The 230,686-nt window shown below is 47.5% G+C and carries 199 protein-coding genes, 1 tRNA gene and 2 pseudogenes (1 of these 202 only partly in view); 84 read left to right on the plus strand and 118 right to left on the minus strand.

Features of this window, described 5'->3' with window-relative positions:
* The first annotated feature begins 583 nt into the window (after positions 1-583).
* Positions 584-1,525 carry an IS110 family RNA-guided transposase gene (locus ACJJIR_RS12620; RefSeq protein ID WP_444905614.1) on the plus strand — a complete coding sequence of 314 codons (942 nt, stop codon included), beginning with the start codon at positions 584-586 and terminating at the stop codon, positions 1,523-1,525.
* Positions 1,526-1,553: 28 nt separating this feature from the next.
* Here the strand turns inward: ACJJIR_RS12620 and ACJJIR_RS12625 are convergent, their stop codons facing one another.
* From ACJJIR_RS12625 to ACJJIR_RS12650, 6 genes are all read right to left on the minus strand, one after another.
* Positions 1,554-1,868 carry a hypothetical protein gene (locus ACJJIR_RS12625; RefSeq protein ID WP_444905615.1) on the minus strand — a complete coding sequence of 105 codons (315 nt, stop codon included), beginning with the start codon at positions 1,866-1,868 and terminating at the stop codon, positions 1,554-1,556.
* An 85-nt stretch (positions 1,869-1,953) separates the two neighbouring features.
* Complete coding sequence (locus ACJJIR_RS12630; RefSeq protein ID WP_444905616.1) at positions 1,954-2,367, minus strand: hypothetical protein; 414 nt, start codon at positions 2,365-2,367, stop codon at positions 1,954-1,956.
* A gap of 77 nt (positions 2,368-2,444) precedes the next feature.
* Entirely contained in the window at positions 2,445-2,840 is a 396-nt protein-coding gene (locus ACJJIR_RS12635) for a hypothetical protein (RefSeq protein ID WP_444893098.1), read from the minus strand.
* 72 nt (positions 2,841-2,912) lie between these two features.
* Complete coding sequence (locus ACJJIR_RS12640; RefSeq protein WP_444905617.1) at positions 2,913-3,380, minus strand: hypothetical protein; 468 nt, start codon at positions 3,378-3,380, stop codon at positions 2,913-2,915.
* 535 nt (positions 3,381-3,915) lie between these two features.
* Entirely contained in the window at positions 3,916-4,266 is a 351-nt protein-coding gene (locus ACJJIR_RS12645; protein ID WP_444905618.1) for a hypothetical protein, read from the minus strand.
* Positions 4,267-5,536: 1,270 nt separating this feature from the next.
* Positions 5,537-6,118 (minus strand): HAD family hydrolase, encoded by a 582-nt coding sequence (locus tag ACJJIR_RS12650; RefSeq protein WP_444905619.1) that lies wholly within the window; start codon positions 6,116-6,118, stop codon positions 5,537-5,539.
* Between the two features lie 180 nt (positions 6,119-6,298).
* Here ACJJIR_RS12650 and ACJJIR_RS12655 point away from each other — a divergent pair, with 180 nt between their 5' ends.
* The gene (locus ACJJIR_RS12655; RefSeq protein ID WP_444905620.1) at positions 6,299-7,681 is read left to right on the plus strand and encodes an amidase family protein; all 1,383 of its coding nucleotides are present in this window, start codon (positions 6,299-6,301) and stop codon (positions 7,679-7,681) included.
* Between the two features lie 161 nt (positions 7,682-7,842).
* Here ACJJIR_RS12655 and ACJJIR_RS12660 read toward each other — a convergent pair.
* From ACJJIR_RS12660 to ACJJIR_RS12675, 4 genes and pseudogenes are all read right to left on the minus strand, one after another.
* Positions 7,843-8,673, minus strand: a pseudogene (locus ACJJIR_RS12660) (SMP-30/gluconolactonase/LRE family protein); the annotation flags it as partial.
* A gap of 47 nt (positions 8,674-8,720) precedes the next feature.
* Entirely contained in the window at positions 8,721-9,545 is an 825-nt protein-coding gene (locus ACJJIR_RS12665; RefSeq protein ID WP_444905621.1) for a transporter substrate-binding domain-containing protein, read from the minus strand.
* A 303-nt stretch (positions 9,546-9,848) separates the two neighbouring features.
* On the minus strand, positions 9,849-10,979 hold the full coding sequence (locus ACJJIR_RS12670) for a methyltransferase (protein ID WP_444905622.1): 1,131 nt from the start codon (positions 10,977-10,979) through the stop codon (positions 9,849-9,851).
* A 74-nt stretch (positions 10,980-11,053) separates the two neighbouring features.
* Positions 11,054-11,647, minus strand: coding sequence for a TetR/AcrR family transcriptional regulator (locus ACJJIR_RS12675; RefSeq protein WP_282933244.1), 594 nt, complete (start codon positions 11,645-11,647; stop codon positions 11,054-11,056).
* A gap of 548 nt (positions 11,648-12,195) precedes the next feature.
* On the opposite strand from ACJJIR_RS12675, the gene ACJJIR_RS12680 reads away from it, so the two are divergent.
* The 5 genes from ACJJIR_RS12680 (at position 12,196) to ACJJIR_RS12700 (ending at position 18,912) form a co-directional block, all read left to right on the plus strand.
* A complete protein-coding gene (locus ACJJIR_RS12680; RefSeq protein WP_444905623.1) occupies positions 12,196-14,427 on the plus strand; it encodes a pre-peptidase C-terminal domain-containing protein in 2,232 nt (743 codons plus the stop codon).
* 146 nt (positions 14,428-14,573) lie between these two features.
* The gene (locus ACJJIR_RS12685) at positions 14,574-15,170 is read left to right on the plus strand and encodes a DUF4291 domain-containing protein (protein ID WP_444905624.1); all 597 of its coding nucleotides are present in this window, start codon (positions 14,574-14,576) and stop codon (positions 15,168-15,170) included.
* 678 nt (positions 15,171-15,848) lie between these two features.
* Complete coding sequence (gene csrA, locus ACJJIR_RS12690; RefSeq protein ID WP_444896853.1) at positions 15,849-16,037, plus strand: carbon storage regulator CsrA; 189 nt, start codon at positions 15,849-15,851, stop codon at positions 16,035-16,037.
* 263 nt (positions 16,038-16,300) lie between these two features.
* Positions 16,301-18,409 carry a TonB-dependent receptor plug domain-containing protein gene (locus ACJJIR_RS12695; protein WP_444905625.1) on the plus strand — a complete coding sequence of 703 codons (2,109 nt, stop codon included), beginning with the start codon at positions 16,301-16,303 and terminating at the stop codon, positions 18,407-18,409.
* Positions 18,409-18,912, plus strand: a complete 504-nt coding sequence (locus tag ACJJIR_RS12700; RefSeq protein WP_444905626.1) for a TlpA family protein disulfide reductase — start codon at positions 18,409-18,411, stop codon at positions 18,910-18,912. Before ACJJIR_RS12695 ends, ACJJIR_RS12700 begins: the two co-directional genes overlap by 1 nt.
* Positions 18,913-19,810: 898 nt before the next feature.
* On the opposite strand, the gene ACJJIR_RS12705 is transcribed toward ACJJIR_RS12700, so the two are convergent.
* On the minus strand, positions 19,811-20,758 hold the full coding sequence (locus ACJJIR_RS12705) for an alpha/beta hydrolase family protein (RefSeq protein ID WP_444905627.1): 948 nt from the start codon (positions 20,756-20,758) through the stop codon (positions 19,811-19,813).
* Positions 20,759-20,851: 93 nt separating this feature from the next.
* Complete coding sequence (locus ACJJIR_RS12710) at positions 20,852-21,601, minus strand: SDR family NAD(P)-dependent oxidoreductase (protein WP_282933252.1); 750 nt, start codon at positions 21,599-21,601, stop codon at positions 20,852-20,854.
* 119 nt (positions 21,602-21,720) lie between these two features.
* Between ACJJIR_RS12710 and ACJJIR_RS12715 the strand changes: the two genes are divergently transcribed.
* The 3 genes from ACJJIR_RS12715 (at position 21,721) to ACJJIR_RS12725 (ending at position 25,348) form a co-directional block, all read left to right on the plus strand.
* The gene (locus ACJJIR_RS12715; protein WP_444905628.1) at positions 21,721-22,302 is read left to right on the plus strand and encodes a TetR/AcrR family transcriptional regulator; all 582 of its coding nucleotides are present in this window, start codon (positions 21,721-21,723) and stop codon (positions 22,300-22,302) included.
* 226 nt (positions 22,303-22,528) lie between these two features.
* The gene (locus ACJJIR_RS12720; protein WP_444905629.1) at positions 22,529-22,924 is read left to right on the plus strand and encodes a hypothetical protein; all 396 of its coding nucleotides are present in this window, start codon (positions 22,529-22,531) and stop codon (positions 22,922-22,924) included.
* Positions 22,925-23,764: 840 nt separating this feature from the next.
* Positions 23,765-25,348 carry a lytic polysaccharide monooxygenase gene (locus tag ACJJIR_RS12725; protein WP_444905630.1) on the plus strand — a complete coding sequence of 528 codons (1,584 nt, stop codon included), beginning with the start codon at positions 23,765-23,767 and terminating at the stop codon, positions 25,346-25,348.
* Between the two features lie 131 nt (positions 25,349-25,479).
* On the opposite strand, the gene ACJJIR_RS12730 is transcribed toward ACJJIR_RS12725, so the two are convergent.
* Positions 25,480-26,505, minus strand: a complete 1,026-nt coding sequence (locus tag ACJJIR_RS12730) for an alpha/beta fold hydrolase (protein ID WP_444905631.1) — start codon at positions 26,503-26,505, stop codon at positions 25,480-25,482.
* A gap of 219 nt (positions 26,506-26,724) precedes the next feature.
* Between ACJJIR_RS12730 and ACJJIR_RS12735 the strand changes: the two genes are divergently transcribed.
* Both ACJJIR_RS12735 and ACJJIR_RS12740 read left to right on the plus strand, forming a co-directional pair.
* Positions 26,725-26,976, plus strand: a complete 252-nt coding sequence (locus ACJJIR_RS12735) for a hypothetical protein (RefSeq protein WP_444905632.1) — start codon at positions 26,725-26,727, stop codon at positions 26,974-26,976.
* A gap of 515 nt (positions 26,977-27,491) precedes the next feature.
* Complete coding sequence (locus ACJJIR_RS12740) at positions 27,492-27,980, plus strand: DUF4334 domain-containing protein (RefSeq protein WP_444905633.1); 489 nt, start codon at positions 27,492-27,494, stop codon at positions 27,978-27,980.
* A gap of 121 nt (positions 27,981-28,101) precedes the next feature.
* On the opposite strand, the gene ahr is transcribed toward ACJJIR_RS12740, so the two are convergent.
* The 9 genes from ahr to ACJJIR_RS12785 all read right to left on the minus strand — a co-directional run bounded on the left by ahr (position 28,102) and on the right by ACJJIR_RS12785 (position 35,898).
* The gene (ahr, locus tag ACJJIR_RS12745; RefSeq protein WP_444905634.1) at positions 28,102-29,121 is read right to left on the minus strand and encodes an NADPH-dependent aldehyde reductase Ahr; all 1,020 of its coding nucleotides are present in this window, start codon (positions 29,119-29,121) and stop codon (positions 28,102-28,104) included.
* A gap of 286 nt (positions 29,122-29,407) precedes the next feature.
* Positions 29,408-29,803, minus strand: coding sequence for a YMGG-like glycine zipper-containing protein (locus ACJJIR_RS12750; protein WP_444896834.1), 396 nt, complete (start codon positions 29,801-29,803; stop codon positions 29,408-29,410).
* Positions 29,804-29,980: 177 nt separating this feature from the next.
* On the minus strand, positions 29,981-30,715 hold the full coding sequence (locus ACJJIR_RS12755; protein ID WP_444896833.1) for a hypothetical protein: 735 nt from the start codon (positions 30,713-30,715) through the stop codon (positions 29,981-29,983).
* On the minus strand, positions 30,708-31,223 hold the full coding sequence (locus ACJJIR_RS12760; RefSeq protein WP_444896832.1) for a DUF2878 domain-containing protein: 516 nt from the start codon (positions 31,221-31,223) through the stop codon (positions 30,708-30,710). Before ACJJIR_RS12760 ends, ACJJIR_RS12755 begins: the two co-directional genes overlap by 8 nt.
* A 137-nt stretch (positions 31,224-31,360) precedes the next feature.
* Entirely contained in the window at positions 31,361-32,629 is a 1,269-nt protein-coding gene (locus ACJJIR_RS12765) for a class I SAM-dependent methyltransferase (protein WP_444905635.1), read from the minus strand.
* Positions 32,626-33,423 carry a DUF1365 domain-containing protein gene (locus ACJJIR_RS12770; RefSeq protein WP_444905636.1) on the minus strand — a complete coding sequence of 266 codons (798 nt, stop codon included), beginning with the start codon at positions 33,421-33,423 and terminating at the stop codon, positions 32,626-32,628. The genes ACJJIR_RS12765 and ACJJIR_RS12770 overlap by 4 nt, the downstream gene beginning before the upstream one ends.
* Before the next feature lie 13 nt (positions 33,424-33,436).
* Positions 33,437-34,687 carry an NAD(P)/FAD-dependent oxidoreductase gene (locus ACJJIR_RS12775; protein WP_444905637.1) on the minus strand — a complete coding sequence of 417 codons (1,251 nt, stop codon included), beginning with the start codon at positions 34,685-34,687 and terminating at the stop codon, positions 33,437-33,439.
* Positions 34,687-35,466, minus strand: a complete 780-nt coding sequence (locus ACJJIR_RS12780) for an SDR family NAD(P)-dependent oxidoreductase (RefSeq protein WP_444905638.1) — start codon at positions 35,464-35,466, stop codon at positions 34,687-34,689. The genes ACJJIR_RS12775 and ACJJIR_RS12780 overlap by 1 nt, the downstream gene beginning before the upstream one ends.
* Entirely contained in the window at positions 35,467-35,898 is a 432-nt protein-coding gene (locus ACJJIR_RS12785; RefSeq protein ID WP_282933263.1) for a nuclear transport factor 2 family protein, read from the minus strand.
* Between the two features lie 170 nt (positions 35,899-36,068).
* On the opposite strand from ACJJIR_RS12785, the gene ACJJIR_RS12790 reads away from it, so the two are divergent.
* Positions 36,069-36,764: a sigma-70 family RNA polymerase sigma factor gene (locus tag ACJJIR_RS12790; protein WP_444905639.1), complete on the plus strand. Its 696-nt coding sequence runs from the start codon at positions 36,069-36,071 to the stop codon at positions 36,762-36,764.
* Between the two features lie 7 nt (positions 36,765-36,771).
* Entirely contained in the window at positions 36,772-37,443 is a 672-nt protein-coding gene (locus ACJJIR_RS12795) for a ChrR family anti-sigma-E factor (RefSeq protein WP_444905640.1), read from the plus strand.
* Positions 37,444-37,467: 24 nt separating this feature from the next.
* Here the strand turns inward: ACJJIR_RS12795 and ACJJIR_RS12800 are convergent, their stop codons facing one another.
* Entirely contained in the window at positions 37,468-40,980 is a 3,513-nt protein-coding gene (locus ACJJIR_RS12800; RefSeq protein WP_444905641.1) for an indolepyruvate ferredoxin oxidoreductase family protein, read from the minus strand.
* Between the two features lie 645 nt (positions 40,981-41,625).
* Here ACJJIR_RS12800 and ACJJIR_RS12805 point away from each other — a divergent pair.
* Positions 41,626-42,114, plus strand: coding sequence for an Lrp/AsnC family transcriptional regulator (locus ACJJIR_RS12805; protein ID WP_108732808.1), 489 nt, complete (start codon positions 41,626-41,628; stop codon positions 42,112-42,114).
* Between the two features lie 139 nt (positions 42,115-42,253).
* Here the strand turns inward: ACJJIR_RS12805 and ACJJIR_RS12810 are convergent, their stop codons facing one another.
* Positions 42,254-43,045, minus strand: a complete 792-nt coding sequence (locus ACJJIR_RS12810) for a nucleotidyltransferase domain-containing protein (protein ID WP_444905642.1) — start codon at positions 43,043-43,045, stop codon at positions 42,254-42,256.
* A gap of 205 nt (positions 43,046-43,250) precedes the next feature.
* Here ACJJIR_RS12810 and ACJJIR_RS12815 point away from each other — a divergent pair, with 205 nt between their 5' ends.
* On the plus strand, positions 43,251-44,099 hold the full coding sequence (locus ACJJIR_RS12815) for an alpha/beta fold hydrolase (RefSeq protein ID WP_444905643.1): 849 nt from the start codon (positions 43,251-43,253) through the stop codon (positions 44,097-44,099).
* 156 nt (positions 44,100-44,255) lie between these two features.
* On the opposite strand, the gene ACJJIR_RS12820 is transcribed toward ACJJIR_RS12815, so the two are convergent.
* Both ACJJIR_RS12820 and ACJJIR_RS12825 read right to left on the minus strand, forming a co-directional pair.
* Positions 44,256-45,839 carry a D-arabinono-1,4-lactone oxidase gene (locus ACJJIR_RS12820; protein ID WP_444905644.1) on the minus strand — a complete coding sequence of 528 codons (1,584 nt, stop codon included), beginning with the start codon at positions 45,837-45,839 and terminating at the stop codon, positions 44,256-44,258.
* 118 nt (positions 45,840-45,957) lie between these two features.
* On the minus strand, positions 45,958-47,826 hold the full coding sequence (locus tag ACJJIR_RS12825) for a carotenoid oxygenase family protein (protein WP_444905645.1): 1,869 nt from the start codon (positions 47,824-47,826) through the stop codon (positions 45,958-45,960).
* 570 nt (positions 47,827-48,396) lie between these two features.
* On the opposite strand from ACJJIR_RS12825, the gene ACJJIR_RS12830 reads away from it, so the two are divergent.
* Positions 48,397-48,777, plus strand: a complete 381-nt coding sequence (locus ACJJIR_RS12830; protein ID WP_413665310.1) for a VOC family protein — start codon at positions 48,397-48,399, stop codon at positions 48,775-48,777.
* Positions 48,778-48,842: 65 nt separating this feature from the next.
* On the opposite strand, the gene ACJJIR_RS12835 is transcribed toward ACJJIR_RS12830, so the two are convergent.
* Both ACJJIR_RS12835 and ACJJIR_RS12840 read right to left on the minus strand, forming a co-directional pair.
* Positions 48,843-49,613, minus strand: a complete 771-nt coding sequence (locus ACJJIR_RS12835) for a hypothetical protein (protein WP_444905646.1) — start codon at positions 49,611-49,613, stop codon at positions 48,843-48,845.
* A 135-nt stretch (positions 49,614-49,748) separates the two neighbouring features.
* Positions 49,749-51,149: an aminotransferase-like domain-containing protein gene (locus ACJJIR_RS12840; RefSeq protein ID WP_444905647.1), complete on the minus strand. Its 1,401-nt coding sequence runs from the start codon at positions 51,147-51,149 to the stop codon at positions 49,749-49,751.
* Positions 51,150-51,268: 119 nt separating this feature from the next.
* Here ACJJIR_RS12840 and ACJJIR_RS12845 point away from each other — a divergent pair, with 119 nt between their 5' ends.
* The gene (locus ACJJIR_RS12845) at positions 51,269-52,180 is read left to right on the plus strand and encodes an EamA family transporter (protein WP_444905648.1); all 912 of its coding nucleotides are present in this window, start codon (positions 51,269-51,271) and stop codon (positions 52,178-52,180) included.
* Here ACJJIR_RS12845 and ACJJIR_RS12850 read toward each other — a convergent pair.
* Positions 52,111-52,971: a LysR family transcriptional regulator gene (locus ACJJIR_RS12850; protein WP_444905649.1), complete on the minus strand. Its 861-nt coding sequence runs from the start codon at positions 52,969-52,971 to the stop codon at positions 52,111-52,113. The two genes, ACJJIR_RS12845 and ACJJIR_RS12850, sit on opposite strands and share 70 nt — an antisense overlap.
* A 135-nt stretch (positions 52,972-53,106) precedes the next feature.
* Here ACJJIR_RS12850 and ACJJIR_RS12855 point away from each other — a divergent pair, with 135 nt between their 5' ends.
* Entirely contained in the window at positions 53,107-54,192 is a 1,086-nt protein-coding gene (locus tag ACJJIR_RS12855) for an NAD(P)/FAD-dependent oxidoreductase (RefSeq protein ID WP_444905650.1), read from the plus strand.
* A 125-nt stretch (positions 54,193-54,317) separates the two neighbouring features.
* On the opposite strand, the gene ACJJIR_RS12860 is transcribed toward ACJJIR_RS12855, so the two are convergent.
* Together ACJJIR_RS12860 and ACJJIR_RS12865 are read right to left on the minus strand one after the other, a co-directional pair.
* The gene (locus tag ACJJIR_RS12860; RefSeq protein ID WP_413665304.1) at positions 54,318-54,767 is read right to left on the minus strand and encodes a phosphate-starvation-inducible PsiE family protein; all 450 of its coding nucleotides are present in this window, start codon (positions 54,765-54,767) and stop codon (positions 54,318-54,320) included.
* A 146-nt stretch (positions 54,768-54,913) separates the two neighbouring features.
* The gene (locus tag ACJJIR_RS12865; protein WP_444905651.1) at positions 54,914-57,082 is read right to left on the minus strand and encodes a jacalin-like lectin; all 2,169 of its coding nucleotides are present in this window, start codon (positions 57,080-57,082) and stop codon (positions 54,914-54,916) included.
* Positions 57,083-57,840: 758 nt separating this feature from the next.
* Between ACJJIR_RS12865 and ACJJIR_RS12870 the strand changes: the two genes are divergently transcribed.
* The 7 genes from ACJJIR_RS12870 to ACJJIR_RS12900 all read left to right on the plus strand — a co-directional run bounded on the left by ACJJIR_RS12870 (position 57,841) and on the right by ACJJIR_RS12900 (position 63,830).
* The gene (locus ACJJIR_RS12870) at positions 57,841-58,524 is read left to right on the plus strand and encodes a hypothetical protein (RefSeq protein WP_444896816.1); all 684 of its coding nucleotides are present in this window, start codon (positions 57,841-57,843) and stop codon (positions 58,522-58,524) included.
* Positions 58,525-58,835: 311 nt separating this feature from the next.
* Positions 58,836-59,396, plus strand: coding sequence for a hypothetical protein (locus ACJJIR_RS12875; protein ID WP_444905652.1), 561 nt, complete (start codon positions 58,836-58,838; stop codon positions 59,394-59,396).
* 273 nt (positions 59,397-59,669) lie between these two features.
* On the plus strand, positions 59,670-60,170 hold the full coding sequence (locus tag ACJJIR_RS12880) for a P-loop nucleotide/nucleoside kinase family protein (protein ID WP_444905653.1): 501 nt from the start codon (positions 59,670-59,672) through the stop codon (positions 60,168-60,170).
* A gap of 254 nt (positions 60,171-60,424) precedes the next feature.
* Positions 60,425-61,147, plus strand: a complete 723-nt coding sequence (gene arsH / locus ACJJIR_RS12885) for an arsenical resistance protein ArsH (protein WP_413665299.1) — start codon at positions 60,425-60,427, stop codon at positions 61,145-61,147.
* A 98-nt stretch (positions 61,148-61,245) separates the two neighbouring features.
* Positions 61,246-62,196, plus strand: a complete 951-nt coding sequence (locus tag ACJJIR_RS12890; protein WP_444905654.1) for an alpha/beta hydrolase — start codon at positions 61,246-61,248, stop codon at positions 62,194-62,196.
* 21 nt (positions 62,197-62,217) lie between these two features.
* On the plus strand, positions 62,218-62,979 hold the full coding sequence (locus ACJJIR_RS12895) for an amidohydrolase family protein (RefSeq protein ID WP_444905655.1): 762 nt from the start codon (positions 62,218-62,220) through the stop codon (positions 62,977-62,979).
* A 194-nt stretch (positions 62,980-63,173) separates the two neighbouring features.
* Entirely contained in the window at positions 63,174-63,830 is a 657-nt protein-coding gene (locus ACJJIR_RS12900) for a hypothetical protein (protein WP_444905656.1), read from the plus strand.
* A gap of 1 nt (position 63,831) precedes the next feature.
* Here ACJJIR_RS12900 and ACJJIR_RS12905 read toward each other — a convergent pair whose 3' ends face one another.
* The 3 genes from ACJJIR_RS12905 to ACJJIR_RS12915 all read right to left on the minus strand — a co-directional run bounded on the left by ACJJIR_RS12905 (position 63,832) and on the right by ACJJIR_RS12915 (position 67,750).
* The gene (locus ACJJIR_RS12905; RefSeq protein WP_444905657.1) at positions 63,832-65,229 is read right to left on the minus strand and encodes an MFS transporter; all 1,398 of its coding nucleotides are present in this window, start codon (positions 65,227-65,229) and stop codon (positions 63,832-63,834) included.
* A 110-nt stretch (positions 65,230-65,339) separates the two neighbouring features.
* The gene (locus ACJJIR_RS12910) at positions 65,340-66,419 is read right to left on the minus strand and encodes a LacI family DNA-binding transcriptional regulator (protein WP_444905658.1); all 1,080 of its coding nucleotides are present in this window, start codon (positions 66,417-66,419) and stop codon (positions 65,340-65,342) included.
* Between the two features lie 71 nt (positions 66,420-66,490).
* Complete coding sequence (locus ACJJIR_RS12915) at positions 66,491-67,750, minus strand: MFS transporter (protein WP_444896808.1); 1,260 nt, start codon at positions 67,748-67,750, stop codon at positions 66,491-66,493.
* Between the two features lie 101 nt (positions 67,751-67,851).
* Between ACJJIR_RS12915 and ACJJIR_RS12920 the strand changes: the two genes are divergently transcribed.
* The 3 genes from ACJJIR_RS12920 (at position 67,852) to pgmB (ending at position 71,242) form a co-directional block, all read left to right on the plus strand.
* A complete protein-coding gene (locus tag ACJJIR_RS12920; protein ID WP_444905659.1) occupies positions 67,852-68,004 on the plus strand; it encodes a hypothetical protein in 153 nt (50 codons plus the stop codon).
* Positions 68,005-68,111: 107 nt separating this feature from the next.
* Complete coding sequence (locus ACJJIR_RS12925; protein ID WP_444905660.1) at positions 68,112-70,529, plus strand: glycoside hydrolase family 65 protein; 2,418 nt, start codon at positions 68,112-68,114, stop codon at positions 70,527-70,529.
* A complete protein-coding gene (gene pgmB / locus ACJJIR_RS12930) occupies positions 70,529-71,242 on the plus strand; it encodes a beta-phosphoglucomutase (RefSeq protein ID WP_444905661.1) in 714 nt (237 codons plus the stop codon). Before ACJJIR_RS12925 ends, pgmB begins: the two co-directional genes overlap by 1 nt.
* Before the next feature lie 207 nt (positions 71,243-71,449).
* Here the strand turns inward: pgmB and ACJJIR_RS12935 are convergent, their stop codons facing one another.
* The 5 genes from ACJJIR_RS12935 to ACJJIR_RS12955 all read right to left on the minus strand — a co-directional run bounded on the left by ACJJIR_RS12935 (position 71,450) and on the right by ACJJIR_RS12955 (position 75,980).
* Complete coding sequence (locus ACJJIR_RS12935) at positions 71,450-72,325, minus strand: right-handed parallel beta-helix repeat-containing protein (protein WP_444905662.1); 876 nt, start codon at positions 72,323-72,325, stop codon at positions 71,450-71,452.
* Between the two features lie 513 nt (positions 72,326-72,838).
* Positions 72,839-73,294 carry a cupin domain-containing protein gene (locus ACJJIR_RS12940; RefSeq protein ID WP_444905663.1) on the minus strand — a complete coding sequence of 152 codons (456 nt, stop codon included), beginning with the start codon at positions 73,292-73,294 and terminating at the stop codon, positions 72,839-72,841.
* Positions 73,295-73,462: 168 nt separating this feature from the next.
* A complete protein-coding gene (locus ACJJIR_RS12945) occupies positions 73,463-74,269 on the minus strand; it encodes a right-handed parallel beta-helix repeat-containing protein (RefSeq protein WP_444905664.1) in 807 nt (268 codons plus the stop codon).
* Positions 74,270-74,584: 315 nt separating this feature from the next.
* Complete coding sequence (locus tag ACJJIR_RS12950; RefSeq protein WP_444905665.1) at positions 74,585-75,358, minus strand: class I SAM-dependent methyltransferase; 774 nt, start codon at positions 75,356-75,358, stop codon at positions 74,585-74,587.
* Between the two features lie 271 nt (positions 75,359-75,629).
* Entirely contained in the window at positions 75,630-75,980 is a 351-nt protein-coding gene (locus ACJJIR_RS12955) for a winged helix-turn-helix transcriptional regulator (protein WP_444905666.1), read from the minus strand.
* A gap of 182 nt (positions 75,981-76,162) precedes the next feature.
* On the opposite strand from ACJJIR_RS12955, the gene ACJJIR_RS12960 reads away from it, so the two are divergent.
* Positions 76,163-77,086: an alpha/beta fold hydrolase gene (locus ACJJIR_RS12960; protein ID WP_444905667.1), complete on the plus strand. Its 924-nt coding sequence runs from the start codon at positions 76,163-76,165 to the stop codon at positions 77,084-77,086.
* A gap of 130 nt (positions 77,087-77,216) precedes the next feature.
* Here the strand turns inward: ACJJIR_RS12960 and ACJJIR_RS12965 are convergent, their stop codons facing one another.
* The 4 genes from ACJJIR_RS12965 to ACJJIR_RS12980 form a co-directional block, all read right to left on the minus strand.
* Complete coding sequence (locus ACJJIR_RS12965; protein WP_444905668.1) at positions 77,217-78,140, minus strand: DMT family transporter; 924 nt, start codon at positions 78,138-78,140, stop codon at positions 77,217-77,219.
* Between the two features lie 144 nt (positions 78,141-78,284).
* On the minus strand, positions 78,285-79,208 hold the full coding sequence (locus ACJJIR_RS12970; RefSeq protein ID WP_444905669.1) for a haloalkane dehalogenase: 924 nt from the start codon (positions 79,206-79,208) through the stop codon (positions 78,285-78,287).
* A 504-nt stretch (positions 79,209-79,712) separates the two neighbouring features.
* On the minus strand, positions 79,713-80,324 hold the full coding sequence (locus tag ACJJIR_RS12975) for a CHAP domain-containing protein (RefSeq protein WP_444905670.1): 612 nt from the start codon (positions 80,322-80,324) through the stop codon (positions 79,713-79,715).
* 468 nt (positions 80,325-80,792) lie between these two features.
* A complete protein-coding gene (locus ACJJIR_RS12980; RefSeq protein WP_444905671.1) occupies positions 80,793-83,075 on the minus strand; it encodes a TonB-dependent receptor in 2,283 nt (760 codons plus the stop codon).
* A gap of 386 nt (positions 83,076-83,461) precedes the next feature.
* On the opposite strand from ACJJIR_RS12980, the gene ACJJIR_RS12985 reads away from it, so the two are divergent.
* From ACJJIR_RS12985 to ACJJIR_RS13015, 7 genes and pseudogenes are all read left to right on the plus strand, one after another.
* Positions 83,462-83,818 carry a hypothetical protein gene (locus ACJJIR_RS12985; protein ID WP_444905672.1) on the plus strand — a complete coding sequence of 119 codons (357 nt, stop codon included), beginning with the start codon at positions 83,462-83,464 and terminating at the stop codon, positions 83,816-83,818.
* Positions 83,819-84,170: 352 nt separating this feature from the next.
* On the plus strand, positions 84,171-85,424 hold the full coding sequence (locus ACJJIR_RS12990) for a phytanoyl-CoA dioxygenase family protein (protein ID WP_444905673.1): 1,254 nt from the start codon (positions 84,171-84,173) through the stop codon (positions 85,422-85,424).
* A gap of 721 nt (positions 85,425-86,145) precedes the next feature.
* Entirely contained in the window at positions 86,146-86,544 is a 399-nt protein-coding gene (locus ACJJIR_RS12995; protein WP_444908422.1) for a phytanoyl-CoA dioxygenase family protein, read from the plus strand.
* A gap of 268 nt (positions 86,545-86,812) precedes the next feature.
* Positions 86,813-87,157, plus strand: coding sequence for an ArsR/SmtB family transcription factor (locus tag ACJJIR_RS13000; protein WP_444905674.1), 345 nt, complete (start codon positions 86,813-86,815; stop codon positions 87,155-87,157).
* Between the two features lie 285 nt (positions 87,158-87,442).
* Positions 87,443-88,876: pseudogene (locus ACJJIR_RS13005) on the plus strand (hypothetical protein).
* A gap of 178 nt (positions 88,877-89,054) precedes the next feature.
* Positions 89,055-89,315, plus strand: coding sequence for a hypothetical protein (locus ACJJIR_RS13010; RefSeq protein ID WP_444905675.1), 261 nt, complete (start codon positions 89,055-89,057; stop codon positions 89,313-89,315).
* 270 nt (positions 89,316-89,585) lie between these two features.
* A complete protein-coding gene (locus tag ACJJIR_RS13015; RefSeq protein ID WP_444905676.1) occupies positions 89,586-90,803 on the plus strand; it encodes a phytanoyl-CoA dioxygenase family protein in 1,218 nt (405 codons plus the stop codon).
* Between the two features lie 8 nt (positions 90,804-90,811).
* On the opposite strand, the gene ACJJIR_RS13020 is transcribed toward ACJJIR_RS13015, so the two are convergent.
* Entirely contained in the window at positions 90,812-91,888 is a 1,077-nt protein-coding gene (locus ACJJIR_RS13020; protein ID WP_444905677.1) for an FAD-dependent oxidoreductase, read from the minus strand.
* Positions 91,889-92,014: 126 nt separating this feature from the next.
* On the opposite strand from ACJJIR_RS13020, the gene ACJJIR_RS13025 reads away from it, so the two are divergent.
* From ACJJIR_RS13025 to ACJJIR_RS13035, 3 genes are all read left to right on the plus strand, one after another.
* The gene (locus ACJJIR_RS13025; protein ID WP_444905678.1) at positions 92,015-92,647 is read left to right on the plus strand and encodes a LysE family translocator; all 633 of its coding nucleotides are present in this window, start codon (positions 92,015-92,017) and stop codon (positions 92,645-92,647) included.
* An 87-nt stretch (positions 92,648-92,734) separates the two neighbouring features.
* A complete protein-coding gene (locus tag ACJJIR_RS13030) occupies positions 92,735-93,481 on the plus strand; it encodes a metallophosphoesterase family protein (RefSeq protein WP_444905679.1) in 747 nt (248 codons plus the stop codon).
* 46 nt (positions 93,482-93,527) lie between these two features.
* Positions 93,528-93,884, plus strand: a complete 357-nt coding sequence (locus ACJJIR_RS13035; RefSeq protein ID WP_444905680.1) for a DUF4870 domain-containing protein — start codon at positions 93,528-93,530, stop codon at positions 93,882-93,884.
* Between the two features lie 105 nt (positions 93,885-93,989).
* On the opposite strand, the gene ACJJIR_RS13040 is transcribed toward ACJJIR_RS13035, so the two are convergent.
* The 6 genes from ACJJIR_RS13040 to ACJJIR_RS13065 form a co-directional block, all read right to left on the minus strand.
* Positions 93,990-94,760 carry a zinc-dependent metalloprotease family protein gene (locus ACJJIR_RS13040; protein ID WP_444905681.1) on the minus strand — a complete coding sequence of 257 codons (771 nt, stop codon included), beginning with the start codon at positions 94,758-94,760 and terminating at the stop codon, positions 93,990-93,992.
* A 232-nt stretch (positions 94,761-94,992) separates the two neighbouring features.
* Positions 94,993-95,670 carry a protease inhibitor BamI-like protein gene (locus ACJJIR_RS13045; protein ID WP_444905682.1) on the minus strand — a complete coding sequence of 226 codons (678 nt, stop codon included), beginning with the start codon at positions 95,668-95,670 and terminating at the stop codon, positions 94,993-94,995.
* Between the two features lie 612 nt (positions 95,671-96,282).
* On the minus strand, positions 96,283-97,230 hold the full coding sequence (locus ACJJIR_RS13050) for a hypothetical protein (protein ID WP_444905683.1): 948 nt from the start codon (positions 97,228-97,230) through the stop codon (positions 96,283-96,285).
* A 284-nt stretch (positions 97,231-97,514) separates the two neighbouring features.
* A complete protein-coding gene (gene cobN / locus ACJJIR_RS13055) occupies positions 97,515-101,456 on the minus strand; it encodes a cobaltochelatase subunit CobN (protein WP_444905684.1) in 3,942 nt (1,313 codons plus the stop codon).
* Positions 101,457-101,458: 2 nt separating this feature from the next.
* On the minus strand, positions 101,459-101,812 hold the full coding sequence (locus ACJJIR_RS13060) for a DUF2149 domain-containing protein (protein ID WP_444905685.1): 354 nt from the start codon (positions 101,810-101,812) through the stop codon (positions 101,459-101,461).
* Positions 101,812-102,342 carry a MotA/TolQ/ExbB proton channel family protein gene (locus ACJJIR_RS13065; protein ID WP_413665263.1) on the minus strand — a complete coding sequence of 177 codons (531 nt, stop codon included), beginning with the start codon at positions 102,340-102,342 and terminating at the stop codon, positions 101,812-101,814. Before ACJJIR_RS13065 ends, ACJJIR_RS13060 begins: the two co-directional genes overlap by 1 nt.
* A 229-nt stretch (positions 102,343-102,571) precedes the next feature.
* On the opposite strand from ACJJIR_RS13065, the gene ACJJIR_RS13070 reads away from it, so the two are divergent.
* Positions 102,572-104,743 carry a TonB-dependent hemoglobin/transferrin/lactoferrin family receptor gene (locus ACJJIR_RS13070; RefSeq protein ID WP_444905686.1) on the plus strand — a complete coding sequence of 724 codons (2,172 nt, stop codon included), beginning with the start codon at positions 102,572-102,574 and terminating at the stop codon, positions 104,741-104,743.
* A 96-nt stretch (positions 104,744-104,839) separates the two neighbouring features.
* Here ACJJIR_RS13070 and ACJJIR_RS13075 read toward each other — a convergent pair whose 3' ends face one another.
* Together ACJJIR_RS13075 and ACJJIR_RS13080 are read right to left on the minus strand one after the other, a co-directional pair.
* Positions 104,840-105,388 (minus strand): SRPBCC family protein, encoded by a 549-nt coding sequence (locus tag ACJJIR_RS13075; RefSeq protein WP_444905687.1) that lies wholly within the window; start codon positions 105,386-105,388, stop codon positions 104,840-104,842.
* A 191-nt stretch (positions 105,389-105,579) separates the two neighbouring features.
* Positions 105,580-106,491 carry a LysR family transcriptional regulator gene (locus ACJJIR_RS13080; RefSeq protein WP_413665260.1) on the minus strand — a complete coding sequence of 304 codons (912 nt, stop codon included), beginning with the start codon at positions 106,489-106,491 and terminating at the stop codon, positions 105,580-105,582.
* 123 nt (positions 106,492-106,614) lie between these two features.
* Between ACJJIR_RS13080 and ACJJIR_RS13085 the strand changes: the two genes are divergently transcribed.
* Both ACJJIR_RS13085 and ACJJIR_RS13090 read left to right on the plus strand, forming a co-directional pair.
* Positions 106,615-107,349, plus strand: a complete 735-nt coding sequence (locus ACJJIR_RS13085) for a glycine betaine ABC transporter substrate-binding protein (RefSeq protein WP_444905688.1) — start codon at positions 106,615-106,617, stop codon at positions 107,347-107,349.
* 27 nt (positions 107,350-107,376) lie between these two features.
* Positions 107,377-108,483, plus strand: a complete 1,107-nt coding sequence (locus ACJJIR_RS13090; protein WP_444905689.1) for an L-dopachrome tautomerase-related protein — start codon at positions 107,377-107,379, stop codon at positions 108,481-108,483.
* A 44-nt stretch (positions 108,484-108,527) separates the two neighbouring features.
* Here the strand turns inward: ACJJIR_RS13090 and ACJJIR_RS13095 are convergent, their stop codons facing one another.
* Entirely contained in the window at positions 108,528-108,698 is a 171-nt protein-coding gene (locus ACJJIR_RS13095) for a DUF2905 domain-containing protein (protein ID WP_444905690.1), read from the minus strand.
* 158 nt (positions 108,699-108,856) lie between these two features.
* Between ACJJIR_RS13095 and ACJJIR_RS13100 the strand changes: the two genes are divergently transcribed.
* The 3 genes from ACJJIR_RS13100 to ACJJIR_RS13110 all read left to right on the plus strand — a co-directional run bounded on the left by ACJJIR_RS13100 (position 108,857) and on the right by ACJJIR_RS13110 (position 112,420).
* Positions 108,857-110,023, plus strand: coding sequence for a PQQ-dependent sugar dehydrogenase (locus ACJJIR_RS13100; RefSeq protein WP_444905691.1), 1,167 nt, complete (start codon positions 108,857-108,859; stop codon positions 110,021-110,023).
* A gap of 67 nt (positions 110,024-110,090) precedes the next feature.
* Positions 110,091-111,743: an amidohydrolase gene (locus ACJJIR_RS13105; protein WP_444905692.1), complete on the plus strand. Its 1,653-nt coding sequence runs from the start codon at positions 110,091-110,093 to the stop codon at positions 111,741-111,743.
* Between the two features lie 203 nt (positions 111,744-111,946).
* The gene (locus tag ACJJIR_RS13110) at positions 111,947-112,420 is read left to right on the plus strand and encodes a GNAT family N-acetyltransferase (RefSeq protein WP_444905693.1); all 474 of its coding nucleotides are present in this window, start codon (positions 111,947-111,949) and stop codon (positions 112,418-112,420) included.
* A 510-nt stretch (positions 112,421-112,930) separates the two neighbouring features.
* On the opposite strand, the gene ACJJIR_RS13115 is transcribed toward ACJJIR_RS13110, so the two are convergent.
* The 3 genes from ACJJIR_RS13115 to ACJJIR_RS13125 all read right to left on the minus strand — a co-directional run bounded on the left by ACJJIR_RS13115 (position 112,931) and on the right by ACJJIR_RS13125 (position 120,176).
* The gene (locus ACJJIR_RS13115) at positions 112,931-114,940 is read right to left on the minus strand and encodes a tetratricopeptide repeat-containing sulfotransferase family protein (RefSeq protein ID WP_444908423.1); all 2,010 of its coding nucleotides are present in this window, start codon (positions 114,938-114,940) and stop codon (positions 112,931-112,933) included.
* A 107-nt stretch (positions 114,941-115,047) separates the two neighbouring features.
* Complete coding sequence (locus ACJJIR_RS13120; RefSeq protein WP_444905694.1) at positions 115,048-117,450, minus strand: TonB-dependent receptor; 2,403 nt, start codon at positions 117,448-117,450, stop codon at positions 115,048-115,050.
* A gap of 509 nt (positions 117,451-117,959) precedes the next feature.
* The gene (locus ACJJIR_RS13125) at positions 117,960-120,176 is read right to left on the minus strand and encodes a M3 family metallopeptidase (protein WP_444905695.1); all 2,217 of its coding nucleotides are present in this window, start codon (positions 120,174-120,176) and stop codon (positions 117,960-117,962) included.
* A gap of 892 nt (positions 120,177-121,068) precedes the next feature.
* Between ACJJIR_RS13125 and ACJJIR_RS13130 the strand changes: the two genes are divergently transcribed.
* Positions 121,069-122,019: a right-handed parallel beta-helix repeat-containing protein gene (locus ACJJIR_RS13130; RefSeq protein ID WP_444905696.1), complete on the plus strand. Its 951-nt coding sequence runs from the start codon at positions 121,069-121,071 to the stop codon at positions 122,017-122,019.
* Positions 122,020-122,705: 686 nt separating this feature from the next.
* The gene (locus ACJJIR_RS13135; protein ID WP_444905697.1) at positions 122,706-123,662 is read left to right on the plus strand and encodes a right-handed parallel beta-helix repeat-containing protein; all 957 of its coding nucleotides are present in this window, start codon (positions 122,706-122,708) and stop codon (positions 123,660-123,662) included.
* Positions 123,663-123,771: 109 nt separating this feature from the next.
* On the opposite strand, the gene ACJJIR_RS13140 is transcribed toward ACJJIR_RS13135, so the two are convergent.
* The 3 genes from ACJJIR_RS13140 to ACJJIR_RS13150 all read right to left on the minus strand — a co-directional run bounded on the left by ACJJIR_RS13140 (position 123,772) and on the right by ACJJIR_RS13150 (position 125,658).
* A complete protein-coding gene (locus ACJJIR_RS13140) occupies positions 123,772-124,158 on the minus strand; it encodes a RidA family protein (protein ID WP_444905698.1) in 387 nt (128 codons plus the stop codon).
* A gap of 11 nt (positions 124,159-124,169) precedes the next feature.
* Positions 124,170-124,538: a VOC family protein gene (locus tag ACJJIR_RS13145; protein ID WP_444905699.1), complete on the minus strand. Its 369-nt coding sequence runs from the start codon at positions 124,536-124,538 to the stop codon at positions 124,170-124,172.
* 148 nt (positions 124,539-124,686) lie between these two features.
* A complete protein-coding gene (locus ACJJIR_RS13150; protein ID WP_444905700.1) occupies positions 124,687-125,658 on the minus strand; it encodes a LysR family transcriptional regulator in 972 nt (323 codons plus the stop codon).
* Between the two features lie 95 nt (positions 125,659-125,753).
* Here ACJJIR_RS13150 and ACJJIR_RS13155 point away from each other — a divergent pair, with 95 nt between their 5' ends.
* Positions 125,754-126,824, plus strand: coding sequence for an alkene reductase (locus ACJJIR_RS13155; RefSeq protein WP_444905701.1), 1,071 nt, complete (start codon positions 125,754-125,756; stop codon positions 126,822-126,824).
* Positions 126,825-126,852: 28 nt separating this feature from the next.
* Here ACJJIR_RS13155 and ACJJIR_RS13160 read toward each other — a convergent pair whose 3' ends face one another.
* The 7 genes from ACJJIR_RS13160 to ACJJIR_RS13190 all read right to left on the minus strand — a co-directional run bounded on the left by ACJJIR_RS13160 (position 126,853) and on the right by ACJJIR_RS13190 (position 133,162).
* Positions 126,853-127,668: a DUF817 domain-containing protein gene (locus ACJJIR_RS13160; protein ID WP_444905702.1), complete on the minus strand. Its 816-nt coding sequence runs from the start codon at positions 127,666-127,668 to the stop codon at positions 126,853-126,855.
* Positions 127,669-127,763: 95 nt separating this feature from the next.
* Complete coding sequence (locus tag ACJJIR_RS13165; RefSeq protein ID WP_444905703.1) at positions 127,764-128,471, minus strand: hypothetical protein; 708 nt, start codon at positions 128,469-128,471, stop codon at positions 127,764-127,766.
* A 329-nt stretch (positions 128,472-128,800) separates the two neighbouring features.
* Positions 128,801-129,163: a hypothetical protein gene (locus ACJJIR_RS13170; RefSeq protein WP_413665243.1), complete on the minus strand. Its 363-nt coding sequence runs from the start codon at positions 129,161-129,163 to the stop codon at positions 128,801-128,803.
* A gap of 260 nt (positions 129,164-129,423) precedes the next feature.
* Positions 129,424-129,648, minus strand: a complete 225-nt coding sequence (locus tag ACJJIR_RS13175; protein ID WP_444905704.1) for a hypothetical protein — start codon at positions 129,646-129,648, stop codon at positions 129,424-129,426.
* Positions 129,649-129,983: 335 nt separating this feature from the next.
* The gene (locus tag ACJJIR_RS13180) at positions 129,984-131,375 is read right to left on the minus strand and encodes a class II 3-deoxy-7-phosphoheptulonate synthase (RefSeq protein WP_444896762.1); all 1,392 of its coding nucleotides are present in this window, start codon (positions 131,373-131,375) and stop codon (positions 129,984-129,986) included.
* A 69-nt stretch (positions 131,376-131,444) separates the two neighbouring features.
* Positions 131,445-132,635: an amino acid aminotransferase gene (locus tag ACJJIR_RS13185; RefSeq protein ID WP_444905705.1), complete on the minus strand. Its 1,191-nt coding sequence runs from the start codon at positions 132,633-132,635 to the stop codon at positions 131,445-131,447.
* A 26-nt stretch (positions 132,636-132,661) separates the two neighbouring features.
* Complete coding sequence (locus ACJJIR_RS13190) at positions 132,662-133,162, minus strand: MarR family winged helix-turn-helix transcriptional regulator (RefSeq protein WP_282933355.1); 501 nt, start codon at positions 133,160-133,162, stop codon at positions 132,662-132,664.
* A 273-nt stretch (positions 133,163-133,435) separates the two neighbouring features.
* Here ACJJIR_RS13190 and ACJJIR_RS13195 point away from each other — a divergent pair, with 273 nt between their 5' ends.
* From ACJJIR_RS13195 to ACJJIR_RS13210, 4 genes are all read left to right on the plus strand, one after another.
* Entirely contained in the window at positions 133,436-134,566 is a 1,131-nt protein-coding gene (locus ACJJIR_RS13195) for a homogentisate 1,2-dioxygenase (RefSeq protein WP_444905706.1), read from the plus strand.
* A 76-nt stretch (positions 134,567-134,642) separates the two neighbouring features.
* Positions 134,643-135,272 (plus strand): maleylacetoacetate isomerase, encoded by a 630-nt coding sequence (maiA, locus tag ACJJIR_RS13200; RefSeq protein WP_444905707.1) that lies wholly within the window; start codon positions 134,643-134,645, stop codon positions 135,270-135,272.
* 165 nt (positions 135,273-135,437) lie between these two features.
* Positions 135,438-135,719, plus strand: coding sequence for a 2TM domain-containing protein (locus ACJJIR_RS13205; protein ID WP_282933358.1), 282 nt, complete (start codon positions 135,438-135,440; stop codon positions 135,717-135,719).
* A gap of 294 nt (positions 135,720-136,013) precedes the next feature.
* The gene (locus ACJJIR_RS13210; protein ID WP_444905708.1) at positions 136,014-137,495 is read left to right on the plus strand and encodes a ricin-type beta-trefoil lectin domain protein; all 1,482 of its coding nucleotides are present in this window, start codon (positions 136,014-136,016) and stop codon (positions 137,493-137,495) included.
* Positions 137,496-137,606: 111 nt separating this feature from the next.
* Here the strand turns inward: ACJJIR_RS13210 and ACJJIR_RS13215 are convergent, their stop codons facing one another.
* From ACJJIR_RS13215 to ACJJIR_RS13230, 4 genes are all read right to left on the minus strand, one after another.
* Positions 137,607-140,030, minus strand: a complete 2,424-nt coding sequence (locus ACJJIR_RS13215) for a PKD domain-containing protein (protein ID WP_444905709.1) — start codon at positions 140,028-140,030, stop codon at positions 137,607-137,609.
* A gap of 18 nt (positions 140,031-140,048) precedes the next feature.
* Positions 140,049-142,745 carry a TonB-dependent receptor gene (locus tag ACJJIR_RS13220; RefSeq protein ID WP_444905710.1) on the minus strand — a complete coding sequence of 899 codons (2,697 nt, stop codon included), beginning with the start codon at positions 142,743-142,745 and terminating at the stop codon, positions 140,049-140,051.
* A gap of 216 nt (positions 142,746-142,961) precedes the next feature.
* Positions 142,962-143,948 (minus strand): FecR domain-containing protein, encoded by a 987-nt coding sequence (locus tag ACJJIR_RS13225; RefSeq protein WP_444905711.1) that lies wholly within the window; start codon positions 143,946-143,948, stop codon positions 142,962-142,964.
* Between the two features lie 29 nt (positions 143,949-143,977).
* Positions 143,978-144,493 (minus strand): sigma-70 family RNA polymerase sigma factor, encoded by a 516-nt coding sequence (locus ACJJIR_RS13230; protein WP_282933363.1) that lies wholly within the window; start codon positions 144,491-144,493, stop codon positions 143,978-143,980.
* Between the two features lie 227 nt (positions 144,494-144,720).
* Between ACJJIR_RS13230 and ACJJIR_RS13235 the strand changes: the two genes are divergently transcribed.
* The 20 genes from ACJJIR_RS13235 (at position 144,721) to ACJJIR_RS13330 (ending at position 166,771) form a co-directional block, all read left to right on the plus strand.
* Complete coding sequence (locus ACJJIR_RS13235; protein WP_444905712.1) at positions 144,721-145,353, plus strand: biliverdin-producing heme oxygenase; 633 nt, start codon at positions 144,721-144,723, stop codon at positions 145,351-145,353.
* Between the two features lie 31 nt (positions 145,354-145,384).
* Positions 145,385-146,338: a tonB-system energizer ExbB gene (gene exbB, locus ACJJIR_RS13240; protein ID WP_444905713.1), complete on the plus strand. Its 954-nt coding sequence runs from the start codon at positions 145,385-145,387 to the stop codon at positions 146,336-146,338.
* Complete coding sequence (locus ACJJIR_RS13245; protein ID WP_444905714.1) at positions 146,338-146,772, plus strand: biopolymer transporter ExbD; 435 nt, start codon at positions 146,338-146,340, stop codon at positions 146,770-146,772. The genes exbB and ACJJIR_RS13245 overlap by 1 nt, the downstream gene beginning before the upstream one ends.
* Complete coding sequence (locus ACJJIR_RS13250) at positions 146,769-147,605, plus strand: energy transducer TonB (RefSeq protein WP_413665228.1); 837 nt, start codon at positions 146,769-146,771, stop codon at positions 147,603-147,605. The genes ACJJIR_RS13245 and ACJJIR_RS13250 overlap by 4 nt, the downstream gene beginning before the upstream one ends.
* Positions 147,606-147,844: 239 nt before the next feature.
* Positions 147,845-148,261: a YbaN family protein gene (locus tag ACJJIR_RS13255; RefSeq protein ID WP_108732723.1), complete on the plus strand. Its 417-nt coding sequence runs from the start codon at positions 147,845-147,847 to the stop codon at positions 148,259-148,261.
* Between the two features lie 645 nt (positions 148,262-148,906).
* Positions 148,907-149,524, plus strand: a complete 618-nt coding sequence (locus ACJJIR_RS13260; protein ID WP_444905715.1) for a hypothetical protein — start codon at positions 148,907-148,909, stop codon at positions 149,522-149,524.
* A 186-nt stretch (positions 149,525-149,710) separates the two neighbouring features.
* On the plus strand, positions 149,711-150,496 hold the full coding sequence (locus ACJJIR_RS13265; protein WP_444905716.1) for a PhzF family protein: 786 nt from the start codon (positions 149,711-149,713) through the stop codon (positions 150,494-150,496).
* Between the two features lie 491 nt (positions 150,497-150,987).
* On the plus strand, positions 150,988-151,596 hold the full coding sequence (locus ACJJIR_RS13270) for a helix-turn-helix transcriptional regulator (protein ID WP_444905717.1): 609 nt from the start codon (positions 150,988-150,990) through the stop codon (positions 151,594-151,596).
* A 1,060-nt stretch (positions 151,597-152,656) separates the two neighbouring features.
* On the plus strand, positions 152,657-153,271 hold the full coding sequence (locus tag ACJJIR_RS13275) for a bactofilin family protein (RefSeq protein ID WP_444905718.1): 615 nt from the start codon (positions 152,657-152,659) through the stop codon (positions 153,269-153,271).
* A gap of 70 nt (positions 153,272-153,341) precedes the next feature.
* A complete protein-coding gene (locus ACJJIR_RS13280) occupies positions 153,342-154,574 on the plus strand; it encodes a class I SAM-dependent methyltransferase (protein ID WP_444905719.1) in 1,233 nt (410 codons plus the stop codon).
* Positions 154,574-155,884, plus strand: coding sequence for a MotA/TolQ/ExbB proton channel family protein (locus ACJJIR_RS13285; RefSeq protein WP_444905720.1), 1,311 nt, complete (start codon positions 154,574-154,576; stop codon positions 155,882-155,884). The genes ACJJIR_RS13280 and ACJJIR_RS13285 overlap by 1 nt, the downstream gene beginning before the upstream one ends.
* On the plus strand, positions 155,877-156,578 hold the full coding sequence (locus ACJJIR_RS13290; protein ID WP_444905721.1) for an OmpA/MotB family protein: 702 nt from the start codon (positions 155,877-155,879) through the stop codon (positions 156,576-156,578). The genes ACJJIR_RS13285 and ACJJIR_RS13290 overlap by 8 nt, the downstream gene beginning before the upstream one ends.
* Positions 156,575-157,648 carry a hypothetical protein gene (locus ACJJIR_RS13295; protein WP_444905722.1) on the plus strand — a complete coding sequence of 358 codons (1,074 nt, stop codon included), beginning with the start codon at positions 156,575-156,577 and terminating at the stop codon, positions 157,646-157,648. Before ACJJIR_RS13290 ends, ACJJIR_RS13295 begins: the two co-directional genes overlap by 4 nt.
* 813 nt (positions 157,649-158,461) lie before the next feature.
* Positions 158,462-159,187 (plus strand): hypothetical protein, encoded by a 726-nt coding sequence (locus tag ACJJIR_RS13300; protein ID WP_444905723.1) that lies wholly within the window; start codon positions 158,462-158,464, stop codon positions 159,185-159,187.
* A gap of 675 nt (positions 159,188-159,862) precedes the next feature.
* A complete protein-coding gene (locus tag ACJJIR_RS13305) occupies positions 159,863-160,903 on the plus strand; it encodes a serine hydrolase domain-containing protein (protein ID WP_444908424.1) in 1,041 nt (346 codons plus the stop codon).
* Positions 160,904-161,444: 541 nt separating this feature from the next.
* Complete coding sequence (locus ACJJIR_RS13310) at positions 161,445-161,897, plus strand: hypothetical protein (RefSeq protein ID WP_444905724.1); 453 nt, start codon at positions 161,445-161,447, stop codon at positions 161,895-161,897.
* Positions 161,898-162,079: 182 nt separating this feature from the next.
* Entirely contained in the window at positions 162,080-162,679 is a 600-nt protein-coding gene (locus ACJJIR_RS13315) for a glutathione S-transferase N-terminal domain-containing protein (protein WP_444905725.1), read from the plus strand.
* Positions 162,680-162,859: 180 nt separating this feature from the next.
* Positions 162,860-164,287 (plus strand): alpha-amylase family protein, encoded by a 1,428-nt coding sequence (locus ACJJIR_RS13320; protein WP_444905726.1) that lies wholly within the window; start codon positions 162,860-162,862, stop codon positions 164,285-164,287.
* A gap of 205 nt (positions 164,288-164,492) precedes the next feature.
* Positions 164,493-165,377 (plus strand): alpha/beta fold hydrolase, encoded by an 885-nt coding sequence (locus tag ACJJIR_RS13325; protein WP_444905727.1) that lies wholly within the window; start codon positions 164,493-164,495, stop codon positions 165,375-165,377.
* A gap of 338 nt (positions 165,378-165,715) precedes the next feature.
* A complete protein-coding gene (locus ACJJIR_RS13330) occupies positions 165,716-166,771 on the plus strand; it encodes an alpha/beta hydrolase (RefSeq protein ID WP_444905728.1) in 1,056 nt (351 codons plus the stop codon).
* A gap of 139 nt (positions 166,772-166,910) precedes the next feature.
* Here ACJJIR_RS13330 and ACJJIR_RS13335 read toward each other — a convergent pair whose 3' ends face one another.
* Genes ACJJIR_RS13335 through ACJJIR_RS13350 form a run of 4 tightly spaced genes read right to left on the minus strand, consistent with a single transcriptional unit; the run spans position 166,911 to position 168,988 of the window.
* On the minus strand, positions 166,911-167,285 hold the full coding sequence (locus ACJJIR_RS13335; protein ID WP_282933382.1) for a hypothetical protein: 375 nt from the start codon (positions 167,283-167,285) through the stop codon (positions 166,911-166,913).
* Positions 167,278-167,832: an RNA polymerase sigma factor gene (locus ACJJIR_RS13340; protein ID WP_413665211.1), complete on the minus strand. Its 555-nt coding sequence runs from the start codon at positions 167,830-167,832 to the stop codon at positions 167,278-167,280. The genes ACJJIR_RS13335 and ACJJIR_RS13340 overlap by 8 nt, the downstream gene beginning before the upstream one ends.
* Before the next feature lie 11 nt (positions 167,833-167,843).
* Positions 167,844-168,638 (minus strand): DUF6249 domain-containing protein, encoded by a 795-nt coding sequence (locus tag ACJJIR_RS13345; protein ID WP_444905729.1) that lies wholly within the window; start codon positions 168,636-168,638, stop codon positions 167,844-167,846.
* Positions 168,639-168,697: 59 nt separating this feature from the next.
* Complete coding sequence (locus ACJJIR_RS13350) at positions 168,698-168,988, minus strand: hypothetical protein (RefSeq protein ID WP_413665209.1); 291 nt, start codon at positions 168,986-168,988, stop codon at positions 168,698-168,700.
* 170 nt (positions 168,989-169,158) lie between these two features.
* On the opposite strand from ACJJIR_RS13350, the gene ACJJIR_RS13355 reads away from it, so the two are divergent.
* The 3 genes from ACJJIR_RS13355 to ACJJIR_RS13365 all read left to right on the plus strand — a co-directional run bounded on the left by ACJJIR_RS13355 (position 169,159) and on the right by ACJJIR_RS13365 (position 170,985).
* A complete protein-coding gene (locus ACJJIR_RS13355) occupies positions 169,159-169,767 on the plus strand; it encodes a DUF924 family protein (RefSeq protein WP_444905730.1) in 609 nt (202 codons plus the stop codon).
* Positions 169,767-170,384 (plus strand): LysE family translocator, encoded by a 618-nt coding sequence (locus ACJJIR_RS13360; RefSeq protein WP_444905731.1) that lies wholly within the window; start codon positions 169,767-169,769, stop codon positions 170,382-170,384. The genes ACJJIR_RS13355 and ACJJIR_RS13360 overlap by 1 nt, the downstream gene beginning before the upstream one ends.
* 301 nt (positions 170,385-170,685) lie before the next feature.
* The gene (locus ACJJIR_RS13365) at positions 170,686-170,985 is read left to right on the plus strand and encodes a YebG family protein (protein ID WP_444905732.1); all 300 of its coding nucleotides are present in this window, start codon (positions 170,686-170,688) and stop codon (positions 170,983-170,985) included.
* An 84-nt stretch (positions 170,986-171,069) separates the two neighbouring features.
* Here the strand turns inward: ACJJIR_RS13365 and ACJJIR_RS13370 are convergent, their stop codons facing one another.
* The 3 genes from ACJJIR_RS13370 to ACJJIR_RS13380 all read right to left on the minus strand — a co-directional run bounded on the left by ACJJIR_RS13370 (position 171,070) and on the right by ACJJIR_RS13380 (position 174,321).
* A complete protein-coding gene (locus tag ACJJIR_RS13370; RefSeq protein WP_444905734.1) occupies positions 171,070-171,465 on the minus strand; it encodes an MAPEG family protein in 396 nt (131 codons plus the stop codon).
* Between the two features lie 145 nt (positions 171,466-171,610).
* Positions 171,611-172,912, minus strand: coding sequence for an amidohydrolase family protein (locus tag ACJJIR_RS13375; RefSeq protein WP_444905735.1), 1,302 nt, complete (start codon positions 172,910-172,912; stop codon positions 171,611-171,613).
* Positions 172,909-174,321, minus strand: a complete 1,413-nt coding sequence (locus ACJJIR_RS13380; RefSeq protein ID WP_444905736.1) for an amidohydrolase — start codon at positions 174,319-174,321, stop codon at positions 172,909-172,911. Before ACJJIR_RS13380 ends, ACJJIR_RS13375 begins: the two co-directional genes overlap by 4 nt.
* Positions 174,322-174,633: 312 nt before the next feature.
* On the opposite strand from ACJJIR_RS13380, the gene ACJJIR_RS13385 reads away from it, so the two are divergent.
* The gene (locus ACJJIR_RS13385; RefSeq protein ID WP_444896735.1) at positions 174,634-176,265 is read left to right on the plus strand and encodes a hybrid sensor histidine kinase/response regulator; all 1,632 of its coding nucleotides are present in this window, start codon (positions 174,634-174,636) and stop codon (positions 176,263-176,265) included.
* 284 nt (positions 176,266-176,549) lie between these two features.
* On the opposite strand, the gene ACJJIR_RS13390 is transcribed toward ACJJIR_RS13385, so the two are convergent.
* The 4 genes from ACJJIR_RS13390 to ACJJIR_RS13405 form a co-directional block, all read right to left on the minus strand.
* On the minus strand, positions 176,550-177,128 hold the full coding sequence (locus ACJJIR_RS13390; RefSeq protein ID WP_444905737.1) for a hypothetical protein: 579 nt from the start codon (positions 177,126-177,128) through the stop codon (positions 176,550-176,552).
* An 85-nt stretch (positions 177,129-177,213) separates the two neighbouring features.
* Positions 177,214-178,836: a vanadium-dependent haloperoxidase gene (locus tag ACJJIR_RS13395; RefSeq protein ID WP_444905738.1), complete on the minus strand. Its 1,623-nt coding sequence runs from the start codon at positions 178,834-178,836 to the stop codon at positions 177,214-177,216.
* Between the two features lie 298 nt (positions 178,837-179,134).
* Positions 179,135-179,419, minus strand: a complete 285-nt coding sequence (locus tag ACJJIR_RS13400; RefSeq protein ID WP_444905739.1) for a hypothetical protein — start codon at positions 179,417-179,419, stop codon at positions 179,135-179,137.
* Positions 179,420-180,662: 1,243 nt separating this feature from the next.
* Positions 180,663-182,147, minus strand: coding sequence for a lytic polysaccharide monooxygenase (locus tag ACJJIR_RS13405; RefSeq protein WP_444905740.1), 1,485 nt, complete (start codon positions 182,145-182,147; stop codon positions 180,663-180,665).
* Positions 182,148-182,924: 777 nt separating this feature from the next.
* Here ACJJIR_RS13405 and ACJJIR_RS13410 point away from each other — a divergent pair.
* Positions 182,925-183,557, plus strand: a complete 633-nt coding sequence (locus ACJJIR_RS13410; protein ID WP_444905741.1) for an acyloxyacyl hydrolase — start codon at positions 182,925-182,927, stop codon at positions 183,555-183,557.
* A 57-nt stretch (positions 183,558-183,614) separates the two neighbouring features.
* On the opposite strand, the gene ACJJIR_RS13415 is transcribed toward ACJJIR_RS13410, so the two are convergent.
* The 7 genes from ACJJIR_RS13415 to ACJJIR_RS13445 are packed head-to-tail and all read right to left on the minus strand — an operon-like array spanning position 183,615 to position 188,652.
* Entirely contained in the window at positions 183,615-184,781 is a 1,167-nt protein-coding gene (locus tag ACJJIR_RS13415; protein WP_444905742.1) for a glutathionylspermidine synthase family protein, read from the minus strand.
* A 3-nt stretch (positions 184,782-184,784) separates the two neighbouring features.
* Positions 184,785-185,399, minus strand: a complete 615-nt coding sequence (locus ACJJIR_RS13420; protein ID WP_444905743.1) for a DUF1190 domain-containing protein — start codon at positions 185,397-185,399, stop codon at positions 184,785-184,787.
* A gap of 12 nt (positions 185,400-185,411) precedes the next feature.
* Positions 185,412-185,828, minus strand: a complete 417-nt coding sequence (locus tag ACJJIR_RS13425; RefSeq protein WP_444905744.1) for a DUF350 domain-containing protein — start codon at positions 185,826-185,828, stop codon at positions 185,412-185,414.
* A 14-nt stretch (positions 185,829-185,842) separates the two neighbouring features.
* The gene (locus ACJJIR_RS13430; protein ID WP_413665198.1) at positions 185,843-186,496 is read right to left on the minus strand and encodes a YjfK family protein; all 654 of its coding nucleotides are present in this window, start codon (positions 186,494-186,496) and stop codon (positions 185,843-185,845) included.
* Entirely contained in the window at positions 186,481-187,551 is a 1,071-nt protein-coding gene (locus ACJJIR_RS13435) for a potassium channel family protein (RefSeq protein WP_444905745.1), read from the minus strand. Before ACJJIR_RS13435 ends, ACJJIR_RS13430 begins: the two co-directional genes overlap by 16 nt.
* Positions 187,552-187,555: 4 nt before the next feature.
* Positions 187,556-188,251, minus strand: a complete 696-nt coding sequence (locus tag ACJJIR_RS13440) for a PspA/IM30 family protein (protein WP_282933401.1) — start codon at positions 188,249-188,251, stop codon at positions 187,556-187,558.
* Positions 188,248-188,652 (minus strand): DUF2170 family protein, encoded by a 405-nt coding sequence (locus ACJJIR_RS13445; RefSeq protein WP_444905746.1) that lies wholly within the window; start codon positions 188,650-188,652, stop codon positions 188,248-188,250. The genes ACJJIR_RS13440 and ACJJIR_RS13445 overlap by 4 nt, the downstream gene beginning before the upstream one ends.
* 148 nt (positions 188,653-188,800) lie before the next feature.
* On the opposite strand from ACJJIR_RS13445, the gene ACJJIR_RS13450 reads away from it, so the two are divergent.
* A complete protein-coding gene (locus ACJJIR_RS13450; protein ID WP_108732688.1) occupies positions 188,801-189,115 on the plus strand; it encodes a DUF6471 domain-containing protein in 315 nt (104 codons plus the stop codon).
* 123 nt (positions 189,116-189,238) lie between these two features.
* Here ACJJIR_RS13450 and ACJJIR_RS13455 read toward each other — a convergent pair whose 3' ends face one another.
* From ACJJIR_RS13455 to ACJJIR_RS13490, 8 genes are all read right to left on the minus strand, one after another.
* Positions 189,239-189,541: a hypothetical protein gene (locus ACJJIR_RS13455; protein WP_444905747.1), complete on the minus strand. Its 303-nt coding sequence runs from the start codon at positions 189,539-189,541 to the stop codon at positions 189,239-189,241.
* 85 nt (positions 189,542-189,626) lie between these two features.
* The gene (locus tag ACJJIR_RS13460) at positions 189,627-191,585 is read right to left on the minus strand and encodes a DEAD/DEAH box helicase (protein WP_444905748.1); all 1,959 of its coding nucleotides are present in this window, start codon (positions 191,583-191,585) and stop codon (positions 189,627-189,629) included.
* Positions 191,567-192,352 carry a hypothetical protein gene (locus ACJJIR_RS13465; protein ID WP_444905749.1) on the minus strand — a complete coding sequence of 262 codons (786 nt, stop codon included), beginning with the start codon at positions 192,350-192,352 and terminating at the stop codon, positions 191,567-191,569. Before ACJJIR_RS13465 ends, ACJJIR_RS13460 begins: the two co-directional genes overlap by 19 nt.
* A gap of 77 nt (positions 192,353-192,429) precedes the next feature.
* Entirely contained in the window at positions 192,430-192,981 is a 552-nt protein-coding gene (locus ACJJIR_RS13470) for a GmrSD restriction endonuclease domain-containing protein (RefSeq protein ID WP_413665195.1), read from the minus strand.
* A 239-nt stretch (positions 192,982-193,220) separates the two neighbouring features.
* On the minus strand, positions 193,221-195,422 hold the full coding sequence (locus ACJJIR_RS13475) for a hypothetical protein (RefSeq protein WP_444905750.1): 2,202 nt from the start codon (positions 195,420-195,422) through the stop codon (positions 193,221-193,223).
* Between the two features lie 294 nt (positions 195,423-195,716).
* Positions 195,717-198,824, minus strand: coding sequence for an efflux RND transporter permease subunit (locus tag ACJJIR_RS13480; RefSeq protein WP_444905751.1), 3,108 nt, complete (start codon positions 198,822-198,824; stop codon positions 195,717-195,719).
* A gap of 43 nt (positions 198,825-198,867) precedes the next feature.
* A complete protein-coding gene (locus ACJJIR_RS13485; protein ID WP_413665192.1) occupies positions 198,868-199,932 on the minus strand; it encodes an efflux RND transporter periplasmic adaptor subunit in 1,065 nt (354 codons plus the stop codon).
* Positions 199,933-199,970: 38 nt separating this feature from the next.
* Entirely contained in the window at positions 199,971-200,498 is a 528-nt protein-coding gene (locus ACJJIR_RS13490; RefSeq protein WP_282933409.1) for a TetR/AcrR family transcriptional regulator, read from the minus strand.
* 152 nt (positions 200,499-200,650) lie between these two features.
* Here ACJJIR_RS13490 and ACJJIR_RS13495 point away from each other — a divergent pair, with 152 nt between their 5' ends.
* Positions 200,651-201,040 (plus strand): YchJ family protein, encoded by a 390-nt coding sequence (locus ACJJIR_RS13495; RefSeq protein ID WP_282933410.1) that lies wholly within the window; start codon positions 200,651-200,653, stop codon positions 201,038-201,040.
* A gap of 21 nt (positions 201,041-201,061) precedes the next feature.
* On the opposite strand, the gene ACJJIR_RS13500 is transcribed toward ACJJIR_RS13495, so the two are convergent.
* Together ACJJIR_RS13500 and ACJJIR_RS13505 are read right to left on the minus strand one after the other, a co-directional pair.
* Positions 201,062-201,250 (minus strand): hypothetical protein, encoded by a 189-nt coding sequence (locus tag ACJJIR_RS13500; protein ID WP_413665191.1) that lies wholly within the window; start codon positions 201,248-201,250, stop codon positions 201,062-201,064.
* Between the two features lie 79 nt (positions 201,251-201,329).
* Positions 201,330-202,538, minus strand: a complete 1,209-nt coding sequence (locus ACJJIR_RS13505; RefSeq protein ID WP_444905752.1) for an RtcB family protein — start codon at positions 202,536-202,538, stop codon at positions 201,330-201,332.
* 429 nt (positions 202,539-202,967) lie between these two features.
* Here ACJJIR_RS13505 and ACJJIR_RS13510 point away from each other — a divergent pair, with 429 nt between their 5' ends.
* Positions 202,968-203,699: a pseudouridine synthase gene (locus tag ACJJIR_RS13510; protein WP_444905753.1), complete on the plus strand. Its 732-nt coding sequence runs from the start codon at positions 202,968-202,970 to the stop codon at positions 203,697-203,699.
* Positions 203,700-203,742: 43 nt separating this feature from the next.
* On the opposite strand, the gene ACJJIR_RS13515 is transcribed toward ACJJIR_RS13510, so the two are convergent.
* From ACJJIR_RS13515 to ACJJIR_RS13550, 8 genes are all read right to left on the minus strand, one after another.
* Positions 203,743-205,050, minus strand: coding sequence for a polysaccharide lyase (locus tag ACJJIR_RS13515; protein ID WP_444905754.1), 1,308 nt, complete (start codon positions 205,048-205,050; stop codon positions 203,743-203,745).
* A 245-nt stretch (positions 205,051-205,295) separates the two neighbouring features.
* Positions 205,296-206,558 (minus strand): patatin-like phospholipase family protein, encoded by a 1,263-nt coding sequence (locus ACJJIR_RS13520; RefSeq protein WP_282933415.1) that lies wholly within the window; start codon positions 206,556-206,558, stop codon positions 205,296-205,298.
* Between the two features lie 159 nt (positions 206,559-206,717).
* Positions 206,718-207,731 (minus strand): YhdH/YhfP family quinone oxidoreductase, encoded by a 1,014-nt coding sequence (locus tag ACJJIR_RS13525; protein WP_444905755.1) that lies wholly within the window; start codon positions 207,729-207,731, stop codon positions 206,718-206,720.
* A gap of 40 nt (positions 207,732-207,771) precedes the next feature.
* Complete coding sequence (gene sohB / locus ACJJIR_RS13530) at positions 207,772-208,917, minus strand: protease SohB (RefSeq protein ID WP_444905756.1); 1,146 nt, start codon at positions 208,915-208,917, stop codon at positions 207,772-207,774.
* Positions 208,918-208,968: 51 nt separating this feature from the next.
* Positions 208,969-209,616, minus strand: coding sequence for a cation/multidrug efflux pump (locus tag ACJJIR_RS13535; RefSeq protein ID WP_444905757.1), 648 nt, complete (start codon positions 209,614-209,616; stop codon positions 208,969-208,971).
* Between the two features lie 45 nt (positions 209,617-209,661).
* A complete protein-coding gene (locus tag ACJJIR_RS13540) occupies positions 209,662-209,925 on the minus strand; it encodes an NUDIX domain-containing protein (RefSeq protein ID WP_444905758.1) in 264 nt (87 codons plus the stop codon).
* 63 nt (positions 209,926-209,988) lie between these two features.
* Entirely contained in the window at positions 209,989-210,477 is a 489-nt protein-coding gene (locus ACJJIR_RS13545; protein ID WP_444905759.1) for an NADH pyrophosphatase zinc ribbon domain-containing protein, read from the minus strand.
* 14 nt (positions 210,478-210,491) lie between these two features.
* Complete coding sequence (locus ACJJIR_RS13550) at positions 210,492-212,198, minus strand: FimL-related protein (RefSeq protein WP_444905760.1); 1,707 nt, start codon at positions 212,196-212,198, stop codon at positions 210,492-210,494.
* Positions 212,199-212,579: 381 nt separating this feature from the next.
* Between ACJJIR_RS13550 and nhaB the strand changes: the two genes are divergently transcribed.
* The gene (gene nhaB, locus ACJJIR_RS13555; RefSeq protein WP_444908425.1) at positions 212,580-214,115 is read left to right on the plus strand and encodes a sodium/proton antiporter NhaB; all 1,536 of its coding nucleotides are present in this window, start codon (positions 212,580-212,582) and stop codon (positions 214,113-214,115) included.
* Between the two features lie 116 nt (positions 214,116-214,231).
* Here the strand turns inward: nhaB and dnaQ are convergent, their stop codons facing one another.
* From dnaQ to ACJJIR_RS13570, 3 genes are read right to left on the minus strand one after another with little or no spacing between them, the layout of a single operon-like run.
* A complete protein-coding gene (gene dnaQ / locus ACJJIR_RS13560) occupies positions 214,232-214,957 on the minus strand; it encodes a DNA polymerase III subunit epsilon (RefSeq protein WP_444905761.1) in 726 nt (241 codons plus the stop codon).
* A 14-nt stretch (positions 214,958-214,971) separates the two neighbouring features.
* Complete coding sequence (gene rnhA / locus ACJJIR_RS13565) at positions 214,972-215,409, minus strand: ribonuclease HI (RefSeq protein ID WP_444905762.1); 438 nt, start codon at positions 215,407-215,409, stop codon at positions 214,972-214,974.
* 42 nt (positions 215,410-215,451) lie between these two features.
* Positions 215,452-216,243, minus strand: coding sequence for a class I SAM-dependent methyltransferase (locus ACJJIR_RS13570; protein ID WP_444905763.1), 792 nt, complete (start codon positions 216,241-216,243; stop codon positions 215,452-215,454).
* 153 nt (positions 216,244-216,396) lie between these two features.
* Between ACJJIR_RS13570 and gloB the strand changes: the two genes are divergently transcribed.
* Positions 216,397-217,176 (plus strand): hydroxyacylglutathione hydrolase, encoded by a 780-nt coding sequence (gene gloB, locus ACJJIR_RS13575; protein ID WP_444905764.1) that lies wholly within the window; start codon positions 216,397-216,399, stop codon positions 217,174-217,176.
* A gap of 196 nt (positions 217,177-217,372) precedes the next feature.
* On the plus strand, positions 217,373-218,935 hold the full coding sequence (locus tag ACJJIR_RS13580) for a LysM peptidoglycan-binding domain-containing protein (protein WP_444905765.1): 1,563 nt from the start codon (positions 217,373-217,375) through the stop codon (positions 218,933-218,935).
* Positions 218,936-219,014: 79 nt separating this feature from the next.
* Here the strand turns inward: ACJJIR_RS13580 and ACJJIR_RS13585 are convergent, their stop codons facing one another.
* From ACJJIR_RS13585 to fadB, 9 genes are all read right to left on the minus strand, one after another.
* Positions 219,015-220,898, minus strand: coding sequence for a SurA N-terminal domain-containing protein (locus ACJJIR_RS13585; RefSeq protein ID WP_444905766.1), 1,884 nt, complete (start codon positions 220,896-220,898; stop codon positions 219,015-219,017).
* 119 nt (positions 220,899-221,017) lie between these two features.
* The gene (hbs, locus tag ACJJIR_RS13590) at positions 221,018-221,290 is read right to left on the minus strand and encodes a non-specific DNA-binding protein Hbs (RefSeq protein WP_010132873.1); all 273 of its coding nucleotides are present in this window, start codon (positions 221,288-221,290) and stop codon (positions 221,018-221,020) included.
* Between the two features lie 256 nt (positions 221,291-221,546).
* Complete coding sequence (gene lon, locus ACJJIR_RS13595; protein WP_413665176.1) at positions 221,547-223,952, minus strand: endopeptidase La; 2,406 nt, start codon at positions 223,950-223,952, stop codon at positions 221,547-221,549.
* 267 nt (positions 223,953-224,219) lie between these two features.
* Positions 224,220-225,506: an ATP-dependent Clp protease ATP-binding subunit ClpX gene (gene clpX / locus ACJJIR_RS13600; protein WP_282933429.1), complete on the minus strand. Its 1,287-nt coding sequence runs from the start codon at positions 225,504-225,506 to the stop codon at positions 224,220-224,222.
* Between the two features lie 162 nt (positions 225,507-225,668).
* A complete protein-coding gene (gene clpP, locus ACJJIR_RS13605; RefSeq protein ID WP_282933430.1) occupies positions 225,669-226,310 on the minus strand; it encodes an ATP-dependent Clp endopeptidase proteolytic subunit ClpP in 642 nt (213 codons plus the stop codon).
* A 188-nt stretch (positions 226,311-226,498) separates the two neighbouring features.
* On the minus strand, positions 226,499-227,812 hold the full coding sequence (tig, locus tag ACJJIR_RS13610) for a trigger factor (protein ID WP_444905767.1): 1,314 nt from the start codon (positions 227,810-227,812) through the stop codon (positions 226,499-226,501).
* 185 nt (positions 227,813-227,997) lie between these two features.
* Positions 227,998-228,082, minus strand: a tRNA-Leu gene (locus ACJJIR_RS13615).
* Between the two features lie 182 nt (positions 228,083-228,264).
* Positions 228,265-229,440 (minus strand): acetyl-CoA C-acyltransferase FadA, encoded by a 1,176-nt coding sequence (gene fadA / locus ACJJIR_RS13620; RefSeq protein ID WP_413665174.1) that lies wholly within the window; start codon positions 229,438-229,440, stop codon positions 228,265-228,267.
* Positions 229,441-229,451: 11 nt separating this feature from the next.
* A protein-coding gene (gene fadB, locus ACJJIR_RS13625; RefSeq protein WP_444905768.1) for a fatty acid oxidation complex subunit alpha FadB crosses the window boundary here: on the minus strand, positions 229,452-230,686 show its 3' portion. The gene runs 922 nt beyond the window's last position; 1,235 of the gene's 2,157 nt are visible here — the last part of the coding sequence; its start codon lies beyond the right edge, outside the window; it ends in the stop codon at positions 229,452-229,454.

Here is a 230,686-nt window from a genome sequence, read left to right on the forward strand (position 1 = left end):
TAGCATTCAGCAAGTCATCTGATTAAATATTTACCAACTGAAAGCCAAACCTTATTTGCCTATCCATGTTTAGGATTTGGGCAGTATCGATAACTTAAGTTATTTGTCGCCTCGTAAATATCACCACTGGGTACGCTCTCATTAATTTGGCAATAGTAACCATGTCGATTTGAAGATCTTCTATTGGAGCTACAATTCCAACTTTGAGCTCTACTGCGTATCCAATAACACGTTTTTCACTTACTATTTTAGGCGCACTCTTCTACCCTATTCAAAAGGCAAGCATCTACTCGAAAAGGAGAGGTTTCAAACTCCTTTAGCAGAGGCGCAGCCTTGTTTCACCCTTTGGTTTGACTTGTATGATTGTTCTTGTCTGATTCTGATGTTGAAAATCCTTTTCGTTAACGGGTAAATTGAGACCCACCTTCGGCGGCCACCGAAGGCCTTGTTTATCACAGTTCGCTGCCTGGCCGGTTCGTAAAAGACCGATAACAAGTATGAACGTGATAAGCACTCACTAGGCATAACTCGGATAGTCATGTGGGCCTCGAGCCCGAATAGCAAGGCGGAGATAGCTTATCTTATGGAACCTCAAGAGATCAATGTCGGTATCGATACCAGCAGTAAACAACTCGATATTTATGTGAGACCTACTGGCCAGTTTTTTAGTGTTGCCAATGATAAAAGTGGCATTAAGGATGCCATTAAACAACTTCAACCCCTTAAACCTCTAAGAGTATTAATAGAGTCTACGGGAAGACTCGAGTTAGAGTTTGTTTGCGCCGCCGACAAAGCAGGATTACCTATTGTTGTTTGCAATCCTTCTCAGATAAGAAGCTTCGCTAAATCCGCAGGGCGCCTCGCCAAAACCGACAAGCTAGATGCAATGGATATAGCACATTTTGGTGAGGCCATGAAGCCAAGGCTGTCGGTACTAAAGCCAGAAAAGCTTAGGGAGATCAGTGACTTACTGGCGGTAAGAAGTCAGTGTTTAGAGATGAGCACAATGCAAAAGAATCGGCTTCAGAGAATGCCGAAATCAGTACACAAACCTATACAGACCATTCTAAACACCATCAAAAAAGAGCTACAAGGTATCGACAAGCAACTGGATAAACTGGTTAACAGTGTGTCTGAGTGGCGGCAAAGGCGCGGCCTATTGTTGAGTGCTAAAGGGGTCGGAAATGTATTGGCTTATACGTTGATGAGTGAACTTCCCGAGCTAGGAAAATTGAACCGTAAAGAAATCGCTGCACTTGTCGGTATCGCCCCGATGAACCGTGATAGCGGCAGCTTCCAGGGAAAGAGATATATTCGGGGTGGAAGGCATCGTGTACGTACGGTTCTGTTTGTTTCCATTATGTCGGCCATGCAACATCATCCCAAATTAAAGCCGATGTATAAGCGATTAGTCGACGCTGGCAAACCTAAAAAGGTCGCTCTGATTGCCTGCATGAGAAAGCAGATTACGATTCTGAATACGATGGTGAAAAACAACACCTACTGGGATGAAAGTATGGCTTAAAAACTTGACGAGTAACCATAGTCACTTGTTAACCCCACTTTTCCGCTGCCTCATCAAAGCGTTCGGATAACTCCAAGTAAAGATCAGACCACCCATTTTCCATTGATGTTTCTTGGATTGGGCCTGTTGGGGCAAATAAATACTTAAGCTTAAACATTGAGGGAGATTTCCCGGCCTCAATTTTTTCTACTGCCTTGCTCAACATACCGGAAATCTCCTCTACGTCCATATCGGACCAGATAGAATCTTCAGAGATTTTAGCCAGTCTCAAAGTTTCTTTTAGGACGTAGAGCATCTCGTCGAGAAGCGCATGATCTTTTTTCTTTGCGAATAGTTTGATCATGCTTTCCTAGGGTTAACGCCGCTAGCACCGGCCGAAGCACGCAGTGCTGAGGTCCAGCCCGAAAGGGCGATGGTGGCTAGCTTTGTTAAATTTCATTGGTGTTTATTTTCACTATGCTTGGTTGGTTAAAGCTGTAAAGCTTACCAGAATTTACGATTTTACCATTGTAGAGAAAATCGCAAGTTACTTCCCCTGATTTCGAATGACCCCATTCCCATCGGCCAAGTTGTTTGTAGGAACCATGAACGCCATAGCTATCGTGCTTCAAAAGCATTAAACCATTTTTATCTGATGAGACAGAGAGATTATTTATTTCTTTAGCCATTTCTTCACTTGGCCAAATGCTGTTTCCGATACAACTGGCTACAACACCTTGCACAGGGTAGCCATCAGTATCGTGAAATGTAATCTCGTATTCTCTTCCTGGTAAGCCTCCATCCCAGGTTACAGTTGCACAACCTGATAAGAAAAAAATTATAAAAAGAAAAATGATCTTCATGGTTACATACAATTTAACGCCCGCAGCTGCGGACAACTTGGAGCGCAGCGGAAAGGCGTTCCGACAGCCTGCGCTTGTTAAGCCAGCCAGAGTTCATAAAGGCACCATGCTCCATAAATAGTTAATGGCAAAACGAACAAACCATAAAGCACAGCTGCTGAGGGAGATGTAAACAAAATAGCTAAAACAGTACCTGCGCCCAACAAAATCACCGGCACGCCTAGCAACGTTGAAACCGCCTTTTCAAGTGAACCAATTTCGGACAATGGAGTTTCCTTATAAAGGAGCCTCCAAAGCTGCAATAGAGCTAAGCACGGTACAAAAAGTAAAAATACTGTTTGATATGGATTTGGCCCGAGATCAAATCTTCCTTCACTAAACACAGCCAATCCGAGAGCGATTGTTAAATAGAGTACCCAGATCGTACCGGGAACTATAGAGAGCAATCCAATTATTCTACTTTTCTTGGTCATATTGGCTTAACGCCTCAATAACCGGCGCAGTTTACTGCGTCCGGCGCCGAAGGCGCGAAGTTGATTGACTTGTTAGAAGCCTTCATGCTCGGGCTGTAATTTGAAAACATTCCAACGGCCTTCGGCTTCTTTGCCTTGCTCTTTATGAGTGTGAGGTAGCCGATAACCTTTTCCTAAGGCCGAAAACACACCAATCTCCACCACTTCTGTAGAGTTACTTTCCACCTCAGAGCTGTTATATAAAATATCGAACAATGCAATTTCTCCAGGTTTCAAGACAACAGGAAGTCCAACCACTTCAGCATTTACAACACTTCCATTAGTTGAGAACTCTGCTTCTTTTACTACGATCTGCACATCTCCTACATTACTAACGGAGTACTCCATTTTTCTATCCCTTTTTCCATCATTAATTCCTATAGAAATCATGGAGCCAACTAAACGCTCTTTCCTTCTGAGTTGCTGTACATAAAAATTGTATAAAGATACAGCCAAAGCAATAAGAGATATTGTGAGTGTGATGTAATCCTTGAGTTGCAACTGATTCCTCCTAGGCTTCTAATGCCCGCAATAACCGGCCGGAGGTCCGGCGGAAGCCACGAAGTGGCTGGAGCGAAGTTAATTGCCTTGTTATGTTTCTGGGCCTCGCCACTTAAGACGATACCTTTGATTTTGCGGCACAGCATCAAATAGCTCTTTTATTAGCCCAACTATAATCCTACATTCTGGCTTTCCAGTCGCGTACTTGCAGTATGACCGTGCGTGTACGTTTAGAAAATAAAAATCATGATCAAGAAAGTCAGTTTCTAAAATAGAAATTACAAGATCATGGGTTAACTGACACAATTCATATGCGTTTGCTTTGCTTCGACCAACGGGTAGCTTCCGAGAAAGCTCATTTCTTGCTCTTGGGATGGCGTGCCGTAAAAGCGCCACATATATTTCTTGTTTAACACTCATGCTCTATGGGTACTTCGAAACATAACGCCTGCAATAACCGGCTGGCGACGCGCAGCGGCGACAGTCCGGCGTATGCCACAACGTGGCCGGAGCGAAGTTGATTGCCTTGTTATGTTTAGGATATTTGAACACATTTCAAGCCTGTTTTTGACTCTATAATTGTCGCCAAATAGGTAGATAGATCAACTTCTGCTGAATTTTCGGTATAAGGAGTATGATCTCTGCTTGTGAGTTGATAAATATCTTCCGGCTCCTCCCTTAAATCAAACTCAGGTTCTGGTGGTGCTAGCAATGCCAGCTCAATGCCCATAATAATCGACATGTACGCTGGGTATTCTTCCCAGCGACCACTGTCATCTTTTTCAAAAACCAGATTTAGAGCTTCTCCAACAATCTTTGCTGTCTCTTTATGAGAGTACTTTTTTTCGATATTGAACAAAACCTGAAGAGTTAGATTGTTTGCCACTGACTCTCACTCCGAGTAAATATAACGAAAATAGATATGCGGAACCGTTAAGAAAGTTGGCAGTGCCTTTGTGCAAGCAAAGGGAATGACAACTTTTAGGTTTCCGCATAATCGGGTTGTTATTTGTTGCTCGTGGCACTGTGTACAAATCCACTACAAATATCTTTCTTTTATTGTCTACCACGATTCGGAGAGAGAAACTAGCAGCACTAGGTTCGCGGCCTTGCTTCGAAGCGGCTGCGCCGTCCGCATTAACTTCGTTATGCGAGCGTCGCTGAAGCTTCGAAGCTTACATGAAGGTCGAACCGTTGGCTATGGGCTTTCCCGCCAATACTGTTTTTTTATACAGCAACCTAATAATTACCTGCTATTCTTTATTGAACCCCCGCAAAACTGGAGCGAGCGACCAATAACGAAAATAGATATGCGGAACCGTTAAGAAAGTTGGCAGTGCCTTTGTGCAAGCAAAGGGAATGACAACTTTTAGGTTTCCGCATAATCGGGTTGTTATTTGTTGCTCGTGGCACTGTGTACAAATCCACTACAAATATCTTTCTTTTATTGTCTACCACGATTCGGAGAGAGAAACTAGCAGCACTAGGTTCGCGGCCTTGCTTCGAAGCGGCTGCGCCGTCCGCATTAACTTCGTTATGCGAGCGTCGCTGAAGCTTCGAAGCTTACATGAAGGTCGAACCGTTGGCTATGGGCTTTCCCGCCAATACTGTTTTTTTATACAGCAACCTAATAATTACCTGCTATTCTTTATTGAACCCCCGCAAAACTGGAGCGAGCGACCAATAACATTTATATAGTAATCATTCTGACCACTATTATATTGACTACTATCTCATAATCAATCTACCGCCACCATTACAGTTTCTCTTTAGAAATCAGCTAGTTACACTAAAATGGCACGATTAAACAAACTACAAAAGCGATCACTATGACTACTATCTCAATTTCACCCTACTCGCGTAACCCCATAATTTACAAGTGTTTTTTACAATTTCTCAACTGAACCCAGAAATAACACTCATCATGATCTTATTTCATTAAGCTGGCACTTACTAACTGGCGAAAATTATAGTCTAACCAACATTCGAATGAACTTAGCCGTGAACTGTGAGTAAGCTCCTGAAAATTAACATTTAGAAAGAGGGGGCAACTTGAGGGTAGGCATGTCTGGATGGCTTAAGTAGATTTTAAAGGCTAAGAAACTACCTCTACACAGTAGTCTGCTAGACCTCCAACCTATCTTACTGCCAAAGCCCTATTTTTGAATATTAATACGCTCTATCACTTCCAATACCGAATCAAAACCCTTTGTATGAAACGCATTCATACCCACCTTATTCGCCACCTCTACGTTTCTAGGGATATCATCCATATAGACAACACTACTGGCTTCAACTTCTAGCTGCTCAAGCGCGTGCTTGAAAAATGCTTCATCGGGCTTTGCCATACCTATAAGGTGGGAAGCAAATATTCGGCCCAAGTAGTTATGTGCATTAAATTCATGAGTGATGCGTGGCCAGTGAAGTTCATTGGTATTTGTCAATGCGGCCACTCTGTAGTTTGCCTCTAGAGAGCTGAGTAATTCAATTGCTCCTGGATAGAATCCTGCGGGCCAGTTTGTGAAATGATCGATAATAGCCTCTATCGATTCCTCTATTTCCAATTGAGACTTTAAAGCGTTTGCAAATTCTTCTGTGGTGATTTCTCCTCTCTCAAACTGCCTTACCGGACCGGAGATAATGACATCTGTCACAGGCGCTTTACCGGTTGGTAATGGACGGCCTTTTAGCTCTATTAGTACGCCGCCGAGATCAAACAGTAATACATCAATTTTCAAAACCCATAACCCTCATATTTTCAATGGCCAGAAACGCGCTGCTCACTCTTCACCATCAGATACACCTCGGAGAGACCAAGGCTAGTGCTATCAAATTAGCCAATATCATTCTTATCGTCCTACTTTCTTCCTCTCTATGATCTAAGATCCCAAGTACAATCAGAAGCTAGTAAGCAAACTATGACGACTTCCCTTCATGAGCTTGTGGAGATAGTGCTCGCAAGAAAGATTAGCGCAGTATCACTGATTGAAGAAGCTTGTGACAATGCAGTTGCTCATTCCGAACTCAATGCTTTTATCTGTCTCGATCGGCATGGCGCCCTTCAAAAAGCCAAATGCATTGACAGGGAATTGGCCTCCGGTAGCCACCGTAGACCCCTTGCCGGTATCCCCATCGCTGTTAAAGACAACATCAATGTAAAGGGTATGCATACCACTGCTGGGACCCTTGGCATGAACTTTCTGCCGAAGTCCTCTGCCCCAGTGGTTGAGCGGCTAGAGGGATGTGGGGCCATAGTGGTTGGGAAGACCAATCTACATGAACTCGCCTTTGGCGTAACCTCCAATAACGCTGCATTTGGTGCCGTGAGGAATCCGTGGGACATCGCTTGCTTCCCCGGCGGTTCATCGGGGGGCACCGCTGTTGCCGTAGCCGCGGGGATTGTGCCCGCTGGCCTCGGCACCGATACCGCCGGCTCCGTCAGATTACCGGCGGCGTTAACTGGTGTTGTTGGCTTTCGCCCTTCAACCGGCAACCTTAGCAGCCACGGAGTCGTACCCTCTGTGCCTGCATTTGACACAGTCGGCCCTATGGCTGTTAGTGTTGAAGATACCATCTATCTGTTTGAAGTGATGACAGGGGTCTCCGTACCCCAATGCAAACCAATCAATCAGTTGCGCTTGGGGCTTGCCCACCCTCTATTTGATAACCTCTCACCTGGAGTAAGCCAGTCTTTCAGGGCTCTAATCAGTACCCTTATTGATGCCGGAGTAGACCTGGTAGAAGTAGACCTTTCGCCAATAGTCAGCGCCGCTCTCGAAATCGGATTTCCCATCGGGTTTCATCAGATGCGGACAGCCATGGGGCATTTTCTGGCAAATTATCAACCACAAACTCAACTAGAGGGTTTGGTAGCAATGATCAAGAGTGAGGATGTGAAAGCGGTCTATCAGGAATCAGTGCTCGGCCCTAAGTCACCACCAGACACAGCCTATCAAGCGGCCTTAAAGAAGTTACCTGCCGTGCGCGACAGCTATTCGAAGATCATCCAACAGCATCAACTGGACGCGATCGTATTTCCAACTGCGCCTATCGAAGCGCAACCCCTGGAAACATCCTCATACCAACTGGAGCTAAATGGACAGACACTCCCCACCCTGGACACACTGATATACAACAATGTCTCCGCATCAGTTACCGGTGCCCCAAGCATCAGCATCCCCATCGGGCCTGGTACCAATGGATTACCGGTGGGGCTGGAGATAGATGGGTTACCCGGAGCGGATTTGGCACTACTTGCCGTAGCTAGACAGATCGAACAGGTAATAGCACTCCAAAAGTAAGAGGAACTATCCCCCCTCTTCCCCTCGGGAATTGTCTTCCATATAGCGGTATTACTTGATGAGTAAATTGCTTTACCGTCAGTTGCTACGCTATATACACCGCCGGGAACAGGGTAAAGATTAACCAGGGAGCCGTTCTCTCGATAGTGTCGCAGCCCGTCACCTGCCGCCACCCACAGATCATTTTTGGGGCCAGTAACAATAAAACCATCAGGAATCCCTACTGGTACCGACAAAACCCATTGCTTCTCTTCCAATTTTTCCGGGGATGGCAAAGCGCTTACATAAATGTCTTTTGTTTTTTTGGGGTTGTAAGGATTCTTTCCATCGATAGCTGCAGTATCACCAATATAAATTTGGTTGCCTATTGGAGAGATTGCCAGCCCATGAGGCATCATGTACTCCGCTGACAAGCGAATTAACTTTTTTGTTGAAGGATCAAAAGCGTAGACAGCTGGCGTTAACATTGGCTCAGGCTTGAAGCCTTGGTTGTAGCCATAATCTGGATCGGTGAAGTAGATCCAGCCAGAGGGTGACTGTACAACTTTATTGGGTGAATTAAATGGCTTACCTTTATAGGCATCTACAAGCACTTCTCGTTGACCGTCTGAAAGGCTTATGCGGCTGATAGCGCCCGGGGTTGCTCCTTTCCCCTGCTCTGCAACCAGTAAATGTTCACCGTCATTGCTAAGCCACATGCTGTTTGCCATATTGCTTCGGTGCTTCCAGGTTACAACTTCGCCAGTAATAAAGTCGTAGTAACGGATCGATATTTGTGGATTCTCAATCTCTAAATCTGGAACACTGGTGAAGTAGAGACGTTTCTGGGAGGGTACATAAACAAGCCCCTCATGTGCATCCGTTTCCACCAAGATCGAATGGGTAGCCTGCATCGGGGAATTCCCCAGTAGATAATTGCTGTAAGTAATAGCCAAGAAAAGGACAGAGCTGAAAAGCAAAGAAAAGAAGACACTGGGGGATTTAGTAGTCATATCGCCCCTAATTAGACTTAATCTGTACGGATAGTTCTGCGACTACTCTACTGTGAGCCGCTGAAGGTATCATCAGGGTCATTCTCTGAACCCACACTGGAAACGGCCTTATCCAGCATTCTATTGATCTCCCCACTCTCCTTTAGGCTTTCTAGAGCAGCATTTAATCGTTCGAGCAGTTCCTTATTCCCTTTCTTAACACCGATACCAAAGGGCTTTGGCGGGAAGTCTCCACTAATATTCACCAGACGATATAAAGTCGGATAGGCTGATGCCTTACGCAAAAGTACCAGGTTAATAATGTCATTGGAGGCAGCATCAGCATTTCCGCTTTGAACAGCCTCTAAGGTCGCTGAGCTTGTAGGCGCTACAACCAATCTGGCCCCCTCCAATGACGGCAGGACAGCACGCATTCTTTTCAGGGAAAGTGAGCCCTTAGTGACAGCAATTATCTTACCTTCCAGATCGATAAAGCTCTCAATATCGCTATCTTTATGGACTAGTAAACCCTCCCCCGTAACGTAATAAGGAATCGAAAAGTCCACTTTTTCTTCGCGCTCTGGAGTGATGGTAAACTGGGATACCACCATATCTACTCTTCCGTCTTCAAGTGCCTTCATACGATCCTCATCCAGCACACGGGTTAGCCTTATATAACCAGGGCCGCCAAATAACTTCTCCCCAATTGCCCTGACCAGGTCAGGCTCAAAGCCTTCTATAGCGCCAGAAGAGGGTTCTCTATACGCCAACCCTGGAATATCATAAGTAACCCCAGCAACTAGCTCTCGACCCTCAAGATCAGCCCAAACATACCCCACATAAATAACCAATAAAACTAGCAAGCTGCCTATTAGACGGGACACTAGATACATAGCTAAGATCCAGTAATTTCAAATATATTGGCTCAGAGCCCCCTAAGTAATTCTGTAATATCCACTGAGACACCAAAGGCCGAAACCTTAGTCGACTAGCAGAAAGAGGCTATAGGTAAATATAGGCGTATATAAAACCAATACAGGTGATACTGCACTTTAAGCTACTACGGATATTGGTTTGCTGGCGTATCTATAATTGATAAGCAGACTATTCGTGCCACCAATACAATAAGCGCAATGTTTTTTCATTTTCACAATTGATAACATTGCGCTTGTTGACACCCACTTACTGCTTAGCACCTAACCCTTTCTCTTTTTCAACACCATCAGTTTTGCAAAGGTACGTACGGAGACCGTCTCCACCAAGTAGAAAGGACTATCACCAAACAGTTGGTTCCATTCGCTCAAAGTTCGCTCCCGCCCACGAGTTCCCATCAACATCTGCATGTCCATGGCAGCCAAATTAAGGTCTGCGCCCTTCTCAGGTAATACTGCGTCAACAATGGCGAGCGTAGCTTTTTGCCCTTGCATGGCAGAATAAATATTATTGAGGAGTCGCTTTGCCTTGCTGTCATTCAGTAAATGAAAAACGGCCGTACACAAGTAGATATCCTTATCACTATTAGCTACCGGCAGCCTATCGTTAATAATATCTGCAGGGAAGAAGTCCAATCGCTCTTCAACTGAATCACTCAATGAGTTTTTCCAGTACTCTCTTGCCGTCCCCTCAACATTATTCCTGTCGACCACCATCGCCGTTATGTGTTTATATGAAGAGAGGACACTCGCACTTTTGCTGCCTTTTGCCCCACCCAAGTCAATAATCCTATCAAACCTGCTCCAATCAAAATCTTGTAAATACTGTAGCCCGGTAAGATTATCAACGGTATCCATAGCGTCCGAAAACAGCGTGCTGACAGATTGATGATCATTCATATAATCAAACATTTCCTGATCATAAACACCTTCAAAAGGCACACTCCCATCTTTAATATGGTCTTCAAAACCATTAAACCAGGGCTTGCTGAATTCTGGGGAGTTATGCATGAGCACCATGCTTCTTACGCTGTTACTGGCATCACTGCGCAACACCTCAGAGTTTCGATTGTGCGAAAAGTGCCTTGCTTTTACCTCCTTAAAAATCCCCATTGCACACAACATCCTCATCAATCGATATAGATGCTCTTTATCTGCATTACAATCATTTGCCAGTTTTTCTACTGGAACGACTTCGCCGTTAATATGATCAGCTATATTTAATCGGACAGCCGTATACAGACATCTAGACTGCCAAAATAGCGATCCAATTTGAATTACTCGAAATGGCGGCGGCATCAGAGCATTAGGAATATTACAAATACCATTAATCATATTAGAAGCGCGCTGAAAGACCCAATTTACGGCTCTATTTCTTTGCATTGACTGGGGCATAAGAACTCCTCAGAAATAACATCTGATTAAAAATAGACATAAGAGACCGGCCTCAACTTGCTGAGGCCTTATCGCTATAAGCTTTGCAAACCTGACTTCAGAAGTCGGCCATTAAACTCTGCAAGCTGTTTTAAGAAATCGGGGTCCATAACGTGCCCCATTTGCTCTTCCAGGACGGGTTTGGCCAACATCGGCAACATAGCCAAACTGACAAATGAAATCCTGAGCAAATCATACTTGGGGTCTTCAGGTTCGGCTTCTTCACCCTTAATTTCTGCTAACCGGCGAGATCCCCTTTGACGCCCCCGCTCCAGGAGCTGACGGATCACATTTTTCCCCGGCCCTTGATTAAGGGCCATGACTTTCAGGATCAGAGCCGGAAACTTGGGATTCTCTTGCATGGTGGAGTAGTAAAGGGCAAAGAAATCTCCAAAATCCCAATCGCCATCAAGGCTGAGTTGCTCTACGGCCTCGATCAATGGCAGAAGGGTTTGGCGGATCATATCTTCATAGAGGCCATCCTTGCTACCGAAGTAATATCGAATCATCGATACCGCCACTCCAGCCTTAGCAGCGATCTGGCGAGTTGTGACCCGTTGGTACTCATCGTTCAAAAAGCACTCTCGCGCCGCATCGATTAGCCGATTGGCAACATCCGACTCCTGCATAGGCCCGCTCCTTCCTATCTAGCTTGCAAGAGAGGCTAACAGGGTACCCTACTGCCTTCCAGGCTATTTGTTGTTCAATTTGAGGGGTTTGTACGACTGGTTGAGGTGGCCGTATATCCTCAAACTGGATACGACCCCACTCATTCATATGAAATTGTCTCGAAGATATTCGTAGTTTAGAGCAAGTGGATTTGGATCTGGCACTAATTACCCAGCTAACAAAGCACCTGGGTGATCTCTAATATTCAGAACACAAGTATTGCTAATAACACCAAGATATACATTCGAAAATTGATAGTCATCCTCTACATTTTATCTCGTTCGTAAGCCCGTCCTTCGAGAAATGCCACGAATCAAATCTCGCATTCTGAATCAACTTAAAACCACCTATCGACCTCAAATCCAAACATCGGTATTCTCCCGCGCGGCGGCATATTCATCCTGATTTAACTTGTTGCCAGAGTTAATCAGACATGCCTCCTACTCGACTATTTATGGATAAAAGTTTGGCAAAACATTAAAAACATTTTCAAAGCAGGAACATGAAAATGAAACTATTTACCAGTACAGCACTGGGAATTTCAGCGACCTTGACTCTAACCTTGCAGTCGGCAGTGGCATACAGCCAGACAGCTAATAAAGCGATACCGAGTTATACCAGCAATGAGTTTGCTCAACTGGAGGAGCAACCCAAATCGAGCCAAGTCATTATTGATGGCAAACTATACCAGCTGACCGGAGATATGCTGGAGCCAGTTCAAGAGGATTCCGGTCAAGTTAGCATTATGTCCGCTGTTGAAATATCAGCGAATAAGTGGCCTGATGGAATCATATATTACGACTTTTACGATAGTGTCACTGAAGAAAATCAACAGCGTTTTATCGACGCCACCAAAGTCTGGGAAGAAATTGCGGACTTACAATTTTTAAGGCGCACCGATCAATCAGACTACGTTCACGTAAGAAACGGAACTGAAAACCGCTCCATGGTTGGAAAAACTGGCGGCGGGCAATTCTTCAGCATGAACAACTGGGATACCAAGTACATTATTGTCCATGAATTGGGCCATGTTATTGGTATGAGGCATGAACATCAGCGATCTGATCGTGATGAATATGTCGAAATCATTGAGGATAATATTAAACCCGAATATGTCCACAATTTTGATATACGACAAACCCACAACTACAGTAACTATGACTTCCTGTCTGTCATGCACTACCCATCACGTGCATTTTCGGTTAATGGCCAAGAGACTATTATCCCTAAATCGGGTTATGAGCACTTCAGCCGTATAATGGCCCAGCGTATCGACTTGGGCGGCGGTGACCAGGTTGCAGCAGCATCCCACTATGGCGCGGTCAATATTAATATTCCTGACCCTGCATTCAAGTCATATTTGACTTCCTATTTCGACACAAACAACGATGGTGAGATTGACAGCCTGGAAGCAGCAAACATTGAAGAAATTCGTACTCCTGGCAACGGGGAAATCCAGTCACTGCAAGGTATTCACGTATTCCGATACTTAAAACACTTAACCGCTGTTAATGAAAACATCACAGAGTTACCCGAATTACCTAAACGTCTAGAAACGTTAAATATTGCCGGCAACTACTTGGATACTGCGCAATTCGAGTGGGTAATGGATCGACATCTCTTAACTGATATTGATGTTACGGACAATCTCCTCGATGTCTACTCCTGCGAAGCACTTGAATTAATTGATTCTTATCTTAATGAAGGGAGCATTAGCTTCAGCCCCGCTAAAGGCGGTAATTCATTAGTTTGTGATGAGGAGGCAGAGCTAACTCTTATCCCATCAAAAACGCGAGAGAATTTAAGTAGCAAAGGCGAAAAAGTATTCCATATTGACGTGCCCGAAAATGCTCAAACCCTGACGGTTATTACTGACAATTCAGGCGATGAACTGGGCGGTGAAATGAATATGTACGTGGCCTATAATCGCCAACCTACCCCAGCCGATTTTGACTTCAGTTCTGAAAATAGCGGTAATATTGAAGATATTGAGATCACTTCGCCGGAAACCGGCCGCTGGTACATATTACTGTCTCCTATCGAACGCTCCTTCGAGGGTGTAGATTTAACGGCAACGGTAACCCTGGCTGATCAGTCCGACAATATTCTGGTTAATCAGAAACCTGTCAGCGGTCTTAATGCCAGTGCAGGAGAGTCGTTGTTCTACACCATCACAGTACCGGAAAATGCCAGCGACCTTTCATTTGAGATAACCGGTGGTAGTGGCGATGCGGATCTCTATATTCGTTTTGCTAGCAGACCAACTGAATCAGTCTATGATTATCGGCCCTATTTAGGTGGCAATGAGGAGTCCGTTGCTATAGCAAACCCAACTCCCGGAATCTGGCATGTCATGCTCCACGGCTATACAGACTTCGATCAAGTATCCCTGGTCGGCTCTTTTACTGAATCATCTACTGATGAATTTTTAATCCCCGGCGAGGTTATCTCTGACCTGAATGGCCATGCAGGAGATCAATTAGAGTTTAAGATTGAAGTTCCTGAAGGAGCGACCCAGCTTTCTGTAGCTACGGGCGCAGCTCTATTCAACTCCGTTGGTGATGCAGATCTCTACATCAAGCACGGTGAACCCGCCACTGAATCAAATGCCGACTACGCTTCTGAAAACTGGGGCAACTATGAATCCATAGATTTGAACGCTCCTCAATCGGGCACTTGGTATATTACCATCTATGGTTATACCGACTTTGAAAATGTTTGGATTAGTGCTGATTATTGAAGCATGAATAATTAACTAATAATTTGGTAGTAGAGCTTCGTTATATCATCGGACTCTACTACTCCTCTTGAGGAGTAAATTTGCATAGAATTTTACTAAAAACTTAACCACTTGTAACATTACAGTATGTATTTAGAGGTTAAGAAATGACTATCCCAACGCGCCAGATCCGCGCTAGCTTTAATAATCACACCATTCGCGTCTACCAAGCATACAACACAGCCATTGCAAATTCCGCCCTAGAAAACGGAACTTTTGTATGCCCACCATTCAAAATGGAACGTATGACTTGGATTAAACCCTCTTTCCTATGGATGATGTATCGTTCGGGTTGGGGAGAAAAAGACAGCGGACAAAACCGCATTCTGGCGATAGATATCACTAGAGAAGGATTTGAATGGGCCTTACAGAATAGCCTGCTTAGCCACCAAACCGATCAATACCCAACGAAAGAAGCATGGTTGGAAGCTAAAAGAGCTACACCTGTCCGTATTCAATGGGACCCTGAACGAAATCTAGATCTGGAACCCCTTCCTCACAGAGCTATTCAGATTGGGCTATCGAATAAAGCTGTAATGCTTTACGTTAACGAATGGATTCAGAAAATTACTGATGTAACTGAAAGCGCCCACAGAATTCACCAACTAGTCAAAGCTAGAGAATTTGAGCAAGCGGAAAATCTTCTTCCCTCAGAGGTTGAATACTCCTTAAGTACTTCATTAATAGAAAGATTGGAAATGTAAATCTGCACGGCCAATACCAACATTAAGCCCCTATGACACATCCAAAAATCGAAAAGTGCGATGAAAATTTTGGTCAGCAAATGGGGCTCAATTGAACTGATGCTATTACTTTTAAAAATCAATATAGAGAATGACTAGCAGTGTTATCCTTCTCCCCAGAAATACAACAGCCAGCTGTAGACTTTTCAAACAAACACAAAAAATATAGGCACTAAAATGATCTTATTGGATTTTATTAAGTTTGTTTTAGTGTCAAAGCTGCGTAAAATTGATGAATATTTATCGGAATTAGAGTCTTACCCAGCAGTTCTTTAAGGGTCGTTGATTCAAACAAATCCAAGACTCATTTCTCAAAGGAGAACGGTAGCGTGACATAAAAGTAAGTAAAAGGCGCTGACCCAAGGTGCTACCAACACCAGGGGCCAGCTAACCAACTTGATAATCACAGTATCAAAGTGGCTATATGCATAGTACGCTAGAAACCCGCTCGTCTTCAATAAAGTCGAGAAGATCCAGTAGTTTGGAGCGATTTCCCAAGCTCTGGGAGCGTAGTGCCCGCCTTTTCTTCTTTCATGCTTACCGTTCTCGCGCTCCTCCCTGCCCTTCCTGCAATCACGTCTTTCTAAGCCTTCCGGTTTCGGAGCCAAAAAAATAGCTTGAAATTCAGTAGGACAAAATATGTTGATCTTGAAGCGTCGGACTGGTGAAAACCTAAGAATTGGAACAGACATCTCACTCAAAGTACTGGAGGTTAAGGGCAACCAAGTAAAGATCGGGATCCATGCCCCCAAATCCCTAGCAGTTCACCGCGAAGAAATTTATATTCGTATTCAAAGGGAGCAGAAACTCAGCAACAAAAAACGCTGAGAATCAACTTCCCCTTAAATGAGGGCCCACAGCGGGCCTCAACCTCGCTCTATCGGCCAAGGCTTTCCAACTCTTCCACAAAGAGCAACTCACTAAGCCAGCCCAAAAGAAATCCATAGACTCCTTGAGTATCCCATCTAAGTTAGCGCCCTTACATCCTGGCCCGCTAAATCCAAAGCCACTAAAACTACCACCTTTGCCCACTTGATCCGCAAATGCGAATCATTATCATACTCAGCAGTTTACTTGCTGGAAGTCCTCTCATGTTTCGCAAAACCCTGCTAGCTACCGCTCTCGCAGCCGCAGTACCCGCCTCCCTTGCCAATGAAACTCCTTCAGATCAGCCCACTGTAATGGAGGAAACCGTAGTAATCGGTGTGCGCCAGCGCCTCTATGAGCGCGGAGCCTTGCTGGATGCAATCCAGAAAACTGAGGTTGTTGATGAAAGCCTGATCAAATCCCTACAGGCAGTTAACCTCACTGACGCTATTGAAAAGTCCCCCGGTGTTCGGGTTTCCAATGAGTGCTCCATGTGCGGGGTTAAACGAATAATGCTGAACGGTATGCGCGGTGAGCATTCCACCATCCTCACCGACGGCGTTCCTCTTCACACCATGATGGCTGGCTATTACGCAGTGGATGCACTGGCCACAACGGGTGTCTCTCGTATCGAAGTGGCCCGAGGTGCGGGAGCATCGCTGCTCGCACCCGAAGCGATCGGAGGAACCATCAATGTCATCTCCAAGGAAGTCGAGGAAACCGGCCTCAACATCAATGCCTCTATGGAGGACAACGACAGCTATTTCCTAGGCATGATGGGCGGCTATGTAAGCGATGATGAACGCACCCGTACATCGCTGGTCATTCAGGATGATAAGCACCACCAGATGGACAATGATGACAACGGTGTTAGCGAAGCACCGCTGCAAGAGAACACCAGTTATGTAGTTCGCCTCTCCCATGACCTGGGTGAGCGGGACAACGTGGTACTGCGCACAGCCTATACCGACTCCAGTATTTTTGGCGGCCCCCAGGGATACAGCATTGGTTCCGTCCTGCAAGGCTACGATGGTGTGGAATCTGACCACTTGTTTGTCGACGACGATGTACGGCAGCAATACATTGGCAAACCCTGGGAAACCACCGAATGGATCTCCACCACTCGCAGTGAAATTTCCTCAAGTTGGCTCCACGAATTCAGCGAAACCTATAACACGCTGTTTACTGTCGCCTGGTCTGAGCACAAGCAGGACTCCTTCTACGAAGGCTTCGATTACACCGCTACAGACACACTCAACTACTTCGACCTGCGCAACAATTTGATCCTTAACGATCAGCACATGCTCACATTTGGTGTCGATCTTCGCGATGAATCCATGCGTTCCGACTCTGTCGCAGGGGAAGAAAGCGATAATTACATCGAAGACAGTTTCGACTACCAAACTACCGGCCTCTACATACAGGACACCTGGACCGTTTCACCGGATCTTGAAGTGGCACTGGCCATACGAGTGGACAACGCCAAAGCCGACTTTGTCGCCGAGCAAAAACCCGGTACCGAGATCGATGAAACGGTGGTGGCCCCGCGTATAGACCTTCGCTATCTGCACGACGATCAGTGGACCTCCCGGGTAGCGCTGGGACGAGGATACCGAGCCCCCCTATCCTTTTTCGAAACAGATCACGGCATTCTTGATGCCGGTGACGGCTTTGCCATCGAGATCGAAAACCTTGAAAAATCTCTATCCGCAACTTATGCATTGAGCTTCGAGGGAGAACGCCTCAACAGCACCCTGTCTCTGGCATTTACCGAAGTAGATAACCTCGCAGCACTGAGCGAAACCGAAGATGGAGTACCACTGCTTACCCAGATGCAGAAAAGCGCCTCCGTAAGTGCTGCCGATATCACTCTCGGCTATGCGCTCACCGAAAATTTGTCTATCGGTGGCACACTGGAGACCTATGATTACGACGATGTTTTCCGGGAATCTTTTGCCATTGCTCCAGTGGAACAACGTGCACTATTCAATCTGGATTACAAAGCCGACTACTGGATGCTATATGCCAGCGCTACTTGGGTAGGCTCCCGGGACCTGGATGAATTTGGCTACGAAGGTTTCAACCAGTTGGGCGACTCCACGTTAAAAAGCACAAGCGCAGACGCCTATTGGACAGTAGATCTTAAATTAACCTTTGACGTCACTGAAAACCTGAGCCTGTATCTGGGCGGAAACAACCTGACAGATTACACCCAGGTTGAGGAAGGTGAGAGCCCTCTATTCTGGGATGCCAGTGGTGCCTACGACGTAGCCTATATCTACGGCCCGCTACGAGGGCGTGAGTATTACCTGGGCTTCGACTGGAACCTGTAATGCGAACCTGGCTCGCACTAATCACACTTCTGTTCGCGCCTGCTGGCGCGACAGAAGCTGCCATTTCCCTTTACGATTTTGAACTGCGCAGCCTCGCCGGACCCGAACGTATCAACCTGCAGCAATTCAAAGGGAAACCCAGCTTGATAGTACTGGTTGAACCGGAATGCCCCTGGTGCTTTCGCCAGGTTCGAGCACTCAACCGGCTTACTAGCGAGTGCTCCCAACAGTTTCAGCCCATCGCTCTGGGTATCAATGGGTCCCGAAAAGCCCTACTGGCTGAATATCGAAAGCTACGCCCGGAATTCCCCATGCTTCAAGCAAGCACACAGCTTCAACAAGTACTGGGCGAAACTCCCGGCACTCCATTTAGCTTCCTTATAGCCTCCAACGGAGAACCGCTCAGCTGGCTAAGGGGTTATATTCCGGATAAGAAACTACAACCGATTTTGGAGAGGAGCTTTGACTTCAAATGTGAAAGTGCTCTCGGGACAACCCCATAAATTAGAGAGCTGAATACTGCGATTTTTGTTGAAATAGGAATCCTGCTTATCCTTAGGTACTTATAGATTAAAGACATAGCCAGCCAAGACTTTGAATATCAGCTCACTTAGCCATTTACCCTAATTTAGAGCTGTTGCAAGAAGATCTAAGGATAATTTTAGGCTCACTAAGTCAGCGAAAGTTTACAAATTGATATCATTATCAAGCCCACGCCTACTCCCTTTTGGCGGTCCCCACCTAACACAAGTACCATCTTTTTCCAAAGTGCCCTTCAGTACATCACATCTAATTTTAGGCGTCTTTATTTGCTGCCTGCAGTCGGCTAATGATTTATCTGGGTGAGAATCTTCACAGTACTCAGCAAGTAACTCGCTCGCTTTCTCCGGCCTACTTAGATAAGCAACACTAACTAGCAATAACACAACCAGCATCGCAACTCTCATAGATTAAGTCCTGGGTAATATAGAGCTACAATAAATAGCATTGTTCACAACACAACCCTTTCCTTAAAATTCCAAGCCGTATTAGCAATGTAGGGCAACCAACAAAGCCACAACGATACATGTCAGAAATATTGACACAGAATAGAATAAGGAATCAAACTCCATGAAACTGTATAAATTACACACAGTCAATATTCCTGCCATTTATAGTCCTGGCTTTCTAAATAATACGCCTTACAATCGTTATATCTTTTCCTGGGGGTGAATCAGATATTCTATCGATATAGAGACTCGATATAGTATTCACTATAACGCAATACATAAAGCCTGGATAAGTATACTCATCCTACCAGATCATTCACTAAAAGTAGAAGTGATTAAAGGCGAAGTGGTGCTTCGCTTTCAGCCCAGAAAAATTGATTAATTGAATGAAACGAATTAACAGATTTCCAGACTATAAAGCCATAAAAGTGTTGACTGACTTTTCTTCAACAAAACCAATAGATGGATCTTGGCTTTTTAGCGTGCTTAGTAACGCCTCCCAATCGGAGTTTTTCTCATAGAACTGCTTACTTAAGTACGCGGAAATTGCGGCCTGTACAATTGATACATGGGCAGGATTATTTTCTTCTTCATTTATAACGCCATACCCATTAATTCCACCCAGTAAATGCTTTGCCCCCACAAGGGTCAGCAAGCACTCAGCACCAGTTCCCAAAGTAAAAGCATCTGTAAACCAATCAGGTCCACGGGTACTTAATGGAGAATCATCCTGATCCGCTGCAACAACTAAGCATGGTGCAGTCATTTCCGTAAAACTTGGATTCATAAATGGGAAGAATTTGGCCGCAAAAGGGGATAGGTTCTCTCCGCCCGTTCCAGTTGCACAAAGTAAAACACCCGCTCTCACCCGCTTATCTGATAAATCGGGGCCTGGGATATTGTCTTCATTTAATACCCGAGCCCCCAGTAACATACCTACAGTTTGTGCTCCATAGGAATGCCCAATAGCAACTACCTTTTCTTTATCTAGACGGCCGCGCAACATGGAAACAGCTTTCTCGATACTGTCCAACTCATCCAGAACTCTCTTCATGTCAGATACTCGATACTGCCAGATTTCAGGCACTCTAGGGTCATCATCTGGCACCTCAGAATCCAGGAAAACCGGTTGCAGAACTACAAAACCCAAAGAGGCGAGAAATTCAGTTATTGGAGCGTATCCATAAGGTGGTGATTTGTATCCATGGGCGAAAATAACGATTGGTAAGTTTTCACCATTCACAGGTGCGATTACACGAACCTTTAGCTCTTGCCCCCTGACCGAGTCAGGCAGTAATACAGCATGATGTATAACAAAAGGGCCTTGCTTTTTTACTGATGTGTGATCTGATATTGTCATAAATTGTTCTCCTTCAACTTTAATTTCCCACTTGATCGATGGGGTTAATAGAACTCAGTAAAGTGGCCACTGGTATTTGCAATCAGTACCGAATTACCAGGGCATAGAACCATTAAAGCTAGTAAAAGTACCAGAATCCCCTTCTCGGCCCAGAAGGGCGACACGCACAATTTCCCTCGCACCCTCTGCTACAGTTTGCTCACCCTCGTAATTATTTAAGCCAGTGCAAGTAAACCCAGGGCATACGGCATTTACCTTTATGTTTGATTTTTCAAGATCAATTGAGAAAGCCATAGTCACAGCATTTAGCGCAGTTTTTGACATGGAGTAGGCACCAAACATTTTTCGTGCCGGATTCTTAGGATTTGAATGGCTCATCAACGAGCCAGCACCGCTAGAAACATTAACCACTTTGGCAGAAGGAGAGAGTTTTAGAAGAGGTAGCATTGCCTGAGTAACCGCTACAACCCCGAAAACATTAGTTTCAAATATCTCACGTAATTCAGCCAAAGTTACAGCGCTAACCTGAGTCTTTTTGCCGATTTCCGCCAGAGTTACTCCAGCTTCCCCTGCATGGCTAATCGCCGCGTTATTAACCAATATATCGAGACGGCCAAAGTCTTTTCTAATAGTATTGGCTGCAGCTCGGATACTGCTCTCATCAGTAACATCTAGCTGAATAGGCCAAACGCTTTCGCCTATGGAATCAGCGGCTTTTTGCCCCAGCTTCAAATCACGAGCCCCAACTAAGACAGAAACGCCTCTAGCACTCAGGTCCCTCGCGACTTGTAATCCTATTCCCCTATTAGCACCAGTTATCAATGCAATTGGTCTACCGTGCATCGTCAGTCTCCACATAGATAAGCTCATGAGCCATTGGCTCCAGCACATGGCTATGGCAAAATCGGAACAACGTTCCGATTAAATATACGGAACAATGTTCCGTTTAGCAAGGGGTAGATATGCCAAAACCTGATGACACTAATTCGAGCCAACGTAAGCGAGCAGACGGCAAGCGCAACCATGACGCCCTGCTCCAGGCAGCCAAGGAAGTATTCGCCACCTCCGGCGTAGATGCCCCAGTGCGGGAGATTGCGGGTAAGGCCGGTGTCGGTGTAGGCACTCTTTATCGGCACTACCCGAAGCGGGCAGACCTGATCGCGGCAGTTTTCCGCAGGGAGATCGATAGCTGCTCTGAGGAAGTGATAGAACAAGCTAAACACCTCCCCCCCTTTGAAGCCCTGGCCAGCTGTATGCAAATATTTGCGACCTTTTTTGCCACTAAGCGAGGACTATCCGAAGTATTGCACTCAGGCGATCCAGCCTTTGAAACCCTTCCAAGCTATTTTAACCAGCACTTAAGGCCTGCCCTCGCTATGGTGTTAGGTGCAGCAATAGAATCGGGAGATGTTCGTTCAGATATAACTGCAGATGAACTACTTGGAGGAATTGCGAGATTGGGGATGTCCTCATCTGAAGACTCATCTGGGCAAGTAGGACGTATGGTTGCACTTTTAGCCGATGGACTGCGATTTAAAGAGTGAAAAACTCTTTTATCAAAACGGCTTTAAGGATTAATGGCAGTCAGAAAATGACTGAAGTATCCAAACCAAAATGGTGAGAGCATTTATTCGATGATGCAGATGAATAGTTTTTATTTAGGTGCTTTTTAGACCTGGCAATTAAAGAAAGATACAAAAATGTGCCTACAGTGAATATTTCACTTTCTGCCGCTCTCTCCATAGGGCTTGAAACCGCTAGGATTGTTAAATGAGATTGATTCTAATTCTAATAGTAGCAGTTGGCCTGGATAGTCTAGTCCATACGTTCGGTCCTGAATTGGGAGGGAGTCTACCTTTACTTTTATTCTTAATACTTGGAGGACTTCCGTATGTGGTACTTCCGCCAAAATCCAGATATTTTAGGAGAGAGATAAGATCTTGGGCAAGAAGCAAAAATATAGAAATTGTAGAACTCAAAAACTACTATCTCCTAAAAGGAAAGCTGTTCTGGAGGACATCGGATGTCCAAGATATTTTTATTCTAAAAGAACATGATGCTGAATATTGGATTGCCTGTGGCTCATGGTTTCTCGGGGCATTTAATAACAACTTAAAGGTATACAAGCTAATTGATAATCGCTTAAAGCTGATAAGCTCCACCTGAGACCTAATATCTATAAAAATAAGTACAAGGATATACAAATCAGCTCCAGCACCTGAATCTATTGATGCCTACAGCATTAACTTATTGACCGATTTATCTGATACAACAAGCAAATAGATTGAAAAAATAATTACAGTTCAATTTTTGCCCGCTACATATTTGAAGGCCGAAGCTTCTCAATTATTGGTTTGTCATTGTCACTCCCCCTATTCTCGTCTAACCCCTATCAGCTCCACCCAAATAAATTAACATTCACTTAAAGAATAGATAGAGACTAGACCATCGAAAGTGCAATAAATTTACTTTGCAATAGTCTATGCTGCTATGAGACAAACCTCCTCAAACAATGCGGTTTTTCAGCCCCCCAGAAAACCTTCCTGCTCCAATACAATTTAGGCAATCTAATGAGGCTAGTGTGTATTTTTCCTTTTCATTAATCCGTAGAGCCCTCTATATTTAGCACATAAATTTCAAGCTTTTATACCGCCCTTCATGCTTTATTTTCTTTGACAGCCATCACATTGTCACAAAACACCAAAAATAACTTCATTTTTTGACCCACTACTCAAGCAACTATTGATTAATGGAAACGTAAATTTTATTAAAACATGTTAATTCATGTATGGCATGGAACCCATGTCCACATGAAAGGTCTGTCTTATTAGCAATTTTTAACGGGTAATTATTTACTAACTGAATTTTTTGATCCTGGTGACAAGGAAAGAATGGCCGGCACTCTCAAACACCAACTTATTTCACAGTATTCACCAGGAAATTGAACTTAATATTCCAGTCGTTCTAAATAAATCGACGAGAATAATGTAAACCAGGAGTAACCTTATGCTTTTAAGAAAAAAAAGCGCGCTTGCGACAATGTTGCTGATACCTTTCAGCTTACAAGTACACGCTCACGGCTGGTCTGAATTTCCAAAAGCCAGGCAAAAAATTTGCTATGATCAAGGCAATATCTGGTCTGGAACACCATCCAATCCAGGCTGTGCCCTGGCAAAATCCATTTCTGGATCTTATCCTTTCCAACAACACAACGAATTCTCTATTAACATCCCTGACTACAATAATTCTGCCGCTGTAAAAAGTGCCATTCCTGATGGAACTCTTTGCTATGCAAATGATTCGCAGAAAAAAGGGATGGGCGCAGCAACTGATGCCTGGACCCGTGTAGAAGTTAATGCTGGAACATTCGAGTACGTATTCCAGGCAACAGCGCCACACAATCCATCTTTTTGGGAGTTTTACCTTACGAAAGCGGATGCAGACCTGTCACAACCACTGGCATGGGATGACCTTGAGCTTATCCAGGAAGAAGGGGACGTACCTGTCGTCAATGGTCAATATCGAATGAATGTCACCATTCCAGAAGACAGGGTAGGTAATGCAATTTTATTTGTACGTTGGCAGCGAGTAGACCCAGTTGGTGAAGGCTTCTACAACTGTAGTGATATCACTATTGTAAATAGTGATGTTGAACCGCCTAGCGAACCTGATCCCGGCACCACACAGCCGCACCTGATTCAAGGCAACACCTTTATTCCAGAAGACATTAGTATAGATTCGGTTAATGTGGGGGACACCGTCAATTATACGGTATTCAATAAAAATGGTGAGGAACACTCATCATTTTCGCTGGCAATTACCGAGGATAATAAGAATGACTGGGACAGGCTTTTAGCTTCTCAAGTCACCGGCTGGTACCAATCAAACCACAATGGAAATGTTTTTATTGGTCGCTGGCATGAAGAAATGAATCATTACATGTACTTCCAGGGTGATTTACATGGTAACTACTTCAACTCCAAAGACTCACGTGCCTCCGGTCAATTCACTATTACAAGCAACGGTAGTGAATTAATAGCTGCTATCACACCTAAGGTTTTAAAACCGCTTGATATAGCTAGAGTAGAACACGGGGATTTAGTGGTACTTTCATCGGGAGAAAGCGCCGGAAATATCAATAATACGGAATGGTCACAGGTAAGTGGAAGCCCTGTTGAAACCGCAACCGGGCCCAGTGGTGCACTGGTAATCGACACGTCAAGCTTAACAAATGAACAGCATGAATTAAGTTTCAAGTTAACCGTAAGCGGTGACTCTGCTGTTGATGACGAGATCTACTCATTTACTGTTGAACCATCAACTACCACAGATCCCACAGATCCCACAGATCCCACAGATCCCACAGATCCCACAGATCCCACAGATCCCACAGATCCCACAGATCCCACAGATCCCACAGATCCCACAGATCCCACAGATCCCACAGATCCCAGTATTCAAGCTTGGGATAGCAACGAAATCTACACCGCAGGTGATATCGTTAGCCACAATGGTGAAACATGGACTGCCGGATGGTGGACAAGGGGCGAGGAGCCGGGTACAACCGGCCAATGGGGTGTTTGGCGTTAAGTTAAGGACCGCCAGCCAAAAATATTAACTGTTAGAAACTTCGACTACCAGCATATAACAAAAAGGCCTCAGTAATCCTGAGGCCTTTTCTTTTTGTAAGCCCATTTAGTGTAAATAGTGATATCCCGGCATTAGTTATTAGCTTCCAAAAATTGTACTCCATGCTCCATCCATTGTTTCACATATACAGGTGCCATGGCATGGCCCATACCTTCTACCCACAACGTTTTAGCACCAGGAATGCGAGCTGCATACTTTTTGGCTTGAGCAATACTTAACAGGGGATCTCTATCACCGTGGATAACCATAGTGGGGACCTCTAAGCCCTCCAATCGCTCTAATCGCGAGCCAGAAAGAGAGATTGCTGTAAATTGCTGAATTGGCAGATTATGATCAAATCCTTGCCTATGACGTAGTTCGTAGAGAGTGGTGTGTGCAATATGTTCAACATCAAAGCCTCCCTGCCCCTGAAGACTGTGATAAGTACTTACCATCAACTTAGCCATACCCTCATCGGAGCCACTGAGTCCATAGCGAAGAAATAGCCGAAGCATATTGTATCTGAAGGTTTTTCCCTGGGGTAACTCGGGGTCGTCGAGAAAACCTGAGGACATGATTGAAGTAAGGCTTTTCAAGCGATTGGGGAATTGCAGGGCCATTTCTTGCGCAATCATCCCTCCCATTGAGGCGCCCATAACATGAACTTGCTTAATCCCCAGGGAGTCCATAACCGCAAGGTTATCGCGCATCATGTCGGAAAGGTCGTAAGCGGTCTCCTTAGCCCAGTTGGTAACCCAACTCGAGGCACCGCAGCCACGATGATCGGTGAGTAGTACTTGATAGCCAGCAGCTAAGAGTGGCTCATAGACTTCAGATGGCCAGTACAAAGAAGAAGAGCCCATACCGTTTATCAGTAACACTGTGCCACGAACAGGTATCCCCTCTGGGCTTTTAAGTTGATACCAAATTTTAAGGCTCCCTGAGCGAACATATCCGCTCTGACCGGAGATCAGTTCAGGTAGTGGTTTCTCAAGACTCAAATTTAGCTGTTTCTGGATATCTTTGGGAAGCGGGGGTGTTGTAAGGACCCAAACAGTACAGACTAACACCAGAAGGAATACTATCGTGCCAATGATTAAAGAAACTTTCTTGATCAATGTAAGCCTCCATAAACACCGTAACACCGGTGCAGAAATAATATTTATATGTAATATCAGGCAATAGCGGAAATTGGGTAAGTCATTTCTGTTATCAAATATATATGACATTTGTCATCTTTTGTTGATGATTAAACTGCCCAGCTACAACGACTGGATGATAAATGTACACATTAAAATTAATCCTCCGCAAGGGGGACTAAGGGTGCAACCCTATGTATGGACCTGCCTGCAGCTCATAGCTTCAATGATCATGCAACAGAAAATATAAGGTATAGAAACCAACAATGGACTCAGCTGCTTTATGAGCCTGGTGCTCCTATAGTTCTATATAATGCCCAGGTGGATACTATTGGTGCAAGAAAATTTCTCCCACCCGCTCAAGATAAAAAATGCCCAACCTCTGTAAAAATTTGGAAGATACCAGAGTCTCTAGCAGAAATTTCACGAGCACTGGCTGATTCCAGTTGAGCAGTACAAAAATACAAATGGTCAACTTGTATTACATTCAGCAGTATTGGGCACCTGATCCACCCCTCCCAGACAGGCTATAAGACCAGATACCCTCACTGCTTCCTGAAAGGTGTAAGAATTTGACTTCCCTAGCACCTGAATAGTTCTTTGATATTTTCTATTCTTGGCTTCTGAAATATACATGAGCCCCCTAATTATCACCCTGCAAGGTCACAATGAACTCTACATAGACACGGCCATTTACCTGCTTCACAGTGGTAAAGATCATGGCTCGTAATTAGGTGCAGTTCCAGGAAGGTATTAGTTTTACCCAATTCCTCAAAGAATATTGTACCGAAGACCAGTGTTTCTAGGCTCTCTGCCGGAGGGGGTAACCATCATTGAAATCAGCGGCCAAGCACAGCAAGAATAATTGATTATTAATATTCCTACTTCTATACTCAGTATTAGTTATGTTGGAAAGCTATTTCCCAATTACATGCTCCAGAAACATACCCTACTAAATCAAGCTCATGCACTTCTTAACCACATTAGGAAAACTTAAAAAACTGGATCAGGTGGATCCACAAGAACTGCTTGAGTTTTACGATAATCTCTCACCTATATCAATAAACTCTCTTATCGGCCGATGGGAAGCGCAAGGATTTAACACACAACATCCTTTACAGCATGAAATGGATGCAGGAAAACGCTGGTACGGCAAAGAGTTTATTGATTCTGAAACGGTCTATCCTTTACTATGCTGGGATTCAGACTTCAAATCTATCAACGCTTACGATGCCCCTTTGTTCTTCCGTACCCAACAACTACATATAACCACAAAAGCCCAAGCCCGCCTGCGCATCTTGGAACACAGAGGGAAATCAAGTGCCACTATGATTTATGACACGATACCTATGCATGATATGATGCGAAAAGTCGATGAGGATCATATTCTAGGACTTATGGAGAGAAAAGGAATGGATGGCCGTATGTTCTTCACTATGAAAAAAACTAACTGACCTTATCGATTTCTAATGAATTGCTTCTGCCTAAATCCCAACCCCATACTTTTTAATTTAAGCTCCTTTGTAGTGTGACTTTGCGCTCTCCTCACCCAGAAGCTGATCCAGTTAAATATCCCTACCCTTCCTGCGACAAAACAATCCGGTACTTAGCCTTACCAGATTTCAAATGCTCAAATGCCGCTTCTATCTGGCTCATTGGGAAAATCTCTATCTCAGGTTTGATCTTATGATGCGCCACAAACTCAAGCATAGTTTCGATGGTACCAGGGCTGCCGACTGGAGATGCTGAAATTGAGCGCTGCCCAAATAACAAGGGAAATAGAGTAAATTGGATTGGGTTAGTTACAGCTCCAACAAAGTGTAAGCGCCCTTTAGGTTTCAGAGCCTGGATATACAGATCCCAATCAAGACTGACATTCACAGTCGACAGAATAAAATCAAAGCTCATTGCCGCAGCTTGAATCTCTGCGGGATCACGGGAGTTCAGTGTTTTATGAGCACCGAGAGCTAAGGCTTCTTTGCGTTTTTCCTCGCTGGATGTAAACGCGGTAACTTCACAGCCCCAGGCATGGAAAAACTTCAAGGCAAGGTGGCCCAAGCCACCAATACCAATCACAGCCACTTTGTCAGTGGGTTTGATATCAAATTGGACCAATGGATTGAATACGGTAATACCCGCACATAAAAGGGGGCCGGCCGATGCATAATCCACACCATCAGGGATAACAACCAGGCTACTCATATCCGCCCTGGCTTTATCCGCAAAGCCTCCATTGGTGAGTATGGTGAACTTTGCCTCTCTACATAAGTTGAGGTCACCAATTCGGCAAGTATGGCATGTTTCACAGTAGCCTGAATTCCACCCCAACCCAACCACCGTGCCCTTTTTAAGATGAGCTACTTGCTCCCCCATCGCGGTGACACGGCCGATGACTTCGTGACCGGCAACCATAGGGTACTGTCCAATACCCCATTCATTTTCAATCATGCTCAAGTCACTATGACAGATGCCGCAGTACATGATTTCCAGTTCAACCTCTGTTGCACCCAACTCTCCAGCTGCAATTTGGTAGGTCTTAAATGGACCGCCGGCCTCCAAGACTGCATAGGCATTAATAGTTGATGCAGTAGACATGGCGGGCTCCTTGAAGAAAAGGAAATCACAAATGACCTTAAAAGTTTAGACGCCATTCAGCTGTAGACTTTATTGCACCCTTACAATTTTATTTTCTAGAAACTAGTGGCCCTACTATCTAGCACAGAAATTAAAAGTGTTAACCGGGAGAAAGTAAAAGATTGAAATTAAAGCTGTAAAACAGAAAAAAGGCCGGGGGTACTTCCCCCGGCCAGTGCCAAGTCCTGTGAGGTTGCTGAATAGCAGAGGACTGATGAGAAATTGGACCGCAGTTTTACGCAGAAGATCAATTCAACACTCGATATCCGCGACCAACCAGGCAATTCTTGATAATGTAGGTTGCCTCAGAGCTCGCACTACCCGCCCCTGACAAGCCCCCAACAAGCGCGCCGGCACCGGCTCCGGCTACCGCAGCACGCCCGCTGTCACCGACTATTGCACCAAGCGCACCACCTACTACAGCACCACCTGCAGCACCGGCAGCTGTTCTGCGCCCTTGGTCACTGTACGTGGAGTAAGCGATTCCCTTGCACTCTGCAAGGTCCGCTTGATACTGATTCATGTTAACGCCCCAGGTATCGATAACGATTCCACCGGCACCGGGAACCTGCTCTGGCTGATTCGCACAGCCGTAAAGCAGCGACATCATAATTCCAGCAGTTGCAGAAATAGCAGTCTTCATCAAACACCCCATATCGCTTTCGCCACAGGATAGTGAGCTTGTCACGCTTTTCTTCTTTAGGTTTAGCTGCTGGTAGAACTTGGCGCCAGTCCGGCGCCTAAAAATGAATGACCCGCTGGGCAACAAATTCAACAGGCGTAAATAGTGTTGTAGCTATTAGTGGAGGGCGCCTTTTTTCTATGGATCTGCAGGCTGGGTTCCTATAGGCAGAATTGAATATTGGTAAAACACTTCTAATTCTTGAGATTTCGCTTGTGGATCGAGGATATTTACTATGCCCTTAAAACTCTTTAATCGCCGACTCTCCGTATCGTAAGTGAGATTTAAGTCCTCTACGAAAAGGCGGATAAGAGGCTGGGCAATATCTACTCGTATACAAGTATTTTCGCCTGCTGCTTGATTACAGGATACTGCCTTAGCGCGCAGCTTTATCGATCGACCATGCAGTGGCGAAGCAAAATTGAATTTAAGAGTTTTTCCTGAGGACAATAAGTCCCAGTGGTCACGCACATAAGTATCAAAGCCTGCATCAACTACATCAACACTTCGTGCCTCTCGCAAACTTACTTTCCAGGCTTCGCCCTCGTTGGCTCTATAGCGCATCATCCACTGGCCGTCATCCCAAAGGACTTCACGGACTTCACCGTGCCTCCGATCTATTTGAGTGACACTAGGTAAGGCACTGCGACCAGCTGCGGGGCCATTTCGCTCTCGAAGGGTTTTCTCTGCTATTAAATCACCCTGGGGTGCATAGTAGAAAACAGTTATTTCGCCATTATCTTGCGAAGTATAATATTCACAGTACTGTAACTGTTGATTATCCGGATCATAGGCCAGACCTTTTACCAGGAAAGGCCCTTCATAGTGACAGTTAGTTCCGGCAATAGCCGACATCGCAATAAATTCAAGCATTGCTCACCTCTTTTTGACAAATCTCTCTTGCCAAATAGGCAAACAACGGCAGGATGCAGGCCCAAATTACACTTAATGTTCCCAGGGATTGCCACAGGGGCCTGTGCAATTCCACAGTGCCATTTAGGAATGCACCGGTAAAGTAACTAAATGGTCCGAAAAAACCACCCAGGATTACCGCCAACCATAGATTTTTCTGTAAGAAAACCAAACTGTATCGCAAGGTCATGGCAAAGTTCAACCACAGGCAGATCAGCCATAAGGGAGGCCAGGAGGAGCCACTATCATTTCGCATCACCCCCAAATGAAACAAGATAGAGTCTATAGACACACCAAAGATAAACACCCCCGCTAACCAAAGCGGTTCCCTGGGCAAATTGGCGATATAGCGCAGATGTATAAAAAGGTTCAACAGAGTAAAGGGAACCACCAACCACACCTTGGCCACTATGACGCACAGTGGCCAGGCGATATCGAAAAGTAAGGCATTAGCGACAAAACGCCACATGCAGGAGAGCCTCTGGTTGATTCCGTAATATCCTTGGGTTGCAAACTCTTAAAAAGTTTAAACAGTCTCCTGAAATCACGCCTTGATCCTGAGCCATTCTGAAAGGCAAACACTTCACAAGATTAACTTGAGAGAGTTTAGAAACTGCCCAAAAACCGAGGTTTGGCGAACACAAATTGGGCGGTACCAATCACTCGTTGCAAAAATCCCCCTTCGCAATAGCATAAATAGAATTCCCACATACGGATAAAGCGCTCATCAAAACCTAACTCGCGCACTTTGGAAATTCGCTCAAGAAATGCTTTGCGCCAGTCACTTAATGTGCGGGCGTAATGGGCGGTGATGTCTTCAAGTCCAACAATCTGCATATCTGTTGAATTGGCAATATGGTCCGCGATAACCTGATTAGATGGCAGGCAGCCACCGGGGAAAATATATCGCTGAATGAAGTCGACCTCTTTACGATACTCGTGGTAGCGCTGGTCGCGAATGGTGATTGCCTGCATCACCATCAGGCCATCTTCTTTGAGTAATTCGCTACAACCGGCGAAGAAGGTCTTGTGAAATTCGTGACCTACCGCCTCCACCATTTCAATCGATACAATTTTATCGTACTTACCTTTCAGGTCCCGATAGTCTTGTAATAGCAGGGTCACCTGCTCCTCTAACCCTTCGTGCTTCACCCATTGGCGGGCATAGTCATATTGCTCTTGGGAGATAGTAGTGGTTGTTACTTTACAGCCATAGTACTTGGCAGCATGAATGGCCATACCACCCCACCCAGTACCAATCTCAAGGAGGTGATCGGAGGGTTTTAACTTTAGCTTTCGGCAGATCAGTTCCAGTTTGTGATTAGAGGCTTCAAACAGAGTTGCATTTTCAGACGGGTAGACCGCAGATGAATACAGCATGGTCCTGTCTAAAAATAACCGGAAAAATTCATTGCCCAGGTCATAGTGTGCAGAAATATTCTTGCGTGAGCCATTGCGATTATTCGCATTTAATTGATGTAACCAGCGCAGGCCTAATCGAGGTAAATAGCTCCAACGACTATCGATGCCTTCCACCAATTCCATGTTGTCCACCATCAGGCGAATCAGGTCCACGGTATTGGTTGAGGTCCAGGCGCCCTGCATAAAGGCTTCTCCAGAACCAATGGTTCCGTTTAATAGCACCTGTATATAACTGGATGGATCATGTACGCAAATATGTGCCGAGATCTCTGCTTCTTCTGGCCTCTGGCCAAAGTGGTAACACTGCTCCCCCTCTTCAATTAGCAAGTGGCCACGATCAATACCCTTGAGTTTTTCCAACACCAGCTTGCGGGCCAGGCGAACGAGCCAGGACTGTGCCGATACTTCTGATTTTGACGACGAAGCCTGATCAACTTCCTGAACTGCTCTCATAGTTGTTTATCTCCTGCCTGAACCTCAGCGTCGTCGCGAGGATGCGAAAATACCGGGATACGCTTGACCCATAATTTCAGTGCCTGCCAATAAATGGCGGCTATAACTTTTACGGTCATCAAGGGGTACTGGATCAATATTGAATTAAGCGATCGGCCGCTAATTTCGCAGCGCTGTAAACTCAGGGTTGCTTCAAACATTGGGCGAGTGCCATCTTCTGTATCATCGGCACTCGCATCAAAATTTTGCAGGTAGGCTGTCAGCTTTTCTCCAGGTTTTGTCCCCCTCCATCGATACCCTTGGGCCATGGGCATAAAAGGCGAGACATGAAATGTTTTTGCGAAGGTCGCTTTTTGCAACTTGGTATTATTACGGCAATCCAAAACATAGCTGTGACGCTCTTTCCAGGGTGTGTTGTGTACATCCAGGAGCAGCCAATCCACATTCTGGCCCTCAGCATCGAAACAATAGTAAACACTGAGTGGATTCATGTTGTAGCCAAAGTAACGCCAATTGGCCAGCAAACGAATAGGTCCCGCAGGCTGCTCTCCCGCTTCCTCCTCCACCCGCTGTCGAACTGCCTCATCAAGACTGAGGGATTCATCGCCAAAAAAATCACTGCGACAAAATCTCGCAGGTGCTCGCCGCTGGGAGGACCAAAGAGGTGAGAGCTGACAAATGGCTTCCACCTCTGCCAGATCGACGTACATCATAAAAACCTGGTAGCGAAACTGATGAGCTCTGGGCGCGAAGCGCCGGTGTTCCACCCAACCGGTATAAATCGCACTTTCCATGATACCGGCCTCCTTACCAGTCAACACCCAACCCCCGAGCCACTCGCAGCGCACTCGTTACGCCATCTTCATGAAATCCATTTGCCCAATAAGCGCCACAGAACCAGGTGCGGTTAACGCCATTAATACTATCCCACTGCTGTTGCGCTCGTGTTCCGGCCACAGAGAACTGGGGATGGGAGTATTCAAAACGACCGAGCACAGACTTGGGATCGATACGCTCTTCGGCATTCAGAGTGACACAATACGTTTTCTCTGTATTCAATCCCTGAAGTATATTCATGTTGTATGTCAAAACAGGCAGTGCATCCTGTTCACTGCGCAATTGGTAATTCCAACTCGACCAACTGCGACGGTGACGGGGTAGTAAGGTGCTGTCTGTATGCAGGACCACGGCATTTTTTGCATAGGGTATAGCCCCCAGGATTTTTTGCTCACTGCCGCTGGGGTCGGTCAAACATTGAAGGGCCTGATCGGAGTGGCAAGCGAAAACAACGGCATCAAACTCCAAATTTTCCCCTGCTGCGGTGCGAACATTCACACCTTCCCTGCAGCGCTGCACCGCCTCAATGGGCGTAGATAAGCGAATTTTATCTGCGAAAGATTGTATTAACGGATCAATATATTCACGCGACCCGCCCTTGATCACTCGCCACTGCGGGCGACGCACCAAGTTGAGCAAGCCGTGATTGACAAAGAAGCGGACAAAGAAACTGACAGAAAACTCCAGCATTTGCGCCACACTGGCAGACCAGATAGCCGAGCCCATAGGTACCAAATAGCGATTGGCGAATTCCGCGGAGTAACCGTTCGCAGGTAGATACTCACCCAGGGTCAATGTCTCGCTCAGCCTCCCCTCCTGCCAGTCGCGGAGGGCATTGCGGTTAAAGCGCACTATGTCCCAAAGCATACGCCAGTGCCCAGCGCTGACGATGTTCGAGCGCTGTGCAAACAGGCTGTTGAGATTGTTACCCGCATATTCAAACCCCTCCTGATCGCAGCGCACACTAAAGCCCATGGAGGTGGGTTGGGATTGAACTCCCAGCTCTTTAAGCAAGCGAATAAAATTCGGATAGGTCCAGTCGTTGTATACAATAAAGCCAGTATCCACTGCTAACCGGCGTTCCCCCTCGTCAATATCAACCGTAGCGGTATGCCCTCCCAGGCGCGCCTGTGCTTCAAACAGGGTGACATCGTACTTTCGATTCAATAGATAAGCGGCAGTAAGACCGGCAATGCCGCTGCCAACAATAGCGATTCGCATCAATTCTTCCTTAGTGTGCGGATTCTTGTCATTTTGGGTACGCAAAAACGGAACCAGATTGAGCTGAAAAAACCCAGAAACCGCAGAGGCCAACTGAGCCGTTTGGGAAAATCGACTGTATGCCCAACACCACAGAGCCCCTGTTCAATGCGCTCGGCGGCCTGCTCTGGAGTCATTAAAAAAGGCATGTCAAAGTCATTGCGCTGGGTAAGGCGGGTGTCGACAAACCCCGGGCGAATATGGACCACTCGAAGTGGAGTAAGGCTGGTATCGGCGCGCACCGACTCCAGAAAATAGGCCACCGCCGCTTTGGAACTGCCATACGCTTCGGCTCGGGGAAAAGGTACCACTGACGAGAGACTGCCGAGCGCAGCAAATACCGGAGATCGACTTGCAGCTAACAGTAATTGCGCACATTTCAAGGTATTCACCAAGGCAAAGAAATTGCCATCAAAAACCCGCCGGTACATGGTGACATCCAATTGAAGGTCGTCGTCATATTCACAGGTACCAGCGCAGGCAATCACCATATCCAGGTGATCTGTGAAGTCCGCTAATCGCCGAGTAACACCCGGCATCACCGCATCATCACTAAGGTCACAGTCCAAAACCCTGAGTCGACTGGGGGCTATGTTCTGTAACTCCGTCAGCGCATCGAGCCTGCGACTGCTGGCAATCACAAAATTATTCTGTTCCACCAGGCGCAATGTAAGCGCGCGCCCAATACCCGAGCTAGCACCTGTGATCCAGATAGTTTTATCGCGAATCCCCTGGGACACTTAGTTGCGCTCCATTCGCGACTTGATAAAACCAATGCAGGAGCCCAATACCGGCACCTGCTCGTAGACCATGGCACCCATATCGTAAAAGTCCTCGTGGTAGTGAATCTTATCGGTGTAACGCAACAGGCTACAGCCACGAAGTTGTAATGGGCGCCCACCTTTGAGTGATTGGTGTCGGTAGTGCATGGTCCACGAAAGGCAGGCGCTGCCCTCGCCCACCACCGGCAGATCATCAAATTGGAAGCGGCACTGGGTAAGCCCCCTGCTCATTCCCGCAAAGTAACTCTTTAAAGCAGGCAATCCCTCTATCCGATGCAACGGGTCACAAAAAATGACATCGTCGCTATATAGTGATCCAAGGCTGCCAGTTTCCTGCATCAGGAAGTCTTTGTAGTACTCCTCTAGCTCCTCAATCAACGCGCTCATCATCGGATTCCTTACTGTTCTAGCTGCAGATAAATACGCCACACCCCATCGGGTGGATCACCGCTCAATAAAAGGTAGGCCAGAGTGATCCAGTTATGCCCTCTCTGCGTAAGTAGTTATCAGACAACTTGGAAGTCTCCCCCTGAGAGTCTGTTGCAGAATGTGGTACACGGATGTACCACAACAGCTCCCAACTCTATTTTCCAGACATGCTTGATTGCGTGAGTATCGACAACGACAGAAAGACCGTTAACATGGCGCATAGCCCCCAAGCAAAAAGTGAAATACGCCCGGTGAAACTGCCACAAAGAGAGGACCAGGACTGGAGTGCCCTGCTGACGCGAGTCGGTGCGGAGCGTGATCGCCAGTCCTTTGAGCAGCTCTTTCACCACTTTGCCCCACTAATTAAGGGTTTCCATCACAGCCGCACCACCCAGGCAATTAGCGCTGAAGCCGCCGATGAGCTAGTTCAGGAAACCCTGTTTAAAGTCTGGCGCAAGGCCCCCAGCTTCGATGCCAGTAAGGCTTCTGCCAGCACCTGGATATTCACCATTATGCGCAACACTCGTATCGACATGTTGCGCCGCAACGGGCGTCATCAAAACGCCGAGATTATTGAAGCCATGGATGTTTGGGATGAAACCCCCGAACACCAACCGTTGATATTTCTACAGAGAAGACGCAACGAAAAGGAAGTTGCGGAGGGCCTACACAGCCTGCCAGCAGAACAGAGCCACGTCTTGGAAAAGGCGTATATGGAGGGAAAATCCCACAGTGAGATATCCAAGGAGCTGGAATTACCATTGGGCACGGTAAAGTCCCGCGTACGACTGGCCCTAAAGAAGTTACAAGCGAGGTTGGCCAAGTAGGTTTAGTATGATTCGCCACCACCCCGATAAAAATTTACTCCTTGAATACGCTTCCGGCAGCCTGCCCAAAGGCGCCAGCCTGGTCGTTTCCGCCCATATACAAATGTGTACCGAGTGTCGCGCTCAGTATCAAACCATGAACACCCTGGGTGGCTCCATTCTGGAGTCCTGTGCACCACAGGCCGTAAACGATGAGGCTTTCCAACGCCTGATGGGACGTATTGATCAAGCAGCTGAACCGGAGCAACAAGTGGTTCCCGAGAGATCCAAATCCACGGAGCCCATGCTGGCGGATGCGCCGCCAGTCGTGCACAAGCTGCTGGAGAAAAATCCCCGGATCAAGTGGAAAACTATCGCGCCCGCCCTAAAAATGTGTCGACTAAAAACCGGGCAGGATCAATATGAAGTGAGCTTTCATCGCCTGAGTTGTGGCGGCAAAGTTGCTGAGCACGATCACCGGGGCTACGAACTCACCCTGGTTCTGTACGGCAGCTTCTCTGATAGCGATGGTGTTTATAGTCCAGGGGACTTTCTGTTGCGGGAACCCGGCGACGTGCACCGCCCGACGGTCACAGAAGATCAAGAGTGCCTGTGCTTCTCTGCAGTACAGGCACCGGTGGCGATTACCGGTGTCAGCGGCTGGTTGCTAAACCGCCTTATCCCGTTTCGTCCGGGCTGACACCGATTAAAAGAGCTGCGGCGTCTAGGACGCCGCCAGAGAAGTCGGCTCTTGCTCCCCATCCACAAATACTGCAGAAAGCTCATCCCAACGATCGCTTACCGCCGCGAATTTTTCCTCGCGCACATGGCCATAGCCTCGCACTTGAAGGGGGATTTCGAGCAGCTCTTGTGCCTCTGACAGGTTTTCGCCGGACAGATGCGCGGCCACGCTATCAACTGCTTTGGCCACCTGTTGGGCCCAGCGGCGTTCAGCACGGCGCTCCTGGGTGTAACCGAAGACATCCAGTGCAGTACCGCGAAGAACTTTACCCTTAGCCAACAGCGGCATCAGCTTGCCCATCCAGGGGCCAAACTGCATTTTGCGCACGCGACCACTGCTATCGGGGCGCGCAAGAAGCGGCGGCGCCATATGGAATTTCAGGGTGTAGTCGCCGCTGAATGTCTCACGTAGCTGTCGCTTGAAATCTTCACCGGTGTAGAGGCGCGCCACTTCGTACTCATCTTTATAAGCCATCGCTTTATAAAGGCTGCGTGCGCCCATACGGGTAAGATCGCCGCGAGCAGCTGGCAGTGAGGATTCTGCTTTGCGCAGCGCCTCTATATGGCGAAGGAATTCTGCCGCATAGGCCGGGCTTTGATAGTCGCGAAGCTCCGCTGCCAATCGCTCTAGCAACTGCTCCACTGACTCCTCAGGCTCCACCAATTTCACCGGCTTGGCCGGGACTGCCAATTGCTCGATCGCCTTAGGGTTTTCCGCCAGCAAACGGCCAGCGCGGAAAGCTCGCAGGTTGTTCTCTACCGCCACACCATTGAGCTCAATGGCCCGCTCCAAGGCCGCTTCACCGATTGGCAGCAGTCCTTTCTGGCAGGCAAAACCCATAATCATCAAGTTACTGGCTACGGTATCGCCAAACAGTGCCTGGGCATATTTATTCGCATCAAAGGCAAAATATTCCGCACACAGGGACTCAATACTCTGTTGGGTTGCATCGGCGGGGAATGCCAGCTCGTTGTCGCGAACAAAGGCCGCTACCGGTACTTCAGCCGTATTGACCAGGGCACGCATTTCGCCGGTGGCAAATTTGGTCCGCTGGCCAGCGGCGGTGACCATATCGCAGCCCAATAACAACTGCGCTGCGCCATCGCGAATACGGGCAGTGGTAATCGCCTCGGGGTTTTCTCCCACTTTCACATGAGCCACCACGGCACCATTTTTTTGTGAGAGACCGGTGAAGTACAAGGTTGTACTGCCCTTCTCTTCCAAGTGCGCCGCCATGCCCAGCAGTGCCGCCACAGTAAGTACACCACTGCCACCTATGCCGGCCACCAAAATACTGAGGGGCTGGGCCAGAGTCGCGACCGGCGCAGAAGGTAATCCGGCAATAGCCACGTCTAAGGCATCCGCCAGGGACTGCACCGGGGGCTTTTTCAGTTCTCCCCCTTCCACAGTGACAAAGCTCGGGCAGAAACCATCGGCACAGCGCATATCCTTGTTGCAGCTGGACTGATTGATCTGACGCTTGCGCCCCAACGGGGTTTCCAGCGGCTCCACGGCAATACAGCTGGACTGCACACTGCAATCGCCACAGCCTTCGCAGACCCGGTGGTTAATCAGCAATCGCTGGGATGGATCGACCATCTGTTTTTTCTTGCGGCGGCGGCGTTTCTCGGCCGCACAGACCTGCTCATAAATAATCGCCGTCACACCGGCAGTTTCCCGCAGGCGACGCTGCACGGCGTCCAGCTCAGAGCGGGGAAGAACTTCTACGGCAGTGGGCAGTTGGCCGCGGTGTTCACGCCAGTGGTCGGGGTTCTCAGTCAAAAGAACGACTGTGCCAACTCCCTCGGCCAGCAACTGTGCAGCCAGGGAGGGAGCATTAACTTCGCCATCGGCGGGTTGGCCACCGGTCATGGCCACCGCATCGTTCAGAAGAATTTTGTAGGTGATATTCACCTGGCTCGCCACGGCCTGGCGAATGGCCAATAGCCCAGAGTGGTTGTAGGTTCCATCGCCCATATTCTGGAAAATATGCTCGGCGCTGGAGAAACGGTGCAGGCCCACCCATTGGGCACCCTCGCCTCCCATATGGGAATAGGTATCGGTGCGCAGGCCTTTACCCAAAGCCATAATATGACAGCCAATACCGGCACTCCCCAAACTGCCTTCTGGCAATTTGGTGGAAGTGTTATGAGGACAACCCGCACAGAAAATGGGTTCACGAGCCAGCAAGCCCTGAGCCTTTGCAGCGACATTGCCCCCCAGTTTTTCTGCCAGGGGAATCAGCTGTGCCGCCAGTTCAGTATCCACCAGCCAGCGGGCAATGGCCTTGGCCACCTGATCCGGGCCAAAGCCCCACACTGCCGGCAACAGATCCTTGCCATCCAGGTCTTTCTTACCGACTACCTTCGGACGATAACTATCTTCCCAACCGTAGAGCAGGTTTTTCAGCTGATCTTCCACCAGAGGACGCTTCTCCTCGACTACTAGCAAGCGCTCCATGCCCTTGGCGAACTCACTGATGCCCCTAGGCTCCAGCGGCCAGGACATCGCCACTTTATAGATGGAGATGCCTGCTGAGTTCAGATCTGCCTCTGATAAGTTGAGCAGTTTCAAAGCCTCAAGCAAATCACCGTGGGCCTTACCCACCGTTACAATGCCGAAGCGTTTTCGCTCCGCACTGTGGGTGGTTTTATCCAGGCGGTTGGCATAGGCGAATGCCTTGGCTGCAGGCAAACGCTCCTCCAGTATACGGCGCTCATATTCGAGGCGCTCCGCAGGCCAATTCAGGTGGGGATCGTAGTTCAGGCCGTGTGGCGGGATTGGGAAGTCAGCTGGAATTGTAAACTGGGGCAACTCCGGCACAATCAAGGAAGCACCGGCCTCTACAGTTTCAGTAATTGCCTTAAAACCCACCCACAAGCCCGAAAAACGGGATAAAGCAATGCCCGCGAGGCCCAGGGTCAGGTACTCATCAATGGAGGACGGAAATATCAGCGGCATCATTACCGACTCAAAAATCTGGTCGGTATTGTGGGAAAACATGGAGGATTCTGCTGTGTGGTCATCCCCACACAACGCCAAAACACCACCTAGTTTTGAGGTGCCCTGAATATTGGCTTGGCGGAAAACATCTGCGGTGCGATCTACACCGTGGCCCTTGCCATACCAAATAGAAAAGACGCCGTCTTTCGTTGCCTGCTGACGATAGTGATCCAGCAACTGGGTGCCCCAAATATTGGTCGCCCCCAGGTCTTCATTAATGCCCGGCTCAAAATGGATTTCCCGCTCGGCCAATAGCTTCTTGTGCCGCCACAGGGCCTGGTCGTAACCGCCCAATGGGGAACCGCGATAACCGGAAATAAAGCCAGCTGTATTGAGGCCCGCCAGCTCATCCATGCGCTTTTGCATTAAGGGCAAACGAACCAGGGCGTCAATTCCGGTCAGGAATACACGGCCGGATTCACGGGTAAAAGCCGCTTTCAGCGAATACTCGCTATCAAAGCCCAATTCCTGATCGCCTTCGACCATTGCCATGGGTACCACCTATTTTATCTTTATTGCTTTATTGCTTTCATCACTCCAGTTCTCGACGCCAGTAACATGTCGCGAAAATATTCGCGGCATCTCCCGAGTTACAGCAGAACAGACCAGAGCTGTTTAATAGCGCTAAAATTAACACTGCCCGGCAGAGCAGGTCATACCAAAATTGGCCCAACTCAGGCATAATGCCGCCATAACTCGCTAAAGATGACCAGCTACTGGCAACAAATCACTCAAAATGAAGTATTTTGGGGGATACAACGGAAAGGAGATGCCCTCTTATGGTGCTCGCCTCTGGCCTTCACACTCTGTGTGACTAAATAAGCGCCAAAGGTTCAGCTTTTTGAGAGGCATAGCCTGGAACTGATCAGGGGATATCAGTTTCCGCCCGTTTACAGCTAACCAGTATCAACCGGTTGGGCAACGTACCCATTAGCGGGAAATTAATAAAAAACGAGAAGGTCTCACAAAAGATGCGCAGTATAGGAAGCTACTGCCATAACAAACCAAAAAAAACCATGTACGCAATGCACACAATTTACCGGAGAACGCTGGGAAGCAAAGGTTCACTGGCAGGTTGATGATTAGCAGCCGGCGATACCGGCGTACGTTCAGAGAGATGAGATACGGAATATAACCATGGCCTATTTACTGGATGCCATCGACAAAAAAATTCTGGAAATCCTTCAACAGGATGCCACCATTCCAAATATTGAGCTTGCAGAAAAAGTCTGCCTCTCACCCTCCCCCTGTTCACGGCGGGTTAAAAATCTAAACGAGCAAGGGTTTATAAAGCGCGCAGTTACTCTGCTTGAACCGGAAAAGGTTGGGCTACCGGTAAGTGTATTTATCCAGGTTACCCTTAACCACCAAGTGAAAAAAGAGTTGCAGGACTTCGAATCGGTTATTGGCCAATGGCCGGAAGTGATGGAGTGCTACCTGATGACCGGTGATTTCGACTACCTGCTGCGCGTTGTTGTACCCAATTTGCAGGCTTACCAGGAATTCCTGGATAAAAAACTCACTGAGCTCCCTGGCATCGATCATATTAAAAGCAGCTTCTCTTTGAAGCAGGTGCGTTACCGCACTGAGTTGCCGCTGGACCAGCTGCTGGAAAGCCAAGGCTGAGCCTCTTTTGACGCCTGCATTCTTGCGGGCGTCGATTCAGCTTTGAGTTTATTCACTGGGCAGTATTACAAGTTACTCAGCACTTTTTGAGCTGTATACTCGCGTGTTAAGTGACGCCCTATCCGCCTGATTTAAAAGACTATACACCAACCACTTTACGAAAAAGCCTGTCAAACTCTGGAAGATCCAATTTTGGCCTTTCCTCTATAGAGTTGGCACCAGATCTATCCAGATTTGCTTGTATCCAGCCATCCAGTTTGCCATCAACGGCTATCAAATCGCCCTCTTCAAGCTCCTTCTTTTTCACAATCAAACTGGAAAGAATATCCAGAAGCCACTCACTTCCTGAGGAAGGCAACAACTCGTTATACATATGACTAAAGTCCACAGGAGGAATTTTTGTAAACTCTTTTATATACAGGGCATTAAGCAGTGAACGCAGTACATAAAGTAACTTCTTGACCTTAATCTCATTAAAGCCTCGGTCATCCTCGCGAATAAACCTGGAATAATTATTAAACCCCATACTGATATAGTGATGAGCTAATGCTCGCGGCTGCCAACATTTTAAAGCCAAATCCTGCAATGACTCCAAAATATCTTCATTTCTAAAATAGACCTTTGGCGAAAATAGCCACTCGATTAAAGTGGGGTTACTTGCCCTCATTAAAGTTAAAGTCTTCTTGATATCCCAGCCGACCAAGTCCAGTTCATCGCCAAGTTTCTTATCAAATGGAACCTCAACAACATCTCTGGGAGTACCTATAGTGAGATATTGCTGAATATTACGTTTGTAGATAAACCTTACATCCCAGTCACTATCAGGGGATTCAAATCCCCATGCGCGGCTTCCTGACTCACAGGCATAGATAATTTCAATATTTCGCTCTACTTCCAGTAATTTCAAGCGGTCCTTTATCAGCGATTCCATATACATCTACCTGCTGCGTCAAAAAAAATCAACTATACCCGAAAAGCTCGTTGATTACCCTTAGGAGACCTATCGGTTTACTCTCATAAGAGAGCCATTAGGGCAGCTGTCTCTCTCTCCTAACAACTGAACTAGAAAATGTTAAGCATAAAGCTCCTATAGACTATGATAAGCGCTATAAAGTGGCTCCCAGGAAGCTAGCCCCATGGACGGAAATCCAAAAGACTCTATCACTGTAAACAACCACTCTATCTCTTATTCCCAGGAGGGACAGGGAGAACCCATTGTTTTTGTACATGGTGCACTGGCCGATGCTCGTATGTGGCAAGAACACTGCAAAATTCTATCAAGTGAATTTAGAGCGATTTCATTCACCCAAAGGCATTTCGGTAACCCGGGTAACCCTTCAGAAGGCCCCTTTGGAATTGATACCCATGCAGCAGACCTAGTAGGGCTGATTGAGGCACTAGATATAGGTCCTGTCCACCTAGTAGGATGGTCCTATGGTGCCGATGTGAGCTTAAATGCTGCCATAAAGGCACCTAAATTAATCAAAAGTCTGTACCTTTATGAGCCTGGATATCCGGGATACATTGAAAACAATGACATGGAAGAGTATCGCCGAGATGCTGAATCTATGTTTGCAGAAATTTTTAAAACAACAGCTGAGGGTGAACTGGATACTGCCGTTAAACTACTAATCGACGGCTCTGGGAATCAAGCAGGCTACTTCTCTCAGCAGCCCCTTAAATATCGTGTACAGCAGCTGGATAATGCCTACACCCTACCTCTGCAGCTAAATCAAACTGAACAACCCGCACTGAACCCAACTAGTCTTTCAGGCATATCTATTCCAGTTTCCGTGGCCTACGGCAGCAATACTCGCCAGCTATTTAGAACTGTATCGCTTGCGGCAGGTACATTGATTCCAGATACTCATCCACAAAAGGTAAGCTCAGCAAATCATATGCTGCCTCTGGAAGATCCTGCACACTTTTGCCAACTTGTGAGAGAAAGCATTGCTAATTGCTGTGACCAGCAACCTGTAACTTAATAATAAAGAGCAGGGAAAGAATACCTATAAGGCATGAAAACCGATTGTAGGCTTAGTCTCTCGAGTATTCTTTCCCGCTCAGCAGTTAAAAGCCTCTTATTGCTATTCACTACCAATTAAACGCAGGGGGTGGAATTATCCCCCCCCCAAAGTGCTCTAGTCAGCTTTACAAATCCTTGCGTCTGAATACCAAACTCCCGCTTGGCAGCTAGCACCCTCCTCACAGTGTTCATCTGTTTGACAATAGCACTGACCATCGGGATTGCAGCCAGGAGTTAAATAGTTTTCCAAAGGATCATCTCCACTTATCCGATTCCAAAAGGGGTTGGAAAATATATTGTTTGGGTCCAACTCTTCTTTAACATCCATAAACTGGGACCACTTGGGGAAACGCTCAGCCATGTCCTCAAAAATAGCGACTGAATTCTTACCCCAATGTGGTCTGGCTCCATACTTCCGGAGAGACATCTGCTCAATTTCCAAATTGACAAAGTAGTTCTTTGGCACAGCTTCACCTCGTTGACGAAGGGTATATTCAATCCCTACAAACGCTGTGTCACGGCCTGCTGTCATCCCTAAATAGCTATCGGAAGCCTTGCCAAAACGGAAATAAATACCATTCAGCGGAAAACAGGTTTTTTCACTATTTGCAATAATCTGGCGGACATCCGCAATCCAGTTGGGTAATTCTTCAAATGGAATCGCAACTTCCTGAAGTGCAATTGGAAGGTTATCCCAGACACATTTGTCTGGCTCTTTACATACGAAATGTTGCATCAGGTCCGCATGTCCAGTGGGCTTAATAAACTTTTTCAAGCCTGAATCAACATCCCTGAAATAGGAGCTGGAACGAGCAGTATGGCGAAGAGAAGCTGCAAAACACTGCAATGCGGCACTATCGGCTTCATGAAGGCTATCAAATATCAGTCCGAATAAATATTCGGAAAAGTCTGATACATCTGCCTGGGCATTGTAGGCATTACCCTTAGTCGACAAAGGTACCTTGTTGTAAGTTGTTACGGTATAGCGCCCTAATCCCGGGAACCAGGCAACATTAGCTGAATGATTATCTCGAGCCAAATCAAGAACAACATCCTCCAGCTCATCATCGCTGTGATACCCCTTTACTTTTGCTTGTACTTTATAGCCAGGCTCAACCTCTATGGTCACTTCAACAACTACGCCTAAAACACCTAGGTTTACCCTGGCGGCATTGAGCATCTCACCATTGATTACTCGTAAGTCCCCATTGCCATCAACCAACTTCAATTCGGTGACATAATCAGAGATCATGCTGCTTTTTTGTGTAAAAGTTGAACCGTGTGTACCGCTTCCCAGCATACCGCCTATCGTGAATATGGCCAGCTCTGTCACCATCGGCACACTTAGTTCATGCTCTCGAAGATAGGCGGTCAAATCCCGGAATCTCATACCGGCCTGGACAGTAACCAACAGGTTATCTTTGTCCAGGCTAACGACCTGATCCATATTTTCCAGAGTGATTTGCACCTCTCCATTACCTGCACAGGCCGCATCAATCTGACTATTGAATCGGCGACTCCCTGTCATCACTTTACGGCCTTGATCCGCTGCATCACGTACTATCTGCTGAACTTCATCAATACTGGTCGGATCATGGATAACACCAGGAAAACAATCCTGAGTATCCTGGTAGTTTTTTAATACCTCAGGCACTTCAATTGGCGGCGGTAGCTGTTCTGCAACACTTGTAGCAGCCATGAAAACGCCTGCTATACAAAGAGCTTTTCTACACCACCTCAATAAATGTTTGGAATTGGTTATTATTTCTGCACACATACCTAAACTCCCTTTATTGCATTAACGTAGACTGGATAAATCAACCAAAACGGGGAAGCAGCTCCCCATCGATAATGTCCCGAACATTACTGCTGTGATCAGGCGCTTTACTGCGAAGAAAATCAGCATAATTTGACCGGTAGGCTGATAAAGGGCGACGACCAATGGATGGCACCCACAATGCATGATTCGTGGTTGCAAATTCCAGTGATCGGTTAGCTAGGATACAAATTGGCCCACCACTGAGACGTGCCGCATCAAAAACCCAAAACTCTTTACCATTGGAATCGGATGTCGTTGGATATTTGCGTACAACTGCTGCAATCACATAACCGTCGTTCTGGGCCGTGGAACCCGGGCGGGCCATAAATTGCGGTGTACGCATTACGCAATCTTCTGGGAACTGAAAGGCATCCGCAATTTTCATATTGACGCAGTCCATATGAATCAAAGCAGAGGGACGACTTTCTTCAGGCATATTCCAATAGCTGTAGTGGCGCTCAGGATAATCGCGATATGCCCAGGAAACCCGCATAGATATATGGTCAGGCCTGTAACCCACAGCAGCCCAATAAAGGTGCTCAAAGGTTTCAGGGAACTGGAAGTGCCCACGGTAAGCAGGATCATTCATATCCCAGGAAAGCGCATCATCCCGAATAACCCGGTAGTCTTCTTTTATCTCAAAAGCTGAATTTGAGTTAACTCGAATCCGGGCACGTACCAAACCTCCAACATCCAGCGGTGCCGCAGGGTATCCGGACAACCACTTGGGTACCAAACCTCCCTTCTGCAGGATTTCAAAGCGGAATAACTGTTCAGATTTATCCATTGCCCCCATATATTGGCCATACAGGGTAATCTCATCCGCATTGTCATCGTAGTTGCAGACAATGTCCGACGTATCAAAGCCAAGCTCCAGGTAATCTGCGATAATAGTTTCAGTACCCGGCACCATGTCGGCCTTCCGAATAACCCAACACCGAGTCCTGTGTTCTTGAGGCAGAACAATTCGTGTTCCAATAATTCGGGTAGACTCAACCCTCGCTGCAGTTTCAAAGACAATGATATGGTTTCGCGTTACCCCAAGGGAGTGTGAGCTTGCAGCAATATAGGCGTTGTTACCCTGACGATCCCGAATATTCCAGCTTTCAAATGCACCCTCTCGATCCCAACGGATTAAGCGAATAAATCCTGAGCTACCAGAATCACCGATATTTCCTCCATAGTTGATGGTGATACAGTTACCTGTTTCCAGATCAAAGAAAGGGTGACCGGTAGTCCGGACCTGTGGAAATAGCCACTTTTCCGGGGTTAGATTTTCAAGTAGCGGGGGTAAGCTCGATTTCCATTCATCCATTTCTCCAATAGGGGTTACCATCTCCAGAGTTGTAGCATCAAACTCATAGGGCATACCCCCTTCATAACTCATTGCAAAACGGTTATCTCCCATGTAGTTGGGGGCTGTATTGCAGTAATTCATGAATCCCAGATTCGGGCTTGAGTATATTGTTCCACCCAACAAATTAAATTTATCGAAACCTGCTAAATCCTGCTCCTGCATTATCGCAGACGCGGTGCGTATCATTTTTCGGGTATAGGGAACTTCACTTTTATTGCTCCGCCCAGTAAAGTCGAGCCGGGTCAAAGCCCCCTTTCCATTAGGTGTAAGATGGTTGGACGCCAGTGGAATACCCTCAGCCATAAGAAGATGGCCGATAACATCATCAGGTAAGATTCCCTGTATTACACTGAGTACTCCGGAGGAATCTGATAGATTACCAACCATTATTGACTCTGGGAAACTAGAGTCATCCAAAGCATTACTTGTTCCAGCCTTAGCTGATGCCACTCCCATAAGCGGTGATGCAGACATTACACCTGCAGCCTTCAATAGATCTCGACGCTTCATTTTTTATCCCTAAAAAATACGGCCGACAGCTTAACCTGACCATAAAATTAAATTTTTCAATGAAATAATTGGCGCAATTTACACCCAAAGTAAACCTTTAAGCGAAAACCATTTATTATTTTTTATCAAATCAAACCTCCAGAATTTTACCCCCTTAAAATTCACACTATCAACCTATATACCACAATAAAAATAAACCAAACCAGGAAATAAAACCTATCAAACAGAACAAAAAACAAACACCAGTCAGTCAAGCAAAAAAATATCGATAAGAAATCCGATATCACCCGAATTAGTCACCACATTATTATCAACAACAGAATTTAAAATAAGCATTAATGATCATTGAATCGCACAATATTTAATATATCTGTGAGGCATCTCATATATAAACCCCAACAGATAGAAAGCTGCACCAGTCCACACACCCTGAGAGGTACAGCCTGGAAGTAACGGATATACGAACAATTCTATTAGGCATTGAGTGAATGATTATTCATTGATGTTTAATAGTATTGGTATACAATCTTTCACGCACAACTACCCTAAAATTAATTTAAGGTGACATCAATGTTTAGTCATATTATGGTCGGGGCCAATGATATCGAGGAATCAAAGGTATTTTACGATTCCACTTTTGGAATATTGGGTTACAAACCCGGCACTATTGATGATCGTGGCCGCTGCTTCTATTTTAATGACAACGGTATTTTTGCCATCACCAAACCCATCAATGGGGAGCCCGCAAGCCATGGCAACGGCAGCACTATTGGCTTTACAGTAAACAGTTCTGAAGAGGTTGATGCCTGGCATGCTGCAGGTATTGCCAACGGTGGTACCAGCTGCGAAGAACCCCCAGGCGTACGGGATAGCGCCGTAGGCCCAATCTACCTCGCCTACTTACGAGACCCTGCTGGCAATAAGCTTTGCGCACTGTATAGAGCAAGCTAATTAGGGTTCGCTATCAGGTGCCTCCCTTTACAGGGAGGCGCTTTAGAAGTGGACTAATAGTGTAATCAGTCCCAGCGGTTGAAAATAACGTGCATACCGTGATGATCGTCACTCACGAATACGAAATAGCCGGCTCCAGTATGTGCAGTTGCGCACACCTTCGTCCCCTGGGAAGTCTCAGAACACTGCATTTTGTAGGCTTCAATTCCCGAAGTATCGTATTCACACTGACTGTATTGTCTGTCAAGAGTTTGCACTAAATCGCGGCTGCTCCTTGCCAATACATAGCGGTAATCACCAAAGTAGCGATAGTTATAGGCATCCAGGTAATATGCTTGGGAATCAATACCCCCTTCCAGAAGCTCGCTATAGCAGAGTTCAGGCCTGGCCATCCACAGCGTTTCCTGATCATTCGAGGAGTGTATTCCTGGCCAATTCTGTTGATCATGTTGAGAGAGTACTACGTTGGTTGAATCAACATAGTCTTTCACAATGACGTAATCACCTTCATCACTTTCTATTCTGCAAACTGGTGCACCGCCAATAAAATTATCACACTGAACCATATCCAGGCTGACTTGACTTGTCTCCCCAGCACAGCCTTCTGCAAAGCTTTCAGCCCAGTTTTGTACAGCCTTAACTGCATACTCTCGAGAGTCTTCTATTTCATAATAGAAGTCTGAAAAGATGCGATAAACCTCGCGATCATTAGTATTACTTGCAGAAGCCGCTACAGAACACTGACTGAACTTAGGCAGTTCAAAAGTCTGTTCTGCTTGAGCGGGAACCGCACCGGCAATAGCAATCGCTGCTGTAAAAGTGGCAAGAGTTTTCATTAGATGTCCTCCGTGAACAATCATCCTAAAAGGGACGCGGATTCTAGCAGAGGAAAAAAAACTATCAAAAGCAGTGTAACGATATGAAAGTTCAGGTACCTTCTTCCAAGGTTGTGAATATCTGAATAATATTAATTATCGGCATAAGTGAGTTAACTCGATAAAACGTTCCAACTGAAATCCGGCCTCAGCCTTCCCTCTATCTTTACCTTCAAGCGGCCAACCACAATTCACCCGCACACAATCACCGTAGAGATCAAGCGTGCTAAAATCTGCACCGCCCAACAAGGCTATATTTTCTTCGGAAGCCATACGGCAAAGACTCCGGCTATCCAACCCTGGGATCTGCAACCAAATCACCATTCCTCCATGGGGATCACTGATGCGCGATTCATCGGGCAAGTTTGAACTTAAGTAGTTGCGATAGGATGCGACCTGGAAGGCAAGCTTTTGCTTGAGCCCCTGCACATGACGGGAGTATTGAGTAGTACCGATGAAATCGGCTACCGCTAATTGGACGGGCAAGTTCACACCGAAACTTTCGGTAAATCGATAGCGTTCATATTGTTTTCGATACCTTCCTGGTAAGCACCACCCCAGGCGATAGCCTGCGCTCAATGTCTTGGAGATAGAGCCACACCAAAGCACATACCCGCTCCGGTCCCAGTAGCGCACGGGCATGGGCAGACTTCTTTGAAATCCGAGTTCCAAATACACATCATCCTCGACAATTGGAACCCGATATTTACCAGCCAGTGCGGCCAGGTTCTCTTTCTGCTCCGAGCTCAGGGACACGCCCGTAGGATTCATATGACTGCTACTAAAAAGACCCGCTTGGACCAATCCCTGCTGCATATAGCGCTCTAGCTGTGCAAGGTCTAAGCCGTTTTCAACAGTCGGTATCTCAACAACTTTTCGCCCCATCAAAGCCAACAGATTAAGAAGACCGTTGTAACAAGGAGAACTGATCGCAACCGCTTCACCGGGCTTAGTCGTAATGGCAATCGCCGTGCGGACGGCATCCATACAACCATTCGTCACTACTAATTCATTGGCAGAGAAATGCAAATCATAGCTGGCAAAGTGTGCGCTAAGCGCACTGCGCAAAAGCGGCTCCCCAGAGGAAACCGGATAGCCATGCATCCTGGCGCCAGCCTCTCGGGTTGCCCGCCGCATACTGCGCTCCAGGGAATCTAACGGCAATAGCTCTGGAGATAAAGACGCAACACCCAATGGCCCTGTTCCCAACCCACGGAAATAGCAATCGTGATTTACTGGATCTGTTGTTCGGCAGGTGAATGCGGGCATTATGGGAGGCGGGTTACTGCTGGGAGGAACTGAGGCAAAGAATCCAGATTGCGGTCGAACCTTCGCCCAGCCGAGCTCCTCCAGCAAGTAGTAGGTGCTTTGGGCTGTTGTCAGGCTCACTTCGTTTTGTGCAGCGAACCGCCTGAGGGACGGTAGTTTATGACCGCTTGGTATTCTCCCTGACTGAATATCCTCTATACAGCGTTCGGCAAGCTCTTTATACCGCACCTTTCCCCTCCCCGATTCCGTCTCCACCCAAACTGTATACCTATTTTATACAAAAATTGCATCTGTATACCTTTTTTCATTTCCTGGATAGTTAGCCCCGAGACAAATTGGAGGGGCTGATGCGGTATTCGGATTTATCACTTGGTGTGTTACTAATGGCAATGTGGGGCTTCAACTTCATCGTTATCCAGATGGGAACGGAACATCTGGACCCACTCCTTCTGGTGGCTTTGCGCTTTTCTTTGGCAGCCTTTCCGGCAGTGCTTTTCGTTTCCAGACCGACAGTCAGCTGGAAGTACATTCTGGCCTACAGCCTGGCTTTTGGATGTGGGGTTTGGGGGATGGCCACCTGGGCAATCTCTAGCGGACTCTCTGCGGGTATGGCCTCACTTCTTTTGCAAGTGAATGTTGCGATTAGCTTACTATTCGGCTGGGTATTCCTGAAAGAAAAGATCATCCCGCAGAAAGCTCTTGGGGCTCTACTTGCCTTGGGAGGGCTGATGCTAAGTTTGATGGTTGAAGATGGCACTGTGCCCCTGATCAGTATTGCACTTATCTTAATAGCGGCTACCAGCTGGAGCATCAGTGGGCTCATTGTAAAGGCCAGTGGCACACAGCAAGTATTTAGCTTTATTGTCTGGGGGCTATTATTTGCACCGTTACCACTGTTCGCTGCTACCTATATTCAAGATGGTGCGGATGTATTTTATGAAATTCAAAACAACCTTAGTGGAAAGTTGATTTTCTCCATATTATTTCAGGCCTACCCAACCACTCTGCTGGGATACTGGTTCTGGAACCGGTTAATCGTTAAGTACCCGCTGTCTACTGTTGCGCCTTTAGGTTTACTCTGCCCCGTTTTTGGACTCTTTTTCAGTTGGTTATTAACTGGCGAATCGATTGGTTCAGAAAAGTTAATGGCCGCTATTATGATTTTCTCTGGGCTGGCACTTGGTATTGTTCATTTTCGCCAGAGCTTTAAGATACTAAGAAACTCACGGATTTTTGGCATGTTAAACATATCGCGATGAACAAGTATCCAAGTTGAGACTTGCCAGCTTTCAGGCGTAGGAATCTCAATAATGTCTTCAAATTTTTCAGCCAGGATTCTCGGCATGGCGCCAATGCCACAGCCAGAAAGCACTGCCTGGTTAAGAATTTGCTGACTGGAGGCGGTCAGCACAATCTTTTGATCGTGAATATGATTATAAATCCATTCATTCCAGCCAAAGTGTAACGGACGATCACCTAGAGCCAGAAACCTGTGCTCTTGAAGATTACTTTTATCGGGAAGCCCATACTCTTCAATATAGGATTTGTGAGCATAGAAAACGAATTCTGTAGTGAAAAATGGCAGCACGATATTATCAGGTGTCGTTGGTTTCTCACCGACACGAATCGCAATATCAGCTTCACCGTACTCCAGGTTAAAATTGCGCAGGTCCCCGATTAAATTTACAAGCATCCCTGGGTGCTGGGTCTGGTACTGCCTAATGAGCGGCATCAACAGGTCTACCATTTCGCCAACAGAGGTGATGGTGAGATTGCCTTGCAAATTCTGCTCTTTGCTTTGTAACCGCGAGGACAACTGAGAAAAATGGCTGTCCGTGACCGCTCCCAGTCGCATAACCTCCAGCCCCGCCTCCGTTGGAATATAGCCTTTGTCATTGCGCTGAAATAGTACAACCCCAAGGCTCTCCTCCAGTACATTAATATGGCGCATCACGGTGGACCTATGAATACCAATCTCCTGGGCCGTTGCACTCAGAGTGCCCAGCTTGGCCAGCTTATAAGCGGTCCTTAACTCAGTCCATTTATCCATTATTTACCTCAAGCCCCCCATGCTCAGCATGTGCAAATATGCACATCAGAGTCTCATAATCACACATTCACAGCATATTCGCTACACCATAAAATGGATTCAAATGACCTGTACACCCTCTAATGGTTAAAAAATATGGTAATTAAAGCGGAAGTATTGATAGTAGGCGGTGGTTTCGCCGGTGCGTCTGTCGCACAAGCACTGGAAAGAAATGGCGTCCATACCATTCTGGTAGACAAAAAAGATTATTTCGAAGTCACTTTTGCCACCTTGCGCAATGTAACCGATCCATCCAGCACCGGGAATCAAGCGCGCAAGTACTATAGAGACTTTTTCTATGGCCGCTTCATTCAGGGAGATGTAATGGAAATGTCTGCGAAATCGGCGCGTTTGGCAGATGGAACAGAGTTACATTTCAACAGTGCCATACTCGCCTCCGGCACCCGATATCCGAGTATGCCAATGGCCAAATCCCTTTGCGCAATGGATATTCAATCCAGAAACCAAGAACTGTTGAACGAGCATCAGCGACTGAAACAAGCAAGGAAAGTCATGGTGATAGGTGGAGGGGTCGTTGGTGTCGAATTGGCAGGAGAGATCGCGCACGCTATGCCGAGCACTCACGTAATTCTGACACACAATAAAGAGGTCTTATTGGACAACTTCAAGCCTAAAGCACAGATCAAAGCCCAGAGACAATTAGAGAATTTAGGTGTAGAAATTCAGTTTAACAGCCGCTACCAAAATCAGAATGGCCGCTATATCGATCTCAACAGCGGCCAAGCCAGCGATGCAGACCTGGTTTTTGAAGCGACTGGTGTGCTACCCAACAATGATTACCTTAAACCGCACTTAGCGCATATCCTTAATGAGCGGGGATTTGTGAAAGTCGATAACAGACTTCAAGTTATTAACGAACCAAGCTTGTATGCACTCGGAGACATTGCCGATATTGGTGAGGCCAAACTGGGCTACCTCGCCTCTCAGCAAGGTGAATACCTGGCAAAGGCCATCGCTAGAAATAGAAAAGGAAAAAGTATCAAAGGCTATAAACGAAACCCACTAATGGCACTAGTTCCCATTGGCCAGAAGCAAGGATTAGTGCAGCTACCTTTCGTAGTAACAACCTGCAACCACCTCGTGCGATTGAAGCAGAAAGACTTATTCATTAATAAGGTTTATCGTGGGTTTGGCACTCAGCCAAATGCCCGGCTCTCTTAGTTCGGGCTAACTATTGTAAGTAGCTATTAATGCAGTTAACGATATGATTCTATTTTAGCCAACTGTATAAATACAAAAAATAAAATCAAAAAGTGAGAATTATCAAGGACAAAAAATCACAAGTACTAACCAGGTTTATTACTTTTCTCCCTCACCAGCCAGTAGGAAACTCCCAGGGCGATAGTCACCAGGGCAATACCGACTATTTGCTCCGCATTAACAAATTTTAAGTCGAGCACAATAACCTTCCGAGCTACAGCCATTAAGGCTGTAGCCAATACCAATTGCACCGGTATCACATTAGTACCCAGGTAGAGTCGGATATTAGTGAAAATTTCAATGGCAATAAGAACGGCAAGAAAGGCCCCAAAAGTCTCGAGGATATCTTCCATATCCAGCAATAGGAATGGCGTCTCCATTAGCCTTTCATAAAGTACATAGACAACATCCGCAATGGTCCAGAATATGACCAACACCATAAGAATGGCGAGAAATTTAACGGCATATTTTATTGCTCGATGTAATTGGTTGATCAGGGGATCAGCATGATCCTCATGTATCTCGTCATATTTCATGGGCTTCGCTCTGCCGATTGATACCGCACATTGCTTGAGTTCGACTATAGGCGAAATCCCCGTATTCAGCCGAGAGAGCTTCCTTTAGTGAGTGAGTAGTAAGAGGAATCCCGGCAGCATATTCACCGCCGGGATATTGTGAGTCGTTAAGGTAGGCAGGCTGCGTTAGTGAAGAAATACTTTACTTCGTAGTCACTACAATCCTCTGTTGCACAGAAGAAGCGGTAATTAGTGCCGATATCGCCTATATGCATGCTTTCGCCGGTTAAGGAATAATCCAACTTCGTATCAACAACCCTTGCCTCAATACCAGCAACATCACTGACAGCACAGCTATTGCTGATATTTCCTGCTGACTTGTGTTCGTTAAAGCTCTCATAATCAATGCCACCTGAGGAGGGATCATCCAGGTCCAGCCACTCGGTTGCGTAGTACCCTGGATTTACCAAGCTGTTGGATAACTTGTGCACGCCCAAAGCATCGATTTCATCACCGTGGCGCCCGTGGAAAGCAAAAATTTGCTGGGATGAAGTGGAAGAATAAGTTGTACAAGTCCCCTGCTGAGTCCCCCCGGAAATAGATGAGCCATTGCTCGACGTCAATTTAAGGTAGTAAACACTACCCGTTTCATGCTTTTCATCGTCGACACAAATTTTAACGTCATCCAAATACTCGCTGCTGGCGGAGTTGAAACTCAGTACACTCCCCATCGAGCCCCCATCTCCATCACCATATTCAATACAGTATTCATGATCACTGGCTGCGGCATGGCTTAGGGATTGCTTAAATTCATAGCAAGCTTTAAAACCATCAATTCGTCCACTAGAACGAATCTGGACAGATTTCAGATTCATAGTGCCGCTACCGAGCAGTTTGCGTTTTACCAAGTCGATTGAATCAAACGCATCACCTCCGGTACCACCCACGGCATCTTTTTTGATGTAGCCAAAATCCGAGTAACTATCTTGGTTGGCGATCCAGAACCCATCAAATGGTTCGTAGTAATTCACCCAAACCGAGGTAGTTACACCTTCTGAATTCCTCTTGGCATAGAGCGCGGCATTTTCCAAAGCGTTATAAGGCATTCCATAGCGGTAGCCATCAGCTTCACAGGCGGAGTAACCTTCACTCCAGGTTCCCAATGCACTGCTGATGTGCCAGTTTCGCTCATCGTCCACACAGGCAAACACTCGCTCCGTGCTACAGCTATAGTCACGAATTTCACCGTCATTACTTAACCAGGCGCAACTATTGTTACCACTGGGAGAGTCATTCCGCCAAGACCACGTAAAATCTTCAATCTGGGGTGCTTTAGAGGCACCTATAGTGGTCGCATTGGCCTCCACCAGCGCCAACTCAAGCATGTTATACCCAGATACTGCTTTCTCCAGGATCTCACTGCCGGAATACTTGATGTCATCCTTGCTATATTCCGTTGTTGCATCCAGGGCGACACTTAAATTCCCATTGTTGTAGTGGCTGGTTGCGCTGGCATTACCATCGATATCTGCTGTTAGCTGGCTGGAATTTTGTGCAAGTGGCTCATTGGAAGTGAGGTTTCCAGATGCATCCATCTCATCCACACCGATCCAGACATTGCGTCTGAATTTCGATGTGTTTGACTCGTCATGGTAATCACACAGATTGTTATCACCAGTGTGCGGATACTCTCTAGGCACCTGAATAAATAGGATAACGTTGCGTCCCGCATCCAACACATCCTGTTTAGTCAGTGTTTGCGCCGGCAGGGAGGCGCAATCATCTTCTGTATAGCCCCAGTCGGTAGGCTTAAATACCAGATCCCCCAACCTGCTTTCAATTTTCTCACCAATCTTATTGCGGAAGTTCTGGTGGTAATCAGAATCGTAAGCCTCAAACTTTAGGAATATGACTTCATCGTTATTATCTTCAAGAAAATCCTTAATCTCATCCAGCCCATCCCCCAGCGTTGCAGCTGTACCAAACATATAAATACACATAGTGGCCTCTTCCAGGCCCATATGACACAGGTGCGGTGTTGAGCTGAAATTGGAAGTGGGGTAAGTATCATATTCGACCAGACGTATTCCCCGACTGAATAATTTCTCCGGCGCGTACCACTGGTTTACATCGGTATATACACCCTGATCCCACTGATAGGATGCATAGGCATTATGCGCTCCCGCCCACAAGGTCTTTGATAAGGGAGCCTTTGTATCAATCTGCCCCTGTAAATCCAGGCGCTTCACTTTATCATCGCTAGCATCAATTTCGCCGACAACAGACATCGAAAAACTCAAAAGCAAACTTGATACCAAACCAATTGTTTTATGCATTATTCTTTTCCTGATAAGTATCTTGATAGTTACCGCTAAAATAAAAATCCCAGTAAGTATTTCCCCTCAGTTGAATTGACCAATTGGAACAAGCGTACACGCCTGTCGCGAACCGCTAAATTACAACAGTACTGACTGGTCAATTTTAGTCATTTACCCTACTTTACATTTTCATAATTTGCGCACTTTTCAGTACTGACAAACATCCATCTCCGAATTAAACATTCATAAAACTATCCGCTAGCAGGGGGGGCGCAAAATAGTAGCTACAGAGCATGACCAATCAGTTACGAGCTTAAGGTAGTTATGTAAACATCTGCCCATTTGTAACAGGGCCAACATAAATGACAGACCAAATGTCCCTCCAGTATTTAGGGTTCAATCACAACCTTGGAAGTAATATCACGCACGTTAAATCTTCTGGTTTAGGAGCAGAGTTTGGGCATCTAATTCATCTTTTTAGATTATTGATAGTTTCAAAATATAATTGGGACAAACCTTAAAAGAGTCGGCATCACACTCTTCAACTAACATCGATAAAAAAATAGACGACAAGAAATCTTCTCCTTAAGGCTTAGAGTTGATTTAAAGCTAAGCCGGATTCAGGGTATAAGAAGAGTACAACTTAGATATTTATACTTACCAAACAATGAATTGAGCACCCAAGGAGTGGTAGGCTTATTGAAATATTACATTCATAGAACAAATAGAAACTTATAATTTCCGCCCCAGGAAAGCAGCCTTATCAAGGAGAGAGAATGAAAAGCAAGGCACTTATCATACTGAGTAGTATTCTTATCGCCTCATGTGGATCTATGCGACCGCAAAATGCAAGCAATTATCAGCAAGACCTGATCACCCCAGAAGAAACAGATAACTTTGTACTCACCGAAAGCAGCACCTTCGATGAACCCATGCTGGGAATTGCCCTAAAGTACGATAATAAGCAGTATCCTACCGATATTATCAATGTCTATGTATACCCTATCGATAGCATCACATGGGAAAATACAGATGAAATCATCTCCATTGAAATGGGCGATATTATAGATGAAGTTGACTTTGCTATAGAGCAAGGGCATTACAAGTCAAGATCACCAGAGACTATTGAAAACTTCAGTTTTAAAATCGGTGAAAAGCTATATTCTGGAAAAAAGTCATCTTTCACACTTACCAACAGAAACGATGCTGAATACTTCTCAAATAGCTATGTATTTGTCGATAAGGATAAATATATAAAGTTCAGAACCAGCTTCGACAGCAGAGCGACCGTAGAATGGAATGGCGACTCAGCAGTGAAAGAAATACTGCCTGAAATAGTTGTTCCCGACGAGTCTGCGTACATGAAGAACCTGAGAGCTGAACACCAAAAAGAAATCACCAAGAATCTGATAAAATCACTATTCCAAGCTTCTCAAGAATCACAACCTAACACAGAGTAATTTCTCAACTAACTTAATAGCAATTGCGACAAATCCGACTCTGTAAGAGCTGATGACTACTAGGTGCCGCTTAGCACCAGAGAATTGCAAGCGGCACGCTTTAACTGAAGTCTCCTGTACTTCAACGGCATGAAAGCACACTTCTTCCCCCATTGGCAGGAGATTAGCCCTAGACATCTCCAATTCAGATTTTTAAACAAATCTCACTAAAACCCACTCCAACTGGCGAATAAATTTCTCAGGTGGTTGAGATAATACTGGCACTTCGGCGTCTATGATTAAGGAGGCACTAAGGAAAGGAAATTCGAATCATGAGCAAAATCCTGCCTCCAATTCTTGCTCTTCTGCTCGCCGCATTTGTTTTAGGCGCGCAAGCCAACAACTATGTCAGTAAGGATAGTCAAGCCACTTCGCCTCTCGGATGTATCAGTGCCACATCAGTACTATCTACCCATACACCGACAGATATTACTGCTGCCGCCAAAACATGTACCGAACAATCCAAATTTGATGAGGCAGCTGAGTTGTTAATGGTTGCCAGTGCCTTTGCTTATTTCGACACACAGAGGGTTAGCGACAAAACCGGGCACAATGTATTAAGAGTGATTTTCAATAAAAAATTTAATTCGATGCCAGAGGGAGATCGAAAAAAACTATTCGCCAGCATTAACTCTCTTGATCAGGGCGGCGCAAGGAAGCTGGAAGTTTGTAACTATTTGACAGCCGCAAAGCCGCCATCCTATATACCAAGCTATATGATTTCTCATGGGTTAAGAAAATTTACAGGCGTTACTGAAGCCCCCCTGATAAAAGATTTTGATGCCGATCAAAGCTGGTTAAACTCAATGGTGTTTGTCAAATGCCGCAGTTAATCGGTATCTTGTTGCATAGAGACGAAATACCTATATCAGTCTCACCTTTGGGCTGAATATAAGTATCTAAGGCAGTAAAGATTCCCACATCTTAAATACTAGCCATCTAGATGCCCTCAAGCATATTCGGCCACCGCAAGTCTGGTATTTCCCTGATGCTTAGCTAAATCGCCACTTCATGAGCTCCCTTTGCCACTATTTACCAAGCATAAAGTTTCAGGCATTATTTTCCCATAGTCGAAATTTTCTCTAATCAGATTAATGGGAAGAACTGTGAAAGAAAACGGAATGCTCTTTTTATTTTGTGGAAAGATGGGCGCAGGAAAAAGTACAAAAGCTGCGGAGATAGCACAAACTACAGGAGCTATTCTTATTTCCGAAGATGAGTGGCTGTCTAATTTATATCCCCATGAGATCTCCTCACTCTCCACTTACATAGAGTATTCTGCAAGATTAAAACCAATGATCAAGTCACATACTCAGGATATCTTAAGGAGTGGCATCTCGGTAGTACTGGATTTTCCCGGCAATACAAGAAAACAAAGATCTTGGTTCAAAGAGATATTTCTGGATAACCTCTTTCCCCATCAATTAATCTATCTTAAAGCCGATGATAAATTATGTTTACAACAAATTGCCCAAAGGCAAAAATCACATCCGGAACGAGCCGCCTTTGATACCCCTGAGACCTTCAAACAAGTTAATAAGTACTTTGAAGAACCTTGCCAATCAGAGGGATTCAATATTGAAGTAGTCCATCTGGGAGGCATTTAAACGTACCCACTCCCTCTAATAATTGGGAGTAACCTCTACTGGACTCTCTTTCCGTTTGCCCTATCTCCTCCAGTGTTGGAGAAACTAAAGGAAGCCTAAGTCTCGATGCTGGCTCAGTATTTTGACTCCCTGTGAACCCGTTATTCGACTAGCCGGTTCCAAGCAGATTCAGAAAGGCCCGACTGAGACTGATGCACCTTTGCTTTGCCTCATATTTCGATTATTATAGAAATATAGAAATTTGGAGGTAACTCATGATGCTACCAAACCACACCCCCATCAATATTCTTAATCGCCTGGTGGACTCCCCTCCCAATGGCGACCCTACCAGGATTCTGGTGTTGTACGGATCCCTGAGACCCAACTCCTTTTCGCGTCTATTGGCCAACCAGGTTGTTGAAATATTGCAGCATTTTGGTGCCGAGGTTCGCTTGTTTGACCCTGTCGACCTCCCTCTTTACGACGGCACCAGCCAGGATCACCCCAAGGTGCAGCAATTGCGCGAGTGGTCTGCCTGGAGCCAGGGTCAAGTGTGGATTAGCCCGGAAATACATGGAAATGTCTCGGCCGTTTTCAAGAATCAGATCGACTGGCTACCACTGGACCAATCTGCAAGCCGGGCAACCCAGGGAAAAACCCTGGCGGTCATGCAGATTTCCGGTGGCTCGCAGTCATTCAATACTGTCAACAATTTGAGGGTTCTCGGCCGCTGGATGCGCATGTTTACGATTCCCAACCAATCCTCTATTGCCAAGGCCTGGCAGGAATTCGATGAACAAGGGCACCTCAAGGATTCCCCATTCCGGGACCGGGTGATTGACGTTCTGGAAGAGCTGGTAAAAACCACCATTTTGTTGCGTGGCCAGGGTAACTATCTGACCGAGCGGTACAGCGAGAACAAATCAGAGGTGCAGTCAGCTTCGACAACATCTATTCAGACCTTGGTGGCTGAAAGCGGTGTCGCAGAACCCAGCTAAAAGTACTGGCATTTCGCTGCCGAAGGTCCACATTTAGCAAAGGTCCATATCTAGCTATGGACCACTAGATGATAGGAACTCCGATAAGGATCTCGTCAATGAGCTTTTCCCTGGACCCGGACTTTTCAAGCGCCCTTGGCAAGTTTGGCGACTTGCTGGATACCTTGGCAGAAGCGCCTATTGGGGATGTGGATACTCGCCGTAAGAATGGAGCCGTGGTCACTCAAGCACTATTTCAGGGTCGCAGTTTTCCATCAGATGTTTCTTTTCGGGACTTTACCCTAAAGAGTTCAGACCAAGAGGAGATCCAGTTACGCTGGTACCAAAAGGAGAATAGCAAGCCAGGCTCCGCTATTCTCTACATTCATGGCGGTGGGCTCATCTGCCACGATATCTCACGGTACGACTTGGTCATCGCCAAATATGTAGCTGCCAGCGGCGTGCCATTTTTATCAGTAAATTACCGAAAGGCTCCGGAGTTCCCCTACCCTATACCGATTGATGATTGCTATCGGGCATTCATTTGGCTGGTACAGCACTCACAGGAACTCTCCATTGACCCCACGCGAATTGGCATCATGGGAGATAGTGCCGGAGGGGGTCTGGCTGCAGCCCTGACAATTGTCGCTCGCGACAAAAAAGGCCCGTCCCTGGCAAGGCAGATATTGTTATACCCAATGCTGGACGACAGGACGGTTACTCCCGATCCCGAGTTATTGCCATTTATTATCTGGACCTATGAAGATAATCTCACCGGCTGGACCGCTTACCTGGGTAATCAAGTGGGCAGCCCTGCGGTCAGTCCTCATGCTGCCCCTGCCCGCCTGCAAGATGCCAAGGGTCTACCGCCAGCATTTATCGATGTTGGCGAACTAGATATTTTTCGCGATGAGGATATGCAATACGCCCAATTACTCACCGATGCCGGTGTTAGCACGGAGCTCCACGTTCGACCTGGCGTAATTCACTCCTGGGAGCTATTCGCCCCGGATATTCCCGTCTCACAGCGCGCTCTTGCAGATCGAGTGAGAGTCATCCAGGAAATCTAAGCGAGCACGGTGCACCTGACTATGGAACAGCAAAAACAGAGACTTTTTGATAGTCACTTCCACATCATAAATCCCAAGTTCCCCCTATTCCCAAATCACGGCTATTTGCCTCCAACATTTACCGTGGACGACTATCAACTCAAGTTACAAAACTACCAGCTAGTGGGAGGCGCTGTAGTTTCCGGCTCATTCCAGAAGCTGGATCAAACCTACCTTATTGATGCCCTGGAAAAGCTGGGCAAAAGCTATGTTGGGGTTACACAGCTATCCGCCAATACTCCCGACACCACCATTTTGTCACTCCACAAGCATGGAGTCAGAGCCCTGCGCTTTAATTTGGTACGGGGCGGCTCGGAGCAGATCGATTTTATCGATACTCTTGCCCGGCGAGTTTTTGACTTGGCAGGCTGGCATGTCGAACTATACGTTGAAGCCTCTGCATTAACCCCTCTCTATAATAAATTGATCGCGTTACCAGCCGCATCTATCGATCACATGGGAATCACTAAGCAGGGTTTTCCCATCTTGCTCAAACTGGCAGAAAAAGGGGTAAAGGTAAAAGCGAGCGGCTTTGGCCGCCTGGATTTCGACCCCGCAGCGGCAATTGTCGACCTCTATCAGGCCAACCCACATTGCCTGATGTTTGGCTCCGATCTTCCCTCTACCAGGGCACCTCGCCCCTTCAAACCTGAAGATATTTTGTTAATTCGCGACACTCTCGATGAAGCACAAGCAGAAAATGTCCTGGTAAAAAATGCCTATCAATTTTATTTAAAAAAATAATGGAATGATGGGGCAGTATCAGGAACTGAGCTCTTATTCTGCTGTCATTCACTACGCTGTATTTTCTAAAATCGCACGACATGCCTAAATTCGTGCACTTCTCTATACCCACTCAATTCATGCTACAGCAGTGTAATCTCGGGTCATCGATCATCTTTATAAATCACTGGCAATTAAAACATGCGAATTGTAGGATGCGCCGAATATTTCAGGCCACAGGGAACCTGGAAGATACAGTGCAGGAGGTTGTAGTGAAAGGACTGGTAACGGTTATTTTTTCCCTATTTGTGCTATCCGGATGTACCGGCATTGGCACAAAACCCCTGGGAGAAAAAGAGATAGCGTTAGGCGTAGATACTGAGCAATCCATTAAAGAGAAGCTCGGTAAGCCTTATGAAAAAGGCATGTTTGTAAAAAACAACCAACAAATTTTAACACTCGCTTATGCTTACCCCACTACTGGCAAAAAGGCGGTTAGCGAAAATATTAGCGGTACCCGTAACCAGGGTTTCTACTTTTATAACGATAAATTGGTTGGGCAGGATTTTGTCAGCTCTCTCGCTGAAGATTCCACCGATTTTGATGAGTCAAAAGTACCACTTATCAGCGAAGGCCAAACCAGTATTCTCGAAGCTCTGGATTTATTGGGCAAACCCTCTGGCGAATATCAGTACCCACTGATCAGCAATAAATCCGAGAAAGCCAAAGTGTATATGTATAGCCAAACCAATAAGGCTATTTTCCAACCGGTCTCTTATCAAAAAGTATTGATTCTCAGTTACAATACTGATGGCATCATCACGAACGTAAATTTTGCAGAATTAGGCAATAGAAATTTAAGCGAGCAATAAATCATTTCTCAGACAGGGGAGCCCTATCCGCTGGCTTCCCTGAAACAAACAAAAGGCACACTACCAGCCCCACCATCGCCAGATAGGCATTAACCGTAAAAGCGCGATCAATCCCCGTAGAAATATCGGGAGCCATTGCCACAATTGTGGTATTCATACCCAAGCCTATTGCTCCCCCACCAATCTGGAACATATAGAGAATTGCTCCCGCCAAGCTCGCTCGCTCCGGCGCTACAACCGTAATTGCGGCAGTAGTAATAGCAGAATAAAACAGGCCAATACCCGCCCCGAGAACCACCAGTCCCGGTACCATTTGCAAAAAAGTTGTTTCCTTATGTAAATGAGAAAGCATAAACATACCGATACACATGGCAATGGTGCCCGCTGAGACAATCGTTTTTGCACCGAGCGTTTCGTAGAGCCCACCGGCAATAAAAGACACCAAACCAAATGAGACCATCATAGGAAGTAGCCCCATTCCCGAATACATCGCCGAGTGATTATGGACCTTACTCAAGTATTGGGGAACGTATACAAGGGCTGCAAAGAACACCACAGACAGCAACAAGGTAGCTATACCTGCGGCAAAGAAACCGTGATTCGTTGCTACATCTACGGGAATTAACGCATCTCTGCCCACATGGCGCTCAACCAGGATAAACGCCCCCATAAACAGCAAGGTGGCTAGTGCCAAGACAATAATCACCGGGCTCTTAAAGCCGATATCCACGACTAAATCCAGCGCCAGTAGAAGGCAAAACAGCGATGTAGTCAGGGTGATTACACCACCGTAATCAATGCGCTCGGTGACATTTTCCGGTGTGTCATCCGGGATAACCTTCCAGCAGACCCAAAATGCCAATGCAGCCACCGGCAAGTTGATAAAGAAAATCCAGCGCCAGCTCAATAAGTCTGTAAGAATGCCCCCCAATACCGGACCAATTGCATTCGCAGCGGCACACATGCCCATCACCAAGCCCCCGGCAAAGCCCGAGCGGTCCTCCGGTAACATCCCGTAGATCAGCCCCAGGATTGCCGGCCACATAAGGGCACTACCGATCCCCATCAATCCCCGCGCCGCCAACAACATTGGAATATTGGTAGCTATACCGCCGAGGAGGGAGAAAAATGCAAAGGCGGCCATGCCGATGAAAAAGATTTTGCGCCGGCCAAACATATCCGCCAAACGCCCGCCCGAGATCAGCAGTACCCCAAAAGCCAATGTATAGCCGTTGATAATCCATTGGGTGGTGGTGATATTGGAGTTGAAGTCTTTTTCGATGGCTGGAATTGCTACGGAAAACGCAGTGAGGTCATTTCCGATCAGAAAAATTGCCAAGCTTAGGGCAAACAGTCCCAGTACCTGAATTCTGGTCAGTTTAGTTTTCTCATCTGCCATGTTTCGAGTCCAGCCACAGAGTTCGATTTTACAAGTGTGGCTCAAACTCGGGAAACGGCAGGGACACTAAATACGCCCCTGCTGACAAACAAAATGGTGAGGGCCTGCGACTAACGCTCACCTGAAGTGTCTTGAAAGAACTCCTCTACAGGCTGGTAATCCGGATTGGCACCACAAGAACCCCGCACTACCAGCTCGGTAGGTAGTACATCTGGCATCGCCGATTTTCCAGAGAGAAGTTCCATCATTTTCTCCACCATCAATTCACCACCTCGGTGGATGTTCTGGCGAACGGTTGTCAGAGGAGGGGTAAAAAACGGGGCGATTGGGATATCGTCAAAACCCACGATGCCGACATCTTCCGGCACCTTATAGCCGCGGGCCTGTAGCGCTTTTATCGCCCCCATAGCGATACTGTCACTGGCGGCGAAAATGCCATCAAAACTAAGCCCTTCCTGCGCAACCAGGTCGATAATGGATTGATAACCACTTTCACTGGAGAAGCCGGCGGTCAACTGCCTGGTAGTGCCAGACAGATCAGCTTCATTGAGCGCGGCACAGTAACCTTCAAATCGCCCATTGACCTCCGGGTGAGCTGTGTCGCCGAGAAAGAGAATTCGCCGCCGCCCCAAGTTCATTAAGTGCTCTGTGGCCTGACGCCCACCCATTTGATTGTCACTACTGACGATGCAATATTCGGCCCCCTGCCTTGAGGTCCCTCCCCAGACAACAAGAGGGTCCCCCTGCTGCTGCAGATCACGAAGTGGGGTATCGTCCACCCCTTGGCCAATCACAATAACGCCATCAGCCCGCCTGGAACTCATCAGATAAGAATGCCAGTCCGAGCGGCTGGCGATACTGCTGGAAAACAGTAAATCGTATTTATGCACCGCGAGGCGATCGGCAATTGAACCAATCATATCGATCATAAATGGATCAGAAAATGTCTGGCCGCCACTGCGCCCCGTATTAATCACAACCGAAATTGTATGGCTGCGTTGCAGGCGTAAGTTTCGCGCGCTCTCATTGATTTTGTAATTCATGGAACTCGCGATTTTTTGAATACGCTCGCGAGTCTTTTCGTTAATCAATGGATTATCGTTCAGCGCTCGCGAAACAGTAGATTCAGAAACTCCCGCCAACCGAGCAATATCGGACATGGAAACGGGAGAGGAGGACCCCTTGGGCATGGCGTACTTCACCTTGTTCGCGGGAAAAATGCCATCTTAGGCCCGTCGCCCAAGTTTGTAAAACCACCCCGCTACCCAGCCAGGGGGGCTGAGGCCTCAAGCGTCTCATCCCCCCGCTCTACGGCGCGACGGAAAAAGAACAGGGTAATCAGAATTACTGTGATGGGTACCAGGGATAAGTAGAAAGCCACCTGGCCATCAAAGGCCTCGAAAACCGACCCGGTAATCAGTGAGCCAGTTGTACCGCCCAGCGCAGAAAAAATCACCAGTAAACCTGTCATTGCAGAGTGCTGGTGGGTGGGCAATGAACTGAGCATCACAGAATTGATAGCCGGGTACACAGGTGCCATAAACAAGCCAATCAGCGGTAAAACAAAAGCCGCCACTGGGGCACTAAGCCAGTTTACATCGGGATTCGCCACAATATTACTCGCCAGGGGCAAGCTAACGACCACCAGTACTCCCATCGCAACTAAGCACACATTCAGCATCGGGTACCAGTGTACTTTACGCATCATCACACCGGCACCAAGTCGCCCCAACGCCAGCCCTGCGGCAAAGATACTTGCAGCCTGAACACTCATTGCAGCGGGCAGCTTAAGAATTTCATTATTAAAGGTCGGCAACCAACTTCCTATCCCCTGCTCAATCAATACATAGAAAAATACGGAGATCACGTAGATGTATACCAGGGGTTTGGCCATCAACTTTATCATCGCGATAAAGTCCTGTTTCGGGCTAGCCTCTTCGATTCGCGCCCCGGATTCATCCAGCTCTGTGCACCAGAGCAATACAAATGCAATCACACAGACCACCGCCAACACCCAATAGACATTGAGCCAGGCAGTCGACCCTTGGTTCGATGAATCAATAAAAGCGCTAAACAGCCAGTAACCACTGAGAACCCCCACCATAAACACCCCCTCCAGGGTGTTTAGAAGGCTCGCATGTGCGCTGCGGCCCTGCGCTAGTAATCCCACGGTGGAGTATGCGGCAACCTTTACCAATGCGAACGCAACACCCACGGACAAGAACAGTAACTTCGCCGTCCAAAACCCGGGTAACAGGGGCATAGCTGTACAAGCCAGGGTGACGATTGCCAACCCCGCCAGCATCGCCCGCTTAAACCCCAGTCGGGGAAGCTGGGAGGCAATCAGGAAAGACACAATACCGATGGGGATATCCTTGAATCCCTCCAGCACACTCGCAGCAGACTTACTCACCCCATAGGTATTGATTACCTGCAGGATCACAGTACCCACGCTGTTCAACAAAATGGCAAAGACAAAGTAGATAGCGAATAGAGATAGGAGTATGCGCTGATTCTTCATAGTGGATTCTATCTGGCTCTGTGGTTTAGGCAGTCAGCCGTACCAACCTGTTATTGTACATTTTTTACCCAGACTTTGTGGAGAAAGGCGACTCCGCCCCAATGCCTGAAGATACCCAGTATGTATCAGTCAGGCAAAACATTGCAATCGTTTGCATAAAAACCAATGAAAATTTGGGAATGTCTTATGCCGATCAGTCACAAATCAACTGGCAGTTGACCCAGCAAAAGAAAATAACCTCTATTTTTCAGTAACTTACAGACTTTTCGGAAATGAAAATCAGGTCTATATTCTGGTAACAGCCAGGCTTAACCCAGATTTGCAATCGATTGCAAAAAGACATCAACTACGGATAGACTGAATGCCCGTAGCCGGAGGCCCAGCAGACCCGGCCCTAGAACCCAATCTCCAATCCAGTGAAAGTGGTATGAAGCAAAAACAACAAATCAAACACAAGATCCACCCCTGGGACCTGGTGGAGGACACCTTCCAGCCCGAAGATTACAGCCTCAATGCCACCCTATTCTCCCTCGGTAATGGCTATATCGGCTTGCGCGGTACCTTTGAGGAGGGTTTCGATCCAGAACCCTTCACGGATGGTTGTTACCTGAATGGAGTCTACGCCAGCGAACCTATCACCTATGGTGAGTCTGCTTATGGCTACGCGCGCAACAACCAGAGGATGTTGACGGTTCCCGACGGCAAGACCATTTATATCAGCTTGGATGGAGAACGTTTTAGTCTCGCCCAAGGCGAGCTACTCAATTACGAGCGCCGGCTGGACATGGCCGCGGGGTTCAGCGAGAGAAAACTCACTTGGCGCTCCCCAAAAGGAAAAACCATTGAACTCAAAGTGCAGCGCCTGGTTTCCCTCAGTGAGAAAAACCTATTAGCTCTGCAACTGGAACTCACTCCCATCGATTTTGACGGAGAGGTACACCTGCAATCCTGCCTTGATGGTGACCTTGCCCAGGCAGAACGTAGTGAGGACCCACGCCTTGCCTCCCCTATTGACCGGGGAGATATCGAATGGCTGGAAAATACAGCTGAAGATGGTTATTTAGCCCTGCCTCTATCCGTTAAGAGCAGTGGCTTCTCTATACGATGCGCAGCCCTGCACCTTTGTGAGAGTGACAGCGATTACACGTCCAACAACCTCCGCAGTGAAGACTGCGTCTCGGTTGACTATCGCTTTGCTGCCCGCCGCAACACCCCTATTCGCCTAACCAAGTACGTCGCTTACTTTGCACAGCAAAATGCTGAGCCGATATCAGCTGGCGAATTGCATCATTACCTGGAGCGCTGTGCGGCTAAAAGTTTTGCGAGCCATGTCGAAACTCAGCGTATACAAATGGACAACTTCTGGCTTGAGTCCGATATTCAGGTCAGTGGAAATGATGCCCTGCAACAGGGAATACGTTTCAACCAGTACCACTTGTTCCAATCCCTTGGTCGGGATGGCAATACCAATATTGCAGCCAAAGGACTTTCCGGTGACGGCTATGACGGCCACTATTTCTGGGATACAGAAATCTATGTACTACCGTTTTTCCTCTACACCCAACCCGAATTAGCGCGCGGTCTACTGGAATACCGCTACTCAATCCTCGATGCCGCACGAAAAAGGGCGAGTGAAATGTCGATTCAAAAGGGAGCACTGTTTCCCTGGCGCACCATCGGCGGTGAGGAGTGCTCAGCCTATTACCCGGCAGGCACTGCGCAATACCATATCAATGCGGATATTGCCTACGCCGTGCGACATTACTGCCGGGTTACCGGTGATGTCGATTTTCTGCGCAACAAGGGCGCAGAAGTCGTGATAGAGGGCGCGCGTATGTGGTTGGAGATTGGCCACTTCAACGCACTTCGCGACAACCAGTTCTGCATTAATGAGGTTACCGGACCAGACGAGTACACTGCCCTGGTTGACAATAATTTCTACACAAACCTGATGGCCAAGGCCCATCTTGAATATGCTGTTGAAGTATTACAGTGGTTAAAATCATTCGATCCTGCAGCATGCGATGAGTTGACCCAGCGTATTCAACTCGACAAACAGGAAATTGATAACTGGGCCAAGGCCGCAGAAAGCATGTATCTGCCCTACGATGAAAAGCAGGGCATACATTCTCAAGACGATAGTTTTCTAAACAAACCCCGCTGGAATATTGCCGAAACGCCAGCCGATCAATTCCCGCTGTTACTTCACTATCATCCCCTGGTGATCTATCGACACCAAGTTTGTAAGCAGGCGGATGTCGTTCTTGGCCTGTTACTGGAAAGTTCAGAATTTTCAATTGAGCAGAAGCGTCGGGATTTCGACTTCTATGAACCGCTCACCACACACGACTCCACTTTGTCCGCTTGTATTCACAGCATTATTGCCAGTGAAGTTGGGTATCCGGATAAAGCGCTGAACTACTTCCAGCAAGTTGCGCGAATGGATCTGGATAACCACCACAACAATACCCAGCACGGCATACACACTGCCTGCATGGGGGGTACCTGGATGTGTATGGTCCAGGGATTTGCAGGAATGCGCCTGCACGGCAATGAACTCAACTTCAATCCATACCTGCCCAATGGAATGGACGGCTATCGTTTCCGGTTGCAATTCCGTGGCCGCACGATCGCAGTCGATGTCGATTCTTACAGCGCCAGATACACCTTGGTGAAAGGTGAAGCGCTCAGCCTTCATCACGGCAAGCAAATTCTATTCCTGGAGACACCAGGGCAAACAGAAGCCATTCAAATAGCACCGATGGAGGAGGTATCCTGATGATCTATCGTGCAGCAATCTTTGATCTCGACGGCGTTATTGCAGACACCGCTCGTCTCCACCTGATCGCATGGAAACAGCTGGCTGAAGGGCTCAACCTTCCCTGGACAGCGGATACTGAAGAGCGCTTAAAGGGCCTGGAAAGAATGGCTTCTCTTGAGGTGATTCTCGGGGAAAAAAGCAGCAATTACACTGAAGAAGCAAAAATCGCACTGGCTGCTAGAAAAAACAGCCGCTACCAGGAATTAATTCGCAGCCTCTCTCCCGCAGACTTGTTACCGGGCGCCGGTGAACTGCTCGCATGGTTAAATTCTCAGCATATTCCGGTTGGCCTCGCCTCAGCGAGTAAAAACGCGCCGGCGGTACTGGAAGCCCTGGGAATATCCCGTTGCTTTTCTGTTATTGCAGACCCAGAAAAATCTGCACCTAAACCTGCACCAGGTATATTCCTAGCCGCCGCCAAAGGTCTCGGAATTGATCCAGAATTTTGCATTGCTTTTGAAGATGCGCCCGCTGGAGTCAGTGCAATTAAGTCCGCAAATGGCATGACGGCTGTAGGCATAGGTAATCCAGATTCGTTAAAGGACGCAGACTATACGCTGGACAGTCTGGAACAATTTGTGCCATATGATTTCTTTCTATCAGTGCTAGCAGAGTCCGGCATTCGTCAAAATATGAATATCGATAAACGACCCAACGAAAAAATAGATTAGAACCCTATGGCTCTACCATGCAAGCAGCAAGACTCCAATATATAACGAACCTCTAAATGAGCTAATCACGTCTATATCACACCGGATAATCCCGGTGTGATATTTTAGTAATCGGCCAAGGCTTATATTAATATCCGCGCACCCTTTCACCAAACATCAGTCAAAAGAATAAGATTTCGCTGGCCTTCTAGGGAATAATTTTACGGCTCATTGATCAATACAGGCCCCTTCTATATTATCAGCCGTATTGCCAAACCAGGTATTAAGGCAGGGGAAGGGATTAGTATCCTCAAGATCGGTAGAGTTGTTATCAGTTGCTATATTGCCAATAATTACATTTCCGAATTGGCTATCCGGATCAAAAAAAAAGCAGATGGGAATGGCGAACTTAGCCAACGATATACCTACCGCAGTGCCGGGAATAGGATCTGTAAAACCAGTGAGTTCAACCGTATTTTGAGCAATGAAATTACCATTGCTACATATTTCCATACCATAAGTATTAAAACCGGTTATCTTATTAGATATTACGGTCGAATTATCTGCCCCGAGATCAAAAAAGATACCACTTTCCCCGAATCCATCTGAACTAACAATCTCGTTATTTATCACCGTTGAGTTACTGCCTCTAATAAACACACCTTCACCACCAAATGGTACATCAATAATCGAACCAGACAGCGTATTGTTGTCCGAATCTAAGAAAACCCCTTCTCCTGTAACATCACTTAACGTTATACCCGTAATTGTGTGGCCACCGGAACCTGTTGCAATGACTCCTGTACTACATTCATCCAATGTACCTCCTGAGGCGCCGCCAGATAATACAGCTCCTGTACCATCAAGAATGACACCTGTTCCCCCCACACAATCAAACGTAAATCCATTCAAGTTCAGGCTTCCTGTAGGGCCAGTTATTTCTACACCGGCATCACAAGAAAAGTTCCCAGTTAACACCTCTGGAGTTGTAATAGTACCGCCACACACTATATCTGCATTTACACTTCCAGAGATTACTAACGCACTACCGAAAAATAGATAAGAATATAGTTTAGACTGCGTTCCTTCCTGCCAAATATTCATAATAAACTCCTAAAATAGTATTGTACCCCCCTAATAAAACTGTTTAGCTATTGATTACTACTCACCACCACAGCCAATTGCCACTTAAATCCGAGCTACCGGTCAGCCCAGCAACTGTTAACCCAATCAAATTACAATTGAGATCCTTACTTATTATTTCTGTACTCGCAATGGTATCAGCGTACACATCATCGGCATTTACATTATGCGAAAGAGCTGAAGTAAACCCAATAACAATTTTTAGTCATAACCATTATGCCCAGGTAATAAAAATCCTTGAAATCAGAAAAAAGAATATTGGGATACATTTTGAGCCCAAAGAGTGAAATATCCATAGGAAAATATTCTCAATAGCTCTGGCATGTAAAAGGTAATGGCATAGAGAAGCTTGGGCAAGTAAAATAATCAAAACTCGTGCATAGACGTGAAGTGAAAAGCTTAAAATAGACTCCATAAAATTTACGCCAAAATATCCATCAATAGTAAAGCGTAACTACAGCTTAAACTTTAGGCTTAACGAATGAAGCGACTCAAACAACTATCTATCTCACACAGTTGTTTTGCTACAGGATCATCAACCTTGATTAAATTAAAATCCGAAAATTCAAACCCCGGGCCTACCGAACATCCGACCAAAACAGAACTCCCAATTGGCTCAGCAGCCTGCCAGGCACCAGCAGGAACAACATGACAAAATATATTATTCTTTGCGGAAATCTCAGTCCTTTGCAAACAGCTATCCCCCTCAGTCCAAATATAGAGATATAAGCCTTCCCCCCTATATAAATTCCAAACCTCATCAGATTCGACCCGGTGAAATCTAGATACTTCATCTTTCTGTAAGGAAAAGTAAATATGCGTCAATGCGCTTCGCTTCTGCCCATCCTCCCTTGTTACTATTGAGCTCGACTTAAACACCTGAAGAAATTTCCCGCCTTCAGGATGATCAATTAAGTTATCAGGCTTCATGGATTAATCAGCACCTTGTAATCAGAATTAGAAACATGTCTGATACTACATTACCACATAATGTATCAGTGAAATTTAATCCTTATAGACAACAAGCAAATAGTTGAGCGGATACGAATTGAACACAGGCTCACCCAGTTTACTTTAAGGTGAACCTTGCAAAAAGCCTTAATTTAAACAACTGGGATTAGCAGTAGTAAAAGTGTTTCCACGCCAGACATTAATATTACTACATGCATTTGCATTTAGATCCTCCAAGTCAAAATCAGTATTTCCCTTGGATGTGTTGTTGAGAATAAAGTTAAAAAACTGATTAGCTGCTTCCATATAGATACCCACTGAACCATTCATCTCAGAGGTGTTCTGGCTATAATTCCCAAAGTTGGAATCAGCAATATAGATCCCATATCGATTATTATCATATATATAATTTTGGGCTAAACTTGGAGCATCACCATCCAACTGAATCCCATCTAGTAAGTTACTTTCGATAATATTTGAGATCAAGGTATTTCTTAGCCCCGTAACTAATATGCCAGTATTACCATTACCATTAGCACTTGAATTAGTAATTAGATTGAAGTCGCTCGATACCGCCAACCCTACAAAGTCATTATTGTTAGCAGAAATATTGGTTACATTATGAAATCCATCACCAGCCAATCTAACGCCCGTCTGGCAGAATGATATAGTACCTGCGCCCTCCAAATACCCCACAAGACCGACAACATCTATGCCTATTGCAGAATTATTGTCACAAGTAATGGTATGACCATTCATATCCAGGCCACCAGTTGGGCCAACAATGGTTATCGCGATATTATCTGTACATACCAAATCATCATCCAAAACTTCTCGGGTGTTAATGGTATCACCACAATCAACCGCCGATGCAAGCCCGGATATCAGCAAGCAAAAAGCACCTGCAAATATAGATAAAGCACACTTCATACCTTGTAATTGCCATATAGCCATCTTACTACCCTCTATAAAATCAGTTAATAATGACCTTCTCCTGAACAGAGTGTGATCCAGCTTGCTAAAAGGGCTATAAGAAATTTCTCTTAAAGAAATGGCAACTAAGTACGGAATCTAAACATCTGTGAATGGTAAATAGTGGCTATCTACGCCAATTAGACAAAACGCAAGAAAGCAGTGTTGGATATGAAGCCAGTGGGCCTTTACATGGGAAGTTTAAGGGGGCGGTACTCATTACCCTCCTTTTCCCTCCCTTAAAAAAGGCTCTGCACAAATCTACCGCTAGCCTGATTACTGTTATTGCTCTTTATCTCAAGTAACTTTGACACCTTTAATAGTATAAATTAGCGGAATCTCATGTCCTTTAAAAAACAGGTAGTATTTCCCCTTCTCACGCTCCTCCATGCCATCAAAACAGTTGTAAGGGCTATACGGGTATTCTTTTAGTTGAGTGATTTGAATACCATATTTTAATAATGCACTCACAACATCGCTAATCGGATGTGACCAGGTGGCTAGGGTAGACTTGCCACCCCGATCATTCTCTGTATAGGTACCCTGCTCTTCAATATCTGGATCGGCTCGATGAAAGTATGTGTAACCAGAGAAAATATCATAAAATGGATGAAATTCTGCGATGTAGAAAGTCCCCCCCGGCTTTAAGCATTGAGCAACAACTGATGCCCACCGCTCGATATCCGGCAACCAACAGAGTGCACCGTAGGAAGTAAAGACGATATCAAATTCTTTATTATTTGACTCTCCAAAACTGTAGATATCATTGCAGATAAACTCTCCATGTAAACCTGAACGGTCAGAAAGAGCCTGTGCTTCAGTAATGGCTACAGAAGAAATATCAACTCCCGTCACCTTCGCCCCCAATCGAGCCCAAGATAAGGTATCCAAGCCAAAGTGACACTGTAAGTGAAGTAAACTTTTTCCAGACACATTACCTATATCTGAAAGCTCAACTTCATTTAAAGTAGATTTTCCGCTTAGAAATCCATCAATATTATAAAATTCAGACTTCACATGAATACGGGTGCGGCTATCCCAGGAGTGTCGGTTAATTTCAAAAAAATCCATGGCTCACCTTCTAATTACTTATATTTATCGATTCTATTTAATTATCAAGGGTAAGAAATTTAAATTTACTTGTAAGTCCTATTCCGTTATGCCTCAAGTTCAAGAAAACTAAGATTGCCAATCATTCTAACTATATATTTACAGTAATGCTTCAGCTACAAAAGGCTCTATTGAACTCAATTGCAAGTACAGATCATGCTTTACTACAAAGCAGACTGATAATTTTTGAGAGAAGCCCTAAATGGGGACAATAGAAGGTAGAATCCTTAATCTACGATTGATTATCCTCATCATATCTTAGGCGCGCTTTACGAATCTCGGGATGATGTTCATCTGCCCAAGAGACTAACTTCCACACAGCTGCAGATAACCCCCTTCCCAGGTCAGTTAATTCATACTCCACTTTAACTGGAACCTGCGCAAAGACAGAACGGAGTACAAAACCATCGCGCTCTAAGTCACGCAGGGTTTGCGTCAACATTCGCTGTGAAATCCCTTCAATACGCGACTTTAGGGAGTTGAAGCGATCTGGACCATCAACAAGGGCAAACAATATCAGGATGGACCACTTGTCACCAATTTGAGCTACTACATTACGAACGGGACATTCATCATCATTCACAAACACGCGCCTCTCACTATTTTTATTCTGCGTCCCCACCCTTCCACTCCATAGGTTATCAAAAAGTAACTTAACCACTTAATAGTGCCTTATTGGCAACCAACTCTCAAGTGAGTAACCTAGTATAAATAAGTAACTTAACCCGAAATCACCTATAGACCCATATAGATATATACCCTGTTATGACCCAAGCTCTCTTAGACAAGGCCCTAACCCAATACGCCTCCAATAGACCCTCAACCGCTGACGATATATTTACACCGCAGTTTGTCTCTGTAGGGAAATTTAACATTCGCTTTCTACGCAAGGAAAAACCTCAGGCTCCCAGCCTACTACTGCTGAATGGTCTACCCCAAAGTATTCGCATGTGGGAGTCATCCATTGAAGCATTTAGTGAAAAGTTTGATGTGCTAGCCTTTGATATCCCAGGATTTGGCTTATCAAAAGCGGAGGAAGGAGATATGTCTCCGAGCAGCCTGAGCGAAGCCCTTGTTCAAATAATGAACCATTTTGGCATCAAGCAGGCCCACCTGGTAGGGCCGGATGTGGGTGTGCCTATTGCTTTAGCGGCCGTTATTAACCACCCTCAACGATTCTTGAGTCTCAATATCTTTGACGGCCCAGGCACCTTCCCTCCAAAACTCTCTCCTATTCTTATGGCCGTTGTCAGATCCCGAATGGTTCGCTGGATAGCAAAAGGCTTAAACAAGAAGTCAGTAATGAAAACCAACTTCCTGACTGCCGTCAAAGACGGCTATCACAACTACAAACCCAGCAAACGAGCTATCCAAGAGTACTATGACATAGCCTTTGATAATGACAGTCACAAGTGCGCCATCAGTTTCTTTGGAAGCTATTCGAAAGAGCTTCCATGGATTGAGAGAAAACTAAATGGTATTAATGTTCCGACATTGATCACTTGGGGCAAGAGAGATCCATTTGTTTTAGTGGATAATGCGACTGCCTTATCCAAGCATATCCCCAATAGTAAGCTAGTTATATTTGATAACGCATCTCACTTCTCATCGGAAGATGCTGGACAAGAGTATGTTGACTTGATAATCAATTGGGTAGATGGCGGCTTCCTTGAGCATCGTGACGCATGAGTTTTTAAATATTCTAAGAACAGATACCTAATCACTAACTGAATTCAAGGTGGCGTTAAACAATTTCGCCACCGATATATTAATGGGGCTCAACTACCATCATTAGAGCGCCCTTTATCAAATTGGTTTTTCAACTCATTAACTTTGACTCTGATTCAGCATCATCCTTCCCCTTTTTGGCCTTAATCTGTGAATCACCAATCAATGCGCGGCCTAGGTCTGAAGCATAAAATCCCGCAGCCAATATTACGAAGGCGCCAAATAATGTAATTCCATCAGGCAGATCTCCGAAGATTACAAAGCCAATAACAATAGCCCAAAATAGTAAAGCGTAACTAAAGGGCTGCAAAATAGAAGCTGGAGTAAGTGCCAGTGCCTTAATCAGTAAATAGTGGCCCATTGCACCTAAGAGCCCATTTAAAATCAACAATTGCCACCCTGATACTGTCGGCTCTACCCAATAAAATGGTGCTAAGCTTCCAAAAATAATAAGACCCATGGTCGCGGTATAGAAAACGGTTGTATCGGCACTATCAAAGTGTGAAACACGGCGTGAAAGCACTTGATATGCGGCCCATAGGATAGCTCCCAAGATGGGGACCAAGGTTTGCCAACCCATCATTCCCATTCCAGGCCTAATGATAATAAGGGCACCTATAAATCCAGCCGCAACACTTACCCAGCTCCTTGTATCTATCCTCTCCCCTAAAAACCATCCAGCCATTAATATTGCGAATAATGGAGCGGTCGCAGCTATAGCATGCACATCAGCCAAAGACATCATACTAAAAGCAAAAATAAATACTGACACCTCAAGAGCGAGAACAATAGAGCGAGCTAATTGAGTGCCAAATATTTCACTTCGCACTATATCCAAGCTCCCTTTGAGTCTTGCCAAGCTTATAACGATGAAGAAAAATATCGCGAAACGAATCGCCATTATTTGAACAATAGAATAGTTCTGAACGAGAACCTTACCTGTTGCATCCATACCAGCCAAACAGAGCATTGCCAAAATAGTCAGAATAATTCCACGACTGTCTTTAAACTTCACTTTAAACTCTCTAATAAAGACTACAGATTCTATAAACAGAGCCACCGATTATAAATTAGTTATGAAATGTAAGAGCAGTCTGAATGCCTTGGGCTACCTGAGAATAGAAGCCGGAATATAACTTATCCCGGCACTAGTACGCCCTTAATTTTCAGTTACTGTAGAGGAAAGCTTGAAGTGACTGAGCGCCTTTTCAGCAATTTCTTTACCATATTCCTGCACAAAGTGGCCCGCCTCCGCTAGTTTGAGAGGCTCTGGACAGTTTTTGATGGTTCCCCTCAGCAACTCCATCACTTTCTCACCAAGTACAAAGTCCCTCATTCCAATCGCCATAAAGCTCTCACCACCCCAGCTCCTAGACCAGAATTTTCGAGCCCTTACCCCTAGCTCTGCTCCCTCCATATCTGGATCAACCGGTACAATTGACGGGAATTGACGAACGCCAGCCTTATAGCGGTTGTCTGGAAAAGGCGCATCATAGGCTACTATATCGAATAAATTGACCTCAGATTGAGCATCATTGGCAATGAGCCCTCCCACAGGGATTTCAGGCACATTGACAGAGAAGTTCCGCCAGTGGTAGAACCCCTCTGAAGCACCATCCCCTGCTGCGATAGCCGTATTCATTACCAGTAATCGGGTAAATCTATCCGGCATATCCATTGGAAGTGTCAATCCCAGAAGTCCACCCCAATCCTGACAAACCAGCGTAATATTCTTAAGATCCAAATGCTCAATCAAACGCATCAGGCTGTTACGATGGAAGTTAAAAGTGTACACATCTTCATTGACGGGCTTATCTGAGCGACCAAATCCAAACAAATCTGGAGCAATTACCCGGTGTCCTGCCCCAACAAAAACTGGGATCATTTTCCGATATAAGTAACCCCAACTGGGCTCCCCATGGAGGCAAAGAAAGGTGGTATCCGAATCCTGCTCCCCCTCATCGATATATGCCATACGCATAGAATCATAGCCTTCCAGGCTATCAATATAGTTAGGAGTATACGGAAAACCCGGTAGTAAAGAAAAGCGCTCCTCAGGAGTTCTCAATCGTTCAATAGACATCGGCAACCCTCTTTTAGTTGAAAGTTAAGTTAGCGCCTTGCTTCTGAAAAGCTAGATCAGTGGGAATCCAGAGATCATCCATTGTGGCGCTTTTATCGGTGCTTCAAATCTGAAAAAGTAACTGTAGAAAAATACCTATTATCCTACTAGATAATAAGGATAAATATGCTCCTAAAACATGGCATGATCTCTAATTTTTACATTTAGAAACCTTATTAGGCGCCAGATCACTTAAATTACCTCATAATGCCAATTTGGCAAGTCTGAAACCATTGGGCTAAGTACAACCGACCCTGTCAAAGCCGATTAATCAAACTTCTTACCATTAAAACATGTTAGATGTATTGAAATACCCATCTGGATGTAAGCTGTCTACCAGCAATATATCTCAATTATCAGTGAACAGAAATTGAGCCTAGGAGAAATTAGGCTACAAAAATCACTGGGATGCATATATCACTGTAAGAACAATATCCCTCATGACTACGAATCATGGACAACACCTCAATACACTTTACCAAAGCCCGCCAAGATCCAGCCCCTTTTCACTGGAGAATCCATTTCTACTTCCCTGGCGAACAGGGTTTTGGGTGCTGACTCCATGATTTTATACCCCCTATTATCAACATAAGTAACTAAAGCAACATGGGCAATATATCCTTTTTCAGTCTTTCTATAAAAAACCAAATCCCCCAACTGCGGCTTATAAGATGCTGGTTTCAAAGATTGAATTGACTGGAAATAGGAATATAGATTTCTTGCTCGGCGATGGAAAAATGGATTCTCTGGATTATTACCATTTCGAGCATCATAAAAATTTGGATTTTTTACAAAACTATCTCTCAATAAGACCTGAAATGAATATCCAGCCATTCCGTAAGCGATATTAGGTACATCACTACAGACAATAAATCCAAGTTTCCCTCCTATATTATTATACATCCCCATCAGTGGATCATAAGGCGTAAACCAAAGAGAATACGCATTATCGACAACCAGATTAACATTTGGAAGGCCATGATGATTGGTAAAACTTCTTTCCCCCTTATAGGTAGAAAAATAGACGAGCAGTGGTATTGCCAAAACAACAACAAGAAAGCCAATAAATTTTTTCATATTACCAAAAATGTACCAACCCAAAATCACTAATACATATGAAACATTACTAAACTAATAATAGGTGGGGGAAAAGAGTACAGCTAACAAACCCTTACGCCACCTTAATGCCACTTTTTAGTCCGAACGTCAACATACAGCTAGCAATAGGAATTGGGGTAACTGCTCATAACTTAATAGAACTATCTCCCACTGCCAAATTAAATTTGTATATGAACATTAAGGTTTCACACCTGCAATGACCTTAGGGCTCTCAACCTCGACTCTAATTTCGCTTCATGAAAGCAGTTTAACCACATACTTTATTGGGGAGCCTCCGGAAGGGTTTGGGTTAGACCACAAAGATCGAAGCTCCATTATTTGTATGGATTTGAAAATAGATTGTAGTTAAATTTTTCAGGCAATAAAAAAGCCGCACACTGGAGAAGTGTGCGGCAAAGCTTGGAAGCCTATGGGAGAGGCATGAGGTTAAAAATCGTACGCGAAACTGAGCTTGATATTGCGCGGCAAGATGTAGCGGACATTAGACGCTAGCGGATCGCGGGGATCACCTTCGGTGATACCATCTTCATCAGTTAAGTTGTCCACAGCCAACTGGACAGTAATATCATTGATATAGGCCACCGCACCCAGATCAACTTTTGTATAGGCTGGCAAAGTTACTTCATTGTCGCTTCCATTAAAGCGATCACCTACCCGACTGATATCGGTATACACAGCCATATCAATGTTATTCAGTGTGAAATCATAATTCTGGCTCAGGCGCACCTGGTATTCAGGCTGACGCATAACCTGGTTGCCTTCATATTCACCACTCGTAATTTCTGGCTTTTGCAGGGTAGTATTTAACCCAAAGGTGAAATCTCCCCAGTGAACTTTACCGTCCAATTCGAGACCAAGCGCCTCAGTCTCTAAACGAGTACAGGTACTGCTGCCAATGATACAGTCAGGCATGCCCTGGGTTTCGTTGTAGAACAGAGTCGCAAAGAGGGAATAATCTTGCTCCTGCAATTTATAACCCAGTTCGTATTGGTCAATGTCGATTACAAGGTCAGACCCAGCAATGAAGCTATCACCGAACTCGCGATAGTTGTCAAAGTCTGCGAACTTAAAGCCGGAGTTTATGCGGAAGAAAGTGCCCATATTTTCGGCAAAGGCCCAGTCCACTGCGGCAGTATAAGCAGTGCCATCTTCGTCCGCTTTATAAGTGGTAAAATTGCCGTCTCGCTCACCATGATCCACGGAGTAATTGGTTTTGCGGTTTGCGGAACGCACGCCCAGATCGAAGGTAAAGTCCCCTAAGTAGAACTCACCGGCGACATAAAGCGCGTTTTCACGGGCATCACCCACGGCATCCACATCATATTTCCAATCACAAGTGGAAATATCTACAGATGTGTTACAAGCGAGATCACCAGTTAGCTCAGAGCCATCAGCAGTTCCTGTGATCAGCTCCCCACCTTGACCCAGTACGTAGTATTTCTGGTTACCCAGGGACCACCATTCATCAACTTCCCAGCTTGAGGTGTAATAACCGGCTGTTACTTTAAAGTTATCCCACTCTTTTGCCAGGCTAATGTCATTTGTCGTAGCCTCGATATCTTTGCGTACTACCCAGGCACCAAACTGCTGTACCACAGTATCGCCACTAAGTTCGTTTCCAGAGGCGGTTACTACTGCTTGATCAGTAAGAGAATTCAGCGATACAGGCGCACCATTAGGAACAAAACCCAAAGTATCAGCGTTACCTGCTGTAAGTCCAAAGCGTTCGGTGAGACTCCAACCATCCCCCAGGTCTAGCTCCAGATAAGCACCGGCTACATTGCCATTCCAGCCGCGCCCTTCGCCCATATCGAAAGTTTCCCAGGTAGTTTCTGAGCCGCCATTACCGTCAGCCTGAGTAATGGGTACAGAAACCTTGCGATTACTGGGGCCTACCTGGGTGTAATCTGTTTCCAGAAATGCAGCATTGGGCAAATACCAGGTACCAGTATCTTTTGTATCCCGGATGTAAAAACCCGCTTTGCCGTTATCCATCTCTTTGGTGATGTGCAGGGTAAATTGATGCCCTTCTTCCGCATCAAAACCCGCATCACGAATGCCAGGGGAGGAAGATACGTAGCCTCCAACCATGTAGTACACATCATCCGAAACCTTACCGGTCATCACGGCATCGGTCCGCTGCAGATCATAGTCAGATAAAGTGTACTTAAATCGCCCCTCAGTCTCTTCAGTACCTTCTTTTAAGATAAAGTTGGTAGTCAGACCTGGCTGGCCATTGGAGAAAACCGGATTGGGTCCACCGCGCAGAGCTTCCACTCGCTGAATAGTGTCATCGACACGAAATAGAGAAGAGTTTTCTAAAAATGAGAGTGTTGGCGCTGGATACAGAGGCAATCCGTTCATGGATACCGTGACAAAGGGTGCATCACTACCGCCAGGGAAACCGCGAACATCGATATTTGCCCCAGAAACACCGCCAGAGCTCTCAACCCACAGGCCTGGAACGGACTTCAACAGGTCTGCAGTACTTGAAGGAGAGGCTTTGCTAATCTCATCATCACTTAAAGTTGTGATAGAAAAGCTGGCATCCAGCTTACGCATGCCTGCACCGCCAGGGGTGCCTGTTGTGATGACTTCCTCCATCACCATATCGTTTTCAGGGCTAATTTCTTGGGCTGCGGCATAGCCGCAAAGACCAACGGAGAGCGCGGCCATGGATACGGCCTGCGCCAATGGTTTCTTGCTCATCAACTCTTCCCTCTCGTCGTCATTCTTATCTGTTCTGATACTTCGGTGCTATTTTTATAAAGCTTTATGCAATCGATTGCATAAAGAGTTGCTAAACGCTACTTGATGCACCGTGCTTTAACTATAATGTGCAAATGCAATCGATTGCAAATTGAATTAATGGCTAGATTTGAGTGACTAGTCATCCGTTAGACCTTCGCAGATCAAGAATTGAGGGGTAGGGGCAGGTTTTCTGCCATTGGTAGAAGTTCATATTTGGAAACTACACCCGGATGTTCTTAGATTTAGTATGTAGGGCTGTCCAAATGTGGCGCCAAATTATTGATTCTAGAAGCATTCGACGACGAGTGGTTCCATGTAAGTGCCAAGCGGCCAGGAGAGTTATCATGGAAAAAGGCAAGTGCCAACAGGCGGAGCATCATTCACATACCCATAATAGCCACTGTGGCCACACAGCCATTCGCCATGGGGACCATATCTGCTACCTCCATGACGGCCACCTACACCATCCCCACAAAGACCACTACGACGAGCACGTCTTGGAAGTAAGCACCCAAAACCCGGAGGGTTGCCACCCTGTTACAGAGGGCTATGACAGCTCCCATGTCCACGGCAAAAACTGTGGCCATGAGCAGGTTCCCCACGGAGATCATGTTGACTACCTGGTTAACGGGCGGCTTCACCATGTTCATGGTGATCACTGTGATGATCACGGATCTGTCGACTTGGTGAAAGGTAACTAAAACTTTCCACTTTACTTGATTGGCTGTTGCTGATTTGGGAAATGTCGAACTGTATCGGCCTAAGGCACTTAAAAGGGATAGGGGTGCCCATAGAGCTGAGAAATTCGAGAAACATGCCAGGCTCCCCTCAAGGGTACTCTCCAACCGACCCCTGCAGCCAATGGGCGTCAGTTCAATAAAGCTCGATACTCCAGGTTATATTCTGGCCTGGCACCGCTCTACTTCCTTCATTAGCCACCCCGAAAAAATTCCCGTCACATGCCGTGAAGTATTGCCATGGGTACTGTTCAGAACACCTTTGTGCGAGCTGAAGCTAGTCTTAATAAAAGCTAACTTTACCCCGAAGTAACTTATGCATGACATGAAAAATCAAGGTGGCAGTACGCTCTCTAAAATGTTTTCAGGCGCAGACAATGAACGTAGTCTGGCTGACTTCGATATTTCATTTAGCCAAAAGTGTAAAGTTATTGGGACTGTAATCTTAATAACAGCTTATAAGGTGTTTATTCTCCCCTGGCAAAGGAATAGGCGTCATCATTTGTTTTCCGAACTCGACAAGCTTAAAAACCTGACAGCAAAATTACCCAATCCTCCCCAAAGTGCCGCCACAGGAAGTTGTTTTTTAAGTGACAAAGATCGCCACTTCTTTGAAGAAAATGGTTATCTGCCTCCCTATAGAGTTCTATCCGCGGAAGAAGCACAGGGCTTAATGACTCTAGTACAGGAGGAGTATGACAATGACTTTAACGGCGTTTCCTATATGGGAGATAAAATTAAAGAAATTGCTAAGAAAGAGGGCCGCTGGAATATCGAATATGCCAGTCTATATCAAGCGCTAGAGTTAAAGCCTTTCAGGGACTTAATGAGAAAGCCTGAAATTTCGGAAAAGATTGCAAGCATTTTAGGTGATGAGGTTATTTGCTGGCGCAATCAGTTTTTTGAAAAAAAACCAGGCTCCGATGGGACACCCTGGCACCAAAATGCAACTTTCAGGGAAATGGGGAAATATGCAAAGCTCCAGCCCACAAGAGAAACACCACCTGCGCTCATTCAAGTAAATGCGTGGGTTGCCTTAACTGACACCACAAAAGAAACCGGGTGCCTTAGAATTCTACCCGGATCTTATGCTGACGCGAGAGTAAATTACCTTTACGAATTTCTACAAGACAACAGGATGTTTTACTTATCGCTTCTACCAGCTTCCCCACTGTACCTATACCATTTATGCAAATCTTTTATGTATGGAAGGATTTTTCACAAAGGTGCAGTAGTATTTTTTAGTGCCGCAAAATTGCTAGGTGATCATATTTTTGACGGCTTTGACATCAAAGATCTAGAAATGAAAGCCGGAGAGTGCCTAATATTCTCATCCCTGAACATCCACGCCTCCTACCCAAACACATCAAAAGACAAAACTCGATTTTCATTTGTAGGTCGCTGCACAGCCAATCACGTAAAGGTTGCCCCTTACGGAAAGGATAATTACTCAACTTTAGGCGGACTAATAGAATATACACTCCCAAAGGTTATCAGCTTTCAGATTTATGGCAAAGACACCTATGGCTACAATGGAATATTAGACGATGAGGACAAAACAGAAGAGTAATCCACAATCCGTCATGATCAATATACTCTCTGGTGGTGACGAAAAAAAACTTAGGTAACCTCCCTACCCTTAGGAAAGCACCTAAAGGCCGCAGACTTAGTTATGACAATAATTGCATACAAATTCATAATACCCCCATGACAGAAGAGCAAAAAATAAAAATTATTTTCTAATCTAGATCGGCTTGGAAAGCTCAGCATCTATCTGGCGCACAACTACCACCATTATTTGAAAATTAAACGAAGATGATCGGGCCACTCTTTAAAAAAATGAACTCCTTCCTACCTTCCGTGTATCTCTTCTGAACTGGCGAAAAGCTTAAGGGAATAGCACTGGATGATTTTAAAAACAATTTCCAATTGTAGTGAGGCACCTTGGCGACAAGGTGAAGGCGATTGGTAAAAGAGAGGAACGCTGGACAATTGGATACGCTGAATTATACCAGGCATTGCGGATAAAACCCTTTAGGAACCTCCTACGACCCCCAAAAATTTCAGAGCGATTGGCAACTCTACTAGGATATGAAGTTATATGCTGGCGCAGTCAATTTTTTGATAAAAGCCCCGACATTGAGGGGATGTCTTGGTATCAGAATGCAACCTTTCGAGAGGTCGGTAAATATACAAAATTACGACCGACCATATAAACTTCTCCCACCCTAATTCAACACATCGTTTGGGTTGTGCTCACCGAAAGTACGAAAGATACCAGTTGGCTTAGCATGCTTCCAAAGTCACACACCGATACAAGAACTAGCTACCTCTATAATTATATACAAGACAACAAATTAATATACTTATCACTAGTCCCTGCATCACCCCGCTCCTTATACAGACTTGCCAAGCTATTCCTTTTGCTCAGTACAAGGGAAATTATTGAAGAAGATCTCTTTGGCGACCTGGAAGTAAAAGACCTGGAAGTGAAAGCCGGCGAATGCCTTATTTTCTCACCCCTAATTATGCACACATCCTTTGCAAACACATCAAAAGATAAATCTCGATTTTCGTTTGCCATGAGGTATACAGCTAATCACGTAAAAGTTGCTCCTTATGGCAAAGACAACATTTCAACCATTGAGGGCCTGCTGGAATTCACATTGCAATTTTCAGGTGTTTGGTAAAGATTCTTATGGCTACAATGAAATCCGGGATGATGATGCGTCTACTTCAGAATAGATATTACCCCCCTCCTGGTGTGGGCAATTAGCAGTAAAAGCGTTATTTCGGTAAGTTTGGTAATATAGTTTAAAGAAATATAAGTAATGCAGCTTCCTCTCAATACCCTAAACAACTAGTAGCAGCACTAGCTTGAGCAGTCGTCCACACGACACTTTATCTTTAGCACTAAACTGTATATATTTCGACAAATATAGAACTTATGACCAAATCATGATGGAAATCGAAGAAGTAGCCAAATCGCTCAAAGAGCTGGGACACCCAACCCGCTTGTTGATCTACAAAAAAGTAGTCAAAGCCGGACTACCGGGTATTCCTGTAGGCAACATCCAGGAGCAATTAGATATCCCCGGATCAACCCTCTCCCACCATATTTCCAGTCTGATTTCGGCAGGATTAATTTTCCAGCGACGCGAGAGCCGCACCCTCTACTGCGTAGCCGAATATCAGCACTTGACTGAGGTTATTCAGTTTTTACAAGATGAATGCTGCCACGATGATTTCAATACACCGATAAAGTGTCCTGATATCAAGTGTGCGGTACCGGATCAGCACTGAACAATGTCGCTCTTGCTTCGGGCGCCCCCTATCGATGGAGCGTCCGAACTTTCTTCTCTTCACCCCGATGGATACATTTAGGCCCTAAATTCTGCTTCAAGCACCGCTAGAATGACCATTTACAGAAATAGCCAGCTTTAGTTGGCTCCCTTCCCTTGATACCTTTCTTGGATACCTCGGAAATAACTCGAACACACACCTTTACTTAATACTTATATTTCCATTATTCTAGAAACATCATATAATCTGAGTTGTGCCCCCAGCATACAAAGGCCAGTGGAAACCATGAAAAAGAGCCATCCAAACGCCATTCAGGCAGCCAATGAAGCGGTAGAGTGGGGGCTTGCCCATGGCCTGGCTTTCAAATCTAGTCGTGGCTCAGCGAGCCATGTTCCTTTTAGCCTTACCCCAAGTACTATCGCCCTGGAACGGTTTGAGACGTTAAAGAAAGCAGTACCCCTATTGGGAAAGCTGATCCATCAAGTCTCAGAAGATCACCAATTTCTTCACGAAGCTATCAGGCCTGTTGCACATGGAGACCCGTTTTTCGGTGCCTTACTCGCCATGCATGGTCAAATAAAAAATGCGCCCCGCCTCCCCCTCCTGATTATGAGAAGTGACTTTATGGACGATGAGAGCCAGGGACCAAAGCTCATTGAGTTCAATGGAATCGCAGCAGGAATGGGGCCCTTTGGGCAGCGTATTTACGAGTTGCACCAATTCATCCGCTCGCAAAGTCCTGAGACCTATTCCGATTGATCCAATACTTCGAACGGCCAACCTATAGAGAACCCAGCAATTGAGCGACTCTCTCAAGGCCTTGCCGATGCGACAAGAGCCATCAAAAGCGAGTTTGGAGATGGTGGCAGCCCAACATTTCTAATGGTGATACAGGAGCATGAAGACAATGTCTTCGACCAACACCTTCTTGAATATGCCTTAGCTGAAAAAGGCATTCGTACGGTACGAAAGACCTTTCGTGAACTCAAAGCGGGCCTGGTAACAGGCCCCAACAATAGGCTCTTGCTGCAAGGAGTAGGCCCTGTAGATTGCGTGTATTTACGAGCCGGCTACAACTACTGTGATTATGTCGCCAAAGACCTGGATAGCGAGCGCTGCTGTGAAACACTGATGCAATCGCGAATTTTGCTTGAGAGCCATCGGATCGCAATTAATGCAACCGTAAGCCAACAACTGGCTACCAGCAAGCGTGTACAAATGATCCTTTCGTCCATGTCAGTAGAAATGCTAACCGGATTCAATGTATCCCAGGATGAAGCGGTTTTAATCAAGTCATTACTTGGCGACATGCAACCAATTTCATCAGAAACGATAGAATGGTTCGGTCAGCAGAACGCCTCTAAGTGGGTGCTCAAAAATCAGGGAGAAGGCGGCGGGCACTGTGTCTTTGGCCAGGATATCAAGCTGAAACTCAAACAGCTCTCAGTAGACGAATACCCTGCCTGGGCACTAATGCCACGCTTGAGCCCGCCCCCTAGAAGCAACCCCGCCCTGGTAGTCAGAGACTCTGAATTATATTTAGTAGGCGATTTAATCAGTGAAATAGGTATGTTTACGGTTCATTTCAATGGTCAACCAGCTACTTCAGAACAAGGTTTTGCCGGCTACTTAGTTCGAAGTAAATCCTCTCAGGAAATGGAGGGTGGCGTGCATAGTGGCAAGGGCGTTTTAGATTCACTGATATTCAATATCGCATGACAACATCACAAGCATTCCGTAAAAGGATCTCTTGGCACCATAAATCACACTTCAAAGCGGATGAAAATACATTAACAAAACCTATTATGGCTATTCGTTACATGATATAGATCATATTGTAGAGGCGCCTAAGGTCCTTGCTCCAATGATAGAACCAAACCACCACTCATGTAGCTCGATGAAAGCACATGGCGCTGAGGAACTATCCCATCATAATAAGGGATTTTATATTGCTGGTATTAAATCCTATGGTCGGGCACCTACTTTCCTAATGCTGACGGGATATGAGCAGGTTCGCTCTATTGCAGATGAGCTGGCAGGAAATTATCAAGCTGCTCGCAGGCTGGAGTTGAATTTTCTTGGGGATGACACCAGTATCTGCCAGAAAAATGAAAACCGTGTTTGCGCTAAAGAATCAGCAGCATCAAACTGCTGCTAGTAACACAGAATGCCCCAACAGGTCCTAAATTTGGCAATCAATAATCCTAGCAATTGATTACCAAGACCTGGGCCAATAATACCCCCCTTTCTCCCATAGATCATGTCGTCTTCCTCGACCTAGGATACACTCCAAACTATTGCGCCAACAGGCGGTTCAGTAATTGCCTAGTATTAATGAACGAATAATGACACCTAAAACAGGTTCATGACAGATTCAATATTGACCCCAAATTTTGCCTGACAACCTCTTAATCGCAGGAATAAATCGGTGAGCGATACACTAAAAAAAATGTTCAGAGGAATGAGCAACCTGGCGGACACTGCTAATTTTCCAATCTCAAATATTCAGCACCTCAAAATATTAGCTGGAGTCACAACAATACTACTTTATCGAGTATTCATCCTACCCTGGCAGAAAACTAAAAAACAAAAGCTATTAGAAACACTTGATCAGCTAAAAGACTTAAAGATAAACCTACCAAGAAAATGGTCAAATGCAGGGGGAGATGACAACTTTTTTCTCAGCGATGGAGACCTCTCGTTTTTTGAGCAGAATGGATATCTCCCCCCTTTCCAAGCAATTGACAAAAAGGGGGCCGAACAACTGAAGGTACTGGCCCTAGAGGAGTACGACAGTGATTTCCAGGGTACTTGTTATTTGGGGCAGCATATTCCCCAAATAGAGAAGAAACATGGACGCTGGTCAATAGACTATGCGGGATTGTACCAAGCACTGCGACTTAAGCCATTTCGGGAGTTGATCCGAAAGCCCCAAATATCCCAACGTCTCGCCAGCCTTCTCGGACATGAAGTTTTGTGTTGGCGCAGCCAGTTCTTTCATAAATTACCAGGAACCGACGAAACCCCTTGGCACCAAAATGCAACTTTTAGAGAGGCCGGGAAATATGCGAAGTTACAACCTACTCAAGAAACTTCTCCAGCAATAATCCAACTAAATGCTTGGGTTGCTCTCACAGATTCCACCCCCGAAAATGGATGTTTGCGGATACTGGCAGGCTCCTTTACCGACGCCAGGATCGACTATCTTTATAATTTTACGCCCAATAACAAGATATTCTACTTATCCTTACTACCCCTGTCGCCAGTTTATCTATACCACGCAGTAAAGGTCGCTTTTTATGGAAGGACGTTTAACAAAAGTGCTCTTGTCCTATTTACTGCTCTCAAGTTGATTGGAGAAGATTTCTTTGACCAGTTCGAAGTAAAGGATATTAAGATGAAGGCTGGAGAGTGCTTGATTTTCTCATCATTAAACATGCATGCCTCATACCCAAACAGCAGTAAGACTCAAGGGCGATTTTCCTTTGTAGCAAGATGCACTGCTAACCACGTAAAAGTAGCCCCTTATGGCAAGGACATGTATTCAACTGACGAGGGTTTAATTGAATATGATATTCCCGACGTCAGCACTTTCCAGGTCTACGGCAATGATACCTATGGCTACAACAAAATCCTTAAGGAATAACCAACCTCTTAGAGCTTTGTCAGGTTTTGGATATAGGCATGTCGCACTACAGGGAAAGTTACAATAAGCTTTGCCAGAATACGAACCAACTCTATATTCACCCAGGCATTTGAACTAATAATTCGTCTAATAATTTCTGTCTTCCGGATAGTCGCCGCGCCTATTTTATGCCTCTCATCAGAATAACTATCTACTGTGCCGTTTATAATGGCATCAACCGCAGCTATCGCATCGGCAATACCCAGGTTCATACCTTTACCACCTACCGGAGAATGGCAGTGAGCGGCATCTCCCACTAAAAGTACGCGCTGGGAGCGATAACTTTTCGCCTGGCGAATGGAAATTTGAAAACTACCGGAGCGGCGGATATTACTGATGTTTAACGGTTGATGTAAGGCTGCTAATGCATCTGGCTGGGTAGCAACTACTCTTAATCGCTGCTTCCCCATGGGCAAAACAATCGTAAATTGATTGCCGGGCTTCTGAATATCTACACTAATCAAGTCAGGGTCACACTTCTCCTCTGTGTCCACATCAGCAACCCCCCAGGGTTGTGGCAAATCTATACCCGGAAAGGGAATGCCCAGCTTTTCACGAATTGTTGAATGAACTCCGTCAGCAGCAATTAACCAGTCAAAGCATTCGACACTGCCGTCAGACAGGGTGACTTCCACTCTGTGCTCACTAGAGCCCACCTCAGTAGCGGCAATACCGTATTCAACTACAACACCCTGCGTGAGCAGAGCGTCCTTCAAAATCTCCTCAGTGCGATTTTGCGGTAACCCAAAGCCCACATACTCTTTATATGCATCGCCCCGGTTGTCCAAAAATAACAGCGGCCTACCCGCTTGAAGATATTGAACTTTGCAGAGTCGCATCGCCTCAGAGACCAAATTATCTGAAACACCAACCTTAAGAAGGCGCCTGATGGTGCAGGGAAAAATACCGACTGCCCGAGAGAGTTCACTGGGCTTGCTACGGCGTTCAACTATTCGGCATTTGATTCCATAGAAAGACAAAGCACAAGCTGCCGCCAACCCCGTTGGACCCGCACCAACCACTAACACCCGGTCTATATGGCTCACTGGTACCATTGCACCCTGTCGTAGAACTCACTTCTATTGTAGAAGCCAGGGAAAAAGCAAGGCACGGCCATCATAGAAGTAAGCTCACCTGCTGTGATAAAATCGCAATTTCAGGGCACCCCTCATATGATCGACCTCAGTATTTTACCCGCCTTCTTGATCGCAGCGATTGTTCTAGCGGCCTCCCCTGGTCCTGACCTACTGTTAATATCTGCTTACTCTTCGGCTCGCGGATTTACTGCAGGAGCAATGATCTCATTGGGCATTTTTACTGCCGGGATGGTGCAAACGGCGCTAGTTGCTCTCGGACTCGGACATATCATGCAGACGATGCCTCTGGTAGCACTGGTAGTAAAACTGGTAGGCGCCGTATATTTAATTTGGCTTGGATTGTCACTCCTTCGCAACTGGCGCTCAAATAGAGTGACACAAAATAACCAACCAGATACCGTGGTTCTGCCGGCAACACAGCTGATCGCCCGGGGCTTACTCAACAACCTAATGAACCCCAAAGCCCTACTTTTCTTTAGCCTTTTCCTGCCTCAATTTACCGTATCATCCCAAGCAATCACGCCCCAAACCCTTGTATTGGGCGTACTCTTAAGCATTACAGCGCTGGCTTTTAACACCCTGGTATCCCTATCGTTTAGCAAGCTGGGAAAATCTCTTGCTACACAGGCCAATATTCAGCGGCACCTGGATGGTTTTCTTGGAGTTATTTTCCTCGGCTTGGCCTCTCGCCTGGCTTTTGACCGCTGATTTTTTATAGTTTTATGGACGACAGGAAGCTTTCTGTGAAAATATAGCGGCAGTCAAAGTACTTTCAGCAGTCCAGCGGAGAGCTCAATGCGAATAGCGGTCCTGTCTGACATCCATAGCAATGTTTATGCCCTCGATGCCATTGTTGCTGATCTAAAAAAGAGAGGCGCCGATCTAACGGTGAACCTGGGTGATATTTTATATGGCCCTATTGCGCCACGACTCACCTATGAACGCTTAATGGAGCAAGGTTACACGACAATTCGCGGTAATCAGGACCGGCAAATATATGAAGCCACATCTACCGAAATAGAAAGGAACCCAACCCTGCAATTTATTCTGAAAGACCTTGGTGTTAAACCACTATTATGGATGAAGCAGTTACCACCCAGCTTACAAATCACCGATGAAGTCTTTCTTTGCCATGGAACACCCAGTAGTGACCTCATATATCTGCTGGAAGATACCAGCAGCGGCCGCCCCCAGATACGCTCCAACCATGAAATCCTCAACCTCCTTGGAAAGATTTCCTCAAAAGTCATTCTATGTGGGCATACACATCAACCACGCTGTGTCTCTGTCGGTAGTGGCCAGCTGGTCGTAAATCCAGGCAGCGTTGGGCTACCGGCTTACACTGACAGTGAACCGCAACCCCATATAATGGAAACCTTTAGCCCCCATGCGAGTTACGCCCTGATAGAGAGAAGCAAAAATGGAGCCTGGAGCGCAGAATTTTTTAAGGTAAGTTATGATACAGATAAAGCTGTTCAAGCTGCTATTGCGCAAGGGAGAGATGACTGGGGTTTCTATCTATCAACCGGACGAGCCAGCTAGGTAAGTCAGCTTGCATAGGACATTGAATCAAAAGGAAAGTCGCCAAATGGAAGATTATCGCCCTTGGGATATGGAACTAAATACCTTCATAATGCTGCTTCATCTAAGTCAATTGGCTTGGATCGTAATTCCTGGTGCTGGTTTTGTTTTACCCATTATTATGTGGGCAACAACAAGGGACCGCTCTCAAGAAATCGATAAACACGGCAAGATGATATTTAACTGGATGTTAAGCCTGCTTATCTATTCTATAATTTCCGTCATAATGATATTTTTTGTTATCGGTATTTTGGGGCTGATTGCATTAGCAATAATCAATGTTATATTTATTGTGATTGGTGCAATCCGGGCCAATGAAGGCCTATTCTGGCGCTACCCACTCAGTATTCGGTTTTTTGGTTAATTAATTAACCGTTCTTTTCAGATGGAAAATCGGGAGAGCACCTCCCGATTTCCCTTGGCTATAAGCCAGTAATCTCTACAATTACTTTCAGCAAATTAGTGCCGATTAGTAGTAACCAGAGAGATCATCAGTGATAGGACCGAGAGCACGGTAAGCGTTTGAAACGTCTACGCCGTTTGAGCGCTCACCACAGGCCAAGCCACCACACTCGTACCAGTCAGGATCAGAGAACCAATCGTACTGGGTAACGTTTTCGCCGTATCTCCAAGGGTAAGCCATGATGGTAGAGAACTTGTTGTCTACACCGTGACCCATACCGTAAGAGTAAACGCCACCAGAGGTATCACCCTGCTTGGTTGAGTGAACCAGACCCATATTGTGGCCCAGCTCGTGAACGAAGGTGTTATAACCACAGTCAACGCCAGTTACGCTGTAAGCACGCTCTTTTGCGCTGGAGTACATGGTGCCATTGCTACCCTGTCCAACCCAGGCAATACCACAGGTAATGTAAGTATTGCCGTCGATTACGGTTTCTTCAGCTTTACCCAGGAAAACCACCATATCCGCCTTTTCAGAGGATCGCCAGTTATTCACAGTGTTGTGGAAGGTAATCAGGTCCAGGGTCTCTTCGTTTACACGAAAATCTGAACTGGAAGCTTGCCAGGTGTCTACCAGGTTCAACTGGATATCAACACCATTCCTTGAAAAGGAATTGTTGGCATAGCTGATATAGTTATCGATTTTGGCTGAGATATCACCGGTATACTCCGCAGCTGGTGCAGTGTACATAATAGCGATATCGACAGTATCGGCACTCGCAGCGCCAGAAACGGTCAGTGCTGCAATAGCAGCAGCCAGGCTTTTCTTCAGGTTCATTATAAGACTCCTTTTATTATAATAAGTAGTGCACACTCCTCCCCCAGCAATTAAATAAAATTGCTGCCCAAAGGAGTAACAATACGCTTTTAATACCCTGACTCGATCAAAAAGCTATCCCTAGCCTTTTAACCGCCTGAGGAGACGAGCCCCCGGTATCTGCAGGATTTTCTTGGGCCTTCCTTTGCCTGACTATTAACTCAAAGCATAATTACCTTGAATCAATTTCTTCTTATTTGAAGTCGTTTAGCGGAACATCGTCATCCGACCAGGTCTTTTCACGAGGTGCTTCCGAGGACATATCCTTATCGTGTTTCTCTACGTGGTTTTTAATTAATGCACCATTAGGCGCTATCCACGCATAACTACCCTGAGCTTCCATAGTATATGATCCGGAAGGTAAGTTTAGTTGTGCATAAACAGAATTTGCTCCGAGCGTAAAAGTTGCGCCATGCAGGCGAGTCATCCCCGGAAAATTTAATTGTAGGCTTTTGTTGCCGCTGGCATGCTCTTCGATACTGCCAACCTGAGCATCGTAATCACCTTCAATACCTGGCAAGTCAATGTCGACGTAATCACCAACAGTGAGATTCCGGAGCATATCAATATCCAGCTCGAGATAGGTTTCACCATTGAGATCTACGGGTAGGCGACCATTTTCATGAAGAGCTTCCCTGGCCAGCTCTGACTCAACCCAAAGTGCTTTTTCTTCATCACTTTCGAGGAGCTCCTCTTCACCCACCTGAACCTCCTCAGGTTTAAGCGGCTCTGCTTTTTGAGCAGATTTACTGATAGCTGGCTTGGGCTTTTCTAGCTCAGCGACTGGTTTTTGACCTTCAGATTGGCTTTTGGCCCAAACGAAATACCCTGCTGCCACTGCAATGGCGACGAGAGGAATTATTTTTCTCACAAGCTTTTCTCTCAAAATAATGCTACGTGCAACGGCAAAGCACGTCCTATCGACAGCTTAACCAGCCCTACCTCATGTTGGCATCTTTACGATTCTTAACATTCGATATTTAGTTGAGACGATCGATCCTAATTATCACGCAGCTTTTTTTTGGGAAATTTTTCACATAATTTTCATAAAAATTGAACAGAATCTAAATTATTTTTCAAAACTGTGGGGAACGTCGGAATTAAAGCAGACATATTTCACGAAAACCCTTTTTACACCAAATTAGTTCAAGCCAAATACCAGTGGCGAGATTCCCCCAAATACGATCAGGAGTCACCTACAAAAAACCAAAAAATAAGTTTCACAAGAAACAAATTTGGTAGATTTTTAAGCAGAATTAATAATTTCAGTGTACGAAAGGCAATAGAAGAAAAAAGTTGAAGCTCAAATTTCTATTCCATTTTGGAATGGAATTTTCTGTGAGAAAAAGTGAATATAAGGACAAACTGGAAAATCGTAACTAGGCAGGCAATTCAGACAATCTATTTATTCTTGGCTGGGTAGAGATAAAGCTGTGCGCAGTGACTTCAACGCACAGCAATTAATTGGCCAATGACGACACTGTTACTCAACTCGATAGCGCAACAACACCAAATTATCCAGGACTATGTTTTTTGACCAGATAAATTTAGCTCCACTGCCATAAAACTGTTCCCGAAAATTCATATACGCGTTTTTATTGTCCACACCTATCTGCTGCTCCGAGTACTCTGTCGCATAAGGCCAAGAAAGATAGCGATCGTCGACTTTCCAATTTTTCGGAATATCCCAGTGCAGAGAATAGACTTGTGCACCTGGTTTTGGGGGCCTCTCAGCACAGTCCGAGGAGGTTCGCTCTTCTCCCCGCTCTTTCAAGCACCCCAAATCATAAATAGGTGCTGTATAAAAAGTTTGTGCATGCCACTTTGAATTCGTCTTGGTACCATCTGAAAAGCTTGCAATAAAGCCACCGTCACCGGCATGGGTGCGGACACCTCTGTTACTCTCTGTGCCTTCCCCTAAGTTCTCCTCCCAGTCAACCGCTTTTACAGCGATATCGTAGGGTCTCTTCACCCTGAACTTAACCACACTGGAGTTAAACGGCGTAAATGGAACCGGATCAACAGCAACTAACTTGCCATTGATATATAGCTCAAAATAATTGTCGGCAAAGATATAACCGGTAACCACCTCACCTTCTTTGTCGATATCGACCACCGGTACCTTTGTAAGATCAATATCATCCAATGAGGATGGAGTGACCCCAGAGCACTGGTTATAGAGATCCCCAGCAAAGTACCGCTTGCTGTAATTCACTTCAGCCGGAACGGTAAAGGCTTTGCCCTCTACCTGCTTCACCCCCATTGGCGACAACCGGGAGCGACCAGAAGCACAGGAAAACAGGTTCTCCGTTTCTACTTTGGCAGAACCCTCAGCCACCGCCCCATTGCTCGAGTAAGGGTTTTCCAGAGACCAGGCATTTGCCGTAATCGATATAAGGCCCAGGAAGGCCGCCTGATACCGTTTTCCCATCGTTCCAACCTCCTTTCAAGAGACAGCTTTAGTCAGAAGCTCACCAAGCTGTAGCCCTATTAATCTTACAAGCTGCAAGCTTAATGATTTACAAAGTAATCAAAATGCACTTTTCACCTTCTATATAGAAAGCTAACACAGTAAGAGAGTAATAGTTGCCGGGGTCAACAATTCTTAACCCTGTAGCCGAGGCAGCTTTAAGATTATTTACACGAAAGGGGTAAAGCAGAGGGGGGTTAACGGCACCCGGCTTTAAGCAGATCGGGTGCCGTTAAAGAAGGGCATTAAGCGGGCTTGGTTCGCACCCACTTATGATCAAAGAAACCGCTGACAAAGCCAGCCAACACTATAGCCATCAACAGTAGCCATATCAGCTTTTCCGGCTTATCACTGGGAGTCGGCTCTGCAACCTGCTCCAGCTTCTGGCCACTGACCTGTTGCGCAGCATTGGCGCTGTTAACCTGAGGGTTATCCAATACCTGGGCATTGGCCAGGGCCGCAAGGCCGAACCCTAGTGCCTGCTGATTGACGAATTCCTTGAACTTGTCATTGTCGGTAGCCACATCAAACTGATTTGCCAGCTCGGTGTAGGTCTCTACCATTTTCTCCAGGGTTTCAGGCTTCGCATCCCAATATCCCTTGCGCACCGCTTCCAGCATTCGCTCCAACATCTGGGCCAGGGCCTCGGCATTGTGCTCTTCGAAGAATTCGCGCATGTCCATTTCATATTTGTCATCCACGTAGACTTCAAACATTTCCTGCCATTGGTCGTCGCGAATGGTTTCCGGGGTCATTACTTCCCAGCCCCACATATTGTTGACGCGATCCAGGATAGCGGTAGCGCCTGCGTAGCCGGAATCCTGCATCGCCTCAATCCAGCGGGGGTGGAAGTAACGGCTGCGCATTTCCTGGTTGACGAACTCCGCAAGGGTTTGCGCTTTTACGTTATCTTTGCGACGCAAATTGGAAACATACATTTCCGGCGTGGCGCCATCCAGATTGCGAACCGCCAGACCGATACCGCCAAAGTATTGGAAGGGATCGTCATTGGTCATCATGGCGTAGAGGTTGGTGGAGCGGGAAAAAATCACCCCATCAGTGCCAGACAGCACTTTGCCGTACAGCTCAACACTGCGCTGATCCTCGCTCCAGCGGGATTCATCTTTACCATAGGCAAAGCCCATACGGCGCATATAGAGGTCAGCGAGCTTGTCATCCCCCTCCCAACTGTCAGAGGCCAGACTGGCGGCGGCAAGGCCCGTTCCATAGTTGCCGCTTTCATTGGAGAAGATACGCACCGATGACAAATAGCGAGCATCCTCTTCACTGTTGCCGTCTTCCAGCAGCTGCTGTTGCAATGCCTGGCTGTGGCGGTAGACAAAGTTATTGTCTTCTTTCATCTGCGCCACTTTATCGATGGCTTCTGCCAACCACAGCATCACGTTAGGGAAGGCATCCCGATAAAGGCCTGTCGCAGAGATTACGACATCAATACGCGGGCGCTTTAATTCCGAATAGGGAATAACTTCTGTACCGGTAACATTGCCCTGCTGGTTCCACTTGGGTTTTAGGCCCAGGGCGTGCAGGATCTGGGCTTCCAGGGCTCCCTGGTGGCGCATGGTTTCAAGGGACCACAGGGAAAATGCCAACTTGTCCGGGAAGCGGCCATGCTTTGCATGGTAGTCAGCAATGGTCTGGTCCATCAGCTGTACACCAGCTTCATAGGCTTCCTTCGACGGCACCTTAGCCGGGTTAAAGCCAATCAGGTTACGGCCGGTGGGCACCGCCTGTGGGTTGCGAATCGGGTCACCCCCATGGCTTACAGGAATGTAGTTACCATCGAGTGCCGACATCAGGTTTTCCAGCTCGGCAATTTTGGCAAAGTTATCGGAGTATTCCCGGGCCTGGTCCAACTGGGCCTGCAAGGGCTCAGGAACCTGCTCCAGCTCACCGCCCTCTAGGAAGGTATCCAGCAACTGGAACCCCGCCTGCGCTTCCAAAGCCACAACATTGCGCTCGTCCCGGGTTTGCTCTTCCGGCAAACGCAACCCGTGCTCCACCTCATATTCATCCGCTGCGGTGATAAACCCTTCACCCAACATTTGCAGGATGGTGCTGGTGAGGTGTTCGGTTTTGGGCAGCTGACCAAAACGATGGATGCCCAGCGGCTGGCTCATCTCTGCCAATTGACCCAAATGATCCTGCAAGCGGCTCAGTTGGCCATCAAAATCCGCACTTAAGGCTTCAGCACTGATTTCCAGATCCTTGAGCATATTGAGCTCTTCGGCCAGACCGATAATACGCTCTTGGGTATTGGCCCGGGTCTGCCCCTCAGACAATACCAGGTAATTGCCAATTAACTCGGACAACTCAGCCACTTCCGCATATAGGCCCGCTTTCGCAAAGCCTGGGGTTAAGTGGCTGATCATGGTGGCACGGCCACGGCGCTTGGCCTGCATAGCCTCTCCCACATTATCGATAATGTAGGGGTAGAACACCGGGATATTTCCCAGGGCCAAACTAGGTGCATCGTAAACCGACAGGCCCCGCTCTTTACCACTGAGCCACTCCTGGGAGCCATGGGTTCCCAGGTGAATATAGGCATCGGCACCAAAGGTTTCCCGCGCATAGAGGTAAACCGCCAGGTAGGCGTGATTCACCGGGGTTTTCATATCGTGGTATAGGGAAGAGTGATCCTTGGCATTGTCCGCGCGAACGCCTTGCGGCAACACAATCAAATTGCCGAGGGTCATCCGGGGAATAACAAATGCAGGCTCGCCGTTATGTTCGGCCAACATGGCATTGTCTTCTGGCTTGCCCCAACGCTCTACAATAGGATCCCGCACAGTTGCAGGCAGTTGGTCAAACCAGGCTTGATAGGTGGACAGCGGCATCCAATCAGCCAGCCCTTTATCGATCAAGGCTACGCTGTCTTCGCGACGATAATAAGGGCGCAACAACTGCCCGGCCCAATCGATAAGGGTTTTTGAATCCCTGATATGTACCTCATAGCCTCTTTCGCGCATTGCCTGGGCAATCGACTCAATTGAGCTGGGCACATCCAGGAAAGCCGCACCGATATTTTTTTCCCCGGGCGGGTAGTTCCAAATAAACGTTGCCACCTTTTTATTGGTGTTGCTTTGATAAACGAGGGAGGCGTGATTCCAGGCGCGCTCTATCAAGGCCTGCATCTGTACATCCATCACTACTTTATTGCCGTCTTTATTAGCAGCGATAATCACCGGATCGATGCTGCCAGTATCTTCAGGCATTACCAGGAAGAATGGAGTCAGGGATGGAGATACACCGCTATTATCAGCAAAATATTCTTCTTCACTACCCTCGGTGTAATTGAGCGCGTGAATAACCGGCACTCCCAACTTCTCAAATTCAGCGCGGCGCTTGCTGACATAGTGCAGGGAGCGGTAATTAATCATCAAGTCAACACGGGTATTGCCGCTTTCGGTTTGCAATAATTCTGGATAGGAAAGCGGCAAGTCTTCGCCTTCAAAGAAGAAGGCGAAAGCCTTGGCACCTTTAGCCTCAAGACCATTCAACAGGGTGTCGACAACCTGCTGCTGCTCGTAATCCACCACGGAGCGATGGATGGCCACGGCAATCACTGGTTGCTGCTCAGCGGGCTTTAACCAGTCAAAGAAAAATTCCTCTTTATCGGTGACAAGCTGCTCCAAGCGGGGATGATAAAAACCCACCTTGGGTACAATTATCGGTTCCGGTACTGAGCCACTGGAAAATTCAAATACCTCTGCCGACAAAAACTGCATCATATGACGGTAGTTTTTGCGGCCCGCATTATTAAAATAAGCGGCAATCGCCCGATGCTCGAATTCTGCCAACCCCTGGTTCATGGACTTATTATCTGCATCCCCCAGGGAAATCACCGGAACTTGCGGATGCTTGGCCAGCATTGGCTGGAACTTGCCAAACATAAAAGCAGAAAGCGCCGGGTTGATGCCATCCAGCATTATCAGTTCAGCGGAAGACCAGGCCAGGTCAATTTCCTCATCGCTCTTACCTTTGCTGTTAAAGATCTCCAGCTCAAAGGGTTGGTCTGCAGAGAGATCAGTCAGCAATGTACCTTTTGCCTTGGCCGTGTGGCTCGACATCATCAAGAGTACTTTGGGTTTATCACTGGCCTGGGCAAAGGTTGCAAAAGCCAAGCTCATCAATAGGCACACAAACTGTGCCCACAGTTTATTACGCACCACTAATTCCCCCCCGAAGCTTTTTCACCGGCGGGAGCTTCTTTACCTTCCCCTTCCGGTACATAAACCAGGCTGCCATCGGCCATCTGGTAAGCCACTCCCGCACGGGTGCCCTCCCCTGAGCCAATTTCCCCGGTGGATTTGTATTGTTTGATTTCCTTACCGTCCTTGACGATCACTTCCATATTGGGTTCGCCGGCATTTTTAATCACCGTGACCTTTTCATTGGAAAAAACGTTCAAGGGATTTTGCGCAATGGCAATCAGCAGCGCGGCGATAATGACCAGAAACACATCGATCAGGTTCACCGCACTCAGAATAGGATTCAGTTCTTCATCTTCGTCGAGGAAGCGCATCAGTCGGCCTCCTTCAGCTTGCGGATATTGATCAGCTCAGAGGCAAACCAGCGTTTTTTCACTGAGGCGGGCCAGAAGGTAATTGTGGAGATTACCAAGCCCCAGATCACAGCGGCGAAAGCAATAATCAGGTTTTCACTAATTCCCTGGATATTGCCATCGGCCAGCGCGCGAAGTGCCGGCCCCATAGGAATCATGGTGGCAATCAAACCCAACATGGGCGCGATTCGGGTAGCCATGCGAAGAAGTTCCAGTTTTCTCAACGCAAAAACTTCCAATTCGTCGTCACATGCCAAAGGGTTATTCACGTAAAAGTTGTGCACCTGGTAGCCCGGCAGGCGCTCAACCCGACCTTGCTTCAATGCCAACCGATAGGCTCCGGCATTTTTACGGCGAAGCATCCACAGTGAAATAAAGCGCCCGGCGGCATAAAGCGAGTAGATAAAAAGTACCAGGATCGCCAGTAATACTGGGGCCATAAACAGGTCGGCCACATCCGCCATTAAGGTCTCAATTGATTGAATATTCACTGCAAGCCTCCCAAGCCCCACTATTGATGCCGTTCACAAATTTGAGCGGAAAGTACCCAAAGAAACTTTTAAGGTCAAATTTAATCTAATTGATATTGATTCGCATTTACCTTTACATTTTGATAAGTATCCATATAATCTCGCTCCGAACTGGTCGACAAGACCAAGCGAAAGGGCAACCAGAGACCCTTAACGAGCAGACCGAATCAACGACATCAAGGAATTCACCATGAAACGTCGCCCACTAGCAGCAGCCATTTTGGGCTTAGCCTCCGCCTCAAACCTGTGCGCAGAGACCCCGACCTCTCCGTCCAGCAATGAACTCGAGCTGATCGTCGTCAGCGGGCGCGCAGAAAAACCCCTGAAAGACGTTGCGGGCAGCGTTTCCGTGGTGACCAATGAAGAAATTGAGCAGCTTCAGCTCAATGACATGAACCAGCTGTTCCAATACGAGCCCGGTGTTGAAGTAACCGGTGAGGCTGGCGGCGCGCAGAATATTCTGGTGCGCGGCATGGGCGGTGACCGTGTACTGATTATCAAAGACGGTATGCGGGTGAACGAGGGTTATGGCGCCAATGGCCAAAACGACATTATTGGTCGCGGCTTTATTGAAGTGGACACCCTAAAGCAGGTTGAAGTTGCCAAAGGCGCAGCCTCCTCCCTGTACGGTTCAGACGCCCTTGCCGGTATCGTAGTGTTCACCACCAAAGATGCTTCCGACTACCTGGAAGATGGCGAGCAGTTTGGCGGATCTATCAAGACCGGCTACAACGGCATCACCAGCCAGCACAATGTTTCCCCTACCCTTGCCCTGCGCACCGGCAATTTTGAGCAACTGCTGCACACCACCTTCCGCGATGGTGAAGAACAACAGAACTACGACGAAACCCAGGACCCCTTCGAGATTGAATCGAAGAGCATCCTGTACAAAGGTAAGTACAACCTGGGTGGCGAAGACTTTATCAGTTTCAGCATCGACCACTGGAACCAGGAAACTGTCGGTGACAGTGCCGATGGCCTGCTGTATTACTTCCGCGGACTGGCCGACTACGGCTACAACATCGTCGCTGAACAATCTGTTTCCGACAAAGAGACCACTGCATACCAGCTCCGCTACCACAGCGAGACTCCAACTGCGATTTACGATCAGGTAAATATCAGCTTGTACAACAACAAGTCTGAACAGGAAGACGAGCAGTACGGGCAACTGGACATCAACGCCCCCATGTTCGGTGTGATTGAAATCCGCGACATGTGGGAAACCGGCCTCTACCGCCAGGACACTATCGGCCTGCTGTCCAACGCCAGCAAAACCCTGAATGAGACCCACACCCTGGGTTACGGTCTGGACCTGGAGCAAACGGAGAGCGAGCGTACCGTTCACCAATACCGTGAAGTTGCGGGTAGCTCCACCCTGGACTCCACCACCGAGAAATTCCCAGAAAACGAAGTGGCGCGCGCCGGCCTGTTTATCAATGACGAAATGTCATTCGCCAATGGCCAGCTGACCGTTACCCCGGGCCTGCGCTACGACTGGTACGAAATGGACCCCAACGGTGCATTGAAGTCTGATGACACTCCATTTGCCACCATTGAAGAAAGCAATGTTTCCTTCAACCTGGGCACGCTGTACCGAATCAATCCGAAACTGTCCGCCTTTGCCCAATACGGACAGGGCTTTAAAGTGCCGGCCTACGATTTAGCCTATATCGAGCATTACCTGCAACCTACCTCCGAATACATCTACGAGGTTCTGCCCGCCGACGATTTGTCACCAGAAACCAGTGACACCTTCGAGCTCGGCCTGCGCGGACACCTGGGCCCTGTAGCTTTCAGTACTGCAGCGTTTTATACCGAATACGATGATTTCCTGGAAACCACTTTAATTCACCAAGAATCTGTAAATGGTGATGACGGCAGTTTCTCCCATGTATTTGAACAGTACCAGTACCAGAACATCGAATCTGTCACCATCAAAGGTATAGAGGCGAGCGCCAGCTGGTACCTGTCTCCAACAATCGAGTTGTTTGCAAATGCCAGCTACCAGCGCGGCGAAAACGACACCACCGGTGAATACCTAACCAGCATCAGCCCACTTTCTGGCGTGGTCGGTGCAAGCTACAGCGGAGCCAAACTCTCCAGCCAGATACTGGTGCGCTGGGCAGACCGTATGGAAAAAGTGAACGACGGCGCTACTGAAACTGCCGGTTATGGCACTGTAGACTGGACCCTGGGTTATCAGGTAATGGACTCCATGTCTGTGAACTTGGCGGTTAACAACCTGATGGATAAATACTACGTTCCCTACCTGAATGTTGCAGGCTGGGATGAAGGTAGCGATCTTTCTGTCAATGCGGCGCCGGGACGTACTTTCTCTGCGTCAATCAGATACGATTTTTAATTAACGGGTTTTACACTCTCCTATCTCGCAAATAAGTCCCTTGATGGCCGTACTCCCATGCGGCCTTTTTTTATTTTGCGGCGTCAAAAAATACAATTAATCCGTGTAAATCTTCTCCATCATTTCTTTCACTTCCGCCTGGTATAGCCGCAACGCTTTTAACAGCTCAAGTCTGAACAGCGGCATATAAAGCAAGTACACTAGCTGATAAATTGGGTTCGCAGAGTGCATTTTGAAATAACACTGTCTCTCCCAGTGACTTGCCCCACCCTTCATTTCGGTAATGGTGTAACTGAAATGGCCGGTGATGTGTTTAGTAATTGGTAAAAATAATAGAACCAGCGCACCACCGTAAATCGTCTTCCCCTCCCAGGAAATTTTGTTGGGCCGCTCATAATTTATTAATTGATGCTTCATTACGTGGTAGCCAGTAATCCCCCAATATTTTTCGATCGCCACGCTACCTACAGTAGACTTATCGCCCCCCAGATTGTATTCCGCAAATAAAGTGTTCGGATATTTGCTTTCCCAATTTCGCAGGTCTACCACATAATCAAACAAGGCTTCGGGTGGAGCTTGTATAATGGCCGCATTTTTGTAGAAGTAGGACTTGTCTTTAAAATACAGCACCAGGCAAATCAACACATACAGAATAATTACCGCATATATGATGTCTAGTATCATCAACTGCCTCCACCACTAAAAAACTTAATACCGGCACTGATATAAATGAACTAGAAAGTCACAAGTCTAATTATAGAAGAATAAAAAAATGCCAGAGCTTTACGGCCTGAATTCAAAATAAATAAAGATAACAATCAATTTGAGAGGGGCGATTAAATCCTCGCAGAAGTGGATATAAATTTCATGGCCAAACGGTCTGCAAATACCGCCACCCGGCGCGGCTGGGCCCGGCTTGGAGGGAACAACATTTGAAGCGGTACCGGCGGTGGAGTGTACTCTTCTAGCAGGCGAACCAGCCTGCCCGCCTGGATATCCGACCCTACATCCAATTCCGATTTTAAAATAATGCCACTTCCCTTCAGGCACCACTGGCGAGCCAGTTCCCCGTCATTGGTCACCCGGTCGCCGCGTACCACCACAGTTTGCTCACTCCCCGATCCATCGCGGCTGTCGAGAAAGCGCCAGTGGCTATCCAGGTTTTCACCGAAACGCATTACCAGACAGTTGTGACCCTTCAGGTCCTCGGGCCTTTGTGGAGTGCCACGCTCTTGTAAATAGCTGGGAGAAGCGCAGAGGATGCGCTGCTTTTGGCTCAGGGTCCTGACCCGAAGTGAACTGTCGGTGATTGCACCGAAACGCAAGGCAATATCAATACCCTGACCGACAATGTCCACATAACCATCCGACAACAGCAATTCAATAGAAATAGCCGGGTGATCCAGTAAGAAGCGGTCAATTTCCGGGGCCACAATCGCCCGCCCCAAGTCACAGGGGGCACTTACGCGAATGCCACCTGACAGGGTCTGCGCTCCTGATCGAATACGGCTTTCAAGGTCATCCACTTCACCCAGAATCTGTTTAGCACCCTCAATCAGGGTGCGCCCTTCCTCTGTCAGGCTAATTGCCCGGGTTGTTCGATTCAGTAACACCACACCGAAGTGCGACTCCAATGCCGCAAGGCGCTCGGAAACCCTGCTGGAAGATAGGCCCGAGTCCCGCGCTGCAGCGACCAGACTACCTTTATCAACAATTTGCAGGAACAACTTGAGATTATCTATCAGCATTGATCGGAAATATCGAATATTGATTTCTATTAATAGCAGTTTATCCGGTAAATCAAAGCAACCACAATACCCCTATCGCAGTAAATACTGCACAGTCACAAACTTACACTAGGGAGTTTCGGTATGGATAACAGTATTCGCATCGGACACATTGCGCTCTCTTTCCACGAGGCCAGCGCTCGGGAAGTCGCCAAGGTTCTCGAGGCTCACGGCCACCAAACCAGCTTCAAGTCCGCCCCCCATGAGGCGGCCTTCGAGTTGCTAAAAAACGGGGAAATCGACCTTCTAACTTCGGCCTGGCTGCCTTCCAGCCACGAGGTCTATCTGAACCCCATACTGGACCAGGTCGAAAAAGTGACCGTGCTGTATGAGCCCCACTGTATCTGGGGTGTGCCGGATTATGTGCCCGAAAAAGCAATTGCCAGCGTTGATGACCTACTCAGCGAACCAGCCCTCACCCGCATGGATCGCCTGATCCAGGGAATCAATCCCGGTGCGGGTATTAGCCGCTTTTCCGCTGAAATGATCCAAGCCTATGGCCTCGATAAGGCAGGTTACGAATTCCGACCGGGAACAGAAGCGGACTGCTTCAACCGTTTTGAAGACGCCGTAGCGCAGGAGCGCTGGGTAGTGATCCCCTTGTGGCACCCGCAATTTCTCCACAACCGCTACACCATCCGCGCACTAAAAGAGCCCAAAGGGCTTCTCGGCACTCAAGATGAAGCAACGCTCATCGTGCGCAAAGATGCCAAACAGAAAATTGGCAGCGCCGCCATGGCTGCGCTGTCCCAGCTTTATATCGGCAACAAAAAGCTCAGCGCCTTGGAAGATGCGCTGCGCAAACAAGCCAAAAACTGAAACACCGTAAAATTTAAGGAAGTCGTAATGAAGTCCCCGAAAATACTATTTGCCGCACTGGCTCTTGCAGGTGTTGGCAGCTTAGCCACCAGCGTCACTCACGCAGCTAAAGCGGAGTCCCTGCAAACAGTCACTGAATTCAGCGAATCCCGTGCTGCCGGTGTCACTGTCACCCCCAATGGCCGGGTACTGGTCAGCATGCACCCACTGGATGCACCAAAACTAAAAGTGCTCGAGGTAATGGCCAACGGCTCCAAGCAACCCTTCCCCAATCGAGATTGGGCGGATGGGCCTGAACAAGGTGAAGTGGGCTTTGGATCAGTAATTGGCATTCACTCTGATAGCAAAGGCATCGTCTGGATCTTGGATATGGGCGGTGAAAATACACCCGTCCAACTTGTCGCCTGGGACAGCGTCAATAATAAACTGCACCAACAGATTGAAATCTCCAAGTCCGCATTAGTGGAAAATTCATTTCCGCAGGATTTTTCTCTGGATGAAAAGCGCCAAAAAATCTACATCGCCGATATGTCTTTCGGTAATTTTAACGGTGCGACCAAACCGGCAATTATTGTCGTCGACCTGAAAACCGGTCACTCCCGGCGCGTACTGGAAAGCGCTAATGAATTTATGCCGCCAAAGCAGGATCTCATCATCGGCGGAGTTTTGCTAGCGGCTAAAACTGCAGGTGATACGAATAAAAGCCTGCACTTTGGTCTCAATCCCATTGCCCTGGACGAGAAGGCAGAATGGCTCTACTTTGGCAGCCTCAGCGGCGATAAAATCTTCCGCCTTCCTGCGGCACAGTTGGCGGACGCCGATATTTCCGAGAGTAAACTAACCGCACAAGTTGAAGAATTTGGCCCCAAAAAACCCAGTGATGGCATTGCAATGGCACCGGAAGGTGGCGTGCTGGTTACCGACCTGCAGAATAACGCCATTGGACTGACCACCCAGGGCAATTACCAAATCCTGTTACAGGACAAACAGCTCTCTTGGCCTGACAGCCTCGCTATTAGCAATGGCTGGGTATATATCACCCAGGATCAGCTTCACCAGCATCCTGCTTTCAGTTCTGGCCTTGGTAATGCCAAGCCACCCTACAAGCTGATGCGCTTCCGCTACACTCCATAAACTCCCTCTCACCGCCAGGAGATAGTTGCCCTGGCGGTTTTTTATTAACGTCGAAATAAATTCACCAGTAAACTCAATACCAAACTAACGATAATCATCGATACAATTGGAAAGTAAAAACGGGTGCGCCCCGACTCCACACGAATATCTCCCGGCAAGCGCCCGAACCAGCTGAATAACCCTGGGGAAAAGTGCAATAGCACCCCAACCAACACTAAAATTATTCCTGCGATAATCAACCAGCGGGATATCTATTCACCTCCCTACAGAGTGATTTAACGCCCTGACAATTACCCTGGCGTACTGCCTGGACATTCCCCAGTGACTACTCTATCTATGCTCAATCCCGAGACAAATCGATAGAGGCCATGTGGTGAAATACCTCCTTAGTGTAGTTGTCACAATCTGCATCTTTTTTAGCACTGCTGCCAATAGCCAGAATAATCCTTTGATTTCCCGAGGCACTATCCCGCTCGCCGAAGAGGTTACCCTTACTTCAGTCGCCGGCCCACTTGAATACCCTTGGGGTATAACCAGCCTGCCCGATGGAAGTTTTCTTATCACCCAGCGCAGCGGACAACTCAGAATTGTAAAAGATGGAAAATTATTGGCGGACCCTATCGGGTTTCCAGCAGAAATCTTGTTTCTTGGCCAAGGGGGCCTACTGGATATCGCTGTGAGCCCCACCTTCCCTCAAGACCAGATGCTCTACTTCAGTTATGCCATTGGCAATATGGACAACAACCGACTTGCCATTGGTCGGGCTAAATGGAATAACGGCAAGTTGGAAAACTTTGAAGAGATATTCAAGTCCGCGCAGGGTAAAAATAACGGCGCACACTTCGGTTCCCGGCTCGCCTTCCTACCCGATAAAACGTTGCTGGCTACCATTGGCGATGGCGGTAATCCCCCACAAGAATTCCTCGATATTTTTGCCCGGGAACAGGCCCAAAACCTACAAACCCACTTCGGCTCTATTATTCGTATTAATGGGGACGGTTCAATTCCCGACGACAACCCATTCAAAAACCAAGCAGATGCCCTGCCGCAAATCTGGAGCTTTGGCCACCGCAATCCCCAAGGATTGGTGATCGATCAACAAAGTGGGGAGATCTGGTCCTCCGAACACGGCCCCGCAGGAGGCGATGAATTGAACCGCCTCAAAGCTGGCAGTAACTATGGCTGGCCAAGGGTCACTTTTGGTCGGGACTACCGGGATGGCTCCAATATAGCCTTCAAAATCGAGGGTCCAGAATTTACCTCGCCCGCACTGGCCTGGCTCGATACCCATGCCCCTGGGGGACTGGCCTTCTACACCGGCAATGCCTTCCCCGAATGGAAAGGACGGCTTATTTCCGCCGGGTTAGTTAGCGAAGATTTAAGGATCATTCAGATAAAAGATGGCGCTGCCATTGGCGAGCTAAGGATACCTATTGGGGAGCGCGTACGCGACGCAGAAGTTGGCCAGGATGGCAGTCTTTACATATTGACCGATGGCCCCAAAGGCCGTTTACTGCGCATAGATCCAGCAAAACAATAACTCGAATTTTAAGATATTCGACTAGTTGGGGCGAGGTTCAAAAGTCGCCCTATAAGGCAAGCTATCTATGCGTTTTTTCCGCCCCCTTACCGCCACTCTACTTATGGCCACCTCACTGTGTGTTCAGTCCACCACTCTGATTCACAATGTTTCCGGCTACCAAACTACTGATGATCAACTACTCACGTTCGATGCTTTAGCCTTTGATCAAGGCAAGGTACTGGCAACTGGAAGCTATCAACAGTTGGAAAAGCAATTTCCTACAGCCGATAGAATTGATGCGCAGGGTAAAACCCTACTTCCAGGCCTAATTGATGCCCACGGCCATATGCTGGGCCTGGGCCAACTTACCGGGGAATTGGACTTACGCGATCACTCCCTTGCAGAAGCACTCTCAGCCATCAAGAAGTACGCCCGGGATCTGGGGCCCGACGAATGGCTATCGGGCCGTGGCTGGAACCAGGTTACCTGGCCCAACAAAGCTTTCCCAACCCGTAAACAACTGGATAAATTGGAAATAGAGCAGCCAATTTGGTTGCGCCGGGTCGATGGCCACGCAGGTTGGGCCAATTCCAGGGCCCTGCAATTAGCGGGGATCGACAAGGAAACCCAATCACCAGATGGCGGTGAGATTCTACGGGATGAAAACGGCAACCCGACAGGCATCCTGATCGATAACGCCATGAGCCTGATGTACAAGGCGATACCCGCACCTACTTTAGCCCAGGAGAAAAAGAGTCTACAAAATGCATTTACCACCGCTCTCTCACTGGGATTAACCAGTGTGCATGATGCGGGTATCAGCGAACAGACCCTGAACGCCTACCGAGACCTGGCAAATAAGAAAGCCATCCCGTTGCGTATTTACCCCATGCTTTCAGTAGATAGCCACAACTATGCCCAGTTACTTCAGGCGGGGCATATTGGAGAGCCTTCGGACCGGCTGTATATGCGCAGCATTAAACTTTCCGCCGATGGCGCCTTGGGAAGCCGAGGCGCTGCCCTGCTGGAGCCCTACCACGACCGTCCTCAGGAAAAGGGGCTGCTGCTCTACCCGGAAGACAAAATGTTGGCTTTGCTCAAGCTGGCTACCGACAATAACTTCCAGGTTAACGTACATGCAATCGGCGACAGGGCTAACCATATCGTATTGAACCATTTGGAAACCCTAAACAAGGCAGAGAGCCAGGCTAGCTATCGTCATCGCGTGGAGCACGCCCAGGTTATTGAGATGGAAGATATTCCGCGCTTCGCCCGGCTCAACTTGATTGCCTCTATGCAGCCCACTCACGCTACCAGCGATAAGAACATGGCCGGCGACCGCCTGGGGAATGAGCGCCTGATCGGCGCCTACGCATGGCAGACACTGCTGGAGCAAGGCACTCCCATCGCCGCAGGTTCCGACTTCCCTGTAGAACCTGCAAACCCGCTTTTCGGTCTACACGCCGCAGTTACCCGCCGCGACCGCCAGGGAGATCCCAGTAAAGGCTGGCGCACTGAAGAAGCTATGACTCTGGAGCAAGCCCTGCGCGCCTTTACCCTGGATGCAGCCTATGCCAGCCATCAAGAGAAAGTCATCGGCAACCTTGAAGCCGGGAAGTTCGCCGATTTTATTTTGCTGGATAAGGATATTTTTACCATAGCTCCCCAGGAGATCTGGAAGGTACAAGTTCTGGAGACCTGGGTTGAAGGAGAGCAGGTCTACCGTAAACCCCTGTAGCCAACCACTAACCTCCATTATTCCCGCACTTCAAACCACGAATACCGGCGAAAGTCGGTATTCGCAGAAACAATGACCGTCCCATAATTCACCAAGAGCCTTGTATTGCACTATTGCTATACTACTTTTTGTGAATACAAGAAAACCCTATTGGTAAAGCGCACATAGGTTAACGCCTCAAATAGAAACAAATAGACCGCGCTATGAAATACATCCAAATACCCGTAAGCGATGCACCTTTGTATCTTCTACTCGAAGCTGACCCCTCTAAGAGGAAAATAGACAGCTATTTACCTGAATCCTGGTGTTTCGCAGCAATTGATGCTGGCGCTGTGGAAGGTATATGCGTAGTAAAAGAAATTGATACCGCAATCGCTGAGATTTTCAATATCTCAGTTTCTCCTGAGATGCGGCAACAAGGGATTGGATCAAAACTGTTAAAGTTCTCCATATCAGAGCTCATCACCAGGAGAGTTCATAGAGTTGAATTGAGCACCGGTAGATTTGGTTACCAGCTGACCTTTTATCAACGCCATGGATTCAGGGTTGAATCTGTTGTTAAAGATTATTTCTTACACAACTATGATCAACCCATTGTTGAGGATGGAGTCCGGCATAAAGATACCTTAAGATTACTATTAGAACTAACCAAAAATATTAGCAAACAACCAAGCTAAAAAACTAACATTTCTTTCAGATTAGATTTATCAAACAAATTTGTACAGCCTTACTTGCCACAAGATATTTTCGGCACACCCCGAACAAGATTGACCCTCTCATATTGAAACCCCCAGATAAGCTAATATCATCATAGATGTCAGTAAATAATTAAGAAGTTAATTTATAGCAGTGTAAAACTGCTAACTTGCCAACACCTTGTAAATCCGCTCCGACCAAATGAAAATTCACAGAAAAAATTCGCTCAAAAAAATTCACCAGGATTTGTTTATAAAAGGAAAGCCTGGATACATTTTAGCCGCCATTGAGTGTGACTATTGGATGAAATTGAATACAACTAAAGTACGCAAATCGCGCTCAGACATGACTCGGCCTTAGCATGAAAGACTTGTTGAGGAGGCTAAGCTGAAATTTGAAGGCGAGTAGGCATCAATCTTTGCCTTATCGACCCAATGCATCATCTTCCTGAATGGAACTAAAGAACTAACTGCTGCTAGGTCACATTCCAGTCAGGACGCCAGATATGCCTCTAACTCCTCAGACAATATTTCCTTTAAAGGCTCCAGCTCAGATTCAAAATGCTTCCACTGATCCGTACCGCTGCGGTAAATAGGCTGGCGAACCTGCTCTGCACTAGGTGTACGCACGGCGCGTTCGGTACGGTGGAACTCCAGGCATTCTTCAGCAAATGGCAGGCCGCAGTAGTCCAGTAAACGACGCACCTGCCCTTCCAGGTCATTCACCACGTTTTCATAATGCACTCGCAGGACTTTACCCGGTAGCACTTGGTCCCAGTGATCCATCAAACGAACATAGTCGTGATAATATTCACCAATCTGCTCCAGACCATAGGTAAACTCCTGCCCCTCCGCAAACAACTGCTTAAATCCACTAAAGCAACAAGCCATAGGATGGCGGCGGGCATCGATAATTTTTGCATTGGGGAGCGCCAATTGAATTAAACCGATATGGCGAAAATTATTCGGCATCTTATCGATAAAGAAGGCAGCCTTACCACGATGTATTGCAGTTTCTTCGATATAGCGCTGGCCGATCTGTGCGAGCTGGTCGGCACTCAGCGCTTGCAGCACCCCCGGATAACGGGGTTCGTCACTGGTCCGTCGACGGCCATCCAAGCGGCGGGCGGAAGCCAGAATATTGTGCAACTCAAAAGTACCATCCACTTGCGGGTGGGAAGCGAGAATCTGCTCCAGCAGGGTAGAACCGGCGCGAGGCAATCCCACTATAAAAATCGGGTCTGGCGAATTAAAGCCGGAATTCAGGTTTTTGCTAAACAGTTCCGGCGTGCAGTGAGCAATTTGTAAATCTGTATCCCTGCGGTTTTGTTCAATGCTGTACTGGCACTCTTGCTGCTTTAGCCCATTCCCCAGCTCATACCAGGAAAAAGATTCTGTATATTGTCCGCGATCCTCCAGAGCCTTACCCAAAGAGAAGCAAAGGTGGTAACGATCTTCCCGCTCAGTGGCTGGCCCCCCTTGTAACTCTTGCATCTGCTCAATTTCAGCATCATCAAAGCGGTAAGTTTTCATATTCGCCAGGCTCCAATAGGCATCACCAAAATCCGGCCTGGACTCGTAAGAAGCCCGATAGGCATTAATGGCCTGGTCAGCTTCGCCTATCGTTTTAAGAGCGTGCCCCCGCTGCAGTAGGACGCCATGCAATCGGGGAGATTCAGCCAGGACCTGATCATAGATCTGCAATGCAGTCTGATAATCTCCAACCATGGCGCACTGCGTGGCGAAAAGAATGTCACTCTGCTGCCCACCCTGGCCATCCCGCAACATGCGGGCCTGCGCCAAGGCGGCGGCAAACTTCTGCCTCTTGCGCAATACACCGATATAATCGAAACGCGCCTGATGGAAGTGGGGGTTCATTTCGAGACAGCTTTCCAGCAGGAAATCTGCATCATCGAGCACCCCCAGCTCGGCGCCAATTAATGCCAGCAAGCGCATTGCTTCTGGATGATGCTTATTCTTTTGCAGAAAACTGCGGCAAAGTTGCTCCGCCTTATATAGTTTCTTCTCATACAATAGGCTGGTGGCACTCAGTAGTGCTGGAGGCAGGCTTTGCAGATGCTGGAATTGGCGCAGGGCCTTTAGGGCATCGGGCTCTTTGCCTTGTGCCCGCAACCCCACAGCGAGCCCCTTCCAACTGGCATGTAGGGCCGGATTCAATTCCAGCGCCTGCCGATACGCCTCCACCTGCTCCGAAAGCCCGCCCAACTTGGCAAAGTTATGCCCCTGTTCCTGATAGGCACGGGCATGTGAGCTATCCAGTTTCAGCAACATGTCAATTACCGCCTGGGCCCGATCAGTACTCCCCAAATATCTCAGGCTCACCGCCAATAAATAATAGCTTTCCGGGTCACCCGGAAACTTGTCCACCAGCTGTTGAGCCTGTTCAGCAGCGCTGGAAAAACTCCGCCCCTTCAGCGCGACTCGGATTTTTTGGGTGAGTTCAGCCTGGAGGGCATCAGATTGGGAGTTGTGGGACTGCACTGACAAGGGCAATATCTCATTAGTTTGTAATTACATAGGGGGCGCGCACTGGGCACACCCCACTCAAACTACGCCCCTCAACATTGAATTACCAGAGGGGCTGCCAGTTAGAAATCGTAAGATACACGCAAGCCCACTGTACGAGGGCGGTTGGTGGTAATTCGCTTGGAATTATCCAGAGTATTAATAAACAACTCTGCGCGCTCATCAGTGAGATTCTCGACATAGAGCTCCGTACCCCAGTGGGATTCACGTAGACCGAAGGATGCATCCGCAGTTGTGTAGGCGTCCTGCTTATAGCGATCATTCGGGTCGATCACTATAGAACTCCAGGCTTCATCGCTATAGGCAACTCCGGCCTGCCAGTAGGCATCAAACCCGGCAAGCTCCCACTCGTAGCGAGCCCGCAGATTAAATTGCAGAGGAGGTGAAAGAGCCAGTTCACTACCTTCTGGGGCCACATTAGCTGCGCTTTCCGGCACATGGGTAATCTCGGTATCGTTGTAAGAAACAGCACCGATAAGTTGCAGGTTATCCGTGGGCAACCAGGTTACATCTGCCTCGATACCGCGAATCTCTGCATCCAGGGCATTATCCAGATAGAACAGGAAATAGACATCTGGATCAAATACCGCTGTCTGGATATCACTCCACTCTACATAGTAGATACTGCCATTAAACTGCAAGCTGTGATCCAGCAGTGTCGTTTTCCAGCCCGCTTCGTAGTTGTCGACGGTATCGGTAGTAATGGTGTAGGGAACGGTTGTGGTTTCGTTGCCATTACCTCCACCACGATTGTAAGCGGGAGGACGGAAGCCTTCTGAATAAGTGGCATACAGCAGCATGTCGTCAGTAGGTGTGTAACTGAGGGTGAATTTACTGATAACACCGCTCTCATTCATTGGCACATCAATCCCCATCTCATCCCACTTGGAATCGAGGTTATCGCCATACATATCCACGTCGACCCCACCGGCATTGCCAAATGAGGAATTGGCGGAGCCCAGCAGCTTCACATCAATATCGTAGTGGCGCAGGCCAACTGTAGCGCTGAGCTGATCATTGATGTCATATGTCAGCTCACCAAAAAAGGCCAACTGCTCTTCCTGACGGGTAATATCATTGAAAAACGCCACGCCCGCCGGCCGCGCACTAGTATCGATCGCGGTGGACTGCACCGGGTCGGTAGTATCAGGCGACCAGCCACGCGGATAGTTTTCTGGGAAGCCGAGATCGATGATTGAGGAGTAGACAAAGTTACCCTGATCAAGGATTTCAATATCCTCGTAGAAGGCACCAATGGTCAGGCGCAGCGGATTATCCTGCGGTGTGGAGAAACGCAGCTCGTGGCTGCTGCGTGTATTTTCCACAGTGCCAACGTAGCCTTTGGTGGGGTCATAGCAAGTATCCACGTAGTTACAGGTGTAGTAGGCCACGTAGTTGCCCACATCGTTGTAACCGGTGTAGTCCATAGACTGCTCCACCTCGCGATCGAGGTAGGCACCGGTATAAACCACATCCAAAGCGGCAATGCGGCCTTCCAGCGTCCAGCTTGTCAGGTCGAAGCTGTCTTCCAGGGAATCTTCGAAATAACGGCGCACTTCCAGATCACCTACCTCTTCCGGATCGTGATCGAAAACACCGTCGGCTTCCAGGTCCTGGTGCGTGTGCTGCACCAGTAGTGACCAATCATCGTTGATCACATAATTTACGCCAACGCGAACACCTTTGTAGCTGGAATCGTTAAAATCTTCCTCTACCAAATCTTCGTTGTTGGCACTGGCAACCGGCAGTCCCTCCCAGGCCGGATTTATAGAGGCATCCGGGGTGTAGGTGCCGGCCACATTATCAATATACCCCCCCTCATTGGACTGATAGGCTGCCATGCGCAGGGCCAGCCTGTCCTCAATCAAGGGCAGGTTGATCATGGTTTCCAAGCTATCGGACAACTCGCCACCTTTGGTGGTTGCCAATCCTGCTTCGATGCTGAGATCGAATTCATCCAGCTGCGGCTTATTGGTAATCAAGCGTACAGTGCCGGCCTGGGAACTGGCGCCAAATAGAGTGCCCTGGGGACCTTTCAAGACTTCGACCCGTTCAATATCGGTCACGTAAACATCCAGGTTTCTGCCACCAATACTCACCGGTGACTCATCCAGATAGAGAGCGACATTGGGCGCGGTGCCATTAGCTTGGGACAGCTGGGTGGCGATGGTCTCAGTGGCCATACCACGAATGTAAATGGAAGACTGCCCGGGACCACGACCACCGGCAGTGACATTGGGCATAAAACGGATGTAATCATCAAAGTTGGAGACGTTCAGATTGTCCAGGCTCTCCTCCCCCAAAGCTTGAACCGTCACCGGAATATCCTGTGCGCTTTCGGCTCGCTTGGTCGCAGTAACCGTCACCTCCTCGATTTGTCTCGGCTCAGCGAGTGTCGACTGGCTGCTCAATACTGCTGCGCCTGTCGTCAGTATGGCGCAGTGCAATTTGCTTTTCTCAAACACAGACTTCTCCTTGCGTTCATTTTGATTTTTGTTCCGCCCAATACCCCAAGGCCAGGGGCTCGATGCCCCTGCTCCAGCCGTACATTTGCTTAGTACTGTAATAATTTGCCAGAAGATACAGCGCTGATTCAGCGCCAAAATGAACTGATCTAACTAATGTAGAAAGGCAAAAATGCAGAAAAATAAGGCCGCCGGTACAAATTTTGGGCGGAATTCTATACAAAATTCTTCAAAAGTGAAAGTTTGTACAATTTTCACCCGGAAATATGGTTATTTTTCTGTGAGAAATTGGTGACTTTTTGGTATTTTTTAGGGATGTAATATTTTGAGATCAAAAAATTAGGCTACAAAGAATTAATAAACCTGTTGCCTGGATGGCGAGCTAAGCAGGCATAACCGCATAGGCGAAGGGGATCAATGCAAATACTGGAGAGGTTGCCGGGGAGAGAAACAAAAAAGGCCGCATCAATTGATGCGGCCTTTTTGGGGCTACTGTTAAGGACTCCCTGTTAGTCTTTAACAGCAACAGTAGTCTTTTTCTTTTCAGGGATCGGGAAGCCACGATCGCGCATTAACGCTTCGATATTGGCATCGCGACCGCGGAAAGAGCGGTAAGCGTCTGCCGGGTCCAACGCATTGCGAGGAGCGAACAAGTATTTAACCAGTCTCGCCGCCACTTCCTTATCGTAGAAGCCGCCTTTGGACTCGGCGAAAGCCTCAGAGGCATCGGAGGTCAGTACGTCGGCCCACATGTAGCCGTAGTAGCTGGCCGCGTAGCCTTCACCGGAGAAGATATGACCAAAATGAGGAGAGCGGTGACGCATCACCAGTTCATCCGGCATACCCAGCTTCTTCAAAGTTTCACGCTCAAACTTGTCTGGATCGATACCTTCAGGGTCAGCAGTGTGGAACTTCATATCCACCAATGCAGATGCCAGGTACTCAGTAGTGCTAAAGCCTGAGTTGAACTTGGCTGCTTTCTTGATCTTTTTCACCAGATCCGCAGGGATCGGCTCACCAGTTTTGTAGTGCACCAGATAGTTATCGATTACCGCATCGGTAGACAACCAGCGCTCCAGCAGCTGAGACTGAAACTCAGTGTAGTCACGCACACCGCCATTTAAGGTCGGGTAAGTGACGTTGGACGCAAGGAAGTGCAGCGCATGGCCAAACTCGTGGAAGAAAGTCTCTGCATCATCCCAGCTTACCAGTACAGGCTCACCGGGAGCGCCCTTGATAAAGTTGGAGTTGTTGGAAGAGAGAACGTTCTTCTTACCATCGAAAGTGGAGTGGTCGCGGTACATGGTTGCCCAGGCTCCAGAACGCTTACCCGCGCGAGCAAATGGGTCCAGGTACCAGAGGCCGATATGGTCGCCGCTCGTCTTATCGGTAACTTCCCAGACCTTAACATCTTCATGGAATACCGGTACTGAGCCTTCCTTCACTGGAGTGAACTCAAAATTGAACAACTCACCAGCCACATAGAACATGGCTTCACGCAGGTTATCCAGCTGCAAGTACTGTTTAACTTCATCGGAGTTCAGGTCGTACTTGGCCTTGCGAACTTTTTCTGCGTAGTAGCGGTAGTCCCAGGGCTCAATAGTGATATTGGCTTTCTCGGCATCAGCCACAGCCTGCATATCAGCCACTTCTTCCTTCACGCGACCAACTGCCGCCGGCCAAACCGCTTCCATCAACTCCATGGCGCGCTCAGGTGATTTGGCCATACGATCACGCAGACGCCACTGGGCGTAGTTGTCGAAACCTTGCAGGCCAACACGCTCGTCGCGCAGCTTCAGGATTTCAGCGATGATAGCGTTGTTATCATGCTCATCACCATTGTCACCACGGCTGTAGTAATTGGTCCAAATCTGCTTACGCAACTCGCGATTGTCAGAGTAAGTCAGGAAGGGATCCATGGAGGAGCGGGTATTGGTAATAGCGTACTTACCTTTTTCGCCCTTCTCTTCCGCCAGGGCCGCCGCAGCAGCGACAAAGGAATCCGGCAGGCCGCCCAGCTGATCTTTAGTCAGGAAGATGTCGTAACCTTCCTCATCAGCCAGTACATTATTGGAGAACTTTGTATAGAGTTCCGCCAAGCGCTTATTGATTTCTGCATAGCGCTCTTTCTTTTCCCCTTCAAGGGTGGCGCCATTGGTTGCGAACTGGGTATATACCAACTCGACTACGCGCTTCTGCTCAGCGTCCAAATCCATTGATTCACGCTGATCATAGATAGACTGGATACGCTTAAAGAGAGCCTTGTTCTGGTAAATCTTGGACTCGTAGTCAGCCCACAGAGGTGCCAGTTCGCGCTGAACCTCTCGGAATTCCGGGGAGGACATATTACCGGCCCAGATTCCATAATAAGAAGATGCACGACCCAACTCTGCACCACTGCGCTCCATCGGAACGAAAGTGTTGGCGAAAGTAGGCTTGGCAGGATCGGCGGCTATGGCGTCCAGCTCTGCCAGATTCATCTCAATACCCTTCTCAATTGCGGGCTTGAGATCTTCAAGATTCATCTTGTCAAACGCAGGAACACCACCAAAAGGACCTGTCCACTCCGCCAATAGCATGTTGCTGGCGTGCTCAGGACTTACAGCCATGGACTTCTCGGCATTCACGGTATCTTTGACCACCTCAGCCTGTTGTGTCTTTTCACCACAACCGCCCACTACCGCAAGAGCTGCGGCCACGGATAGTGCGATCATTGTTTGACGCATCGGTATCTCCTCTAGGATAGAGCTTTGTAATAGTTTTAAGAGCGGGAGTTTAACCCCAGTTGGCCTCTGCCCGCCAATACTACCGCCATTCTCAGCCAAGGCTGCGGCAGAGTGAAAGAAATACACGACGACCTCCTTCGACTTTGACCATACGGTCTAGGCTGCCCACACCTCTCCTATTCAATGGTCCCTTCTGAAGGAACCAAATCAAAAAATTCGGCCCATATCGCCTACTCGGTCATAGTCAGTTTACTTCCATCACCATCAGCAGCTCACTTAAACCCCAACACAAACAAAGCCTTCGGCAACAAGCTATTGCAGCTCCACATCCTTGTTTGCCTTTTTAAAAACTAAAGAGTATTACCTCGCACCTAAAACTGATGCTTTAAATCAGAGGAGCCCCCAGCAGGAAACCAAGTTTCATTTAAGACAATTAGCGACCAATAAAACCGCCCCCAAACTAAACACAAACAAACACATTTAAATATATTTAGGGAAACCTGCTCCCATTTATAATTAGATAAATTTTTCTCTATTGAAAATAGTCACCTCAATATAAAACCCTTGACTACCGGAAATATTCCCCTGCAGAGAAGTGTAATGAGCGACAACCGGTAAAAATATCAGAATATTTGCCATACGTATCAATGCACTTCGAAAATAAAGCTATAGACGCCAAGCAACCGCGCTTAACTTATGCGACTTTTCATAATTATCTCCATTAAAAAACACTATTAAAACTTCAAAACAATATTTATCTACTCAAGACAAACTGGGCAATATTTAAACAAAAAGCAGGCGCTCTTTTTTAGGCACAAATATCAACCCAGAAAACCTAGCTTTTTATTTTATTCATACTTTCGCTTAACTGATTAAAAGTAGGGAAAGACTCATGCAAAAGAAATCCATTTTACCACTTGGTGCAGCTGTTGCGGTTTTATCAATGGGTGTCGCCACAGGCTCACAAGCTCAGGCGGTTAGCTGCGGTGACGTAATAACCACTCCAACCACCCTCGATAGTGATTTAGTGTGCACTATTGCTGATGAATTTTCTGTCGCAATAGCAATTGAAGGGCCATCTGGCAGCCTTTCAATGGGAGATTACAGTTTGACCTGTTCCACCAATAAATTTGGCACAGGTATTATTTTACTGGAAAGTGGTGCGCGGCTTAGCGGGGGTAGCGTAATCGGTTGCGGCGACGCTGTGACTGTTGGAGGTGATGGTGGCCATTATGTTACAGGTTTCACTATCACTGATTCTGGTAATAATGCTGTTTATGTCAAAAGCAATTTCAATGTAGTCAGCAACATGACAATCACTGGAGGTAGTGGGGTTGTGGATGAAGGTATCCTAATCCAGGGTAACAACAATCTCGTCAACAACAATTTTGTTGGAAATACTGACAATCCTGGCATCGAAATTACAGGAGCCTACAATCATGTTTATTTTAACGAGGTCTATTTTTGTGCAACCGATGGAATTGTAGCTGGCGGTATTTTTTCACGTGTAACCCACAACACATCCAACTTCAATGGTTACCAAGGTATTTCAGTTGCTGGTAGCTACGGCACTATCGCGCAAAATAAGATTGCAGATAATGATTTTGCGGGAATCCAGCTACTACAGGGCGAATTCAATAATATTGCCAATAATAACGTTATTTATAATGGCACTTATGGGATATATATTGCGGACAGTATGCCCACCGACAATACGATTTCTGGCAACTTCTCCAAGGGCCATACCTACGACTTATATGATCCAGAAAACTTTGCTTGCATAAGCAGCAATACCTGGATAAACAATACATTCACCACTTCTGACCCGGGCTGCCTCGATTGAATTGATAATTTAAGACCATATAAGCATATGGCCAGCAAAAAAATCATTAATTGAGAATTTAAATGTACAAACGACCCTCTTTTAATTTCAAAAAGAGGGTCACCCTTAAACACACGACAATATCAACTAGGAAAATATACCGCAATCCTCTACATGTTAATTAACTCAGACAACAACGGATAACCCTACCTACCACTTTCGATCAGGTTCTAGCATAGTGAGTCCGCAGATCTTATTCTGGCATAAGATTTATATATTAATGTCTACAACCCCATGTACAACACTAGCGAACTCGGTATAGAAATAGAGATAATAGGGGCGCTCAACTAACCAATGGTAGTATTAACGGATTATATTTCAGTGTAGATAATCCAGTTTTCACTTCAAACAAATCATAGAAAACAATATATTCACAATATCTAACTCCTACTGTCTTGATTATGTAAACCAGAAAAATGAGGAGCTTTATATAATTTTCTGATAATTACACACAGGCCCCAGGCGCACGCAAAAACCACCAGAAACCACCAAAAACCACCAAAAACCAACAAAAACCAACAAAAACCAACAAAAACCACCAAAAACTCCGTAGCGCTATAAAAGATGTAGACAGCTAATACTGCCTCATTAAAGTATATCACCGTATTAATATCTACACTTCTTATAGCTGTTAAAAGGAGTTACCTATGTTCTACCCTATCCAATACCCTAAAACCCTTTCCATGACTCTATTTACTTTAGGAGTCTCCCTATCATTAACGGTCAATGCGGTAGATTGCGGAGATGTCATTACCGAACCCGCCACCCTAACCGAGGATCTAGTTTGTGAGTTTACGGATGCTCCTGCCTTAACAATTCAGGGGCCAACTGGAAGTCTGTATATGAATGGACATTCCTTGACTTGCTTAGGATCAGATGCAGGCAATGGAATCGTGCTTATAGGCACATCAGCTGAATTATCCACCGGAACAGTAAATGGTTGCAATGATGCAGTTTTACTCTTAGAGGCGGGTGGGCACACTGTATATGGCATAAATGCATTGCTTCCACTGGACGATGCCATTGTTGTAAGCAGTGATAGCAATATCGTCACAGGCAATTATGCACTTGGTGACGGGAATGACTCAGATGATGGAATCGATATCAATGGTAACCTTAATTTTATTTCCCAAAACATTATTGAGTTATCCGGTGACGAGGGTATGGAAGTTGACGGCACTTCCAATACAATAATCGGCAATACTATTACTGGGTCCGACAGTGATGGGGTCGAATTAGATGGAGATTTTTCTGTCTTTGTTTCAAACATTGTACAAGACAATGACAATACAGGTATTGAAATTGAAGGAAGCTCATGCACCGTTTCAAATAACACAACAACAGAAAATGGATCTTCTGGAATTTCATTAGAATTTTCCGCATCCAACAATGGCATCAGTCAAAATACCAGTAGTGACAATGGAGCTTACGGTATATTAGTTACCGGTGTTAACGCCATTGGCAATAACATTGTCTTTAACACTGCCACAGGAAACGGCTTATTCGACCTTGAAGATCTTTTTGAGAGTGAGGATTGTAGCGTTAACAATAACCTTTGGTCAGGCAACACCTTCTCATCAGCTGAGCCGAGCTGCCTTGAATAAACCCTAAGTTACGTCTGCCGGGGTTATTAGCCTTTAAACTAAGGCAATAACCCCGCCCCCCCTTACTGCCAATGATACTATTTCAGGTCGGCATTACCCCCTTTTCAAATTAACTTTCAGAGACAACGGCATCCATCTCAATCTCCACTAACCAATTAAAGTCAATAAACCCCTTAACCTCCACAAAAGTACAGGCAGGGCGAATATCTGAAAATAGTTCCCCATGTGCCCTGGCCGCATCTTCCCAGCGCTTTATATCAACTAACATAATCCGGGTTCTTATAACGTCAGGCAGATGTCCACCAGCCTCCTTAAGAGCAGCGACAGCAATATCCAAGCAGAGTTTGGTCTGGCCATAAACATCACCGATAAAGGCAGTTTTGCCCTCCGATATAGGAGCGGTCCCCGATATAGCGATTTGCCCCCCGATCCTACAGGCTCTTGAAAACCCTATGGGATTCTCAAGGTATGAACCGGAGCTTATCAATTTTCTCACTTTAACTCCTTCTAACGAGTAAATACGGCTATTTTATTTCCATCCAAATCCCTAAAATAGGCCCCATAAAAAGATTCCGAATTCCTATAGCCTGGACCACCTTCAGATGTCTCTCCAAGTCCAAGCGCTAGAGAAAAAATCTTGTCGACTTTATCAATACTGCCAACGTTAAGGGCTAACATTGTACCGTTACCAATACTCGCCTGCTTTTTATCATAGGGAGCAGTAACAGCAAGTTTTGTGGAGGAGCCTTTAAACTGCCAGAAAATAACTGTATCAGAGCGATAAACTTCCTCCGCAGCAATAGGGGCTAAAATCTTGCAATAAAACAGCCCCGCCCTAGGCAAGTTATTTGTACCTAATGTTATATGAGAAATCATGTCGTAAAGCACCCTATTGGGAATAGTAAAACCTAAGATTTTATGGTCTTACCGCTAAAGCAACTACTGTATTTCAAAGGTTTCAATCCGTGATCAGGTCTCTATTTAGTGAGAACGGCACCTCCAGATAATTGCCCATACCTAAATTCTACAAATTCCCAGTAGTCAACGGGCAGGTCTCATATTGGCATAGCTGGTGATCAGGACCGAACTCAAATCGGCCTTTAATTTCATTTAAATACTCCAACATTGCCGAGACTCTCTTGGGCTTATTGACTCCGGGCCGATAGACTACATAAATTGGCATAAATATCGCGTGCCATTCGGGAAATATTCGTATTAACTCCTGCTTCTCCAACTCACAGATCATGCTGTTAACCGGAATTTGAGCTATTCCCACCCCGCCAGCAGCAGCTCTTTTTGCCGTTTCTGGATTGCCACAATGGAAGTTACTTCGCACTTCGATAGATTCCGTTTTGTTTTCGGAAACCAGAGTCCAAAAAGCAGACTCAGGGGCAGTCCCGGCTGTAATACAATTGTGCTGCCTGAGTTCCTGGGGTGACTCAGGTATTCCGTACTCCCTTAAATAGTCCGGACTGGCTACCAGAACCTGAGTCGTATACCCGATTTCTTTCGCCACCAAACGGTCATCGGCGATCTGCCCGACACGAATTGCCAGGTCTATACCCTGAATAAACAGGTCATCAAAAGTGTTGGATAGCTCCAGCGAGATTTGGGCTTTCGGCCACTGCTGGAGAAATGGAGGGAAAATATACTGGGCCAGGTAGCTCCCCATGGCCGGGGGAGCCGATACACGCAGCAACCCCTGTACTTGCTGCTCTATCTCCCGCACATCCTCGCGCAAGGATTTAAACTCCTCCACCAGTAAAGAGGCCCGGCGAAGGGTAACCCTACCCGCATCAGTAATCTCAATTTTCCGTGTAGAGCGCTCCAGCAGCTTGGCTTGTAGTTGTTCTTCCAGCTTCGAAATGGCTTTGCTCACTGTAGATTTGGGCAGTCCCAGCTCCTCGGCACACTGGGTGAGACTCAGCAGTCTGCAAGTGGTCACAAAGATCGATAAAGTTCGAAAGTCTATAGTTTCCAAATCGCGAACAATCAATTTCCAAACACCTTATTGTTTCCAATAAGCTGTGAGCTTAGTCTGTGCGCCATCGATAGACAACTGCTTTTCGTGACAACATTGAGGCACACAAGATGACTGCGACACAGGATCTGTTTACAGGTATTCAATTAGGTGATGTGAAGCTTGCCAACCGTGCGGTGATGGCGCCCCTGACCCGCGCAAGAGCTGAAAACCACGTACCTACCCCTTTAATGGCTGAGTACTATGCACAGAGGGCTGGCGCCGGCCTGATTATTGCCGAGGCAACTATGGTGGCAGAGGGAACTTCAGCCTTTATTTCTGAGCCAGGTATCTACTCCCAGGAACAGATCGAAGGCTGGAGACAAGTGACTGACGCCGTTCACGAGAGAGGCGGCAAGATATTCCTGCAACTTTGGCACGGTGGGCGAGCCAGTCACCCCGATTTGAATAATGGCACAACGCCGGTTGCAGCCAGCCCAATCGCCATTGACGATACGGTTCACACACCGGACGGAAAAAAACCTTACACCACCCCAAGATCCCTTGAAACTGTGGAGATCCCAGGAATTATCGCGGCTTTTAAACAGGGAGCAATCAATGCTAGAGATGCTGGCTTCGATGGAGTTGAGGTTCATGGTGCAAACGGCTACCTCTTGGACAGTTTTTTGCGGGATGGCTCAAACCTTAGAACAGACGAGTACGGTGGATCTCTAGAGAATCGTGCACGCTTGCTGTTTGAAGTTCTGGAAGTCGTTATCGAAGTTTGGGGCTCCGGCAAAGTTGGATTGCGAACTTCTCCCCTAAACGGATTCAACAGCATGCGTGATAGCGATCCTGAGAGGCACACTCGCTGGTTTGCATCAAAATTGAATGAATATAATTTGGCCTACTGGCACTTGATGCGAGCCGACTTCCTCGGCGAGCAACTCGGAGATGTATTGACTCCAGCAAGGGAACTGTATCAGGGCAATCTGATTGGCAATATGGGGTACGGGCGAGATGAGGCCAATACAGCCATCGGGCAGCAGCAAGTAGATGCGGTTGCCTTCGGCGTTCCATTCCTGGCGAACCCGGACCTGCTAAAGCGTTTTAAAGCCGATGCGAGCTTAAATGAAGCAGACCCAAACACCTTCTATACCGGTGGCGCAAACGGATATACCGATTACCCCACAATGCCCTAACCTTTAAGGAGCAAGCAGCTAGGTCGCCTTAAGCGGGCGACCTGCTTTCCGTACTCGGAGCACCAGCAGTCTCGGAACGGATCTTCACGTTATTAATCAGTGAGACCAGTACAAAACTCAGCAGCATCAGTAGATACCATGAGCTGAGCTTCGCCAGAGATACCATTTGCCATTCGTGGGATTGATTAGGGTAAATCCATATATTTGCAAAAGTAGCAATGTTTTCAGCAAACCAAATAAACAGTGCTACCAGCAACCACCCCAAAAGAAGCGGCATAGAGCGATGCTTTTCAACGACCTTAAAGTAAATATTGGTTCGATAAAACATTAACGCTGTTCCTGCTAGTAATGCCCAGCGGAAATCCCAGATATAGTGATGTGTAAAGAAGTTGACATAGATAAACACAACCAGAACAACTGTCAGCAATTTTGATGGATAGTGAGAATATTCAAATTCAAAAATTCGCCACACTCGAGCAATGTAACTGCCCACTGCGCTATACATGAACCCTGTAAACAGTGGCACATTACCAATCCCAAAGAAGTACTCTTCCGGGTAACTCCATGAGCCAATAGCGTCAGATGTCTTAAATATCTCCATGACGGTCGCAACGACATGAAATACGACAATAACTATTGACTCCCTGAATGTTTCCAGTTTTGTAGCTAGAAGAAAGACCTGAAAGGCTATAGCAGCCAGAAAGATAAAGTCATACCGGTGAATCGATTCCAGTGGATACCAATAGTTGGTGACAATCATAACTCCCAGCAAGAAGCCACCGAAAATACAGGCATAAGCCTGCCTCAAGCCAAACAACCAGAACTCACGAATATATCGTTTCAAATCCACACTTGATAACACTGCAAACAACACCTAAGTGGAAAATTTCTGTGGCTTCAAGCCTACCGATTCCAATACCTTTCTATCTTTAGAAAAAACTATCTGACATTTATGTTTTTAAATCCAAACGCTTTACTCCCGGCCTTAAAGCCGAGATTCAAGATTTCAGTATAGTTCTCAGGGACTTCAAAAAACACGATTTCCAGCTCGGCCTCAGAACCGCGGGGAAGCTCCAGATTTACCATTCCCCTCACTTCCTGCCCACCCCTAAATGCCTCATACTCCTTGAAAACAGCGCCATCTTTCATAATCAGGCGCCAGGAGGAAAGCCTTACTTTTTGCCGACTTCTCCGATTAGTCACGGTCATACGGCACTGCACTGTACCGCCCTGCCTTACACAATTATTGTGATGAATCTCGACCCCTTGCAGGTAAACAGCACCACCTTCAGAAGTCGTTTTTGGAAGACCCGCAACAAAATCCGGACTGTGATACTCCTTCCCCAGAATAAAAAATGAAAAACAAGAGATCGAATAAGCCAAAACCAAAACCACACCAAATAGGTAGCGATTTTTTAAGTAGCTCCAAATACAAAGAGATAGAGAAGTGCACACAATCACAATAGCCATAAAGGCTACATAATACTCAGGGCGCCATATGCCGTATAGGTAAATCATGGGCTCAGGAAATAGATACTGGGTAAGTGCCCATAACACTGCTACTAGTGCCGACAATACGCTCAATATTTTTGCAGCAAAAAACTTCCTGCGACTAACTGAGTAATGTCCCTTTACCATATCTGTCATTTTGCTTTATCCCTATACAACCAGCGTCAAGCTGGTTAGCTAGCACTGCTGACAAGTCACTTAAGCTTCAAGCCAGCGCAAAATGGTACATGATACAGATTTAAAGACCGAAATCGATTACACCTTATTTCTAAACCTATCCTGGCATAATCAATCAAAACTTAAACACCACACTCTTCAACAAGCTTGTAGCGCCCTTCTCGGAATTTGAACATGACTCAATTATATTGAAAATATAGTCATACTAGTTATAGTGAGGAGAAAAGTCAGGGAATTCACCAGAAAGGGAATGGCGGGAAGCCAAACCCTTTGTCAATAAAGAACTCGATCTACTGAGCCCCTACCGCACTCTGGTAGTCCATATATGCAGGTAGTGCGACTGCAGCAAGAATACCCAAAATAGGAATTATCAACAAACAAACACCCCAAACAGACCACTTTTTCTGGACAGAATTAAAATGCTCAAGGCTTTCCCATTGCTTATTTTTCCAGGCGAGTTCGCGCCCCTTAATTCCCAGGTAAATAGCAACAATTAACCCAATATAAGGAATAAAAGCCAGCAAACCGATATAGCTTTTGTTAAATATAGCCCATATCCAATTTAAGAGAAAAGCACCCCAACTCCAACCTTTAACTCCCTCTGGAATGACATCGCTTTTCTGTCCAGAATTATTAACAGCATCAGTACTCACATCCGAGGTTGGTGCCACATACGGATTGGTCATAACTTCCCCCAACTTTCACTTTATAAATAGAATAAATACAGCAAGGTAAAGTCACCCAAATAAAGGAGGGAGACAGCCTCTCATCAGATTATTCAAGGCCCCTGCACAGGCCATGAATTCTAATTGGCGGGTATTAACAGCGCAATAGCTCATCCCGATAAATGCGAGTCAGCGCACGCACAACCAGCTAATATAGCAGCCTCCAAGAATAGCTTGTCAAACAGAAACTAATCATCGCTACTGCAAGAACTGCCACTCGAACTACTGCCAGAATTACTATCGTACCAACCATCATCCTCATCGCTACTGGAGGAACCGAACCATCGTGCCATCAAACCTATACCAAATACGACTAGCATTATCGCGTAAACATCGATTTCTACCGTAATTCCGCTGTAAATACCAAGGCCAACAAGACATAACCCCAACAAAAACTCGATAGTTCGCACCATTACCCCACCCTACATTTTTACTTTTACAAAAATTGACAGAATAAACTATCAAATATTATCAACAATGTCGTTTAAGGGATATCCATCCCCTAATCTAATAAATGAGGTGGCTTTAATTGATACTTAAATACTTTCAGTCGAAGTAAAACCTGGAGAATGTTCAGCTTGAATGACTTAACTGTAAAAGGAGCAGCTCCTCACATACAGTCTGACAAATATAGAATACTGATTTAGAGGGAGTTTCAGTCGAGAGAAATGAAAACCTCTTATTCGAGCCAAAGGCTCAAGATAAGAGGTTTTACATTCAGAATTTCTTAATTAAAGAGAACAGCCAATTAAGCGATTCGACCAGCGCGCAACCATTCAGAAACACAAAACGCCAGTTCTAACACCTGATCGGCATTTAGTCGCGGATCGCATTGGGTGCGGTAGCAACTGGCGAGGTCTGCTTCAGAAATTTTCCAAGCTCCACCGGTGCACTCAGTGACATGCTGCCCGGTCATTTCCAGATGGATACCGCCGGGATGGCTTCCCTCGGCCCAGTGTACCGAGAAAAAGTCGCGAATTTCCCGCAGGATTTTTTCAAAATCGCGAGTTTTATAGCCGTTACCCGCTTTAACGGTATTGCCATGCATGGGATCAGTGCTCCATACCACCGAGCGCCCCTCCGCTTGAATGGCGCGCACCAATGCAGGCAATTTTTCTCCCAAAGTATCGGCGCCCATACGGGTAATCAGTGTAAGGCGACCTGCATCGTTCTCGGGGTTGAGCTTATCGATCAAACGCAGCAACTCATCCGGTTGCATCTTTGGACCAACTTTCACCCCAATCGGGTTACAAACACCGGAGAGAAACTCCACATGAGCGCCATCCAGTTGCCGAGTGCGTTCACCAATCCACAGCATATGTGCGGAGCAGTCATACCATTTGCCAGTAAGGCTATCGGTTCTTGTCAGCGCTTGCTCGTATTCAAGTAATAGCGCCTCATGAGAGGTATAGAGTGAAGTCTCACGAATTGCGGGAGAGTTCTCTGAGGTAACACCACATACCGCCATAAACTCTAAAGCTTCCTGAAGGCGTTCCGCCAGCTGGGCATATTTTTCCCGCTGAGGATTATTCTTCAGGAAGCTGAGATTCCATTTGTGCACCTGATGCAGATCGGCCAATCCCCCCTGGGCGAAAGCTCGCAGTAGGTTCAGGGTGGCTGCCGATTGGTTATAAGCAGTTACCATCCGCTGAGGGTCAGGTATGCGCGCTTCAGCAGTAAAATCAATGCCGTTGATAATATCGCCACGGTAGCTGGGCAGTTCTACTCCGTTCACCGTCTCGGTATTTGCTGAACGGGGTTTGGCATATTGGCCGGCCATTCTCGCAACTTTCACCACCGGCAGGTTACCGGCAAAGGTGAGCACGACAGCCATCTGCAACAATACCTTGAAAGTATCGCGAATGCGGTTTGCATTAAAATCGGCAAAAGATTCAGCACAATCACCGCCCTGCAAAAGGAAGGCTTTCCCCTCGGCAACCTGAGCCAGCTGACGGCGCAGCTCGCGAGCCTCTGCCGCAAAAACCAGGGGCGGATGACCAGAGAGCTGTTTAGCCACCTGGGCAACATCTTCGGCAGACGTGTATTGGGGCTGTTGATGTGCGGTGAAGTTTCGCCAGCTCTGGGGGGTCCAAATTTGGGTGGGGGATTCGGGCACTGGGACTCCTAGCTCAACTTCCATCTTTCACTCTTACTTCTAAAGGATAAATCTTAAGGGTGAGCATATTGCTCACCCCCAAATGTGCCGAATTTACAGCACGCTGGCAACAGCCTTACAGAAGTATTCCATATTATTGGAACTCAGGCCGGCAATACTGATGCGACTCGAGTCCACCATATAAATGGAATAGTCCTTTTGCAGCTGTTGTACCTGTTCGGGATTGATACCCAGGAATGAGAACATCCCTTTCTGCTGGCGGATAAAGCCAAACTCACCGGCAGCACCCGCTGCGGCGAGCCCTTCTACCAATCCAGCACGCAAACCGTTAATACGCTCGCGCATTTCGGTCAGCTCAGCTTCCCAGTTCGCTTTCAGTCCCGCATCAGTAAGAATAGATTCTACAATGGCAGCACCGTGGGAAGGTGGCATGGAATAGTTGCCACGAATAGCGCTCAGCAACTGGCTATGGCCTTTATCGGCGGCTTCACCATTCGCATAAATCACCATAGCCAGGCCGACACGTTCGCGATAGAGGCCAAAATTTTTCGAGCAGGAAGCCGCGACCAGCATTTCTGGAACAGATTCAGCCATCAAGCGCAGGCCGTAGGCATCATTTTCCAGGCTCTCGCCAAAGCCCTGATAGGCCATATCGATAAACGGCGTGAAGCCCTGCTTTTGCGCCATTTCCGCCAACACTTTCCACTGCTCGCGGGACAGATCCGCACCACAGGGGTTATGACAGCAGGCGTGGAAAAGAACAACATCTCCCTCACCCACATCCTTCAGAGTCTCGACCATTTTGTCGAACTGCAAACTGCTGGTAGCGCGGTCGTAGTAGGGGTAGCTCTTAATTTGCAAGCCCGCATTACCCAGAAGCGGCACATGGTTAGCCCAAGTGGGGTCACTCACCCACACGGTTGCCCCAGCTTTGGCGCGATTAATCAATTCCGCCAGAACTCTTAAAGCACCACATCCACCGGGAGTTTGAGCTGAGCGAACGCGACCGCCCACCAACGCGGGGTGCCCGGCACCCAGTACCAGCTCCTGCATGACTGTGTTGAAACCTGGAGTTCCGGCCGGGCCGATATAGGCCTTGGTTTCCTCACCCTGCAATAAGCGGGTTTCGGCTTCCTTGACGGCTTGCAAGACAGCGGTATGGCCTGCCTCATCTTTGTAGACGCCCACACCGAGATCAATTTTGCTGGAGTTTTCATCCGCGCGGTAGCTGGCCAAAAGGCCCAAAATCGGATCTGGCGGAAGGCTGTTTAAATGCTCAAACATCTGAAAACTCCTCTTAGTTTTCTCATTTATTCATCAACGAGGCCGCGCTCAGACCATTCCTTCGCGCGCACCATTAACTTATCAATAATGCTATCCAGTTGTTCCCGCTCCTCAGTGGATAGGGATGCCATCAAGTCATTCTCGTACTGATGGGCCAGCGGCACTATGCGAGCATAAATATCTCGCCCCAGCTCCGACAGGTTCAGCACTTGCCGGCGCCGGTCACCGGGATCTTCACTGCGTGTAATGTAGTCATTCTTTAACAGGGAAGAGACGGCCCGACTGATTGCGACCTTGTCCATCGCCGTCTGCTCAACCAGCTCGGCGGCGGATAAATCGGGAAAACGACCCAGAATTGCCATAACCCGCCAAGCGGGAATGGTGAGGTGGAAGCGCGCACCATAAGCTTGCGCAATAGCATTACTCACCCGGTTGGAAAGTACCGAGAGGCGGTAGGGTAAGAACTTTTCGAGGCGCAGCTCGTCGTTCTCAACAACGGTGGGTCGCGTGTTTTGTTCGATTGTCATAGCTGCCCTCAAACCTGCCTGCTCGGGTGTCCCGGTTGTACCTGTTACTCAATTTAACTAACATTGGTTTCAATTGTAACCACTATCGGCACAAATACTTTCTGGAAAAGTTACCGGGCCATACGAAAAAATGGCCGGACAGTATAGGTTTTTTTGCGCCATATTTGCGAACTAATTGGGTCTATGGCGCAAGAAATTTGCGTGTAAGTGGCGCTGAGATGCTCAATTTTTCGCCACACCTTCGAACCATCCGCACAGAAGCGAGGCCACGCTATGAAACAGTGGATCAGCTTTCCGCGAACGGAAGGAAATACAAGCCGCCAAGCCCATGCAGATTTCCCACCCAACAGCTTTGAAAGGGAAATGGGCAAAGAGGGTTTTTTTGGACCCTGCACCCACTTCTACCATCGTCATCCCCCCACCGGCTGGAGCCAGTTCGAAGGTCCATTGCGTCCCCACGCTTTTGATGCCACGCAAATGAAGCACAAAGGAACAAGCCCCTGGGATCAAAAGCCGATCCTGCGAAACCAGGATAGTCAGGTCGCCCTCTGGACCTGCCGGGAGCCTATGAATCATCTGGTGCGCAACGCTGACGGCGACCAACTCCTGTTTATACACAATGGGAGCGGCGACTTGTTCTGCGATTTTGGCCACCTCTCTATTCGCGATGGCGACTATATCCTGCTGCCCCGCGGCACCTTATGGCGCCTGACGCCGACAGAGGATGAGCCGCTGGAACTATTGATGGTAGAGGCGATAGGTAGCCATTTTCAGCTCCCCGAAAAAGGCATCCTTGGCCCCAATGCAATTTTTGACCAGGCGATGCTGGATGTGCCTCGTATAGATAAAGCCTTTCTCGATCAACAGGGCGATGATGAGTGGCGGGTTGTGGTTAAAGCCCGGCAACAGCTGTCGACCATTACCTACCCCTTCAACCCACTGGACGCCTGTGGTTGGACTGGGGACAACCTGGCCGTTCGCATCAACTGGCGCGATATACGCCCGCTGATGAGCCACCGCTACCACCTACCCCCTTCAGCTCATACCACCTTTGTCGCACAAGGTTTTGTTGTAGCGACTTTTGTACCTCGCCCGATTGAGAGTGACCCGGGCGCACTCAAAGTCCCCTTCTTTCACAACAATGATGACTTTGATGAACTCATCTTCTATCACCGTGGTGACTTCTTTAGCCGCGACAATATTCATCCGGGGATGCTTACCCTCCACCCCATGGGGTTTACCCACGGCCCCCATCCCAAGGCATTTGCTACCGGGGCCCGGCATGCACGCAAGGAAACCGATGAAGTTGCTGTAATGATCGACAGCCGCACCCCCTGGGATATTCTCCCGGATGCCCATGCCGTGGAGCTAACAGATTATGTAAACTCCTGGAAGCCAAAATGAATACGGCGCATCCAGACAACACCAAAAAGGCTGACATTCAAACAGCCAAACGCCAAAACAAAGAAAAGGAAAGAGAATGGACCTTTACGGATACTTTCGCTCATCCGCCAGCTACCGAGTGCGTATCGGGCTCAACTTGAAAGGCCTGGAATACGAGTATCACCCGGTAAACCTGCTCAAGGGAGACCAGCACGGAGACGACTACCGCACGTTGAATCCACACGGGCTACTGCCAACCCTGAATAATGGCGAAACCAGTCTCACCCAATCCCTCGCCATTTTGGAATGGCTGGATGAAACCCATCCAGAACCAGCGCTACTTCCAAAAGCCCCTGAGGCCCGCGCACATATCCGCGCGCTCGCGCAAAGTATTGCCAGCGATATTCAACCTATACAGAACCTCAGGGTTCTGCAGTACCTTCAGGCTGAACTCAAAGTCAGTGATGAGCAAAAAACTCAATGGATTCAGCACTGGATACACCTGGGCTTCTCGGCGCTGGAGAAGCAATTAAGACCCTCGCCTTTCGCCGCTGGAGACAATCCAGGGTTGTTCGAGTGTTGCTTACTCCCGCAAGTATACAGTGCGGAACGCTTTGGCCTGGATATGACCCAGTACCCCAAAATCCAGAAAATCACAGACGCTTGCAATGAACTGCCGGCCTTTATTAAAGCCCACCCCTCAGAACAACCCGACTGTATTGTGTAGTACTCTTTTATGGATGCCTGGTCTCATCGGGCATCCTTCATACACTCGAAAATTTCACTACTTGCCACATGTCATTGGCTGTGGTTAATATCCCTGTCCAAACTTGAAAATAACTCGAATAATAATATTCCCCACTGCTGTAGCTAATCAGCCGAGGTCATCAGTATGAACTCCCAAGACCAGATCTCCCCCAAAGAAAAAGAAGTCATTAAGCATGTCAAGAAGCTGAAGAGCTTTTACCAACACCTAATCACCTATTTATTAGTTATCTCGGGACTAGTAATTGCCAACTTAATACTCGCCCCCGGATACTTATGGTCACTCTGGGCGGCATTTGGCTGGGGTATAGGGCTCGCCTCCCATGCAATTAGCACCTTCAATTTATTTAATTTCTTTGGTGAAGATTGGGAGAGAAAGCAGATAGATAAGAGAATGGGGCGTAAATAGCAATAAATCGTGCGCGATGGAGCATCGCCAAATACAAGCATATGCTTTAGATGTTAGAGTACTTTCCTTAAAGTACTCTTCTCCTAGCCTCTCACTGTCAACGCAAAAATTCCAAACACTTGCCTACTTACGAACAATTACCTGTAATCTAAATAAAAATCTACGCATCCCAAGCCGTTTGAAAAAAACAGTTAATTAACAGGCTTAAATTATCGAGCTCTGGTAACAAAGTATTAACACACTTTTTATATAACAAATAATAAATATACTATTAAAACGATAACAGGAACCCCAATGTCCTTCCTCAAAGTCTCTACAGGCGCTCTATGTCTATCACTTTGGATATCTATACCCAGCATCAGTAAAGCTGACACTTTTCACTGGCCCGATTACCAAGCAGAAGCGGCCACCAGTGAGCATCGTATTGATGAGCTTTATTACTTACAGCCCCATAACAGCTATGAGCGGCTAGAAGACGGTGAAACACTGACTGACTGGCTCGACAAAGGCTTTCGATCACTGGAAATCGATGTCGTAGATCACGGTTCCTGGCAAGGTAGCAGCCATGGACCCCATGTTGCTCATGGACAAAACGACATCGGTAATCACATGTGCAATAGCAACGGAGACGATGATCGTCTGGAACACTGTCTGGACGATATAAAATCCTGGCTCTCCGTTAACACTATTGAAGCGCCAATAATGCTGTATATCGATATGAAAACCAATTTAGATTGGTTTAACGCCTGGTATGCAGATGAAATTTATTTACTTGACCAGTATATCCAACAAGAGCTGGGCGACCTCCAGTACAGCTACCAGGATATGCTTACATATTTACAACAAATTTCTTCCTCAGAAAATTACCGTACCACGCTTACAAGTACGGGATGGCCTAGCGTTGGCAACTTATTAAATAACGGCAAAAAAGTAATCGTTATTTTTACCGGAGGACAGTCAGGCAACGTCAATAATCGAATGGAATCCGCATTAGACTCCTACGCGATGAGCGCATTTTTATGTCCTGATATAGATACCGCAGATCCAGAAGAATTTACCAGCTCCATTGATTCAATAGACAGCAGTAGTTCGCAAAGAATATTTTGCGGCAATGTCCAGGCTGGCGATCATTACCAGATAACAGCCAACGCAGCCGCTGAAACCAAACAGCTGATGCACCTATGGGATAGTTCTGGCGATTTTAGCAATACCGACTATGGCTACATATTTACAGCAATCGCACATGGTGCCACTGCAATCGGGATGGATCCTGATACAGTCGCAACCACCCCCAATTATACTGGCACGGCAATTCCTTTTGTCGGAGTAAGGAGAAGTCTTCCTGGCTATTTGAGAATCCGTTCTGCCTCAAATGCTGACTTGTGCATGACCGTCTCCCAGGGCTATAGCAATGGCTCAAACCTAAATATGAATAACTGTGGCTCCAGCAATGAACAGCAGTTTGTTTATACTGCTGAAGGCCAACTCCGTCCCAAGGGTAATAATAAATACTGTGTTGACTTCAACACTGGCTCTGCTGATAACGGCGATAAAATGCACCTGTGGGATTGTGACGGCGGCAATTCGGAAAAATGGCAAATCCAGGAAAGTGGGGCCATCCAAAATCGCGATAAGAACTGGACCTACTGTATAGACGCACCGGGTAGTTCAACCGAAGAGGGTGAGCGTCTTCAGGTTTACAAGTGTGATAAGAATGACAAAAGCCAACAGTTCGTTTTAGAGCCTGTCGATGATTGGGAGCAGAGTAGCTTTTGAATTCGAGTTACAAAAAAAAGGGCGCCTTTACAGGCGCCCTTTTTTCAAAGATCCCAGCATTATGGGGCCCTTGTAAAAACATGCGTTATTGGGAAAGTAAGCTCTGGACAGTTAATCCAATTCACCTGCTTCACACTGTCTCCAATCACCGAACATGCCATCGTCGGCAGCAACCCAGGTTTCATAGGTGAAGGTCAACTCCGGAATCTCTTTAATATTGAAAGAGAAGTGGAAACCTTCTGCTTTGTCATCGGTACGAATACACGGTACCGCTGGCATCCAGGTCTTAAAGTCTAAAGACTCCCCTTCACTGATAACCTGCCCCTCTACCAAACCTTCAAACCAGGGAGTAAGACTTTCCAAATCACCATTGATATGCTTAACCTGAACATTTTCAATCGTGTAGTCGGAATCAACAGCAGTCAAAGACCACTGCAGATATTCCTCTTCCGTGGCAGAAGTATCCCACTGCAGGTTAGACGGAGTGCCGTAGCTTGGAATATTTTCGTACGGCATCGGCAGCCACAGGCTCTCGTCCCAGGAGTTAATGTTGCGCAGACGTACACCCTTAGCTTCACTCATGGGCTCAACTTCTACAACAAAATCGTATTCCGGCGCATCGTCAATCAAGTCCGTGGCGTAGTAGCGGAAAATATAGGTGCCCGCCTTTGAAAATACTGTGCCAGCTGTATTTTCACAATCTTCACTGTCGGGGTAACTGGTGAATTCACCACCTTCCGGTGCACTTATCAGTTCTTCGTAGGTAAACACTTCGTCACCATCAGCATCTACTACTACTGGACGATGCAATAGGGACATACACGGCAAGATTTGGTAATAATCTTCGTCAGTGGACAATCTACCCCAGTTACGCGCCCAAACTACAGAGCGGATTTCTGGTGCTGTGTTGGAAACTTTTGCAAGACCATCATCTTCAGAATAGGTCTTAGCATATAAACCACGATCATCACTGACAATCAAACGTGCAGTGTAGGAACCCGGCACATCGGTAACAACTTGAGCACGGCGAAGCTCTCCACTCTCAGGCTCGGTGATTGGCTCAATTACGGCATTACTGCCATCGGGCTTGTCAACCAACTCCCAGTGGAATTCCATTGGATCATCATTAGGATCGCTACTGGAGGCATCGAACACCAAGGCATCCCCAACGAGCACAGACTTGGATTGGGCTTCAACACCACGGGTAGAAGGATAACCATTTACGTCACCGATCTTCGCCTCCATGGTTGCTTCCAAGTCGATTTGGTTAGCCCCGTCAGAAACGGTCATGCTTACACGATATGTACCAACCACATCCAGCTCTTGGATTTTTTTACCCATTGGTTTCCAAGAACCAATATCTACCAACTCGGCAACACTGCCTTCAGGTTTTTCGATCAATTCTGCATCAATAATTTGCAGAGCATCACCCTCAGGGTCATAGCCAACAAAATTAAACTCGGCACGAAGACCCAACTCTTGCTCACCAATACTGTAGGACGGGTAGTAACCAGTAGCCTCTATCTCACCAATTGGAGCTTCATTCACCTCAGCTTCAGAATCAGCCTCAACTACAATGGTAACTTCGCGCTCTTCACTCTTTCTGGCACCATCAAAAACAAACAATATTAGGTTGTAAGTATCTGCTGCAATAGGAGTGAATTTAACGGTAGAAGTTGTCTCGCCTTCCAATTCAGGAACCGGAACACCATCAGTTTCAACTGGGCTGTATGCCCACTTCCAACGGTACTGCAGAGAATTACCTTCAGGGTCGTAACTCTCGCTCGCATCCAATACAACTTCTTCGCCAAGAGTAATAGTCTGGTCTTCTGTTACTGCAACAGGTGGAGCATCACCAGCGGAAACAGTTACCAGAACTTCCGCGGGCTCACTGGCAACTCCGTTATAAGTGACAACTAACTCAAGTCTGTAGTCACCTTCGACATCCAAATGCAAAGTGGCTTGACTAGAGTCACTGTTAGTCAGGTATGCAGCACTATCGAGCGGTTTTTCAACCAAGGACCACAAATACTCCAGATCTCCAGTCTCATTGGTTGGAGGAGTACTCAAGCTGCCATCGAGCCCCAGAGTATCAGTTCCCAGGATAATACTGTGCACCGGCTCAGTAATGGCCACTGGATTCGGGCTGGTTGCAGTCAGGGTCATACGAGCCGCTTCACTGGTTTCAGTGCCGTCATCTACAATCAGGCTCACCACATAGTCGCCCGGGAGATCGGCAGTAAATTCAGTGTAGGCATCTTCAGTGCTGGTCAGCTCTGCCAAGCTAAGCTCAGGCCACTCAATCAGCTCCCAACGGTAAGTCAGGCTTGCATCTCGCGGGCTACTGCTATCAGTACCGTTCAACTGGACAGTAACATCGCCATCTGCCAGCGAGAAAGTGGTATCAGCAGGAGACAGCAAGCTGAAACTGGCAGTGGGCTTTTCCACCTTGTTATTTGAACCACCGCCGCCACCACAGGCAACGAGTACGAGAGACAGGCACAGCGTGGCCCAAAGGGCTAGTGCTCTTTTCATCTGTGATACTCCGATCGATTAATACTGATAAGTGAGACTGAGCCTTGCCGTGCGACCCGGGGCAGGGACCAAGCCAAGACTCAAAGCATCGAGGTAATATTTATCGTTAACATTGTCGACGGTGAAATCCACTGACAAGCTATCGTTTAATTTGTAACTGGTATAAACATCCACCACTTGGTAGCTGTGCCATAAAACAGGCTCATTAAAACTGGTCGGCGCGTTGTAGCGGGGAATAGAATTCCGCTCACCAACAAAGGTACCACGCACACCCAGCTCCAATTTTTTCTGGAGTAAACGCAGACCGAAATGGGCGCTGGCATGCCAGTTGGGTGGGATCATGTTATTGATATAACTTTCCGGAATGCCCCAATCTGTGCAGGAGTAGCGTACATAGCTGGCAACGTTGCATACTTCAATATGGCTGTACTTGGTGCCACTCAATTCGAGTAACCACCAGTGGGCGTCATACCCTAGATTCAGCTCCCAACCTTTAAGATCAAGGCTATCGATATTGCGCATACGGAAAAAGTCGAGCCCATCCTGCTCCTCCTCCCAAGCATTCGGCTGGGTACGGGTCAGGTAGTCATCTACATGGTTTTCAAAATAGGCAACTTTTGTACGCAACTGGTGATTAGCCTCAAATAATTGACCATTGAGATAATTAATTCCAACTTCATTATTTTTGGCATGCTCTGGCTTTAAAGGAATATCCAGCGCGGGGCTCACTGACCAGCCGGAAGTATTTTCAAACAGACTCGGCATGCGCAAGGCTTGCGCGTGGCGAGCATAAAATTGCAAACCAGTGATTGGCTCCCAGGTTAAAACCACCATTGGTGCAGTGCCGGAGTGGCTATTGCTGTAGTGAACATCCAGACAACCACCTTCACCATCGGCCACACAAGCGGGGTCACTGGTGCTTAATGGAAGTGCATTGTTATCTTTAGAGGAGAAACGTGTGTAGCGAAGTCCGGCTTCCAGAGTCCACTCCGGCCACGGCTGCCACTCCATACCTGTAAATGCACTGAATTCTTTGCGCCAACCATTGCGGGAACCGGTATAAAAACTATCAGTTGCCGGGGTATCGGTATCCATGTCTTCCCACTGGGCAGAAATACCGTAGTCCCAACGTAACTCACCCATCGGGTAGAAGCGCATACTATTGGTGATATCCAACCCAAAACGCTGGTAATCATCAGTTCGCGCTGTATTGTCTTCCAGGTCGATAGAGCCAACATCCGGGGTATTCAGGTCAGTTACCGCATCGGTATGCCAGAAATTAATACGCAGATCTGCCCAGTCATATTCAACAGGTTGCCAGCGGTAACGAGCGGTATAAGTTTGATTCAGCACCTCACTGTCAAGCCACTGGCGCGCCTGCCCAAAAGAAACAATCTGGGAGGGCATCATTTCGCCATAAATGCTGTTATAGCGCAGGTAGCTCAATTCCAGGCTCTGGTCCTTTGGCAGATGGAGGCTGCTTTTTAATAACCAGGAGTCACTAGAAAAATTGGTATTGGGGATTTGCTCGCCCGCGCGGAATGGAGATGCCCCTACAAGAGTGACCGGGGTTTCGGTATACCAGGCCAACTCTTGAGATTCGCCAACAATCACTTCCGGCGCGGGACCATCAGTACCCGCATAGTAATTGCCCTGCTCACGTTGAGCGTGGGCCACCACCAAATCACCCCACTCAAAACGCTGGGCGCCTGCAAAACTCGCCGCGTAACCTTCGAAATCCAACAAGCTGGGACTGTCCATACCGTAATCAGGCGCAAAGCTCTCCGGCATTGCATAGTCGTCTGTGCAATAGCTGGCAAAGCGACAATCGGAGCGATATGCATTTCGCGGCAGGTAATAGCCAGCATAAGTGCCCGGCTCTGGAGCCTCACTATTGTTTCCGATACCACTGACACGAACACGGAAACCCGACAATTCGCCGGGTTTTACGACATCTTCCGCTCTCAGGGTATTTACACTGACAACGCCACCGGTAGCGCCAGTGCCCTCGGCACCCATTACTGGGCCTTTATCAATACGCAAGGACCCAATCAGATCTGGGTCAATATAACTGCGACTGGAAACCCCGGCATAACCGCGATAAATCGTTGTTTCCTGACGACTGCCATCGATTAAGACAGGAACCCTCCCCTGCCCTTGCATACCGCGAATATTGACATCCAGACCACCGGAATTGCGGTTTTCACTGATAAGTACACCGGGGGTGCCCTGAAAAATATCGCCAACACTGGTACCGCGAAAGCGCTCAATATTTTCCTGGGTGAGAATATTTACTGAACCGGACTCGCGAAATACCTGGTCTTTTTCACCGCCATCACGAGTCTCAACCTGAATGCTGTCCAGCACCATCAGATCCTGCTCGCCAGCGGACTGGATCAGCCAGGCACCACTACCAACGGGAACCGCTTGCAGGTTGGTACCGCGCAACAAGCTCAACAGAGCTTCTTCTGCACGATAGCTACCAAATAGTGCTGGAACAGAAATAGTTTCCACCAGGTTCTCGTCGAAAGAGAGCGTTACCCCAGCCTGACGCGAGTAGAGGTTGAGCACATCTCCCAGATTACCCGCAGGCAAACTGAATTCGATCAACGCTGTATTGCCCTGCTGGGCTTGCGCAAAACTCGATACGGGAACTACGGCCAACAACAGTGCCAACAAGGTGGGCAAAATATGTTTTGGGGCGCGGGACTGCATTTAAGCGGCTTCCTATTCTCAGGTGTATAACTAGGAAGCCGAACGAAAATCAAAAACCCGTAATCTAAATGAGAATTATTTTGTTTTTTTTGCTTCGGAGGGAAAACTAGCAATCAAAAGCGTCATCAAAAATAAAAAATGACACCTTCTGATAACTTTTTGTGGTCATCTGGCAATAAGAGCAGGAATTAAAGGTTGCCCGTTCCGAAAAAACCGTCAGCCCTGCAATTGAATCGTTGCCCACCAGCGCGTGGTATAGCTCAGTTCAGCTCCCGCCGAACGCGCCAATATTTTTAGGATGGTGTCGATATCGTGAAGCTGGAAAACCCCGGAAACCTGATGATCTCTTAATGCCGGATCACAGCGTAAAAAACCAACACGATAGCGAGACAACTCTTCAAGCAGTGCCCCTAATGGCATGCTCCGAGCTGAAAGCACCCCGTCAATCCATCCGCTGTAATCAAACATCTTGCTGTCCAGAGCGAGTGAACCGGCTCCAGTAAGACGATAAGCCTCACCCGCTTTAACTGCAAAGGGCTCTATATCCGCACTCGGCTGAACCTGCACCCCACCTTCCACAACCTGCAAAATCGTGTGGTCATCGCCATTGCGGACAAAAAAGCGCGAGTCACGGGAAATCAGCTGCCCCTGAGGCACCGATACCTGCATTGGCCTCGGGTCAGCGGCACTGGTCAAGTGCATTTCACCTTTAGTCAGAACAAGGGAACGGATTGCTGTGCCCGATTCCCATTCAATGGCACTACCGGTGTTTAGCCAGACTTGGCTCTTATCATCCAGAGTATATTGGGCCGGCTTAGAACCAGAGGAATAATCGGCAGACATATACTTCAGCAAACCGGTGTCATATCCCACCAGGCCAACGGCAAAAGCCCCAAGGACACCACCGCCCATGGTTTTAAGAGCAGCCCTGCGATTTAAACGGCGAATTTCTGCATCGGTTTGATTGAGGGTGGAATGGGCCAAACGCGGCGCTCGGCGAGCCACCGTATCTAGAGGTGACTCCATCCGCTCAAAACGCTGCCACGCCAGTTCATGCAGAGGGTCCGCCGAACGCCATTGACTGCAAGCATCGCGCTCTGAGTCAAGCGCCTCGCCGGAACCCAGGCGAACGCGCCAGCTAACGGCTTGCAACAGTACTGCTTCAGGAATTTTTTCTCTATTTTTTTCTGGGGCGTTTGACATCAGCAAGCAAGTTCCAAGTCCATAGAAAATTATTCGTTATCGTACGCAGCGGCATAGCACTTGAGCATGGCTTTTGCGATATATTTCTCTACTGAGGAAAGGCTTAGCCCCTGCTGCTCAGCCACCTGGCGGTATGTTAAGCCGTCTAGTCTCGCCATTAGAAATACCGTTTTCTCTATCGGGCGCAGACCACTGAGCAATTGATCAATTTGCTCCAAAAGCCCCAATAGCTCCCACTTATCTTCCGGGGAGGGACATTCCGGTTCCGGCAAATTTTCCAGCAGCGCTAAATAATTTTTCTCCAGCACTTGGCGACGGGCTTGGTCGATCAGCAGGTTCCCGGCCACTTTGGTTAACCAGGCCCTCGGGCTTCGAATCCCCGCAGGCAGGCTCGGCCTATCCAGCAGACGAATAAAAGTGTCCTGAGCTAAATCCTGGGCATTATCAACACCGGAAGTTCGGCGCGCAATCCAACGGACAAGCCACTCGTGGTGCTCTTGGTAAAGCTCATCAAATCCTGGGGTTGAAGGGGTTTCCGGGGCCAAAACTCAGACCTTGCGCTGTAATCTTTTGAGGGCGGGGACTGTAAATGATATCTATTCTCATTTAAAGTAGCTGAGCTGAGAATGTTATATCAATTTGGAATAACCCGGTGAATTTTTCAAAAAATATTGATCAACGGGATGGGTTAATTTGAATTTGGTCCGTCACCCATTACAAAGCCACCGGAATAACCGGGCGGTTATTGTTTAATTTGTTTTGGAAAAATCCCGTGAGCAACCCAGCAGAATGCCAATCCGTTGAACCAACAGAGCCCACCTTTTCCGCTTGGCTGAAAGAAGGCACTAATACGACCCACGAGAGTCTAGATCAACGCATTATGTCCCTGTCACCATTTTCCAATCGCGAGCGATATGCACTGTTTGTTCGCACGCAGTCGCGATTGCATCAAGCGGTATCTGATTGGTTTCAAAGTGACGAATTAAATAATTTTTTGCCCGGCCTGAAAGAGAGAGACCGCTCTGAAGCAGTCCTCCAGGACTGTGCTGATTTCGAAATGCCCGAGAGCGATTTAAAAGCTGATCAACAAGCCGCAGCAGAAGTCACAATTACTGATTTCCACTCTGCACTGGGCTGGCTCTACGTAGTTGAAGGCTCCAACTTAGGAGCGGCATTCCTTCTCAAGTACGCGCGCAAACATCTGGATTTATCAGAAGAGTTCGGCGCACGCCACTTGGCAGGACATGAAGACGGTCGCGGGTTACACTGGCGCCAATTCAAAACTGCGTTAGATGCTCTTGAACTCAACCAAGAGCAAAAAGAAGTAGCCCTCAATGGGGCCAAACAAGCCTTTGCTTTTGCACGACAAAATGTCGAACAATTATTAGCGCCCGCTACACCCTAATTTATTTTTCACCTGAAGCCAGGAGTCGGTAATGAAAATCTGGACTGTAATTTTATTGTGCCTGCTAGGCAGCACATTGGGCCCATTGCCGGCTTTAGCGCAGGAAAATAATTCCAACTCAAGCGAACAAAGCAATACAGAAATAGTTCTCGAGGGAGATGTGGAAACCTCCGTGGGGTTGCAAGAAAATCAAGACAACTCTACCTCGACTGCAACCTCCAACATTGGAGATACCGCTTTCAGCGCACACGATTTATCTCCCATGGGAATGTATCACGCCGCGGATATCGTCGTTAAAAGCGTAATGATCGGCCTACTGTTGGCCTCGGTTTTAACCTGGGCGATTTGGCTTTTTAAAACCTTGCAGCTGGTAATAACACGTCGCAAGGCCAAACAATTATTGGCAACCCTGATCCAAAGCAAGACGTTCGCCAATGCTGAATCAAAGCTTTCAGGCCAAACCGGCGGTGCCCTGTTATTGGTAGAAGCGAGTCGCCACGAACTCGACTTATCTTCAGGTGGCCCAGTGTCAGATGACGGCTTAAAAGAACGTGTTCTGGCTCGCCTGGAAAGAGTCCAAGCTTCTCTCGCTACCGACATGAACCGTGGCACCGGAATTCTGGCAACCATCGGTTCCGTCGCCCCCTTTGTCGGTTTATTTGGAACTGTTTGGGGCATCATGAACAGTTTCATCGGTATCGCAAAAACCCAAACCACAAACCTGGCCGTAGTGGCTCCAGGTATTGCCGAAGCCCTGCTGGCAACTGCGATCGGCCTGGTTGCTGCAATTCCGGCGGTAGTGATCTACAACTACTTTTCCCGGGCTATCGGCAATTATCGTGCGGTATTGGCCGATAATGTCACCGCCTTAATGGTACTGATTAGTCGGGACCTGGATCGCCATCATCCAAATGCGCGCCCGCTCGCCGAACTGGTTAGCGCGAACAAAAAGCGCGCAGTACCGCAGGTTCAGGGCGTCAACTAATGGCATTCAATCTCAACAGCAGCAATAGCGAAGAACTGCCAGAACAGCACGATATCAATGTCACACCTTTTATCGATGTAATGCTGGTATTGCTAATTATTTTTATGGTTGCGGCTCCGTTGGCCACTGTAAGCGTGCCCGTCAATCTACCCTCGGCGACAGCTCCACAACAACCCCAGGCAGAAGATCCGAAATATCTCACCCTGCAAAAGGACCTCACCCTGACTCTCGGTGAGGACAAAGTTATTGTGCGGGAGAACTTAGCTGCTGAACTCCGGGCAAATGAAATTGGCACAGAACAGCAAATCCTGCTGCGTGCCGACAGCAAAGTGGAATATGGGGATTTGATGGACCTGATGAACCGCCTTGCCAGTGCCGGATACCAGAAAATCGCTCTGGTAGGTCTGGATAAACCGGCGACCGTAAACCAATGAGCCTCTTGGCCGGCCCGAAGGTAAAATCTGCGAAGCGTCCGCGATTTTTTCTATCGCTCTGCGCCTTTTGCTGTGCCCTAGCCCTTCACGGACTTATTGCCGTCTATTTTTTATGGCAACCCAAATCCGAACTGGCACTTCCGCCTGCTGCAGCACCACAGGTATTTGAAGTCAGTATGGTAGCCGCTCCAGTGGCACCACCCACGTCGCTACCGGTAGGTCCTCAACAACAGGAATCCTCTCCCGCAAACCAGCAGAGCAACGAGCCACAAAAAACCTCTGCGCAGTCAGAGCCTGTTATTTTGCCAGAAGCCCCCTCGGAAATTGCCATTGAGAAGCCCGAAGAGGAGCCCCCCACGGAGGAAAAGGAAGAGACCCCTGAGCCAGTGGAAGAGAAGGAAATCGCACAGCAACAAGACTCCAGTGGAGAGGCTACTGGAGAAACTGTTGTTGAAGAAACATCAGCCCCTCTCGCGGCAGATGTAGCAGAAGCAGAGCAAGCTGCGGCACCGGAAGTGGGCGCCTTGAACCAGAGGGAATCACAAGCCAGATTAACCTGGCAGAACCAATTACAGGCTCACCTTGAGCGAAGAAAACGCTACCCCCGTAGCGCCCAAATACGGCGTCAACAAGGTATTCCCTGGGTACAATTCACGATGGACAGAAAAGGCAAAGTACTAAAGGTTGAGCTGCACCGAGCCAGTGGCATATCGTCTCTCGACCGAGAAGTCGTGGCCTTGGTGCGCAGGGCAGAACCACTGCCTAGACCACCAGAAGAGGTACCCGGTGATCCTCTGACAATGGCCGTTCCGGTCGAATTTTTTATTCGTTAACCAAAATAAATTGCTTTCTCAGAACTGGGAGGCCTGGCTTCACATAAACCAGAAAGTCACCTCCCTGGACAGAGGAAATCATCCACATAATCCGTTACCCTGCACTAGCGACCTATCGGCCTGCTGACTCTATTGACTAGGTGCTGGGCAAACTGCTTATGAGCAAGCAGACCAAGCGGACAAATATTGTTACTTTTGATGCACAACTACTGCAATAAGCTAGAAGGTAGAGGTACCGAATGAAAGAATCCACTGAAGACAGCGTAATGTCCTACACCCCGCCGTTGGCAAAGGGCTGGATGCGCTGGCTGTGGGGCGCCGCTGCTTGCTTTTTTATCGCCCTTGGCATTATCGGAGCCATTCTTCCCGGCCTGCCGTCGGCTGTATTTATTGTCCTCGGTGCCTGGGCCGCATCACGCAGCTCCCAGCGCCTGCACCAATGGATCGAAGAACACCATCTCTTTGGGCATCTATTGCGGACTTGGCGCAGTGGTTATGTAAGCCGCAGAACCAAGTTACTGGCCAGCCTGACAATGGCTATATCCCTAGCTTTTGCCATCCTTCATATCAGTAATATTTACCTTCTTTGCTTTACCATTGGCGGCATCAGCTGCGGCGCCTACTGGATTTGGTCCCGGCCGGAACCCAGGGAGTAGACAGCGCTACTTTCTACCCCTATTTGGCAGCAGACACCCGTAGATTTTAGCGCTATAGTCCCCCAACAAGGATTTGTCTGGGGGACAGGATGTACAACGTAGTACTTTTTTTTCACCTTCTAGGTGCAACAATTTGGACCGGTGGGCATCTGATACTTGCCTGCACAATACTACCCAAAGTTTTACGGGATAAGGATGTAGCTTTTCTTTCCCGGTTTGAAAGCAGCTACGAAAAGATTGGCATCCCCGCCCTGCTCATTCAAATACTCTCCGGGCTATATCTCTCATATACCCTACTGCCTGACTTATCGCAGTGGTTCAACTTCTCCAATCCAATTTCTCGCCTGGTATCCTTCAAACTGATTCTTTTGGCATGCACTTTCTTACTGGCAATTGACGCAAGGCTGCGAATCATTCCAAATCTTTCTGAAAAAAATCTCACTGCACTGGCATACCATATTATCCCAGTTACAGTACTGTCCGTTCTCTTTGCTTTTGTTGGAATTTCATTTCGAACGGGATGGTTGTTTTAGATTGCGCCCCAGCGCACATACTGCTGAATCAGAAGGAAAAGCCAAAAACATCCCCACTGACTTGCTTGATCGATATACTAAGCAAAAATGAGATATGACAGGAGTTCGGGGTTTGTCTATAGCTGAATACTATGAAGTGATTTTCGATACACTAGAAAAAAATGAATCCATCCAAGACGGCCTTGAAAACCTTTCTTTTTGGGCTGATGGCCGAACTCCCAATTTGGCATGGCTAAAGCTGCCCACTATGCTAGGAACGGATGAACTTGACCTAGCCCAAACATGGTTCGATACAGAACTGGTAGCTGCTGGGGGCTCGCTTCCTCCTTCAATCCTATATTTCGAGCTACGTGAATTCAGAGATAGTATTGGCCGGGAATTCCCAGATATCAGCTTAACTCTACTTCCTCAACTATTTAAAAGCAGACAGGATTGGATATATTCAAAATCTGATTTGGGCTCGAGATATTTGAGAAATATTGCAGCCTTGTGTAAAGGAGCTAACAAGCCGAAACACCTAAATAGAGACGGATACATTGGTTTCAGCTTATGCTATACATCCCTCTTAGCGCGAGAACTCTGCAAAAACGAACAACTTCTCCAATACAGTGACGAAGCACCTATTAAGATTGTTGTTGGATTTTCTTCTGGAGACCTTCTTGAGATTATGCGCATATCCAACGGCTTGATTTATTACGAACGTCGCTTTGCGCAGCTAGAGAGCCTGTAAATAGTTCGCTATATTTCTGTAGACTTTGAAGACCCGCCCCATGGAGCACTGATGGTATGAGCATCCTGGCTTCCCTCAGCCGTTAGATAGTTTGTATACCAAAAAACAAACTGGCACAAACAAGCCAACTATCACAATAATTTTATACTGCCCCAAAATAGCATCTATTACTCAAGGAAAAAACTAATGGAACTAGCAATTTATCAAGTAGATGCCTTTGCCTCCGAGGTATTTGAAGGTAATCCCGCTGCTGTATGCCCTCTTGATAACTGGCTTGCGGATGATACGCTGCAAAAGATAGCTGAGGAAAACAATCTCTCTGAAACCGCATTCTTTGTTAAAAATGAAGATTCCTTTTCTCTGAGATGGTTTACTCCTGAGGCAGAAGTAGATTTATGTGGCCACGCCACACTCGCAGCTGCCCACGTTCTATTTACTCATTTAAGATACTCAGGCCAAACCATCCAGTTTGATACAAAAAGCGGCCCACTGTTAGTCCAGAGATCGGGAGTTGTCTATAGCATGGACTTTCCGGCTAGCATTCCGGTATCCACAGAAGCACCTGGTGCTCTTATTGATGGCCTCGGCATCACTCCGCAAGAAGTTCTGTGTGCATATGATTATATAGCTGTGTTGGGTAGCGAAACCGATCTAAAATCTGTAAATCCAAATTTTATAAAACTCTCCCAGCTGGATAAACGAGGAGTTGTCATTACCGCTCCTGGGGCAAGTAACGATATTGATTTCGTTAGCCGATGCTTCTATCCAAAATTAAGGGTAAACGAAGACCCTGTGACAGGGTCAGCGCACTGTCAACTGGCACCATATTGGAGCCAACAATTTAAAAAGGATGTACTTTTAGCTAAGCAACTCTCCAAGCGGACTGGACTAATTCACTGCGAACTGCATAGTAACAGAGTCTCTCTCAAGGGAGGCGCTATAGATTATCTTCACGGTAGTATTAAGATTTAATGGCTTGGAACGTTAAATTTATATAAGGAGCCTCTAAATAAATCCGTGATGCTTCTGGCTCACAGAGATATTACGGAATTGTTCAGAAGCTCCATAAGTCATCTTGCTACGTGTTCTCATTGAAAGCTCTTCAGCTCTGCTTAGTGGTAACCTTCCCCCCCCAAAAAACAGAAAAGCTACTATCCGAACCTCCAGTTACAACCTGACTCAACTCCCTAGCCTTTTACTTATCTCAAAGTGAGAACTTAGAGCCTATAGATGTCTTCCCGGCCCAGAATGTGGATCCAGGCAATAGTTAAAGATTGTGCGCCCCTTGTAGTACATCAGTGAATCACCTAACCTTCAAACACGCCCACCATTGAGCGTAATTCGTACAAATAGTCCATCATTTGGACAAAGTCATATGGCTGTCAGGTAGGTGTCGCAAGAACATCGTAACCAATAAGGACTGCCCCCCTGAAAATGGAGATCAATTTTCAGAGGACAGAAGTATGGAAGTGAAAGTTAACTCAAAGAAAATTATTAAACTGAGAACAACTAGGGCTTGGAGTCAACAACAACTAGCCAATGTTGCATCATTAAGCCTTAGAACCATTCAACGGATAGAAAAAAGTGGAAATGCCTCTCAAGATTCAATAAAAGCAATATCTTCAGCATTTTCACTGAAGCCCATAGATATAATCCTTCAGGAAAACCCAAAAATATCAATAGCCAAGCAGGGTAGAAAATATCTCACCGCAATATTGGCCCTGGGTACGACTTTGCTCTTGTATACCTCCTTATCGTCAGCTTCTCCAATAATGCTTAAGGTAGATGCCAGCACCAGAAACGAGAACCTGACCTCCGTCCGCCTCCTCAATAACGAAGGAGATGAAAGCGAAATCCAAATCGAAAACACACTTAGGTTCGAGGTGTCTGCCGAACAAGTTTCTGAAAACCAAATTCGATTGCAGACAAAAATATATGAATTTGGGGCTTCTAGTGGTTATAAGCAGATAGCAAGTCCCATTCTGGTGACAGGGTTCAACCAAGCTGCAGAGGTAGAGTTTAAAACTTCAAACGGAACTCCGTTTAAAATCCAAATTACCCCTGAAATTTAGCCAGCCCAGCAAGGCTGGCACCCCTGCCAACGCCACCAAAATATCTCTTGGGCCTACCTTTTTTGGGTGGGACTGAGAGGTATGCGGTGAGTGACATATATCCTGGCAAAAACTGCCTGCAGCTCCACCCTGTGAAAACAGCCTTCCTGAGGACACCCAATAGTCATTGCAAATAAGTGCACACTTACATTTAGGATAGAATTTTGAAAGCGCAAGAATGCAAGGCTCAGACATTAATCCAAATGCCAACATAAACAATTCTTTACATAGGGATACATCGCCTATTACAACAATATTTTAAGCCGTAAATCATTAGCGGATTAAAAAACAGGAAACGACGATCATCACGACCAAAAGGTGCTACAAGTCACACTTTTAGCATGCAATCCGTGCTAAATTCAGCGCATTCAAGTCGAGGTCAGCTTGATTGATTGCCAGACCGAAAACGCTGGTAAGCTCGCTGTAGGTAGTATTCCAATCATATATTGTTTTGTGCCAATAGGCTCGATACCCATCAGCAGACAATTAGAAGTATGCCCTCCACAAGAGGAAGTAAATATTTACTTACAGGTCGAGCCTGAAGTAAATAGCGAGAATATAGCGATATCAACAGCAATCGCAAAAATCGATCGTAGCTTAAGGTCAGAAGAGCCTCTTCTTCACCTTGATGCAAGCACGAGAAAACGGGCATTGCAACTCTACGAGAGAGACGAAAACTGTAAAAGGACAAAGGAAGTCGTTCTTAAGGTATGTGCACAATAGGGAAAAGGCAGAGACAGGGATATTTTAGGTGACCAAAAGCACTGATAGTCTAATTTTCTTTTTTAGTAAAACACTCACAGCAAAGAAAAAAATTTGACATAAATGTAGGGCAGTTTGTTTTGATAGGTTTTATTCAGTATCAAAATAATCCGTACCCGCCATTAGAAGTGCCTTATCACTTTTGAAAATTTTGATTTTCCGATTTAACAAAAACCCAACGTATCGACAACCCTGTAACCACGGTTATCGGTGCAATCGACGCAACAGCTGACTTTTCTAAACAGAGAGACTTATTTCTATGAGCACTGACAAAAGCAATGACTCCACACCATTTTTAGCAGGCATGAGCGCTGTTGAGCAGCAATCATCTCTTTCGGGCTCAGGCTCCAAGTCAGTGCTGGGTGAAGGTATTAACTTTCGTGGCGAGCTGATCGGCACCGAAGATCTGCACGTGGAAGGTACTGTTGATGGTACCGTGATCATGGTTGGTCACAATCTTTCTGTTGGCACTGGCGGTGCAGTTACTGCCAATATCCACGCAAAAAATATTGTTGTAGAAGGCACCTTGGATGGCGATGCCCTTGCCGATGAGTTGATCGAAATCCGCAACACCGCACAAGTTAATGGCAATCTGATTGCACCGAGAATCAAGCTGGACGACGGCGGTAAATTCCGTGGCTCCATGGATATGGTTGATACCGATTCCGAAATGAAAGAGCGCCACAAGGAGTTCTCTGATCGTCTGGTACACCCAGACCTGCCCGCAGCAGAAGAGAAGCCCTCAGCCCGTACTCGCGGCAGCTCTACCTACTCCTCCAGCACCACGAGCACGAGCGATTCCTCTCGCCTGTCCGACACCAGCGACTACCTCTTCGGCACTAAAGAGACCGAAGAAGAAGCTGAGGAAAGCTAGGAAACCTTCTTAGTTAATCCTCAATATGGGCCCCGGCTAATGCCGGGGCTTTAGTTTTGGTGTGGGAAATATGTTGCAGCATCATTCATTTGGTATTGCTGCTTTGGTGGATGAAGTCATTCAACCAGGTAGTAAAGTTTTAGATTTGGGATGCCTTTCGTTTGGCACCACACAGCCTTTATTGGAGCGCTCCTGCCAGACATTTATCGAAGATTTACGCAGTCTGCTACTGGATACTTCTGCCCTCGATAAAGAAGTCAGGGCCGTTAAGCTTTCTGAATATCTCACCAAAAAGCCCCAACGAATCAAGCTTGATGTGGTGCTCTGCTGGGATCTATTCAACTTTATGGAGCCTGAGCTTATTACCAAGCTCATTGAGGAAATCCGACCCCACTTAAAGCCGCGTACCATTTTCCATACAATGCTGTACACCGGCACTATGCCCAAGGGGCCCGCGGATTTTAAGCGCCTTTCTGGCTTTACCTTCAATACAGAACCGCTCCACCTGGAAGAACCACTGCCCACCTATAGGTACTCATCCCTGAATTTAATGAAGACTATGGGCAACTTCTCCCTGCGCTCCTCCCTGCTACAAAGAGAGGGGATGCGTAAAGACCTTATCGAATTAATGTTTGAGTATGGCAATGTAAAATCGCCAACTTCAGTGATGGCCAGTGGATCATCAGCAGCGGTATCCGCTTTCCAAAAAAACCGCCTTACTAATATTTCGCTAACCGCTCTCGACACCGCCCTGACTCACGTCAAGCGCTCACCGGTCAGCAAAGTTCTGGATATTGGGCAAAAGGCTGGGAGAAATATGGAACACCTTCAAAGGGGGGTGGGCGAACTGTTTATTTCTGATTTTTACTCATCGCTCGCTTGGCAAACCAGCAGAAAAGTGCCATTTGAAGAAGCCGTTCAGGCCGCGTTGCGACAGGCAACCCTACCAAAGGATCTCAATTGCATCCTCCTCTGGGACCTTCTCAATTTCTTTTCCACCGAGCAAATACAATTGATCACTAAAGCCCTGCATCAATATCTCAGTGATGGTGGCGTGATGCACTTTTTGCTATTCAAACAAAATAAGCTTCCCGTCAACTGTGGTGTATTTGAAATTCAAAAGTCGGGCCAGGTTGGAACCTATATTCACGCTTCGGGTAGTAAGCAGCCCCAGCTCCGCACTATCACCGATGTTGTGAAATCTCTACCAGAGATGAAAGTACTCAGCCAGGGAACCGGGCGAATACCCAACGGACCTTTTTATCACGAAATAACAATGCAAAAAGTTGTAAAGGATAAATAATGACCCAGTTTTTCTATCACTGGTTAACCAAGTTGTCTGCAGAACAGGTTACCGACACCTTTCTTATGGTCATGCTTGCCATTGGTGCTATAGCCATAATCCTCTACCCTTTAGGCAAGTTTCCCCGCTTTGTAAAGGAAACGCCGTCACTACTGACTGCCCTCGGTATTTTAGGTACTTTTATCGGTATCATTATCGGTATCTATGGATTTGATCTAAACGATATTGACACCTCAATTTCAGAACTGATGCAAGGTCTGGAAACCGCCTTTATGACCAGTATCTTGGGACTCTTCCTATCCCTGATATTGCGAACTATTTTTCAAATATTCACTAAAGAACAAGCCCCTAAAGCGACAGCAGATGACATACTGCAGGCTATTAACGGTCAGCGCGAAGATCTGGCAAAATTCCAGCGACAGATTAGTGATGAAGTCCTACAGTCACTCACTGCGGTTGTAGAAAAGTTTAATAGCGGCCTGAATGCCCAGATGGGTGAGAACCTACAGCAGTTTACCCAGCAATTAGAGGCCGTATCCCCTGCCCTGCAGGCCCTAATAGATCAGCATCAGCAGCACGCAGAACTCGCAACTATTTACCGCGACCAAACTGCAACTCTTCTCAATGAAATTAATGGTGCTCAGGAAAACCTTCTGCTGTTACACCAGCGTATTACTGAGCTGCCAGAAATTTTCAACGTGATTCCGACCCTGGTAGAGCAGCAGCGCAATCACGCAGAGCAGATATCAATCATGCTGAATGAGCAACAAGCTTCTATTGAAGTTCTACAGCAATCGATCCCCGATATTGCGCCCAAGTTTGAAGCGCTCACCCGAGGAATTGACCAAGCTCAACAGCAACTGGGGGCCCAGGTTTCCAACCTGATCTCCCTGAGTAGGACCCAGGCGGAAGTATTCGACCAAAGAACCAGTAAGGTCGTAGCCCTGGCCGATGTGGTTACCAGTATGGACCCCAACCACTTCTCTAAAGCAATTCACGAGCAGGCTACCAGTCACCGGGAATCCATGGCCGAGCTAGCTCAGCTGATCGCCAAAACTCACAACCAGATGATTACCGAATTGTCACAAGTGATTACTCGCGATCTTAGTAATGCCGATGTCAGTATCAAGCGTCAATATGAACTTCTGGATGAACGTCTGCGCGATGAGGTAGAGAGTGTTATGGCAGCGATGGGCGATGCCCTTGGCACTTTAAGCGGTGAATTCTCCAGAGACTTCCGTCAGCTCATCCAGCAAATGAAGAGAGTCGATGCGCAAGCTCAGAGAGTCACTGGAGAGGCGCATGTTTGAAAGCACGCAAGCCAGTAGTGAGTCCAGCGATAGTCAATGGATTAGCCTATCGGACATGATGGCTGGCCTGATGATGGTATTTCTCTGTATTGCCGTCTTTGTAATGCGCTCTCTTATCGACGAACGCGCCAAGATCCGCGAACTCGCAGAGTCTTACCGGGACACCCAGTTGGCCATCTATCAAACTCTGCAACAGGAATTTGCCCACGACTTAACTCGTTGGGGAGCGTCTCTGGATAAGCAAACCCTGGCCATCTCCTTTAATAACAGTGATGCCTTATTTAAAACCGGTGATTTTACCCTGAGCGACAATGCCCGCGAGATTATGTCCTCCTTTGTACCTCGCTACATCGAAGCGCTCACGCCCTATATGGATTCCATTGCCGCAATCCAAATCGAAGGGCACACAAGTTCTGAATGGGGAGATCAATCCGCACCGGAAGCTGGTTATTTCCACAACCTGCGACTTTCCCAACAGCGCTCCCGAGCCGTAATGCAATATGCCCATTCATTACTGCCTTCGCAGCAAGCCGTCCTGGTACGGGCCAAGGTAGCAGCTGTCGGTTACTCCTCAGCTCGCCCAGTCTTGGATAAGAGTGGGGTAGAAGATCCAGATCGTTCCCGCCGGGTAGCATTCAGGGTAGTTAGAGACTCTGAGAGCCATATCCTGCAAATCCTTGAGGAAGCTCTGTGAACCTCACAAAATTTCAACCCATTCAAAACCGTCAGGCTATCACAGCATTCCCAAGCGCCACACGAGCACTATCAGTACCTTATGTCATTAACGATGGGGATTCATTCTCAGCCGGCAAACGTCCGTTAGCACAGCGCTTATCTGAAATGCCTGATCGAAACAGCTTAGCCAAAGCCATCCGTACTGGAATGCAACTCGATTCAAGCGATCTGGACAGCGTACCTGTGGCTTGGCGCTACCGGGGTATACCGGTTTTTTTATTTGGCCTGGAACAAAACCCGGACTCTTTTGGTCAAGTTCATATTTACCCCAAGTGCCCAATAGTGAATAACTATAAGGGTCCGGTTTGGATAAGCAGTGACTATAGCGAAGCGCGAAAGGCATTTCCCCAGGATCAACTAAAGCCATGCCCTCACTGCTTACGACACCTTTACAGCCACAATATTCCCGATGTTGTACACAAAGACCGTTTCGGCAATGTAACCAATATCGACTGGCTGACCTATACCCGATACTTTGCCAGCAATATTTTTAAAAGACACTCTCTCATCTGGAAAAATGGAGAACGCCCCCAAAAAGTTAGTTCTGTATTCACCCCTGAAAACCCGAAATATAACTGCTCTATCTGCCAATGCGATATCAAAGCCGGTGGATGGGCACTCAACCAAGAGCTTGCAGAAAGTAGCGGTCTCCCCAAAGAGATTTGCCTACTCTGTGCAGAGAGAAGGGCCCGTGCCGTTATACTCGCACCACCCCAAGCCTCACTAAGAGCCGCTACATTGCGCTACGAATCCCTGGCAAAGCAACTGGGTAGTGATCCTCAGGCCTCATGGATGATCGCAGAACAGGTAGTCCCCGCATCCTGGCTACCATTAATACAGAGACTCAAATCCCTAATGGGGCCACCCAAAGTCTTCCAAGTAATCGCGCCCAGGGTATTGGCCGTACTATGCTGGCCAAACCTCGGCCGCGCCATCCTTGCCGATGGCACCAAAGAGGCAAAGATACCAGCCAGTTACTCAGTTTGGAGAAAGGCTCAGATTGAGCGGGAATTAGGACTTTGCAACTAGATATATTAATGTGCTGCCTCCGGGCAGCTTATTTTTGTTACTTATCGGCCAAACTGGCAACTCTATTTCATCTTGTAGCTCTCTACATCACTAGATCAACCCAGATTAAAATCTATTCTCTTCTACCCCACCGAGAATTAGCACCTCCTCAATTTATGGATCCAACAAAACCATTCCAAGAATCTCAAGACTTTTGACCAAAAGTGTGGTTACAAATAAGTCACAAAAAAAATTAAACTTTTTAGCTCGGAGTGCCGTAAGGGGATGCAGTATTAGGTAATGTGGTCACACTGCCCCTTCATTCTTTACACATGTAGAAGATTTTCTACTATAGATTACTTTTTTCCACAAAAGCTATCCCTATAAAAAAGAACCAATAGAAAACCAGAAAAAACACAATTAGCCAAAAATATCTATCACAGAAGAACCGATTTAAAAGACCAAAAAATCTACCCTAGAAATCATACTCGATACGACCATCTCTAAAATTGCCAATATTAATAAAAACCACACTACAGGATATTAAAAGGGAACCTACCTCACAAAGGATACAAACCCCAGAGCAATAAACACCCCGAAAGAAATAACTCACAAACTAAGACAAAATTTGGAAAGGTGTTGCATTTATTTCTTGAACCCAACTTTCATGAAGAGTAACTTGATTAGCAATACATGCATTACAAAAACTGAAATATGATAACTCCTGCTTTTGCAGTTGTGTCCAAGCCAAATAAAAAGGTTCTACTCGACGAGAAATACACCGAGCACATTCGACGCTAAACCAGTCGTCCTATAGTAAGATGGAGATATAAAATGCCAGTAAACAATATAACCCTGCAAGACGCAAAGGCTCGTGTTCGCGCCACATTGCAAGCCGGAGGGCTAGTGATTGTCCAAGAGCCGCATAATGATGTACCTCACGGTTTCTCCTTTGCAGCTGAAGCGATAGCTGATAATAGCGATCAGCCTCACTCATTGTTCGTCGAAGCACCGCATGAAATAAAAGCTGCAGGAACTCTCTCCGCTTACCCCAATAGGATAAAAGACTATTTCGCGGGTGGCGTAACTGACACTGAAACATCAGCGCTACTAATCAATATAGCTTCTCGGAAAAGTTGGGATATAGCCTGTGTGGATTCATGGAGAGGAAATGGAGAGTGGAAATCTTCAGAAAAACGTCAAAAGGGAATAGCAAGAAGAATTATTCACCACTTTAATATAGGCGGACGTCCAGGAGGAATAATCCCTATAGGTTCTGCGCATGTCACAGGGTTAAGAATGGGAAGAAACATGATTGGAGACCGACGTGTTGCTCGTACTATAAGCACTCTTTCAAACCAAATCCCCGATGATCAAGCCATTAACTATCAGGGTTACTGGGGATTGGGAAGGTATATTGCCGGACGGAACTTACAAATGTATAAATTCACAGCTACCGGAGATTATTCCCATATCAGCGCGCCGAATGTTTCTCGAGACCTGCACATTCAGTTTGTTCCTCGCGACAGAATTTTTCGAGCTCGAAATCTTGCCATCTAGAAACCCCAAAAGCTCTTGCTTTTGTAATGCTTAACATTCATCTGATCCCAGATGATAAACTCAGCCATGATCCAAATTTTTATTTTCCGTCAGCAATCACCACCTACCCGAATTGCTGACGGGCTTCTCTCACAGTGACGCCATTTCTAATAGATAATAAATGTAGCCTTCCTAGGTCGCATACACTAAAGAATCAAATTCCAAAAGAAGGATTATTGAGAAAATACTGTTAGCATATATTCCACTCAACGCCCTAAAGCAAGGAAAGATCATTACTAAGGGATGTCAAAGTTGACTTGAGATTGAACAAAGGATGTTCACGATTATCAGGTGTCTGTTATAACCCATAATTCTTCAAGCAGAAAGACCTCACAAAACACCCTTCTCTAGCACTTACCTAATAATAATTACGAATAATACAAATAACACTTAAAACAACCATTTGGCAACAATATACCAAAACCTTTCATTACATCGAAGCCTCAGAGTATACCAATCGATATAAAATATCTGTATAAACACAGATCCAGCACTTGCTTTAAAAAAACACTCGAGCTTATTAAAATACATATAGGATATAATAAAACTCTACCAAGGATTCTCCTGGCAGTCACGCTTCTAACGTCACCCTTTATCGCATATGCCGACGATTCGTTACAGGAGTTTCTCGAACAAATACTTACTAATGCCCGAGATAGCAACAACCTTCCAGCAGTCGGTGTACTAGTTCAAATCGATGGCGAAATCGCTGCCATGGCGGTAGACGGAGTTCGCGCACAGGGCCATAATGAAATAGTAACAATCAATGATCGCTGGCACATAGGTTCTAACACCAAAGCGATTACAGCAACAATGGTGGCGCGCTTAGTCGAGCAGGGTATATTACAATTTGAGGATACATTAGCTGACTCATTTCCCTCTTCTGCAAAAGATATAGACCCCGCTTACCGTAATATTACGATCACACAATTGCTCAGTCACACTGCCGGCCTACCCCCTTTATCCAGCTGGTATGAACTTCCTACATTGATGAAAGTAATCGAGCCTGAACACAATATTCGAGCGCAACGCATGGCAGTCGCACGCCATTACCTCACTATACCTCCCAGCTCCGAGGCTGACTCAGCTGAATATTCCAATCTCGGCTTTATCATTGCTGGGGCTATCGCCGAAGCTCGAGCAGACAAGACCTGGGAAGATCTCATCAAGGAGCAGATCTTTGCTCCACTTGGTATCAAGAATGCGGGTTTTGCAGCTCCCGGCTCTTCGGCCACATTAGATCAACCTCGCGGCCACAAAAAATCCTGGCTGGGCAAGCTCATCCCGCTAGACCCTGCCGACAAAAATAGTGATAACCCACAAGTAATGGGTCCCGCAGGAACTATCAATATATCACTCCAGGATTGGACTCTTTTTGTAGAAGATCAGCTCAATGGCGTACATGGTCGCGGTAAATTGCTAAAGACTGAAACCTATCGCAAGTTACATTCACCGGTGACAGGCAATTACGCTCTCGGGTGGGGCGCAGTGTACGACTCTGAGTTATCACTTCTTGCACATACTGGCAGTAATGGATATTGGTTTACTGATGTGCGTATCATGCCCAAGCATGACATAATCTTTCTAATTGCTATAAATGCGGGGCACAAGACTGCGGAAAAGTCGATGAAAGATATCCGCAAGCACCTTACAAAACTTTTGAAACCACTTGAGTGATTCACTGGAGCAAGCGGGCTTGATTGTTCAGGTCCGCAGCAATTTTTCACTCTCTCGCCCCTATAGACATCCACATTTTGTAGAAAGTAGCAGCCGCATTAAAGAAAGTCGCCTACCTTTAAATATGTTAAAATAAACAGTTATGAAAATTAATTTAAAAACCACACCTCAGGTCCTTAAACAGAATAAGCTAGCATAATTATCAACCCATAGGGACACATAGCAAGATCCTTTTAACAACTAGTGGGGCAGCTAAAGTTTAACGGCCACCGAAATCCAATTCAAAAATGATTAAACGCCAAAATATAGAGATACCTCCTTGTAAACAAGGGTGTGATTAGCCATTATCGAAGTACCAATGAATAATGAGTCACAAGTAAGTAGCGGCCTGTGAATTGGCTCTCCATATTCTGACTAGAATAGTAAAACCATCGAAACCAGACAAAAATACTAACATTACTGACGAAAACAGCTATTAAAAAGCTTCACCCTAGGCAATCAATGTTGTGCCTGGTATAACTTACAAAAATAGATAATATTCATGAAAAAGCTGATTTTCTTTTTACTATTTTCTAGCTGTGCAAATGGAACATCTATAGAGCCTGCAACACTGGAACAGCTTCTGGAAAGCACCGATCACGTTCTACATGTTCTGGTTCAAAAGGTAGATATGATCACCTCAAGCGGAGAAATCACCTTTAATCCAGATGGGAGAACCAGTCCTTTATCAGGGAATAAGATTAGGCTCCATGTTAAATTGATGCCAAATGGTGTAATTAAAAGCAACCTTGATCGTGTCCCCCCGGAATTTTACGTAGAACTTTGGGAAATGTGGCACTATCAACTCGGCAATATTCAAGAGTCATCATTAGGCGAAGAGTTTGTTTTTCTGCTGAGAGGCCCAGACTTAAACAAGGTATACCCCCGGTATTTTATGAGAAAAACAGATGAAAAACCTAACATTATTGAACTATTGAAGGAGCTATCTGACTAATTAATCCACCTCTAAATTCACTCTTTAATTTTCAGTCAGTATGAAAACCTCAGTATAATGCTTAAACACTAGAATCTGTATACTCTTTTCTAAATATCGCGAAGGGAGGCAACATATAGCTTCTCGGATACTCTTGAATACCCTGCCACTTTCTCCAGCAACACCCAAAAGGAGTACATGTTTTGAAATTAATCACAGGCACTGATTCCACCTGGTCCTTAAGAGTCTGGATATGCGCCCAAATCGCAGGCCTTGATATTGAGATCAAAGCCATAGACCTCTCTAACCCTGACTACAAAAACGAAGTGCTTAAATATTCCCAAGCTGGACTTGTACCTATATTGTTGCTTGAAGATACTTGCATTCATGATTCACTCGCAATCACTGAGTATTTTAATGAACTCTCCAAAGGTATCTTGTACCCTTCATCAAATATTGAGCGAGCGCAATCAAGAAGCCTATGTGCTGAACTTCACTCCGGTTTTATCGCTTTAAGAAGCAACTGCCCTTTCACTTTAGATAAAAGCAACTCCTCTCCGGATATGAACCCTGGAATTCAGGCTGAGTTAAAAAGGATTGAAGATATTTTCTCGAAAGCAAAACTGCCCTTCATGTTCGGCTCTGCTGGGGCTGTAGACGCATTTTACGCAATACTCGCTTATAGACTATATGTTTATAATATCTCATTAAGCGAGAAAGCTACCAAATACCAGCAAAGTCTTTTGGAATGGCCAATCTTACAGCAAGCAATTGACCTGGCTGCAGAGTGGAGAAACCCATAATTAAAGCTGTCGCCAAATGTCGCTTTGGAACTTTCTTATCAACTCATCGATTACAAGGTTGGCTGTAGCCAGCCTTGTAGTTACAACAGCATCAACACGGCGAAAATTTGTAAGTTATTTACCTAATTTGCCATAATCACCAATAAGGAAATCAATCTTAAAGGGCCTCGGATAAGATACATGCTTATATCCAGCCTGCACTTGAGTACTGAGCAAGCAAGAAGCGCCACATCTCAAACTACTTGGCTAGCCATTATCAGCCTCTTCTTAGGCGCAGCCTGTATTCAGTTAGTTATCACGCGCTTTTTTAATGGGCAAATGGCACCGGATGTCTTCGCAAGCTTGTTACATCAGCTTGTACAGACTAAGGGCACACCTTCACTTGTCAAATCACTGGTCAGCTACCTTATCCCCTACTCAGTTTTTGTAACCTATACACTCCACCTGGCACTATTGCTTGCTGGAACCCTCTTGATATTGCGTGTTTTTATTGTTTTGGGCGCGACACTCATGTTTTTTGGTTTTATCTTGCTGTGGGGATTGACTTACATGGGAGAAAACAGCTGGTACTTCGAGTTTTTGTCACCTGCGCTATTTGCCTTAATCTTGGCAGTTAGCATTTACAAGCTCCATAAAGAATCTCAATACAATTTTCGTTCTCGGCTTTTAGGCGCGGTGATAGCACCGAGAGTAAGCCTATTAACCTGGAGTTGTTCGATTGTTGTAGCATCAGCTCTCTTATTTGGGGTCTTTGCTATGTCACGCAATGGTGGCGATTACGTATTCACTGTAAGCGCCCTATCCAGTATTACCATTGCCGTTTTATCAATAGCTTCAAAGTATTTAGACAAGTATCGAAATACTCCCCCCAAGCAGGATTCAACTCCGATAGTAGGGCGCTGGATTGATCTATTTACCCTCACCATCGGGGTAATGTTAGTCTTTCAGGTTTTTGAGGATGGGCTATTAAATTGGTTTACTGTAGAAGGGTACCGAGGTCTCATTAACTCCTATGTCGAATACGGGAATACACCGTATTGGTATCGGGGAGCCTTGTCCTGGGTAGCGGACCACGCCGAGATCTTTATGCCAATCCAGAGAATATTCGAGACCTTTGCTGCAATTTGTATGGTGATTTTAGTATTTCGATTTCCAGTTGTACTGCTGACGACCGGTCTCTTTGCCATTCTCTCTTTTACAGAATTTGGAGTTACGAATGCTTGGCCTCCGGCTCCAGGCAAACCTCCCGCCTGGGTATTTGAACTACTGCTTACGACATTGGTTAGCTTTACCTGCGGTCTCTATTACTTACTAGATGCTATTGCGCACAAATCCTGGAAGCATTGGATATTGGGTCCCAAAATATTTGACTCAGTGTCAGATTTCAATAAGTGTTTTTTATTTATTTTCTTACTTATTATCGAAATAATTATATTTTCCAGCGCGCCCATACAAGAGGAGACCAAATTCATTGCACTACACTTCTCTGTACTGTCACTTATTCCTTTATTCTTCATTATGATAATTCTGGATAAATACCGAGCAGTCACACCCAATATAGATTTTTATACCAATCCAAATGGGAAAAATCATAACCAACTACCCTAAGCTCCCACCTACTTTGGCTTTAAGCAATCAATCCTATAAAACGGACGTTTGTGCAATTTATATGGTCGGCAATATTGCAGCAGCAACTAATAGCAGTAATTCCACGGTACAATGTGGACCTAAGCGAATATTGGTAGCCGAAGCCACTTCGCCTACGAACTTCCTCTGATAACGTTATAGAAATTTTATTGGGTTAATTTGCGTCATGAAGACTCTTCATCTGGTAATTTTATTTAGCATCCTGTCTATTTTTTCTACTTATGTGGCAGCAGAGAGAATCAAGATCGACAACTCTCTCACTATCCACTACGAACAAGCGGGTAACGGCGATACGACAATCATCTTTATTCCCGGCTGGATGATGTCTACAAAGGTTTTCGAGCATCAACTTGCCCATTTCAAGGACTCCACCAAGTATCGCGCACTAGCTTATGATCCCCGCGGCCAGGGCATGTCATCCAAGCCTGTTGAGGGCCATACTTATCAGCAACACGCTCGAGACTTAGCTGCACTGATTGACAAGCTGGGGCTTAATAGCGTGATTCTCGCGGGTTGGTCCTACGGAGTGACCGAGCAACTGGCCTATCTCAACCAGTTCGGCACTGACAAGATAAAAGCCATGATTATGATCGACACTGGCCCGGATATTTCTGGGGCCAGCCGGGACGAGTGGGTCTGGTATCTGAATGATGATTCAGACGGATACTCGCGCTCATTCACTGAGGGGGTTATTGAGGACCGCGAAAATGTGATTGCAGAGTTCGCCAAATGGATGCTTGAGAATCCCACTACAGAAAATATTGCCTGGATATCTAATATCGCCAATCAAACCTCTAGCAGCGTCGCCGCAATTACCAACGCTACTGGTTTTTACCTCGACTACAGCAAAGACCTTATCGGCCTTGAAGGGAAGATCCCTATGCTATATGTGGTGCGAAATGAAGTTAAGGAAGTGGCTGAAAAATGGATCAAAGCTAATACCCCTTCCGCCACTACCGCTTATATGGGAAAGCATATGATGTTTTGGGAGAGACCCGATGAATTCAATGCAGTGGTCGATCAATTTCTGGAGAATATAGAAACTAAGTAGCATTTACTATTTTGTTAAACTTAGGGCAGACCGACTTCAGCCTGTCCTAAGCTTTAAGTCTGCAGGCCCTACTTCTTCGACTTACCCCCGCTCAACAAGGCATATCTCCTAGTCAAGGCACTTGACATCTAAAGGGTCAATAAATAGATTTAAGTCATATAACAATAAATTGGCAACTTCTTCCGGCACAAACATCGGCGCACGTCGACACGAGTACCCTCTACTGAAAATACCTGACAAGCAGGCAAAAGCAGCTTTCTTCAACCAGTTTTAGCTGGTTAATTTAACCCGAACTTTAGTATTACACCCTAAAATAATACCTACATGGAGAGTGGAAAATGAGAGTTTTATTTTTAGCCTTGATAAGTGTTTGTTCGCTGATGGCAAATGCTTCAGATTTTATTCTCGCACAAAAGACGGAAATCAAATCAGATTTTCTTGGTGAAAACCGAACCATCTTGGTGAAACTTCCCGAACAATATAAGGATAATAACAAAGAATATCCTGTGCTCTACGTATTACATGCTCAGTGGGACATGCTTTCTACTTTGTCTACTGTCGATTTACTTGAAGGCCAAGTGCCCAATTTTATCGTGATTGGTGTAGAGGGAATGGGCAAGGAGTTGCGCCCAGATCAAAGTAAATCGACAGCATTTTCTCGGTTCTTAGCGAACGAAGTTGTGCCTTATGTCAATAAAAACTATCGAACCGCAGATTTTAGTATTTTGTCTGGGCACTCCAACTCTGGCCGCTTCGTACTCGACTACTGGCTAAACGACAAAGCACCATTTTCACAGTACTTTGCTTTTAGCCCATCATTAGAGGATAAATATATAACCGGGCGAGTTTCCAATTTAGCACCCAAACAACTCAAAGAGCTTTCCCCGCTGACCGTGACCATCGCTAACGAGGGGGAGCATATGCAAGTCCCATTTGACGAGTTGAGCCAAACTCTCGCAAATGTACAGGGCGCATCCTTTACTTTCCAGAAATTCCCAAAGCAATCCCACAGAACGACTAAACATCACTCTATGCAATTTGCACTACAACACACCTTTGCTGGATGGGAGCCAACTTACGAACTTAAAGTAAGCGGGTTTGATGGGCTGACAAATCACTACCGGAATTTATCAGATAAATTTGGCTTCAAAGTGGTTATTCCCACCAATACCCTGCAACGCTTGATAGCCCACCATGCCATTTCCGATTCTGAAAATGCAGCTAGCGAATTGGAACTCCATATCGCATACACCATTGAAGAAATTTCGAGCGGGATCGATGCCACAGTCGAGACAGCAGACTACCTGCTGAACAATGGCTATGAAGAAGCGGGGAAAGCCATATTGAAAGAGATGTGCAACCAAGCTGAAGAGCACGCTCGCTGCAAAGGCTGACAAAATCTACTCGAAGGCCAGACACACTCTTAATATGAAGCGAGCCCACTAAAACTTTAAGGAAAGCTTGCAAAGTAAAAAAGGAAGCTGCCCGCCCTATCATGATTTAGGCGCGGGCTTCCATAAAGGCAGGCTCTCGTTAGCGGCGTGCGGCGAAAATGCCACCGGTCATTACCGCTAAAGAAGATAAAAGTCCAACACCTACCAAGCTATACAAGCTAATGGATTGCTTGGCCATCTCGGCAACTACCTCACTGAAAGGGAACTGCCAGGCAATGATCCCTAAGGCAGCTGCTACCGCGATGTACTGAGAATAACTGGAACGACGCTTTGAGCGTTTAGGCTGCGCAGGGAGCGCGGCCATCACGCGGTCACAAAAACCATCGTTATCCAAATGGGGCTCATTGAACTGGAGCTGTTCACTTAGCCAGGCGTCAAACTCCCGGTCGTTGCCCTCTAAAGCCATTTCACTCAAGGCGTTACCTTTCGTGTTGCGCTGTTCAAAGTTAACCATTTACCACCTCCTCACGCCAGGGCTGTAGCAAGCTACGCAGCTTGGCCCGAGCACGGTTGACATGGGATTTTACCGTACCAAGCGGCAATTTCATAATACTTGCCGCCTCCTCGTGAGAAAAGCCCCTGTGCATACACAGATGGATTGCTTGCCGTTGCGGGCCACTCAGGGTATCCATCGCGGCAGTGAGGTCCCTAGCCATCCCTAACTGCCGAGATTCTTCAATAGTCTCATCGGCCTGAGCCCTATCCACTGCCTCTTGATCCACATCGGGCATATTCTTACGCTTGTGGCTCATGACGAGATTATAGGCGATACGGTACAGCCAGGTGCTGAAGCGGGCATCCCCCCTGAACGCCGGCAACGCCTTATAGGCCTTAATAAAGGCCTCCTGCGCCATATCGTCTGCCAGACCCTGGTCACCATCACACAGCTGTCGGAGCGAGTATCGCAGCTGAGATTGATAGCGACGAACCAGCTGGGCGTATGCCCGCTGGTCCCCGTCTTTGACGGCCCGCCTGATTAATTCCTCGTCATTGAGGTCCATACTCGCCTTTCCTACACCTGCTTGTTATCAAGCTTCCAGTTCACATAGCGAGCCACACCGATAAACAGAGGGATCAAGCCAAGACTGCCTACTCCAATACCTGCAAGAGCTGAGAGGGAGATGAATACTGCAGCGCCTATTGCAATCAGAGTGATACCGCGATCACTGGAGCTATTTGGCTCTCTCTCATCCAAAAGATCAATTAGCTCCGGGGGCACATCCCGACCATCAGCAACCATCTGGTTGATATTACTCATAACCAGTTGTTTCTTGCGATAGCTGCTGCGCGTTACCAACCAGACAATAAACACTGGCATGCCAAATACACAGAGCAGCGCTACTATTGGGATTACAGATGAGTCGTCACTTCCAGAGTGGTGTGAGTCATGGTGATCCCAGTGCCTACCCCGGTAGTCACGACTTTCCGATAACCTGATTCTGACATTGTCCGGTACGCTATTCAGGGTATCTTCGGTAACCTTTCCGTCTACATCCAGAATGCCCTTGCTTTTCAGCCGTTCGATAATTTCCTGGCTTAGGGGGCCGCCAAAGTCCTGCCCCAAGTCAACCCGAACTTCACTTTTCTCACCATTCTCGCCTTCGGATTTGATCGTGAGAACACCATCTTCACGCAATATACGGACGCGGGTTTCAGATTCGGAGGCCTCCACACCTGGCGGCGGCGGGGGCTCAGGGACAAATGAGTCCTCCTCCTGGGCCCAGCTGCCCATGCTTATGCTGGATGCCGCAATGGCCACCCAACAGCAGATGACTGCCTGGAATGATTGTTTGTTTCTCGCTCTCATTACTTACTCTCTAATCATTTTCGTTATCAGTGGTGTGAACCGTCATTGGGGGGGGTGACCTACATCACCATCATTCGAGCCTTGGAGTAGGGGTAAGCCATTCCTCCTCGGGGCTCTTTTTCCTCAGCAATACGCACTGGAGGTAGCCGGTTAACTTCCTCACTCTTATCAGTGCACTCACCAAGCTTTTTAAGTATTTGCTGATCAATTTTCTGGGTGAGCTCTCGGTGAATCCCATCCTGGGAAAGCGTCAGCTCGGAGGCATTAACCTGACCCACTTGCAGAGCCGCAACTACCAGAGATAGCGCGACGCAAAATTGTACCTTTTTAGTTGATCTCGCAGTAAACATTGTGATCTCCCGATTTTCCCTTGTACGCCACTATGACGATTCGGGTAGCCCAGTTGGATGCAGCTGTATAATTTTTTTTACGCCAACACTTGGAACCACCTTCTAATGGTCATCACTGGGCTGGAACGATCGGATAAACTCGGAACACAATACGGAATGAGAACTTCGATATGACAACCCCTAATGATGTCCTGGTTTTTTGGTTTGGCAGCACTGATATTCGTGGCAACTCTATTGCAGCGGAGAAGCAGGGTTTATGGTTTGCCGCTACTCCGGAAGTGGACGCCGACATCAAGGCAAGATTTGGAGCTATTGCCGAGTCAGCGCAGCGTGGAGAGCTGGACCGTTGGCAGCAAACTTTGAAAGGCGAACTCGCCTTGCTACTGGTTTGTGACCAATTATCCAGAAACATTTACCGGGGCACCCGCCAGGCATTCGCTGCAGACTCCCAGGCTCTGGCAATTACGATGTCACTGATTCAGCGCGGAGAGGCCCCGAATCTTGGGCTCTACCAGCAGGTATTCTTGGGCATGCCGCTAGAGCACAGCGAAGACCTCGTGACCCAGCAACACTCGGTAGACTACTTTCGACAGTTGCAGCAAACCTTCGCAGAAGACAAAATTGCCTCGCCCTATCTCGACACTCATTATCGATACGCCCTTGCCCATCAAGAGGTCATCGAGCGATTTGGGCGCTTCCCTCACCGCAATGCGGCTTTGGGTCGCACTTCCACTCAAGCAGAAAAAGAATGGCTGGCTCAAGGGGGCGGCTTTAAATAATGGACTTACTCAGTTGGTTATCTCTCGCGGGGATCTGTGCCCTCGGCGCTATGTCTCCGGGACCAAGTCTTCTTATCGTCTTACGCAGCGCCTCCTCAGGCTTACAGCAAGGTCTGGCCAGTGCTATTGCTCACGGAGCCGGGGTCGCTATATACGCAATTCTTACCGCATTTGGCTTGGCGGTATTGATCACTAGCTCTCCTCTTCTATTTAACATTCTGCAGTGGGCCGGTGCAGCAATGCTGGTCTACCTGGGCTGGAAAGCCCTCAGTGCGCCCGCACCGGGTACCAGTACTGCAACCGCACAACCTCCACACCAGAGCCTGAAGCGCTCTATCGCTCAAGGTTTTGGTGTTGCCTTCTTCAACCCCAAGATCGCCGTATTTTTCACCGCCCTATTCAGCCAGTTTGTGTCAGAACAACAGGCCCTGAGCACCAAGCTGGGCATGGCGGCGCTGGTTTCAGGAGTGGATGCAGTTTGGTACTGCATCGTTGCCCTGGCGGTTCATGCCAGCCGTAAACGCCAGCTGGTCAGCAAGCATATTGGCCATCGCATCCAACAGGTTTTCGGGATCTTACTGATAGGACTGGCTGCCCGGCTGATCCTTAGCATCTAAAGCCACAGGCCTGCAGAAACCTTCACTACCTCAGTTTCACCTCACCCAAATAAAAAACAGGCCCGCAAGCGGGCCTGTTAAATGATGTGAAGACAGCCAGTCGCCCCGGGGGGAATGCGTCTGGCTGTAGGCACATTATGACAGTGTTCACGCTTAATGGCGGACCAATCATCGCACCTGCTGGTCTTTTGACCGCATAGGGCCCTTTCTTCACCGCATCGTTGACACTGAATATTTATACAGTTAGGGTAGCGACATACAAACTAAGTGGACAGTCTAATAGACGATTGGGAGGCACACGATGGCCGTAGTAGCTGTTTGGAAATGCGATAGAGACGGAGCAATGTTCGACAACAAAAAAGACGCTGAAGAACACGATAAGATGCTGGAGCTCGCAGCTAATATCACGTCTCTGATTGAGCGCCACATCGACAGCATTGATGAGCAAGTGGGCGAAGAGATCGGCCTGCTGTTGGCCAAACGCCGCGATGCCCTGGCTAAAGCCTGTAAAGGGAAGCCTGAAGTACTACTCGAAGAAGACGAAAGCATGGTGCAGGAGAGCGAAGATGATCGCGTAACTCCGCTCGCCGCCAATCAGTAAACGCTTATAGATTCATCCCTGTACTCTGCCCGGTTCTACCGGGCTTTTTTGCGTGGGGCTCATACTGAGCCTCACCAATAAACTTCAAAGATTAATTACGGCATTAACAATGTTAATGACCGCTAACACAACGATAACGACCCAGCTGATTAAAGTTCCCCAGAAGCGCCCAAAGTGCAGCCCGCCTTTGCCCTTGGTCAGTCCATAGGCATGAAATACCCGTGAGATAAAAAAGAACGCCCCAAAGAGGTGTAACCACAGTGCAGGCAAACCACCCAACTCTGCAGCCAGCAACAGAAGCAACGCTATCGGAGTGTACTCAATCGCATTAGCGTGAACTCGCACCCTAATCTCATTGAAACGATCGTCTCCGGTTCCAATTCCCACTTTCTTTGTGCGACGAAACTCGACTACCCTGAATGCCAAGTAAATAATCAGAAGCGCACAAAGGCCGGTGTAGAGTGCTGTGATATTCGCCATGTTTTTTCCTTGTTCTTATCAATCTGGCCAGGGAATATATCCCCGAAAGCAAGTATTCCGCCACACAAATCCTACACAAGCCAATGGACCTTTCAGACCAATAGGTGGAAAAAGAAAAGCGGGCTAGAAGCCCGCTCTTTGCATCTTAGTGCTTATAGCCAAACTCATGGCCCCTTGCGGGCTTGAGGTGTCGATCTCTGAGGCGCGTTGAGCGATTCACCAGGGATTGATTCTCACCCTCAATCAGGACCTGCTCAGCGTAGCTGGTAACTTCCAGGGGATCACCGCTCCAGATCACAATATCCGCAACAGCGCCCTGCTCCAACGTACCGCCCTCCAGATTAAAAATCTCAGCAACATTGCTACTGATTGCCTTTAGCGCTTCCTCGTAAGGCATACCATGGGCTACAGCGTTGCCCGCAGATTGGCGCGAGAGGTAAACGTTGTGGCTAGCCACCATATCTGGGCCACTGATAGCTACCGTCACCCCAGCCTTGGCCAGAAGTGCAGCATTATCCAGGCGTGCGCCCAAACTTGAGAATGATGCTGGAATGTTGTTGATTGCATCGATCACTACAGGCACTTGTGCTTGCGCCAGTTTATCGGCAACCATCCAGCCCTCAGCTGCGCCGATTATAATGAGCTTCACCTTAAAGGCTTCACCCAGTTCTAATACCGCGAGGATATCACTGGCCCGGTCGGCAGTTACCATCAAAGGCTCCCTACCATCGATCACCGGCTGCAGAGCTTGCAGATCTGCCAGATCGTAATCCAGCTCTCGCCACTCTCCACGGTGAATCGCCGCACGATTATCACGATACTCCTGAGCTTCACGCAGAGCGCTCTCCACCTTGGCATAAGCATTGGCTCGGCTGCCACCGGCCAGTTCACCACCGGACTCTCCCAGATAAGCTTTTTGCGCAACATTCTTTGCTTCGACGCTATCAAATTCACCATTCAACTTGATGGCAAAACTGCGCCCTGCAAATATCTGCTGAGCATCGATAGCACCGCTGTCCCAAGTGCTGATTCCCGGTGAAACAACCGCACTGGTGACTCCACCCGCCCGGTTGAATGGGATCAGGGTGGACTTAGGGTTGTAAGCAGGTACCGGATTGAAGGCACTACCGATACTGTCACCGGTCACCTGGTGATCATTGGTGGCGCTGGCCGCACTGATCTCGACCAACCCCAGTTCAGAAATGGGCGCTATCACACCGGGCGTCACCACCTTGTTGCGCGCATCAATTACCTGATCTGCATTCACCTCCAGTGAGGGGGCTACCTGCTGGACCTTGCCATCCACAACCAGAATATCTGCGGACTCCAGGCTGCCCTGCCCCGCCAGGGTGTGTACCTTGCCACCCTTGATCAGGATGGTCTCTGCCTGGCCAGCGGCTGACATCAACCCCAGGGCCAGCGCACAATAAACAGCTACTTTTCTCACAGTCGCTCTCCCTCTGCATCGAGAATACCCAACTCGAAATCGGTGCGTGGCTGACGTTTCTTGTCCGCACGATCGAACATCAATTCCCCATCGATGAAAACTTGATCTACATGGGTGTAAACACTGAAGGGGCTGCCGGACCAAACAACGATATCCGCCATCTTGCCGCTCTCAAGGCTGCCAGTTTGATCGGCAATACCCAGAGCCTTGGCGGGGTTCAAGGTCATCCAAACCACTGCATCCTTTGGCTGAATATCGAAGCCCGCACGCTGTCCTGCAGTCATTGCCTTCGCGGTCTCCTCGTGCAAATGCTGTACGCCAACACCGGAGTCCGAGTGAATCATTGCGCAGGCTTTGGCTTGATCCACAATGGCGATATTGGCCTCGGTCATATCGTAGGCCTCATGCTTAAAGCCCCACCAATCAGCCCACATTGCCGCACAAACATTGTTTTCAGCCAGCAGGTCAGCAACCTTGTAAGCTTCCACTGCGTGGTGGAAAGTGGAAATTTTGAAATCAAACTCCTTGGCAACGTCCATCATTACCGCCATTTCCTCGCCGCGGTAGCAATGGTTATGAACGAGAATATCTCCATTGAGTACGCCCGCCAGAGTTTCCATCTGCAGGTCGCGCTTGGGCTCATCCCCTCCGTTCTCAACGTAATCCTCCCACTCCTGCTTGTAGGCACTCGCCTTAATCCAAGCATCGCGATAACCGGCGACGTTACCCATTCGAGTTGAGGGAGAGCTACCTTTACCACCGTAAACCCGCTTGGGGTTTTCACCACAGGCCATTTTCAAGCCGTAGGGAGCACCGGGGAATTTCATATCCTGAACACTGCGGCCGGGTACATTTTTCAGGGTGACACTGCGGCCGCCAAACAAGTTGGCCGAACCCGGCAGGATTTGCAGGGTTGTTACACCTCCGGCAAGAGCTAAGGGAAACTGGGGGTCTTGGGTCCAGACAGAGTGCTCCGACCAAACCTGGGCAGTGTTTGGCGAGGTCATCTCATTGCCATCCTGGGCAGATTCAATCCCCGGAGCTGGATAATCACCCAAATGAGAATGCACATCGATAATGCCAGGAGTGACCCACTTACCTTTGCCATCGACAATCAAGGCACCTTCAGGGGCCAGTAACCCCTTACCGATCTCCTTGATCTTGCCATTTTCAAACAACAGGTCCGCATTTTCTTGCTGCTCCCCTGTACCGGTTAGCAGGGTAGCTCCCTGAATCAACACAGGGCGGGACTGGGTTACAGAATAAGTGGAAGGGAAGGCGTCCACACGAGCGAAGTCGAGAGATCTCGGCTCACTGTCAACACGCTTCTCACCGCATGCGGACAGCAGTAGCGAGGCACTTAACAGAGCCGCGATACTGCGCCCGAGAAATCGGGGTTGCAGCTGCATAGTCATTCATCCAATCGTTTTGAATATGGCGGTGAATGCTACCAGTTTGTGCTGACAGCGCCACTATCCAAATTGTCACAAACGACTGTTTAGAGATATGCATCTCCCAATCCAAGGGGCCATAACAGAGCCTGAGAGTTCCCCCAGTACCACCAAAGCACACTTGATAACAATACGAACTAAAAATAACAGCCAGTCAGCAAAGAATGTCTACACGGTCAAAATACGCCGCCCCAGCTATATACTTTTGTACGTCTTCATGGTGGAATTTCTGGCGGAAAAACAGGCAGCCGCACTCAGGAGGAGAAATAGGTGATCAAGGAAAGTAATATGCCCATTTTTCCCCTTTCACCATCTACAGCTACCACCTCGGATAGAGACTCAACCCAGGTCTATGAGGCCTTACGTAAAAGTGAGGAGCGCTACCGGGAGCTGGTGGAGCATGCAAACTCGATCATAATGCGATGCGATCAACACGGCCGTATCACATCCTTTAACGAGTACGCTCAACAATTATTTGGCTATACCGAAGCCGAGATTATTGGCAGGCACTTAATTGGTACGATTGTTCCCGCCAGCGAAACGAGCGGCCGTGACCTGCGGCAATTGATAGACCGTATTTGCCAGTTCCCAGAGGAACACCGTTACAATATTAATGAAAACATTACAAAGTGCGGGAAGCGAGTATGGATCGCCTGGACCAATAAAATTATCTCAGATGAGAAGGGAGATCCCGCGGGAATTCTCAGTATTGGTTCGGATATTACTAAGCAGCGGTTGCTGGAGGAAGAGCTTCGACAAGCTCAAAAAATGCAAGCTATCGGTGAGCTTGCCGGCGGTATTGCCCACGACTTCAACAATATGATTCATGGAATCAATGGCTATGCTGAAGTTATTCGACAAATTTCCACCGATGCCAGAATCAACGAGTATACCAACCATATACTGACTACTGCCCGCCATGCCGCAGAGCTGACCAAACAGCTACTCACTTTTGCCCGCAAGGGAAATTATCAACTTAAGAGCTGCAATACCCACGAAATCATTCGCGACGTTTGTGCAATGCTAACCCGCACTATTGATCGAAGAATCGAGATTGATCAGCAATTAGATGCAAATCGTCCACATATTGTGGGCGACCCTGCTCAACTCAAGAGCGCTTTGCTAAATATCGGAATCAATGCCAAGGATGCTATGCCCTCTGGTGGCTCCCTGAGCTTTGTCACAGCCAATATCACCATAGAAAAATCGGCTTCTATCGCCGATTTTGAGATTCAGCCAGGCCAATACCTTTTAATAACGATTACTGATAATGGCACTGGCATGTCTGACGAAGTGCGACGCCGTATTTTTGAACCATTTTTCACTACCAAAGAAAGTGGACGTGGTGCTGGACTGGGCCTTGCTGCAGTTCACGGCACCATTCATTTACATAAGGGCGCTATACAGTGTCAGAGCCGTGAGGGAATTGGCAGCAGCTTTAAGCTATACCTGCCAATTTCCAAGCCCCCAATCAAAAAGAGAACTTACCAGGCCAAGAAACTGGCTCGCGAGCGCAAATTGCGCATTATGGTTGTCGACGATGAGGCAATTGTCCGCACCTACTCTAAAGCCCTGTTCGAAATGAACGGCCATAGCGTCGTTACCTTTGCGACGGCAGAGCAGGCAATAACTTACTACCGAAAATATAGTGATGAAGTAGATTTGGTCCTGCTGGACATGATTATGCCCGGCATGGATGGGCAAGAATTATTCGCTTTTCTAAAACGGATTAACCCCGAAGTGAAGGCTATTCTCTCCACCGGTTACAGCGTGGATAGTAAAGTTCAGGAAGTAATTTCTGACGGGGTACTGGATTGCATCCAGAAACCATTTACATTTGAGCATCTCAGTAAAAAGATCGAAGAGATGATTGCCAGCGGAAAAATAACTTTACCCAGGTAACAAAATAATTCTACCTAAATCGCCGCAGCCGGCCTAGCTGACAGCTACGTCACAGAGTTCAGCTACAAACAGGTTGGCTTATGGAATGACCTCTATGATAACCGGCTGTAAAAAGTGAAGTGATAAAGTAACCAGGATAAGGCTATACAAAAGCAGCTCAAGCGGAATTCCCCATTATTTTAGTGCTTGCAGACTCCCCCAAACCAAAGTCAATCGATATGTCATCATTTTCCTGTTCAGTATAATCTCGATAATTTTCAAGCCGATACTATCTTAGTCGTACATCACAATTTTGCTGCTACGGCCCCCTTCCCCACCAATGTTGTCAGCTTGATGTTCTCGTCTCCTATTTCTGTGGACACGGTCTCCACGAAACGCACCATGCCCGCTAAAATCGCTGCGTTATAGTGCTCTTCACTTGCCTCTAGCTCCTCAACGGCTGCGTTCATATCCTTGAGAGCCCGGGATGCTTCTAGGTCCCACTCCTTCAGCTTGGCGAGACTTGCCCTGGCAGATGCCACTTGCTGTTCATTCACTCCGTCTTGAGTCGCCGCAAGACTCTCTGCTCGAACGGCCTTTATCTCAGCATCGTACTTACGAATAGTAGCCAGGGAACGGCGAACAATACTGTTCAACTTGATAACTGTATCCCGCTCGAATGCAGCCTTAATGTCGTTGCTAGCCAGTGCCACTGAAGCGGGTGTTTTTGCAGGGTGGATAACGCTTTCAACATCCGGTACCGACTCCTGTTTACTTACCCAGACCTTCTCGTTTTCGACTGGCTCTTTGAGTGTGTGCGTAGCTATAAACCCAAAAGCGATTATTCCGAACACTGCCACTGCAATATATCGTTTGCTATTCATACGGTGAGTTACCTTTGGTTTGGCCGCCCCTTGCGGAGCGGCACCTGATAGAGAGCGAGAATTTAGCTCATAGCGTAAAAATAGTTTACCTGCGAGTCCTTGATCTACTAATCAGGCTAAATGCTTCGACGTTGTTCATTAAATTCTGCGCGATCTGCTCGCCCATGACTTGGCCTGCAATATTGTCAAAGTCCCAGTGCACTCCGTTATAAATGCGGCTGAGGCCATTTTCCTGTTGAGCGGCGGTATAGGATTCAAAACGGACAGGTACCAAAGGCCTCGGTGTGTCCGGCGTGAAAGGGTCGAAGCCTTCCCCATTGTATTCTTCCGATACAAAAGTAAAGGGCTGATCTCCAAACATACTGCGCATAATCTCGAAGGTGGAAGCACCGAAGGTAGCATGACCCGATGGGTAGGAGGGGAACGGCGGTGTTGGCCTAATCGCAATGGTGGTATTGATGACTGACACCCCTACCGGCAACCATTGCTCATCCTGCAAGGTCGATGGGTTGTCGTCATCGATGCGAATACCGGTAACCGGTCTCCAGTAATTGTAATAGTATTTACTGTCCCACGCAGCGATACCAGAATCCGCCAGCCCCACATTGATCAAAGCAAAATACCGGGCCAGATCCAGCTCATTCTCGACTTTGTTATCCAGTGCTGCCTGCAGGGCGATAAGGTTATATAGTCTCGGGGGAATGCCCAATAACGGTACACCGTCATATCCCCAGTAATTCCCGATAAATCGTGTCTCTGCTGTGGATGTCGATGGGGTAATAGTATTGGCTGGGGACCCGCCGAGGGCCGCCACTTCCTCATAGGCTTCGGCATATTCCTCAGACGTAATTGTAGGCGGAATCGGACTGCGGAATTGATCACCTGAACTTAGTGAAAAAGGTGTCACACTGCCCCAATAGGCTCCGAGAGCCACGGAATCGTGGCCAACAGGATCCACGGGATCAGGCTGCCATTCTCCCGGTACCGTAGCACCCGTGTTGACCGATGTAGAGTGATAGGTGTCATCCCCATCCGCGACAGCGCCGCCCTCACCATAAGCGGGCTCCAAGTGGTCGGCCTTATCATTGCTGCGCACTGCAAGCATTGCCGCAGCAGCGGCTTCGCCAATCACTTGGCCCTTGGCAATTCTATCTGCGCTATCTCTTATCTGGTCAAGATCTGATAGCAGTAATTCCTGCAAACGCTCTGACTGATCGGGGTAGAGTGCGCGCAAGGTATCGTAAGCGGCGTAAGCGATAGCTGCATCTTTGGATGCATCTCTGGTGTCGAGTACACCGAGATCATTATAAGGTTGGTATTTACCGTCAAAGGCGTTCAGAGCGTCAAACACAGCAGTTTGTACGATGGCGAATGCGCGACTGGACCGGGTAGGGCCGCCTTGGTAGAAATCCACTTCGCCGGTATCAGGGTCGGGAGTATGATCGATAGCCGATGAGTCGAGCATCGTGTTGAACCAAAATACAACCCGATCTCTAGGTCTATTAAGCTCGCCAGACTTCCCCGAAGTCCGCTCAAGCCGATCAAGTACACCTTTGGAGAGAGTTGATCGGCTGGTTTCTCCTAGATACGCGCTGGTTTGTCCCTTGGGCTGCTTACCCTTTGTCTTCTGGGCCTGCACAGCACCCGATGTCAATATTAAGCCTGCTGCCAGGAAGCAGGCCGATGTTTTTAACAGAATGTGGTTCATTGTATTACGTCCTTTGATATTGAAGGGCGCGCTGAATCAGTAAATCTATCAGTGGGCCGTAAGTTTGTTTTCAAATTGGCTGTTGTTGACCGCACTGGGTTGTGGAGGCCGTACCAACCTGTCGATACACCGATTCAGCTAGACCTTAAACTGGACTTCAGTAGAATGTCTCTTCATCTATTACACTTGTGATCCCTAGCACTTCAATCCCTCAACGACTTAATTCCAAATGCATTTCGTGTCGATAGCAAAAAATGAGTAGATGCTAAAACGGTTTTCTTTTCCAGCAGTCAGACTTTTATCGGGCGCTGGCTATTTTCCCATCCCCAAGTTCAATTCCGAGGAAGCCCTCAGTACTTTTTGGCTCTCTATGATCTGTATCGCAGTCAACATCGATTCCTCCAGGATCGAGAGCAGATTTACATAGAGCTTCATTTGCAGATGTGATAACTCCATCACCAGCCTCTAGGTAAACATGGTCAGTTGCACTAGATCTGGCTCTAGTTGAGACAATAGCAATAATCGTGTGATTTAATGCGACTTGATTAAATACAAATGCTAGGTTGGTTTTTTGTGAAATCATACCTATGCCTATTATTCGAGTTTGTCCAACTCCCTCCCCCAGACTAATCAGGTTATTATCCTGTCGAGATCAACCTCAAATATAATATTTATTGTAAAGTTGTAGACCACCACTTGGCTTCACAGTTCCTGACAATTATCTTCAAAGCTTAAACCCCAAAAAATAAAATCGCTGAAATCTGCAACCAAAAATGTATAGAACAAAAAAACAGCTAATAAGGTAAATTTCTAAACACTTAAAACAATCAAATCACCAACAGGCACTAAAGAAATAAGGAATTCCTGAGCTTAACAGGAAAAGGGATTCTGCCTTATTGGCTCAACATATAAATAGATCCTTTTAATGATGCTCAGACTTGGGAAAATAATTTGACACCAGCCCAGGCAATTTTGATCGGAAAAATACTCCCCCACCCTAGTGAGGCTCGCCCAGAGACACCACTAGAATAACAGCGCCTCCGTAATCAAACTGAAACGTCGATTTACATCGTTAACTTCACGACCTGCCGGATAAGCACCTTTTGATTACATCAACCATAATGCCCAAGGTATCTCAAATAAATCAAACCTCAAAATCAACGGTTCATTTTTACCACCCGTAAAACGAATACAACACTACACGAGAGCCCGCTGAGCTATATGGCATCATATCTTTACACAAAGGCACTATGCCCTACCTGAGCAGCAAACAAGATACAGTTACTTCTAACTGTACCTGCCAATTTCCGCCCCTCATAATTAAATAAATTTATCAGGCCAAAAAATTAATTCACTAATAAAATCTGCACACACGCTTAGACCCGATTTGAAATAAAAAATAACGGCCCCGTTAATATTACAGGCGCCGAATAGCGCGATATCTGACTATAGGAAGTTGTTCAATAGGGTGGACTTTGCGTATCTGGATCGAATGATACCGCAAAGAGGCAGCTAGGAATTGATCACTGTTCTGGACAATATTGACCCAGAGGGGAAAGCAATTCCCTTCTAGAGTTACAGAGTTGACAGTAAGATTCAGGAAGTCATTGTCAGGTGACGCTTTGCGCTGTATTCAGAAGCCCTTCACATTTGAATGTATCAACAGGAAAGTTAAAGGAATAAATACTGGCGGGAAGTAAGATTGGTGTATCACAAAGAGCAACACACCTGATAGCTTAACAAATGCGTCCGACCTAAGGGAGCTGCGCCCTTTGGTCGGACTGAGCTCAATCAACTACCAAAAGATAGGAGGCAGAGTGTACTCATCATTGGCAGGAACTCTCTTCCCAATACTGAGGTGCGGCCGATGGGGACCACCAGTTTGGCCCGTAGGTTGAAATGTAGACCTGACCACTGAAAGTTACCCGATCTCCAACTTGGTAAGCACTATCACCGGCGTAGGGCTGCTGGAACTCAGGACAGGAAACCGCAGAGCTATCATCTCCACCATTGCTATCAGAGCTGTCATCGGAGCCGTTATCAGAGCTATCGTCTGAACCACTATCGGAGCCATCGCAGGTAGTTTCATTCCAGAATTGCGGTGCAGCACTCGGCGACCACCAGTTTGGCTCATGTGTAGATTCATAAGCAACATTGTCATAAACAACTACGTCGCCAATCGAGTAGCCTGGATCACCGCCATACTGCTGAACAAACGCTTCGCAGCTGGAATTGCCGGAATTGCCGGAATTTCCAGAGTCGCCATTGTCTCCACTATTATCCGAATTATCGTCACCGGAATTATTGTCGTCATCGGTAGAGTCATCATCCTGATCTTGGATAAGCTCGTATCCAATTTCAACACTCTCTAAACTGCTACCTTCTAACAAGTAGATACTGTTGATGCCATATAGAGGCTCAAAACTACTGCTTCCATCGTAATCACCGGCGCGGATGCTGCTCTGTTCCTGGTTAATCAGCTCAGCCAGATCGTGAGACCAGTTTTCAGCGATACCCTGCTCATCTGAAGCAATTTCCAGGACAGTAGAATATGAGGAGTTTTCACCGGAGCTATCAAATACACGAGTATAAACTTTATCGCCCACATTCAAATCTTGAGTTGGATTAATAGTGCCTGCAACACTCCAGTCAGTATTGACAACATTATCACCATCAAACTCGACATCGATAACATTATAGAAGGCATTAACCGTATCACCCACATCCCAAACTGCAAGAATTACGTGGTAGCCTTCACGTTCTGGCACCTGACACTCATGTGTCGTATTTACCGCAGGCTGCTCATAGTTGCCATCAACCTCACAGAATGGATCTAAATCAAATTGATCGCGGGTCAAAACCGCATTTGGATTCCAACCTTCTTTGGTAATGTAATATTTCCAGTCCCGGGTTACATGATTGGCTGTGAAGCGCCATTTAAAAGTTTGCCAACCGGAGCTAATATAATTCTTAACCCAGCGATCTGAGGATTGCTCATTTAATTCTGACCAGGAGCTATCTCCTGCACTGGCTATCTGCCCATCAGCAGGACCACTTTCAGGGAAACCTTCATTCCCTTCTATACTTTGCGGTTCCCATTGAACAGCACCGCAGTCAACATTCATCTCTCCCGTATCGAGAGCATATTTACACAAGGTTCCACGAGCGGATGCAACACCACCATCAGCGGCCTCTACATAGCCGTGGCTAAGTGCATTTGAACTCATACCGGCCAGTGCTATTGCCATCAGGGCGCTATTTAATACGGGTAGTTTAATTGCAGATGCTAGTTTGGTTTTTCGTAAAATCATATCTATGCCTGTTATTCAATTTCGTCCAACCTCCTTCCCCAGCTGAACCAGGTCCTTATCCTGAATACACATATTCGATGTGTAATGTTGGCGACAGAATTATGGACCGCTACTTAACAGCACGGTTCCTGACAATTATTGATATAAATTTACAAACCTCAGAAGATCACCAGCGCACCATTTTCCCTTAAAAATAATATTAAAGGGTATTTTTTTTCAAGGAAAAATAATCAATTAAAAAATAGGACGAAAAAACTACAACGACCCCTAAAATAGAGAACAGGCAAACCTTTAACAGGATGAGAAATTTCCAGACGATTTTTAACTTAATACAAGTTCCCACACTCATTAATTATCAATAGATGACACCCCTCTCTCACGAACAACCCCCTATTACAATTCAAAATAGATAAGCCTGACTGCCTTAAAACCATAAATCTCTCGATATTACCTACCCTCAAAAGTTGCCAGCAGGGCGGAAATTGGCAGCTACCCCAACCTACGAACACGTATTTCATCCTGAGAAAAAAACCTCTTTTCAAATCAGAGAACTATCACTGTCACCGCTTTTTTTAAACTGTCACTGCAAGTGTTTTCCTGGCAACAAATACAACTGCAGCCTAGTAAATTATTCCCATTAGTAAATTACCACTGGGATAAAAGACCTATATTCGCTCACCTCTGTCTACACTGGAAAAGAACCCGGATGATTTTGAGTTTCCCTAACCAATCATTTTCTTGTAGTCACCATTCGTAGTAGGAAAGGTAGGATCAGGGATGATGTTGTACTTGATTATCCGCAGGCTCGGCCTGTGTCTGTTATGTTCTTCTCTTTTGCTTCCAGCCTGGTCTTTGGCTGAAACGGCAACAAACCCGGATAAACGGTGGGCTGCAATTGTAGGAGCCGGCCCGGGATTTTCCAATCGTCGCAATGAGCTCACCCAATATCGCCTTGCCATATCCAAGGACCTGCCCTGGCAGTGGTCCCTTGCTGAGAAATGGACGCTCAAAACGCGACTGGAGACCAGTTACTTTGAATGGCACTCCAGCCTGGACGATGGTGATCCCGACGTCTCCAAAAGGGGAGAGGATTTAGTTCACGGTATGTCAGTGAGCCCGGTATGGAGACTTGAGTACCTGCCCCAGTGGGACAAGCCTATCTTTCCCTACTTCGAGTTTTCCGTGGGGGCCAGTTACATTACTGAGTCCAATATTGTGAGTAAAAACACAAATCACACAACTCTGGGATGCCATTTCCAGTTTGAGGATCGAATTGGATTGGGCTCTGACTTTGGGAGTGAGCGCCGCTGGGGAGTCACAACTTACGCACTGCACTACTCAAATGCAGGAACCTGTTCTGAAAATTCCGGAGTGAATTTTTTTGAGCTGCGGTTGCACTATAACTTTTAAAGAAGAGGATTGAGCAGGCGCCGGCTTGATGTCAGCGCCTGCAGTCATCGGCGGGCCCTAGAGGATGATATGTGGCAGATAACGGCTCATATCCTGGGTAATCAGGTTTGAATCTTCCCGGATGGACATCCCCGCTGCCAGGTCATCAACGAGCCAGCTTCCCACCAGAGTATGGTTCTTTCCAAATTTGGGGAGAGGATGCAGAGCCTGATAGATAAACCCTTCTTGCCCATAGGGGCCATCGGACAGCAAAGTGGTATCCGCCCCTTTTACTACCGAAATATTCGCCCCTTCTCGTGAAAAGATTGGCTTCTTAACTAATTCCGGGAAATCCGCAGCCTTGTCCAGCTCATCCTCAAAAAAAGAGGGAAGCAGATTCGGGTGCTCTGGAAAAAGCTTCCACAACATTGGCAAAAGCGCCTTATTGGAAATAATCGCCTTCCAGGGCGGTTCCAACCAACGGACATTGCTTCCTGCCAACAGGGTCCCGAACTCCTCGCGGAGCATAAATTCCCATGGGTACAGCTTAAACATCCAGGTGATTACCTGATCATTCAAATCGGTAAACTGACCCGCTTCATCCCGGCCAATATCTTCGATAAAGACAAAATGATTATTGATCCCCGCTTCGTAGGCACAATCCTGTAAATATTGAACCGTGCCCCGGTCCTCTTCCGTATCTTTACAGCAGGCGAAATGCAACTCCCTCCCCGGGGTCAGGAATTGTAAATCATGGAAGCGGTTAACCAGCTTTTCCTGCAGGCTATTGAACTGATCAGACTGTAGCGGCAGAGACCTGCGATCGACATTGTCCTGCAGCCACAACCACTGCCAGAAGCCGGTTTCATACAGAGAAGTGGGAGTATCAGCATTGTTCTCATAGAGCTTTGCCGGCCCCTGTCCGGAATAGGCAAAGTCCAGGCGAGAATAGAGACTGGGGTCGCCATTACGCCAGGATGTTCGCACAAAGTCCCAGTGCTGCTCGGGTATACAGAACCGCCTCAGCAACTCCTCATCCTCAAGCACACGGGCAACGACATCCAGGCACATCTGGTGAATTTCTTCGGTGGGATCTTCAATGTGCTTTTCTATCTGCTCCAAGGAGAATTGATAGTAGGCGCTTTCATCCCAGTAGGGTTCGCCATACATGGTATGGAAGTGAAACCCGAACTCCTGCGCTCGCTCTTGCCAACGCGGGCGCTCACCAATCGGCAACCTCAGCACAAATCAGCCTCCCCAGCCGCGCGAACCACCACTGCTGGAGCGCCCCCCTCCCCAGTTGGATTTGGCCGATGCCACTGCACCAAAGCCTCCACGGGAAACAGTTTTGGTAACTTTAGGCTTAGGCGCCGTAGCGCTTTTATCCACCTTATAAGATGAACGGCCATAATCGCCAATGATGCCGCCGTCAGCTGTCATCAGCTTGTCGCGGTAACGGGAACCTGAATAGCGGTAGACCGGGTTGTAGTAGCCATAGTTATAGTGGCGATCCCTGTCATTGAGCATGGAGCCAACCATAAAGCCCGCCATCAGAGGCATCCAGACGCCGCTACTGGTCTCTTGGCAGCTACCGAACTCAGCCTCACATTGAGAGAGACGGGAATACTTGGGCCCGGTGCGCTCCGCTTCCTCAACCGCGCGCTGATAAGCTGCTTCACATTGAGCTTCGTCCAGCTGGGTATTGGCCACACAGTCATCTACTGAAGAGACAACTTTAACTTCCTCATCTGAGGTGCAACCGACCAGGGCAGCCGCTACACCTAAGGCAAGTGGGCGCAGTAAAAAATTGGAGCCACCGCCCTTGCGCATCCTTGCCAGGTTAATATTCTTGGTACGCTTCATTACCACCCCCAATTAGTAGCTCATGCAAGCCGCATTCAATACGCCAACAGCGATTGTAGTTGCAGCCAACATAACACCGGCACTCACCTCTCCATCTTCGATGCGCTCAACAATACGCGGCATAAACCCAAAGCGGATAATGGCAAAAGCAATTAACTGGGCGATCAATGCAACCAAGGCCCAGATGGCGAAATCGACAATAGAAATAGAGTTACTTGCAGCACCACCAACGGCAATTGCAAAACCCAAAACAGCACCACCAAAACCAATAGCGGCAGCCGTATTCTTATCTTCGCGTATCAACTTCCACTCATCGTGAGGCGTCACCAGTGCGTATAAAAATTTAAACACGATCAAAAGTACCAGCGACAGGCCAAAGTAGGCCGCAAAATGCAAGATACCAGTCAGTAAATCATAAGGCTGGTCCATTAAATATCTCCTTATTATCCGTGTATTGTTATTTGTGAGGGGGTCAGAGTAATGCCGGTGCTAATCACCAGGCTGCGGCTTAAGTAGCCTGCATCCTCTTCTTTCTCTTCAGCTGAGAGAAAAAGGGATTCGGTTTGCTGATCGGACAATTCGCGTTCGAAAAGCATGGTGAATTGATCCGTTACTGAATAATCACCATCTTCATCGTAAGTCTTCTCGGCCATATGCACTGGGTTGTGGTAATCCCCTGCTGCGGTCCATACACGGCTATAAGAGCGATCCTGCAGGTGATAACTGGGTGCGCCAATATCACTCTTTAACAATTTATTCCAAGCCTGCTCCGAACCGACATCCAGAGTGTCGTAAAAATGGAACAACTTTACATCGACAACATGCTCATCCCGCTGACCGCCCTCAGCAATCACTTGCAGCCAGGCATCATCATCAGTGTAAAAGCGATAAATCCAGGTACCATCTAATTCGACAACACCGGCCGCTTTAATGATCTGGGTCGGTGAACAGGATTCAATGGTCAGTTCATCGAGTATCAGACGAATGGCCAAAGGGTCCAGCTCAAAACTCGCCCCCATTCGCAAGCCCATAATTTCTGGAGTCTTGACCTTTGGAGCGTCCTTTCCCTTTATTTTATTTATCAGTTTGGTAAACATGTACCAACACCTTCTTCATTACTTTTTATATCGAAACAGCTTTTTTCATCGAGCCGCTTTGCAGAGATATAATACAGCATGTCGCCCTCGGTGACCTGGTCGGTAAGCCCCGGGTTCACGTCAATTTTAACCACTCCCTTTCTACGTATCGCAATTAAGGTCGCGGAGAGATCCCGCTTAAAATGGTCAAATAATTCACCGACAGGAAGAGGCTTCTCACCCCGATATTCAACGCTGTATTGGGTCATGCCGTAAGTGCTATCGAGCAACTGTCGGTGCAACCTTGCGGAACCGGGGTCAAGCGAGGATTTTGCCAACATCTCTACAGCGACAGAGGGAATACATTCAATATTGGGACAGTGGGCACGGAGCAATTCACCCACATTTTCATCTTGAAAATAAGCCGTTTTATGGCTGTTCGGGCTGAGCTTGTCGCAGAATAAGGCGGTTGTAAGAGTTACATCATCCAGAGGGTTGTCGATAATAATTCGAGCGGCATCGGCCAAACCTGCCCTCTGCATACTTTCCCCGTGGGAAAACGATTCAACCCGGACAAAATCAATCTTACCCGGCATCGGATTTTCGATATCGGCTTCAACACAGAGGACAATCTCTGCTGCGCTACCGTTTGTTTTGGAGAGTAGCAACTCAATCAAGCGGAGCGTTCTGGTACCGTTCCAGCCGATAATTACTGTGTGATCAATATGGTTTGTCATACGCAAGCCCTTCTTGCCGCGATGCACAAATTCTGAAACCGCAAAGCCAATTCTTGTGACCACCATGGCAAACAGGCTGAGGCCCACTGGGATCACCCAAGCGGCAACCACGGCTTTACCCTCAGGGGTTACCGGGGAGAAATCGCCGTAACCTACTGTCGATGCGGTAACGACCAACCAGTAAAAGAAATTCTCGCCCGCGACAATATCAGCTTCACCGGCAATTTTGAGCAGCCAATAGGAGATGAAAACATAGCTGCCTACAGCTATGAGAATGGTGGTTACATTGGCCCGAATGAAAAGCGACGCCAGAAGGCGTCGCACTCGATAAAGCAGCACTGTGTTAAGCCTTTTCGCGGCCCGCTAACAGTTGAGCCAACTTATCGCTGCCACTTTTCTGGCCGCCGGGCTTGATGCCCGCCGCTTTCAGCTTGGCATCCAGGCTGGAACCGGTTTCCTCTGAAGCCAGCTCTTCCGCAGCTTCAAGCTCAGCAGCACGCTGCTCCTGCTTGTTTTTGATGCGATCCAGGCTGTCCAGCGCTGTTTTGATCTTGCTGTTCGCACCCATGTGGCGGGAAGAAACCGCTACCTGAGCTTTTTGAACAGACTCAGTCGCTTTGATCTGGTCAATCTGCTGCTCCATACGGCGCACATTGGTTTTTGCCTGGGTAATATTACCTTTCAGGGTGCTCTCTGAACTCAGGAATCCATCCAGGATGCTGCGCTCAGTTTCCAGCTGGCTTTCCAGCTCGGTAACACGCTCTGCACACTCAAGAGCGAGTTCGTTATCGCCCTTTTCACTCGCGTTGATTGCGTGAGTGCTATAGGTTTCAACGTCGGCTTGCAGCGCTTGGACCTTACTCTCAGTAAGTTTGCGCTTCGCCATGATTTTGGTCAGGTTTTCATCGCAAGCTTTCAATTCTTCCTTCGCCTCGCGTAATTCTTGGTCAAGAATACGAATCGATTGGCTATCCGCTACTGCTTCTGTTCCTTCGTTAACTGCGCCTTTCAAAGCAGTCCAAATTCTCTTAAGGCTCATGCTACACCCTCCATTTCAAAATGATCGGCAAATAAATCCAGGAAGTCACCCACATTGGAAAACAGGGTCTCAACCTCCTCGATAACAACTTCGTCCTTACTGGACACCGACAGAGCACCGAAAGCGACGTAGTAGTTCTCACCACCAATATTCTTGATCGCAATGGCTGTCAGGGGCACCAGCTGATGTGTTTGCAGAACCATTTCATTGAGCGCTGCCACATCATCTACCTGGCTCACGGGAAACAGAATGCTCTCTACAACTATCTGCTTCTCGCCAACATAGACAAACGCATCGACGCCTTCATCGTTGGAAATACTGAGGCAATCCCCCTCAGATTCGACCACCCATCCGGAGTGGTTTTCCGCCAATTGGCGCAGGTTCTCATTGTTCCAGGTCATCTCAACTCCCTCGCTGTGGAATATTGGTCACAAATATAGCACCAAAAAATCTGCGGTCAATAACTTATTACAAACTAATGTTGCAAATAATACACACAAAGATAATATTTACCACATTGGTGATAGTGAATAGGACGGAGTAGAGCCCATGGACCACAAGCAAAGCCTGAGCAACCAGCAAGCATTGACCCCTTACAAGCAGGCAATTGCTCGCTATGTGCGCGCATCAATGGCACTAAAGGGCATGCGTTACGGAGATCTCGCCCAAGCACTGGCCGAGAGAGGAATTTCAATGACACCGGAAAACCTGCGCAGCAAAGTCAGCAAGTGCATGTTTTCAGCAGATCTGCTGGCAGCCATCATCGATGCCATGTCGGTGGAGGACAGCGCCATGCTTGAAATCCTCAAACAGGCCCGTGAGCTGCAAGATCGAGGACTCTATGCCGAGCAGGAGAAAAGCTAACACGCCATCTCCTTGGACACCAGTACACGCGATCACACTTTGACTCCGTCGTCAGTAATCAAGCTTACCCGCTGAAAAACCGGGGTATCCACGACTCACCTGCATAGCTTCTTTACAGGTGAGTTAGTAGTGATGCAATTTGACGACTGGCTCACCATTACCGCACTTTCCGACAACCTCAGGCTCTGAAAGCTTGGCCCCTGCAGGAATAATCTTATTCGTTGGCCACCAAACAAAGCAGGCATACCTGAAATTGACTGCCCAGTTACAGTAGAGGCGTCCGTCCTCTTCCTCATAGAACCGCGCCTGGCAGAAACTTAAATTGGGACTTCGCACCCCTTGAACCTGCTGGGGATCAGCCAAAGAAACTTGCACTCCGGCAATTGCAACCACAGAGAGGGAGAGAATCAGCAACCAGGATTTCATAGATCTACTCTGGAATTTTGCTCAAATCTCCTTGAAGACTAGCAGCTGCGGCGTAACTTTCATCTCTGAGCCCTATGCAGCGGCACTAACCGTCAGGAATAGCAGCTTCAGATACAGGCACTTTTTCCTGCTTAAGGATCGTCAATAACTGCTCGATGCAGCCCTGCCGGTCTTTTAGCCAGTTAATATACGGCAGGGGAAAGACCGGAATGCCCGCCCGATACAATGCCTTGTAGACCTTTACACTAAAGTAAGACTCGTAGTCGCCGGGATACCCAATCAGGTCAATACCGATAAAACGCCCGCTCACAGCACAAACCACATCTACAATCTGCCCAGCCACAGGAAAGCCTACCCAATGGGGAATTTCGTGCTGGGTTAATAAATGGCTAACTTCACTCGCAAAACGACATACGATTTCATCACCCTGCAAATGACTGCCAACGGAGTGTGGAAACTCAACATATTGACGCAAGAGATGATCCGTAGGGAGAGCTTGGGGCTCAATCGACAACGCAACCAACTGCTTTTCTTTTGCCCTGGTAATTGCAACATTAAACACATCCGCCCGGTTTAAGTAGCTGGCTGCCCGCAACGATTGACTATCAATAGCCATGGAGATAAGCATTAAATCTCGCTCCTCTCCTTGAAAACCATAGGGCGTGGCAACGCGTACAGAAAAACTCTGTAACTTCTGAGAGGAGAAGACCTTAATCAACTCCCCTTCCAAATAATCGGCCTGATCCCGATAGGGAGACAAAACACCGACCGACGGCCGAATTGCAGCATCGGCATAGCGCTCGAAATGCGCTTTCAATTGCGCAATAACCCAGTCGCGCTCTACAGTGTTTCTCCCATTTTTTCTCCGGCGCCCTGGAAGTTGATAAAATTCTAGCGCCGACTCTGGTAATGGTTTGGGCCTGGCCCTCATAACTTTCAAGCGGCCGGAGTAAAAAGCATGGTTACTGAATGCGATCAGCTCTGGATGGCTGCGAAAGTGCTCATCCAGCATCACAACAGCTTGTTGAGTGGGAATCACGTCTGAAGCCAAATCCAAAAGTGATTGATCCCTATAGCTCAGTTTTGGCGGCACCCCGGCATCTTTTACCACTCCCTGCCAGATACTTTGCTGCCGCTTGCGGGAAAGAAATGAAACATGCCGCAGTTGTTTACTGTCACCGACAATCACTGCCCGCTCAGCTCGAAACAGAGCCGGCAGTGAACTCGCAATATCACACTGGGTTGCCTCATCAAAGACTACCAAATCGAACATGGCGGGCGATAACGGCAGCACTTCATTGAGTTCATCTGCCTCCACCAGCCATATGGGGAACGCCTGCATTACCACCCGCATATCAGTTTGGGCAAAGCGCTCCGCCTGTACTTTTGAAGTTCGAGATCGCAAGGCTTGATTGAATTGGCTCAGGGTACCTCGATTCTTTTCCAGCAGTCTGTGCAATGTATCGCGGCGATAAGTATTCAAATACTGACTTGCCAGGCTTTCAAAGTTGCGCCGACAATCATCAATCGCACCTTGTGATTGCCACAGACTTTTAACACTCAATCGATTTGCAAAGAAGCTCCAGGCATGTCGTGCTACCCACTGAGCAAACCGACCTACACTAACAGCGCGCGCCAATCCCAGCTCTTTGGAGAAGCGCTTCTCCAAGCCCCTCAAGGCTCGATAAGCCCTCTTCAGTTCCCTCTTCACCTGGGCAGGCTTTCTCTCTGGAAGTTCCACCCCCTCTTTCAGCAGCCTATCCAGATGAGCTTTTAAGCTGGGGATAAAACCCCGCTCCTCTCGATGTATATACCCCTGAGTCAGCCCGTACTCATCTCGCAACTTATCCCGCACCACATCCAGTGCTTGCTGGTTTTTCGATACCACCAAAACACTTTCACCATGCAGCACTCGATCGAGAACCATAGCGGCGATTGTAAAACTCTTTCCCGTGCCGGGCGGACCTGAAACAAGACTAAGACGAAAGCGAGCCGCATTTTCAAGTGCCCTCTCCTGAGCCCCACTCAACAGACCCGGCAGCATATCCAGCTCACACGCTTTCTGTGCAGTTTCCCAGTGGCGCTCTCCCAGTAATGCCTGTAACGGAGGAGATAATTTTTTTCCCTGCCTAAAAGTTGTAATTCGTGCAGTACTCCACGAGAGCCCCTCGATCTATCCGCAAGAATTACCGCACCCGCCGAGACCAAGGACAACTGAGAACCCTTCGATGCACTTTCAACAGCTGCCTTACCACTCAAGTTAGGCCAGCGCCCCAATTCCTCTACATTTTCCAAAATAGTGTAATGGGTTAGCCAGCGGCCGACGTCAGCCAGCTGTGTCGAAGAAAGCGGCGAAGCAAGCACTGAGAAACTATCTGTTATTGAGGACTCAACATCAGGTTTAAGCAGTTGACGTAAAACAGGGAGATTAACGTGAATGTTTGCAGAGTTGATCTCTACAAAATAATCCTCATCAAAATGTAGCTTGGCGGGAAAATAAAGTAGTGGTGCACAGAGCTTGCGCTTTGCACTTAGTCCAGATTGGAGAGCGTAGTTACCACAAATAAACAGGCAACCATAAATCAGCCGCCGCTCCTTTCGGTAAGCATCCACTTGTTCCAGCAGTTTTGCTCCCGCAGTAGCGGAGACAGGTACACGTGGTAACTCATCAGCCCCCAAATAGTCCCGCTCATCTAAGAACAGACGCCGATTCGATTTGAGATTTAGAATATTGTTGAGTGAGAGGTCGTAACTGTCAGCTTGATAGCAGCGCCGAAAGTATTCGATTAACTTCTTGGGGTTGTGCTGCATTTCAAATAACTCCTGGAGGACAACAAAATTCTAACGGATGCCGGAACCTTGTTATACCCCCCAGAGATTACTTGTCCTCAGCCATCCGCCATTAGCGATTGATATTTGCGGCGCTCGCCCGCACTCAGCTGAAGATCATACTTATCTACGATTGCCATAAACCGCTTGAGGTAAACTTGCTTGACCGGTCCATAGGGCGGCATCCACTTGTCCGGCCCTTTGTGGCCTTTACTTTGGTTACGACCGTCATCAACCAGCCATAAATTCTCGATGTCCTCAGCAAACCGCTGCTTTCGCTTGCGCGTCCAATCAGCTCCCCCGTGATCGTGCGCCCACTTCAGCGGCACAATATGTTCCACATCAAGATCTGAAGCTTTTACAAAGAAGCCGCCTGTGTAGGGATCCAGCCACAAACCGGTGTCTACTTTGCAGTGATTGGAGCGGGTATAGGTTACCGGGGATAGTGAATAGCGAATTAACAACTCATGGCGGGTATCCTGGCAATCCCGATCGGAATCAGACCACTTGGGCAGCCACTCCGCCCGATCATAGGACGCTGCAAAAGCGGAAAAACTGAAGGAGAAAACTACAGCAATGGAAGAAAGCTTAGAAACTGACCGAACGCTCATACATCAACTACCAATCAAACCAGAGCGCTAGGTTACAAGAAAGTGTGTACCAATTGTATGCGGCGGTTCAAATCAATAAGAAATGGTTCAAACGTTATACAAAACACCCCAAATGAAAAAATAGGGCTATAGCAAGAGTAATGAAGAGCAGGATATTTCGATCAATTTTTTTACTCCTAATAAAAATGCCCCGCCTGATTAACGCTTGACAGGGCATAATTTATCAATGATAGATTTTGCTACTTGTCCAGCCCTACCGCTTGAGGGATATAGATTGCGTGCAACTGTCCTCCGGCCATCATTTCCTGAATCAATTGTGTAGAGGGACCATTTTTTTGGTCACGCACATTAAAGGAATTCAGGTAACTATCCACTCGACCTTCAAAATCATAGTGAAACTGGGTTGAACTCAAGAACCAACCATCACCCAGAATATCGCCCACATAAATAACCCCGGATGCTTCAGCATCGGTAGAGAGCGCAGCCTCTATCCCGGTATCATCCAGCCCACTGCGAACCTTGGAGGATTGTGAGTAGTATTGACGGTAGGGCTTACTCTTCACATGCTCTTCCAGCAGCGCTTGGTATTCCTCATCGGTAGGCTCAGCTTCCAGCTCTCCACTTGCCAGCTGTTTCTCGATCTTCAGATCGAGCTCGTCTTCACTATCGCCAATAATTTCCGGGTTAAATTCGGCAACACGAATCATCTCTCCGGTTTCAGGATCGAGAACGTAGATTGGTGAGTAATAATTAGATTTATCAAATTGCAACACCAAGCGAGTCTTATTATCGACACCAGCAACCGCTGCCATATTGTCGAAATTTTCATAGTTGTCAGTTATATCGCCATCAGATTTGCTACTCACCACTCTCTTGATGATTCCACCATCTGTTGGATTGGTGATATCCGCAAACTCAAGCTGGTATACACCATACTTGGCTCCAAAATAAAAGCTATTGGGATCTAATGGGTCCCAATCACCATCTTCCGGGGAACGCCACTGGGAGACTTCCATTCCAGTGGTATGAATGCGGAAAACCTCCTGGCTCATATCGCGAATATCTTCTGGCTTCCCATCGCCGTCGGTGTCCCGGCTGGAGAGTTGTACCAACTCAAATATTAATTCACTATCGTCAAACAGCGCTCGATTGCCACTATCACTAAAATCAACCACCGGCGCGCCATCGCTATCCAGAACCCGAACCGCATACAGCTCACCATTGGTCAAGCCAGCCTTATCAACTTCACTGCCTTCATTGGTTTTTTCACCAACATAGACTGTGAGAAAACCTCCATTGCGATAAGCATCATCTTCATCACCCCGAGGCCGTTCATCATCGACAGACAGCAGTATGGTTTTATCCTGTGCTTTATAGTTGGGTACGATATTCTCAAAGCGAGATTTACCGAGTAGTGGCAATTCATAAGCATCACCAGCATTGTCTCCGGTTGTCAAAACAGCGATACCGCGACCGATATAAATTTCCGATTTGTCGTACTCGTAGACAGACTCGATCTCACTCTTGGCTTTCGCCTCGCCACTGATGCTACCAAAAGCATCAAATCGCAACCCCTCATAACCACGCTTCTCAACCAAACCATCGTAGTAAGTTTTGAGGCTCTCGCCACCGTCACTCTCTTCGCCAGTCAAGAACATCCGCACCTGGGTACCTTTGCCGCTTTCCGCATTATAGAAAGCAGTTTCAGCTGGCAGAGTTGCGGAGCAGAAGCGTTCGAATGCTCCCGTATTCACAAGGTCCCCATCCGCATCAAAATAGGGTTTCATTTGTGTTACGTAGGTATATCCTGGAGATTCAGCAACCTCACCATCCGTGTCATACAGGGTACGTCGCCAGGCATAAACACCTTTAATCAGATCCTCACCACCCTCAATTTCCCCGGTGGTTTTGTTGATTACCCACTTTGAAATGAAGGTGCCTGTCGATCGGAGACTGCGATTTGAGTTCTCCAGAACCACCCCATCACCGCCAACAAAGTTGTAGTGTTCCTGGTTCATAAACAGGGTAAATGTATCGTCGTCATTATCCAGATACCCCAAACCATCGGGTTCTCCAGACAATACATAAAGGCCATCCGTATCCGCAGCATCGAGACTTGGGTGTTCCTCGAATATAGGAAGCATATCCTGTTGGGGAACGTTTTCACTGGAGTAATCGGTGGGGAGATAACCATTGCTGAGCAGATTAATTACCTTGACGTTTTCAGCCGTGGCGACAACATGTGGTACCTGTATTGTTGAAGGACCAATATGCGCAGCAGCCTCAGAACCAGCAACTGACTCAAATAGACTGACTTCCTCTGGCACTTCCGGGTCTGGAGTTACCACTACCGGATCATCATTATCGTCACTGCAACCAGCCAAAATCGCCGGCATAGCGATAGCTAACGCTGCTCTTTTGAAAAATTTATGATTTTTCATTGCCACTCCAATGCGTTGATTCCCCACCCGAAGGCAGTTCCAGTTATAAAGGCGGCATAGAGTAGTTGTGCTAAATGACAGACTTAATAAGGTTTGATTACAGACGAATAATAATTTAGTTCAATAAATTTAATTTTCTGCACAAAGGTCTTCATATATTTCAATGAAAATCTCCCTATCAGAAAACAACCCTATAATTTATGGATAAAAAACGAAGAAAAAAAATCCCGCACCAAGCGAATAGTAACTTGGTACGGGACTCTTAGGTCAGCCCCAAATTAGGGCAAACATGTTTTAAACGGATACAGGTTCGCTAATAGCCGCCTCTTTGCGTTGCTCCTTGGTTTCAGTTTCCCCGCCGATTACTTCGTTGGGTCTCACTTTGTGGAATACCGCATAGAACACAGGGATTGCAATCAGTGTCAACACCGTAGCAAATCCAAGCCCGCCCATAATTGTCACCGCCATATCCGCAAAGAAAGCGTCGAACAGAAGCGGGGACATTCCCAAAATAGTAGTGACAGCGGCAAGGAATACCGGACGCAAACGGCTAACGCTGGCCCGTTGGATAGCTGTCAATCTCGGTAGGCCCGCATGAGTCTGAACCTCAATCTCATCCACCAATACCACGGCATTTTTAATCAACATACCAGACAAGCTGAGGACACCGAGAAGAGACATAAATCCAAATGGTAATCCCGTCGCCAACAACCCGACAACAACACCGACGAGACACATAGGAACAACCAGCCAGATAATCACCGGCTCCCGAACAGTACCGAACAGCAATATCGACACCAGGATCATAATCAGGAAGCCCAAGGGTAAACCTTTACCTAACGACTTCTGCGCATCGGTAGAACTCTCGTACTCACCACCGAATTCAACCTTGAAGCCTGGTGGCAACTTCATCTCTTCAACCCAGGGACGTATGCGACCAAAGGCTGCCATTGCCGTAACACCTTCAGGCGCATCCGCACTAATGGTAATAGTCGGCACTCTGTTGCGTCTTTGGATCAATCCTTCATCAGCGGTTAACTCGAAATCAGTAATCAACTGTCCTGCCGGAATATATCCCTGCTCATTGGGGCTCCACACCAAGCGGTCTTCCAGTGAACCCACCTGATTGCGATCTCCCTCTGGCATACGGGCAACAATAGGGATAATACGGTCACCGCTTTCAAAGTCGCCAACGGTGTAACCCGCAGTGGCAAACTGAATCATACGGCTGACATCAGCATTGGTAACCCCGGCAACTCGCGCCCGCTCATCATCCAGATGTGCGTGCAGAGTAGGCTCTCTGCTGCGCCAGTTGTGACGAATATCTTCCAGTCCTTTTTCACGGAACTGCTGTTCTACACTGACCGCCAAGGTACGCAGTGTCTGGTAATCCGGACCTGAAATACGCACTTCAACATCCGATCCGCCACCGGGACCAAACACCAGGCGTTTGAAAGTAATCAATGCTTCCGGCTGCGCTACACGCAACTTCGCCTTGGCACTCTCAATCAACTGGGGGATTTGCTCCCGGTTTTCAGTGCGAACAATCAATTGACCATAAGACGCATTGGGTGGCTCGGGAGCATAGGTCAGCATAAAGCGATCAGCCCCGCGACCAGCTACCGCCGTTACGGAGACAACTTCATCCTGCTCCTGGAAGAATGCAGTCGCTTCCTGAAGCGCCTTGTCGGTACGGTTAATATCACTGCCCTGAGGCATGAAGTAGTTAACATAAAAAAGAGGAGCATTTGAATTGGGGAAGAACCCCTGCTTCACAAACCCGAAAGCAAAGTAGCTGGCCAGGGTCACCACAATAAGTACTGCAATGGTCAGTCCCCTGCGCTTCAACGCTCCTGATAAAGCACCGGAATACATGTTGTAGAAGCGGCCATCGTACGGATCATCCGAGTCGGCTTGCTTACCCGGCTTAAACAGGTGATAGCCCAAGTAAGGGGTAATAGTAATCGCCAGTATCCAGCTGAGTAGCAGGGAGATACCAATTACCGCAAACAGGGAGAAAAGGAATTCGCCAGTAGCATCATCGGACAGACCAATACCGGAGAACGCCATAATACCGATAATGGTCGCACCCAGCAGTGGCCAGAAAGTCTGGCGGACTACGCGCCTGGCAGCACTCTTAGGCTCTTCTTTTCTCTGAACCCCCATCAGCATCCCTTCGGCAACCACGATGGCATTATCAACCAACATACCCATGGCGATAATCAGGGCACCGAGAGAGATCCGCTGTAAATTCAAACCAAACAGGTTCATGATTAACACGGTGCCCAAAACGGTCAAACCGAGGACAGTGCCAACCACAACGCCGGAACGCCAGCCCATAAATACACAAAGTACCAGAGTAACGATCACGACAGAAGAAACCAGGTTAAAGAGGAAACCGTCAACACTCTCCTCTACTACCTGATGCTGCTCGTAAATAGGATGGATTTCTACACCCAGGGGCAATGCCTGCTTAATCTGCTCCAGCCTGGCCTCTACCGCCTTGCCAACGTTCACGATATTGGTATTTTCCGCACCGGCCACACCCAGCAGAATGGCCTGCTTACCATCAAATCGGGCAATAAAGCTTGGGCTCTCATCGTAACCGAGAGAAATATCGGCGATATCACGGACGGCCAGCATCGCGGTAGAACCGGGTACGCCGACGAGAATATTACGAATGGATTCCAGGTCACTCGCAGGATTATCAACCAGTATACGGGTACGTAAATCCTGGCCTCCAATCTCGCCGACTTTCTGGGTCGAACTTTCAGATTGCAGTACCTGCGCTAAGTCATCCAGGGAAAAACCAAACTGGGCCAGGCGGGATTCATCAATATCCAGGTAAGCCACTTCGTCGATAATGCCTGAGCGGGAAACCTTGGCAACTCCCTCAACTCCCAGTAACTCCCGGCGAATCGCTTTGGTAATTTCACGCATTTCAGTCAGCGAAAACCCTTCTCCGGTAATCGCATAATAAATACCGTAAACCTCACCAAAATCATCATTCACAATAGAAGGTAAAGCACCGCTGGGCAGGTCACTTTGAGCATCATTAACCTTGCGCCGCAATTCATCCCAAACCTGGGCAAGTTCCTGCGAGGCATACTGATCTTTGATTTCCACCCGAATTTCAGACATCCCCGGACTTGAGGTGGAGGAGACCTTGTCCAGCTGTCCCATTTGTTGGATGGCCACCTCAAGCTTTTCGGTGACCTCCTCTTCTACACGCTGGGCGCTGGCGCCTGGGTAGAAGGTGTAAACACGGGCTTCCTTGATCGTAAACGCAGGGTCTTCGAGGCGGCCAATATCTGAAAGCCCCCAAAGACCACCGATTAAGCAAATCAGCATCAACAGCCAGCTATAAACTGGCTTTTCTATAAATATGTCAGAAATCTTCACAACATTTTCCCTACTGTTAACAGGGCCAGAGCTAACACACTAATTAGTGCTGTGCGTAATTGCGTACTTTTGCACCGTCATAAAGGTGCTGGCCGCCGGTAGCAACCAGTTTCATAGCCGGGCTAATGCCATCCTTAATCTGTACCGACTCACCATCAGTACGCCCGAGGGTCACGGAAGCTTTGGAAACAGATTGGTCTGCATTAATTTGCCAAACATAGGGCTTACCTTCCGGGCCAGTCTGCACTGCCGAAAGGGGAACCCACAGGTCACCACTCGCTTTATTCAACTTCACACTAACGCGAGCGGTCATGCCGGGAAGGATCTGTACATTTTCGGGGCGGGGCATTCCAAACTCGACAACGTAAGTCTGGGTAACGCTGTCTGCCTCAGCCTGGTGCTCACGGTAAGTAAGTGGGAACTCCTTGCCCGGCAAAAATTCAAATTCGGCGGTCATGGAGTTGACTTGCTCTTCATTAACGGTGGCCAACAGCTTTTCAGGCACGGAGATTTGAATTCGAACTTCAGAAATATTCTGCAAACGGACAATTGCCTGGCCGGCCTGGACGTTGGTGTAATTCTCTACCAGCTGGCGAGTTGCCAAAGCATCGAAAGGAACCCTTAGCTGTGTATAAGCCAGGTCCTGCTCAGCACGTTCCAGGGTCACTTTAGCCAAGTCAAAGTTACTTTTCGTTTCATCGAGCTGCTGCTGTGAAATAACTTTTGACCCTGCCAGAGAGCGTTGACGATTGAGGGTTTTTTCCAGTAACTCTACATTTAATCGTGCTTCTTTTACCCTGCGCAGGTAATCCCGCTGATCAAGCTCTGCTATCAGGGTTCCCTTTGGAATAATTTCACCTTCGCGAATTGTGAGCTTGTCCAGCTTCCCACCGACCTGGAAAGATAGGTCGACACTCTGCACTGCCTTAACACGACCGGCAAACTGTCGATCTTTGACCTGGTTATTACTGGCAACTGTAGCTACTTTCACGGGCCAGACGTGCTCTGCCTGCGCCTGCTCCGTCTTCGATTCGGAGCATCCTGCCAGAACTGCAACTGCTGCGATCAAAACGGCCAATGAGAAACGCGATCTTGGCGATATATTCATATTCATCATCCACAAACTGTATTAACTGGGGCTGACCTTTAGTTCAGGTCGGCAGAGAGCGCCAGCAGACGTCCCTGTAAACGTTCAATAATCGGGTCTTCAGACTCAACCACACCGAGTACGCGACCCAGGAACATGCCCTGGGCCGCCAGGATTAGCAGCTCCGCCATTTCCGGGTCACGATACGCATCGCAGATATCGCGACGCTGCTGCTCCTCTTTGTCTTTTACCGGTCCCAGCAACATGGGGTCTTCGGCCACGGCGGCGATCAGTGAGCGAGGCAGCCCCTTGTCGTCCTCCATCAATTCAAAAATGCTCTTCAAGCGCGACACCAACAAGCTGTCCCCCGAGGACACAAAAGTGGCAACACTGTCATCTTCACGAGCTATTGCCGCCTCCAGCATCGCCTTCAGGAGTGACTGCTTAGTTCGAAAATGATGAATCAAACCGCCCTTGCTGAGCCCGCACTGTGCAGCCACCGCATCCAGGGTCAACTTGCGCGCCCCGCGATCCCGGACTACTTCTTCTGCTGCTCGAACAATGGCAGCTTTGTCGACTCTCGACACATGACCTCCTGGGCACCATCAATCAAAACCAACCGGTTGGTCGGTATCTTAGCGGCAACATTTTAAAGGTCAAGCTATGCTACGCTCCCTCACCAGAAAACATGGTTAAAAAGTGTTACGAGAGCGTTAAGTTCACGCTGGAGAGATGATTTATGACGGATCGGTACTGCCCCTGTGGATCGGGCAAGCCCCTTGATACCTGCTGCGGACTCTATTTGTCGGGAAAAGCTTACCCCAATAATGCAGAAGCGGTTATGCGCAGTCGCTATACAGCCTTTGCAACCGGAAACTTTCGGTACCTGAAAAAAACCTGGCATCCCGACACCTGCCCAGAACTGCAAGCTGAGGATATTGAAACCCAATGGACACAATTGGAAGTTATTAAGAGCAAGGCGGGACTAAAAAAGTCGATTGTAGAATTTAAGGCTTGGTATACAGAAAATGACCAAGAACACCTGATTCACGAAATTTCACTATTTAAGTTATTTAAGAAGCGCTGGGTATATTTGGAAGCTCTACCCAACTGGCCTGATGGGAAATAGGCTAGCAGAGAACACGGCTAACTAAAGAGGCGATATCAACGAAAAAATAGCAGCAAAAGCCTGGGGGCGGGAGTCGCACTCCCGCACCTCTTTACGAAGCTTCTGCTTGCTAGCGAAACGACCCGAAGATTTTGCCTTTACGTGGGCGCCGCCCTTTCTCATTAGCGGATTACGCGCAACGTAACTACGAATTTTTTCTTTCTTTTTCATAAAACTTCACCTTTTACTTTTAGTAGATCCACTCTTCCAAATATCTTCTCACTCAAAACTTGTATTGATACCTCCTTATTTACCCCTTGATACAAATTACCTGGCGTAGCGTGTGCACCACTTCCACAAGATCGGACTGGTTCTCCATCACCTGATCAATATCCTTATAAGCAGCAGGAATCTCATCCAGAACGCCCTTATCTTTACGGCATTGCACACCTTGGGTCTGATCTTCCAAGTCCTTTCTGGTAAAACGCTGGCGAGCCGCTGTACGACTCATTTTTCGGCCAGCTCCGTGTGCGCAGGAACAAAAAGATTCCTTATTGCCAAGCCCACGCACGATAAATGACTTAGCCCCCATAGAGCCGGGAATAATTCCCAGCTGATCTCTCTGAGCACTAATAGCCCCTTTGCGAGTCACGAATACATCTCTATCAAAATGACGCTCGCGAACAACATAATTATGGTGGCAGTTAATTGCCTCTGTGGTCAAAGTAAACTTTGGTAAGCTTACCTTCAGACATCCAAGCACAAGCTTCATCATTTCCTGCCTGTTCCAGCGAGCATATTCCTGCGCCCAATTAACCGCTTCAATATAATCGTCAAAATTCTGGCAGCCTTCTGAGAAATAGGCCAGATCCTTATCAGGAAGATTGTGCATATGCCCAGCCATATCCCGACGGGCCAGCTGGATAAAATGCTGACCAATAGCATTGCCAATCCCTCGACTCCCTGAATGCAACATCACCCAGACAGCACCACTCTCATCAATACAAATTTCGATAAAGTGATTGCCACCCCCCAATGTACCCATTTGGGTCACCCAGGTTTTTTGTGGCTGATGCAGCTTCTTCAGTAGCCCTGGATGCTTTGAAAACAATCTATCCACACCGGGAGCTAAAAGTTTGCAGGCAGATTCCCTGGCGCTGATCAGTTTATGTCGTCCCTGACCAACCGGCACTTTCACCTCAATGGCGTCCCGCAGTGCTTTCAGATTGTCTGGCAGCTGATGGGCTTGTAGCGAAGTTCGCACCGCATTCATTCCACAACCAATATCCACCCCAACGGCAGCAGGAATTATCGCACTTACCGTTGGGATCACCGATCCTACCGTTGCCCCCTTTCCCAAATGCACATCCGGCATAGCAGCAACATGGGAGTGCACAATAGGAAGCTGGGCAATATTCTTTAACTGTTGCATTGCCTGGGGCTCAATATCATCGGTATAGATTTTTACCGGTACCGTGCCAGGCGCTGCATTTCGATTTAACACTGTTTTCACAGGCATATTTTATCCCTGGATTAATCCACTTAACTGAAACGGCAATCCAAGCTAAAACAAAAAAGCCCCGGCATTTGCCAGGGCTTTTGGAAGGTCTGGCTTGGAAAGCAATATTACTTTCCAAGCTCAAGCGCGTGAAAAGCGATTAAACAAATAAACTCTTGATATCTACATTTCGCATTTCACGGCTCCTTAGTGGTGCGATCCACTTCAAAAATACTGCCAATTAGAATGCTAACCTTGAAACTAGATCAGCAATGGAATTTAGGTGCAGTTTATTCTCATTTGGTACCATGTCAAGCCTGTTTTTTGCCTATCGATAAAAATTCTACCCTGAATTCACTAACCAACTTTTACTTTTCAACATAGCTTGAGGGCTCGCTATGCCATAAAATCGTGTTACCGAAATTACAGTCCAGTCGCCACACCCCCAAAATGACCACTCAAGAACCTACCATTCTCTTTGAAGACGACTACTTACTTGCCGCTTATAAACCAGAGGGGTGGCTTGTTCACAGGTCAGAAATAGACCGCCATGAAAAGCGTGTACTTTTGCAATATTTGAGGAACCTATGTGGCAGATTTCTTTATCCAGTACATCGACTGGATAAGCCTACCTCCGGTGTTATTATTTTTGCGAAAAGCAGCGAGATTGCTGCGCAGGTACAGCAGCAGCTGGAAAGTGATTTATCATCAAAAAAATATATTGCTGTATGTAGAGGATATAGCCCAGAAGAAGGTGTCATTGACTATGCCCTCCCCCCCGTTGCCGACTTCAAACACCAGAGGAAGCGACCTAAAACGGATCTGCCACGTCAGCAGGCTGTTACATTGTACCGACGCTTGGAGACTATTGAGCTACCTTATGAGGTTGACCGCTACCCGACCAGCCGATATTCCCTAGTAGAAATCCAATTGAAAACGGGGCGGCGCCATCAAATAAGAAGGCATTTCAAGCATATCCACCACCCACTAATTGGCTGCCCGAAATATGGAAAGTCAACCCATAATCGTTTCTTTGCCAACAGGCTCGAGTGCTCTCGACTGCTTTTGCATGCATCTGAACTCAAGCTTGAACATCCGGTGAGCGGTTCTCAGCTGAAAATACAATGCGAAATACAGGGAAGTTTCTTGCAATTAATTCAGCGATTTAAATGGCAACCTTAAATTATAAAGCCCCTGAGTTACTCAGAACCCCTCAAGCCAAGCCTTACATAGTGCATGGGGCGGTTTGCCCAGGATAAGAGCACAATGGCGCTGAATTAATAATTTCCGATGTGCAACAGGCTGAGCTTCCGCCATTTAATTGGCCGCATCCAGGGCCGCCACAGGCCCCACACGAGCTGGAACAGCAAGCTCCCGACCCATTGTATATTCCAGCTTTCTCATTTTCGCATACAGCCCCCTTAAGGCCATATATCTTTCTCCCTTGCTTCACTGAAATATTGTCAAAGTAGGCATAGACTTTTTTGGAGGGTGACCACAAAGCTGAACTACCGCCATGAAAAGTACTGAACTGAAATTTATCAATAGCTACCCTATCACTACCAGTCAGCCGTAACCCTTGTTCCTCTACAATTTTTTTGCCATTTATAAATAGCTCGATATATCCGTCAGCATTAGTTGCACTGCTATTTAATTGCACAAACAACTCAATCCGATACCAAGTATCCCGCTCAAATCTAAAGCTGTCACTCCCTTGATACCCATCTCCACACCGAGCGACTCTATCCTGATGATAGGTATAGAGCCCGACCCTACCCTCCGCACCAAACTTAACCCGCACACTCCAACTCTTCGGATCGATAGGTACGCATCCTGAAGCCTGCCCCCCACCAGCAAGGCCGTGTAGCTTACCGCCCTTAACAAACTCGAAGTTCCGATGAAACTTCACATCGTAAGCGAGAGTTGCCGATGAAACAGATTTGGCTAACTGGGTCGATGTACTAATTCTCTCCGAACCCTTCTCATAAGGAATGTACTGAGCTTCCAGTGCATACCCATTACCGGGCATTGGAATTAAATTTAAATGCTGATCATCAAACGTAGCCAGTGGCTGCAAATCAAAAGTTCTTCGCAACAAGGTAATATCGGTATATTTCATGTAGGGGATCCCAACCCGATATCTACCAGAATTTGAAATTGCACTGAATCTGCCTTGATTTGATGAAAACCCGTATACATAGATCTTCTTTCTTACAAATTTTTTCATTTCCTCATAATTCAAATAGAATTTGAATCCATGGGGAACGCCCTGGGTATCACATATATTGGCAATTCCTTTTGACGACGCCTGATCAGCTCTGGAAATTTTTAATGGAAACCCGCTTCTCCTATCGCTACCTAGATAAAGACCAACAGAAACTGACTTGAATACTCCTTTCTGACAAGCCCACCCAGAAACAACCAAGCCTCCCCCCAAATATTCAACCCGATCAACCCTACCGATCATCTGGGCGAAATCCTGATTACCTGTACTAAATGAAAAAAGAGTCACGAGTAAAAACACAGAAAACATCTTGAATAATACCCGACAGCATTGACATCACTATTAAATATAGAAGCTACTTGTTCGGATGAGTGAGGGCGCACATAGCCCGAGAAAATCATAAGAAAGCGCGAAAATAAATGCTAAAGGCTTCCTCCGCCTTGGCGGAATAATAATGGATTCAAGGGCGTTTAACGCCCTTTAGAAACTTGAAGAAAAAACATTCACTAAAATGAAAGGCGCTAGTCACGCCAATGAGGGGAGAGAAACTAAGGTCAGTGTTCAGAATTACCGTGAGAAGCCTCTTCTTGAGATTTACTGCGAATCCCAAAGAGCCCCTTGCGCTCAGTTTTACCTTCCGGCTCCGGCTGTAGAAAACTGCGCAATTTATCTTTTTCCCACATGGCATCCTGATAGCCGAGATCGATAAGTTCTTCGATATATGGCCTTTCAAATAATAAATAACTAGCTGCAGAAACACCGCCACCGGGATTGGTCGCACCCGTTGAGCGGAATAACCAGCGTAGCGCCGAGGGAAGGTGACCAAGTTTTCTGCCACTAAGACGCCCTAAACTCTGCGAGGGCTCAATAACAACCGACTCTACCGAACGCAACAATTTCAAATCGGAATGATCTGTTGGATCCACATAGTCAAGTAACATATTTACTCGATCCAGATGCTCCAAGTCCGCCTCCAAGCTATCGATAAATGCGGCATTGAATAACTGAGCAGCTATTTGCGCCATCGAAGGGGACTCCATCTGCGCAGGACTGTTGCGACTCCCCCAATGGGCTGGAGAACGGTTGTCCGACACACCCACCACAAAGACACGCTTGGCACCGAGATGCAGTGCCGGACTAATCGGGGCCATCAGACGAATGGCACCATCGCAAAAATAAACCCCATCCAATTTGACCGCCGGGAAAATGGCAGGAATTGCTGCTGATGCCAATAGGTGGTCCGAGGTTAATTGAGTGGGCACTCCAAAGCGACGAAACCGCTGCCATCCTTTAACATTCTCCGCCCCCTGAAAAAAGCTGACGGACTGCCCTTCACTATAAGAAAGCGCATTAACACTTGTGGCATGCAAATGCCCAGCCGAAATATTTTTTTGAATATTGTCAAAGTTTATCTCGCGCTCAACCAAGCTGCGCAGCGGACTGTTATCCAGGAGTGCCAAAGGTTTTTGCCTACCCACACCTTGGTTCAAGAGCGAACGACTGATAGAAAACAGGTTTCCAAGTAAACTACGCCAACTGGTGCGATAAACCTGCTCAACACTAAGCTGCAACCAAACAGAGCACATTCTGTCGACAGCTTCTTTAAAGGTACCTGTATGAGAGGCGAGAAGCATCGCGTTCATAGCTCCTGCAGAGGTGCCGCAGATTATTTGAAAGGGCCGAGGATTATCTTCTGGCACCAGTTCCGCAAGCGCCCTTAAAACGCCCGCTTGATAGGCAGCACGCGCACCTCCCCCAGAGAGAACCAGAGCATTACGCTGGCCAGGTTTGTTACTTTCACTGTTACTTGTCGACAAAGTTTTCTTCCAATACAACAAGCCCGCAAACAACAGAGTCCGCTTAAAGGCTATTGAGAAAAAAGCCCATATACAACTCAGATTCAGAGTTGCCGGGGATATTTGGTAAGATAAATAGAATCTTTTAAGTGTACTTATTATTCTAAATCGATAGATCTATTAGAGAGCCATATCTACAACGTAACGACCTATTCCATGCCCTCTATTTAAGCGCGCAAGAAACTCTGGAGCCTGATCAAGGCTAATATTCTCCGCAATACTGTCGAGCTTATCGCCGATATACCACTCACTGGCCAACCGCTTCCATACTTCTGCCTTCTTTTCTATTGGTAAAACAGCACTATCCACACCCAACAAACTAATACCGCGCAAGATAAATGGAAATACATTGGCGTGAAATTGAGCACCTGAAGCCATACCACAAGCAGCCACTCCGCCGCCGTAGCGCAGGGATTTAATGACATTAAAAAGCGTTTCCCCGCCCACAGTATCTACAGCCCAAGCCCACAATGGCTTGGCCATCGCTTTATTGGCAAAAGGGGCCAGTGTATCCCGGTCGAGAACCTTCCATGCGCCCAATCTCGCCAAATAATCAGCAGACTCCAACTTTCCCGTCACTGCTGCGACACGAAAGCCTAGCTTCGCCAGCAAGGCGACGGCAACAGAGCCGACGCCCCCGGTTGAACCTGTTACCAGAATCTCTCCATCCTCAGGAGATGCGCCGGACTCCAGGAGCTTTTCAACACAAAGCGCGGCGGTAAAACCCGCCGTACCCAGAGCCATAGACTCCCAAGCTGTTAGGCCCTCGGGGACTGGCAAGGCCCATTGCGGAGGAACGGCAATACGCTCTGCAAGTCCACCAGAAGTATTCATGCCCAAATCGTAGCCATTGACCAATAATTCGGCACCCGGTTGAAACGTCTTGCTCCGATCGAACAGCACTTTGCCCACCGCATCAATACCCGGGGTATGGGGGTAGGCATTAGTAATCCCACGATTGCCAAACGCAGATAAAGAATCTTTGAAATTCAAGGATGAATAACTTACGGCCAACAGCAAGGGGTTATCGGGAAGCTCAGAAAGCTGACGCTCAACAACAGACTGGTCAAATTTTCCCGAAGCTACTTCGGCAACCTGAATTGCCCGAAATTTTTCATCCCTATCTATTTCCATGGGGTATATCCCGCAGCACTATCAACCTGTAACGTTACAACTATTGCGCCTGATGACGCAGAGCTGCCAGCCGTGAAAAGAGACGAGTGACCGCCGATTCCACACCGGCTTCTGCCGCCAGCCCTATTTTCTTAGCTATATTTTTCCGTTCTTTGAATTCCACCTGATATAAGTCGCAGTCCTTAGCACAACTGGTCAAGTACTCATCTGACGTTTTCAGCTCATCGACCAGTCCCAAGGATAGGGCTTTTTGCCCGAACCAAACCTCGCCCGTGGCAACTTTGTCGACGTCGAGTTTTTGACGGTACTCCCCGACAAAGTGCTGAAACAGAATATGGATCTCATCTAAATCTTCTTGGAACTTCTGTTTACCTTCCTCAGTATTTTCACCAAACATGGTCACAGTGCGCTTGTACTGGCCCGCAGTAAACAGTTCGTAATCGATATCATTGCGCTTCAGCAAGCGGTTAAAATTCGGCATCTGAGCTAAAACACCAATAGAACCCAACATCGCAAAGGGTGCTGCCAGGATACGGTCTGCAACACAGGCCATCATATAGCCCCCACTGGCAGCCACTTTATCGACCGCAATAGTCAAATGGATACCTGCACTGCGAATCCTGGTTAACTGGCTGGCGGCCAAACCATAGTTCGCCACCATGCCCCCAGGGCTTTCAAGACAAAGGAGAACTTCATCTCTGGACTCTGCCACTTGAAGAATGGCCGTCACCTCTTCACGCAAATGGGAAAGCGCACTCGCTTTGATATCCCCATTAAATTGCATAACAAAGACACGCTTGCGCTCGGAGACCAACTCCCCTTTTATACCCTTGGACTCATGCTCTCCTTCCTCTTTAGCAACGTCGGAAGAAGTAGCAGCACTTTTTTCAGGCTGCTTTTTGCTCTCAGCTTTATGTTTTTTAGCCAGGGCTTTTTCCTGAGTCTTCTTTTCTTTCGCCATTTGCTTTTTACGACGGGCGAATTCGTGCTTATCCATCACAGCTTCAAGCAGTGTTTCTTTAAACTGCTCATAGCGATCATTCAAATGTGTAACTGTGATATGCCCCTGAACACGCTCTTTCAGCTGCTCTCGATTTGCAAAAATAAAACCTATCAACACCATTAAGGCCACGACAACCGTAACAATTTTGGCTAGAAAAAGGCCGTATTCAATTAAAAATTCCACTTAGACTCCATTTTCCGTCTTAACTAATTTTTATTTAGCTTCAGTATTTTACTACCAACCTTCCAGGGCGGAAGTTGCTCGCTGATTAAGGGGGCGAGCCAACAAACCGCTGTGGCTAATACGCACCTCGTAAACCGCACCGTCCTCCATAGGTAGAAATGTGGCACTGCCATATACCGCATCAACAAAGGGCAACTTGCGATCAACACCGCGTACAAACTGCCAGACATCCACGCCATAGTTCGCCCCCTCTATTTCATGGACAGAACGCTCGCGAGCTCGCTCATCCTGTAGCGTGAGATAGCGACCACTCAACCTGTCCAGACGATAAGCAGGCTTAATTCCCCAGCGGGCTAATGGACCCTGCCACTTGAGCATTCGGGCATCCAACTGCCACTGATCCCCAAGCAATTCAAACTTTTGCGCTATACCATCCGCATCAGAAAACTTGACTTCAAATTGCTGCTCGGCAATTTTACGAAACGAAACAATACCAACACTGTGCTCTTCAGCCAGGTTTCTATAGCTGTAAACATCTGCAGCAATCAGAACAATCCAAAGGGCAGTTGCAAAAAGAAAAAGACCGGCGGAGCCACGTATAAACCCCAGGAACCAATTTCCTGATAGCAGGACTCGCGCCCCCCAAAACACAAACAACAACGCCAGGATGGCAATAATAAAGGTAATCGCTATATACATTATGATTTCTACTCCCTGATACTGCGCAACATCTTTAAACCAACCTTACGGGCGGTTCTTCGCTGCAGCCTTTTCGACAAAAGTGTGGATCAAGCGGCCGGACAGGGTTTGTATGGGCGGTATAGCTGGCAATGAACTGTAGTGGAACCAGTTTGCCTCTTCTATCTCATTGGGGTCCAAGCACAATCCCCCACCTTGCCACTCCGCCAAATACCCGATCATCAACTGCCCGGGAAAAGGCCAGGATTGGCTCCCCACATACTCCAGGGCACCCACTTTGAGCCCCACTTCCTCATAGACTTCACGCACCAGCGCTTGTTCTGCACTCTCACCGGGCTCTATAAACCCAGCGAGGGCCGTATAAGTTGCATTTCAACGCGAGGCATGACGAGCTAAGAGACACTCATCTCCCCGTGTAACAAGCATAATTACACAGGGGGAGATTCTGGGGTAGACAGTAAGATCACAAGCCGGGCAGGTGCGAGCGCGATCATTAGAGTGATAGATGGTGGGAGTGCCACAACGACCGCAAAATCGATGTTGGCTATCCCAATGGGAAATCTGTAGCGCCCGCCCAGCCAATGCAAACATCGGCTCCTCAACCAAAGTCAGCAGGCTGCGCAGGTTTCGCCATTCATAGCCGGCAATTTCAACCTGGCGAGACAAAACGTGGACACCACACGCCCGCCCACTTAGCTCTCCCAAATAGTGGCTGGATTGAACAGCCTCTGCTACCAATACCTGGGCGTCGTGGAGGAAAAAATCTCCTCGGCAGAGAATCAGCCCATCAGCAATCAGGATATGCTGGGAAAATTCCGGTACTGCCCACACATTACCTGCTGGGACAAACGTATCTACCAAGGAGACCTCCTTAATTATGCGGCCTCAACGGGATAACCCAGAGCAGTCAAGCTTTCGATAGCGAGACTGAGGGATTGAATATCTGCTTGCCTATGCAGCTTTACCTCTCCCAGGTAGTACTCAAGGCTGATAATCGCATCGGCAAAAATATGTAAAGATTGCTCTACTTCAGGGCCGGCATCATGACGGTCGATAACAGTTTCAACAAAGTTCAGCAAACCTTCAACTACGGCCGCCGCTCTACTTAAGTTGAGAACGATCAAGCCTCCGCGCACTGAGTTCAAAGTAGTGGAAACATTGCGAATATGGCCATGATCAAAGTCGGACTCTGCATAGGCCGCCAGTGCTCTCTTAATCAACGCCAAACCGGCTTCAGCCTCTTTAAGTACAGCCACTTCCGCTTCCGCCAGCTGGCTGTGCTCAAAGGCAATATCCGCATGACCGTATTCATCCAGATCAATAGAAGTACTCTGCTTGAGCGCTCTTACCGTGCTATCGACCATCAACACCTGGCCTGTCAGTTTTTGCAGTGCGCTGTCCGCTATGGAACCACCCGCGCCGGAGGCACTCTGGTATTCCGCAACCGCGCTGCGCAGACTCTCTCCAACCCGCTTAAAATTGAGCATCTGCAAGGTACCGGCCACTCTCTGTAGAGAAGAAGCGAGGCCATCTTCTGCGTCCAAGGTAGTAGTACCAATTAACTCAGCGTCATCCAACATCCGGCGCACACCGGACAACTCCTCCTCTAAGGCGTTAGCAACTGCGGTAATTGCCGTGGCGCCGGGGCCTCCAAGGGTGGCTCGCTCCCGCTCTAATTCCTCTTCGCTGTAATCAAGAGGCTCTGCGGAGAAGGCCTCCAGCAACTTGCCACCAAAGCCCTCGGGCTTGGAAAGAGTCAGCCAATAGAGGCACTCTTTCAGCAAAATCGGTGGCGCAGGCTGATCTAAAGCTGTATCACACTCTTTTTGTAATGCTCGCAGCCAGCGATCAAACATACTGAAAACCATCACCCGGGATCGACTGATGCGCATTTCCTGGGAGGCCATGCCTGCAAGTGCCGCCCCTGCTACCACCCATAAACGCCCATTTGGGCGCCCCATGGTGATGCTTGCGATTCTCTCAAGGGCGCGAGACATCATCGTGTACGCTGGGCCCCGAGGTTTACCTCGCAACAGAGCCAACAAACCAACCTGGTACATATGGCGGAATCGGCGAACAAAACTATTCAAGTCTTCCGACATTACCGCAGAAGCCCCTGCACCAGGCACAGCCCCCTCCAAGTTACAACGGAAAAAATGACTTTCCGGCACAGGGGGCTGAGACCGGGCCGCACGCAAATTATTGATATAGGGAATCAGCAATTCTGGACGGGCAATGGCACGACTTTGGACAAAATCCAAGTAGCGTCCCATTACGTAAAAACCTGTGCCCAGCGCTTCCATCAGTTCTTCTGAGGCGCTCTGTCTCTCCTCTAACACCTCTGTAAGCGCTTTGATTTTCTCTTGGGCGAGGAGCTCAGCTGCCTGGAGCTGCACCATCTGCAATACTCCACTAACCTGCCTGAGTGCAGCCAAACTCTGTTCGAGAGCCTGCTTTTGGGAAGTATCCGCGGCAAATTTATCCAAGTGTGAGGCGGCATTATCGATGGTAGCTACCAGCTCATCCTTCACTACATTGACAGAAGTGATATTGATCTTGCGCAATTCAGTCTTTGGCTGCACCGCTGCATTCTTCCTATAATCGAACAAAAAACAACCAGATCAGGATGATTCTGGCCTCATTAAGGGCAATTTACCCCAATAAATAAAAGAGTCCACCTTTCGCCAAACAATTTCCACCGAATAATCGACAAATAACCTAGCGGCGGGGCTGAAGCCCCTAAATTACTTGAATTTTCCAGAAAACCCAGTAGCGTTTGCTACTTTCAAGTTTAAAGCTGTACGTTTTTTTGTGTTAAAGAACAAAAACCAATCAATCTGTGCACAATAAACCCGGGGAAGCACGCAGCGATAATTGAGCTCAGGTATCTATTTCGCATACACCGCCGATTCCCAAAGATTCCATTTTGACCCACACCAATGGGTTAACCAAGGAAGTAAATGATGAACACTTACAACAACACCATTGCGGCATCCGGCGGCGGATTTGGTCGCGCCTTTGCCGAAAATTTTCTCGGCGAAGCGCCTGATTGGTACAAATTGACCATAGCCGCCTTTTTGCTTCTCAACCCATTAATACTGTATGTATCGGGGCCTTTTGTAACAGGCTGGGTCCTTATTGGTGAATTCATTTTTACCCTGGCGATGGCCCTGAAGTGTTACCCACTTCAACCCGGCGGACTGCTCGCAATTGAAGCCGTATTGATGGGTATGACAAGCACCGATGCCGTCTACCACGAGGTAGTTGAGAATATCGAAGTTATTCTGCTGCTAATGTTTATGGTGGCCGGCATTTACTTCATGAAGAGCCTGCTTCTATTTGTATTCACTAAAATTTTGATTAATGTGAATTCAAAATCTCTGCTGTCACTACTTTTCTGTGCTGTATCTGCAGTATTGTCAGCATTCTTAGATGCCTTGACCGTAACTGCTGTTCTGATTGCAGTTGCCGTAGGCTTTTACTCAGTCTATCACCGGGTCGCCTCCCAGCAGCCACACCACCACAACGACCACGACCACTCCAACGATGAGCATGTCGTGGAGTATCACCGCGAAGACTTGGACCAGTTTCGAGCCTACCTTCGCAGCCTGATCATGCATGGCGCCGTAGGCACTGCTCTCGGTGGTGTTTGCACCTTGGTTGGAGAACCGCAAAACCTACTGATCGCTGAGAAAGCCGGGTGGGAATTTGTACAGTTTTTCCTGCAGATGGCCCCAGTAACCATTCCAACATTCTTTGCCGGCCTAGCTACTTGTTTCTTTTTGGAGAAAATTAAAATGTTTGGCTATGGAGCCCAGCTCCCTAGCGCCGTACGTGAGGTACTGGTTAACTTTTCCAAAGAGGAAGAAAAGAAGCGCACCTCGGCGCAGGTTGCCGAGCTGTGGATTCAGGGCATTGTCGCTGTGGTTCTGGTTTTTGCCCTGGCATTTCATGTTGCCGAAGTCGGTATCATTGGCCTGATGATTATTGTACTTCTGACCTCGTTTAACGGCGTTGTTCAAGAAGCTAGAATCGGCCACGCGTTTGAAGAGGCACTGCCATTTACTGCACTGCTCGTGGTTTTCTTCGCAATTGTTGCAGTGATTCACCAGCAGCACCTATTCGAGCCTGTAACCAACTTCGTTCTCGCACAAAAGCCCGAACAGCAGCCAGGGTTGCTATTCATGGCAAACGGTATTTTGTCGATGATTAGCGACAATGTTTTTGTGGCAACGGTTTATATTAACGAAGTTAAAGCTGCCCTCACTGCAGGCGACATTACCCGAGAACATTTTGACAAGCTGGCCATTGCCATCAATACCGGAACCAACCTACCCAGCGTTGCCACTCCCAATGGACAAGCTGCATTTTTGTTCCTGCTGACATCGGCCCTGGCACCTCTCATACGCCTATCTTATGGCCGCATGGTGATCATGGCTCTGCCCTACACCATCGTACTGAGTATTGTTGCTTTGATTTGCGTGGTCTACGCGATCTAAAGAGAACTTGTATAAGAGACTATCTGGATGGGTGGGGATTGATAATTCCCACCCGCTCAGAAAAAGAAAAGCGCAATAAACATCAAGGTTAAAGAGAACACCTCTTCATTGATGTGCTACCAGAAGTGTTTGCCCGCTGATTTCTCCAGCAAACCTAGCATCGATTGATGCGCTTCAGCTTCCTGTGGCGTAGCACGCGCTACTAGCAGGGGCGCGCGATCTGCCGATAGGCGACGAATGGCTTCACCCGCCGCATCATTTTCCGCCTTCTTACCTTCCTCCCCTTCCGAGGAATCACCCTGTGCCAACACCAAATCGGTTTGGCCACCGGTCATCATCAGGTAGACGTCGGCAAGAATCTCCGCATCCAGCAATGCGCCGTGCAAATCCCGCTGGGAGTTATCGACAAAGTAGCGCTTACAAAGGGCGTCCAGATTGTTTTTCTGCCCGGGGTGCTTTTCCCGGGCCATTGTCAGGGTATCCAAAACCCCACAATGCGCATTGATATTGCGCCAGCGCGGATTACCCAGCAGCCTCAGCTCAGCATCAATAAAACCGACATCGAAGGGCGCGTTGTGAATAACCAGCTCTGCACCTTCACAGAAGGTCATAAATTCATCGGCGATCTGAGCGAATACGGGTTTATCCGCCAGGAATTCATTAGTGATTCCATGGACCTCAATAGCCCCATCTTCCACTTGTCGCTGCGGGTTGATGTACTGGTGATAGTGACGGCCAGTCAACTTCCGATTAACCAGCTCTACGCAACCAATTTCAATAATACGATGGCCGCTTTTGGGATCGAGACCTGTTGTCTCTGTATCGAGAACCACTTGACGCATATGCAATATTCCCCTCAGGACTCCAGCTCATCGACGCCACGATTTGCCAACTGATCGGCCCGCTCATTGCCCGGGTGGCCGGCATGACCTTTAACCCAGTGCCACTCTACATCATGCTCGGAGACGCTCTCATCCAACTGCCGCCATAGGTCTGCATTTTTGACAGGCTTCTTACTCGCTGTCTTCCAACCGTTCTTTTTCCAGTTGTTAATCCAGCCGGTAATTCCCTGGCGCAGGTACTGTGAGTCAGTATGTAAGTCAACTTTGCACGGCTGCTTAAGAGCCTCCAGAGCTTTGATTGCAGCTAACAATTCCATGCGATTATTGGTGGTATGCGCCTCCCCACCAAACAACTCTTTCTCCCGCTCACCGTACACCAACAGGGCACCCCAACCGCCGGGACCAGGATTACCGCGACAAGCGCCATCTGTATAGATAGTAATTTGTTTCAAAACTTACGCCAAAATTAGATATGGGGCTGATTTTCAGCGAAATCAGCGCTTTTGATGCTTCCCGCGTGCTGCAACGCGAGGGCTCGATGGGGTGGCAACCAAAGCGGGCTTTCTCTCGGCCCGCCAGTTGATTTTAATAGTGCGAACACGTGCCACTTCTTTGCGGGCGACTATGATGTAAAAGCCCCCCCATGGCAAGTGCAAGCGGGAGCCAAGGCGCTCCATCCAAGCCGTCTTGGATAGCAATTCCTTTTGCTGCAATGGCAAGCGGAAGAAGCCGCGATCTACCCTTTCAGCCTGCAAGTCCAACAGGTTCATCCAGTCGGCAATTCGAGCAGCCCGCAGTTGATTTCCGCGCTGGTAAGCCCCCCTGGAAAACAGCAGACGGGACAAGCCGAGCAAGGAAAATGGGTTAAACCCGATTAGCAGCATATGACCACCGGGTATCAAAACCCTGGCCGCCTCTCTTAATACTTGATGGGGATGACTGGAGAAGTCCAAAAGGTGATGCAGCAGTACTACATCGATTGAATCGGCGGGGAGGGGCAGTTGCTCGAACTCTACTACCGCAGCCCCGCCCTGCTCAGAGGTCGCCCCCAATCGAAAACGATGATTGATACGACTGAAAGCGCCAAAATCAACGGATTGGGTCACGCTGGCCTGTAGAAAGTGATAACCGAAAAAGCCCTCCACTAAGGGTTGGGCCAATGCCAGCTGTTGCGAGAGAATCTCCTCTCCCAGCGAACTGGAAAACCAATGGGATAGCGCTGGGCAGACCTTGCCAAGAGGGGATTGCTCCTCATCATTACCAGGCCTGCTCTTTCCGGTCATCATATCTCCATTGATCAATCTAACAGCTATTCAATTCTACACTCGGGCGATGTTTCCAGGGCCTTATCTAAGTAAACCAGTCCTCAGGTAACAATTCACACCGTCTCACGCCTTCCATGATATTGTTCTGCTATTCAGCGATAAGACGATCCGATTATGCTATCCATCACGCCAATCCCCGCCTTTAATGACAACTATATCTGGCACCTGCAAAAAGATGGTCAGCACTGGGTAGTCGACCCTGGTGATGCGCTGCCAGTAGAAAAGGCCCTACAGGGGACCAGGCTCAGCGGCATTCTCATTACTCATCACCACTATGACCATACCGGCGGCATCGAAACGCTTTGTCGCCAGTACCAGTGCCCTGTCTATGGCCCCGAGCAAATACCTGGTGTCACTCACCCCATTGCCGGTGGAGATTCCTTACAGATCCTTGGCATGCCCTTCCAGGTACACGCTGTTCCGGGGCACACTCTAGACCACTTAGCTTTGGTTTTGAATGAAACCACAGCAGCAGGCGGTGAACAATTACACCTTTTTTGTGGTGACACTCTTTTTTCCGCTGGCTGCGGCAGGTTGTTCGAAGGCACTCCAGAGCAGATGTACCATTCTCTGCAAAAGCTCAGTAAATTACCCGCCGCAACTATTGTCTATCCTGCACACGAGTACACACTCGCCAACCTAAAGTTTGCCCAAACGGTAGAGCCTAACAATCAAGCCATTGAGGCAAGGGTTGCTCAGTGCAAAGCCCTGAGAGTAGAAAACAAGCCAACTTTGCCTTCAACTATCGCCCTTGAGCTAGACACCAACCCATTTCTTCGCTGTCAGTATCCGGAAGTTAGGCAGACAGCTATCAATTCGAGACCGGAGTTAAATGACGGAAGCGATAACGTAGATATTTTTGCGAGCTTGCGCGGCTGGAAGGACAACTTCTAAACGCCCAACTTCACCTAAACTCGTCTCAGGCTGGGTGATAAACTAGCAATTCGCATATTTTTTAACCGTCGATATTGACCGAAACTAATTTGCCTAATTAGAATCGAAAGTAATTGACCAAATGCCTGGCGCTTTACCAATAATTGTTCTGAAATGCGTCAGGATGAATTACAAGAAATACTCGCGGATATCACACATGGTTCACAAGAATTTTGCCGTAGCATTACTAGCCGCTACGGTAGGGGCCTGCTCGCAATTACCGGAACAGGCCTCTGCGCCCGAAACTGAAAATATCCCTGCAGAGGAAACCTCTGTCGCGAGTGACCGAGCTGTTAAAAAGCACGAACCCTCTGAAGCGGTCCCTCCCCCCGTAGACATCTGGGCAAGACTTCGTCAGGGATTCGCCCTGGATCACCACACCAGCGACCCCAAGGTTAAGGAATATATTGCTTACTTCGCCCGCAACGAGGGCTATATGGCTCGGGTAACCGAGCGCTCTCGTCGCTATATTTTCCATGTTGCAGAACAGCTGGAACAGGCAAATCTCCCACTTGAATTAGCGCTGCTCCCCATTGTCGAGAGTGCATACGACCCCTTCGCCTACTCCCACGCCCGGGCTTCCGGTATGTGGCAGTTTATCCCGGCCACCGGGCGCTCTTTCGGTCTCGAGCAAAACTGGTGGTATGACGGACGCCGCGATGTCCATGAATCCACCCAGGCTGCGGCAAAGTACTTCAACTACCTACACGATCGCTTTGATGGGGACTGGGAACTGGCACTCGCTGCTTACAACGCCGGTGAGGGAACGGTTCGCAGAGCCGTAGAGCGCAATCGTCGCAACGGGCTTGGCACCAGTTATTGGGATCTCAAACTGCCGCGGGAAACCAAACGCTATGTGCCCCAGCTGCTGGCTCTGGCGGAGGTTATATCCCGCCCGGACCATTACAAAATCCCACTGCATGATGTCTCCAATGAGCCCTACTACGCCCGTGTCGATGTAGGCAGTCAGATCGATCTGGCCCAAGCTGCAGAACTTGCAGAAATTGAGATTGAAGAGCTCTACCTACTGAACCCAGGCTATAACCGCTGGGCAACCGACCCCAACGGAAACCACCAACTACTGATTCCAATAGAGACCCAGGAAAAGTTTGAGAGCGCCCTGGCACAACTTCCCAAGGAAGAGAGGGTAAGCTGGCAGCGCTACACCATTGCCCGAGGCGACACCCTCTCCACTATCGCTCGCCGCTACCAGACCACCGTCGGAGCGATACGCGAAACAAACAAACTACGCAGCAATAATATTCGCGCCGGTAAAACACTGTTAATCCCCAGCGCATCGGGCCCCGCGGGACAGTATGCCTACGCACTCGATCAGCGAGTTAAACGCAAGCAGTCTTCTGGCAAGGGCCAGAAAGTTAATTACACTGTACGCCCTGGCGACAGCCTTTGGGGGATTTCACGCAAGCTGGATGTGACCGTAAAGCAACTGGCCAGCTGGAACAGCATGGCACCGGGAGACACCCTGCGCCCTGGACGCACCCTGGTGGCTTACAACGGCTCCCCCGCAGTATCAGAGAACAACCGCACTACCCGCAAGGTTTCTTACCGGGTACGCAGCGGCGACTCTCTATATCGGATAGCCAATAAATTCAGTATCGAAATCGATGATATTCTCCGCTGGAATAAGATAAACAAGTCCAAGTATTTACAACCCGGACAGCGCTTAACCTTATTTGTGGATAGTGCCAGCAACACTTAAAGCGCACCCTACCCTACAGGGAGTTAGCCATAAAAAAACCCGGCAATTGCCGGGTTTTTTTATGGCTCAATAACAACCGTTACTCGGCAGAAGAGGCCAGATCGATTTTTGCCTGATCGGACAAGTAGCGCTGGATAGCTGCTAACTCTGCCCCACCATTTACAGAGGCCAATTGCTGCATCAGTGCCTGACGCTGCTCTTTGCTCTGCTTGGACAGTTCGCCCGGGCGCACGCTGCGCAGATCGAGAACTACCAGATCACCATTATTTGTAGCGAAGCTGGTCACTTCATCTTTGCCAGCAGATGGTGCAGGCAATGCAAATGCCTTGGCATTAATCTCACCGCGCTGAGCAAAACCACCGCGGCGAGTTTTATCACTGGTCTCCAGGGTTAAACCTTGCGCTTCTGCCAGTTCTGCAAAACTAGTACCAGTAGCGAGTTTCTCTTTTAGCTCTTCCGCTTGCTTAGCCAATTGCTCACTGGCCTTATCACGCTTCAAACGGTCAACAATTTGCTGGCGAACCTCTTCCAGAGGGTAGGTACCCGCGGGCTTAGAGTCGGTGACCCGCAAAACAACAGAGTGCTCATTGTTCAGGTTGATCACATCTGAAGTATTGCCATCCTCCTTCACTTCCACAGAGAAGGCAGCCTCGATAACCTGCCCGTTAGAAAGTACGCCAGATGCGCTCTCACGCGAAAACAGATCGGCAGTCTTCAGGGGAACACCCAACTCTTCAGCGGGCTCAGCCAGGTTGTCCGCGTTGTATGCCAGATCGGCGAGACGGGACAAGGCATCAACAAACTCGCGCTCGGCAACGGACGCACGCAGTCGCTTTTCGATCGCCACTTTTTGCTCTTCGAAGCTCGGCGGTTCACTCTGCTCTACTTCCAACAACTTGATAAAGTGAGTTCCACTATCGGTGGTCACTGGAGCAGAAACCTGACCCACTTCCAGCGCGGCCAAGGCCTGCTCGAATGCCTCTGGGAATACATCACCTGTGGTGTAACCCAACTCACCGCCTTCCTCCGCAGAGCCTACGTCTTGGGAGTAAGTCTTTGCCAACTCGGCGAAATCTTCGCCGGCATCCAGTTTGCTCTGAATCTCAGCAATTTTTTCTGCGTCAGCTTCTTCAAGCAAAATATGTGCAGCTCGACGGCGAAGTTCCGATGCGAAACCTTTCAGCTCTTGCTCGTACTGAGCGCGAACATCGCTTTCAGAAATATCAATGTTATCGGCAAATAATTCAGGAGTTAGCTCAATATACTCAACCGCCACCTGCTCTGGACGCTGGTATTGCCCTTGATTCTCCTGGTAGTACTGTTCTACTTCAGCATCCGAAACCTGAGTCTCTGCTAGCAGGCCTTCAACTGGCATCACCACGTAATCAAAATCACGCTCTTCCATAGAGGCCGCAACAATCTGCTCTGCATCCGCCTGGGTAGTAAAAGCACTTTCAACAACACTGTTTGCGTACTGCTCCAGCGCCATATCATTTTCCATAATCTGGCGGAAGCCTGCAGGGCTATACCCCATACGACGCAAAGCATCGCGGTACATTTGCGGATCAAAACTGCCGTTCACCTGAAAAGCCGGAATTCCCACGATCGCTCTGTCGACCGCCGCAGAGCTCATCACCATACCACTGTCCTGAGCAGCTTGGCGCATCACAGCACTGGAAACCAACTGGCGTAAAACTGGCTCACGCAACTGTTCATCGCTGATTAAATCAGCGGGCACATCTTCGCCGTACTGACTAATGATCATATTGCGGCGATTTTGAATTGCGCGTTGCAAATCCAAGTTTGTAATTTTTTCGCCATTAACCTCGGCTACCGCATCGGCAGCACCTCCACTGGCACCGGTGAAGAAATCAATTCCCCCAATGACCATAATAAAACCGAAAAAGGCTGCGACAATAATCGCGGCTGTCCCTTTCAGGTTGTCACGCATGGACTGAAGCATGCTCAGCTCCGAAAATTAATTGTTTTTAACTACTATCAGATACAAAAAAGGCGTATCCCAACTGACACGCCTCTTTGACATTCAGACTCTTTTACAAAGTCTCAAAGCCTGCTGAAAACTTAGTTTACAGCGTCTTTCAGGGCTTTACCGGCCTTGAAGTTAGGAATTTTTGCCGCAGCGATTTCAATGGGATCGCCAGTGCGAGGATTGCGACCAGTACGAGCTGCACGCTCTTTCACAGCAAAGGTACCAAAGCCAACGAGGGCAACTTGATCACCTTTTTTTAGGGCATCAGTGATGCTATCAACCATTGCGTCCAAAGCACGGCCAGCTGCTGCTTTTGGAATATCTGCAGATGCGGCAATTGCTTCAATCAGTTCGGACTTATTCACGCTTAATCCCTCTGTTCTTTTTAAATATGCTTCGGGTGGTCTACAAAAGACACCCATACTTTAAATTTTTTAGCCTTCGGCAATTTACGCGCCGGGCAATAAGCCCCGTTTTATACCAACTGCCCAGAAGCGGGTCAAGGAACCATGCGGGTTTCCGGGCAGATGCACACTTTTCAAGCAGCGTAGATAGCCTGATTGGCGAAGTTTTGGCCTTGCAAGTTGTAAAGGGGCGACAAAAGTCACCCCTTTACAAGAGTCAGTGAGTTTGGATTCCTCGCTGCGAGCGCTCCTCTGCCTTTTTCTGTAAGGCGGAATACTCTTCATCAGACAGGGATTCAGGCTTGTGTTCGAGCGCCAGCTCAAGTACCTGATCGATCCACTTAACGGGCCTAACTACCAAGTCCTGGAGAATATTATCGGGAATATCCTTCAGGTCTCGCTCGTTATCAGCAGGAATCAGTACAGTTTTTATACCGCCCCGATGCGCTGCCAATAACTTTTCTTTAAGACCACCAATTCTTAAAACTTCTCCACGCAGAGTAATTTCTCCAGTCATCGCCACATCTGAGCGAACGGGAATATCCGTTAACACAGACACCAAAGCGGTGCACATGGCAATACCCGCCGAAGGGCCATCTTTGGGGGTGGCACCTTCAGGCACGTGGATATGAATATCCCGGGTCTCGTGGAAGTCCGGACCTATTCCCAGCGCCTGGGAGCGAGAACGCACAACCGTCAAGGCCGCCTGGATAGACTCCTGCATAACATCGCCAAGGGAGCCGGTTTTGATCATGCGCCCTTTACCCGGCACAGCTGAAGCTTCAATGTTAAGAAGCTCACCACCCACCTCGGTCCAGGCGAGACCGGTAACAATTCCGATTTTGTCCTCTTCCTCCGCACGGCCAAAATCAAACTTGCGAACACCGAGAAGCTCTTCAAGTTGCTCTGGCTGTATTACAGCCTTCTTCTCTGAAGGATTGCGAACGTGCTCCGTTACTACCTTGCGGCAGATCTTGGCAATCTCCCGGTCCAGGCCACGCACACCCGCTTCACGGGTGTAGTAGCGGACAATATCCCGGATACTGTCATCGGAGAGATCCAGCTCATCATCTTTAAGGCCGTTGGCCTTGCGCTGCTTCGGCACAAGATAGCGCTGAGCAATATTCAGTTTTTCGTCCTCGGTATAACCGGGGATTCGAATAACTTCCATACGATCCAGCAACGGGCCTGGAATATTCATTGAGTTAGAGGTGCAGACAAACATCACATCGGAAAGGTCGTAATCCACTTCCAAGTAGTGATCATTGAAGGTTTTATTCTGCTCCGGATCCAAAACCTCAAGAAGCGCTGAGGCGGGATCGCCGCGCTGATCCATCCCCATTTTGTCGACTTCGTCGAGCAGGAATAGGGGATTCTTCACTCCAACTTTCGAAATTTTCTGAATCAGCTTGCCCGGCAGTGAGCCAATATAAGTGCGTCGATGCCCACGAATCTCGGCTTCATCGCGAACGCCGCCCAGGGCCATACGCACATACTGACGATTTGTTGCTCGAGCAATAGATTGACCGAGGGAGGTTTTACCCACCCCTGGAGGCCCAACCAAGCACAAGATCGGCCCTTTCACTTTCTTCACTCGCTTTTGTACCGCGAGGTATTCCAGAATCCGCTCTTTAACCTCTTCCAAGCCGTAGTGTTCTTTCTCGAGAATTTCCTCGGCTTTAACCAAATCGTGTCTCACCCGGCTGGCTTTTTTCCAGGGCAGGCTCAACATCCAGTCGATATAACTGCGTAAAACCGAAGCTTCCGCAGACATAGGCGACATCATTTTCAATTTAGCCAGCTCAGCGCGGGTTTTCTTCTCTGCCTCCGCACTCATGCCGGATTCGGCAATTTTGTTTTCCAGCTCTTCAATTTCATTGGGCTCTTCGGTGATCTCGCCCAATTCTTTTTGAATCGCCTTCATCTGCTCATTGAGATAGTACTCGCGCTGGCTTTTCTCCATCTGCTTTTTCACACGCCCACGAATGCGTTTTTCCACCTGAATCAGGTCGATTTCAGCATCCATAAGGCCCAGCAAATGCTCCAAACGCTCTTTAACACTGAGAGTCTCCAGAAGCTCTTGCTTCTGAGCCAACTCAAGGGACATATGCGCAGAAATGGTATCTGCCAAGCGGCCAGGTTCATCAATTCCCGACAGAGAGGTAATAACCTCATTGGGGACTTTCTTACTTACAGAAACGTACTGTTCAAACTGAGACATCACAGAGCGCACAAGGGCATCTGCTTCGCCTTCCGGCAACTCCTGCGTCTCCATCGGCGAAACGGTCGCCTCGAAATGGTTCTCCCTCTCCATCACTTCGTGGATATTTACGCGCTCTCCCCCTTCTACTAGCACCTTCACAGTGCCATCGGGGAGTTTGAGTAACTGCAAGACACTGGCAATAGTGCCCACGCGATAGATATCGTCTGCACCTGGGTCATCCTCAGATGCCTTTCGCTGCGCCACAAGCAATACCTGCTTATCCCTGCGCATGGCCTCTTCCAGGGCCTCTATGGACTTTTCCCTGCCGACAAAAAGCGGGATCACCATATGGGGGTAAACAACAACATCGCGCAATGGCAACAACGGATATTCAAGTGTGGTGTCGGATGACTGATCCATAGAACTCCTCTCGGCCCTATCACTGGGTATTTGGCGCGGCATCATGCTGCTGTTGGAATTGACAGCTTAACCTGGGCCACCGCCCTTCAGATGCTAGTAATGGGGGGGAAGGGCCCGAAATACAAGTCTAATCTCGCGACCAATTTGTGCCGAGCTAAGAGTGCTATTCGAGCCAGGAATACCCAGACAGGTAGTTAGATACCCGGGTAATCAGAAAAAACTATAAAAAAAGCCCCAATATTGGGGCTTTTTGAGGTGGGATTTGAGCTACTCTTCCGGCGCCGCCTTCTGCGGCTGGGACTCACTCTCATAAACCAGTAACGGGGCTGATTCGCCTTTAATGACCGCCTCGTCAATCACAACTTTCACCACATTATCTGTGGATGGGATGTCATACATGGTCTCCAACAATACGGACTCCATGATAGAGCGCAGGCCACGGGCGCCTGTTTTCCGCTCCATTGCCTTAGTGGCAACTGCATCCAACGCATCGGGGCGGAAATCCAGTTCTACATCTTCCATCTCAAACAGTTTTGCGTACTGTTTAGTCAAGGCATTGCGTGGCTCGGTGAGAATCTGTACCAGAGCCTCACGGTCCAACTCTTCCAAAGTTGCGGTCACCGGTAGGCGTCCAACAAACTCCGGGATCAGCCCGTAACGAACCAGGTCTTCAGGCTCCAGGTCGCGCAGGATCTCACCAAAATTACTGGTGCCATCCTTTGATTTAACCTCGGCACTGAAACCAATTCCACCCTTCTCCGAGCGATCGCGGATAACCTTATCCAGCCCCGCAAAAGCGCCGCCACAAATAAACAGGATATTGGAGGTGTCGACCTGCAAGAATTCCTGCTGCGGATGCTTGCGTCCACCCTGCGGCGGCACAGACGCCACAGTGCCTTCAATCAACTTCAGTAGCGCTTGCTGCACACCTTCACCGGACACATCACGGGTAATTGAAGGGTTGTCTGACTTGCGCGAAATTTTGTCGATCTCATCAATATAGACGATACCCTGCTGGGCTTTTTCTACATCGTAATCACACTTCTGCAAAAGCTTCTGGATGATATTCTCAACATCCTCACCCACGTAACCAGCTTCGGTCAGGGTGGTTGCATCGGCAATAGTGAAAGGAACATTGAGCAGGCGGGCCAGAGTCTCGGCAAGAAGGGTTTTACCACTACCGGTTGGGCCTACCAGCAAAATATTAGACTTGCTGAGTTCTACTTCATCCTTACTTTTAACACCAGACTTGGTGCGCAGTCGCTTGTAGTGATTGTATACGGCGACAGCCAGCACACGCTTGGCTCTCTCCTGCCCAATCACATACTGATCGAGGATTTCAGTAATCTCACGGGGTGTCGGCAGGCGCCCTTCAGGCCCCTCCGCAGTCTCTTGTACTTCTTCACGAATAATGTCGGTACACAGCTCGACACATTCATCGCAGATAAAGACTGACGGCCCAGCGATTAACTTCCGCACTTCCTGTTGGCTCTTGCCACAGAAAGAGCAGTACAGCAATTTTCCGCTGTCTTCTCCGCTGCTTTTGTCGGTCATCAAAATACTCCGTCGTCACTGGCCGGCCAGGGCCCTAAATTCAGCTTACCCAGCAAGATGCTGCCTTTTGGCGTGATTTTCAAGTCCCAACGAAAGCCAGCCTGTCAAAAAAACTAACTTTCGCTGAAATCCGCCTCCGGCAAACTTTTAATGTAGAAAAATCTACTTATCGAATGCCTGTCGGCGAGACAATACATCATCGACCAAGCCATATTCCTTGGCTTCATCGGCGCTCATAAAGTTGTCGCGCTCTGTATCCCTCTCAATATCACTGACTGGACGTCCAGAGTGATGCGCCATGAGCTCATTCAAACGATGACGAATCTTGAGGATTTCCTGGGCGTGAATGTGGATATCGCTCGCCTGCCCTTGGGCCCCACCGCTGGGCTGGTGAATCATCACACGGGAGTTTGGTGTTACGAAGCGTTTGCCTTCAGCACCGGCAGTCAACAAGAAGGCGCCCATACTACAGGCCTGCCCAATGCACATAGTGCTGACGTCAGGCTTAATGAACTGCATGGTGTCATATATAGACATGCCGGCAGTTACCGAACCGCCCGGTGAATTAATGTAGAGGTGAATATCCTTATCCGGATTTTCTGCCTCGAGGAAAAGCAGCTGCGCAACAACCAGGTTGGCCATGTGGTCTTCTACAGGCCCGACCAGGAAGATCACACGCTCTTTTAACAGGCGAGAATAAATATCAAATGAGCGCTCCCCTCTGGCGGTTTGTTCTACCACCATGGGAACTAAACCTGATGCTGAGGGCTCTATCGAAGCTTTTGGAAAATCAATTCGTGCCATAGGTACCATTGCTTCCTTTTGTGGCGTATTCGGCAGGCCAGCGAATAGGCATCGTATGCCCATGCTGAAAAATTTGGTTTTCAGAGCTTAACCGGTCAGGCGAGAGAAAGCCAGCCGGTAAAAAGGAAGGAGATGTAGGGGCGTCACGCTTGAGCGGATGCCACCTTACACCTGAATGAAGTGAGAGATTAGCCTTGTTTTTGCGGCTTAATCACTTCGTCGTAGCTGCTGTCAACTTCAGATACTTTAGCTGAAGCCAGTACGTGATCAACAACCTGGTCTTCCAGTACAACAGACTCAACTCCAGATAGCAGCTCACGGTTGCTGTAGTAGTAGTCAACCACTTCTTGCGGCTGCTGGTAGGTAGAAGCCAGCTCTTCAACTTTCGCCTTTACGCGATCGGCATCAACAGAAAGTTCATTCTGCTTAACAATCTCACCGACTACCAGACCGAGAACTACACGGCGTTTTGCCTGCTCTTCGAACATAGTGTCAGGCAACATGCGCTCGGCATCTTCAGCCTTGATCTGACCACCAAACTGCTGAACCATTTGACCACGCAGGGTAGTTACTTCACTGGCAACCAGAGCGGACGGCAGCTCAACTGGATGCTTCTCGAACAGCTGATCCATGATCTGGGTCTTAACTTTGTTCAGAGCGGCATTTTTCAGCTCACGCTGCATGTTGTTGCGAACTTCCTCACGGAACTTCTCTTCGCCACCTTCCTGAACACCGTAAGCTTTGAAGAACTCTTCGTTCAGCTCGGGAAGCTCAGGCTTCTCGGAAGAAGTCACCTTGATATTAAAGGTAACAGCAGCACCGCGAAGCTCTTCTGCCTGGTAATCTTCCGGGAAGGTCAGATCAATGTCTTTCTCTTCACCGGGCTTCATGCCCAGAATGCCTTCTTCGAAGCCAGGGATCATCTGGCCGGAACCCAGTACCAACTGGTGACCTTCGGCCTTGCCGCCTTCAAACTCTTCGCCGTCTTTGCGACCAACAAAGTTGATGACAACACGATCGCCCTTTTGAGCTTTGCGCTTGGTATCTTTCCAGGAAGACTGTTGCTTGCGCAGAACATCGATCATGTTCTTCACGTCAGCATCAGTAACTTCTGCAACAGGACGCTCTACAGCGATCTCAGCCAGGTCAGCGAGTTCAACTTCAGGGTAAACCTCGAAAGTAGCAACGTACTCCAGGTTTTCGCCAGCAGCAGTCTGCTTAGCTTCGATGCTAGGCTGGCCGGCAGGTTTAACCTCTTCCTTCTGTACCGCTTCGTAGAAAGAACGGCTCATTACCTCACCCAGAACTTCCTGACGAACGCCGGCACCAAAGCGCTGACGAACAACCTTCATCGGCACCTTGCCTTTGCGGAAGCCATTGATGCGAACAGTCTTAGCAGCCTGCTGGAGACGCTTATCCACTTCTTTGTCGACAATTTCTGCCGGCAAGTTGACCGTTAAGCGACGCTCCAGACCGGAAGTAGTTTCGATGGAAACCTGCATGTTTATCCTCGTGAGACTATCTCTGTAATCGCGCCGCAGCGCCAACGAATACCGGGTCACCGAGACTTAGTCAGTAACCTCGTAGGCCCAGCACCAAAACAATACTTTTGTGCTGCCGCCAAATACACAAGAAGCCCGCACCTACCCCTCCAGGGCAAGTCACACGGACTTCAAGGCTTTTAATTTGGTGGGGACGGGGAGACTCGAACTCCCACACCTTTCGGCACCAGAACCTAAATCTGGCGTGTCTACCAATTTCACCACGTCCCCAAATCGAACCTGCCGCTAACTCTTTGATATTTAAGCGCTTTCGCTACTTTTTTAGAGCCCATCGCGACAAGGGGTGCAGATTGTGCCACAGCATTTTGGGGGCTTCAACACTTTACTGAACACTTTTCTCATAAAATAAAAAAAGGCGCCTCAAAGGCGCCTTTTTTCGGGGTCTAATTTCCTTAGACTCGCTCTACAACAGTGGTAATACCCTGCCCCAGACCGATACACATGGTAGACACACCCAGGTTGCCGCCCTCATTCTGCATAACGCTCAGCAGGGTGCCAGTAATGCGCACGCCAGAGCAGCCGAAGGGGTGGCCCAGGGCAATAGCGCCACCGTACAGGTTGACCTTCTCATCCATCTGCTCGAGCAGATCCAGGTCTTTCAGCACCGGCAGCGCCTGCGCCGCAAATGCCTCATTCAGCTCAAACTTGTCGATATCGCCAACAGTTAGACCCGCTCTCTTGAGCGCCTTCTTGGTAGAGGGCACCGGGCCATAACCCATAATGGACGGATCAACACCAGCCAGCGCCATTTCTTTCACGCGGGCAATAGGAGTCATACCCAAAGCCTGAGCGCGCTCAGCGGACATCACCAGCATCACAGAGGCACCGTCGGTGATCTGAGAGGAGGTGCCGGCTGTTACCTGACCGTGCTTCGGATCGAATGCCGGCTTCAGCTGAGCCAGACCTTCCACGGTGGTGTCCGGACGGATGGTTTGATCCGTCTCAACCAGGAAAGGTACGCCGTCATCGTCATGACCTTCAATAGCGATAATTTCGCGATTGAACTTGCCAGCCTTGGTAGCTTCAGCAGCGCGATGGTGAGAGCGTGCACCGAACTCATCCATCTGCTGACGTTGGATACCGTGCATCATCGCCAGGTATTCAGCAGTCATACCCATGGAGCCGGCAGCTTTAGCCATATAGCGACCCAGCATTGGGTTGGGGCTAACATGCTCCATCATGTTCAGGTGACCCATGTGCTCAACACCACCCACAACGTACACATCGCCAACGCCAGCCTGGATGTTGGCAGCTGCAGTATGCAGGGAGGACATAGAAGAGCCGCACAGGCGGTTGACGGTTTGCGCCGGGATAGTGTGTGGCAGACCAGCGCGCAGCAGGATAAAGCGAGCTACGTTAAAGCCCTGCTCATCGCGCTGCATAACACAGCCCCAGATCAGGTCATCGATCTCAGCGGGATCGAGCTTATCATTGCGCTGCATGAACTTTTTCAGCAGCTCAGCGGACATATCATCGGCGCGAACATGGCGATATACACCATTCTTCGAGCGACCCATGGCCGTACGCGCGTAGTCGACGATTACGGCATCTCTAGGATTTAAACTCATCGCTATTCTCCTTACTTGTCGCCGTAGTAGGTTTTGCCACTTGCGGCCATTTCACGCATGCGATCGGTCGGCTTGTACAGCTCACCCAGATCGGCGTACTTATCGGCAATCTTCACGAATTCATCCAGACCAATGCTGTCCAGCCACGCGAAGATTCCACCGCGGAACGGAGGGAAGCCAATGCCGTAGATCAGCGCCATATCAGCTTCAGCTGGGGAATCCACGATACCCTCTTCCAGGCAGCGAGCCAGCTCGGTTGCCATAGGCACCATCATGCGCTCGATAATTTCGTCTTTTTCAAACTCGCGACGTTCAGCAACGTGCGGCTTAAGCAGCTCGTAGGACTCTTCGGTAGCCACTTTCTTCGGGCGACCTTTTTTGTCCTGCTCGTAGTTGTAGAAGCCTTTGTTGTTCTTCTGGCCGTAACGGCCCGCCTCATACATAACGTCGGAAGCAGCGGTAAAGGTTTTACCCATGCGCTCAGGGAAACCTTCAGCCATTACGCTCTCTGCGTGAACACCGGTATCGATACCGACAACGTCCATCAGGTAAGCGGGGCCCATCGGCCAACCCCAACGCTCCATCACCTTGTCAACGGCCTGGAAGTCAGCGCCATCGCGCACCAGCATGGAGAAACCGGCAAAGTAAGGGAAGAGAACGCGGTTAACCAGGAATCCAGGGCAGTCGCGTACAACAATAGCCTTCTTGCCCATCTTGTTTGCGTAGGCAACAACGCGAGCTACAGCGGTGTCGGAAGTTTTCTCTCCGCGAATCACCTCAACCAGCGGCATTTTGTGCACTGGGTTGAAGAAGTGCATACCGAGGAAGTTTTCCGGGCGGGAGAGCGGCTCAGCCAGCTGGTTAATAGAAATAGTGGAGGTGTTAGAAGCGATGACAGTGTCTTCGCTGACTTTGGTTTCCACTTCTTTTAATACTGCACACTTCACCTTGGGATTTTCAACCACGGCTTCCACAACAACATCGATATCGTTGAAGCCATCGTAGCTCAGGGTAGGCTCGATACGGTTGAGCACTTCACCCATTTTGACGGGGGTCAGGCGCTTGCGATCAACCAACTTGGACAGCAGCTTGTTCGCCTCATTCAGACCAAGGTCGATACCCTTCTGGTCGATATCCTTCATCTTGATCGGAGTGCCTTTGTAGGCAGACTGGTAAGCGATACCGCCACCCATAATGCCAGCACCCAATACTGCCGCACGCTCAATCGGCTTATCGGCTTTCTTCT

The organism is Microbulbifer maximicatervae (SeqCode) (assembly GCF_052467385.1).

Excerpts from the sequence above, each read along its gene's own strand:
- ACJJIR_RS12900 (WP_444905656.1), top strand. The coding sequence starts at position 63,174 with ATGCGCCGAATATTTCAGGCCACAGGGAACCTGGAAGATACAGTGCAG.
- ACJJIR_RS13325 (WP_444905727.1), top strand. The coding sequence starts at position 164,493 with ATGAAGACTCTTCATCTGGTAATTTTATTTAGCATCCTGTCTATTTTT.
- ACJJIR_RS12960 (WP_444905667.1), top strand. The coding sequence starts at position 76,163 with ATGACCCAAGCTCTCTTAGACAAGGCCCTAACCCAATACGCCTCCAAT.
- ACJJIR_RS13155 (WP_444905701.1), top strand. The coding sequence starts at position 125,754 with ATGACTGCGACACAGGATCTGTTTACAGGTATTCAATTAGGTGATGTG.
- exbB (WP_444905713.1), top strand. The coding sequence starts at position 145,385 with ATGAAAATCTGGACTGTAATTTTATTGTGCCTGCTAGGCAGCACATTG.
- ACJJIR_RS12870 (WP_444896816.1), top strand. The coding sequence starts at position 57,841 with ATGAAAAGCAAGGCACTTATCATACTGAGTAGTATTCTTATCGCCTCA.
- ACJJIR_RS12800 (WP_444905641.1), bottom strand. The coding sequence starts at position 40,980 with ATGGCAATGGTCGAAGGCGATCAGGAATTGGGCTTTGATAGCGAGTAT.
- ACJJIR_RS12975 (WP_444905670.1), bottom strand. The coding sequence starts at position 80,324 with ATGAAAAAATTTATTGGCTTTCTTGTTGTTGTTTTGGCAATACCACTG.
- ACJJIR_RS13580 (WP_444905765.1), top strand. The coding sequence starts at position 217,373 with ATGGTTCACAAGAATTTTGCCGTAGCATTACTAGCCGCTACGGTAGGG.
- ACJJIR_RS13215 (WP_444905709.1), bottom strand. The coding sequence starts at position 140,030 with ATGAAAAGAGCACTAGCCCTTTGGGCCACGCTGTGCCTGTCTCTCGTA.
- ACJJIR_RS13040 (WP_444905681.1), bottom strand. The coding sequence starts at position 94,760 with ATGAACCTGAAGAAAAGCCTGGCTGCTGCTATTGCAGCACTGACCGTT.
- ACJJIR_RS12705 (WP_444905627.1), bottom strand. The coding sequence starts at position 20,758 with ATGACAATATCAGATCACACATCAGTAAAAAAGCAAGGCCCTTTTGTT.
- ACJJIR_RS13285 (WP_444905720.1), top strand. The coding sequence starts at position 154,574 with ATGACCCAGTTTTTCTATCACTGGTTAACCAAGTTGTCTGCAGAACAG.
- ACJJIR_RS12830 (WP_413665310.1), top strand. The coding sequence starts at position 48,397 with ATGTTTAGTCATATTATGGTCGGGGCCAATGATATCGAGGAATCAAAG.
- ACJJIR_RS12700 (WP_444905626.1), top strand. The coding sequence starts at position 18,409 with ATGCGAACCTGGCTCGCACTAATCACACTTCTGTTCGCGCCTGCTGGC.
- ACJJIR_RS13060 (WP_444905685.1), bottom strand. The coding sequence starts at position 101,812 with ATGCGCTTCCTCGACGAAGATGAAGAACTGAATCCTATTCTGAGTGCG.
- ACJJIR_RS12920 (WP_444905659.1), top strand. The coding sequence starts at position 67,852 with ATGCCTGAAGATACCCAGTATGTATCAGTCAGGCAAAACATTGCAATC.
- ACJJIR_RS13280 (WP_444905719.1), top strand. The coding sequence starts at position 153,342 with ATGTTGCAGCATCATTCATTTGGTATTGCTGCTTTGGTGGATGAAGTC.
- clpP (WP_282933430.1), bottom strand. The coding sequence starts at position 226,310 with ATGGCACGAATTGATTTTCCAAAAGCTTCGATAGAGCCCTCAGCATCA.
- ACJJIR_RS13380 (WP_444905736.1), bottom strand. The coding sequence starts at position 174,321 with ATGCAGCTGCAACCCCGATTTCTCGGGCGCAGTATCGCGGCTCTGTTA.
- ACJJIR_RS13110 (WP_444905693.1), top strand. The coding sequence starts at position 111,947 with ATGAAATACATCCAAATACCCGTAAGCGATGCACCTTTGTATCTTCTA.
- ACJJIR_RS12905 (WP_444905657.1), bottom strand. The coding sequence starts at position 65,229 with ATGGCAGATGAGAAAACTAAACTGACCAGAATTCAGGTACTGGGACTG.
- ACJJIR_RS12790 (WP_444905639.1), top strand. The coding sequence starts at position 36,069 with ATGTACCACAACAGCTCCCAACTCTATTTTCCAGACATGCTTGATTGC.
- ACJJIR_RS13135 (WP_444905697.1), top strand. The coding sequence starts at position 122,706 with ATGTTCTACCCTATCCAATACCCTAAAACCCTTTCCATGACTCTATTT.
- ACJJIR_RS13000 (WP_444905674.1), top strand. The coding sequence starts at position 86,813 with ATGATGGAAATCGAAGAAGTAGCCAAATCGCTCAAAGAGCTGGGACAC.
- gloB (WP_444905764.1), top strand. The coding sequence starts at position 216,397 with ATGCTATCCATCACGCCAATCCCCGCCTTTAATGACAACTATATCTGG.
- ACJJIR_RS13500 (WP_413665191.1), bottom strand. The coding sequence starts at position 201,250 with ATGAAAAAGAAAGAAAAAATTCGTAGTTACGTTGCGCGTAATCCGCTA.
- ACJJIR_RS13465 (WP_444905749.1), bottom strand. The coding sequence starts at position 192,352 with ATGCAGCACAACCCCAAGAAGTTAATCGAATACTTTCGGCGCTGCTAT.
- ACJJIR_RS13515 (WP_444905754.1), bottom strand. The coding sequence starts at position 205,050 with ATGTTTTCTGTGTTTTTACTCGTGACTCTTTTTTCATTTAGTACAGGT.
- ACJJIR_RS12665 (WP_444905621.1), bottom strand. The coding sequence starts at position 9,545 with ATGTATCTAGTGTCCCGTCTAATAGGCAGCTTGCTAGTTTTATTGGTT.
- ACJJIR_RS13190 (WP_282933355.1), bottom strand. The coding sequence starts at position 133,162 with ATGACAATCGAACAAAACACGCGACCCACCGTTGTTGAGAACGACGAG.
- ACJJIR_RS13395 (WP_444905738.1), bottom strand. The coding sequence starts at position 178,836 with ATGAACCACATTCTGTTAAAAACATCGGCCTGCTTCCTGGCAGCAGGC.
- ACJJIR_RS12995 (WP_444908422.1), top strand. The coding sequence starts at position 86,146 with ATGCTTCCAAAGTCACACACCGATACAAGAACTAGCTACCTCTATAAT.
- ACJJIR_RS13585 (WP_444905766.1), bottom strand. The coding sequence starts at position 220,898 with ATGCTTCAGTCCATGCGTGACAACCTGAAAGGGACAGCCGCGATTATT.
- ACJJIR_RS12935 (WP_444905662.1), bottom strand. The coding sequence starts at position 72,325 with ATGAATATTTGGCAGGAAGGAACGCAGTCTAAACTATATTCTTATCTA.
- ACJJIR_RS13450 (WP_108732688.1), top strand. The coding sequence starts at position 188,801 with ATGGACCACAAGCAAAGCCTGAGCAACCAGCAAGCATTGACCCCTTAC.
- ACJJIR_RS13250 (WP_413665228.1), top strand. The coding sequence starts at position 146,769 with ATGAGCCTCTTGGCCGGCCCGAAGGTAAAATCTGCGAAGCGTCCGCGA.
- ACJJIR_RS12810 (WP_444905642.1), bottom strand. The coding sequence starts at position 43,045 with ATGGAATCGCTGATAAAGGACCGCTTGAAATTACTGGAAGTAGAGCGA.
- ACJJIR_RS13345 (WP_444905729.1), bottom strand. The coding sequence starts at position 168,638 with ATGAGAGCGAGAAACAAACAATCATTCCAGGCAGTCATCTGCTGTTGG.
- ACJJIR_RS13535 (WP_444905757.1), bottom strand. The coding sequence starts at position 209,616 with ATGTATATAGCGATTACCTTTATTATTGCCATCCTGGCGTTGTTGTTT.
- ACJJIR_RS13255 (WP_108732723.1), top strand. The coding sequence starts at position 147,845 with ATGAAAGAATCCACTGAAGACAGCGTAATGTCCTACACCCCGCCGTTG.
- ACJJIR_RS13425 (WP_444905744.1), bottom strand. The coding sequence starts at position 185,828 with ATGGACCAGCCTTATGATTTACTGACTGGTATCTTGCATTTTGCGGCC.
- ACJJIR_RS12620 (WP_444905614.1), top strand. The coding sequence starts at position 584 with ATGGAACCTCAAGAGATCAATGTCGGTATCGATACCAGCAGTAAACAA.
- dnaQ (WP_444905761.1), bottom strand. The coding sequence starts at position 214,957 with ATGCGTCAAGTGGTTCTCGATACAGAGACAACAGGTCTCGATCCCAAA.
- ACJJIR_RS12740 (WP_444905633.1), top strand. The coding sequence starts at position 27,492 with ATGCACTTCTTAACCACATTAGGAAAACTTAAAAAACTGGATCAGGTG.
- clpX (WP_282933429.1), bottom strand. The coding sequence starts at position 225,506 with ATGACCGACAAAAGCAGCGGAGAAGACAGCGGAAAATTGCTGTACTGC.
- ACJJIR_RS12915 (WP_444896808.1), bottom strand. The coding sequence starts at position 67,750 with ATGAAGAATCAGCGCATACTCCTATCTCTATTCGCTATCTACTTTGTC.
- ACJJIR_RS13360 (WP_444905731.1), top strand. The coding sequence starts at position 169,767 with ATGGACTTACTCAGTTGGTTATCTCTCGCGGGGATCTGTGCCCTCGGC.
- ACJJIR_RS13185 (WP_444905705.1), bottom strand. The coding sequence starts at position 132,635 with ATGTTTGAGCATTTAAACAGCCTTCCGCCAGATCCGATTTTGGGCCTT.
- ACJJIR_RS12685 (WP_444905624.1), top strand. The coding sequence starts at position 14,574 with ATGACTATCCCAACGCGCCAGATCCGCGCTAGCTTTAATAATCACACC.
- ACJJIR_RS13085 (WP_444905688.1), top strand. The coding sequence starts at position 106,615 with ATGGATAACAGTATTCGCATCGGACACATTGCGCTCTCTTTCCACGAG.
- ACJJIR_RS13485 (WP_413665192.1), bottom strand. The coding sequence starts at position 199,932 with ATGAATATATCGCCAAGATCGCGTTTCTCATTGGCCGTTTTGATCGCA.
- ACJJIR_RS12985 (WP_444905672.1), top strand. The coding sequence starts at position 83,462 with ATGGAAAAAGGCAAGTGCCAACAGGCGGAGCATCATTCACATACCCAT.
- ACJJIR_RS13145 (WP_444905699.1), bottom strand. The coding sequence starts at position 124,538 with ATGATTTCTCATATAACATTAGGTACAAATAACTTGCCTAGGGCGGGG.
- ACJJIR_RS13300 (WP_444905723.1), top strand. The coding sequence starts at position 158,462 with ATGCCAGTAAACAATATAACCCTGCAAGACGCAAAGGCTCGTGTTCGC.
- ACJJIR_RS12980 (WP_444905671.1), bottom strand. The coding sequence starts at position 83,075 with ATGAGCAAGAAACCATTGGCGCAGGCCGTATCCATGGCCGCGCTCTCC.
- ACJJIR_RS13350 (WP_413665209.1), bottom strand. The coding sequence starts at position 168,988 with ATGTTTACTGCGAGATCAACTAAAAAGGTACAATTTTGCGTCGCGCTA.
- ACJJIR_RS13470 (WP_413665195.1), bottom strand. The coding sequence starts at position 192,981 with ATGAGCGTTCGGTCAGTTTCTAAGCTTTCTTCCATTGCTGTAGTTTTC.
- ACJJIR_RS13370 (WP_444905734.1), bottom strand. The coding sequence starts at position 171,465 with ATGGCGAATATCACAGCACTCTACACCGGCCTTTGTGCGCTTCTGATT.
- ACJJIR_RS13410 (WP_444905741.1), top strand. The coding sequence starts at position 182,925 with ATGATGTTGTACTTGATTATCCGCAGGCTCGGCCTGTGTCTGTTATGT.
- ACJJIR_RS13035 (WP_444905680.1), top strand. The coding sequence starts at position 93,528 with ATGGAAGATTATCGCCCTTGGGATATGGAACTAAATACCTTCATAATG.
- ACJJIR_RS13165 (WP_444905703.1), bottom strand. The coding sequence starts at position 128,471 with ATGACAGATATGGTAAAGGGACATTACTCAGTTAGTCGCAGGAAGTTT.
- ACJJIR_RS13090 (WP_444905689.1), top strand. The coding sequence starts at position 107,377 with ATGAAGTCCCCGAAAATACTATTTGCCGCACTGGCTCTTGCAGGTGTT.
- ACJJIR_RS12805 (WP_108732808.1), top strand. The coding sequence starts at position 41,626 with ATGGCCTATTTACTGGATGCCATCGACAAAAAAATTCTGGAAATCCTT.
- ACJJIR_RS13195 (WP_444905706.1), top strand. The coding sequence starts at position 133,436 with ATGAAACAGTGGATCAGCTTTCCGCGAACGGAAGGAAATACAAGCCGC.
- ACJJIR_RS12655 (WP_444905620.1), top strand. The coding sequence starts at position 6,299 with ATGACGACTTCCCTTCATGAGCTTGTGGAGATAGTGCTCGCAAGAAAG.
- ACJJIR_RS13175 (WP_444905704.1), bottom strand. The coding sequence starts at position 129,648 with ATGGTGCGAACTATCGAGTTTTTGTTGGGGTTATGTCTTGTTGGCCTT.
- ACJJIR_RS13475 (WP_444905750.1), bottom strand. The coding sequence starts at position 195,422 with ATGAAAAATCATAAATTTTTCAAAAGAGCAGCGTTAGCTATCGCTATG.
- ACJJIR_RS13400 (WP_444905739.1), bottom strand. The coding sequence starts at position 179,419 with ATGATTTCACAAAAAACCAACCTAGCATTTGTATTTAATCAAGTCGCA.
- ACJJIR_RS13505 (WP_444905752.1), bottom strand. The coding sequence starts at position 202,538 with ATGCCTGTGAAAACAGTGTTAAATCGAAATGCAGCGCCTGGCACGGTA.
- tig (WP_444905767.1), bottom strand. The coding sequence starts at position 227,812 with ATGCAGGTTTCCATCGAAACTACTTCCGGTCTGGAGCGTCGCTTAACG.
- ACJJIR_RS12895 (WP_444905655.1), top strand. The coding sequence starts at position 62,218 with ATGGAACAGCAAAAACAGAGACTTTTTGATAGTCACTTCCACATCATA.
- ACJJIR_RS12795 (WP_444905640.1), top strand. The coding sequence starts at position 36,772 with ATGATTCGCCACCACCCCGATAAAAATTTACTCCTTGAATACGCTTCC.
- ACJJIR_RS13105 (WP_444905692.1), top strand. The coding sequence starts at position 110,091 with ATGCGTTTTTTCCGCCCCCTTACCGCCACTCTACTTATGGCCACCTCA.
- nhaB (WP_444908425.1), top strand. The coding sequence starts at position 212,580 with ATGAACACTTACAACAACACCATTGCGGCATCCGGCGGCGGATTTGGT.
- pgmB (WP_444905661.1), top strand. The coding sequence starts at position 70,529 with ATGATCTATCGTGCAGCAATCTTTGATCTCGACGGCGTTATTGCAGAC.
- ACJJIR_RS12860 (WP_413665304.1), bottom strand. The coding sequence starts at position 54,767 with ATGAAATATGACGAGATACATGAGGATCATGCTGATCCCCTGATCAAC.
- ACJJIR_RS12765 (WP_444905635.1), bottom strand. The coding sequence starts at position 32,629 with ATGAGAGCAGTTCAGGAAGTTGATCAGGCTTCGTCGTCAAAATCAGAA.
- ACJJIR_RS13455 (WP_444905747.1), bottom strand. The coding sequence starts at position 189,541 with ATGAAATCCTGGTTGCTGATTCTCTCCCTCTCTGTGGTTGCAATTGCC.
- ACJJIR_RS13225 (WP_444905711.1), bottom strand. The coding sequence starts at position 143,948 with ATGTCAAACGCCCCAGAAAAAAATAGAGAAAAAATTCCTGAAGCAGTA.
- ACJJIR_RS12755 (WP_444896833.1), bottom strand. The coding sequence starts at position 30,715 with ATGCTTGAATTTATTGCGATGTCGGCTATTGCCGGAACTAACTGTCAC.
- csrA (WP_444896853.1), top strand. The coding sequence starts at position 15,849 with ATGTTGATCTTGAAGCGTCGGACTGGTGAAAACCTAAGAATTGGAACA.
- ACJJIR_RS13340 (WP_413665211.1), bottom strand. The coding sequence starts at position 167,832 with ATGGACCTCAATGACGAGGAATTAATCAGGCGGGCCGTCAAAGACGGG.
- ACJJIR_RS12770 (WP_444905636.1), bottom strand. The coding sequence starts at position 33,423 with ATGGAAAGTGCGATTTATACCGGTTGGGTGGAACACCGGCGCTTCGCG.
- ACJJIR_RS13210 (WP_444905708.1), top strand. The coding sequence starts at position 136,014 with ATGTCCTTCCTCAAAGTCTCTACAGGCGCTCTATGTCTATCACTTTGG.
- ACJJIR_RS13275 (WP_444905718.1), top strand. The coding sequence starts at position 152,657 with ATGAGCACTGACAAAAGCAATGACTCCACACCATTTTTAGCAGGCATG.
- ACJJIR_RS12855 (WP_444905650.1), top strand. The coding sequence starts at position 53,107 with ATGGTAATTAAAGCGGAAGTATTGATAGTAGGCGGTGGTTTCGCCGGT.
- ACJJIR_RS12835 (WP_444905646.1), bottom strand. The coding sequence starts at position 49,613 with ATGAAAACTCTTGCCACTTTTACAGCAGCGATTGCTATTGCCGGTGCG.
- ACJJIR_RS12815 (WP_444905643.1), top strand. The coding sequence starts at position 43,251 with ATGGACGGAAATCCAAAAGACTCTATCACTGTAAACAACCACTCTATC.
- ACJJIR_RS13180 (WP_444896762.1), bottom strand. The coding sequence starts at position 131,375 with ATGGAAGTTGAGCTAGGAGTCCCAGTGCCCGAATCCCCCACCCAAATT.
- ACJJIR_RS12950 (WP_444905665.1), bottom strand. The coding sequence starts at position 75,358 with ATGGATTTTTTTGAAATTAACCGACACTCCTGGGATAGCCGCACCCGT.
- ACJJIR_RS13265 (WP_444905716.1), top strand. The coding sequence starts at position 149,711 with ATGGAACTAGCAATTTATCAAGTAGATGCCTTTGCCTCCGAGGTATTT.
- ACJJIR_RS12845 (WP_444905648.1), top strand. The coding sequence starts at position 51,269 with ATGCGGTATTCGGATTTATCACTTGGTGTGTTACTAATGGCAATGTGG.
- ACJJIR_RS13430 (WP_413665198.1), bottom strand. The coding sequence starts at position 186,496 with ATGTTTACCAAACTGATAAATAAAATAAAGGGAAAGGACGCTCCAAAG.
- ACJJIR_RS13245 (WP_444905714.1), top strand. The coding sequence starts at position 146,338 with ATGGCATTCAATCTCAACAGCAGCAATAGCGAAGAACTGCCAGAACAG.
- ACJJIR_RS12675 (WP_282933244.1), bottom strand. The coding sequence starts at position 11,647 with ATGCAGGAGTCGGATGTTGCCAATCGGCTAATCGATGCGGCGCGAGAG.
- ACJJIR_RS12760 (WP_444896832.1), bottom strand. The coding sequence starts at position 31,223 with ATGTGGCGTTTTGTCGCTAATGCCTTACTTTTCGATATCGCCTGGCCA.
- ACJJIR_RS13525 (WP_444905755.1), bottom strand. The coding sequence starts at position 207,731 with ATGGAAATAGATAGGGATGAAAAATTTCGGGCAATTCAGGTTGCCGAA.
- ACJJIR_RS13050 (WP_444905683.1), bottom strand. The coding sequence starts at position 97,230 with ATGGGAAAACGGTATCAGGCGGCCTTCCTGGGCCTTATATCGATTACG.
- ACJJIR_RS12710 (WP_282933252.1), bottom strand. The coding sequence starts at position 21,601 with ATGCACGGTAGACCAATTGCATTGATAACTGGTGCTAATAGGGGAATA.
- ACJJIR_RS12735 (WP_444905632.1), top strand. The coding sequence starts at position 26,725 with ATGGACCTGCCTGCAGCTCATAGCTTCAATGATCATGCAACAGAAAAT.
- ACJJIR_RS12715 (WP_444905628.1), top strand. The coding sequence starts at position 21,721 with ATGCCAAAACCTGATGACACTAATTCGAGCCAACGTAAGCGAGCAGAC.
- ACJJIR_RS13010 (WP_444905675.1), top strand. The coding sequence starts at position 89,055 with ATGAAAGCACATGGCGCTGAGGAACTATCCCATCATAATAAGGGATTT.
- ACJJIR_RS13390 (WP_444905737.1), bottom strand. The coding sequence starts at position 177,128 with ATGAATAGCAAACGATATATTGCAGTGGCAGTGTTCGGAATAATCGCT.
- ahr (WP_444905634.1), bottom strand. The coding sequence starts at position 29,121 with ATGTCTACTGCATCAACTATTAATGCCTATGCAGTCTTGGAGGCCGGC.
- ACJJIR_RS13125 (WP_444905695.1), bottom strand. The coding sequence starts at position 120,176 with ATGCGTCAAACAATGATCGCACTATCCGTGGCCGCAGCTCTTGCGGTA.
- maiA (WP_444905707.1), top strand. The coding sequence starts at position 134,643 with ATGGACCTTTACGGATACTTTCGCTCATCCGCCAGCTACCGAGTGCGT.
- ACJJIR_RS13070 (WP_444905686.1), top strand. The coding sequence starts at position 102,572 with ATGAAACGTCGCCCACTAGCAGCAGCCATTTTGGGCTTAGCCTCCGCC.
- ACJJIR_RS13510 (WP_444905753.1), top strand. The coding sequence starts at position 202,968 with ATGACCACTCAAGAACCTACCATTCTCTTTGAAGACGACTACTTACTT.
- ACJJIR_RS12865 (WP_444905651.1), bottom strand. The coding sequence starts at position 57,082 with ATGCATAAAACAATTGGTTTGGTATCAAGTTTGCTTTTGAGTTTTTCG.
- ACJJIR_RS13310 (WP_444905724.1), top strand. The coding sequence starts at position 161,445 with ATGAAAAAGCTGATTTTCTTTTTACTATTTTCTAGCTGTGCAAATGGA.
- lon (WP_413665176.1), bottom strand. The coding sequence starts at position 223,952 with ATGGATCAGTCATCCGACACCACACTTGAATATCCGTTGTTGCCATTG.
- ACJJIR_RS13330 (WP_444905728.1), top strand. The coding sequence starts at position 165,716 with ATGAGAGTTTTATTTTTAGCCTTGATAAGTGTTTGTTCGCTGATGGCA.
- ACJJIR_RS12625 (WP_444905615.1), bottom strand. The coding sequence starts at position 1,868 with ATGATCAAACTATTCGCAAAGAAAAAAGATCATGCGCTTCTCGACGAG.
- ACJJIR_RS12925 (WP_444905660.1), top strand. The coding sequence starts at position 68,112 with ATGCCCGTAGCCGGAGGCCCAGCAGACCCGGCCCTAGAACCCAATCTC.
- ACJJIR_RS13220 (WP_444905710.1), bottom strand. The coding sequence starts at position 142,745 with ATGCAGTCCCGCGCCCCAAAACATATTTTGCCCACCTTGTTGGCACTG.
- ACJJIR_RS12850 (WP_444905649.1), bottom strand. The coding sequence starts at position 52,971 with ATGGATAAATGGACTGAGTTAAGGACCGCTTATAAGCTGGCCAAGCTG.
- ACJJIR_RS13570 (WP_444905763.1), bottom strand. The coding sequence starts at position 216,243 with ATGATGACCGGAAAGAGCAGGCCTGGTAATGATGAGGAGCAATCCCCT.
- ACJJIR_RS13205 (WP_282933358.1), top strand. The coding sequence starts at position 135,438 with ATGAACTCCCAAGACCAGATCTCCCCCAAAGAAAAAGAAGTCATTAAG.
- ACJJIR_RS12695 (WP_444905625.1), top strand. The coding sequence starts at position 16,301 with ATGTTTCGCAAAACCCTGCTAGCTACCGCTCTCGCAGCCGCAGTACCC.
- ACJJIR_RS12635 (WP_444893098.1), bottom strand. The coding sequence starts at position 2,840 with ATGACCAAGAAAAGTAGAATAATTGGATTGCTCTCTATAGTTCCCGGT.
- ACJJIR_RS13365 (WP_444905732.1), top strand. The coding sequence starts at position 170,686 with ATGGCCGTAGTAGCTGTTTGGAAATGCGATAGAGACGGAGCAATGTTC.
- ACJJIR_RS12720 (WP_444905629.1), top strand. The coding sequence starts at position 22,529 with ATGAGATTGATTCTAATTCTAATAGTAGCAGTTGGCCTGGATAGTCTA.
- ACJJIR_RS12875 (WP_444905652.1), top strand. The coding sequence starts at position 58,836 with ATGAGCAAAATCCTGCCTCCAATTCTTGCTCTTCTGCTCGCCGCATTT.
- ACJJIR_RS13030 (WP_444905679.1), top strand. The coding sequence starts at position 92,735 with ATGCGAATAGCGGTCCTGTCTGACATCCATAGCAATGTTTATGCCCTC.
- ACJJIR_RS12825 (WP_444905645.1), bottom strand. The coding sequence starts at position 47,826 with ATGAAGCGTCGAGATCTATTGAAGGCTGCAGGTGTAATGTCTGCATCA.
- ACJJIR_RS12670 (WP_444905622.1), bottom strand. The coding sequence starts at position 10,979 with ATGCCCCAGTCAATGCAAAGAAATAGAGCCGTAAATTGGGTCTTTCAG.
- ACJJIR_RS13355 (WP_444905730.1), top strand. The coding sequence starts at position 169,159 with ATGACAACCCCTAATGATGTCCTGGTTTTTTGGTTTGGCAGCACTGAT.
- arsH (WP_413665299.1), top strand. The coding sequence starts at position 60,425 with ATGATGCTACCAAACCACACCCCCATCAATATTCTTAATCGCCTGGTG.
- ACJJIR_RS13460 (WP_444905748.1), bottom strand. The coding sequence starts at position 191,585 with ATGCTGCCGGGTCTGTTGAGTGGGGCTCAGGAGAGGGCACTTGAAAAT.
- ACJJIR_RS13025 (WP_444905678.1), top strand. The coding sequence starts at position 92,015 with ATGATCGACCTCAGTATTTTACCCGCCTTCTTGATCGCAGCGATTGTT.
- ACJJIR_RS12750 (WP_444896834.1), bottom strand. The coding sequence starts at position 29,803 with ATGAAGACTGCTATTTCTGCAACTGCTGGAATTATGATGTCGCTGCTT.
- ACJJIR_RS12630 (WP_444905616.1), bottom strand. The coding sequence starts at position 2,367 with ATGAAGATCATTTTTCTTTTTATAATTTTTTTCTTATCAGGTTGTGCA.
- ACJJIR_RS12910 (WP_444905658.1), bottom strand. The coding sequence starts at position 66,419 with ATGCCCAAGGGGTCCTCCTCTCCCGTTTCCATGTCCGATATTGCTCGG.
- ACJJIR_RS13320 (WP_444905726.1), top strand. The coding sequence starts at position 162,860 with ATGCTTATATCCAGCCTGCACTTGAGTACTGAGCAAGCAAGAAGCGCC.
- ACJJIR_RS13495 (WP_282933410.1), top strand. The coding sequence starts at position 200,651 with ATGACGGATCGGTACTGCCCCTGTGGATCGGGCAAGCCCCTTGATACC.
- ACJJIR_RS13405 (WP_444905740.1), bottom strand. The coding sequence starts at position 182,147 with ATGATTTTACGAAAAACCAAACTAGCATCTGCAATTAAACTACCCGTA.
- ACJJIR_RS12775 (WP_444905637.1), bottom strand. The coding sequence starts at position 34,687 with ATGCGAATCGCTATTGTTGGCAGCGGCATTGCCGGTCTTACTGCCGCT.
- ACJJIR_RS13290 (WP_444905721.1), top strand. The coding sequence starts at position 155,877 with ATGTTTGAAAGCACGCAAGCCAGTAGTGAGTCCAGCGATAGTCAATGG.
- ACJJIR_RS13440 (WP_282933401.1), bottom strand. The coding sequence starts at position 188,251 with ATGAGCCTTAAGAGAATTTGGACTGCTTTGAAAGGCGCAGTTAACGAA.
- ACJJIR_RS12990 (WP_444905673.1), top strand. The coding sequence starts at position 84,171 with ATGCATGACATGAAAAATCAAGGTGGCAGTACGCTCTCTAAAATGTTT.
- ACJJIR_RS12945 (WP_444905664.1), bottom strand. The coding sequence starts at position 74,269 with ATGGCTATATGGCAATTACAAGGTATGAAGTGTGCTTTATCTATATTT.
- ACJJIR_RS12940 (WP_444905663.1), bottom strand. The coding sequence starts at position 73,294 with ATGAAGCCTGATAACTTAATTGATCATCCTGAAGGCGGGAAATTTCTT.
- ACJJIR_RS12785 (WP_282933263.1), bottom strand. The coding sequence starts at position 35,898 with ATGATGAGCGCGTTGATTGAGGAGCTAGAGGAGTACTACAAAGACTTC.
- ACJJIR_RS12680 (WP_444905623.1), top strand. The coding sequence starts at position 12,196 with ATGAAACTATTTACCAGTACAGCACTGGGAATTTCAGCGACCTTGACT.
- ACJJIR_RS12725 (WP_444905630.1), top strand. The coding sequence starts at position 23,765 with ATGCTTTTAAGAAAAAAAAGCGCGCTTGCGACAATGTTGCTGATACCT.
- ACJJIR_RS13130 (WP_444905696.1), top strand. The coding sequence starts at position 121,069 with ATGCAAAAGAAATCCATTTTACCACTTGGTGCAGCTGTTGCGGTTTTA.
- ACJJIR_RS13445 (WP_444905746.1), bottom strand. The coding sequence starts at position 188,652 with ATGACCTGGAACAATGAGAACCTGCGCCAATTGGCGGAAAACCACTCC.
- ACJJIR_RS12970 (WP_444905669.1), bottom strand. The coding sequence starts at position 79,208 with ATGTCTATTGAACGATTGAGAACTCCTGAGGAGCGCTTTTCTTTACTA.
- fadA (WP_413665174.1), bottom strand. The coding sequence starts at position 229,440 with ATGAGTTTAAATCCTAGAGATGCCGTAATCGTCGACTACGCGCGTACG.
- ACJJIR_RS12890 (WP_444905654.1), top strand. The coding sequence starts at position 61,246 with ATGAGCTTTTCCCTGGACCCGGACTTTTCAAGCGCCCTTGGCAAGTTT.
- ACJJIR_RS12820 (WP_444905644.1), bottom strand. The coding sequence starts at position 45,839 with ATGGCTGCTACAAGTGTTGCAGAACAGCTACCGCCGCCAATTGAAGTG.
- ACJJIR_RS13270 (WP_444905717.1), top strand. The coding sequence starts at position 150,988 with ATGGAAGTGAAAGTTAACTCAAAGAAAATTATTAAACTGAGAACAACT.
- ACJJIR_RS13420 (WP_444905743.1), bottom strand. The coding sequence starts at position 185,399 with ATGAAGCGTACCAAGAATATTAACCTGGCAAGGATGCGCAAGGGCGGT.
- ACJJIR_RS13080 (WP_413665260.1), bottom strand. The coding sequence starts at position 106,491 with ATGCTGATAGATAATCTCAAGTTGTTCCTGCAAATTGTTGATAAAGGT.
- ACJJIR_RS13335 (WP_282933382.1), bottom strand. The coding sequence starts at position 167,285 with ATGGTTAACTTTGAACAGCGCAACACGAAAGGTAACGCCTTGAGTGAA.